This window comes from Pseudomonas sp. DVZ6 (assembly GCF_024259445.1).
GTDB classification, from domain to species: domain Bacteria; phylum Pseudomonadota; class Gammaproteobacteria; order Pseudomonadales; family Pseudomonadaceae; genus Aquipseudomonas; species Aquipseudomonas peradeniyensis.
This window is the reverse complement of the sequence record NZ_JANCLM010000001.1, coordinates 114,727-312,668: the sequence shown is the minus strand read 5'-3', so window position 1 is coordinate 312,668 and position 197,942 is coordinate 114,727. Positions and strand designations below refer to the sequence as shown.

Here is a 197,942-nt window from a genome sequence, read left to right as displayed (position 1 = left end):
GGGGGCGCACGGCAAGTTGCATCACTCAGAACTGCACATCCAGAATCACACTGTCGGTATAGGTCGCCGCCGGTGGCGTGGCCTGGTCGGTGTACACCTTGGCGTTGTAGTTGAACACCTGGCTCCCGGTCCCGGTCCCCGCTCCGGGGTTCACCTCGGCATCGCTGCTCGAGCGCCGCGCCGCACCCACCGAGCCCCAGCGCACCACGCCGGCGCTCTTGAAGATATCGTAGGCCAGGTAGTTGTTGGCGCTGGACTTCATCCGCCGCCGTCCGCTCAAGACATTCTGCCCGTCATCCAGCCCCACCGTGTAGTTGCTGCCCTTGGTGCACGACACGCTCACGCTCTGGTTCACCGTGCCGAACCCGGCCACCACCGGCGCGCTGGCGAAGCTGATGTTGGGCGTGGTGATCTGGCAGTCGTTGGTCACCGTAAGGCTGACCAGCAGGGTCTGGTTACCGCTGCCGATGTCACGCCCCAGGCAAATGTTGCCGATACCGATACCCGAGCAGTAGTTCCAGCTCCAGGCGATGTTCAGGGTTTCCTGGTACAGGCCGGCGGCGACGTTGGCGCCGACCACGGTCTTCAGGTACAGCGGCACGGTCTTGGGCGTGGTGCCGTTGAGCAGGCCGAGGGCGTCGATGATGCCGTTGCGGGCAAAGTCGAACTGCACGCCCCGGCTGATCGGGTAACTGGTGGTGTTGTTGGCGTAGATCGTATAGGGGATCACATCGCCGGTCGGCCCCACCAGGCCGCTGCTGGAAGAGGTGATGGTGGCGTAGAAATGGTCGCTGCTGACCAGCAACGACAACAGCGAACCGGTGCATTGCAGGCCAGCGTTGGTGCTCGAAGCGCTCTGCACCGTGGTGCGCACCAGCGTCGAGTTGACCGATCCGAACGCCGCCGGCGCGGTGGCCACCGCCGAGCACAACGCCCAGGCCGGCCCTGGCAACAGCAGCAGCCCCGCCAGGCACCCCCTGGCCAGCCAGTTCATCGGCACACCAGCGGGCCGATCAGCGGAATCGGGCCCTGCCCTTCAGGCAGGTCAAACGCCACCTGGCACTGCCCGCCATCAGCCTTGTCCACCTGCAGGCGATTGTGCGCTGACAGGTTCTCCAGATAGACCAGCCCATCCCACCCCACCACCGCCTCGCCGCCGCTCTCCTGGTGGTGCACCCGGCTGCCCAGCTTGAGCTCCTGCTGGTCAGCATCGACCAGCACCAGGCTCGCCGCCAGCACACGCTGGAGCGGGAACTCCAGCAAGTAGCCACTGCCACGACGCACCGCCACGCGCTGCTCCACCTGCGGCGCCAGCACATCGGCGGGCAGGTCCATCGGGTCGATCTCGTATTTGCCGCGGTAGTAGCCGCTGCTGTACGGCACCAACAGGTGGCCGTTGCGGTCGGTGCGGCCGATCTGCTGGTTCTCGTAGCGCACCGGCACGTCGGCGTAGCCGCTGGTGCTGACCACAACGAAGGCGTCGTCGATGCGGTTGGCGGCGAACAAACCTGCGTCCATCAGCACCAGCGAGCCACTGGCATCGGCCCAACGGGTCATCTCGCCGCTACTGCCGTAGGCGCCCACCTGCAACTGCACCGACTGCAGGCGCCAGGTCAGGTCGGCCTGGCGGTAGTCATCGCGATTGCCGCCGGTGGCGTAGCCCAGGTTGTAGCCCACCCCGCCGCCCACCGGCACCGCCTGGCTGTAGTTGACCCGCTGCAGGTCCTGGCCGTCCTTGCTGCGCTCGGCGCTGAAGGCCAGGGTGCCACGCAGGTCGAAGGGGATCACCAGCTGCGCCTGCACCGCCCACTGGCTGTCACCGACCTCGCGGTTAGCCGACAGGTACAGGCTGCTGTTGCGCCACAGCGGCTTGCTCCAGCTCAGGTTGATCAGCCGCGTGCGCGTGCCGTCGCCGGCGCGCACGTCGAAGTAGCCGGCGCCGAGGCTGCCGTAGCGGTCCAGGTTGAGGCTCAGGGTGGCCTGCTCGCTGCGCTGGCTCAGGCGGGTGAAGGGGCTGTCGACCAGCGACAGGTCGGCGTAGTCGCCGTGGCGCTGCACGCGCTGGTAGTTGAAGCCGATGCGCCGGCTGTTGTACTGGTAGCCCAGCGCCACCTGCTGCCCTGTATCGCCTTCGAAACGGCTCTGGGTCAGCGCCGCGTTGAGCACGCCGAAGGTACCCAGGCGCAGGTTGCCGCCCAGGCCGCCGAGCATCATCGACTCGGCGCTTTCGGCATGGGTTTCCAGGGTGAAGTAGTCGGACACCCCGTGGCGCAAGGTCACCGAGGCCACGCCCGGGCCATAGGCGAAATCACGCACGGCATAGTCGCGGCGCAGGCTGCCGGCGGCCACCGAGAAGTCCGACAGCCCCTTGGCCAGCAGGCTGCTGGTGACGTAGAACGGCAAGGTGGTCGACACCTGCCGGCCGAGGGCGTCGGTGGTCACCACCACGGCCTCGCCGGCGCCGTTGATGAACGGCACGTTGGTCAGTGTGTAGGGGCCCGGCTGCAGTTCGGTGCTGCTGCTCTTGTAGCCGTTGATGAACAGGTCCAGCGAGGTCGGCACGGCGGCTTCGCCGGCAAAGGCCGGCAGCGGATAGGTGACCAGGTCGGGACGGGCGCCGAAGTCGCGGGACAGTTGCAGGCCGCCCACGCGCACCGAGGTGGTCCAGGGCAGCGCGCCGGTCACCAGGTCGCCCGCCTCATAGGTGAGCAGGCGCTGCTCGTCGGTGTAGCGGAAGGTGGTGTCGTAGCGCAGGAAGCCCTGGCGACCCTGGGCCTGGGCGCCGTTGAACGACTGGCGCCACTGCCCGGTGGTGGAGAAGGTGCCCCAGTCGTCGAACAGGCGCAGCTCGTTCCAGGCGGCCAGGTAGCTGCCGCCCTCGTCGGTGTCGTTGAGGTAGGCATCGTAGTTGAGCAAGGCGCCGAAGCTGCTGCGGGCGTCGCTGGCCGGGTACAGGTTGCGCTCGCCGACCTGCTGGTCGGGCAGCCAGGCCGGCGGCACCTGCAGCAGCAGGCGCTGGTTCTGGCTGTCGTAGTCGCTGTGCAGGCCGGGGATCTCGTCCAGGGCCACTTCGCCCTGGGGCTCGCCCGGCAGCCTGACGCCCGCCTCGCGCAACACCTCGCTGGCCAGATACAGGCGCCCGGCGCGCTGCTGCACCGGCACCAGCTCAGCCTTGGCCACCTGGTTCACCAGCAGGTCGAGGTACAGCGTGGCGTCGGCGATGGCGGCATGTTCCGAGGGCGGCGGCGGCAGGTCGTCGGCCACGCCCAGGCCGGGCCCCAGCACCGCCAGGCCCAGCCACAACCGGTGCGTTGCCACCCGCACCCAGCTCACACACGATTTCCAACCATTACCGGGTCCTCCCTGGCCCCTGTGATCCGTTCAAGCGCGGCTCATTGCCCCTGTTTGATGGCCTGGGCCACCTCCTGGCCGTTGACCCGTCCCTTGAGCACGCTGGCCGCACCCGGCGTGGCCGGTGCCGGCCAACGCATGCTGGCGCCGGGCAGCACGTAGCCAAGCAACCCCTCGACCAGCGGCCGGTCCTGGCCGGCCTGCTGCAGCACCACATCGGTCAGCCGCGCATGCACCGGCCCCGTGTTGCGCAGCTCGACATAGGGCTTGCCCTGCACGCTCACCGCGCGCCAGCTCAACTGCGGCTTGCCCACGCCCTCGGCGCTGCGCCTGCCTTCCGGGTCGGGCTTGCCCCACAGCCCCTCGCCGTAGACGAACAGCGGCACTGAGTAGCGCATCTGCAGGCGGATCGCCGCCTTCGGCCCTTCGCTGGCGGCATCGGCCGGCAGCGGCGAAGGGATCTCGTCGATGATGATGCGGTAGGCCTGCTCCTGGCCTGCGGGCGAGCTGCCGGTGCGGGTCAGGCGGATCAGTTGCTTCTGCCCCGGCGCGATAGTGGCCACCGGCGGGCTGCCGATGATCTCGCGCTGGGCCTGGAACTGCTCCTGGTACTCGCCCTGGCGCCAGGCGAACACCCGCACCTGCAGGCTGGTCGGCGCCGAGCCGCGGTTTTCCAGCCACAGCGCGCCGGCCTTCTGGTCGGCCTCCAGCACCGGGTCGATCGGCCAGATCAGCACCGAAGTGGCCGCGAAGGCCGATGCGCAGCTGGCCAACAGCAGCAGCCCGATGATCCCACGCGCCCGTTTCGCGCCTGCCCCCATGCCCCTCTCCTTCTCGGTTATTCGCGGCGGCCTGTCACCAGGTCACCGTCACTTGCACGACATCGGTATAGGTCCCGGCCGGCAGGGTGCCGGTCAGGGTGGTACGGCCATAGACCGGCAGCTTGATCGCCGTCGGGTCGCTGTAGCTCACCGCCACGCTGCTGCCGATGCCCAGGCTCTGGCTGAACGCGGCGTCGCGGTACAGCTGGTAGGCCAGCAACTGCGTGCCCCCCGAACGCTTGAGGTTGCGCGTGCCGCTGGCGCTGTTCTGGCCGCCGTCCAGGCTCATGCTCAGGGCCACGCCGGGGGTGCACTGGAAGGTCACCGTGCTGCCGCCGAGCGAGGTGCTCAGGGTGGCGGTGGACAGCGCCGAGCTGGTGCCGTAGTCGAGCACGCCATAGGCCGTCACACCGCCGACCACCAGGCAGCCGGCGACGATCTGCGCCGTCACCTGGAAGGTGCTGGTGGTGACCGCATGGGCACCCTGGGTCAGCGCCAGGCACAGCCCGACGGCCAGCAGCCGCGCCGTGCCCGGCATGGCTCAGAAACTCAGCTCGACCGCCACCGTGTCGGTGTACACCCCGGCCGGCAGGCCGGCCTTGCCGCGGGCCTGGCCGTACAGGTTGACAGTCTGCGCCACGCCGGTGCTGGTCGGCAGGGTGATGGTGCCGTCGATCGCCAGCAGCTGAGTGTGCCCGGCGTCGGTGTAGAAGTCGTAGGGCACGAAATTGCCCGCGCCATCGGCCAGGGCCCGGGTCCCGCCGGCGGACTGCGAGTCATGGGTACCGGCACGCACCTTGATCGTCGGCACCGTGCCTGCCGAGCAGAGAATGCTCATGGCCCCGCCACCGCCGCCGAGCACCTGGCCATTGGCGGTGGTGAACAGCGAGTCCTGGGTGCCGAAGTTGAGGCTGCCGAAGTTCAGCCCCGAGGTGCCGCCGCTGCCGTTGACCTGGCAGGCGGCGGTCAGCGTCAGGGTCGAGCTGATGGTGCCGGTCACGGTGGCGGCCTGGGCCTGGGCGACCAGGGCCAGGCCAAGGGCGGCGAGGATGCAGCGGGTGAGGTGCTTGGGCATCGGAATCTCCTTGCGTGTTACCAGTCCAGGGTCACCCTGAGGGTGTCGCGATACAGCCCGGCGGGCAGCGCGCGCGGTTGCGCGACCACCACGCCATAGATGGGCACGGGCACCTGCTGGGTGCCGCTTATGGTGAAGGTACGGGCCTGGCCGATGCCGTAGCGGCTGTTGCCGCCGGGGTCGATGGCCAGTTGATAGGGAATGAGCTCGCGGCCGTTGCTCAGGCGGCGCACGCCGTCGTTGCCGTTCTGCCCGCCGTTGATGCGCACGCTGAAGGCGCGCACCTGCGGCGAGCAGCTGATCTGCAGGCTGCCCTCGCCGCCGGCTTCGTCGACCCGGCTGGTCAGCGGCTGGTCCCAGGTCGGCCCGCGGGCACCGAAGTCCATCAGGCCCGGGTTGCCCAGGGTGGCCGGTTGCGGGTCGCTGCTGATCTGGCAGGCGGCGCTGATCACCAGCCGTGCCTGGATGAAGCCGGTTGTGGTGCCGTGGGCCGCGCCACTGGGCAGCAGCAGCGGGCCGAGGGTCAGCAGCAGGATCGAACCACGGTGCAACGCGTCCATGAGCATGCAGCCTCCTTACCAGGTGACCGTGACTTTGAGCAAGTCGGCGTACAGCCCGGCGCGGGGCGCCCAGGCCAGCGTGTCGATCCGTGCGTAGAGGGGCAGCTCCACCGAGCCGCTGTCCGGCACCCGCGCCGATTGCGCCACGTCCACCGCCAGCGGCTGGCGCCAGGCGGCGTCACGGTAAAGGCGGTAGGGAATCGGCCGGGCCTGGGCATCGGGGCTGGCGAGGTAGCGCACTTCGCCGACGCCGCCGTGCTGGCCGCCATCGACACGCACCTGGTACGGGGTGTCCGGGTTGCATTCCAGGCGCGGCGGGCGCTGGGCGAGCAGCACGCCACTGGCCGGCGCGCCCGGGCCGTCCAGGCGCGCCACGCTGCCCAGGTCGATGCGCCCCAGTGCCTGCGGGCCGGCGTCGCGCTGCTGGTTGACCAGCATGCAGCCGCGCTGCACGCGCACCTGCACTTCAACGAGAAAATCCGCTGCCATGGCGTTGCCACTCAACCACAGGCCCAACAGCATGGCCACTAAGCGCTCCGTCACCGGTCGATCCTTGTGCGTATGGGTTGAGCTTGAGCGTAGCAGCGCGATTGGATCCGGGCCGGGGTGGGCCTACCCCTCTTTGGCATTAATGAAAAGGGCTGGGTGGAGGGGTTGTCGAAAGGCCGTGGGTTGCCATGGTGTTCGCCGGGAGTGTTTTGGCGCCTGTGAGACCGAGCGCCGCCCGCGCGGCGCTCGATCTCGAGAGCGCTGCAAACCTGTCGCCAGGCACCCGGCAACCACATCCGCAGGAAAATTTCCCACCCCAGCCACGAAACCCTGGCGCCCATCACCTTTCAAATAACCAGACCCCGGCAAAGCGGCCGCCATTCTGATACCGTTCACCAACAATATCCTGTGCATACGCATGGCCCATGCGTGGACGGACCCTAACAGGAGAGTCCCGTGACGACCGACCCGACCTCACTCGACCAGGCAATCGAGCGCTGTGCCCAGGAACCGATCCAGGTTCCGGGCAGCATTCAGCCCCAGGGTTTCCTGCTGGTGCTGGACGAGACCGACCTGCGCGTGCTCCAGGCCAGCGAGAATGCCGAGCGCTGGCTGGGTGTACCGGCCCGCGCCCTGGCCGGCCAGGCCTTCGCCGAACTGGTCGGCGAAGGCTTCGATCTGCGCCTACAGCTGGCGAACCTGCCCGATGATGAAATCTTCCCGTTCCACATCGGCGATGCGCACCTGCACCACGGCGCGCCCTGGCCCACCGCGCTACGGGTGCTGGCCCACCGTCACGACCAGGTGCTGATCCTCGAGTTCGAGCCTCTGCGCAACCCGCCGGGCAACACCGGCAAGGACGACTACTACCCCCTGGTCCGCGCCTTCGTCAGCACCCTGCACCAGGCCACCCGGATCGACGAGCTGTTGCAGCAGTCGGTGCGGCAGATCAAGCGCATCACCGGCTTCGGCCGGGTCAAGGCCTACCGCTTCGACAGCGAGGGCACCGGCACGGTCCTGGCCGAGGACGCCGACCCTGGCTACCCCAGCTACCTGGGGCTGTGCTTCCCGGCCTCGGACATACCGCGCCAGGCCCGCGAGCTGTACCGGATCAACCGTATCCGGGTGATCGAGGACGCCAACTACCAGCCCTCGCCGCTGGTGCCGGCCGCCAACCCGCGCACCGGCAAGGCCCTGGACATGAGCTTCGCCGCGCTGCGCAGCGTCTCGCCAGTGCACCTGCAGTACATGCGCAACATGGGCACCCTGGCCTCGATGTCGCTGTCCATCGTGGTCAACGACCGGCTCTGGGGGCTGGTCTCCTGCCACCACGAGCAACCGCGCCCGGTGGACTTCAAGACCCGCACCGCCTGCGAGCTGCTGGCCAACGTGCTGTCGCTGCAGATCGAGGCCATCGAGTCGCACGACAGCACCCGCCAGCTCCTCGACCTGCGCCAGCGCATCGTGCGCATGCTCGCCGCGATGGCCGATCACGACAGCGTCAGTGACGGCCTGCTGGCCCTGCCCGAGGTGATGCTGCAGTTCGCCGGGGCCACCGGTGCGGCGATCATCAGCGCCGAACGCTGCGACCTGATCGGCGCAACGCCGCCGGCGGCGCAGGTCAACGCCCTGGCGCACTGGCTGGCGTGGCGCGGCGGCGACGCGGTGTTCCATACCGACAACGTGCGGCGCGATATCGATGAGCTGCCGGAACTGGCCCGGCATGCCGCCGGCGTGCTGGCGGTGGCGATCTCGCAGATCCATTCGCATTATCTGCTGTGGTTCCGCCCCGAGCAGGCCCATACGGTGAACTGGGCCGGCCGCCCGGAGAAGACCGTGGCCCCCCAAGGCAACCTCAACCCGCGGCACAGCTTCGAACGCTGGCAGGAGGAAGTGCGCGGCTTCAGCGCGCCCTGGGATCCGCTGATCATCGAAGGCGTGCAGGAGCTGCGCGGCGCGGTGCTCGGCATCGTCCTGCGCAAGGCCGAGGAAATGGCGCAGCTGGCCGGCGAGCTGAGACGCTCGAACAAGGAACTCGAAGCGTTCTCCTACAGTGTGTCCCATGACCTGCGCGCGCCGTTGCGGCACATCGCCGGCTACAGCGAGCTGCTCGGCGAGACCGAGGGCGCGCAGCTGTCCGAACGCGGCAAGCGCTTCCTCGGCCATATCGAGGATGCCGCGCAGTTCGCCGGCACCCTGGTGGACAACCTGCTGAACTTCTCGCAGATGGGTCGCTCGGCGCTGCGCCTGTCCGATGTCGACCTCAACACCCTGATCGATGCCATTCGCGCCGAGATGGCCCCGGACTACGCCGGCCGCGCCATCGTCTGGGAAATCGCCGAGCTGCCCAAGGTGATCGCCGACCCGGCCTTCATCAACATGGTCTTGCACAACCTGATCGCCAACGCCATCAAGTACACCCGTGGCCGCGACCCGGCGCGCATCGAGATCGGTGCCGTGCGCCACCGGCACGAGATCGAGTTCCATGTGCGCGACAATGGCGTAGGCTTTGACATGGCCTACGCCGACAAGCTGTTCGGGGTGTTCCAGCGCCTGCACCGCATGGAAGAATTCGAGGGCACCGGCATCGGCCTGGCCAGCGTACGGCGGATCATCGAGCGCCACGATGGCCGGGTCTGGGCCGAGGGACACATCGACCAGGGCGCCAGTTTCCACTTCACCCTACCCCTCCACCCCACGTCTGCCTGAGGCCGGACATCATGCTCAAACCCATCCTGCTGGTCGAAGACAATCCCAGAGACCTCGAACTGACCCTTCTCGCCCTGGAGCGCAGCCAACTGGCCAACGAGGTCATCGTCGTGCGCGATGGCGCCGACGCGCTGGACTACCTGTTGCGACGCAACGCCTATGCCGAACGCGATGATGGCAACCCGGCGGTGATGCTGCTCGACCTCAAGCTGCCCAAGGTCGATGGCCTGGAAGTACTCAAGGTGGTGCGCGACACCGCCGAGTTGCGCAGCATCCCCATCGTCATGCTGACCTCCTCGCGGGAAGGCCCTGACCTGCGCCGGGCCTATGAGCTGGGGGTCAACGCCTACGTGGTCAAGCCGGTGGAGTTCAAGGAGTTCGTCACCGCGATCTCCGACCTCGGCATGTTCTGGGCGGTGCTCAACGAACCACCACCCGGTTCGTTGCGCCTGAACCGACGCGGCAGCAATTGAGGCGAGCACGATGCAGCACACCCCGCTGAAGCTGTTGATGGTCGAAGACAGCGCCATGGATGCCGAGCTGATCCTGGTGCGCCTGGAGCGCAGCGGGTTGCAGGTGCAATCGCGGCTGGTGTTCGACCATGTCGGTGCCGAGCATGCCCTGCGCGAAGCCTCCTACGATTTGATCCTGTGCGACTGCGTGCTACCGGGCTCCTCCGGCGCCGACGTGCTGGCCACCGCGCAGCGCCTGGCCCCGCACGTTCCGTTCATCTTCCTCTCGGGCATCTACGGCGAGGAGCACGCGGTGGAGATGATCCGCCTCGGCGCCACCGACTACGTACTGAAGAAGAACCTGCCGCTGCTGCCCAAGGCGGTGCGTCGGGCACTCACCGAAGTGCAGGAACGCCAGCGCCGGCGCCGCGCCGAAGAGGCCCTGGCCCAGGCCGAGGCCCGCGCGCGCATCGCCATCGACGCCGCCGGCATGGGCACCTGGGACTACCATCCGCAGGACGGGCAGATGGTCTGGGACGATCGCTGCAAGATGCTGTTCGGGCTGCCCGGCGACACCCGGATGAGCCTCGAGGTGTTCTACGCCGGCATCCATCCCGACGACCTGCCGCGCGTGCGCGACGCGGTGGAGCAGGCCATGCGCGCGGACAGCGACGGCCACTACCGCGCCGAATTCCGCATCGCCCAGACCGGCGCGCTGGAGCCACGCTGGCTGCTGTCCACCGGCCAGACCCAGTTCGTCGACGGCCTGTGCGTGCGTTTTTCCGGCGTGTTGCAGGACATCCACCAGCAGCGCCAGGCCACCCAGGCGCTGGAACAGCTCAACGAAATGCTCGGCGAGCGGGTCGAGCGCCGCACCCGCGAGCGTGACCGCGCCTGGGAGCTGTCCCAGGATCTGCTGGCAGTGCTCAACAAGGACCTGACTCCCGTGGCGTTGAACCCGGCCTGGGAGACGGCGCTGGGCTTCCCTCGCGAGCGCCTGGCGCAGATCTCGCTGCTGCATCTGCTGCCGGAGGCCGACCAGGAAAGCTTGCTCACCGAACTGGCCGCGCTGTCCCAGGGGCGCACCAGCGCCCGCTTCGTCGGCCGTATCCTGCATGCCGAAGGCCAGCAACGCTGGCTGTCATGGGTGGTGGTGCCGGACGACAACCTGCTGCACGTAGTCGCCCGCGACATCTCCAGCGAGCGCGAGGCGGTGCTGGACCTGGCCGAGGCCAACGAGCGCCTGCGCGAGCAGATTGCCGAGCGTGAACGCATCGAGGCCGCGCTGCAGCAGATGCAGCGCCTGGAAGCGGTCGGCCAGCTCACCGCCGGGGTGGCGCACGACTTCAACAACCTGCTGACGGTGATTCTCACCGGCGCCAGCTTCCTGCAGAGCGACCTGGACAAGGGCTTGCTGGACAAGGCCCACAAACGCCTGCAGCACATCCGCGAGGCGGGCGAGCGCGGGGCCAAGCTGACCGCTCAGCTATTGGCGTTCTCCCGCAAGCAGCGGCTGGAGCCGGTGCCGCTGAACCTCAACCGCACGCTCTCGGGGCTGGAGGAACTGCTGCGCCGCACCCTGGGCGGCAGCATCTCGGTACGCCTGGAGCTGGACAGCGGCCTGTGGCAGGCCCTGACCGACCCGACCCAGACCGAGATGATCATCCTCAACCTGGCGATCAACGCTCGCGACGCGATGCCCGAGGGAGGCCAACTGACGTTGGCCACACGCAACACCCGGGTCAGCACTCGTGCGCAGCGCCCGGAAGAACCGGAGCCCGGTGACTATGTGGTGCTGAGCATCCGCGACAGCGGCTGCGGCATGAGCGAGGACGTGCTGGCCAAGGCGTTCGAGCCCTTCTTCACCACCAAGGACATCGGCAAGGGCTCGGGCCTGGGGCTGGCCCAGGTGTTCGGCTTCGCCAAGCAGTCCGGCGGCGGCGTGCGCATCGACACGACGCCGGGCCGCGGAACCCTGGTCAGTGTCTACCTGCCAGCGGTGAAGGCCCGCGCCGATGCCTTGACGGCAGGCCAGGACGAACTGCGTCCGCCGTCCGGCCAGGGCACGGACCGGCGCATCCTGCTGGTGGACGACGACCACCTGGTGCGCGAGATGATCGGCGACCTGCTGCGCCGCCAAGGCTATGAGGTGCAGCAGGCGCATGACGGCAAGCAGGCCATGGCGCTGCTCGACGAGCGCATCGACCTGCTGCTCACCGACTTCGCCATGCCCGAGTTCAATGGTGCCCAGTTGGCCCTGGCGGCCCGCGAGCGCTACCCACGGCTGCCCGTGGTGTTCCTCACTGGCTACGCGCAGTTGCAAGGGCTGGAGTTGCCGGGGTGCCAGGTGCTGCAGAAACCGGTGCAAGAACACGCCCTCGCCCAGGCATTGGCCGAGCTGCTGGAAAACCGGTAGGCAGAAACGAAAAAATCGCCGAAAGGCGATTTAAGGAGAAGGTATAGCTTGAAAAATGGCAGGGGCGGCTGGATTCGAACCAACGCATGGCAGGATCAAAACCTGCTGCCTTACCGCTTGGCGACGCCCCTGTATCGGATCTGGCGAGTGACTGACTCACTGCCTCACTGACAACCCCCTTGCAGCTCCGTGTGTTGCTGCTTGGGAATGGCCGGCACTTTAACAACCTTTTTTCGAGGTGGAAAGCTTTTTTTTGAAAAAAACGCAGAAAAACAGCAGGTTAGTTGTACCAGCCCGAATTTGTGGGGTTTCTGCCGGCCCTCTCGCGGGGCAAGCCCGCTCCCACGCAGACGATGCTCTGCGCAATGATTTCCCAAAGGCAAAGTGTTCTGGCGTGGGAGCGGGCTTGCCCCGCGATAGTCTCCACGACAACCATTCGTCGCAATTCCCCCTCCTTGCCTCAACACAATCGCATTCCTCCCTTCCAACCAGATAGACCCCATCGGCGCATCACAAGGAGGACGCCATGCCTGTTTCCCACGACCTCTACCAGGACCTGCACTACCCCCGCGAGATCGTCCAGCAGCGACGCCAGCACGACCCGCAGCTCGACCGTCTGCTCGACGAGTACATGGACATCGACAACCAGGTGCTGGCTGCCGAGTCGATCTCGGCCGGCAACTTCCAGGACGACGACCTGCGCCATCTCAAGGAGCGCCGCCTGGCGATCAAGTACATGATCGAGCGACAGCTGGAGCACAAGGCCTGACCTATCGCATTTCACGATCATTGCCCGACAGATTCTCGATTGGTCAAAATGCCCGGCGTCGCGCAAGCTGCGCCCTGCCCCAGATCCGCCCCGAGGAGCCTGTCACTTGTCCACCTGGATTCCCGCGCCCTTGCGCCTGCTCGGCCAACGTTTGCGTCACGAGCCACCTGCGCACAGCGCCCTTGCGAACTACTTCCAGGACCGCGCGACCGAACGCGGCTACACCCTGAGTGACGGGCAACGACAGGTGATCGCAGCGATGGCCACGCAGTTGGCCGCGCTCGCGACGGGCCAGGCACGCAGCCTGTACCTGCACGGTGCGGTCGGACGGGGCAAGAGCTGGCTGCTCGATGGCTTCTTCCAGGCCGTGCCGACGGCGGCCAAGCGTCGCTTGCACTTCCATGACTTCTTCGCCCGTCTGCACCAGGGGATGCATCGCCATCGGGCGCTGGACGATGCCCTGGAGGCGACCCTCGACGAACTGCTGGGGGATTGCCGGGTATTGTGTTTCGACGAGTTCCACGTCCACGACATCGGCGACGCCATGCTGCTCACCCGGTTGTTCGATGCCCTGTTCGCCCGTGGCGTGTTCCTGCTGGTCACCTCCAACTACGCCCCCGAGGGGTTGCTGCCCAACCCGCTGTACCACCAGCGCTTCCTGCCGGTGATCCGCCTGATCACCAGCCGCATGCAGGTGCTGGAAGTGAACGGTGACACGGATTTTCGCAGCCTGCCGGCCAACCATGAGCATCAGCGGTTTACCCAGGGGCATTATGTCTGGCCGGGCGACGCGCAGCAGCGCGTGCGCTTGCGGCTACCCGCGTCGCAGCCACTGCAACTGGAGGTCAACCAGCGCCCGTTGCGCGCCTTGGCCAGCGAGGGACGCCAGGTCGTATTCAGTTTTCACGACCTGTGCGAGCAGCCCACCGCGGTGATCGACTACCTGGCCCTGGCCGAACGCTATGACCACTGGATCATCGAGGGCCTGGACGACCTGGCCGAATGCTCGCAGGCGGCACAGCAGCGTTTCGTCAACCTGGTGGATGTGCTGTACGACCAGGACCGCCAGGTGACGGTGATCGGCAAGCGGCCACTGGAGCAGAGCCTGGACGGGTCGCTGGCCGACCTGATGCGCACCCGCAGCCGGTTGGGGCAGTTGCACCAGGTGGGGGCCCAACGCTCTATCGCCTGAGCGGGCCTCTTCGCGGGCAAACCCGCTCCCACAGGGTCCGCGCAGCTCTTAAGATCAGCCCTTTCAAGGTGTTCAACGTTAGAGTTGCGGCGAACACTTGGTGGCCCTCACTCGGTCAACAATCTTCGCATCCACAGACCTTGAAAGGGCTGGCTCTCAAGATCGGCACCACTTCTGTGGGAGCGGGCTTGCCCCGCGATGACTTCAACCTGCCCTGGGCAGGTCCGCCAGCACGCCTTCAATTTCAGCCAGCACCGCCGGATCATCCAGTGTCGAGGGCGGCACATAGTCCTGCCCATCGGCGATCTTGCGCAGCACCGCCCGCAGGATCTTGCCCGAGCGGGTCTTGGGCAGGCGCTTGACCAGGCGCACCCGGTTGAAGCATGCCAGCGCACCAATCTGTTCCCGCACGCTGGCCACCAGCTCGCCCTGCAACTGCGCCTCGCCAATGCCCTGGCCGTCCTTGAGCACCACCAGCGCCAACGGCACCTGGCCCTTGATCTCGTCGTGCACGCCGATCACCGCGCATTCGGCCACCGCCGGATGACGCGCCACCAGGTCCTCCATTTCACCGGTCGACAACCGATGCCCGGAGACGTTGATCACGTCATCGGTGCGCCCCATGATGTAGACGAAGCCGTCCTCGTCGAGATAGCCGCCGTCGCCGGTGTGGTAATAGCCCGGATAGCTGTGCAGGTAGGCCTGCAGGTAGCGCTCGTGATCGCCCCACAGCGTCTGGCTGCAGCCCGGCGGCAACGGCAGGGTGATGACGATGGCGCCCTGCTGGTTGGGGCCCAACGGCTTGCCGTCGTCGTCCAGCACTTGCACGTGGTAGCCCGGCACCGCGCGGTTGCTCGACCCCGGCCGCGCCGCGCTGCCTTCAAGGCCAACACAGGGCGCGGTCACCGGCCAGCCGGTCTCGGTCTGCCACCAGTGGTCATGTACCGCCTTGCCGCTGACCCGCTCGAGCCATTCATGAGTACTGGAGTCGAGCTTCTCCCCGGCCAGGAACAGCTGGCGCAGCGAGCCCAGGTCGTGGCGGCGGATCAGCTCACCGTCCGGGTCTTCCTTGCGGATCGCGCGCATGGCGGTGGGCGCGCAGAACAAGCCGTTGACCTTGTACTGCTCCACCACCCGCCAGTAGGCCGAGGCATCCGGGGTGCGGATCGGCTTGCCCTCGTAGAACACCGTGGTGCAGCCGCTCATCAACGGCCCATAGACAATCAGTGAATGGCCGACCACCCAGCCCACATCGGAAATGCCCCACCACACATCGCCCGCCTGCATGCCGTAGACATGGCGCATGGCATAGCACAGGGCGACTGCGTTGCCGCCGTTCTCGCGCACGATGCCCTTGGGTTTGCCGGTGGTGCCGGAGGTGTACATGATGTACAGCGGGTCACCCGCGTCCAGCGCCACCGGTGCCACCGGCTCGGCGCCGACCAGCGCATGCTGCCAGTCCAGGTCGCGCCCGGCCCGCAACTCGGCGCGCACCTGCGGGCGTTGCAGCACCAGCACATGCCGCGGCTGATGACGGGCCAGCTGCAGGGCGCGGTCGACCAGGGGCTTGTATTCGATCACCCGGTCGAACTCCAGCCCGCACGAGGCCGTGAGCAACAACGCCGGCCGGGCATCGTCGATGCGCAGGGCCAGCTCGTTGGCGGCAAAGCCGCCGAACACCACCGAATGCACAGCGCCGATGCGGGCGCAGGCGAGCATGGCCATGGCCGCCTGGGGCACCATCGGCATGTAGATGATCACCCCGTCACCCTTGCCCACGCCCAGCGAACGCAACAGCCCGGCCAGGCGCGCCACCTCGTCGCGCAACTGGTGGTAGGTGAAGGTCTCCTGCACGCCGGTCACGGGCGAATCGTAGATCAGCGCCAGCTGTTCGCCACGACCCTGCTCGATCTGGTAGTCGAGGGCCAGGTGGCAGCTGTTGAGGCGGCCGTCGGCGAACCAGCGGTGGGTGCCGTCGGTGTTCTGCTGCAGGATCTGGGTCGGCTTGCGCTGCCAGGCCAGCTGCTCGGCCTGGGCCTGCCAGAAGTCGGCGGGATCGGAAATGGAATGGGCGTAGCTGTGCTGATAGGTCATTGGTTCGCAACCCGGTACTTGTTGTTATTGAAGGGCGAACCTTGAGTATGGACCGGGGTGACGGCGCCGCCATCGGACTTAAGTCGCAACCCATATGCAGATTTGCCGCACCCGAGCGTTTACAATGCCCGGCCTCGAATACAGAACAGTCCCATGCATACCCTCGACGACCTGCGCGCCGGCCGCCTGCGCGGCATCACCCGCCTGAACCTCTGCCAGGAGCTGACCGATTTCCCCCGGGAGATCTTCGACCTGGCCGACAGCCTCGAGGTACTCGACCTCACCGGCAACAGGCTGAGTGACCTGCCCGCAGACCTGCACCGCCTGACCCGGCTCAAGGTGCTGTTCTGCTCCAATAACCGGTTTACCCACCTGCCCCACGCCATCGGCCGTTGCCAGGCGCTCGAGACCGCAGGTTTCAGGAGCAACCGCATCACCCGGGTCGACGCCCAGGCGCTGCCACCCGCGCTGCGTTCGCTGGTGCTCACCGACAACGCGCTGGAACAACTGCCCGAAGCCCTGGGCGACTGTGCTCAGCTGCAGAAACTGATGCTCGCCGGCAATCGCCTGCGCGCCCTGCCGCAGAGCCTGGCGCGCTGCGAGCGACTGGAGCTGCTGCGCGTCGCCAGCAACCGCCTGCAAGCCCTGCCCGACTGGTTGCTGCGCATGCCACGCCTGGCCTGGCTGGCGTATGCCGACAACCCGCTGCCGCCGGGCCTGGTCGCCCCCGCCACGGACGGGCACTGCCCGGTGCTGCATTGGCAGGACATCGACCTTGAAGAAGAACTCGGCCGTGGCGCCTCCGGAGTGATTCACCGTGCCCACCTGCGCGGCCAGGATGCCCCGGTGGCGGTCAAGCTGTACAAGGGCGCGATCACCAGCGATGGCTCGCCGCTGGCGGAAATGAGCGCCTGCATCGCCGCCGGTGACCATCCGCAACTGGTGCGCCTGGCCGGACGCATCGACGACCACCCGCAACAACTGCCGGCCCTGGTGATGCAACTGATCGACGCGCACTGGTCGAACCTGGCCGGACCTCCCAGCCTCGACAGCTGCACCCGCGACCGCCACCCGGACAACCGCCGCCTGACCTTGCCCGCCCTGCGCCGCCTGGTCGGCGGCATCGCCTCGGTCTGCGCCCACCTGCATGAGCGTGGCTTGAGCCATGGCGACCTCTATGCCCACAACATCCTGTTCGACGACGATGGCCAGTGCCTGCTGGGTGACTTCGGCGCCGCCTCGTTCCATCCGCAGGATGGCGGGGCCCAGGCCCAGGCCCTCGAACGCCTGGAGGTGCGCGCCTTCGGCATCCTCCTGGAGGAACTGCTGCAGCAGTGCGCCGAGCAGGAGCACGCGTTGCAGGCACTGGCGCTGCGCTGCCAACAGGCCGATGTGATGGCACGCCCGTCCTTCGCCAGCCTGGTGGCGCAATTACCCGGTTAAGCGCCCCACAACGGTGCAAAGCCTCTAGAATAGGGCACCCCTTCAGCCACAGAAGCGCCCCATGGACATCGATCAGGCCCGCACCTTCCTGGAAATCGTCCGCTGCGGCAGCCTGGTTGCCGCCGCCGAGCGCCTGTTCGTGTCACAGACCGCGATCAGCGCCCGGGTCCAACGCCTGGAGCAGCAACTGGGCTGCCAGCTGTTCGTGCGCAGCCGCAATGGCGCCAGCCTCACCAGCGACGGCGAGGCGTTCGTCAGCTATGCCAACCAGCTGGTGCAGACCTGGGAAGCGGCGCGCCGCGACCTGCCGCTGCCCCAGGGCTGCCAGCAGGTGCTGCACGTGGGCGCCGAAGTGAGCCTGGGCAACCCGATGCTGCTCGACTGGGTCAGCGCCCTGCACCGGGAGCTGCCCAGCCACGCCATCCGCAGCGAGGTCAGCGACGGCGAGTCGCTGCTGCGCAAGGTAGAGATGGGCCTGCTCGACGCCGCGCTGGTCTATCAGCCAACCTATGGCCCGGGCCTGCAGGTCGAGCAGTTGATGGAAGAGAAGCTGATCCGCGTGCGCCGGGTCGATGCGCCCGATCCCTATGTCTACATCGACTGGGGCGAGGCTTTCCGCCGCCAGCACGATGCCGCCCTGCCCGACCTGTCACGCCCGGCCCTGAGCTTCAACCTCGGGCCGCTGGCCCTGCAGTTCATCCTCGACCGCGGCGGCAGCGGCTATTTCCGCACGCGGGTGGTGCAGGCCTACCTGCAGAGCGGCGTGTTCGAGCGCGTGCCCCAGGCGCCGGAATTTACCTACCCGACCTTCCTGGTACACGCCCGCGAACGCGACAGCGAGGCTTTGCAGCAGGCCTTCAGCGTGTTGCGTCGGCTGGTGGCCGCTGGCGAAAGCGACTGGTCACAGCGCTGGGACCCGGTGATCTGAGCCCGGCGCGGCGGCGCTGAGCAGGTGTCGCTTGAGGCCGGCGATCAGGTCGGTCTGGGTGATCACTCCCACCAGGCGCTCGCCGTCGAGCACCGGCAGACAGTGCAAGCCTTGTTCACCGAGCAACGGCAGCAAGCGCTCCAGGGGCTGCTCGCCGTCGACACTGACCACCCGGCGGCTCATCACCTGCTCCAGGCGCACGGTCTGGCGACGGAACAGGCCACGCCAGCTGAAACACCCGCGGGCCATGGCGGGGCCGACCAGGTCGCTGAGGCTGACGATGCCGACCAGTCGCCCTTCCTCGAGCACCGGCAGGGTCTTCAGGTGGTGGCTGGCGAGCATCTGCCAGGCCTGCTCCAGGGTGGTGGCCGGCGTGGCGGCCTGCACGTCGCGGGACATCACCGAGCGCGCGGTGATACCGCCCAGGCTGCGCTGCAAGGCATGCTGCTCGGTGGCCAGGATGATGCGCTCCAGCTCGTCGCGGGTGACGTCGACGAACTCGCCGATCTCTGCCAGGGCCTGGTCCAGGTCTTCGCCCCGGATACCGACCCGCTCGCCCGGCAGGGGATCGTGAGTATGGTGCGGGTCCTTGCGCGGCACCGCGCCCTTCGGGTAACGCACCCCGGTCAGGCGGTTGTACAGCACCGCCACGCCCACCAGCACCAGCGCATTGAGCAGCACCGGTTCGAGCAGGTGGTCGCCCATGGCCACCAGGCCCGGATCGGCCAGTACCGCGCTCACCGCCACGCCGCCACCGGGCGGGTGCAGGCAGCGCAGCAGGCACATCACCAGGATCGCCACAGCCAGCGCCGCCGCCGCGACCCACAGACCGTCGCCAAATCCGTGACGCATCGCCAGGCCCACCACGCCGGCCAAGGCGTAGCTGCCCAGCACCGGCCAGGGCTGGGCCAGGGGCCCGGAGTGCACGGCGAATACCAGTACCGCCGAGGCCGCCAGCGGGCCGAGCAGGTGCAGGGCGATGGATGGGCCGTAGGCCAGGCTGCACAGATAGCCGGCGAGAAACAGGCCCAGCAGCGCGCCGACGCCGGCGCGCAGCCACTCTTTCTTGGGAATGTTCAGGGGCGCCGGAAGCAGGCGCTGAAAGCGGGATTGGGGACGCGAGGCAGACATCGAGGTATTCGGATCGTGTTCTTGTGCGGAAAAAGAAAGCCCAGCGCGACCGGCCTGGGCCCTGTGTTGCGCAATGCAGTGGCGCAAGGGGCTCCGTCCATGGAGAGATGGAAACCGCAGGGTTTCGTGGGGAGGGATTGTGCCGGGTGTGGGCAATGGCGGGCCAATTCAAAAAACTGCGGCTGAACTGCAATTTTTTTGCAGGGTTGATCCGAGTTTTGCAATCCCCTGTAGGAGCGGCCTTGTGCCGCGAAAGGGGCGCGTAGCGGCCCCACGATCTCTACATCATGCAAAATCGTCGGGGCTGCTGCGCAGCCCTTTCGCGGCACAAGGCCGCTCCTACAGGGGGTTGTGCACGCCGATCAACGTCCTTTTCGCGGCAGTTCGATACTGACCCGCAGCCCGCCCTGTGGGCTTTCCAGCAGCGCGATGCGCCCGCCCCAGGCCTCGACGATATCGCGCACGATACCCAGCCCCAGGCCATGGCCATCGACCTGCTCGTCCAGCCGCGAGCCGCGCTCGAGCACCTGCAGGCGCTGCGCCTCAGGGATGCCCGGACCATCGTCGTCCACCCACAGCCGGTAACCCTCGGCGGTCGGCGCGATGCCCAGGCGCACCTCGCTGTCGGCCCATTTGCAGGCGTTGTCCAGCAGGTTGCCGAGCAGTTCCAGCAGGTCCTCGCGGTCCCAGGGCAGCAACAGGCCGGACGGTACATCGCGCTCAAGCAGCAGGCCTTCGCCATGGATCATGCCCAGGGTCGCCAGCAGCCCTGGCAACTCGGCATCACAGTCGAACTGCGCGCCCGGCAGCGCGTCACCGGCCAGGCGTGCGCGATTGAGCTCGCGGGCCAGGCGCTGCTGTATCTGCTCCAGTTGCTCGCGCATCTGCGCACGCACCTCGGGCAGCGCCTGTAGGCGCTCGCTGGCGGCCAGGCTGAGCAGCACCGCCAAGGGTGTCTTCAAGGCATGACCGAGGTTGCCCAGGGCATTGCGCGAGCGCCGCAGGCTGTCCTCGGTATGGGCCAGCAGATGGTTGATCTGGTCCACCAAGGGTTGCAGCTCGCTGGGGACCTCGGCGTCCAGTTGCGAACGCTGGCCCTGCTGCAGCTGGGCGATCTGCTGACGCGCCCGTTCCAGCGGGCGCAGCGAGCGGGTCACGGTGATGCGCTGCAGCACCAGCACCAGCAGCAACGCCACCAGGCCCAGGCCCAGGCCGATCTGCTGCATGTGCCGGAAGCCCTCGCGCACCGGCGAATAGTCCTGGGCCACGCTGATCGAGATGTCCTGCCCCAGGCGTCGGTAATCGCCGCGATAGGCCAGCAGTTGCTGGCCCTCGGGCCCCAGCTCGTGGCCGTCATCCAGCCCGGGCTTGCCGGGCTTGGGCATGTCCAGGTCCCACAGCGAACGCGAGCGCCAGGTACCCTGGTCGAAATCGATGCGGAAGTAGTAGCCCGAGAACGGCTGCTGGTAGGCCGCCGACAGCCGTCGCTCGTCCAGTTGCAAGCCGGACGGGCCGCGCACCAGCGCCACCAGCAGGTTCTCGCTCTCCTTGCGCAGGCCCGCTTCCAGGTAGCGCTGCAGACCGGCCTCGAACAGCCACAGGGTCAACTGCGCCAGGGCCAGCCCCACCACCACCAGTACCGCCACCAGGCCCAGGCTCAGGCGCGCCTGGATCGACTTCACGCGGCGCTCCCGGCGTATACGTAGCCCTGGCCGCGACGGGTCTCGATCACGCTGCGGCCGAGCTTGCGCCGCAGGTGGTTGACGTGCACTTCCAGCACGTTGGAGTCGCGCTCGGTTTCACCGTCATACAGGTGCTCGGCCAGGTGGCTCTTGGACAGCACCTGCCCCGGGTGCAGCATGAAGTAGCGCAGCAGGCGGAACTCGGCCGCGGTGAGCTGGACATCGATACCCTCGCGGCTCACGCACTGGCGCGATTCGTCCAGGTGCAGGCCGGCCGCTTCCAGCTTCGGCTGGTTGGCCAGCCCCTTGGCCCGGCGCAGCAAGGCCTGGATACGCAGTTGCAGCTCCTCGGGGTGGAAGGGCTTGCTCAGGTAATCGTCGGCGCCGGCCTTGAGCCCCTCGATCCGCTCAGCCCAGGAACCGCGAGCGGTAAGGATCAGCACCGGGGTGGCCAGGCTGGCCGCGCGCCACTGCGCCAGTACCTCGAGCCCCGGCAAGCCGGGCAGGCCGAGGTCGAGGATGATCAGGTCGTAGGGTTCGCTCTGGCCCTGGTACACCGCGTCGCGGCCATCGGCCAGCCAGTCCACGGCGTAGCCCTGGCGTTGCAGGGCGGCGGTCAGTCCGTCGGCCAGGGGGACATTGTCCTCGACAAGCAGCAGGCGCATTCAGTCGTCTTCCTCGTCTTTGAGCAACTCGCCGGTGCGGGCGTCGAGCTTGATCTCGCGCACCACGCCGGCCGGGGTCAGCAGTTCGACCTCGTACTCGTAGCGCTCGTGCTTCTCTTCCAGCTCCGCCTCCAGCAGCCGCGCCCCGGGGTAACGCCCCAGGGCGGACTCGAGCAGTTGCTCCAGCGGCAGGATGATGCCCTTTTGCCGAAGGGCCAGGGCTTCATCCTGATCCAGGTCGCGCGCGGCGGCCAGCGAGCAGACGGTCATCAATGCGAAGGCAAGATAGCGCGTCGTTCGCGGTAGATCGCCCATCAGTTGTCCCGGGCGTCCCGCAGCACTTCACCAGTCTTGGCATCGACGTCCACGTCCCACTCGGCGTTCTGCGCATCACGCAGCTCGACCTTGAGCACGTAGCGGCCATAGGTGTTTTCCAGCTCGGAATCGGTGATGGTGGCGCCCGGGTGCTTGGCCTTGGCGATGTCTGCGATTTTTTGCAGCGACTGAACGGTACCGGCCTTTTCCAGGCCACTGATCTCGTGAGCCGGCACATCGGCCAGGGCAACGCTGGCGCCAAACGTCAGGGCAGCGGCAGTAACAAGGGCAGTCAAAGTTTTCATGAGGTTCTCTCCAGCGAGATATGTAATTTGTCTACGGGGTTAAGATTAACCACCGGTCCTTAACTCAACCTGAAAACAGCTGGCCGCATGATAGCGCAGCTCATAAGAGCCCGTACGCTGTCCCTTTGTAGGAGCGGCCTTGTGCCGCGAAAGGGCTGCAAAGCAGCCCCGGGATTTCAGCGTTGATGCAAAGATCGCCGGGGCTGCTTTGCAGCCCTTTCGCGGCACAAGGCCGCTCCTACAGGGGGATGTGTACGTCCAGCCCAGCGATACACTCTATACTGCCCGCCTGCCCCACCCGAGACCCCGCCATGAGCGCCATCCACATCAAGTACCCCGCCCTGACCTTCAAGGCCGGCCAGCGTGCCCTGCGGCAGATCCGCGAGCGCGGCCTGCGGGCCGAAGATGTCGGTGTGCTGCCGGGCGCCGCCGGTGGCCCCAAGCCACTGGGGATCCAGGGCCTGGACCTGGCGCTGTTCGGTGAATGGCTGCCCAGCGCGCCGCGCCAGCGTGCGCTGATCGGCGCCTCGATCGGTGCCTGGCGCTTCGCCAGCGCCTGCCTCGACGACCCGGTCGCCGGCATCCGCCGCCTGGGCGAGCTGTACACCGAGCAGGACTTCGCCAAGGGCGTGACGCCGAAAGCGATCAGCCAGAGCTGCCAGCGCATGCTCGACGACCTGCTGCAGGGCCGCGACGGGCAGGTCCTGGCCAACCCGCACTACCGCCTGAACATCCTGGTGGTGAAGAGCCATGGCCAGCTCGCCCACGACCACCGCGGCCGCCTGGGCATGGGCCTGTCCTCGGTGATCGCCAGCAACCTGCTGGGGCGCGCGCGCCTGGGCCGGCATTTCGAGCGGGTCATCCTCCACGACCAACGCGCCGCGCCGCCACTGGAGCCACTGACCGACTTCCCGTCGCGCAGCCTGCCGCTGGACCTGGCCAACCTGCGCCACGCCCTGCTCGCCTCGGGCTCGATCCCCATGGTCATGGAAGGCGTGCGCGACATCCCCGGCGCCGGGGCCGGCACCTACCGCGACGGCGGCCTGCTCGACTATCACCTGGACCTGCCCTACCAGGGCGACGACCTGGTGCTCTACCCGCACTTCACCGACAAAGTGGTGCCCGGCTGGTTCGACAAGGCCCTGCCCTGGCGCAAGGGCGACGCCACGCGCCTGCAGAACGTGCTGCTGATGACCCCGTCGCCGCAGTACCTGGCCGCCCTGCCCTACGGCAAGCTGCCGGACCGCAACGACTTCAAGCGTTTCATGGGTGATGCGCCGGGCCGCAGGCGCTACTGGTACCAGGCCATGGCCGAAAGCCGACGCCTGGGCGACGAGCTGCTGGAACTGATCGCCACCGAGCGGTTGCAGGATCGGTTGCAAGCCTTGTAGCGGGCATGCTGGTAGACTGCGCGCATCGTTGATTCACACAGAGTTATGCCAGCGTGGAAATCTTTAAGGAATTTACCTTCGAATCGGCTCACCGCCTGCCCAACGTCCCTGCCGGCCACAAGTGCGGCCGCCTGCATGGCCACTCGTTCAAGGTCGCCCTGCACCTGACCGGCCCGCTCGATCCGCACACCGGCTGGATCCGCGATTTCTCGGAGATCAAGGCGATCTTCAAGCCGATCTACGAGCAACTGGACCACAACTACCTGAACGATATTCCCGGCCTGGAAAACCCCACCAGCGAAGTGATCGCCAAGTGGATCTGGGACCAGGTCAAGCCGCTGCTGCCGGAGCTTTCGAAGGTGCGCATCCATGAGACCTGCACCAGCGGGTGCGAGTACACCGGTGACTGATCTGCACCGGCCTTTTCGCGGGTAAACCCGCGAAGAGGCCAGCACTATCACCCCAGAGCTTCAGTCCTGCCCGCGATCCAGGGCATCACGCAGAAAGCTCGGCGCGATATAGCGCTGGTAATGCGCCTCCGACAACAGAAAGAATTCCCGGTCGATGGCATCGCGCAACTGCGGCAGGTCCCAGTCGCGGAACTCCGGCAACAGCGCCATCCCGTACGCCTCCAGGTCACGAATCATCCGCGCCCCACGGGCGATCAGCTGATACGCCCAGCAATACTCCGACTGCTGCGCCACGAAACGGATCGAGCGCTGCTCCAGCTGCTGGCGCAGCAGCTCTTTGTCGAACACTTCCAGCTTGGCCATCATCACCTGCACCAGCAGTTGCTCCAGGCGCAGCCACACGGCGCGCTTCTGCTCGTCGTCGTAGCCGTTCCAGTGGATCACTTCGTGGTGAAAGCGCTTGCAGCCGCGGCATACCAGGTCGCCGTAGACCGTGGAGCACAGGCCGACGCAAGGGGTCTTGATGGATTGGTTGGACATGTAGAAACAACGGCTTGGCGGTGGAACACCGGTTCATGTTAGCCCTTTGTCTAACCAGGGTCACCCGTTAAAGTCATCTTCGCCGCCTTACTTTCGGCTTATTTTTGCCGTAGAATCACTCCGCCTTTTCAAGGCAACAATGTCCGTTGGAAGCTGTTTTCAAAGCGTCACGAGCACAGTTCATCCGGTAGAACGGCGTTGGCCCTGTCCATGCAAGCGCGCATGGCCATGGCCAACCCCTCATCAGCCTTCCGTTCTACAGGCGTAAAACTTTGAAAGCAGCTTCTGTAAGGATTCTCTGCGACCCTGGCTTGCCGGCTCAAAAAGCCGTCTTGAGCGCATGGGTGCATGGAATGCTGGATGAGCGTCCCGGACTCCCTTTAGGGACCACTGATGAGGGTAATAACTGTGCTTGAAGCCTACCGCAAACACATCGAAGAGCGTGCCGCTCTGGGTATCGTGCCCCAGCCGCTGAACGCCGAACAAACTGCAGGCCTGGTCGAGCTGCTGAAAAACCCGCCGGCCGGCGAAGAAGCCTTCCTCGTAGACCTGATCACCAACCGCGTTCCGCCAGGAGTCGACGAAGCCGCCTACGTCAAGGCCGCTTTCCTCTCCGCCGTCGCCAAGGGTGAAACCAAGTCCCCGCTGATCGACCGCAAGCACGCCACCGAGCTGCTCGGCACCATGCAGGGCGGCTACAACATCGAAACGCTGGTCGCGCTGCTGGACGACGCCGAACTGGGCGCCGTCGCGGCCGAACAGCTCAAGCACACCCTGCTGATGTTCGATGCCTTCCACGATGTGGCCGAAAAAGCCAAGGCGGGCAACGCCCACGCCAAGGCCGTGCTGGAGTCCTGGGCTGCCGGTGAGTGGTTCACCAGCCGTCCGGCAATCGCCGACAAGTACACCCTGACCGTGTTCAAGGTGCCTGGCGAAACCAACACCGACGACCTGTCCCCTGCCCCGGATGCCTGGTCGCGCCCTGACATCCCGCTGCACGCCCTGGCCATGCTGAAGATGGCCCGCGACGGCATCGAGCCTTCGCAGCCAGGTTCGGTCGGCCCGCTGGCCCAGATCGAAGCGGTCAAGGCCAAGGGCTTCCCGGTTGCCTACGTCGGTGACGTGGTCGGTACCGGCTCCTCGCGTAAATCCGCCACCAACTCGGTGCTGTGGTTCTTCGGCGACGACATCCCGTTTGTTCCGAACAAGCGCGCCGGTGGTTTCTGCTTCGGCACCAAGATCGCCCCGATCTTCTACAACACCATGGAAGACGCCGGCGCCCTGCCGATCGAGTTCGACTGCACCAACCTGGGCATGGGCGACGTCATCGACGTCTACCCGTTCAAAGGTGAAGTACGCCGTCATGGCAGCGACGAACTGGTCACCAGCTTCGAGCTGAAGACCGAAGTACTGCTCGACGAAGTCCGCGCCGGCGGCCGTATTCCGCTGATCGTTGGCCGTGGCCTGACCGAGAAAGCCCGTGCCGAACTCGGCCTGGGTGCTTCCGACCTGTTCAAGAAACCCGAGCAGCCTGCCGCTTCGACCAAGGGCTTCACCCTGGCGCAGAAGATGGTCGGCCGTGCCTGCGGTCTGCCGGAAGGCCAGGGCGTGCGTCCAGGTGCCTACTGCGAGCCGAAGATGACCACCGTCGGCTCCCAGGACACCACGGGCCCGATGACCCGCGACGAGCTGAAAGACCTGGCGTGCCTGGGCTTCTCCGCCGACCTGGTGATGCAGTCGTTCTGCCACACCGCGGCCTATCCGAAGCCGATCGACGTCACCACCCACCACACCCTGCCAGACTTCATCCGCACCCGTGGCGGCGTGTCGCTGCGCCCGGGCGACGGCATCATCCACAGCTGGCTGAACCGCATGCTGATGCCTGACACCGTCGGCACCGGTGGCGACTCGCACACCCGCTTCCCGATCGGCATCTCGTTCCCGGCCGGTTCCGGCCTCGTGGCCTTCGCCGCCGCTACCGGCGTCATGCCGCTGGACATGCCGGAGTCGATCCTGGTCCGCTTCAAGGGCAAGCTGCAGCCTGGCATCACCCTGCGTGACCTGGTCCATGCCATCCCTTACTACGCGATCCAGAAGGGCCTGCTGACCGTCGAGAAGAAAGGCAAGAAGAACGCCTTCTCCGGCCGCATCCTGGAGATCGAAGGCCTGAACGACCTGACCGTCGAGCAAGCTTTCGAGCTGTCCGACGCCTCGGCCGAACGTTCCGCCGCCGGTTGCACCATCAAGCTGCCAGAGAAGGCCATCGCCGAGTACCTGCAGTCCAACATCACCCTGCTGCGCTGGATGATCGGCGAAGGCTACGGCGATGCCCGCACCCTGGAGCGCCGCGCCCAGGCCATGGAAGCCTGGCTGGCCAAGCCTGAGCTGCTGTCGGCCGACGCCGATGCCGAATACGCCGAGATCATCGAGATCGACCTGGCCGACGTTAAAGAGCCTGTGCTCTGCGCGCCGAACGACCCGGACGATGCCCGCCTGCTGTCCTCGGTACAGGGCGAGAAGATCGACGAAGTGTTCATCGGTTCGTGCATGACCAACATCGGTCACTTCCGCGCCGCCGGCAAGCTGCTGGACAAGGTCAAGGGCGGTATCCCGACCCGTCTGTGGCTGGCCCCGCCAACCAAGATGGACGCCCACCAGCTGACCGAAGAAGGCTACTACGGCATCTACGGCAAGGCTGGCGCGCGCATGGAAATGCCAGGCTGCTCGCTGTGCATGGGTAACCAGGCACGTGTGCAGACCGGTTCCACCGTGGTCTCCACTTCGACCCGTAACTTCCCGAACCGTCTGGGCGACGCCACCAACGTGTACCTGGCCTCGGCCGAGCTGGCTGCAGTTGCTTCGATCATCGGCAAGCTGCCGACCGTCGAAGAGTACATGCAGTACGCGAAAGACATCGACAGCATGGCTGCCGACGTTTACCGCTACCTGAGCTTCGACCAGATCGCCGAGTTCCGCGAAGCGGCGGCCAACGCCAAGATCCCGGTGGTTCAGGCGTAAACTGAGCAGTACGTTGTAAGCGAAAGCCCCGGTAGCGATACCGGGGCTTTTTTGTTGGCTTGTGTTGGCTTTGCTGGCCTCTTCGCGGCTAAAGCCGCTCCCACAGGAAACCCGAACTCTTCAAGATCACGATAGACCTGTGGGAGCGGCTTTAGCCGCGAAGAGGCCGGAACAGGCAGCCTCAGATAACGAACAGATCAACGAACCTGTGCACCGGCATGGCCTCCAGCGTCTGCTGATCCTTGCACACATCCAGGATCGCCTCACAACGCTGCCGCGCAAACCGCGTCGCCAGGTTCTCCCTGAACTTGGCCTCGAGCAACGGCATCCCCTCCTCCCGCCGCCGCCGATGCCCGATCGGGTACTCCACCACCACCTGGGGGGTGTGCGAACCGTCCTTGAAGAACACCTGCACGCCATTGGCGATGGAGCGCTTGTCGGCCTCCAGGTACTCGCGGCTGAAACGCGGCTCCTCGACGATCACCATCTTCTCGCGCAGTCGGTCGATGCTCGGGTGCGCGGCATGGAAGGCATCCTCGTAGTGCTCGGCCACCAGCTCGCCGAAGATCAGCGGCACGGCGGTCATGTACTGCAGGCAGTGGTCACGGTCTGCGGCGTTGGCCAGCGGCCCCTCCTTGGAAATGATGCGGATTGCCGACTCATGGGTGGTGATGACGATCCGGTCGATCTCGTGCAGGCGGTTGCGCACCTGCGGGTGCAGGGTCACCGCGGCTTCGCAGGCGGTCTGGGCGTGGAACTCGGCGGGGAAGCTGATCTTGAACAGCACGTTTTCCATCACGTAGCTGCCCAACGGCTGCGGCAGGCGCAGTTCACGCAGCGGTTCGGGCTTGAGCGCCAGGTCCTTGTTGGTGTGGCTGAACGACACATCGTAGAAGCCCCACTGCCTGGCGGTCAGCGCACCGGGCACGCCCATCTCGCCACGCAGGGCGATATCGGCCAGGCGCACGCCGCGGCTGGAGGCATCCCCCGCCGCCCATGACTTGCGCGAGCCGGCATTGGGCGCATGGCGGTAGGTGCGCAGGGCCTGGCCGTCGACGAAGGCGTGGGACAGCGCCGACAGCAGTTGCTCGCGATTGGCGCCCATCAGCCTGGCGCAGACCGCCGTGGAGGCGACCTTGACCAGCAGCACATGGTCCAGGCCGACCCGGTTGAACGAGTTCTCCAGCGCCAGCACGCCCTGGATCTCGTGGGCCATGACCATGGCATCGAACACCTCGCGCATGACCAGGGGCGCCTCGCCGATGGCCACGCGCTTCTGCGACAGGTGGTCGGTGACCGCCAGGATGCCGCCGAGGTTGTCCGAGGGATGGCCCCACTCCGCCGCCAGCCAGGTGTCGTTGTAGTCCAGCCAGCGGACGACGCAGCCGATATCCCAGGCGGCCTTGACCGGGTCGAGACGGTAGCTGGTGCCGGGTACGCGGGCGCCATGGGGAACGAGGGTGCCCTCGACCAGCGGGCCGAGGTGCTTGGTGCATTCGGGGAAGCGCAGGGCCAGCAGGCCGCAGCCCAGGGTGTCCATCAGGCAATGGCGGGCGGTGTCCAGGGCTTCGGGGGAATCGACTCGGTAGCCGAGCACGTAGTCGGCGAGGGTCTGCAGGACCTGGTCGTAGTCGGGGCGGGTGTTGAGGTCTACGTTTGCGCTCATATACAGCTCCCTTCTGGATTGCCGGGGCCGCTCTGCAGCCCTTTCGCGGCACAAGGCCGCTCCTACAGGGGGAATGCAATCCTCTGTAGGAGCGGCCTTGTGCCGCGAAAGGGCCGCAAAGCGGCCCCAACCAACGAAAGCCGAACGCCACTGATGCCTTAGAAACTATCGCCAGGCACGCGCACCCAGCCCTCCATCAGCACCCGAGCACTTCGGCTCATGATTGCCTTGGTCACGGTCCACTGCCCGTCCACCTGACGCGCCTCGGCCCCGACCCGCAGCGTTCCGGACGGATGGCCGAAACGCACGGCACTTCGTTCTCCGCCACCGGCGGCAAGGTTGACCAGCGTCCCCGGGATCGCTGCGGCAGTGCCAATCGCGACCGCCGCAGTACCCATCATCGCGTGGTGCAGCTTGCCCATCGACAGCGCACGCACCAGCAGGTCGACGTCCTCGGCGGCAACAACCTTGCCACTGGAGGAGGTATAGCCGGTCGGCGCCGCGACGAACGCCACCTTCGGCGTGTGCTGGCGTCCGGCGGCCTGGTCGATGTGCTCGATCAGCCCCATGCGCACCGCGCCATGGGCACGGATGGTCTCGAAACGCTGCAATGCCGCAGCATCGCCATTGATGGCGTCCTGCAGCTCGGTACCGGTATAGCCGATATCGGCGGCATTGACGAAGATGGTCGGGATGCCGGCATTGATCAGGGTCGCCTTGAAGGTGCCGACACCCGGCACCTCGAGGTCGTCGACCAGGTTGCCGGTGGGGAACATCGCCCCGCCGTCACCGTCCTCGTCGGCGGCCGGGTCGAGGAATTCCAGCTGCACCTCGGCGGCTGGGAAGGTCACGCCGTCGAGCTCGAAATCGCCGGTTTCCTGCACCTGGCCGTCGGTGACCGGCACATGGGCGATGATGGTCTTGCCGATATTGGCCTGCCAGATCCGCACGGTGGCGATGCCATTGCGCGGAATGCGCGCGGCATCGACCAGCCCGCTGCTGATGGCGAACGAGCCGACCGCGGCGGACAGGTTGCCGCAGTTGCCGCTCCAGTCGACGAAGGCCTTGTCGATCGAGACCTGGCCGAACAGGTAGTCGACGTCGTGGTCGGGCTTGATGCTCTTGGACAGGATCACTGTCTTGCTGGTGCTGGAGGTGGCGCCGCCCATGCCGTCGATCTGCTTGCCGTACGGGTCGGGGCTGCCGATCACCCGCAGCAGCAGGGCGTCACGGGCCGGGCCAGGAATCTGCGCCTGCTCGGGCAGGTCCTGGAGGCGGAAGAACACGCCTTTGCTGGTGCCGCCACGGAGGTAGGTGGCGGGGATTTTTACTTGGGGTACGTGGGCCATTGTCGTGCTTCCTGATCTTTTCGTTTCGGCGAACATCCCTGGGGCTGCGTTGCAGCCCTTTCGCGGCACAAGGCCGCTCCTACAGGCGAGCGCGTCTCTCTGTAGGAGCGGCCTTGTGCCGCGAAAGGGCCGCAACGCGGCCCCGCTCACTCAGGCCGCGCCTTCCAGGAAGTCCTGGGCAAAGCGCTGCAATACCCCACCCGCCTCGTAGATCGACACCTCTTCGGCGGTATCCAGGCGGCAGGTCACCGGCACCTCGACACGCTCGCCGTTGCGTCGCGTCACCACCAGGGTCAGCGTCGCCCGCGGCGTGCGCTGACCGAGCACGTCATAGGTCTCGCTGCCATCCAGGCCCAGGGTCTTGCGGTCGGTGCCCGGCTTGAACTCCAGCGGCAGCACGCCCATGCCCACCAGGTTGGTGCGGTGGATGCGCTCGAAGCCTTCGGCGACGATCGCCTCGACACCGGCCAGGCGCACGCCCTTGGCTGCCCAGTCACGGGACGAACCCTGGCCGTAGTCGGCACCGGCAACGATGATCAGCGGCTGCTTGCGCTGCATGTAGGTCTCAATGGCCTCCCACATGCGGGTCACCTTGCCTTCCGGCTCGATACGCGCCAGCGAACCCTGCTTCACGCTGCCGTCGTCCTTGCGCACCATCTCGTTGAACAGCTTGGGGTTGGCGAAAGTGGCGCGCTGGGCGGTCAGGTGGTCACCGCGGTGGGTGGCATAGGAGTTGAAGTCCTCCTCTGGCAGGCCCATCTTCGCCAGGTACTCACCCGCGGCGCTGTCGAGCATGATGGCGTTGGACGGCGACAGGTGATCGGTGGTGATGTTGTCCGGCAGCACCGCCAGCGGGCGCATGCCGCGCAAGGTGCGCTCACCGGCCAGGGCGCCTTCCCAGTAAGGCGGGCGGCGAATGTAGGTGCTCATCGGGCGCCAGTCGTACAGCGGCGCGACCTTCGGCCCCTTGTCCTCCTCGATGGTGAACATCGGGATGTACACCTGGCGGAACTGCTCGGGCTTGACCGAGGCGCGCACCACGGCGTCGATCTCTTCATCGCTCGGCCAGATATCCTTCAGACGAATCTCCTTGCCGTCGACCACGCCCAGCACATCCTTCTCGATATCGAAGCGGATGGTGCCGGCGATGGCATAGGCCACCACCAACGGCGGCGAAGCCAGGAACGCCTGCTTGGCGTACGGGTGGATGCGCCCGTCGAAGTTGCGGTTGCCCGACAGCACGGCGGTGGCGTACAGGTCGCGGTCGATGATCTCCTGCTGGATCACCGGGTCCAGCGCGCCGGACATGCCGTTGCAGGTGGTGCAGGCGAAGGCGACGATACCAAAGCCCAGTTGCTCCAGTTCCTGCTCCAGCCCTGCTTCCTTGAGGTACAGCTGCACGGCCTTGGAGCCCGGCGCCAGCGACGACTTGACCCATGGCTTGCGGACCAGGCCGAGCTTGTTGGCGTTGCGCGCCAGCAGGCCGGCGGCGATCACGTTGCGCGGGTTGCTGGTGTTGGTGCAGCTGGTGATGGCGGCGATGATCACCGCGCCATCCGGCATCTGCCCCGGCACTTCTTCCCACTGGCCGGCGATGCCCTTGGCCGCCAGGTCGCTGGTGGCCACCCGGGCGTGCGGGTTGGACGGGCCGGCCATGTTGCGCACCACGCTCGACAGGTCGAAGCTCAGGGTACGCTCGTACTCGGCCTTGGCCAGGCTGTCGGCCCACAGGCCGGTGGCCTTGGCGTAGGTCTCCACCAGCTGCACCTGCTGGTCATCGCGGCCGGTGAGTTTGAGGTAGTCGATGGTCTGCTGGTCGATGGCGAACATCGCCGCAGTGGCGCCGTATTCCGGGGCCATGTTGGAGATGGTGGCGCGGTCGCCCAGGGTCAGCGCGCTGGCGCCGGCACCGTGGAACTCCAGGTATGCGCCGACCACCTTCTGCTTGCGCAGGAACTCGGTGAGCGCCAGCACCAGGTCGGTGGCGGTGATGTTCGGCGCCAGGCGACCGGTCAACTCGACGCCGACGATCTCCGGCAGGCGCATCCACGAGGCGCGGCCGAGCATCACGTTCTCGGCCTCCAGGCCGCCGACGCCGATGGCGATCACACCCAGGGCATCCACGTGCGGGGTGTGGCTGTCGGTGCCGACGCAGGTGTCCGGGTAGGCCACGCCGTGATCGTTGTGGATCACCGGCGACATCTTCTCCAGGTTGATCTGGTGCATGATGCCGTTGCCCGGCTGGATCACGTCGACGTTCTTGAACGCCTGCTTGGTCCAGTTGATGAAGTGGAAGCGGTCTTCATTACGGCGATCCTCGATGGCGCGGTTCTTGTCGAACGCCTGCGGGTCGAAGCCACCGCATTCCACAGCCAGCGAATGGTCGACGATCAGTTGTACCGGCACCACCGGATTGACCGCGGCCGGGTCGCCGCCTTTGTCGGCGATGGCGTCGCGCAGCCCGGCGAGGTCGACCAGGGCGGTCTGGCCAAGGATGTCGTGGCACACCACGCGGGCCGGGAACCAGGGGAAATCGAGGTCGCGCTTGCGCTCGATCAGTTGCTCGAGCGATGCGTCGAGGGTGGCCGGATCGCAGCGACGCACCAGGTTTTCGGCCAGTACGCGGGAGGTATATGGCAAGCCGTCGTAGGCGCCGGGCTTGATCGCCTCGACCGCGGCACGGGCGTCGAAGTAGTCCAGGGCGGTGCCTGGCAGGTTCTTGCGGAATGCGGTGTTCATATCGTTATCGGGCTCGGTCACGGTATGCGGACTGCAGGTCAGGCCACGGGGGGCGCTGCGCGCCCCTTTCGCGGCACAAGGCCGCTCCTACAGATGTTGCGCCGCCCCCTGTAGGAGCGGCCTTGTGCCGCGAAAGGGCTGCAAGGCAGCCCCAGCGGCTTCAGCTCAACGCTGCTCGATCGGCACGAACTGGCGCTGCTCGACGCCGACATACTCGGCGCTCGGGCGGATGATGCGGTTGTTGGCGCGCTGTTCGAACACGTGCGCGGCCCAGCCGGTCAGGCGCGAGCAGACGAAGATCGGGGTGAACAGCTTGGTCGGGATGCCCATGAAGTGGTACGCCGAGGCATGGTAGAAATCGGCGTTGGGGAACAGGCGCTTCTGTTCCCACATGGTCTTGTCGATGGCTTCGGAAACCGGGTACAGCACGGTGTCACCGACTTCGTCGGCGAGTTGCTTGGCCCAGTCCTTGATCACCTCGTTGCGCGGATCGGACTCTTTGTAGATCGCATGGCCAAAGCCCATGATCTTGTCCTTGCGCTCGAGCATGCGCAGCAGCTCGGCGGTGGCCTCCTGCGGGGTCTGGAAGCGCTCGATCAGTTCCATCGCCGCCTCATTGGCGCCGCCGTGCAGCGGGCCGCGCAGCGAGCCGATGGCGGCGGTCACGCAGGAGTACAGGTCGGACAGGGTCGAGGCGCAGACCCGGGCGGTGAAGGTCGAGGCGTTGAACTCGTGCTCGGCGTAGAGGATCAGCGAGACGTTCATCACCTTGACGTGCAGCTCGCTCGGCTTCTTGCCGTGCAGCAGGTGCAGGAAGTGGCCGCCGAGGGTGTCCTCGTCGCTGGTGCAATCGATACGCACGCCGTGGTGGGTGAAGCGGTACCAGTAGCACATCACCGCCGGGAACAGCGCCAGCAGACGGTCGGTCTTCTCGCGCTGGGCGTCGAAGGTCAGTTCCGGCTCCAGGGTGCCGAGCACCGAGCAGCCGGTGCGCATCACGTCCATCGGGTGGGCATCGCGCGGGATGCGCTCCAGCACTTCCTTCAGCGCTTGCGGCAGGTCGCGCAGGCCCTTGAGCTTGTGCTTGTAGTCGGCAAGCTCGGCCTTGCTCGGCAGCTCGCCGTACAGCAGCAGGTAGGCGACTTCCTCGAACTCGGCGCCGGCGGCCAGGTCGCGCACGTCATAGCCGCGGTAGGTCAGGCCGGCGCCGGCCTGGCCGACGGTCGACAGCGCGGTCTGACCGGCCACCTGGCCACGCAGGCCCGCGCCACTGAGTACTTTTGCTTCGGCCATGGTGTTTCTCCTTTCTTGAATTTGTTATCGAAGTCTTTTCTGGCTAATCGGTTTGCCTGTGCCGGCCTCTTCGCGGGTAAACCCGCTCCCACAGGTTTGGCGCAATCTCTGAAACCTGTGGGAGCGGGTTTACCCGCGAAGAGGCCGGCACAGCTATTCATTTACCCTTTTTTCTGCGCGAACAACGCATCGAGGCTCTGCTCGAAGGCGTGGTAGCCGATGGCATCGTAGAGCTCCATGCGGGTCTGCATGGTGTCGATCACGTTCTTCTGGGTGCCGTCGCGGCGCAGCGCGGTGTAGACGTTCTCGGCCGCCTTGTTCATGGCGCGGAAGGCCGACAGCGGGTACAGCACCAGCGACACGTCGACCGAGGCCAGTTCCTCGGTGGTGTACAGCGGCGTGGCGCCGAATTCGGTGATGTTGGCCAGGATCGGCGCCTTCACCCGGTCGGCGAAGGTCTTGTACATCGAAAGCTCGGTGATGGCTTCCGGGAAGATCATGTCGGCGCCGGCCTCGACGCAGGCCGCGGCGCGGTCCAGGGCGGCGTTCAGGCCCTCCACTGCCAGCGCGTCGGTGCGCGCCATGATCACGAAGCTGTCGTCAGTACGGGCGTCGACGGCGGCCTTGATGCGGTCGACCATCTCCTGCTGCGAGACGATCTCCTTGTTCGGGCGGTGGCCGCAACGCTTGGCGCCGACCTGGTCCTCGATATGAATGGCGGCAGCGCCGAACTTGCTCATCGACTTGACGGTGCGGGCGACGTTGAAGGCCGAGGCGCCGAAACCGGTGTCGACATCCACCAGCAGCGGCAGGTCGCACACGTCGGTGATGCGCCGTACGTCGGTGAGCACGTCGTCCAGGCCGCTGATGCCCAGGTCCGGCAGGCCCAGGGAGCCGGCGGCGACACCGCCGCCGGACAGGTAGATGGCCTTGAAGCCGGCGCGCTTGGCCAGCAGGGCGTGGTTGGCGTTGATGGTCCCGACCACCTGCAGCGGATGTTCGGCGGCGACCGCGTCACGGAAACGCTGGCCGGGCGTGCTCTTCACTGTCATGACTCACCTCGTGGGCTATTGTTGTCGGCACCTTGGTAGTGGCGCTCGATATTGCGTTTGGATGCGCCGATGTGGCGACGCATCAGGAGTTCTGCCAGTTCGCCGTCGCGAGCTTCGATGGCATCGAGAATGCGGTGGTGCTCGGCGAAGGCCTGGCGCGGACGGTTGGGCGTGCTGGAGAACTGGATGCGGTACATGCGCACCAGCTGGTACAGCTCGCCGCAGAGCATCTTGTACAGGGTCTGGTTGCCGCTGCCCTGGATGATCCGGTAGTGGAAGTCATAGTCGCCTTCCTGCTGGTAGTAGCCCTGCCCGGCCTGGAACGCGGCGTCGCGCTCGTGGGTGTCGAGCACGTGGCGCAGCTCGTCGATGGCCGCCTGGCTCATGCGCTCGGCGGCCAGTCGGCAGGCCATGCCTTCAAGGGATTCGCGGATTTCGTACAGTTCGATCAGCTCGGCATGGCTGAGCGACACCACCCGGGCGCCGACATGGGGCACGCGCACCAGCAGGCGCTGGCCCTCCAGGCGGTGAATCGCCTCGCGCAGCGGGCCGCGGCTGATGCCGTAGGTGCGCGCCAGCTCCGGCTCGGAGATCTTGCTGCCGGGGGCAATCTCGCCCTTGACGATGGCGGCCTGGATGCGCCGGAAGACGTGCTCCGAGAGGGTCTCGGTATCGTCCTGGGGCAGCGTGGTGGCCGGGGCTGTGTCCAGCATGATTGTCGACACCTTTAAAATCAGTGACGCCAAAACTAGCCAAATAGAGGTGCATAGTCAAAGACAAAAAGAACATTGTCGACAATCGTCTAATAACGAACTTACCCCGCGCTCATGCGGTCAGATCGCGGGCGCGCTGGCGTCAACACACCGGCGTGATAGAATGCCGCGCTCCTTCGGGAGCATGGATAGTGTGTCTGTCATCATTTCATGTTGTTGACAGATCAATGAGGACGCTTGGCCAGTCGCCTTGCCCTGAAACCTGCACAGCACCGCGCCAGGATTATGAGACTCAAACCCGCTTTATTGCTGCTCTGCCTGACCCTGCTGCCGGCGCTCGCGCCCGCGGCCGAAAAGACCGTGTACGGCCTGAACGAATACGCCCGCCTGGGCGACCTTGACCTGGAAGTGGCGGCCAAGCTCGACACCGGCGCCAAGACCGCCTCGCTCAGCGCCCGCGACATCAAGCGTTTCAAGCGCAACGGCGAGAGCTGGGTGCGCTTCTACCTGGCCATCGACGCCGCGCACAAGCACCCCATCGAACGCCCCCTGGCCCGCGTCAGCAAGATCAAGCGCCGCGCCGGGGACTATGATGCCGACTCGGGCAAGGCCTACACTGCCCGCCCGGTCATCGAACTCGACATCTGCATGGGCCAGACACGACGCACCATCGAGGTCAACCTCACCGACCGCAGCGCTTTCCAGTTCCCGTTGCTGATCGGTTCCGAGGCCCTCAAGCACTTCGGTGCGCTGGTCGACCCAAGCCTTAAATACGCGGCCGGCAAACCTGCCTGCGCCACCGAAGCTCCCAAAGCAGAGTAATTCCGATGCGCTCTCTTACCCTCCATCTGAAAGTCCTGATCACCGTCCTGGTAGTGCTGGGCATCGCGATCACGGCCTACCAGATCTTCGCCCTCGGCATCCCGGTGACCGAGGACGAGACCGACGACCTGTGGAACATCGACGCCAAGGTCGAGTTCGTCGCCAGCGCCAAGGATCCGGTCAAGGTGCAGATGTTCGTGCCCCCGCTGAACCGTGACTACGTGAGCCTCAACGAGAGCTTCATCTCCAACAACTACGGGGTCAGCGTCAACCGCGCCGACGGCAACCGCAAGGTGACCTGGTCGGCCCGTCGCGCCAGCGGCAACCAGACCCTCTACTACCGCTTGGTGCTGACCAAGCGCTACAGCAACGAAAAAGCCAAGATCAAGGGCCCGACCTTCCGCGACAGCCTGGCCGTCGAGGGCCCTGAGAAGATCGCCGCCGAAGCGCTGATGGCACCGATCCGCCAGCACTCGGCCGACGTCGAGACCTTCGTCAGCGAGACCATCAAGCGGGTCAACAATGCCAGCGACGACAACGCCAAGCTGCTGCTGGCCGGCGACAATTCGCCCATGAAAAAAGCCCAGGTCATCGACCTGCTGCTGTCCATTGCCCACGTGCCACTGGAGAAGGTCCACACCATCCGCCTGGTGGCCGACACCCCGCAGAGCCCCGAACTGTGGCTGCGCAGCTTCAATGGCAACGACTGGCTGTACTTCAACCCGGAGACCGGCGAGCAGGGCCTGCCCAGTGACCGCCTGCTGTGGTGGACCGGCGACGACAACCTGATCACCGTCGATGGTGGCAAGAAAGCCAACGTCACCTTCAGCATGAACAACAGCGAGATGAACGCCATCCGCCTGGCCAAGCTGACCGACGAGAACACCGACGCCGACTTCCTCGAATACTCGCTGTACGGCTTGCCGCTGCAGACCCAGCAGACCTTCATGATCATGGTGATGATCCCGATCGGCGTACTGGTGATCCTGGTGCTGCGCAACCTGATCGGCATCCAGACCCTGGGTACCTTCACCCCGGTACTGATCGCCCTGGCCTTCCGCGAGACCCAGCTGGGCTTCGGCATCATCCTGTTCACGGTGATCACCGCCCTGGGCCTGTCGTTACGCTCGTACCTGGAACACCTGAAACTGCAAATGCTGCCACGCCTGTCGGTGGTGCTGACCTTCGTCGTGGTGCTGATCGCGGCCATCAGCCTGTTCAGCCACAAGCTGGGCCTGGAGCGCGGCCTGTCGGTGGCACTGTTCCCGATGGTGATCCTGACCATGACCATCGAGCGCCTGTCGATCACCTGGGAAGAGCGTGGCGGCGGCCATGCCATGAAAGTGGCCGTCGGCACCCTGTTCGCCGCCTCTATCGCGCACCTGCTGATGACCGTGCCGGAAGCGGTGTACTTCGTCTTCACCTTCCCGGCGGTGCTGCTGATCCTGGTGGGCTTCATGCTGGCGATGGGTCGCTACCGCGGCTACCGCCTGACCGAGCTCGTGCGCTTCAAGGCATTCCTGAAGAAGGCTGACGCCTGATGTTTGGCCTGATCAAGACGTGGAAAGCCCTGGAGGCCCGGGGCATCATGGGTATCAACCGGCGCAACGCGGACTACGTGTTGAAGTACAACAAGCGCCACCTGTACCCGATCGTCGACGACAAGATCATCACCAAGGAGCGCGCCCTGGCGGCCGGCATCCATGTGCCGGAGATGTACGGCATCATCGAAACCGAGAAGCAGATCGAGAAACTCGACGAGATCATCGGCGGACGCAGCGACTTCGTCATCAAGCCGGCCCAGGGCGCCGGCGGTGACGGTATCCTGGTGATCGCCGACCGCTTCGAGGACCGCTACCGCACGGTCTCGGGCAAGATCATCAGCCACGAGGAAATCGAGCACCAGATCTCCAGCATCCTCACCGGCCTGTACTCGCTGGGCGGGCACCGCGACCGCGCGCTGATCGAGTACCGGGTCACCCCGGACCAGATCTTCAAGAGCATCAGCTACGAAGGCGTGCCGGACATCCGCATCATCGTGCTGATGGGCTACCCGGTGATGGCCATGCTGCGCCTGCCGACCCGCCAGTCCGGCGGCAAGGCCAACCTGCACCAAGGCGCCATCGGCGTGGGCGTGGACCTGGCCACCGGCCTGACCCTGCGCGGCACCTGGCTGAACAAGATCATCAGCAAGCACCCGGACACCACCAACGCGGTGGACGGCGTGCAACTGCCGAACTGGGACGGTTTCATGAATCTCGCCGCCAGCTGCTACGAGCTGTGCGGCCTGGGCTACATCGGCGTGGACATGGTCCTGGACCAGGACAAGGGCCCGCTGATCCTCGAGCTCAACGCCCGCCCCGGCCTGAACATCCAGATCGCCAACGACTGCGGCCTGACCCAGCGCACCCACGCCATCGAGGCGCACCTGGAGATGTTGGCCAAGGAAGGTCGCAGCGAGGATGCCGAGCAGCGCGTGAAGGTCTCGCAAGGGCTGTTCGGGCACGTCAACCCACTGTAACCGCGCTCCATGTAGGAGCGGCCTTGTGCCGCGAAAGGGCCGCAAAGCGGCCCCGACAATCTCTGCATCAACGCGGAAATCCCGGGGGCTGCCTTGCAGCCCTTTCGCGGCACAAGGCCGCTCCTACAGGGGGAATGCGCAGATCCAGATGGCGAATGTCGCTGCCAGCGCTAGGCGCATTCCCCCCACGGGTCTACAATCGCCCACCTCGCTTGTTCATCGCCGTCCATCCTGATGCCGACCTGTACGCTCCACCCCCTGCCCTACCAGCCCGACCCTGCCTTCTACTTCGAACGCCTGCGCCGCGCGCCCGGCGCGACCCTGCTCGACAGCGCCCGCCCAGGCGCCGAACGCGGCCGCTACGACCTGCTCAGCGCCTGGCCGTTGCAGCAGTTGCAGGCACACCCCGACGAAGACGGCCGCGACTACCTGCAGCGCCTGCGCCAGGCCCTGGCCGACCTGGGGACGGCACAACTGCCCGAGGGCATCGAGCTGCCGTTCGCCGGCGGCCTGATCGGCTACCTGAGCTACGACTTCGGCCGGCGCCTGGAGCAGTTGCCGACGCATGCGGTCGACGACCTTCGCCTGCCCGACGCCCGGCTGGGGCTGTATGCCTGGGCACTGGTGTCCGACCATCGGCTGTGCAGCAGCCAGCTGGTGTTCCACCCAAGCCTGCCCGAGGACGAGCGGCAACGGCTCATCACGTTGTTCGAGGCCAGCACCCTGGGCGATAGCGGTGACTTCCACCTGCTCGCGCCGATGACCGGTGATTTTCGCCCCGAGCAATACCGGGCGGCGTTCGACCAGGTGCAGCGCTACATCCAGGCCGGCGACTGCTACCAGATCAACCTCACCCAGCGCTTTCGCGCACCCTGCCAGGGCGACCCGTGGCACGCCTACCAGGCCCTGCGCGCCGCCTGCCCGACGCCGTTTTCCGGCTACCAGCAGCTGGATGAAGGCACGGCGCTGCTGAGTTTCTCCCCCGAACGCTTCATCCGCGTCAGCCAGGGCGCGGTCGAGACCCGCCCGATCAAAGGCACCCGCCCACGCGCCGCCGACCCGGCCGAGGACGCGCGCAACGCCGCCGAGCTGCTGGCCAGCCCCAAGGACCGCTCGGAAAACCTGATGATCGTCGACCTGCTGCGCAACGACATCGGCCGTACCTGCCAGACCGGCTCGGTGAAGGTGCCGGAGCTGTTCAGCCTGGAGAGCTACCCCAACGTTCATCACCTGGTCAGCAGCGTGGTCGGCCGCCTGGCCGCCGACAAGGACGCCCTGGACCTGATCGGCGGCAGCTTCCCCGGCGGCTCGATCACCGGCGCCCCGAAGATCCGCGCCATGCAGATCATCGACGAGCTGGAGCCGGCGCGCCGGGCGCTGTACTGCGGCTCGCTGCTGTATGTCGATGTGCGCGGCGAGATGGACAGTTCCATCGCCATCCGCAGCCTGCTGGTCAAGGATGGCCAGGTCAGTTGCTGGGGTGGCGGCGCGGTGGTGGCCGACTCGGACTGGCAGGCCGAATATGAAGAGTCGATCGCCAAGGTGCGAGTGCTGATGGAAACGCTGCAGGCCCTGTGATCGGCGGCGCCTGCTTCGCGGGCAAGCCCGCGCCCACAAGGCCTGCGCCACTGCCGGGATCACTCGACACCTGTGGGAGCGGGTTTACCCGCGAAAGGGCCCGCGCAGGCAGCACAAACCCTTGAGATAAACGTCTGCCCCGCCATTTTTTGTTACCATCTGACCACTACGAGCGCACAGCGCCACTCAACCGATGGAAACCGCCTGATGAGCCAACCCTTCGACGTCGCCGCCCTGGCCGCGACCTACGCCAGCAAGTCCCCGCAGGAGATCCTCAAGCTCGCCTTCGAGCATTTTGGCGATGACCTGTGGATCTCCTTCAGCGGCGCCGAGGATGTGGTGCTGGTGGACATGGCCTGGAAGCTGAACAAGCAGGTCAAGGTGTTCAGCCTCGACACCGGCCGCCTGCACCCGGAGACCTACCGGTTCATCGACCAGGTGCGCGAGCAGTACAACCTGCCCATCGAGATCCTCAGCCCGGATCGCGACAAGCTCGACCCGTTCGTCAAGGAAAAAGGCCTGTTCAGCTTCTACAAGGACGGCCACGGCGAGTGCTGCGGCATCCGCAAGATCGAACCGCTGCGCCGCAAGCTGGCCACCGTCAGCGCCTGGGCCACCGGCCAGCGCCGCGACCAGAGCCCCGGCACCCGCAGCCAGGTGGCGGCGCTGGAGATCGACAGCGCCTTCTCCACCCCGGAGCGCACCCTGTACAAGTTCAACCCGCTGGCGCAGATGACCAGCGAGGAAGTCTGGGGCTACATCCGCATGCTCGAGCTGCCCTACAACAGCCTGCACGAGCGCGGTTTCATCAGCATCGGCTGCGAGCCCTGCACCCGCCCGGTGCTGCCGAACCAGCACGAGCGCGAAGGGCGTTGGTGGTGGGAAGAGTCGACGCAGAAGGAGTGCGGGTTGCACGCCGGCAACCTGATCAGCAAGGCTTGAAATAGCTGGGGCCGCTTCGCGCCCCTTTCGCGGCACAAGGCCGCTCCTACAGAGGGTTACGTTTCCCTTGTAGGAGCGGCCTTGTGCCGCGAAAGGGCCGCAAAGCGGCCCCAGCTATTTCAGATCAGTGCACCGGCAGCTCGACCCCTTCGAACAGCTCTTCGAGCTCCTGCTTGTTATGGCACTGGATCGCCTTGGCCATCACCTCACGGGTCAGGTGCGGCGCGAACTTCTCGATGAAGTCGCACATGAAGCCGCGCAGGAAGGTGCCGCGACGGAAGCCGATCTTGGTGATACTGGCCTCGAACAGCTCGCTGGCGTCCAGGCACACCAAATCGCTGTCGAGCTTCGGGTCGACCGCCATCTTGGCCACGATGCCCACGCCCAGGCCCAGGCGCACATAGGTCTTGATCACGTCGGCGTCGGCGGCGGTGAATACCACCTTCGGCGTCAGGCCACGGTGATTGAACGCTTCGTCGAGCTTGGAACGGCCGGTGAAGCCGAACACGTAGGTGACGATCGGGTACTCGGCCACCGCTTCCAAGGTCAGCTTCGGCAGCTTGGTCAGCGGATGCCCCTGGGGCACCACCACGCAGCGGTTCCACTTGTAGCACGGCATCATGATCAGGTCGCCGAACAGCTCCAGTGCCTCGGTGGCGATGGCGAAGTCGACGGTACCGTCGGCCGCCATCTCGGCGATCTGCATCGGCGAACCCTGGTGCATGTGCAGGGCGACTTCCGGGTACTGCTTGATGAAGTTGCTGATCACCGGCGGCAGCGCGTAGCGCGCCTGGGTGTGGGTGGTGGCGATCGACAGGGTGCCCTTCTTCTCGTTGGAGAATTCCTGGGCGATCTGCTTGATGCTTTCGACCTTGCGCAGGATCTCGCCGGCGGTATTGATGATGCGCTCGCCCGCCGGGGTGACGCGGGTCAGATGCTTGCCGCTGCGGGCGAAGACCTCGACGCCCAGCTCGTCCTCGAGCAGGCGGATCTGCTTGCTGATACCCGGTTGGGAGGTGTACAGGCTCTGCGCCGTCGCGGAAACGTTGAGGTCATGGTGCGCCACTTCCCAGATGTAGCGCAGTTGCTGAAGCTTCATAGATATCCCTCAAAGGCGGTAGGTCACCGGCGCGCCGGCAGCGACGAGTTATAACTATATTAGTGGCTTGAGAAATAAATCTAGAACTATTTTGTTACGTTCGCTGGAAAAAGTCCTACCGCTAGGTTCACGATTTCCTACGTCCAAGATGGTGAGCCAACGGCACCATGTACACCGGCACCGGTGACAGTTGCAGCAGCCGCACCGCCGTGCGGCCGATCGGCACATCCACCCCCGCGCCGGCGCTGTGGCTGCCGAAGATCAGCAGGTCGACCGACAACCGCTGGGCCTGCTCGAGGATCACCTGGGCCGGATCGCCCTGGCGCACCCGCACCGCGCGGATCAATGCCAGATCAGCCGGCTCGGTCATCTCGTCGCGAAAGTTCTCCAGCACCCGCTGCTCGATATTGGCCATGACCGTGTTGACGCCCTCGCTGTGCAGCGCATCGAGGGTCTGCTCATCGAGGTAGCTCTGCAGCAACGATTCGGCGAACTGGCCCATGGGCTCCACGGCATGAATCACATACAGCTCTGCGTTGAAGGTCCGCGCCAGGGCCAGGGCGTGCTGCATGATGAAGGGCGCATAGACACCGAGGTCAGTGGCAAACAGCATGGAACGGATCATTCGACCTCCTCGACTGCCGCGACGGCAGAGCAAGCTTGAGCTTAGCAGCGCCATCGGCGGTCGCCTGGCCGTCCGGCGCACAGCCGCCGCGGGCTTCAGGCCTGCTGATTGCGCCGGTCGATGAACGCCAGGGCCTGGTACAACGCCTCCATGCGCGGCAACGCGCAACCGGCCGCGCGGGCCCGGGCCAGGGGCTCGGCATAGATCGCCTGCAGCTCCAGCGGCCGCTGCTGGACATGGTCGTGGTACATGCTCGGCCAGTAGTCCGGCATCTTCTCGGTGATTCGGAACAGGTGCTCGGCATAGCCCGCCGGCAGCTCGCGGCCACTGGCCTTGGCGCCCGCCACCACTTCGGCCATCAACGCCTGGATCAGCGCGCGGCTGTCGGCATCGCCCATCAAGGGCGTGGTGCTGGCTTGCAGCAACACCGAAAGACCGTTGTAGGGCACGTTCCACACCAGCTTCTGCCAGCGCGCCTGGTCGAGATCGGCCATGGCCTGGGAGTCGATGCCCGCGGCCCGGAACAGCCCGGCGCCCTCCTCCACCACGGCAGCCCCGCCGTCCTGCGCAGGACCACTGTGATAGCCCAGGTTCACCGCGCCCAGCGACTGGTGGCGGATAACACCGAGGCCCTCGCGATTGACGCAGATGAAGCACAGGCCGCCGAGCAGGTGCAGGTCCGGGCGCAAGGCCGGGCGCAACTGCTCCTCGACGCCAAGGCCGTTCTGCAGCAACACCACCCGGGCATCGGGCGCCGCGGCCTGCACGATCAAGGGCGCCAGCTCCGCGTTGCTGGTGGCCTTGGCACCCACCAGCAGCCAGTCGCAGGGCGGCATGTCGGCGGCAGAGGCGTAGGCCTGCACCGGCATGTGCACCTGGCCATGCACCGCGCTGTCCAGGCGCAGCCCCTGCTCGCGCACGGCCAGGTATTCGCTGCGCAACAGAAAGTGCACGTCGAAGCCGGCGCGGGCCAGCATCAGGCCGTAGAATCCACCGATTGCGCCGCTGCCGATGATGCCGATGCGGGGATTGCCAATGCGAGGGTCGAGGGACGCCATGCCGTGCTCCTGAGCGAGAGTCATTGTTGTGGGTCAGCCACTATACCCGCGTGCCGGCCATCGCGATCAAATCCTCCCAGCCGACATCGAACCGCCCGCAAACGCCACCCGATGGGCAAAAACCCCGTATCGACGGGCCCCAGCCCATTGTCGCGCCCCCGCTAACGCGCTAAGGTTCGGCCTCCCCGCTGCGAATAATCTGCTGCTGGGCCGCACGGGGATCGCTGGCGGCCGGCACCCGTGACCTGACGAGTAACACGATGGCTGATTTACCGATCGATGACCTTAACGTTGCCTCCAACGAGACCTTGATCACCCCCGATCAGCTCAAGAAGGAAATCCCCCTCAGCGCCAAGGCCCTGCAGACCGTGACTGCCGGCCGTGAAGTGGTGCGCAACATCCTCGACGGCAAGGATCATCGCCTGTTCGTGGTGGTCGGCCCCTGCTCGATCCACGACATCAAGGCCGCCCACGAGTACGCCGAGCGCCTGAAGGTGCTGGCCGAGGAAGTCTCCGACACCCTGTACCTGGTCATGCGCGTGTACTTCGAGAAGCCGCGGACCACCGTCGGCTGGAAAGGCCTGATCAATGACCCGTACCTGGACGACTCGTTCAAGATCCAGGACGGCCTGCACATCGGTCGCCAACTGCTGCTGGACCTGGCCGAGAAGGGCCTGCCCACCGCCACCGAAGCGCTCGACCCGATCTCCCCGCAGTACCTGCAGGACCTGATCAGCTGGTCGGCCATCGGCGCCCGCACCACCGAATCCCAGACCCACCGCGAGATGGCCTCGGGCCTGTCCTCGGCGGTCGGCTTCAAGAACGGCACCGATGGCGGCCTGACCGTGGCCATCAACGCCCTGCAGTCGGTGTCCAAGCCGCACCGATTCCTGGGCATCAACCAGGAAGGCGGCGTGTCCATCGTCACCACCAAGGGCAACGCCTATGGCCACGTGGTGCTGCGCGGCGGCAACGGCAAGCCCAACTACGATTCGGTCAGCGTCGCCCTGTGCGAGCAGGACCTGGTCAAGGCCAAGATCAAGCCCAACATCATGGTCGACTGCAGCCACGCCAACTCCAACAAGGACCCGGCCCTGCAGCCGCTGGTCATGGAGAACGTCGCCAACCAGATCCTCGAAGGCAACCAGTCGATCATCGGCCTGATGGTCGAGAGCCACCTGAACTGGGGCTGCCAGGCGATTCCGAAAAACCTCGACGAACTGCAGTACGGCGTGTCCGTCACCGATGCCTGCATCGACTGGGCGGCCACCGAGAAGACCCTGCGCAGCATGCATGCCAAGCTCAAGGATGTACTGCCCAAGCGCCAGCGCGGCTAAAAGACGTGCAAACGAAAACGCCGGGCAATGCCCGGCGTTTTCATGTGTGCCGTGTCAGGCCTTGCTCGAATGCCGCTGCTGACGCTCCATGTAGCGCTCGACGTAGGAGCAGGACGGGATCACCGTGTAGCCCATCTGCTCGGCGTACTCCAGCGCCCTCTCGGTGAGCGCGGCGGCGATCCCGCGACCGCGCAGGGCGTTGGGGACGAAGGTGCGATAGATGTCCAGCGTCTGCTTGCCCAGGTCCATGTACGTCAGATAGGCCCGGTGACCGTCCACGGTGGTCTCGAACTGATGACCGGCCTGGTCATGGTGGATGGTCAGCGTTTCGCTCATCACTACTCCTCGCAGGTCTTGTCGGCAGACCCTTACCTTACCGATATGGTTTATCCGGCGGAGGAACCTCCAGGCTTTGCGCGAAAAGTGCCTGCGCGACGATCATGCTGCGTTGAAAACAGGCTCGGAATGCTCATTTACAACCCGTAAAGTCGAGCGCGACTCCGATCGTTCCTCGCCTGTTTTCGCCTTGCCTGATCGCCGCTCGGCGACTTTTCGCACAAAGCCTACGCCACCTGTTGCCCCTTCGACAGCAGCGCGACCGGGATCGTTCTGCATCGATGGCCCCCTCAAATAGTAGGCGGCACCAGCGAGAATGCTCAAGCTGTGCAGAATGAAAATGCTGACAGCCATCCGCCCGAGGCCCGGCAACAGCAACCGGATGTTCAAGGGCTAAGACGCCGGTCGACAGTTAAAGTCACCCTTAGTTCAACAAAAAAGTTCCTGTACTACAATCGCTTGCGAAGGCTGGCCAGGATTTTCACACTTTGTTTACAAACCCCGTCGCCGGGGCCGTCCACAGCATTTTTTTTGCAGTTCTTGCGCTCAGTCAGTTTACTTACTACAAGTAATGGGTACTATGTACGCCGGCCAGTTTCTCTTTTCCGAGAGATGGCTATTTAATAGAAAGTCCTTGAAGGGGAACACGATGAACAACGTTCTGAAATTCTCTGCTCTGGCTCTGGCCGCAGTTCTGGCTACCGGTTGCAGCAGCGTATCCAAAGAAACCGAAGCTCGCCTGACTGCTACCGAAGACGCAGCAGCTCGCGCCCAGGCTCGTGCAGACGAAGCCTACCGCAAAGCTGACGACGCTCTGGCAGCTGCTCAGAAGGCTCAGCAGACCGCTGACGAAGCCAACGAGCGCGCTCTGCGTATGCTGGACAAAGCCAGCCGCAAGTAATAATCCTCACGGATTGTTATGGAGCCGACCCACTTGTGGGTCGGCTTTTTTATTGCCTGCAAAAAAGCCAGGTGATGCCGCCCAAACAACTGGGGCCGCCTGGCGACCCACCCCGGGACAAGCCTATGCCTAAAGGCATGGCGTTTACCGTACCTGTAGGAGCGGGCTTGTCCCGCGATGGGCCGCAAGGCGGCCCCAAAGTGCCCCGCTAGTTGCCAGCGGGCAATCGCTTACTGCAGTTCTGGCGGAATGCTCGACACCATCGGCGCGCTTGCACCATTGGTTGGCACGGCGATCTCGACCGGCATGCCGTCTTCGGCCGCCACCACATCGCGAACCATGTCCCAGTTCATGCGCAAGTTGTTGGCCAGGTCTTCACGCTTGAGCAACGCATTGATGACCGCGGTGTGCTTGTCGACCACCGACGGATTGCCGTGGTCGTCCAGCGGTGTATGCGCCTCGAGATAGACCTTGCCGGCACTGATGCCGAACTTGTACGGCTCGTTGATGATGCGCACCGGGGTACCCACCGGAACCATCTTCGACAAGGTCAGCACGTTGTTGTTGAGCATGCGGAAGCAACCGTGACTGGTGCGCATGCCGATGCCGAACTTCTTGTTCGAGCCGTGGATCAGGTAGCCCGGTACACCCAGGGTGAACTTGAACGGCCCCAGCGGATTGTCCGGCCCTGCTGGCACCACCGTCGGCAGGATGTCGCCATCGGCGGCGTGCTCGGCGCGAATCGAGGCTGGCGGGGTCCAGGTCGGGTTCGGCGTCTTGGCGGTAATCTTGGTGTTGGCGATCGGCGAACCCCAGCCCTCGCGACCAATACCCAGCGGGAAGGTGTGCACCACGTTCTGCCCTTTCGGGTAGTAGTACAGGCGATATTCGGCCAGGTTGATGACGATGCCTTCACGCGGGCCCGGCGGCAGGATGTAGCGGGTCGGCAGGACGATTTCGGTACCGGCGCCCGGCAGCCAGGGGTCGACGCCCGGGTTGGCGGCTATCATCTCGAGGTAGCCGAGGTCGTTGGCGGTGCCGATGTCGGCGAAGGTGTCCTCGTACTTGGCCTTGATGGTATGGACCTGGCCGACGACGTCTTCACCGGGAGCTGGCAACGGCAGTTCCAGCGCAACAGCGGGGCCTGTCGCCAGCAGGGCGGCCAGGGTCAGGCTACGGGTGACGGCGGGAAAGCGCGGCAACATCCGGGAAATCCTTCGAAAGATCAGTCAAGACAACGATTGTACACCCGCGCCCAAACGAGCGGGAGGCGCAAGCGTTTCAGATGATGAAAGGCGCTCAGAGTTCCGGCCACACCGGGCGCATGCCGCGCCGCTGGGCATCGAGGATCGCCCGGCACAGCGGGCACAGGCGCTCGTCGCGGTAGATCGCCCGCTCCACACCCGACCAGCGCGGCTGCGCCGGGAGCAGGCCACCGCACAAGGTACGGTCGACCGGCACGCCCAGCTCGAGCTGGCGGGCGGCCAGGTGGATGCGCACTTCCTGGCAGGCAAACAGGTCGAGCTGCTCATCGGGCTCGATCAGTTGATAGGCGTACAGGGACCAGGCGGGGCGCGGCATCGGGGGCACTCGAAACGGGGGGCGCAACATTAGCCGAAAGCGGCCCCCGATAAAAGCGTCACAGCAAGGGTTTTATCGCCGGCCAGGCATTTTCCAGCAGGCGCTGCTGGGCGGTCGCAGCCGGGTGGATGCCATCGGCCTGCATCAGCTCCGGCACCCCGCCCACGCCTTCGAGGAAGAACGGCACCAGCGGCACCTTTTTATCGGCGGCCAGCTGTTCATAGACCTGGGCGAATGCCGTGGTGTAGCGCACGCCATAGTTCGGCGGCAGGCGCATGCCCAGCAGCACCACCTTGGCACCGGCCTGGCGAGACTGATCGATCATCGCGGCAAGATTCTGTTGCAATTGTTGCGGCGGCTGGCCGCGCAGGCCATCGTTGCCTCCCAGCTCCAGCACCACCAGGTCCGGCTTGTGCGCCGCAAGCAGCGCCGGCAGCCGCGCCTGGCCACCTGCGCTGGTGTCGCCACTGATCGAGGCATTGACCACCTGGTCGTCGAAACCCTCTTTCTTCAACTGCTGTTGCAGCAGGTTGACCCACCCCTGGCGGGTATCCAGGCCAAAACCGGCGCTGATACTATCGCCGACAACCAGCAGCGTTCCCGCCGCCGCGCCCTGGGCCAGGCAACACAGGGCCAGGCCGGCACTCAACCACCACATTCGCATCGGATTCTCCATGGGCCCCAGCATTCTCGTTGCGCAGAACCTTAGCAAAGTGGTCCCCAGCGCGGAAGGCGACCTGACCATCCTCCACGCCCTCTCCCTCGACCTCGCCCAGGGCGACAGCCTGGCCATCGTCGGCGCCTCCGGCTCCGGCAAGTCCACGCTGCTGGGGCTGCTCGCCGGGCTCGACCGGCCCAGCGCCGGCAAGGTGATCCTCGCCGGCCACGACCTCGGCCTCCTCGACGAGGACCAGCGTGCCCGGGTGCGCGCCGAGCACGTGGGCTTCGTGTTCCAGTCGTTCCAGTTGCTCGACAGCCTCAACTCCCTGGAGAACGTCATGCTGCCGCTGGAGCTGGACGGTCGGCGCGATGCCCGCGAACACGCCCGCGACCTGCTCGAGCGGGTCGGCCTGGGCAAGCGCTTGAGCCATACCCCGCGCCAGCTCTCCGGCGGCGAGCAGCAGCGGGTGGCAATCGCCCGCGCCTTCGCCGCGCAGCCGGCGGTGCTGTTCGCCGACGAGCCCACCGGCAACCTCGACAGCCACACCGGCGAGCGCATCAGCGACCTGTTGTTCGAGCTGAACCAGGAGCGCGGCACCACCCTGGTGCTGGTGACCCACGACGAGCGCCTGGCCAAGCGCTGCCGTCGCCTGATCCGTCTGGATGCCGGTCGCCTGGTGGCGCCCCTGGAGCCCTGATGACCCGCCTATCGTTCCCGCGACTGTGTGTCCTGGCCCTGCGCCAGTTGCTGCGCGATGCCCGCGCCAGCGAAGTACGCGTGCTGTTCTTCGCCTTGCTGGTGGCGGTGGCGGCCAGTACCGCCATCGGCTACTTTGGCGCCCGCCTCAACGGCGCCATGCAGTTGCGCGCCAGCGAGTTCCTCGGCGCCGACCTGGTCCTGCAGGGCAGCGCCCCGCCCAGCGCGCAGCAGATCGCCGACGGCACGGCGCTGGGCCTGAGCCATGCGCGGGTGGTGGAATTCACCAGCGTGGTCGGCGCCGACAACGGCATCCAGCTGTCCAGCATCAAGGCCGCCGACCCCGCCTACCCCCTGCGCGGCCAGTTGCGCAGCGCGGCGGCGCCCTACGCCGAGGAAACACCTGGTGGCGGCCCCGCGCCGGGCGAAGCCTGGGTCGAGCCGCGCCTGCTCGCGGCGCTGGGCCTGGCCATCGGCGACAGCATCGACGTGGGCATGAAGACCCTGCGCATGAGCCGCGTGCTGACCTACGAGCCCGACCGCGCCAACAATTTCTACAGCCTGACGCCACGGGTGCTGATGAACCTCGCCGACCTCGACGCCACGGGGGTGATCCAGCCCGGCAGCCGGGTCAGCTACCGCGACCTGTGGCGCGGCGATATCGATGCCCTGCAACAGTACCGGCAGACAGCGGAACAAAGCCTGGCAGCCAATCAGCGCCTGCTCGACACCCGCGACGGCAACCGGCAGATCGGCGGCGCCCTGGGCAAGGCCGAGCGCTACCTGAACATGGCCAGCCTGGTGGCGGTGCTGCTGGCTGGCGTCGCCGTGGCCCTGTCGGCCAGCCGCTACGCCGCGCGGCGCCTGGACGCCAGCGCCCTGTTGCGCTGCCTGGGACTATCCCGGCACCAGGCCCTCGGCCTCTACAGCCTGCAACTGGCCATGCTCGGCGTCGTCGCCGCGCTGGCCGGCGCCCTGCTCGGCTGGCTGGCGCAGCTGGGGCTGTTCCGCCTGCTCGAAGGCCTGCTGCCCAGCCAGGTGCCACCCGGCGGACTCACCCCGGCGCTGGCCGGCATCGGCACCGGGCTGGTGGCCCTGGCCGGCTTCGCCCTGCCGCCGCTGGCGGCCCTTGGTCGCGTGCCGCCGCTGCGTGTGCTGCGCCGCGACCTGCTGCCGCTGCCACCGAGCAGCTGGCTGGTGTATGGCGCCGCCCTGCTCGCCCTGGGTCTGATCATGTGGCGCCTGAGCCTGGACCTGCTGCTGACCTTCGCCCTGCTCGGCGGCGGGCTGATCGCCGCCTTGCTGCTGGGTGGATTGCTGTTGCTCGGCCTGCGCAGCCTGCGCCGGTTGCTGGGCGGCGCACCGCTGGCCTGGCGCCTGGGGCTCGGGCAACTGCTACGCCACCCGCTGGCCGCCGCCGGCCAGGCCCTGGCCTTCGGCCTGATCCTCCTGGCGATGGGCCTGGTCGCCCTGCTGCGCGCGGAACTGCTCGACACCTGGCAGGCGCAGTTGCCCAAGGATGCGCCCAACCATTTCGCCCTGAACATCCTGCCCGACGAGCGCCAGCCGTTCGCCGAGCGCCTGGCCCAGATCAACGCCAGCGCCGCGCCGCTGTACCCGGTGATTCCCGGCCGCCTGACCCATATCAACGAGCAGCCGGTGCGCCAGCTGGTCAGCAAGGAGTCCACCGGCGAGCGCGCCATCCAGCGCGATCTCAGCCTGACCTGGGCCGCCGAACTGCCCCAGGGCAATGCCCTGAGCGCCGGCCAATGGTGGCAGCAGGCGCCCGCCGGTGATGAAGTCCCCGGGGTTTCCGTGGAAGCGGAGCTGGCGCAGAGCCTGCACCTGCAACTAGGCGACCTGCTGACCTTCGACATCGGCGGCCAGCAGCGCCAGGCCCGGGTCAGCAGCCTGCGCAGCGTGCACTGGGACAGCTTCCAGCCCAACTTCTACATGATCTTCCAGCCGGGCACCCTGCAAGGCCTGCCCACCACCTACCTCACCAGCTTCTACCTGGCGCCGGGCCACGACCAGGAGATCGTCGCCCTGTCCCGGGCCTTCCCGGCGGTGACCGTGCTGCAGGTCGACGCGCTGCTGGCGCAGCTGCGCAGCATCCTCGCCCAGGTCACCCTGGCGGTGGAGTATGTGCTGCTGTTCGTGCTGGCGGCGGGGCTGGCGGTGCTGTTTGCCGGCCTGCAGGCGACCCTCGACGAGCGCATCCGCCAGGGTGCCCTGCTGCGGGCGCTGGGGGCGGCGCGCCCGTTGCTGGTCAAGGCGCGGCGCATCGAGTTCGGCCTGCTCGGCGCGGCCAGCGGTGTGCTGGCGGCACTGGGATGCGAGCTGATCACCTGGGCGCTGTACCGCTACGCCTTCGACCTGCACTGGGCACCGCATCCGTGGCTGCTGGCGCTGCCGCTGGCCGGGGCGGTGCTGGTGGGCGCAGCCGGGGTGATCGGCACGCGTCGCGCGCTCAATGCCAGCCCGTTGGCGGTGTTGCGCGAGGGGTGAATATTCGGAGGCTTACGCTTCCCCCTGTAGGAGCGGCCTCGCGCCGCGAAAGGGCTGCGTAGCGGCCCCAGCGATCGTTGCCTTGATGCTGATATCCCGGGGCCGCTTCGCAGCCCTTTCGCGGCGCAAGGCCGCTCCTACAGGAGTCGCCAGCTAGAGGTTGTAGCGGATGCTGTTCACATACCAGGTCGCCTCGCCCGTGGGCGTGTGCACCAGCACTTCGTCACCCTCCCCCTTCTTTAGCAGGGCCCGGGCCATTGGTGAGTCGATGGAGATGTAGTCGTTGCGCCCGTGGATCTCGTCATAGCCAACGATGCGAAAGCGCAGCTGCTCGCCGTCATCGTTCTCGATCTCCACCCAGGCACCGAAGAACACCTTGCCTTCCTGTTGAGGCGAGTACTCGACCACCTTGACGTCTTCCAGGCGCTTGCGCAGGTAGCGCACGCGGCGGTCGATCTCGCGCAGCAGCTTCTTGTTGTACTGGTAGTCGGCGTTCTCGCTGCGATCGCCCAGCGATGCCGCCCAGGTGACCTTCTGGGTGATTTCCGGGCGATAGACCCGCCACAGGTGGTCAAGCTCCTGCTTCAGCGCAGCATGGCCTTCAATGGTGATGATGTTGGTGCTCAACGACTGTCTCCTCAGTGCATCCGCAGCGGGCGACAGGCGCCCACCGGGAGACCGAGCTTAGCGAAAAAAGGCTGGACGCGACACGCCGCTCAACGGCGGGTGATCAACCCCTGGCGGGCAATGCGGGTGAGCTGGCCGATGACCTCGGCGGCCTCTTCTGCTGCGGGCGCCTGGATCACAGCCAGGTCGAAGCGGTCGTTGCCGTACTGGTCGAGCTGTTCACAGCTGTCGGAGAACTGGATGAGGAAGGCACAGGCCTGGCCCTTGCGTCGGGAAAAGCCATCGAGATTGCGCAAAAGCGTGGGTTGATGCTGGCCGCCGAGCAGGATGCGCGGGGTACGGGAAGCCTGGTTCTTGGCCAGGGGGGTCAAGCAGACACTGGTACGTGGGCAACTCATGGAGTCTCTCTCCGCCTCGCTGTTCCCGCTGGGCAGCGGTGGGAGGCGTCACCGAACCAGCGCTTTAGCGGTATTTCGGATGACCCGTCGGGGCCTCTCCTGCGCCCCGCAAGTAGCTGTTTAAATCGGCGCAATCGGTATGCTAGAGGCAGACGCATGAAGTTACAAGCGCTTGTGCAAAAGCAATCGCGGGGCCAGCCCGCTCCCACAAGCTTCGTGGGAGCGGGCTGGCCCCGCGATTGACGATCAGCGTGCGATCAGGCGGTCCAGCGACAGGCGACCGGCGCCCTCGATCAGCACCGCCACGGTACCGGCCATCAGCGCCAGGGCGAACTCGTAGCCGTTGTTGGACATGAACAGCCCGTTGCCGATATGCACCGAGAAGATCGCCACCACCAGGGTCACGCTCAGTGCCAGCGCCGCCGGGCGGGCCAGCAGGCCGACCACCAGGGCCAGGCCGCCGAAGAACTCGGCGCTGCCGGACAGCAGGGCCATCAGGTAGCCTGGGGCCAGGCCGATGCTTTCCATCCACTGGCCGGTGCCTTCCAGGCCGTAGCCACCGAACAGGCCGAACAGTTTCTGCGCGCCATGGGCCATGAAGATGATGCCGACCAGGATACGCACGACGCTCAGGCCATAACCGGCGCGGGTGGTGAACAGGGCATTGAGGGAGTGATTCATGTTTGCTTCCTTGTTTGAGCAGGTGTGTGTTGGATGAGCGCCATCTTAATCAAATCATCGAATAAGAAAATCGCAATAATCGCGTAAATTCTATCGAGTAATTAGATTTATCTAGCGCTTCGCCACACGCTCCAGGGAAGCCCGCTCTCGGTTGAACGCGAGGAAGTACTTGTTGACGCTGTTGACGAAGTTCACCGGCCCCATGCCCACCTGCTCCATGGCGATGCGCTCGGTCTGGAAGAACCACTGGTTGCCATTGAGCCCACGCCGCCGTGCTTCGGCACGCATGGCCTGGACCCGCTCCGGCCCGAGGTTGTAGGCGGCCAGGATGAAGGCCATGCGCTCGCGCTCGTTGAGCTGCGGGCTGGCGAAGAACTTGCGGCGGATCAGTGCCAGGTAGCGGGCGCTGGCCTGGACATTGCCGTCCACCGTGGCGGTGTTACTCACCCCCACCCGCTGGGCCGCCGACGGGGTGATCTGCATCAGCCCGTGGGCGCCACCGGTGCCGCGTGCCTTGGGGTCGAGGGTCGACTCCTTGAACGCCAGGGCGGCCAGATTCAGCCAGTCGAACTGCTGATCGCCACCGTGCTTCTGCAGCACCGGGCGCACCGACTCCAGGCGCTGGCGATCCTGTCGAGCCAGCGGGTTGTGCACCCGGTACTGGCGCCGGTAGATGCGTTCGAAGGCCGCGTCCTGGTTGTCCGGCGCGCGGTAGGTGGCGAGAAAGCGATCCACCGCCGCCTGCAGCATCGGCGCGTCCTGGCGCACATACCAGCGCATGGCCTGGGGCGGGGCCAGCTGCAGCTTGCTGTCCACCCGCAGGCGCGGCATCACCCGCGCCCAGCGCTGGGCGATCGGCCGCTCCACCACGGTCAACGGGTAGATGCCGGCCTGGACCATCTCCAGCACATCCTCCACCGCCAGCGTCGGGTCGACCCATTCCACCTTGATCGGTGCCCGCTTGCGCAGGGCCAGCTGCTGGTTGATCGCCTGGATCGCCGCGCCCGCGGCACTGGCGGTGGTCAGGGCGACGGTGCGCCCGGACAACTGCTCGGGGCGGCTGTAGCCGCGCTCGCCCTTGCGCCCGACCAGTTGCAGCGGCACCTGGTCGACCACCGGGGCACTGACGCCAACTCCGCGCACCACGCTCGGGTCGAGCAGCTCGCCGGGGGCGGCAAGATCGCCCTCGCCGCGCTGCAATGCCGCAAGCAGCTGCTCCTTGGCGCGGGGGATGATCTTCAGGGTGATTTCCTGGCCGTCGGCGACCCGGGCATTGAGGGCATGCTCCAGGGCGCGCAAGCGGTAGTACTCGACCCCTACCGGCTCACCCTTGACCTCGCCGGAGCTGTTGCGGCTCTGGTTGACCAGCACCCGCAGCACCTTGCTCGAACGGATCTGCGCCAGGTCACGCGCCTGGCTGGCCGGCACATGCTGTTGCGGCCCGGCTTCGCCGGCAGCGGCCGGCACGGCGGCCAGCGGCCCGGACAGCAACAGGCAAGTCAAAAAGGTTCGCAACATGGGGATAAGGGTCCGAGAGCGGTTGGCGGGCACCATGTGCTGTGATCGATCCGTGATAAATGACCGCAACAGACCACGGCAAACGTTTGAAGTTCTTGGTTTTTTCTCGATATCCCGGTTTTTGCTATGCTGGCCGCCCCGCGGCACGAGGTAGCACCATGCAACTGATCGATATCGGCGTCAACCTGACCAACAGCAGTTTCCACGACCAGCAGGCCGCCATCGTCGAGCGCGCCGTGGAGGCCGGCGTGGCACAGATGGTCCTTACCGGCACCAGCCTGGACGTCAGCACCGAGGCCCTGGAACTGTGCCAGCGCCTGGACGAACCTGGCCAGCGCCTGTTCAGCACCGCCGGGGTGCACCCTCACGACGCCAGCCACTGGAGCAGCGGCAGCGAACGCCAGCTGCGCGAACTGCTCGCCCAGCCACGGGTGGTGGCCGTGGGCGAATGCGGCCTGGACTTCAATCGCGACTTTTCCCCGCGTCCGGCCCAGGAAAAAGCCCTGGAAGCGCAGTTGGCACTGGCGGTCGAACTGCGCCTGCCGGTGTTCCTCCACGAGCGAGAGGCCAGCGAGCGCCTGCTGGCAATCCTCAAGGACTACCGCGACCAGTTGCCCGCCGCCGTGGTGCACTGCTTCACCGGCGAGCGCCAGGCGCTGTTCGCCTACCTCGACCTGGACCTGCACATCGGCATCACCGGCTGGATCTGCGACGAGCGCCGCGGCACCCACCTGCATCCCCTGGTCGGCAACATCCCCGAGGGCCGCCTGATGCTCGAAAGCGACGCGCCCTACCTGCTGCCCCGCAGCCTGCGGCCCAAGCCGAAGAATGGCCGTAACGAGCCGGCCTTCCTGCCCGAGGTGCTGCGCGAGGTGGCCCTGCATCGCCATGAAGCCGCAGCGCACACCGCCGCCCACACCAGCGCCTGCGCCCGCGCGTTCTTTGGCCTGCCTGGGGTTTCTTGACGCATATCAACAAGGCCCCTGGCCTTGGCGGGCACAATGATGGCACCTTGCCAATAATGTTTCCGCCAACTCAGAGAAGACCTACCATGGGTGCCTGGCTTAGCAACGTTTCCCTCAAATACAAGTTCTGGGCCGTCAATGCCGTGGCCTTCGTCACCACCCTGATGCTGGTGCTCTACGCGGTATACCTGGAGCAGCAGGCCCGCGCGACTGGCGCCCAGGCCAAAGTCCAGGCCCAGGCCGAACTGCTGGCGGCCTGGCCCGCCGGGCAGGCCCTGCCCGCCCAGGCCAACCTGATCACCTGGCGCAATGGCCAGACACCACAGTTCGCCGGCGAACCCCTCGAAGCCCTGCGCGACGGCCAGGGCTGGGTCGAGCTGCCCGGTGCCTGGATCCTCGGCGACAACCCGCTGCGCGGCGCCCAGGTGCTGCGCCGGGGGGATCAGCAGCTTGCGTTGATCGCCCAGTCGCCGAGCCTGCGCCAGGTCTATTTCGACCGCTTCAGCAACTACGCCGTGTGCGTGCTGATCCTGATGCTGGCGATGCTCTGCGCCTCGCAGTTGTTGATCCGTTTCCTGCTCAGCCAGCTCAACACCCTCAAGGACGTGATGCTGCACGTGGAGAAGACCGGCGACCTCTCGGCCCGGGTGCCACTGGCCTGCGGCGACGAAGTCGGGCAGATGGCCGGCGCGTTCAACGCCATGCAGACCACCTACCACCGCGTGGTCAGCACCGTGGCGCGCACCGCCGCGCAGCTGGACTCCGGTGCCGCGCGCCTGGCCGGCAGCATGGACGAGGTGCGCCACGGCATGATCGGCCAGCAGAGCGAGACCGACCAGGCGGCCACCGCGATCAACGAGATGACCGCCACCGTCCACCACATCGCCCAGCATGCCGGCGCCACCCGCGACCTGTCGCAGACCGCCGACACCCTGGCCGGCAGCGGCCAGGCCGTGGTCAGCCGCGTGCAGGACTCGATTGCCGGGCTCTCCAGCGGCGTGCAGCAGACCGCCGAGATGATCCGCCAGCTGGCCGATGACAGCCAGAAGATCAACGGTGTGGTCGGGGTCATCCACAGCATCGCCGAACAGACCAACCTGCTCGCCCTCAACGCCGCCATCGAGGCGGCCCGGGCCGGCGACCTGGGCCGCGGCTTCGCCGTGGTCGCCGATGAGGTGCGCAACCTGGCCAAGCGCGTGCAGACCTCCACCGACGAGATCACCACCATGGTTGCCGACCTGCAGGCCGGTACCCGCGACGCGGTGGATTTCATGCAGGAAAGCTCGTACAAGGCCGACGATTGCGTCAAGCAGGCCCGCGAAGCCGGCGAGGCCCTCGCCGAAATCACCAGCGCCGTGGCGCAGATGCGCGAAAGCAACACCCAGATCGCCGTGGCCGCCGAGCAGCAGAGCCAGGTGGCCGAGGAGATGAACCGCGCCGTGGTCAGTATCCGCGACGTGACCGAGGAGACCGTGCAGCAGACCGTGGGCTCGGCCACCACCAGCAGTGAACTGGCGACCCTCGCCGGCGAGCTGAACAAGGCGATCGGCCAGCTCAAGCTGTGACCCGCGCCGGCTATGGCCACCATAGCCAGCCTCGATTGGCCCCCGCCCGGGGGCCGCACTAAGCTTTGGACAGGCCCCAGAGGATCTGTCCATGAGCAAGCGACTGCCCAACCTGCCCGCCTGGCAATGGCGCGGCTACCACCATAACCATCGCCACCCCGCCAACCTGGTGCTGCACCTGATCGCCGTGCCGCTGTTCATCCTTGGCGCGCTGCTGGTGCTGTCGGGGCTGTTCGGGCTGGACCTGTCGCAGATCGCCGTGGGCATCATCGCCCTGGTGGCCGGGCTGGGTCTGCAACGCCAGGGGCACCGCCTGGAAGCCGAGCAGCCCGAGCCGTTCAGTGGCCGCAAGGACGCCGTGCAACGCCTGCTCACCGAGCAGTTCATCACCTTCCCGCGCTTCGTGCTGAGCGGTGCCTGGTGGCGGGCCTGGCGCGAGCGACACAAGCATCGCCACTGACTGAAATACATCGCGGGGCAAGCCCGCTCCCACGCTGGAACTCTGTACCCTGCGCGCCAGGCTAGGCGATCTCCCACAAGCGCCACAGGGCGGCGTGGGAGCGGGCTTGCCCCGCGATTGGCTTGACGAAGATGGCTCAGGCGAACACAGTCACCGTCTGCCGGCTCAACGCCAGCAACTCGCCCTCTGCCGTCCACAACGCCGCGGCCGCATGCCCATAGCCATCACGGGCATACTCGGTCTCGACCACATAGCGGCACCAGTCGAGGGTCGACAGCTGCGGCGTGGGCTGCACGAACTCGATGGTCCAGGTCAGCGTGCTGCCAGCGGCGGGCTGCTTGAGATACGGCAGCAGGCTGGGCGGCCAGGCATCGACCAATGCCAGCAGGTGCGCCACCCCGACCGGCTCCTCGGCGGCATCGCGCAGGCGCACCCAACCACCCATATGGCGCGAGTCGTTGCCACTGAACGGCAGGCCGCCCACCGCCCAGCGAAACGCCACGTGCTGCATGAACTGCGGTGTAATGCCCTTGATAAAGGGCAACTCCGGCGCTGCCTCCTGCAGCGGCTTCATCGGCATCGCGGTGGGCGCGTCGACCGCCACCACGGAAGGGCGACCGGCACCGAAGCTGCCCTGCACCAGCGTCACCACCTGGCCATCCTGCACGGCGCGCCCCAGCAAGGTGCTGACCGCCTTGCCCTCGCGCAGCACCTCGACCTCCAGACTGATCGGCACATCCGGCGCCGCCGGGCCGACGAAGGTGATGGCCAGCGAACGCACCGGGCGGTCGTCGCCCAGCTTCTGGCGCATCGCTTCGTGCACCATCGCCGCCATCAGGCCGCCGAACACCGCGCGCCCCTGGGCCCAGCCGGCGGGCACGCTGATTGCCTCGGGGTGCGCGCGGGCGGCTGCCAGCAATTCTGTGAAGTTCATGTGCCAGGGCTCCTGCGCCAAAAAAACCGATAGTAACCAGCGATCACGCCAGCCACAGCCCGCATATCGGTCATTTGCCGGGACTAACGGCGCGCCAGGGCCTTTTGCAGTGCTTCGAGGGTGAGGTCGGAGCGTGCCTCGGCGGCATGCAGCTCATGCTCCCAGGCCACCTTGCAGCCGAGCAGGTCGCTGTGCTCGCGCACCTGCAGCAACCACTGCACGCGGTCGTGCCAGTCGCCCAGGTCGCCCTGGGCCGCCTTGAGCAGGCGCTGCAGCTTGTTGCCGGCGTGTTCGAGTTGCGGGTAGGCCTGGTCGCCATAGCGCACCCGCTTGATCAGCAGGCGCAGGCGGTGGCGGTCGTGGGCAGGATCCGCCAGGGCCGTCTGCAGCTTGTGCCATTGCTTGTGCAGGCGCTTGTCGATGCGCTGCTCCAGCTTCGCCGCCAGCCCTTCACGGCCGGCGGCACGCAGGAACATCGGAAACGCATCGAGAATCGCCAGCACGCGGTTGAGCTGGGCGCTGGCCGCAACACCGGCATAGGTGCGCGCCCTGCCCTCCTGGCGCCGCTCGCCTGCCTGTATGTGCCCGCGATGAGTCAACTGCGCCGCCAGCACCTCGCGGTCTCGCAGCGGCGTAGTCAGGGTGCCCAACGCTCCGGCCGACTGTTCGAGCTGCTCGACGCCCGGCAGGCCACGCAACGGCCGCAGCAGGCTGCGCAGACGCCGCAAGGTGATGCGCAGGTCGTGCAACGCCTCGCGGTCGGTGTCGGCGGCCAGGCGCTCGCGGCAAGCCAGCAGGCGCACCTGCAGGGCAAGGATCTGGCCGACCACATGATCGAGCATGGCGGACATGGGCAGCTCCTCGGTCAACGCCCGGCGCGGGATTCACGAATATAGAAACGGGCCTTCTCGGCCTTGCGGGTACAGCCCTCGAAGCCTTCGAACTGCTGCTGGGTCTTGGCGCCGGTCAACAACGACAGCGCCTTGGAGTAACTCACGGTGCCGGCAAAGCCTTCGGCCTTGGCCAGGTCCAGTTCCTTCCAGGCGGCATCGAGCTGGGTCGCGCAACTGTCGCGATAGGCCGTCTTGCCCGCGCAGCCGGCCAGGGCCAGGGCAATCAGAGGAAGGGTGATCCAGGCTTTCATCGGTAATACCTCGAGGGTGAAAAACTAAGGTGGCCGTTCGACGGCAAAGCAAACGAAAAGTGCCCTGCTCAGCGTAGTCCAGCGCGGACTACATTGAAGCACAGGTGGTAATGGGTGCATTGTTGGACCATGGTGGCACAGCGGCGGGGGAAAAGGTCATGGGCAAACGCGTGGCATTGGTGCTGGGCTCCGGTGGTGCCCGGGGATACGCGCACATCGGCGTGATCGAGGAAATCGAACGACGCGGCTATGAGATCGGCTGCATCGCCGGCTGCTCGATGGGCGCGGTGATCGGCGGCATCTACGCCGCCGGCAAACTCGACGAATACCGCAGCTGGATCGAGAGCCTGGACTACCTCGACGTGCTGCGCCTGGTGGACGTCAGCTTCCGCCTGGGGGCGATCCGTGGCGACAAGGTGTTCGGGCAGATCCGCAAGATCGTTGGCGAAATCAACATCGAGCAATTGCGCATCCCCTACACGGCGGTCGCCACCGACCTGACCAACCAGCAGGAGATCTGGTTCCAGGAGGGCTGCCTGCACCAGGCCATGCGCGCCTCGGCGGCCATTCCCAGCCTGTTCACCCCGGTGGTGCAAGGCAACCGCACGCTGGTCGATGGCGGCATCCTCAACCCGCTGCCGATCGTGCCGGTGGTGTCCAGCCACTGTGACCTGATCATCGCCGTCAACCTCAACGCCACCAACCAGAAGCAATACCAACTGCCGGTGATCGAGCGCCCGGCGGCATTCAAGATGCGCTTCGATGCCTTGATCAGTTCGCTCGGCTCGCGCCTGCCGTTTCGCCGCAAGCCGGCCGAACAGCTGATCCGCCTGGAGCAGGAAATCACCGCCGAGGGGCTGGCCAGCCCCAACCCGTGGCTCGCTGAAAGCGCCGCCCCCGAGGGCCAGCAGCCGGCGGCCGCGCCGCAGAGCGAGGGGGCGCCGAAATCGGCCACGGGTTCGTTCATCGTCGACAACGTCGGCCCCGCGTCCCTGCTCGACCTGATCAACCAGAGCTTCGAGGTGATGCAGACGTCATTGGCCCAGTACAAGATCGCCGGCTACCCGCCGGACATACTGATCAACGTGCCCAAGCGCGTGTGCCGGTTCTTCGAGTTCTACAAGGCGCCGGAGCTGATCGCCCTGGGGCGGGAGGTTGCGCGGGATACGCTGGACAATTATGAGGGGGTTCGGCGGTAGCTACGCGCGCGATCCCTGTAGGAGCGGCCTTGTGCGGCGAAAGGGCTGCGCAGCAGCCCCGGCGATTGCAGCGTCAACGCTGAAATCCTGGGGCCGCTTCGCGCCCCTTTCGCGGCACAAGGCCGCTCCTACAGAGGGAGAGAGAGGAGGCAGCAGAGCGTTCCGAACATCGGAAACGAAACAGGCCGCATACGCGGCCTGTTTCGTGATCAGCGCACCACTCAGTAGCGCGTGATGTCGGCACTGCCTTCAAGCAGCTTGCGATAGGCCGCGAAGTCCTGCGAACCGGCACGCGAAGCGAGGTAGCGACGGATCTGCGCCTTCTCTTCGTCGGTGGCGGCGGCGCCTTCGTTGACGCCCTTGAGCTGAAGGACCACCAGGCTGCCGTCGCCCAGGACCACGCTGCCGTAGACCGGCTTGTCCTTGGCCGCAGGCTTGCCGAGGCGGAACACCGCCTGCAGCTCGGCCGGGTCGATACCGTCCTGGCCGCGGGTGACCGCTTCGTGGACTTTCCAGCCCTGGCCTTCGGCCTTGGCCGAACCCTCACGCAGACCGGCGATCAGCTTGTCGGCCTTGGCCTTGAGTTCGGCAATCGCCTTCTCCTTGGCCAGGTGCTCGCTGATGTTCTTGGCCACGGCCTCCAGCGGCAGTTGCTCAGGCTTGCGGTGTTCCTTGACGCGCAGTACCACCACGGTCTCCGGATCCAGCTCGATGGCGTTGCTGTTGGCGCCCTCTTCCAGCACCTGCTCGCCGAACGCGGCCTGGATCACCGCGCGGTTGGCGGTGATGCCTTCGCCGCCCTCGCGACCGAAGGCCGCCGAAGTGTGCACCTTCAGGCCCAGGTCCTGGGCCGGCTGGGCCAGGTCGGAGGCTTCGAAGGCGGTGTCCTCGAGCTGCTTGGTGGCCTCGACGAAGCGCTGCTCCACCTGCTGGGTCTTCAGCTCGTGGGTCAGCTTGTCCTTCAGGCTGGCGAAGCTCGGCACATCCGGCGCCTGCACGCCCAGCAGCTTGATCAGGTGGTAGCCGAACTCGGTGCGTACCGGTGCGGACACCTGGTCCTTGTTCAGCTTGTACAGCGCGTCCTCGAAGGCCGGGTCGTACACGCCAGGGCCGGCGAAGCCGAGGTCGCCACCGGTGTTGGCCGAACCCGGATCCTGGGAGAATTCCTTGGCCAGCTTGGCGAAGTCCTCACCCTTGTCCAGGCGCTGCTGGATCTCTTCGATGCGGGCCTTGGCCTTGGCATCGTCGGTCTTGTCGTTGACCTCGATCAGGATGTGCGCGGCATGGCGCTGCTCGCCCAGGTTGGCGATCTCCTTCTCGTACAGGGCCTTGAGCTCGCCGTCGTCGACCTTGACCTGGTCGAAGAAGGCCGACTTCTTCAGCTCGAGGTAGTCGATGACCACCTGATCCGGGGTCATGAATTCCTTGGCGTGCTGGTCGTAGTGCGCCTTGACCTCGTCATCGCTCACCTTGACCGCGGCCGGGTCGGCCTTGAAGGTCTGTGAAGCGAAATCGCGGGTCTGCTTCTCGAGGCGGGCGAAGGCCTCGACCTGCTTGTCGGTGACGAAGCTGCTGCCGGCAAGGCCGGTGCGCAGCTGGCCGATCAGCATTTCCTGGGCGAGCATCTCGCGGAACTGCATGCGGCCGTAGCCCATCTGGCGGATGACCGAGTCGAAGCGCTCGGCGCTGAACTTGCCATCGACCTGGAATTCAGGTGTCTGCAGGATCAGCTGATCCAGCGCGGCCTCGGAAAAAGCGAACTTGGCGTCTTCGGCACCCTGCAACAGCAGCTTGCGATCGATCAGCCCCTTGAGCGCTGCTTCGCGCAGCATCTTCTCGTCCAGCAGCGCAGGGTCGAAATCCTTGCCCAGCTGTTGCATCAGCTGGCGGCGCTGCATGTCCACGGCCTGGCTCAGCTCGTTCTGGCTGATGGTCTGGCCGTTCACCTTGGCGGCGTCCTGGCTATGGCTGGCGGCCTGGAAAATGGCCTCGAAGCCGGTCAACGCCATCAACACGACGATTAGGCCGATGATGGTCTTGGCAATCCAACCTTGTGAATTGTCCCTGATATTCTGCAGCATGCGTCCCCCAGAAACGGCTGTACCACTGCGTCGACAACCGCGGAGCGTGGGTAGAATCCTGATAGAAGAAAGGCGCATCCAGTGGATGCGCCTTTTCGAAGCGAGCGTGCCAGCGGGAACGTTTGCGACCCGCCGTCACGCGGTCGGCCCTGACGATGCCGGGCCGGCTGAAAGACGACTTAGTTGACGGCGTCTTTCAGGCCCTTGCCAGCCTTGAAGCCTGGAACCTTGGCGGCAGCGATCTTGATCGCCTTGCCGGTTTGCGGGTTGCGGCCGGTGCGCTCGGCGCGCTCCTTGACCGAGAAGGTACCGAAGCCAACCAGTACCACATCGTCACCTTGCTTCAGGGCGCCGGTGACGGATTCGATGACTGCGTCCAGCGCACGGCCGGCTACAGCTTTCGGGATGTCAGCAGATGCGGCGATAGCGTCAATCAGTTCCGACTTGTTCACTCTAAGTCCCCTTATTTCTCTATTGAGTTTGTTTCTAAGTATGTAATGAAAAGCTTAATGAAACGAGCGCTGGGTGGCCTGTTGACACTGGCGTGCCGTTTTATAGCAAGGGGCCGAAAATGCTGTCAACCAAAGCCCCCCAGCGAAATACGTACTAGTGCGTGCTGATTCTTTCCTTAGCATCGCCGTCGCGCTTCTCATCTTTCGCGACAATCTCCGGAGCCACATCTGGCAAGGGCTCCGGGGCGTATTGCAGCGCAATTTGGAGGACTTCGTCAATCCATTTGACCGGTTTGATCTGAAGATCCTGTTTGATATTTTCCGGAATCTCCTTCAGATCGCGAACATTCTCCTCTGGAATGATCACCGTCTTGATCCCGCCGCGGTGTGCCGCCAGCAGTTTTTCCTTGAGGCCACCGATGGCCAGGACCTGGCCGCGCAAGGTGATCTCACCGGTCATCGCCACGTCGGCGCGTACCGGGATCTGGGTCAGGGCCGACACCAGCGCGGTGCACATGCCGATACCGGCGCTCGGGCCATCCTTGGGCGTGGCGCCTTCGGGCATGTGGATGTGAACGTCGCGCTTCTCGTGGAAGTCTGCGGCGATCCCCAGGCTCTGGGCACGGCTGCGCACCACCGTCTGCGCGGCGGTGATCGACTCGACCATGACGTCGCCGAGCGAGCCGGTCTTGATCAACTGGCCCTTGCCCGGGATGACCACGGCCTCGATGGTCAGCAGTTCGCCGCCCACCTGGGTCCAGGCCAGGCCCGTGACCTGGCCGATCTGGTCCTGCTGCTCGGCCAGGCCGTAGCGGAACTTGCGCACCCCCAGCAGCTGCTCGAGCTGCTCGCCGCTGACCTTGACCTTCACCTGCTTGGCCCCGGTGTGCTCCTTGACCACCTTGCGGCAGACCTTGGCGATCTGGCGCTCCAGGCCACGCACGCCGGCTTCGCGGGTGTAGTAACGGATGATATCGCGGATGGCCGAAACATCGACCTCCAGCTCGTCCTTCTTCAGGCCGTTGGCCTTGACCTGCTTGGGCACCAGGTACTTGACCGCGATGTTGATCTTCTCGTCCTCGGTGTAACCCGGCAGACGGATGACTTCCATGCGGTCGAGCAGCGCCGGCGGGATGTTCATCGAGTTCGAGGTGCACAGGAACATCACGTCCGAGAGGTCGTAGTCGACTTCCAGGTAGTGGTCGTTGAAGTTGTGGTTCTGCTCGGGGTCGAGCACCTCCAGCAACGCCGAGGCCGGATCGCCGCGCATGTCGCTGCCCATCTTGTCGATCTCGTCGAGCAGGAACAGCGGATTGCGTACACCGACCTTGGTCATTTTCTGAATCAGACGACCGGGCATCGAACCGATGTAGGTGCGACGGTGGCCACGGATCTCGGCCTCGTCACGCACGCCGCCCAGGGCCATGCGCACGAACTTGCGGTTGGTGGCGGCGGCGATCGACTCGGCCAGCGAGGTCTTGCCCACGCCGGGCGGGCCGACCAGGCACAGCACCGGGCCACGGATCTTCTTCACGCGTTTCTGTACGGCGAGGTACTCGAGGATGCGTTCCTTGACCTCTTCCAGGCCGTAGTGGTCGGCATCGAGGATTTCCTCGGCCTTGGCCAGGTCCAGGCGCACCTTGCTCTGGGCCTTCCACGGCACCTGCACCAGCCAGTCGAGGTACGAACGCACCACGGTGGCCTCGGCCGACATCGGCGACATCTGCTTGAGCTTGTTCAGCTCGGCCTGGGCCTTGGCCAGGGCGTCTTTCGGCAGGCCGGCGGCGTCGATGCGCTTCTTCAGCTCCTCGACTTCGTTGTGGCCTTCGTCGCCATCGCCGAGCTCCTTCTGAATGGCCTTCATCTGCTCATTCAGGTAGTACTCGCGCTGGCTGCGCTCCATCTGCTTCTTGACCCGACCACGGATGCGCTTCTCGACCTGCAGCAGATCGATCTCGGCGTCCAGCAACGCGAGCACGTGCTCGACACGAGCCTGCAGGTCGACAATCTCGAGGATCTCCTGCTTCTGCTCGATCTTCAGCGCCATGTGCGCGGCCATGGTGTCGACCAGGCGACCCGGCTCCTCGATGCTGTTGAGCGAGGACAGCACTTCGGCGGGGACCTTCTTGCCCAGCTGCACGTACTGCTCGAACTGCGACAGCAAGGTACGCACGAACACTTCGGACTCGCGCTCGGCGGTCTCGGTTTCGTCGATCAGGCTGACTTCGGCGCGGATATGGCCGTCGACTTCGTTGAAACGCTCCACGGCGCCGCGCTGCTCACCCTCGACCAGCACCTTGACGGTGCCATCGGGCAGCTTGAGCAGTTGCAGCACGGTGGCGACGGTGCCCACGCGATACAGGGCGTCTTCGCCCGGATCATCGTCGGCCGGATTCTTCTGGGCCAGCAGGAGGATCTGCTTCTCGCCCGTCATCGCGGCCTCGAGGGCCTCGATAGACTTCTCACGCCCCACGAACAGTGGGATGACCATGTGCGGATAGACGACGACGTCACGCAATGGCAAAAGAGGCAAGTCGAGGGTGGTCTTCATGATTTCGCCTCTACAGCGGCCTTGGTGGCCGGAAACCGTTGGAAATGGTGCTTGGGGCTAATGTGGGGGCAGCCCTGGGAAATTACAAGCGCCCAGGCCATGAAATGCAAAAAGGGGCCTGAAAGGCCCCTTCTTGCGTGCTGCCCCTTGCCCGATCAGGCGTCGGGGGCGGCCTTGGCTTGCGGCTCGCTGTTCTCGTAGATGAGCAGCGGCTGCGACGAGCCTTCGATGACGCTCTCGTCGATCACCACCTTGCTGACATCCTTCTGCGAAGGAATCTCATACATGGTGTCGAGCAGCACGCCCTCGAGAATCGAACGCAGGCCGCGGGCGCCAGTCTTGCGCTCCAGAGCCTTGCGTGCCACGGCCTTGAGCGCATCGCTGCGGAACTCGAGGTCGACGTCTTCCATCTCGAACAGCCTGGCGTACTGCTTGGTCAGCGCGTTCTTCGGCTCGGTGAGGATCTGCATCAGCGCAGCCTCGTCCAGCTCGTCCAGGGTCGCCAGCACCGGCAAGCGGCCGACAAACTCCGGAATCAGGCCGAACTTGACCAGATCGTCCGGCTCGACCTCACGCAGCGACTCGCCGACCTTCTTGCCCTCTTCCTTGCTGCGCACTTCGGCACTGAAGCCGATGCCGCCTTTGGTCGAGCGGTTCTGGATGACCTTTTCCAGGCCCGAGAAGGCGCCACCGCAGATGAACAGGATATTGCGGGTGTCGACCTGCAGGAATTCCTGTTGCGGGTGCTTGCGGCCCCCTTGCGGCGGCACGGAGGCCACGGTGCCTTCGATCAGCTTCAGCAACGCCTGCTGCACGCCCTCGCCCGAGACATCACGGGTGATGGAAGGGTTGTCCGACTTGCGCGAGATCTTGTCGATCTCGTCGATGTAGACAATGCCCATCTGGGCCTTTTCCACGTCGTAGTCGCACTTCTGCAGCAGTTTCTGAATGATGTTCTCGACGTCCTCACCGACATAACCGGCTTCGGTCAGGGTGGTGGCGTCGGCAATGGTGAACGGTACGTTCAGCAGGCGCGCGAGCGTCTCGGCGAGCAGCGTCTTGCCCGAGCCGGTCGGCCCGATCAGCAGGATGTTGCTTTTGCCCAGTTCGACTTCGTCGCCCTTCTTGTCACGCTGGTTCAGGCGCTTGTAGTGGTTGTACACCGCTACTGCCAGCACCTTTTTCGCGCGCTCCTGACCAATGACGTACTGGTCCAGGATTCCGCTGATTTCTTTCGGCGAGGGTAACTTGTGCGCGTTGCTCTCGGCCTGGGCTTCCTGCACCTCCTCACGGATGATGTCATTGCACAGGTCGACGCACTCGTCGCAAATAAATACCGAGGGGCCGGCAATCAATTTACGCACTTCATGCTGGCTTTTGCCGCAGAAAGAGCAGTAGAGCAATTTGCCGTTGTCCTCGCCGTTACGGGTGTCAGTCATTCGATCGATCCAATCCGGTAGGCTTGAAACACAAGATGAAGGCAATCGCTGGCTTTTTCAAGTCCGCGCTCGGGCGCAATCAGCGCCCGAACGCTCTGGCGCATTGCTTCAGGATGCCAGTTGCCGCTTGTCGTAGACCGAGTCGATCAGGCCGTACTCGGCCGCGCGCGCGGCGCTCATGAAGTTGTCGCGCTCGGTGTCGCGTTTGATGGTCTCGAGGTCCTGGCCGGTGTGGTGGGCCAGCAGCTCGTTCAGGCGCGCCTTGATGTTGAGGATTTCCTGGGCGTGGATTTCGATGTCGGTCGCCTGGCCCTGGAAGCCGCCCAACGGCTGGTGAATCATCACCCGCGAGTTTGGCAGGCAGTGGCGCTTGCCGGCGGCACCGGCCGCGAGCAGGAAGGCGCCCATGCTGCAGGCCTGGCCGATACAGATGGTCGAGACGTCCGGCTTGATGAACTGCATGGTGTCGTAGATCGACATGCCGGCAGTTACCGAGCCGCCCGGGGAGTTGATATAAAGATGGATATCCTTGTCCGGGTTTTCCGCCTCAAGGAACAGCAACTGCGCCACCACCAGGTTGGCCATGTAGTCTTCTACGGGGCCGACCAGGAAGATCACGCGCTCCTTCAGGAGGCGCGAATAGATGTCGTAGGCACGTTCGCCACGGGCGGACTGCTCGATAACCATCGGGACCAGACCGCCTGCGGCCTGGATGTCAGAGCTTTGCTGAATATAAGAATTGCGGGACATGTCCTGCACTCGCTCCCAAATAGTCATGGCTTGAATACGCACAAGCCAGCGCGAAGGCTGGCTTGTGGGGGTTTCCTACGAGAGTAGCCTGTTACTCAGCGTCGGCAGCAGCCTGTGCTGGTTTGACGGCTTCTTCGTACGAGACCGATTTGTCGGTCACAGTCGCTTTCTGCAGGACAGTATCTACAACTTGCTCTTCCAGCACAACCGAACGGACTTCGTTCAGTTGCTGGTCGTTCTTGTAGTACCAGGCGATGACCTGCTCAGGCTCCTGGTAGGCCGAGGCCATCTCTTCGATGACTTCACGAACCTTGGCTTCGTCCGGCTTCAGGTCGAACTGCTTGACCACTTCGGCGACGATCAGGCCCAGCACGACGCGGCGCTTGGCTTGCTCTTCGAACAGCTCGGCCGGCAGTTGGTCAGGCTTGATGTTGCCACCGAACTGCTGGACAGCCTGCACGCGCAGACGGTTGACTTCGTTTTCCAGCAGGGCTTTCGGCACGTCGACCGGGTTGGCGGCCAGCAGACCGTCCATGACCTGGTTCTTGACCTTGGCCTTGATGGCCTGGCGCAGCTCACGCTCCATGTTCTTGCGAACTTCGGCGCGGAAGCCTTCCAGGGTCGATTCCTTGATGCCGAACTGGGCGAAGAAGGCTTCGTTCAGCTCTGGCAGCACAGGGGCCGATACGCTGTTGACAGTGATGGTGAACTCAGCGGCTTTGCCAGCCAGGTCGAGGTTCTGGTAGTCCTCTGGGAAGGTCACGTTGACCACGCGCTCTTCACCAGCCTTGGCGCCTACCAGGCCGTCTTCGAAGCCCGGGATCATGCGGCCGGAACCCAGCACCAGCTGGGTGCCTTTGGCCGAACCGCCGGCGAAGGCTTCACCGTCGATCTTGCCGACGAAGTCGATGTTGACCTGGTCGTCGTTTGCAGCGGCGCGCTCGACGGCCTCGAAACGGGTGTTCTGCTTGCGCAGGACTTCCAGCATGTTGTCCAGGTCGGCGTCAGCCACTTCGGCGCTCAGGCGCTCGACGGCGATCGACTCGAAACCGGCAACGGTGAATTCAGGGAAGACTTCGAAGATGGCGACGAACTCGAGGTCCTTGCCCTTCTCGAACGACTTCGGCTCGACGGCAGGCGCGCCAGCCGGGTTCAGCTTCTGCTCGACGATGGCTTCGTAGAAGGAAGCCTGGACCAGGTCACCGAAAGCCTCTTGGCGGGCATCGGCTTCGAAACGCTGGCGGATCACGCTCATTGGCACCTTGCCCGGACGGAAGCCGGCAACCTTGGCGCGCTTGGCAGTCTGCTGCAGACGCTTGTTGACTTCGTTCTCGACGCGCTCGGCCGGAACGGCGATGGTCATGCGGCGCTCGAGAGCGGAAGTGTTTTCAACAGAAACTTGCATGGATATTCCTCGTTGCACAGACGTTAGCCGGCGATAGCCCGACTCCAGAATCAAGGGCAAACATTCTAGTGACTCATCAAGCAGAAGTCACCCCACCTGGATTGTCGGCGAGCCGCGCCGGTCGATTTCCTTGAAAGGCCCGCCCGCCTTGGCGTCGAGCCTGTTTCATTCACGGCCGCGCACGCCCTTGTTGCGTGCGCGGTTGTAAAACCTTGTCAAACAAACAACAGCCAGAACGATCGTCCGCCTTACTGCGGATCGAGGTCGTTGAACTGGCAGTATTCTTCCCAGGCCATGCCCAGCGCCTCGGCCACCTCGCGATGCGTCTCCAGGCGCATGGCCTGCAGTTGCTCCGGCGACTCGGCGATCAGTTGCAAGGCATACTCCCAGGGCTCGACGCCCTGCTCCTGCGCCGCATCCTCGAACGCCCACTCGATCTGCTGGGCCTGCTCGCGAGCATCCAACTCGCGGACCTCTTCGAGCAGCTGCGGATTGGCCTCGGCGAAACGTTGCAGCGCCAGGGCCTGGCGCGCTTCTTTTGCGATCATCTGCGCTATTCCTCTGCCGGCATCTCGGCCAGCCCTTCAACCGGCTGAAATCTATCAGCTTTTATCGCTCCGCCACCAGTAGCCACGAGGGCCGTACGGCAGAAACGAAAAAGGCGCCCGATCATCCGATCCGGGCGCCTTCTTCAAATATGGGGTGGACGATGGGAATCGAACCCACGACAACCGGAATCACAATCCGGCGCTCTACCAACTGAGCTACGCCCACCATAATGCAGTATTGCGGTACAGCCTTACAGAAACATGGTGCGGACGAAGAGACTCGAACTCTTACAGCTTGCGCCGCTGGAACCTAAATCCAGTGTGTCTACCAATTTCACCACGTCCGCATGAAACTCAAAAACAAAGGCGCCGGATCATTCAATCGAGGCGCCCCTGCAGAATCTGGGGTGGACGATGGGAATCGAACCCACGACAACCGGAATCACAATCCGGCGCTCTACCAACTGAGCTACGCCCACCATATTGCGGTACTGCTTACTTGCCCAGGCCTTAATGGCGCACCCGGCAGGACTCGAACCTGCGACCATCCGCTTAGAAGGCGGATGCTCTATCCAGCTGAGCTACGGGCGCTTAAGCTTACAGTCCAACCGAACAAACGAACCGCTTATTCTGCCCGACTTTGCCAACCCGTGCCAGGCAGTGCCCGACAAGTGCGGCGAATCTTATAGGCGACCCCGCAGGTCGTCAACACCTTTCGCAAAAAAATTTAAATTATTGAAGGGGTTAGGGGATTTGCCCGACCACCCGCCTTTGCCCTTGGGCCGTGTCGTGCGAGAATGCGCGCTTCTTATATATGTTCCCTTCTCGATGGTTAATCACGCGTCTATGACTGCACACCTAATCGATGGCAAGGCGATCGCCGCCAACCTGCGCCAGCAGATCGCCCAACGTGTCGCCGAGCGTCGCCAGCAGGGCCTGCGCACGCCAGGCCTGGCGGTGATCCTGGTCGGTACCGACCCGGCCTCCCAAGTCTATGTCTCGCACAAGCGCAAGGACTGCGAAGAGGTCGGCTTCATCTCCCAGGCGTTCGACCTGCCCAGCGAGACCACGCAGCAAGCCCTGACCGACCTGATCGATCGCCTCAACGATGACCCGGCCGTCGACGGTATCCTGCTGCAGTTGCCGCTGCCCGAGCACCTGGACGCCTCCCTGCTGCTCGAGCGCATCCGCCCGGACAAGGACGTGGACGGTTTCCACCCCTACAACATCGGCCGCCTGGCCCAGCGCATCCCGCTGCTGCGCCCGTGCACGCCGAAGGGCATCATGACCCTGCTGCACAGCACCGGCCAGGACCTGTACGGCATGAACGCGGTGATCGTCGGCGCGTCCAACATCGTCGGCCGGCCGATGGCCATGGAGCTGCTGCTGGCCGGCTGCACCGTCACCGTCTGCCACCGCTTCACCAAGGACCTGGCCGGCCACGTCGGCCGCGCCGACCTGGTGGTGGTCGCCGCCGGCAAGCCGGGCCTGGTCAAGGGTGAGTGGGTCAAGGAAGGCGCCATCGTCATCGACGTCGGCATCAACCGCCAGGACGACGGCAAGCTGGTCGGCGACGTGGTCTACGAGACTGCCCTGCCCCGCGCCGGCTGGATCACCCCAGTGCCGGGCGGCGTGGGCCCGATGACCCGTGCGTGCCTGCTGGAAAACACCCTGTACGCGGCTGAAGAGCTGCACAAGTAGGTTGTTCCGGCAATGACGCAACGGCGCCTCTCGAGGCGCCGTTTTCGTTTATGCACTTCATCCTCGTGGGAGCGGCGATGCGGCGACCCGACTTGCCCCGCGATGGCGATGGGGCTGCCGACGCCATCGCGGGGCAAGCCCGCTCCCACGAGTGCTATATCAGCCGATTCCGCTGCCAAGCTAGCCATTTCAGCTGGACCGGCTGCCCACCCTCCACGCTTCAGCCGGGATTGCCTCGCGATCCCTCTGACAATGGTCACACAGCCCACCCGTGGATGCGTGCCCAATGCAAACAACAAATACCGTCCTCATGATTCGCCCGGCGCGGTTCGCCTTCAACCCCGACACCGCCGCCAACAACCGCTTCCAGCAGGCGCCGCCGGACCCGCAGGCCGCCAGCGAAAAGGCCCTGGAGGAGTTCGACGGCTACGTCGACACCCTGCGCCAGCACGGCGTCGATGTGCTGGTGGTGCAGGACACCCCCGAACCCCATACGCCCGACTCGATCTTCCCCAACAACTGGTGGAGCAGCCACGCCGACGGCAGCCTGGTGCTGTACCCGATGGAGGGCGAGAACCGCCGCCTGGAGCGCAGCAAGGGCGTACTGGGCGTGCTGCAGGAGCGCTTCGCCATCCAGCGCACCATCGACCTGAGCCCGCTGGAACAGCAGAATCTGTTCCTCGAAGGCACCGGCAGCATGGTCCTGGACCGCGAGCACCGCATCAGCTACGCCTGCCACTCCGGGCGCACCCACGAACGCGCCCTGCGCCAGTTCGCCGAGCGCCTGGACTACCGCCTGTGCCTGTTCCACGCCATGGACCGCCGCCAGGCGCCTATCTACCACAGCAACGTGATGATGAACGTCGGCCGCCAGCTCGCCGTGGCCTGCCTCGACGCTCTGCCCCACCCCGATGAACGCCGCACCCTGGAGCATTCGCTGCGCGACACCGGCAAGCAGGTGCTGGCGCTGAACTTCGACCAGCTGGAGAACTTCGCCGGCAACATGCTCGAAGTCCACGACCGCGACGGCCGCTCCCTGCTGGTCATGTCGCGCAGCGCCTGGAAGGCGCTCGACACCGACCAGCGCCGCCAGGTCGAGCGGCACAGCCACCCATTGGTGGTGAACATCGACCATATCGAACGCATCGGTGGCGGCAGCGCGCGCTGCATGCTCGCCGAAGTCCACCTGCCCTCGCGCCACTGACTCGACAAGGAGAATCATCATGACCCGCTACATCGACGTGCACGACCTCGCCCACCTGGTCAACCGCAAGGGATTGCCCACCTGCCTGGCCGAGATGGCCGAGTACATCCGCCAGGACTACCTGCGCTGGCACGACTTCGAGAAATGCCCGCGCCTGGCCAACCACTCGGCGGACGGGGTGATCGAACTGATGCCGGTGTCCGACGCCAACCTGTACGCCTTCAAGTACGTCAACGGCCACCCGAAGAACACCCACAATGGGCTGCTCACAGTGATGGCCTTCGGCGCCCTGGGCGATGTCGACACCGGCGCGCCGGTGCTGCTCAGCGAGATGACCCTGACCACCGCCATCCGCACCGCCGCCACCTCGGCCCTGGCCGCCCGCTACCTGGCGCGCCCGGACAGCAAACGCATGGCGCTGATCGGCAACGGCTCGCAGAGCGAATTCCAGGCCATCGCGTTCCATACCTTGCTCGGCATCGAGGAGATCCGTCTGTTCGATATCGACCGCAAGGCCTCGGAGAAACTGGCGGCCAACCTGGCCGGTTTCCCAGAGCTGAGACTGACCATCGTCGGCAGCGTGACCGAGGCGGTGCGCGGCGCCGACATCGTCACCACGGTCACCGCCGACAAGGCCTACGCCACCATCCTCACCCCACAGATGATCGAGCCGGGCATGCACCTCAATGCCGTGGGCGGCGACTGCCCGGGCAAGACCGAGCTGCACCGCGACATCGTCGAGCGGGCGCGGGTGATCGTCGAGTACGAACCGCAGAGCCGGATCGAGGGCGAGATCCAGCAGATGCCGGCGGACTCGCCGACCACCGAGTTCTGGCAGGTGGTCGAGGGGATCGCCGCAGGGCGCGAGAACGCCACGCAGGTGACGCTGTTCGACTCGGTCGGCTTCGCCCTGGAGGACTACTCGGCGCTGCGCTATGTGCTGGATGTGGCCAGGGCGCTGGACATCGGGCGCGACATCGCGCTGGTGCCGCAGCTGGAGAATCCGAAGGACCTGTTTGCCCTGCTGCAGCCGAAAGCGGCGCAACGCAAGGCCAGCGCCGCCTGACAGCCCCCCCCTGTAGGAGCGGCCTTGTGCCGCGAAAGGGCCGCAAAGCGGCCCCGGCAATCTGTGCGTCGAAGCTGATATCTGGGGCCGCTGCGCAGCCCTTTCGCGGCACAAGGCCGCTCCTACAGGGGACCGCGTACACCGCGACCGACAAGCATGACGGTCGCTCGACCTGACAGAAACCGCTGTCGCACTTCCGTAAATCTTTGTCGGAACAGCCGATTCGGCTGCAAAAAGAATCTTTACAGCCGAATCCGGCAGCCCACGCGCAGGCAAACGACACAAAAAACCTGTCTATCTCGCGCATTCTGAGCCCGACCCATGAGTCACCGACGGACCTACACGCGCTAATCGCCCTACTACCAATAACAACACCCAGGGACCCAAGACCATGCCCTCCATGCGAAAACGCCTCGGCGTGCTGCTGTTCTCGTTGTGCGCCACCACCCTCACCCAGGCCAAGGAGTGGACCGAAATCCGCTTCGGCGTCTTCCCCGAATACCCGCCGTTTGAATCCGTCGCCGCCGATGGCAGCCTGCAAGGCTTCGACATCGACCTGGGCAATGCCATCTGCGCCAAGCTGCAGGTCAAATGCACCTGGGTGCACAACGAATTCGACGGCATGATCCCCGCCCTGCGCGCCCGCAAGTTCGACGCCATCATGTCGTCGATGGCCGTCACCCCGGCCCGCCTGAAGCAGATCGACTTCAGCAACCGCCTGTTCCTCAGCCCCACCTCGGTGATCGTGCGCAAGTCGGCCGACTTCGGCGACAGCGCCGAATCGCTCAAGGGCAAGCAGGTCGGAGTGCTCCAGGGCTCGCTGCAGGAGGCCTACGCCCGCGCTGTGCTGGCGCCGCTGGGCGCGCAGGTCAAGGCCTACCAGGGCCAGGACCAGAACTACGCCGACCTGCTCAATGGCCGTCTCGACGCCACCGTCACCGACAAGCTCGAAGCCCAGCTGAACTTCCTCTCCAAGCCCGAAGGCGCCGATTTCAGGAGCGGCCCGGCGATCAAGGACCCGACCCTGCCGCTGGACATCGCCATGGGCCTGCGCAAGACCGACCCCGAGCTCAAGGCCCTGCTCGACAAGGGCATCGCCATGATCCATGCCGACGGCACCTACGCCGAGATCCAGAAGAAGTACGTCGGCGACCTGGATATCTATAACGAGTGAGTTCCCACCGGCCTCTTCGCGGGCAAGCCCGCTCCCACAGGTAACCACCAGCGTTCGGCCTGCACACATCCTGTGGGAGCGGGTTCACCCGCGAAGAAACCACCGCGAGATCCCCGTCATGCACGACTTCCTCACAAGCGGCCTGCAAGGCTTCGGCCCGCTGCTGGCCCAGGGCACCTGGATGACCGTCAAGCTGGCCCTGCTGTCGCTGGCGCTGAGCCTCGCGCTCGGCCTGATCGGCGCCAGCGCCAAGCTGTCGCGATCCCGGCTGCTGCGCCTGCCAGCCACCCTGTACACCACGCTGATCCGCAGCGTCCCGGACCTGGTGCTGATCCTGCTGATCTTCTACAGCATGCAGATCTGGCTCAACGACCTGACCGAGGCGCTGGGCTGGGACTATGTCGAGATCGACCCGTTCGGCGCCGGGGTCATCACCCTGGGCTTCATCTATGGCGCGTACTTCACCGAGAACTTTCGCGGCGCCATCCTCAGCGTGCCCGCCGGCCAGCTGGAGGCCGCCACTGCCTACGGCCTGAGCCGGGCACAGCGGTTTCGGCTGGTGCTGTTCCCGCAACTGATGCGCTTTGCCCTGCCGGGGCTGGGCAACAACTGGCTGGTGCTGCTCAAGTCCACCGCGCTGGTGTCGATCATCGGCCTGGCCGACCTGGTCAAGGCCGCGCAGAACGCCGGCAAGAGCACCAACGACGTGTTGTTCTTCCTGTGCCTGGCGGGCCTGGTGTACCTGGCCATCACCACCCTGTCCAACCGCCTGCTCAAGCACCTCGAGCGGCGCTACAACATCGGCATCAAGGAGCTGGCGCGATGATCGAACTCCTTCAGGAATACGGCCTGGCCTACCTGTACCACGACGGCAGCGGCCTGTCGGGCCTGGCCATGACCCTCTGGCTGTTCCTGGCCAGCATGGTGCTGGGCTTCGCCCTGTCGCTACCCCTGGCCCTGGCACGCACCTCGCGCCACGCCTGGCTGCGCCTGCCGGTGCAGCTGTACACCTTCGTGTTCCGCGGCACGCCGCTCTATATCCAGCTGCTGATCTGCTACACCGGGCTCTACGGCCTGCAGGTGGTGCGCGAGCATGCCCTGCTCGACCAGTTTTTCCGCAACGCGCTCAACTGCACCCTGCTGGCCTTTGTGCTCAACACCTGCGCCTACACCGTGGAGATCTTCGCCGGGGCCATCCGCAACTTGCCCGCCGGCGAATTGGAAGCGGCCCAGGCCTACGGCCTGCGCGGCTGGAGGCTCAACCTGTTCCTGGTCCTGCCGGCGGCCCTGCGCCGCTCGCTGCCGGCCTACAGCAACGAGCTGATCCTGATGCTGCACGCCACCTCGCTGGCCTTCACCGCCACCGTCGCCGACATCCTCAAGGTGGCCCGCGACGCCAACGCCGCGACCTTCCTGACCTTCCAGGCCTTCGGCGTGGCCGCCCTGCTGTACATGCTGCTGTCCTTCGCCCTGGTCGGCCTGTTCCGCGTGGCCGAACGGCGCTGGATGCGCTTCCTTGACCCTGTACGAGGCTGAACCCATGACCGCTACCGCACTGCCACTCACCACCTTCGAACAGGCCCCCTTGGCGCGAGCCCATGCCGGCACCCTCAAGCTCAGCGTCGACGGCCTGCACAAGCACTACGGCGAGCACCAGGTGCTCAAGGGCGTCTCGCTGCAGGCGCGCAAGGGCGACGTGATCAGCCTGATCGGCGCCAGCGGCTCGGGCAAGAGCACCTTCCTGCGCTGCATCAACTTCCTCGAAAAGCCCAACGCCGGCAGCATCACCCTCGACGGCCAGACCCTCGACCTGAGCAAGGGCACCCCGCCAGCGGCCCAGCTGCAAAACCTGCGCACGCGCCTGGCCATGGTGTTCCAGCACTTCAACCTGTGGAGCCACCTGACGGTGCTGGAGAACATCTGCCTGGCACCGCGCAAGGTGCTGGGCATCAGCGCCGGCGAAGCCGAGGCGCGGGCACGCAAGTACCTGGACAAGGTCGGCCTGCCGGCCCGCGCCGCCGACCAGTACCCGGCGTTTCTCTCCGGCGGCCAGCAACAGCGCGTGGCCATCGCCCGGGCGCTGGCGATGGAGCCGGAAATCATCCTGTTCGACGAGCCCACCTCGGCACTGGACCCCGAGCTGGTCGGCGAAGTGCTCAAGGTGATACAGACGCTCGCCGAGGAAGGACGTACCATGCTCATGGTCACCCATGAAATGGGGTTCGCCCGCCAGGTGTCGAGCCAGGTGCTGTTCCTGCACCAGGGCCTGGTCGAGGAAAGCGGCAGCGCCGAGATCCTCGACCAGCCACAGAGCGAGCGCCTGCGGCAGTTCCTCTCCAATCGTCTGAAGTGAAGTCACGCCGCATATGGATACCAAGGCCATCACCCCCGCCGCCGCACCGCTGGATCGCATCGACGAAGCGATCATCGACGTGCTGCGACACCAAGGAAGGATCACCTACGAGAAGCTCTCCACCCTCGTGCACCTGACCCCCAGGCCCTGCCTGGAACGGGTGCGCAAGCTGGAGCGGCGCGGGGTGATCCGCGGTTACGGGGCCATCATCGACCTGCAGCAGGTCTCCCCCGGGTTGTCGTTGCTGGTGCTGGTGGCGTTGTCCAACCAGAGCGGGCGCTCGGCGCAGCGGGCCTTCGAGGCCACCGTGCGCGCCTGCCCGCAGGTCTACGAGTGCCAGCTGATCAGCGGGCATTTCGACTACAGCCTGCGCATGCGCTGCCGCGACATGGAGCACTACCGGGTGCTGACCGAGACCTGGATGAACAACGACGAGCTGCATATCGACAAGCTGGTGGCGCATCCGGAGCTGGCGGCGGTGAAGAGTACCGCGCCGCAGGCTTGAGCCAAGGTAGCGCTTGTGGCGCAAGATAGTGGCTTAGTAACATTACTGGATCCAATGACCACGCCTCGCGGGTGAAACCGCGGGGCGTTTCCACATTTCCAGGGATGTACAGCCGTGGCCAGCAAGCAATCCAACGATTCGCGTATTCGTTTTCCCATCGAGCAGAAGGAACAGGCGGCGCAGCGGGAGCACAGTACGTTGCTGGCGCGGGATATCTATGATTCGCTGGCAAAGCTACTGGAAGAAAGCCTCGATAACTTACCTAAAAACGATGATCTCGACCAACATCGTTCTCACAGCGCAATTCTGATCGACGGCAAGCGAGGCACCGGTAAAAGTTCAGTGTTGGTCAACCTTAGCCTATATCTGGACGATCATAAAAACGACAGGCTGGCAAACGAGATCCATGTCCTTAAACCTGTAGACCCCACCCTACTGGAAGACAGTGACGACTTATTCCTAAATGTCATCGTTGCCGCGATCATTCGAGACAAGGCAGTAGCAGCAGCTCTAAGCAAGGCGACACCGAAGTCAGAAGAGTTCCATCACCAACTGCAATTACTCGGCAGTACGTTGGAGGCACTGCAATCGCAGCGCAACAAATACGGACTCGACAAGCTGCGCGCCTTTATGGGCAGCCATGACCTCAACCAGCAAGTTCACGACCTTTTCAAGAAAGCCCTTGACCTCATCGACAAGAAGCTTTTGGTTCTTCCTATTGACGACGTCGACACTTCGCTCAACCGCGCATTTGACAATCTTGAAGTCGTTCGCCGCTACCTAACCTCTCCCTATGTACAGCCGATCATCAGCGGTGATCTCGGACTCTACCACGAGGTAACCTGGAGGAATTTTTACTCAAAACTTACTAAAGATAGTAAATCGGGTGACCGGGAGACTCGAAAGACCGCGAACGACCTCGCAACAGACTACCAAAGAAAGATCATGCCCCTGCACCTGCGAATGGAGATGCCAACCGCCTCAAGCTACTTGGAAAATCCGAGAATCTTCCTAGCCAAACACGAAGACGTCTATTTCCCACTCCCTGTATTTTCACGCTGGCTGGACGCGCTCCTCAATGACAGGCTGAATAACTTGCCTGGGCGAAGACTAAATTACGAAGTTGAGACAGTACGAGAGCTCGCACAGCTGGTCTTTGCATTCAGAAAAGAAATCCCTGCTTTAAGCAAGGCCTTGGATTCGGCAGGGGTGTCACTTAATAGCGACTGGTGCCTGCACCGATTAATTTTCATGCCCACTGGCGTTCTCTCCGCCTTGGAAGATTTCCCACGAGAGTACCAGCACGCGCAGAGTCTGAGAGGAAGATCCCAGCGGGAAACAGCCAGGGATCATGCTTACAATAAATTCTTCACTGAAGCTGACAGTAAAACAAATAACAAACCCGACAACTGGAATGAACGGATTATCGAATCGAAGAAAATCCTGCTTAACTACATGCACCATAAGCATGCGCATGCCGCGACCTGCCTGGCGTTAGAGGCAGACCTGCATTTCATCGAAATTGGTAAAAACCCAAACCGTCATCTCTCCGAATTATTTGCTACTCGTTTATTCGAGCCTTTGAAACTAAGTAAGGAGAGCATCGCCACCTTCCCAGGCAAATCTACGTCACCATTGCCCGATGATTGGAAAGGGCGCGCCCCCGAGGAATGGCTAAAACTTATCAGCGAGGAGCCAGTCCCCTACGCACTGCCGGAAATTGGTCGCGCCTCCGGCAGTTTCGAACAGCCAGACAAGGCTTCACAGTTTATCATTCACCTAATGCAATACCGCAGTTACTTCAGCGAGAGCCGACAAACCGAAACCATCTTCAGCGGCAGAATTTTTGAACTGGTAATTTCCAGCCTTGTGAGAGACATATCTCCAAAAGATATTCTAAACCTTCTCAATCGCGTACCTTTTCACTCACTTCCTGGCACACTTGGCAACCACGAAAACTACGTAGAAGGCACCTTTGACGAATTTGACCAAGAATCTAGCTACGGACTATCTGGCTTCAGTGAAAAAATCAACGCTTGGCGGCGCGATTACCATATCGACCAACAATTCCTATCGAGCTGGCTAACGTTCAATGTAATGAATAACTACTTCGCAAAAACCCTTACCTTCAACCCTCCCCTGAGGGCTAACCAGAATCACGGCAACCCAAACATCGCAAGCATTTTACTTACAGCTAGGAGTGCATTCAGAACCTTATGGAATGCTTTTGCCAGGGTAGAAAAGGGGGAAATTTTCGGAATGCCTCTTGTACTCACAAGCTTCAATGTAGGCGCAAACGATAATTTCGAGCAGAATCTTGCTTACAAACAAAACATACAACCCCTACTGCGAGCCGCCGACAAACGCTCTTTTGGCCAAGAGACTCGCTCATACACATTCGCGCTGGCGCACCACCCATTATTTGATTTAATTGAGCTCCTCATCAAAGGCCACCAGATCAATCCAGAAAACAACGAAGATCAGGACATCGACGGCAGCCCGAACCCTCGCCTGATCGCCACCACCATCAAAAAACATTTTAACATCTCCGGAAAAATAGAGGATACGCTAAAAAATGCACACCCATCCTCCACTGACATTGAGGAAATTGAGAACAAGTGCATTCAGTTAGGCTTCAGCATTTACACTATCCGAAGCAACCAGTACTTTGACGCCCTCGCCAAAAAGGCCGGAACTTCGGAAAGCTGAAATGTTTCTAATTTCTCTCCTCGAACTCACCACTGGTAACTTTCTCTCCAGCAGCGAACTGGCCGAACACCTCAAGGCCGACTTGCTCTCGCGAGACCTGCCCCAGCGCCTCTGCGATGCTGGGCGCTTCGTCGAGAGCTACCAACGCTGCCTGCGGGAGGACTTGGACAGACATCATTACGGCCGTTTCCGTCTCAATGACCTGAAACTCGCCGCAGAACAACTGTGCCCGAACGAACTGTTCCGCATACCACGGCTGGACGCTCTGGACACCCTGTTCCGGACGTTCTTCCTGTGCAACGGCGACCATGTCCACTACCGCCCCGAGTACCTGACGGACTACGCCCACCTGTGCGCCATGGTCGATCCGACGCTAATCGTCGCCTGGCACCTGGCGCAACGCTTCAGGCAGAACCCGCACCTGTCGGCAGCCGACGCCCAGCGCATCGTGCAGGCCCAGCAACCGCTGTTCAGCCCACCGTCGATTGCCAACAAACCCTTTTCCGAAGGGCACGTACACCTGGGTGGTGCGCATTTCGACGGCATCATTCTGATGAACCAGATCACCCACCAGCCAGGCATGGAAGCCTTCGCACCGCTGCATCGCCTCTGCCACGGGCTACTCGGCGAATGGCCGGGGCGCCTGGATGCAAACCCAGGCAAGATTCTCAAGCTGTACCAGCGCACCCTGGGCAAGGCGCACCTGACAGACGGGCCGCTGATCCTCAGCTGGCCGGGCTTCAGCACCCTGCAGCCGCACACCGATGACCGCCGCCACCCCAGCTGGATGAAACTGCAGCTGGCCCAGGCCATCACTGCGGGTGACTTGAGCAAAGCCTGGCTGTGGCTACTGATCTGGCTGTGGACTCAGTACCAGGATGCCGAAGCGCCTCCCGTGCTTCGCATGGGCATCTTCTACCTGGTTCTGGCGCTGATGGCCGAACGGCGCAAGCTGTTGATGGACGGCCAGGGGTTGACGCGCTTTACGACGATTTATGGCGGGTTCAGCAAAGCCTCCAGGCACAACCCCCAGAAACAGCTGCTGACGTACGGCCGCGCATGCGCCCGCCAACTGTTCCAGAACCCCGAGGATTGCGCCGAACTGAAGATCACCGAAAGCATCTTCACCAGCGAGCACATGGCCAGTTGGGTCAGCGCCCTTGAACAGCACCATGGCCAACAGCCAATCACACCGCTCAAGCCGGTCACCCTGCACCAAGCCAAACACTTCCGCTCACGCATGGAACGCTGGCACCTGTGCATCCACTTCCTGCGCCGGGTGGAGCACCTGCACAAACGCGGCAAGATCTGGGCCGACGGCGAGAAACTGCACCGAAAGCTCAGAGAACATTCCGGTTGGTCGTCCCCTGAGTTTCTGCATGGCAAGGTCAGCGAGCACTTCCGTTTCGAGCCGAGCGCCTGGGTGCGCGGGCTGGACGTCGCCGGCGACGAGAACACGACCCGCAACGAGCTCTACGCTCCTATGCTGCGCTGGCTGCGTGCCGGCCTGCAGCCGGCCGGCCACGGCGATGGCTTCCAGGGCGGGCTGCACCTGAGCATTCACACCGGCGAGGACTATGCCCACCCTCTGTCGGGCATGCGCCATATCGACGAGACCGTGCACTTTTGCGAGATGCGCCACGGTGACCGCATCGGCCATGCGCTGGCGGTCGGCGTGTCGCCGCTGCAGTGGTGCCAGAACCAGGGCGACATGCTGCTGCCGGTGGACGAGCACCTGGACAACCTGGTGTGGCTCTGGCACCACGCCACGCAACTGGCAACCTGCGTCCCGCTGGCGAATCAGATCCTGCCGCGGCTGGAACGCCGTATCGCCCAGTTCGTGCCCCATGTCGCCTGGACCAGCCCTCATTACCTCAATGCGTTCTACCCTCGGCAGAAGCTCGGCAAAGGCCAGGCGCAATCCCAGCCCGAAGAGTCGCGGCGCTACATCAACCCGCACACCCTGCATGAAGCCTGGCGCTTGCGCCGCAACTGCTTCCACATGCTCGAGCAGTACCGGCTCGACGAACCCCTCGACGACAAGATGCGCGCCGCCCTGCCCGACCGGGAGATCCTCGGCACGGTCAACTTCCTCAAGCTCAATGGCCAGCATGACGACCCGGGGGCGGCGCTGCTGTACTGGCGTCGTTCCACCCTGCTCAGCCATGCCGAGTACAAGCCCCGCATGGTGCATGTGCGCATCCAGCGCCACGCCCTGGTCGAGACCCCGCCGATGCCAGGCGAGCAAGGCCTGCTGCTGGACTACGAAACCCCGGAAGAGCTGGAGTTCATGGAGGCGTTGCAGGACCACCTGATCGAAACCTGCGACCAGCGCGGGATCATCTTCGAGACCAATCCCAGTTCGAATGTGTACATCGCGCGGATCGGCAAGCACGCCGATCACCCGATCTTCCGCTGGAACCCTCCGGACGAGAGCACGCTGGAGCGCGGCGCGGTACACAATCGCTTCGGACTGCGACGCGGGCCCATCCGGGTCACGATCAATACCGACGATCCTGGGGTGATTCCGACGACCTTGCGCACCGAGTATGCGCTGCTTCAGGAAGCGGCCAAGGCGATGGGCATTTCCAGGACCCGAACCGAGGAATGGCTGGAGCGACTGCGGATCTATGCCAACGATCAGTTCCAGCGCAACCATCGGCCGGTGTTCAGGGACCGCTGACATCGCGCCGGGACCAAAGACGCAAGCATCACCAGCGTGGGAGCGGCGGTGCGCCGCTGCCACAAGCTGTACCGACAGCAGGCCCTCAGCGCCACGCCTGCGGTTGCCGGTAGTCCGCTACCCATTGCGCCACCGCCTCCACCGGCATCGGCCGGGCGATGCCGTAACCCTGGGCCAGTTCGCAGCCCAGCTCCATCAGCAGCCGTCCGTGCTCGACAGTCTCCACGCCCTCGGCGATCACTTCGCGTCCGAACGCCCGCGCCAGGCCGATCACCGCGCCAGTGAGAGTCAGGTCGTCATGGTCATGAAGGATGTCGCGCACAAAGGACTTGTCGATCTTGATGGTCTGCGCCGGCAGGCGCTTGAGGTAGCTCAACGAGGAATAGCCGGTACCGAAGTCGTCCAGCGAAAAACGCACGCCCAGGGCTCGGCAGGCATCCAGGCAACGGCCGACCCGCGGCAGATTGTCGATCGCCACCGATTCGACGATCTCCAGATCCAGATGCCCGGGCGACACCCCGGGATGACGCGCCAGCAGGCGCTCAAGGCGCTGGGCGAAGTCGCCGCGCTGCAGCTGGCGGGCGGCGATGTTGACGCTCAGTGACCAGTCTCGCCCGGACAGCTGCCACTGCTGCAACTGGGTCAGAGCCTGGTCGATGACCCACTCGCCCAGCTCGACGATCAGGTCGGTCTGCTCCACGAAGGGCAAAAACTCCCCCGGCGGCACCGGCCCCTTGGACGGATGCATCCAGCGCAACAAGGCTTCGAAACCGATCACCTGACCGCTGCGCATGTTCACCTTGGGCTGGTAGTGCAGGCACAGTTCGCCCTGGCGCAGGGCCTGGCGCACCCGCGCCACGGTCTGGTGGGTGGCCTTGAGCTCAAGCTCCTGGGACACGTCGAACAGGTGGTAGCGGTTGCGCCCGCGCTGCTTGGCCACGTACATGGCCTGGTCGGCATGGCGCACCAGGGTGTCGGCGTCCTCGTCATCCTGCGGGAACAGCGTCACGCCGATGCTCGCGCTCAGGCTCAACGACTGCTCGCGCACCACATAGGGCGCGGCCAGCGCCTGGAGAATGCGCTGCAACGCGGCATGCAACTGCTGCGGGCCTTCGATATGGCGCAGGATCAGCACGAACTCGTCGCCCGACAGGCGCGCCACCGCATCGCCACCGCGCAGGATGTGCTGCAGACGCCGGGCGACCTCCACCAGCAGCAGGTCGCCGGTGGCATGGCCGTAGCCGTCGTTGACCGCCTTGAAGCCATCCAGGTCGAGCATGCACACCGCCAACGGAATACTCTCCCGGCGGGAGAACGCCAAGGCCTGGTTGAGCAGGTCGGACAGGTAGGCGCGATTCGGCAGGCCGGTCAAAACGTCATGCCCCACCCGCCACTGCAGGGTGTGCAGCAACTGGCGCTTCTCGGTCACGTCGAAGCGGATCGACACGTACTTGCGCACCTGGCCGGTGTGCGGGTCGATCAGCGGCACCATGGTGCTGTCCACCCAGTACAACGAGCCGTCCTTGGCGCGGTTGCAGATCTCGCCCTTCCACACCCGGCCAGCAGCCAGGGCGCGCCACATCTCGAGGAAGAAGGTCGGTTCGTGCAACCCGGAATTGAGGATGCGGTGGTTGGCCCCCAGCAGTTCCTCGCGGCTGTAGCCGGAGATGCTGCAGAACTGCTGGTTGACGTAGGTGATGCAACCGCGCAGGTCGGTCTCGGAAAAGATCGCGGCCGCATCGACGGCCGCGCGGTAGTTGTCGTCCATAAGCCTCGCAACCTAGCGGTTGAAGCGCTCCACCAGGGCGCGCAGCCCGGCGCACACTTGCTCCAGTTCCGCGCCGCGCACGGCGGCGGCATTGGCGCGGCGGGCGCTCTGCTGCACCGTGCCGGCCACGCCGTTGATCTGCCGCGAGACATCCTCGGCCACGCTGGACTGCTCCTGCGAGGCTGCGGCCATCTGCTGGCTCATGTCGCTGATGCGCTGCACCGCGTGCTGGATGCCCTGCAGGGCCTCCCGGGTCAGGGCGACCTGGGTCACGCCCTGCTGCGCGCCTTCCAGGCCCTGGCTGGCGATGCTCACCGCCTGCTCGGCACCGCCGCGCAGGCTGTCGATGATCGACTGGATATGCAGGGTCGACTGGCGGGTCTTGTCGGCCAGGGCGCGCACCTCGTCGGCGACCACCGCGAAGCCGCGTCCCTGCTCGCCGGCGCGGGCCGCTTCGATGGCGGCGTTGAGCGCCAGCAGGTTGGTCTGCTCGGCGATGGCGCGGATCATTCCGGCTGCCTCGGCAATGGCACCGGTCTGATCGGCCAGCTCGTTGACCGCCTGGTTGATCTGCCCGACCGTGCCGGCCAGGCTCTGGATCGCCGCGCCGCTGGCGTCGGCCACCTGGCTGCCCTGCCCGGCCAGCAGGTGCGCGGTGTGCGCCTGCTCGGCAGTCAGTTGCACGTGGCCGGCGACCTCGCCGATGGAGGCGGCCATCTCGGTCATGGCGGTGGCGGTCAGGTCGGTTTCGGCACGCTGTTCGAGCAGTGCCGACTCGGTGCTGCGCGACAGCCGCCCGGCATCCTGGGCGGCGCCGGCCATCTGCGCGGCGAGGTCGCTCAGGCGGGTGAGCGCGGTCTTCAGGCGCGCCTCCTCGCTGATCAGGATCAGCTCCAGCTGCCCGGCGGCACCGGGCAGGTCGCTGTAGGTCAAGGCCGCGACCGGGTCGCTGAAGGTGTTGTCGGCAACCTGAACGATGCGCCGCAAGTGGCGCCCCATACGGCTTTGCGCCCACAGGCCGACACCGGCGAACAGCGCCAGGGTCAGGCCCTGGGCGGGCAGTTCAGGCAAGATCTGGTTGGCGCCAATGGCCACGGCCCCCGCCAGCAGCGGCAGCGCCATGGCCCGCCCCAGCAGGGCCAGGCGCCGGGTCGGCGACAGCGCCGCCTTGCCGTCACGCAGCCGGGCGTACAGGGCTTCGGCGCGGGCCACCTGCTCGCGGGTCGGGCGCACGCGCACCGACTCGTAGCCGACCACCTGGCCGTTGTCGAGCATCGGCGTGACGTAGGCGTTGACCCAATAGAAGTTGCCGTTGCGGCAGCGGTTCTTGACGATGCCCATCCAGCTGCGGCCGGCCTTGAGGTACTGCCACATCAGCTCGAACACCGCCTCGGGCATGTCCGGGTGGCGCACCAGGTTGTGCGGGCTGCCGATCAGCTCGTCCTGGCTGTAGCCGCTGATGGCGGCGAACTCGGCGTTGCAGTAGGTGATCAGGCTGGCCGTGTCGGTCGCCGAAATCAGCCGCTGGTGCTCGGGAAAGCTTTGCTCGACCGGATTGACCGGCAGGTTCAGACGCACGATGAGACTCCATTCATACACGGCCCGACGCATGGCCTGACAGGAGGCCAGGGGCGCCGGAACCGTTCATCCTGGATCAGTTCCAATGTCCGACAACGCTTGCACACGGGCCGGCAAATGGCCGGATCGCCCTGGACGACTACTTGAATGACTGATCAATCAAAGCGGCGAATTCTACGAATTCCATCACATTTTGCAAATAAAGGTGACGAATCATGGCGTTGCGCCATATCGACATATATCGTTAAGTGCTTGATTCTAAATGGGAATTGAGCGATGACGAGAACAGGTCTAGGTCCAGCCCTGCGCCGCTACCGCAAACTGGCGGGCTTCACTCAGGCGCAACTGGGCGAGCGAACCGGCTTCGACCCCAAGACCATCAGCCGTTTCGAAACCGGCACCTACACCCCCAGCATCGAATCGCTGGTGAGCTTCGCCGAGGCACTGGGGATCAAGCCGAAAGTGTTCTTCAGCGACCCTGACGATGAAGACGAACAACGCGCCTACCTTTTCGGCGTGATCCACAACGCCCCTCCCAAGGACCTCGGCAAGCTGATCGCCGCCGTCGATCAGGTGCTGGCCAAGCCGTGAAATCCCCCCGCGCACCACGCTAGAGCAGAAGCACCGTCACTGCACCACAACTGGTCAGACCGGTAAGGCCGAAATCACTTGCAAAGTAAAAAAAATCGGCGTTTTATGGCTCGGCAGTGAACAAACCGGTAAGACCACAATAATTAAGTCCTGCGCTCTTTCGCTCCGTGTGGCTTGGGGGGCAAGGACACCGACCAGAGACTCCTCCCATGCTCAAATGGTGTTCGCGTTCGATCTTCCTCCAGGTTGTGCTCGGCCTAGCCCTCGGCATTGTCTGCGGCCTGAGCTTCCCCGACCTGTCCCTGCAACTCAAACCCCTGGGCGACGGCTTCATCAAGCTGATCAAGATGCTCATCGGCCTGATCGTGTTCTGCGTGGTGGTCAGCGGCATTTCCGGCGCCGGCGACCTGAAGAAGGTCGGGCGCATCGGCCTGAAATCGGTGATCTACTTCGAAGTGCTGACCACCCTGGCCCTGGTGATCGGCCTGGTGTTCGCCTTCTCCACCGGCATCGGCAGCGGCGCCAACATCCACCTCGACCAGCTGTCCAGTGCCGACGCCGGCGCCCTGGCCGAGCGCGGTGCGCACATCCACGGCACCACCACCTTCCTCATGGACCTGATCCCCACCTCGGTGGTGGGCGCCTTCGCCGACAACAACATCCTCCAGGTACTGCTGTTCTCGGTGCTGTTCGGCAGCGCGCTGAACCTGGTGGGTGAGTCGGCCTCGGGCATTTCGCGGCTGATCAACGAGCTCAGCCACGTGATCTTCCGCATCATGGGCATGATCGTGCGCCTGGCGCCGATCGGCGTGTTCGGCGCCATCGCCTTCACCACCAGCAAGTACGGCCTGAGCTCGCTGCAGCACCTGGGTGGCCTGGTGGCGCTGTTCTACCTGACCTGCGCCGGCTTCGTGCTGATCATCCTCGGCACGGTGATGCGCCTGTCGGGCCTGAGGCTGCTGCCGCTCATCAAGTACCTGCGCGAGGAGCTGTCCATCGTCCTCGGCACCGCCTCCTCCGACGCCGTGCTGCCCCAGGTGATGCGCAAGCTCGAGCACCTGGGCATCGGCAGTTCCACCGTCGGCCTGGTGATCCCCACCGGCTACTCGTTCAACCTCGATGGCTTCTCCATCTACCTGACCCTGGCCATCGTGTTCATCGCCAACGCCACCGGCACGCCACTGGCGATGACCGACCTGCTGACCATTCTTCTGGTGTCGCTGGTGACTTCCAAGGGTGCCCACGGCATCCCAGGCTCGGCCCTGGTGATTCTCGCCGCCACCCTCACCGCGGTACCGGCGATCCCGGTAGTAGGCCTGGTGCTGGTACTGGCCGTGGACTGGTTCATGGGCATCGGCCGGGCGCTGACCAACCTGATCGGCAACTGCGTCGCCACCGTGGCCATTGCCCGCTGGGAAAAGGACATCGACCTGGAACGCGCCCACAACGTGCTGGCCAACAAGCCTGGCTTTGCCCCGATCACCCGCAAGCAGGGCCAACCTCATCAACAGGAATTCTAAGCCCAAGGCCGCCGGCGCCCAGCGCCGGCCGGCCAAGCGCAAAGATGCCGCGTCAACCAAGGAGCGAACCGTGATCAGCTCTTCGACCGTAGTCAATTCAGTGGTGGAGAAACTCCGCCAGGCCCTGGCCCGCGGTCAGTGGCGCAGCGGCGACATGCTGCCCGGCCAGCGCGAGCTGGCCGAACAACTGGGGATCAGCCGACCGAGCCTGCGCGAGGCGGTGATCGTCCTGGAAACCCTGGGCCTGGTGCGCTCGATGCCCGGCAAGGGCGTGCTGGTGCTGGATGCCGACGCCGCCCAGTCACAGGAAGCGGACACCGTCGCCGAGGCCAGCCTGGCCGATGTGCTCGAGCTGCGCTACACCCTCGAACCCTTCATCGCCGGGCTGGTGGCGCAATCGGCCGGCAGCCAGGACATCGGCCAGCTGCGCCTGACCCTGATGGACATGCGCGAAGCCCTCGATGCCGGTGACAGCGAGGCCGGCATCAACGCCTACATCGCCTTCCATGAGGCGCTGTTCGCCCTGACCACCAACCCGATCTTCCAGAGCGTGGTACAGCAGACCGGCAATGCCCTCAAGCAGAGCGCCGCCATGCTGCGCAACTCGCCCGAGCACCTGGCTGCGCGCCTGAGCGAGAACGAAGCGGTGGTGCGCGCGATCCGCGAGCGCAACAGCGCCAAGGCCAGCCAGCAGATGCGCCAGCACATCCTTGCCGAGGGCCAGCGCATGGGCATCGCCCTGAACATCCCGGACGACCAACCAGGCACCTGAATAAAGAAGGAGAGCGACCATGACCGCCTGCGCCCAAGCCGCCCCCCGCCTGCCTACCCTGCTCGGTGCCGGCGAGACCCGCCTGTCGGCGGAACAGATCTACCCCCGGCTGTTCGACGCCATCCTCGAACAGCGCCTGCCCCCCGGCAGCGCCCTGCCCGAGCAGGCGCTGGGCAATGCCTTCGGCGTCAGCCGCACGGTGATCCGCCGGGTGCTCGGGCGCCTGTCCGACCAGCAGGTGGTGGTGCAGCGCCCCAGCCATACCGCGCACCTGGCCGCGCCCGACCCCGAGCAGGCGCGCCAGGTGCTCAGCGCCCGGCGCCTGGCCGAAACCACGCTGATCGGCCTGGCCACCCAGCGCGCCCGACCGGCGCAGATCCGCCAACTGCGCCAACTGGTCGAGCGCGAGCGCCAGCACCATGAGCGCGGCGAACGCTGCACGGCGATCCGCCTGGGCGGCGAGTTCCACATGAAGCTGGCGCAGATGGCCGCCAACGCACCGCTGGCGCGCTTCCTCAACGGCCTGGTGCCGATGACCTCGCTGATCATCGCCCGTTACGAGTCACCATGCTGCGAGCACTGTGCGTGGCAGGAGCACGCGGCGATCATCGATGCGGTGGAAAGCGGCGACGGCCAGGCCGCGCTGGCGCTTATGCAAGAACATCTGGATCGCTTGCAAGCCAAACTGGAGTTGGACTGATCTGAGCGGAAACCTTACCGGCTGATGCTACCGGGTGAGTTTCAGGAAACTCGATGCCATCCCTGACATCCCGTCAGGGCTGCCATCAGAAGGTTTTATGACCAATACCCCATTCCACGACCCTGACATGATCGATTTGCCAGATCATGACGCCCCTCCCTCTCCCGTATCGACCCCAGGCATAGACTCACCGCAAGCCCCCTTGTCGCGGGAGGCACTTGCCAGCTCGAACACGGTGCACAGCCCTCACAAAACAACCATGAACCCACTTGACAGGATCGCCCATCAGAGCCACAACAACCTTGCTTTGCCGCTGCGCAGCCCTGTCGACGATCTGGGCGCTTCATTTGCCCGTTGGGAGGCAACCGCCATGGCCGACCCACAGGATCAGCACGCCCACCCCGTTCCTGCACCCGCGCCAGGCAGGGGTTTACTGAGCCCACCCCTGCCTCTCGATGCATTGGCCAGTGATGCGTCCTATGTACTGATGGACGAACGGGGGCGCGTCCTGTGCGCCCAACAACAAGGTGGGTGGGACTGGGCTTTTCTGGGTGACTTCAACGCCTACCATTCGGATGTGCTGTACTTTTCCGTCTCGACTTCACGCATCGGCAACCAGACTGTCCTGAAGACCACGAGCAAAAACAAACACTGGAACTTCCATGTCAATCACAACGACTGGATTTTCGCCTCCGCCCAACGCTGGCCTGGCTACCCCATGCTCGAATTGCACTTTGCCAACCTGCGGCATGATTCGAACCAGTTCACCCTGGCGTTCAATATCGGAGCAGAACATCGCGCCCTGGCCGCCGAGGGAGGCGCGTGGAATTACCTGCGCGTCGCCAGGCCAGACCACGCCACACGCTTTACCCTACACCGCTATTATGTGCCGGGGCGAGGGCTGGCGGACCTGATCGCTGAAACCTGGCCTGGCGTGAGTACTGACTTGATCCATGAGACTGACAGGCCTTATCTGGGCATTTCTGCGCACCACGCCGAACAGATCTGGAATGATTCGAAGCTTGGCCGCTACCAATGGCGTGAAGGGAGCTTCGATAGCGACGATTTCGCCTTCATCTACAAGGCTCAGGCCTCGCTGGACGCCTATCATGGCAATCTTCCCCATCCCTACGCGATAGGCTGGGTTACCGGTGCCAATGCCGCACACAGGTACACAGCGAACCTGTTCATGGACCTGAATGGCAGGCTCAATACACTCGACCCACAGACCGGCGAAATCGCAGCTGCGGCCAGTTGGGCTTTCGCACCGACCAGAATCCTGATCTGACCGGGGCGCACCGGCGGCGTATGACGCTTGCAGCACTCGGTAGGGTCACCCGAAATGCATCTCGAAGGCCCGGCGCGGTTTCGGCATTGGCGAATCCGCACCACGCCGCCACCTGCTTGGGCGACTCCTCCAGACATCCACTCGCGGCATTCAACGCGCCAGCTCCATCCAGGCCGCCGGGGTCATGCCCACGTCGGCCTGGAACAGCCGAGCTCACGCCGATCCGCAACGGTGCGCATTGTATTCGCGCACCTGGATCGCCTGGAGGACAGGCTGGAACTGGACAGGCCCAAGGGAAACCGTGCCGTATGATCAAGCGGCGGGATCCGCGCGAGACTCCCGGGCATCCCGGCATCCCGTCGGGCTTGTCCTGCCGAAGGTGCCATGAACACTACTGCAACCATTCCAACATCAGCCAGCCATTCGCTCGATAGCGTTCCCACGACCCCGCCAGAGGCCGCGCCCGCGCCAAGACCAAGCCCGGCGGGTGGCGAACTCAGCGCGGCAATGTCGCTGGACACACTGGCCAGTGACGAGTCGTATGTACTGTTCGACGAACTTGGGCGGGTCCTGTGTGCCCAGCAGCAAGGATCCTGGGGCTGGGCCTACCTGGGCGATTTCGACACCTACAACTCGGATGTGCTCTACATCGCCGTATCGGCCGCAGGCGGTGGGCGCCTTGCCACGCTGGACGTCTCGGCGAACGATCGCCCCTGGAGCCTTTACGCCAATGGCCCCATCGGCAGGGACCCTTGGTTGTTCGCCTCCGGCCAAGGCTGGCCAGGTTACCCGCGGATCAACCTGTGCCCCGTAAGCAACGGCAACAACGCCCAGCAATTCACCCTGCAGGTCGAAATCGACGGCGAGCGCAAAGCCTTCAAGGCCGGCAGCAGCACCTGGGACTGGCTGTACCTGGCAAGCCCCGCAAAGGAACCCACGCGCTTCACCCTGCATCGTTACCATATCACCGGCCAACGCCTGTTCGACCTCATCAAGACGACCTGGCCGAGCGTTGCCGCCGACGCACTTTGTGAAGCCGACAGTGCCTACCAGGCCATCTCGTCACACCACGCCAGGCAGATCTGGCAGGACGCGGGCCTTGGCCGCTGCCGCTGGCGCAGCGAAAGCTTCGACTGCGACGACTTTGCCTTTGTCTACAAGGGCCAGGCCTCGCTCGACGCCTACCACGGCAATGCAACCTACCCCTACGCCGTGGGCTGGATCGCTGGCGCATGCGGCAACGAGGCGCACGCGGTGAACCTGTTCCTGGACCTGGATGGCCATCTCAAGACCCTGGAGCCGCAAACCGGCGAAATCATGCTGGCGCAAGACTGGCCCTATGCGCCGTACCAGGTACTGATCTGAGACCTGTCACTTTTCACCTGCTGCATCGACCGAGCTGAACGCCACCGAGTCGACGCCAGGCAGGATCGACACTTCGTCCCCCAACGACCATTCCGCCACCCGCGCCGCCAGGGCGGCGGGCACACCCGGCGAGCCGCCTGGGCCGGGCGGCACGTCGTAGGTGGCGTGGGCGTCGTGCGCCAGCAACACCTCGAAGCCCCGTTGCAGCGCGGCGCGGGCGGTGGCGGCCAGGCACATTTCCGAGAGCAGGCCGCACAAGGCCAGGCACTGGACTCCCAGCTCATCCAGCAAGGCCTGCAACCCGGTCTCGACAAAGCCATCGTCCTCGGTCTTGAACAGCACGTGCTCGCCACGGGCCGCCGGGAAATACAATTGCCAGCCGGCCGTGTGCGGGGCGTCCGGGGTATCGGGGGCGCCGTCGTTCTGCAGGAAGATCACCGGCACGCCGGCCTGCCGCGCACGTGCCAGCAAGCGGGCGATGCTCGTCTGCAGGGCGAGATGAGCGGGAACGGCGTCGGGCCCTTCCATGAACGCGCATTGCACGTCCACCAGCAACAGGGCCTCGGCCTGGGGGATCGGTTCAGCGGGCATGCGACGCTCCAGTGCGAGAGATGAAAGGCCGAGCATAGCGCAGCCCCAGGGAGCGCCGTACCATGACCGCCGATTCATCACAGGGTCTTGGAGGCCAATATGAAGCACGCTATCGCGCCAGTGGGCGCGGAACATTTCGATCGGCTGGCCGATCTGTGGGAGGCCTCGGTACGGGCGACCCATGACTTTCTTCCCGATGGCTATATCGAGCGTCTGCGCCCGCTGGTGCGCGAGCAGTACCTGGGGTTTGTCGAACTGCGCGCCTGGCGGGACAGTGAAGGCCATATCCAAGGGTTTGCCGGGGTGCATGACGGCAAGCTGGAAATGCTCTTCATCGACCCCGCCTGCCGTGGCCAGGGCATCGGCAAGGCGCTGCTGGCCGGCGTGGTCGAGGAACTGGGCGTGCGTGAGGTGGACGTCAATGAACAGAACCCACAAGCGGTGGGGTTCTACCTGAAGCAGGGGTTTATCCAGGTGGGCCGCTCGGAGGTGGATGGCCAGGGCGATCCGTATCCGTTACTGCACTTGAAGCTGGAGGGGTGAACATGTTTATCAAGCCTGCAAAGGGGGCCGCTCTGCGGCCCATCGCGGGACGAGCCCGCTCCTACAGGTATTGTGCAGTACCTGTAGGAGCGGGCTTGCCCCGCGATGAGGCCCGCAAGACAAACCTATACTTCGGATAACCACCCAGCCTCTCGCCAAGGGGGCAATCCGCGTGAAATCATTCCTTGCGATGTTTGCGCTCTGCCTCCTGCTGGCCCTCGCCGGTTGCGCCGGCAAACGCCCCCCGGCCCCGCCGCCACCGCAGAACCTGCCCCCCGCCGTCTGGCAACGCATCGACCAGGACATCATCGAAGCCTCGGTCGCCGCCGCAGGCTCTGCCAACGACTACGCACGGCGTTCCATGCGCGTGTGGAAGGAGCAGGTGCAGCAACGCACCGAGAACGATTTCATCCCCTGGTTCACCGGCTACTGGACCCAGCAATGGCTCACGCTCAAGGTGGCCTGGTACACGATGAACAGCGGCAATGGCAACGAGCCGCCGGAAAAGCGCCTGGGCCTGTACCTGCAGGAGCAGTACCGCGAACGCGTGATCGACCCGGTGGCCGAGCAGATCAACCCCGAGGGCATCCGCGACCGCGCAAGCGAGCTGTACCTGCAACTGCTCGGCCAACAGCTGCCGGCGATCATCCAACGCTACAACGCGCCGCCCGAGCAGTTCAGCCAGCGCCTGAACCACATCCCGATCATCGCCCTGGGGCCGCCGGATGCACGCAACGCCTCGCTCTACCAGTTGCTGCGGGCCAAGTCGCTGGACCAGCAACCGGCCTGGCAATCCCTGCGCCAGCACCTGCACCAGCAGGCCGCCAAGGCCCCCGGGCAGACCGATGCCGGGCTATCGTCAGTGGCTACCCAGGCCAGCGAGAAACTCGGCGCCACCCTGGCCCCGCGTGGCGCCGCCAGCGCGATCGCGGCGGCAGTGGGCAAGGCGGCAGGAGCGCTGATCTCGGTGGCGGCAACCGGCTACGGCATCATCACCCATGACCGCGAGCAGCCGCAGATGGTCGAGCAACTACGGGTGATCCTCAATGTGGCGCTGAACCAGGAATGGCAAGAGCTGATGGAGAACCGCCAGAGCGGGGCCATGGCTGGGGTGTATTACTTGTCGGGGCAGGTGGAGGACAGTTTGCTGGGCTATCGAGCGCCGTGATCTGTAGGAGCGGCCTTGTGCCGCGAAAGGGCTGCGGAGCAGCCCCTGGATTTCAGCATTTATACATAGATCGCCGGGGCTGCTGTGCAGCCCTTTCGCGGCACAAGGCCGCTCCTACAGAAGGCTCAGGCCGGCGCCATTGCCGAGGTCGGCAAGCCGAAGATCCGGTCGAACGCCCAGTTGTAGACGAACGTGTAGCACGGCACCAGGATGATGAACGCCAGGTCCACCAGCAACGCCTCCAGCAGGGTCATGTCCAGCCACCAGGCGATCAGCGGGATCAGGTACACCACCAGGGTCAGCTGGAAGCCGATTGCATGCGCCACCCGACGGCCCAGGCTGCGGCCGCGCTTGGCCTGGCGGCTCTCCCAACGCTCGAACAAGGTGTTGTAGATGAGGTTCCAGACCATGGCGATGGTGGTGATCATCACCGCCAGGGGGCCGGTGTGCGAGGCCTGGGTGTCGGACAGGTAGGCCAGGCCCAGGGTCGACATGCACAGGCCGATCAGTTCATAGAAGGTCACGTAGACCAGTTTGCGTTTGATTCCTTGCACAAAGTTACCTTGCTGCGGGGATGACGAAGACGCGCAGAATGAATCAATAAACTTGACAGAAAAAGTCGGCAGCCTTCAGATTTACTGAAAGGAGACTGCCATGAACTTTTCCAGCGACACCATCCTGCTGTTTCTCGCCGTGCTCGACCGCGGCTCGTTTTCCGCCGCCGCGCGGGCCCTCGGGCGGGTACCCTCGGCGGTGAGCATGGCCATCGGCAACCTCGAGGCGGAGCTCGGCTACCCGTTGTTCGAGCGCGGCTCGCGCGAGGCGCGCCCGACCGCCCAGGCCCAGGCCCTGGAACCCCATGCCCGGCTGATCGCCGAACAGCTCGGGCTGCTGGAAGTGCACGCACTGGAACTGTCGCGCGGGCTGGAGAGCAGCCTGGCCATCGCCGTGGTCCCGGATATCGACCAGCGCCCGTTGCTCAACGCCATTACCCGCCTTGGCGAGCGCCATCCGCTGCTGGACATCGAACTGCTCGCCGCGCCCCAGGAGGAGGCCCTGCAATTGCTCGACAGCGGTCGCGCCGGCCTGTGCCTGGCCTTCGCCGGGTTGCAGATGGACCCACGGCGCAGCTTCCAGCACATCGCCATGGAGTCGCTGGTGGCCACGCTGTCGCCGCAGCATCCTGCCCTGCGCGAAGGGCGTATCCGCCACCTTGAAGACCTGGTCAACCTGCGCCAGATCCTGGTGCGCAGCCGCGACCTGCCGCTGTCCGACCCGCGCTCGCTGATCGGCACCTCGCACTGGCGCACCGACAGCCTGGATCTTGCCGTGCAGATGGTCGAGGCGGGCCTGGGCTGGGGCGACCTGCCACTGTCGCGGGTCGCGCCGCTGATCGACGCCGGGCGCCTGGTGCGCCTGGAATTCCACAACACCCGCAACGAACTGCAACTGCCGGTCAATGCCTTCTGGCTGAAGCAGCAACCCCTCGGCCAGGCGGCCAGGGCGCTGGTGAGCCTGTTGGCTTCGAAATGATTTGTCACTCTGTTAGGGCAATTGCGCCAAGCACTGCGACATTTAGTCTTTCAACATTTTTCAGATTCGGCCGATAGCGTTGCAACAGGCTCCGCCATTCGTGCCACAAGCACGCGGCGCCCTCCTTTCACTGGCTCAAGGTCTCGAAACATGAACCTGAAATTCCGCCACAAGATCCTGCTCAGTGCCTGCGCCGTCGTTGTACTGGCCTTTGCGCTGTTCACCCTCTACAACGACTACCTGCAACGCAACACCATCCGCCAGAACATCGAGTCCTCGGTGCGCCAGGCCGGCGCGCAGACCGCCAGCAGCGTGCAGAACTGGATGAGCGGACGCATCCTGGTGCTGGAGAACCTGGCCCAGGACATCGCCCAGCAGGGTGCCGGCAGCAACGTGCCGGGCCTGGTCGACCAACCGTCGTACACCAGCAACTTCCAGTTCACCTACTTCGGCCAGAACACCGGCCTGTTCACCCAGCGCCCCGACGCCAAGATGCCCGATGGCTACGACCCGCGTCAGCGCCCCTGGTACACCCAGGCCGTGGCCGCCAACCAGACCATGCTGACCCCGCCCTACATGGCGGCGGTAGGTGGCCTGGTGGTGACCATCGCCATGCCGGTCAAGGCCAAGGGTAGCGGCGAGCTGATCGGCGTGGTCGGCGGTGACCTGAGCCTGAACACCCTGGTCGACATCATCAACGCCGTCGACTTCGGCGGCATCGGCCACGCCTTCCTGGTCGACCGCAATGGCCAGGTGATCGTCAGCCCGGACAAGGACCGGGTGATGAAGAACCTCAAGGACATCTACCCGGGCTCGCCGCTGCGCGTGGAAACCGGCATCCAGGAAGTGAGCCTCGATGGCAAGGAGCGCATCATCTCCTTCGCCCCGGTCGACGGCCTGCCGTCGGCGCAGTGGTACATCGGCCTGTCGATCGACAAAGAAAAGGCCTACGCCCCGCTGAGCCAGTTCCGCACTTCGGCCATCATCGCCATGCTCATCGCCGTGGCCGTCATCGCCGGCCTGCTGGGCCTGCTGATCCCGGTGCTGATGAGCCCGCTGACCACCATGGGCCGCGCCATGCAGGACATCGCCGAAGGCGAAGGCGACCTGACCCGCCGCCTGGCCGTGCAGCAGAAGGACGAGTTCGGCGAGCTGGCCACCTCGTTCAACCGCTTCGTCGAGCGTATCCATGCCTCGATCAGCGAAGTGTCGTCGGCCACCCGCCTGGTGCATGACCTGTCGGAAAAAGTCGTTGGCGCCTCCAACGCCTCGCTCTCCGGCTCCGAAGAGCAGAGCATGCGCACCAACAGCGTCGCCGCCGCCATCAACGAGCTGGGCGCCGCCACCCAGGAGATCGCCCGCAACGCCGCCGATGCCTCGCAGCATGCCAGCGGCGCCAGCGAGCAGGCCAACGGTGGCCGCCAGGTGGTCGAAGAGGCCATCAGCGCCATGACCGCCCTGTCCGAGCGCATCAGCGAGTCCTGCGAGCAGATCGAGACCCTCAACGCCAGCACCGACGAGATCGGCAAGATCCTCGACGTGATCAAGGGCATCTCCCAGCAGACCAACCTGCTGGCGCTCAACGCCGCCATCGAGGCCGCCCGTGCCGGTGAAGCCGGCCGTGGCTTCGCCGTGGTCGCCGACGAAGTGCGCAACCTGGCCCACCGCACCCAGGAGTCGGCCGAAGAGATCCACCGCATGATCACCAGCCTGCAAGTTGGCTCGCGCGAGGCGGTGCACACCATGAACACCAGCCAGGTCTCCAGCGAAGAGACCGTGCAGGTGGCCAACGAGGCCGGCGAGCGCCTGGCCAGCGTCACCCAGCGCATCGGCGAGATCGACGGCATGAACCAGTCGGTGGCCACTGCCACCGAAGAGCAGACCGCCGTGGTCGAGAGCCTGAATCTGGATATCACCCAGATCAACGCGCTGAACCAGCAAGGGGTGGAGAACCTCAACGAAACCCTGCGCCACTGCGACGCCCTGAGCCAGCAGGCCGGGCGCCTGAAGCAACTGGTCGGCAGCTTCCGCATCTGACCTGCCGCCCGCTCCCGCATGCACTGCGGGAGCGGGCTTGCCTCAGGCCACCACCACCTTCGCCCCCCTGCCCCGCCGCAACCACCCCACCAGCACCGCCGTCATCAGCACGAACCCCAGGTAGCCGAACAGCGGATACACCTGTCCTACCAGGCTGATGAACCCCACCAGGCTGCAGACGAACCCCACCCCACCGGCCACCACCGCCCCCCAGCGAAACTTCACCGTGCCCGCCGGCAGCAATCGCGACAGGAACGAGAACAGCGTCCCCACCGCCGTGTTGGCGATCATCCCGAAGATGATCAGGCACATCACCAGCCCGAGCAGCGGCGACACCTCGCTGGCAATCGACAGCATCGGCATCGGCAGCGCGGCCACGCTTTCCAGGCGCGACAGCAGCCCCGCGCTCATCACCAGCATCAGCCCACCCAGCGCCGCGCCGCCCAGCAGGCCGCCGACCACGGCAACCCGTCCATTGCGTGCCGAGCCGCCGAGGATCGCCAGGATCGGCGCGCCGGCAACGATGTTGTAGGAGACATACAGGAACGCCCCAAGCAACCAGTGATGGGTGCCCGCCTCCTGCTGGCTGGCCACCTGGTCGAGCGCCGCGAAACTTAAGCTGCGGGTACACACCGCATACAGTGCGATGGCCGAGGCCACCAGGATCAGCAACGGGGTGATCGCGCCGATGGCCACCATCACCTTCTGCACATCCAGGCAGACGATGGCCATCACCAGCACGGTAACCAGCACGCTGCCGGCCAGCGCCGGAATGCCGAACTGCTGTTCAAGCAGTGCACCGCCACCGGCGAGCATGACCACGGTCACGCCGAACATGAAGAAGGTGATGAGCCAGTCGACCAGCACGCCCAGGTGGCGACCGCAGATGGCCTGGATCACCTCCTTGTGCGAGGTGGCCTTCAGGCGGTTGCCCAGCCCCGCCAGGGCCATGCCGAGAAACGTGAACAGCGCGGCGCTGACCAGCGCGCCGACCAGTCCCCAGACGCCGAAATCGACGAAGAACAACAGCAGTTCCCGCCCGGACGCAAAGCCCGCCCCCACGATCACGCCGACGAATGCGCCGGCGATCTTCAGCTGCTCTTGCATGTGCACCTCTGGTTTTTATTGTTGTGTCGGGTCGTTGCAGGGGTTGTTGTGGGAGCGGGCTTGCCCCGCGATGGCTGTATCGCGGGACAAGCCCGCTCCCACAGTGTCAGTTGTCCTGACCGATGTAGGCCTGCACCTCGATCTCCACATCCACCCCCAGCGCCAGTGCCGAGGCCACCGTCGAACGCACCGGCAGCGCCGCACCGAAGAACTCCTTGTAGACCTCGTTGAAGCCGGCGAAATGGCTCATGTCCGACAACCACACGGTGCACTTGACCACCTGGTCGAAGCGCGCGCCGCACGCCGCCAGGCTCTCGGCGATACGCTCGCAGGCCGCCCGGGTCTGCGCCTGGATATCGCCACGCACCACCTCGCCGCCCGGGCTCATCGGCACCTGCCCGGACAGGAACAGAAAGCCCCCGGCCTTCACCGCACGGGAGAAGGGAAACGGCAGGCTGCTGGGAAAACGCTGGATCTCATTGCTCATGGGATGCTCCATTCAGGGTTGGATGAAACGTGCCGGGGACAACCGTGCTGGCTCGACCCCCTGGCTGACAAGGCTGGCGCACAGCGGCAGGCCCAGCAACAGGTCGGCCGCCAGGCGCGAAGCCCCGGCGGCGGACTGGATACCGTAGCCGCCCTGGGCGGCCAACCAGAAGAACGCGGGGGAAACCGGGTCGAAGCCGATCACCAGGTCGCCATCGGCGACGAACGATCGCAGCCCCGCCCAGCTGTGGCTGGGCCGGCGGATCTCGAGGGTGGTCATCGCCTCGATGTTGTAGATCCCCAGCGCCAGGTCCAGCTCTTCGGGCGCGGCGTCCTGCGGCTCGACCGGGTCGGCATTGGCGGGCGAGCCCAGCAGTTGGCCGGCGTCGGGCTTGAAGTAGAAGCTCTCGTCGACGCCGATCACTGCCGGCCAACGGGCGAAGTCGTGCTGCGCCGGGCCAGGAAAGGTGAACGCGCTGCGCCGGCACGGCTGCAGGCCGACCTTGCCGATCCCGCACTGCCCGGCCACCTGATCGGCCCAGGCGCCGGCGGCATTGACCAGTTGCCGTGCGCGCAGGCGGCTGCCGTCGGCCAGCTCGACATGCCACAGGTCATCCAGATAGTACGCCTGCACCAGCTCGGCATTGCAGCGCACCTCGCCACCGGCTTGGCGCAGGCCGCGCAGGAAGCCCTGATGCAGGGCGTGCACGTCGAGGTCCATCGCCCCGGTCTCGTGCACGGCGCCGGCCAGCAGTTCGCCGCGCAGGCTCGGCACCAGCTCGAGCGCCGCCGTGCTGTCGAGCAGGCTGACGGCGGTGCCGTTGGCCAGGTTCTGGGCGTAGGTGCTTTCAAGCAGATCGTGCTGCTCATGGCTGGCGACATACAGGCAGCCGCGGGGTTCGAGCAATGGATGCTCGCAGAAGCCCGCCGGCGGCTGCTCGTAGAACGCCCGGCTGGCGCGGGTCAGGGCCTGGATCTGCGGGGTGCCGTAGGCCTCCATGAACATCGTCGCCGAGCGCCCGGTGGCGTGATAGCCCGGCTGCGCCTCGCGTTCGAGCAGCAGCACCTGGCGCTGGCCGGCCAGTCGGTAACCCAGGGAGGCGCCAGCGATGCCGGCGCCAATGATCAGAATATCGTGGACCTGTCCCATGCACGCTCCTGCGGCGCTAATTATCATTTGTGAGAATTCTAATATATGAGAATTTAGAAATACGCAAGGCACCAAGGTAAGATGCCCGACCACAGCATAGCCCGAGAGCCCCGATGCCCGACGCCCCCACCACCCGCACCCCGCTCGACCGCAGTGAAGTCGGCGCGCGCCTGCGCCAGGTGCGCAAGGCCCGGCAGATGACACTCAAGCAGCTGTCGGCGCTCAGCGGCGTACCGCTGTCCACGCTGTCGAAAATGGAGCTGGCGCAGGTCTCGGTAAGCTACGAAAAACTGGCCGCCGCCGCCCGCGCCCTGAACCTGGACATCGCCCAGCTGTTTCGCGCCAGCGGCCCGGTGGGCGCGCCGCAGCCGGCCACCGTGGTAGTCGATTCGCTGGCGGCGGTGGCGGGTTATTCCACCGGCACCTACGACTACTACCCGATCGCCGGCGCCTTCCCCGAGCGACGCATGACCCCGGCCTATGCCCGCATCATCGCCCGTGAACGCGGCCAGTTCGACGATTTTATCCGCCATCCCGGCCAGGAATTCGCCATGGTCATCAGCGGACGCGTGCGCATCGAATTCGAGACCGGCGAGGCGGTCAGCATCGGGCCTCAGGAGACTGCGTATTTCGACAGCCAGGTGGGGCATATCTACCTGTCGGAGAGCGAGGATGGCGGCGATGCGCAGGTGATGGTGGTGATGACTGATCGGTGAAAGGCCAGGGGTTACCCATCCCCTGTAGGAGCGGCCTTGTGCCGCGAACGGGGCGCGGAGCGGCCCCAGGATTTCAGCGTTCAAGCAACAATCGCCAGGACCGCTGCGCAGCCCTTTCGCGGCACAAGGCCGCTCCTACACAAAGCCAGTGAATGAGCCGGGCCAGTTATAACCTAATAACGAACAAGTCTATTTGGCTATAAAAAAATCTATATGCTGGCATCCATCCGATCACGGGCAAGCTGGGCGTCGAGTAGCGTATGGATGTAGGTTCTTTCGGTTTCACCATTGCGGGACTGGTTGTGGGCTTCATCGTCGGCATGACCGGCGTCGGCGGCGGTTCGCTGATGACCCCGATCCTGCTGTGGTTCGGCATCAACCCGGCCACCGCCGTGGGCACCGACCTGCTCTACGCCGCCATCACCAAGGCCAGTGGCGTCTGGGTGCATGGCCGCAACAAGAACATCGACTGGAAGATCACCGGCTGGCTGAGCCTGGGCAGCGTCCCGGCCGCCGCGCTGACCCTGTGGTTCCTCAGCACCCTGCACGCCGACACCTCCGCGCTCAACGCCATCATCAAGCAAGGCCTGGCGGTGGTGCTGATCCTCACCGCCCTGGCGATCCTGTTCAAATCGCGCCTGCAGGCCTTCGCCAGCAAGCATGCCGGCGATCACTACCACCTCAGCGACCGCACCCTGAACCTCCTCACCGTGATCACCGGCGTGGTGCTGGGCGTGATGGTCACCCTCACCTCCATCGGCGCCGGCGCGCTGGGGACCGTGGCGCTGTTCCTGCTGTACCCGTTCCTGGTCACCCGCCGCCTGGTCGGCACCGAGATCGCCCACGCCGTGCCGCTGACCCTGGTGGCGGGCCTGGGGCATGCCGGCATGGGCAACATGGACTGGTCGCTCTTGGGCTACCTGCTGCTGGGTTCGCTGCCGGGGATCTACCTGGGCAGCCACCTGACCGGGCGTATCTCCGACCGTGTGCTGCGGCCTTGCCTGGCGACCATGCTGTTGCTGATCGGCTACAAGCTGGCGTTCTGAGCCGTCCCTCAGACCCTGTAGGAGCGGCCTTGTGCCGCGAAAGGGCTGCGCAGCGGCCCCAGGATTTCAGCATTGACGGAAAAATCGCCGGGGCCGCTACGCGCCCCCTTCGCGGCACAAGGCCGCTCCTACAGGGGACATGTCAACCTAGGCGCCACAGTACCGGCCAGAATTCCGGCTTTACGTATCCACAGCGATCCAGCCGGGCCACCCGCTCCAGGCGCATGCGCTGACCGTCATAGCGCCATTGCTGGACCAGGCCGCAACCGCGCTCCAACAGGCTTTTATCAGTGGCCTGCAATTGGCCACTTTGCGGATCGAACGTCACATGGCCACTGAGCTGCGGTGCCAGTAACGGCGTTGGCGCCTCGAAGGCCATTTCACTGATCTGGTAGGGCGCGGCACGAGACACCCGATACAGGTAATTGGCGCAGAACTCGCCACTGTACCCGACATTGAGAATGACCAGGGCACTGTCAGCGTCCAGCGGGTACACCTCATAGTGGCTAAAGCTGAGGCCCGGCACATCACCTTCGACACCCGCCTGGCGCTTCACCGTCCTGCCGATTTCATGCGCCTGCTCGTCGCTCATGCCAGGCGCGGCGACAAACTGCGGCAACGCCGCCGCGACAGGAGCGTCAGGCACCTCGGCAGCCGGGACGTCGCCCACCCGCACCAGCGCATCGGCATGCCCTACCCGACCCTGGACCGCATCAATGGCCAGCAACGCGCCACTAATCCCCTGCAACGACGCCACCAGCTCGCCATCCTCGGTCAACGAACTCAGGCGATTGCCGTTGCGTATCTGACGGATCAGCGCCAGTGCCGCATCACCTTCGAGCTGCAGGTCGAAATCGTACTCACCTTGGATCCGCCGCCATTGAGCAGACAGTTCCTGACCATCGAGCAACACCTGGTCGGCAAACGCCGGCCCGACACGCAGCGTCAGCTCGAGCTTACCCTGCGGCCCTGCCTCGCGCCGGACGATGGTCTGCAGGCCGCTCATCAGCTCGTCATCGATCGCCAGCAACGCCGTGCAGGCACGGGTGTTATCACAGCCGACCGCCCAGTCCTTGACCTGCCGGTACAGCGGCACCGCCTCGAGCGCTGCCGGGTCGCTTTCGGCCTGCGCGGCCAGTGGTGCCATGAGCGCCAGCAGCAGTGCCGCACGGTGGCGTTTCATCCATTGCATGGTGTTGCCCCTGACATCCCTTTCGCGTTTTCAGCCTTCGCTGCGCCATAGTACCGGCCAAGTGTCAGTGCCCACTTCGGCACACCGGTCCATCCGCGACAACCTGACCAGGCGCATGCGCATGCCGTCGTAGCGCCAGCTTTCCTCGACCCCGCAACTGCCGGGATAGTCGTCCTTGGCATAGCTGTAGAGCTCGCCTTTTTTGGGGTAGAACTCGATGGCGTCGCGCATCCGGCTGATCAGCACCGGGCTGGACGGTGCCTCGAACTCCAGCGGCCCAAGCGCGTAAGGCGCCTCTCGCGACACTTTGTACAACGCGTAGAGGCAATGGAAGTCGTTGCAGTTGTAGCTGAGCAACGCCAGGGCATGCTGGTTGTCCAGGGCATGCAGCTCAAGCTTGGGAGCGACATCGTATTCGTTCTTCAACTGGTCTTCGGCGGCCGCCTTGGCCATCACCACCGGCTTGATGCCCGCCAGTTCCTGCTCGCTAAGGGGCGTGGCTGCCACAAAGGCCGGCCCCTGGGGCTTGGCCGGGGTGGGCAACTGGGCGTCGGCGACGCTGTCACCGGGTCGCATCAGCGCGCTGTAGTGACCGACCCGGCCCTGCACCGCATCCATCAGCAGCAAGGCGGCGCTCAGGCCTTGCAGCGAACTCACGCGCTCCCCTGGCCGGGTGTCGTCCACCAGGCGCTGGCCATTGCGCAATTGCCGCAACACGGCATAGGCATCGGCGCCCTCCAGTTCCAGGGTGGTCTCGACGCCGCGGGTCATGCGCCAGGGTGCGACCAGTAGCTCTCCGTCGAGCAGGGGCTCGCCCGACCAGTCAGTGCTGCCCACCAGGGTCAGGTGCAGGTTACCCCAGGCGCCCGCCTCGCGCTGCACCAGCATGCCCACCCGCATCTTCTCCGGATGATCGGCCAGCACCGCGGTGCAGAAGCGCGTGTTGTCGCAGCCCACCACCCAGTCCTTGATCTCCCGGTACACCGGTACCGGCTCTGGCTCCGCCGCGCCGACCAGGCCGGGTAGCAACGCCAGCCCGAGGGCCAGCCAGTTCCTTGTTGTTGCGCGCATCGTGCTGCATTCCTGTCTTAGCCGTGAAAGCCCCACTCCAGAGGCGGCGCAATGATTCCACAGATCAAATGCCAGGTGCGGAAAATCGGCAGTGGTGGTGGCGCCATGGGATCTGGCAGTATCGGTTGCATCCTGTTCAGAGCCTGCGCCATGTCCGCTACCGTCAGCCCGCTGTTGCTTGCCTTGCGCGAGGGTACCCGCGCCTGCCACGAGGGGCTGGAGGCGCGCCTGCCGTTCTTCAGCGAAGGCTTCGACCGGGCGGCCTATGCGCGCCTGCTTGCGGCTTACCACGGTTTCCATGCGCCGCTCGATACCTTGCTGGCCGAGTACCAGGGCACCGAACGCAACAAGACACCCGCCTTGTCCCGCGACCTGGGCGCCCTGGCCATCGATGTCGAAGCACTGCCGCTGTGCCACGCCCTGCCTTGCATCGACGATGAAGCCTGCGCACTCGGCGTGATGTATGTATTGGAAGGCTCCACCCTGGGTGGCCAGGTGCTCAAGCGGGCCATGGCTGAACGCCTGGGCATCGACGCCGACAGCGGCGGTGCGTTTCTCGACGTCTACGGCGCGCAGACCGGCGCACGCTGGCGCAGCTTCCTCGCTCGACTGGCTGGCGCAGATCCGGAGCCTGCCGCCCAGGCCCGGACGGTAAAGGCAGCGGTCGAGACCTTCACCTGCTTCGAACAATGGCTTGAAGAGCGACGCGTGCTGGCCTGCTGATCCCCCGCGCTGGGGCCTTACCTACGGCACTTGTTCAACAGCGATGTCACCGTGGGCGTCATGCTGATCGCCGCCCCGCACAAACCACCGCATAGCAGCGCGAAGCCCAGCGCCCGCAGCGGGTGCAAGGTATTGAAGAATGCCAGTACCAACAGCATCAGCAACAACGCCAGCGCGTAGCGGATTGACGTTCTTGGAATTGCCACCATCAGCAGGTTGAAGAGCACGAAAGCGTAGAACACCATCATCGTTGCCAAGCCAACGCTGACGCCTCGCGCCATCGGCGGGCCGATATACTGCCGGTACAGATCGAAGCCCAGCCTCAAGAGGAAGGGAAACGCCACACAGGCCAGTGCGTGCAGCAGGAAACGGGAAAGCAACGGCAACATTCGTCCTTGATCCTGGAGCCGGCCATGGGTTGCGCATGGCCGTGAGTGAGGAAAACGGATGCTAATGGCCGGAATGGCCGCCAGCAAGCCACAGTATTGGCCGGCAACCCCTCGTGACAAAGACCTGCTTTTCCAGCTTGGCGCCACACAGCAGAGTCCCTACGTCAAAGACGTAAGGATGCGGTATGCTGACGATCATCGAAGCGCCACTGTTTTCGAAGCTGTGGCCCGACTACTGGACCGCTGACGAACATGGCGCGTTCATGCACCACTTGGCCAACAACCCTGATGGCGGCGCAGTCATCCCCGGCTCCGGTGGCTGCCGCAAGGTACGCTGGCGCATCGAAGGCCAAGGCAAGCGCGGCGCCGTGAGGGTCATCTACACCGCCCAGCTAGACAATGGTGTTCTGGTAGCACTGCTTATCTACGGCAAGAGCGCCACCGAGAGCATACCCGCGCATGTACTGCGCCAGATCGTGAAGGAACTGAACCATGCCCCTGACTGAAAAAGAACTGATGCAGCGCGATGCCAAGCGCAATATCGCAGAGGAGCTGCTTCAGTCCATTCGCGATGTCAAAGCCGGACGATTTGGCGCTGTACACCAGGTCGAGGTGACCGAAGCCGCAGAGGCCCGCAGCAAGACCGGCTTGTCCCAGCTGAAGTTCGCCGAGCTGCTCGGCGTCTCCGTACGTACGTTGCAAGAGTGGGAACAAGGCCGGCGCACGCCTTCGGGAGCTGCACGTACGCTACTGCATATCGCATCTGTACGACCGGATGTGTTTCATGAAATCCTGCAGGATCGCCCCACATAGCAAGGGCGCTGGACAGCCTGATAGCGAGCCCCGACATGAACGTCATTGCCTGTGATCTGCACCACCTGGACGCCGCCGCGGACCTCTTCAACCAGTACCGGATGTTCTACCAGGAGGCGGATGACCTCCCCGCTTCCCGCGCATTCCTCAAGGCCAACCTCGAAACCGGCAACTCGCGTATCTACCTGATGCTGGACGCCGACGGCCAGGCCATCGCTTTTGCCCAGTTGTACCCGGCCACCTGCTCGCTGGCGATGAGGCGCTTCTACTGGCTGTATGACCTGTTCGTTGCCCCGCACACCCGCAGGGGTGGTCATGCCCGTTACCTGATGCAGCAACTGACCGATATTTTCCAGGCCGAGGGCGCGCAGCGGTTGAGCCTGGACACCGCCCGGACCAACCTTGCCGCCCAAGCGCTGTATGAATCGCTGGGGTATGTGGCCGAGCAGGACTTCGTGACCTATCACAAGATGCTCGATTGCTGAGGCTTGTCGGGGTGTTCGGCGGGAGACTGGCAGCGCCTATCAGATCGAGCGCCGCCCGCGCGGCGCATCGCGGCACAAGGCCGCTCCTACATTTGTTGTAACGTGACCATGCCTGATAGGCCATGGTTGTTAGCCTTGTGCGCTCGACGCGATTTTTTGGCGGGCATTGCCGCCGCCCCACTCGTCTCAAGACATGCACCAAGGCGGGCAACCATGGCCTGACAGGTTCGGTACGTTGCAACAAATGTAGGAGCGGCCTTGTGCCGCGATGCGCCGCGCGGGCAGCGCTCGATCTGATAGGCGCTGCAAGGATTGCGGCGGACACCTGGCGGCCCTCATACAGTCAACAACCTTGGCGCCGAAAGTACCTGAGCGACCCGATCAACCCCGCTCTATCCCATCCAGCACAGCCGACGTCAAGGCCAGCCCTTTCTCCAGGGAGTTCTCCGTCGCCACCAGCAGACTGCGCAGTGGTTCGCTGGCTTTTTCCAGGGCCATCGCGTTGGTTTCGTAGGCCGCCTGCAAGGCCGCTACCGCGCACACCAGCGCATCCTCGCCATCAATGCCGGCATGCACCGAGAACATCGGTGGATGGGCGTCGTGGCAAGTGCCGAAATGGGCGTTGGCCGTGGTGGGCCGGGAGGTTCGGGTGTTCGTATCGAGGGTCATGGGCGAACCTCCCGGGGCAAGGGGCGGGGTGGGTCGGGCACGATTTTCAGCATGGTTCAGCACTCCTACATAGCCAGGGGAGCTGCCGATATCCGCTTGCACTCGGAACGATGGAGGCAGCTGTACGTGGGTGTGCAAGACCGTGGATGTAGGAACCCGGCAGGCCCGAAGGCCTCCCACGTACAGCCGCCATTGAGCGACTTGAACCACATCCTCGGGCTTGCACACCCGGTCGTTGAATCAGCAACGACAGGCCGAGACTAAGGAATGCGACTGGCCAGAACAACAGCTGAAAGGCCGTAAAAGCATGCTTGGGAAACGTCCTACGTGAAATAGGGAAAGTCTTAGTAATCCGCTTGAAACAACTGTCTTGGCCTCATCGCGGGGCAAGCCCGCTCCCACGCATCTCCTCCTATTTGCCCTGCTACTTGCCCTGAAAGTCAGGACAATTTCTAATTTTCCTGTACACGAAACATCTACTAAAGGTTTATATTCCGCCCGCCGAAACAGAAAAGGTAGCAAGTGGCCACCACTCCATCGAAGCGGCCATGTACACCCTTCACTCTCACGGATGGGCGTCACCATGAAAATAAAAAACAAACTGATCCTGGCCTTCGTACTGGTGGCCTTCATCCCGGTGGCCCTGGTCGGCGGGATCTCGGTGCTGAACATCCGCAGCGAGGCGGTGGACCAGTTCCTCGACGGCAGTACCCGGGAAATCCGCCAGATCGACGGCAACATGCGCCAGTTCTTCGATGGCACGCTGCAGAACGTCGATCAAATGGCCAAGGATCCTGTATACACCTCGGTTACCTCGCTCAAGGACTACACCGGCGCCGACGCCGCCAACCAGCCGATGCCCGAGGCCGCGCAGCGGGTGATCGACGCCTTCGCCCGCTACGGCACCACCCACCCGGCGGCGGCGATCCTGTCCATCGGCCTCGAGGACGGCAGCTACGCCAAATGGCCGGACGACCCGCAACTGGCCAAGTACGACCCGCGCACCCGCCCCTGGTACAAGGCCGCCATGGCCAGCCCGGACAAGACCGTGCGCACCGCCGCCTATTACTACGACAAGGATGACGTGGCCCTGGTCGGCACCGCCCGGGCGCTGCTCGACGAGGCCGGCAAGGCCAAGGGCGTGTTCGTGGTCAGCGTGTCGCTGAAGAACCTCACCGAGCTGGTCAAGAGCATCAAGCTGGGCGACAGCGGCTATGTGATGCTGATCGAGGACGGCACCGTGCTGGTCGACCCACGCAACGCCAGCCACGGTTTCAAGCAGCTCAAGGACCTCGGCGTACCCTACGCGCAACTGGCCGCCACTTCCCAGGGCTCCACCGACGTGGTTATCGACGGCGTGCGCTACATGGCCAACGTGTGGACCTCGCCAGGCCTTGGCTGGCGCTTCGTCGGCCTGATCGAGTACGACGAGGTGATGGCCGCGGCCACACGCATGACCTATGTCACCGCGTTGATCGTGGTGGTGCTGGCCCTGGTCTTCGCCCTGGTGGCGGCGGCGTTCTCGCGGGTGATCGTCAAGCCGATCGGCCAGGTCAGTATCGGCCTGCAGTCGATCGCCGAGGGTGAAGGCGACCTGCGCCGCGACCTGCAGGTGCAGGGCAAGGACGAAACCGCCGAGCTGGCCGGCTGGTTCAACAAGTTCCTCGCCGCCATCCGCCAGCTGATCCAGCGCATCGGCGCGGCCTCGACCAACCTGCACGAAGCCTCGCGCAGCAACAGCGAAATGGCCGGCAACATGAACGAGGCCGCCGGGCGCCAGCGCGAGGCGGTGGAGCTGGTATCCACCGCGTTCAACGAGATGGTCGCCACCGCCAACGAAGTGGCGCGCTCGTGCAGCAGCGCCGCCGACGCCGCCGAGCACGGCCACCGCCGGGTGGCCGAGGGCAAGCAGCAGATCGAGGCGACCACCGACAACGTCAATCGCCTGGGCCGGCGCCTGAGCGAGTCGTCCCAGGCCATGGTCGAGCTGGAGGAAGGCAGCCGCAGCATCAACCAGATCCTCGGCACCATCCGCGCCATCGCCGAGCAGACCAACCTGCTGGCGCTCAACGCCGCCATCGAGGCCGCCCGGGCCGGCGACCAGGGCCGTGGTTTTGCCGTGGTGGCGGACGAGGTGCGGGCGCTGGCCAAGCGCACCGCCGACTCCACCGGCGAGATCGACCAGTTGCTCAACACCCTCGGCGGCAAGACCCAGGAGGTCTCGCAGAAGATGGAAAGCTGCCTGGACCTGTCGCGCGCCAGCGTGTCGTCGATCGAAAGCGCGCGGGACAGTTTCGAGGGCATCCAGCTCTCGGTAAACGAGATCCGCGACCAGAACCTGCAGATCTCCGCCGCCGCCGAGGAGCAGCACAGCGTGGCCGAGGAGATCAACCGGCATATCCAGCAGATCTACGACGAGGCACGGCTGGTGGAGGGGCTGGCCAGCTCCGCCCAGGCCGACTCCGGCAGGCTGGCGCAGTTGTCGGATGAGCTGAACGGGCTGGTGGGACGCTTCAAGTCGTGACCTTTGGCTTGAGCCTTTACGCGGCCCCTGTAGGAGCGGCCTTGTGCCGCGAAAGGGCCGCAAAGCGGCCCCGGCAATCTGTGCATCAACGCTGAAATCCCGGGGCTGCTCCGCAGCCCTTTCGCGGCACAAGGCCGCTCCTACAGGACTTGCGTATGGCTCGGCTACAGTGAACTCGACGCCACCCTCGAGAGCACCATGCCCAACCACAGCCCCATCCCCCGCAGCGTCTGGGCTTTAGGCTTCGTCTCGTTGCTGATGGACATCTCCTCCGAGATGATCCACGCCCTGCTCCCGCTGTACCTGGTCACCGTGCTCGGCACCTCGGTGCTGGCCGTGGGCCTGATCGAAGGCATCGCCGAGGCGACGGCGGCGATCACCAAGGTGTTCTCCGGCGCCCTCAGCGACCGCTTGGGCAAGCGCAAGCTGCTGACGGTGATCGGCTACGGCCTGGCCGCCGTGACCAAGCCGGTGTTCCCGCTGGCCCCCGGGCTGGAATGGCTGACCGCGGCGCGCTTCGTCGACCGCGTCGGCAAGGGCATCCGCGGCGCGCCTAGGGATGCGCTGATCGCCGATGTCACCCCCGCCGAACTGCGCGGCGCGGCATTCGGCCTGCGCCAGGCGCTGGATACGGTCGGGGCGTTTCTCGGGCCATTGCTGGCGATCCTGTTGATGTGGCTGACCGCCAGCCACTTCCAGACGGTGTTCTGGGTGGCGGTGATTCCGGCGTTCATGGCGCTCTATGTGCTGGTAGCCTTCGTCCGCGAGCCCGAAAAACCGGCTGCGCTCGGCACAGTGGCCATGCCTCTGGCACTTCGCGAACTGGCCCGGCTAGGCAACGGTTACTGGCGTCTGCTCTTCCTGGCCACGCTGTTCACTTTGGCGCGCTTCAGCGAAGCGTTTCTGCTGCTGCGCGGCCAGGCGCTTGGCCTTGCCCCCTTGTGGGCGCCAGCGGTGCTGGTGCTGATGTCGCTGGCCTATTCCCTGTCGGCCTATCCTGCCGGGGCACTCTCCGACAAGGTTGGGCGACGGGGTGTGTTGATGCTCGGGCTGGCCCTGCTGGTGCTGGCCGATCTGCTGCTGGCCTGGTTGCCGGGCCTGTCCGGCCTGGCACTGGGCGTGATCCTGTGGGGGCTGCACATGGGGTTTACCCAAGGCGTGTTCAGCGCCTTGATCGCCGATAGTGCGTCCGAGGACCTGCGCGGGACCGCATTCGGCGTGTTCAATCTGGTAACGGGGGCAGCGTTGCTGGTGGCCAGTGTGCTGGCCGGAGGGCTGTGGGACTGGGTGGGGTATCAGGCGACGTTCATGGCGGGGGGCGTGTTCGCCGCTACCACAATGGCAGGTTTGTGGTTCATGGCTGATCGTGGGAGCGGGCTTGCCCCGCGATGAGGCCGGCAGGAACAACTTCATTGCCTGACCTGACGCCATCGCGGGGCAAGCCCGCTCCTACAGGGTCATGGCTGCCGGCTGCTGCTCCAGCAACGACCATCCCCCCTGCCCGTCCACCTCCAGGCGATGGGAGTGGAACCCCGCCAAGGTACTGCGGTGCCCGACACTGACCAGCAGCGTCGCCGGCAGCTCCGCACGCAGCAGCGAATACAGCGCATGCTCCAGCCCTTCATCCATCGCCGAGGTGGACTCGTCAAGGAACACCACCTGCGGCCGGTTGAACAGCACCCGGGAGAACGCCAGGCGCTGCTGTTCGCCCAGCGACAGAATCCGCGACCAGTCGCGCTGCTCGTCCAGCCGTTCGGCCAGATGGGCGAGGTTGACCTGGCGCAGGGCCTGCTGCATGCGTGCATCATCCCCGGGCACGCCCTGTGCCGGGTAGGCGATGGCGGTGCGCAGGTCGCCCAGTGGCAGGTACGGGCGCTGCGAAAGGAACAGTGCCTGCGTCCCCAACGGTCGCCTGACCTCGCCCTCGGCATAAGGCCACAGGCCCGCCAGGGCGCGCAGCAAGGTGGTCTTGCCGCTGCCCGAAGGTCCTTTGATCAGTAGCGCCTGACCGCTATGCAGGCTTAGATCGAGATCAGCGATCAACGCATGGCCATCGGGGCGTCGCACCTGCAAGCCATGAATCCCCAATCCATGAGCCTGATCCACGGTGGCCACGCGCGGCAAGGCGCTGGCCTGCTGGTTGGCATCGAGAAAGCCTGTCAGACGATCGAGGGTGGCTCGGTACTGGGCAAAGGTGTCGTAGGACTCCCGGAAGAACGACAGCGAATCCTGCACCTGGCCAAACGCCTGGGCGGTCTGCATCACATCGCCGAGTTTGATCGCGCCGCTGAAGAAGCGCGGCGCCTGGAGGATGAACGGGAACACCACCGCCACCTGGCTGACGCCCAGGTTGAAGCCGCTGAACTTGAGGTTTCGAAACACCAGCGCCCAGGCGTTGCCGATCAGCGCGAAGAAGCGCCCGAGCAAGGTGCCCCGCTCCACCTGCGCGCCCTGGTAGAAGGCGATGTTCTCGGCGTTCTCGCGCAGACGCATCAAGGCGTAGCGGAAGTTGGCGGTGAGTTTCTCGTTGAGGAAGTTCAGGCGGATCAGCGGCTGGCCGAGGCGGAAGGCGATCCAGGTGGCGACCAGCACATAGACATACACGGCGAACACCATCGCCCGGGGGACTTCGACGCCGGCCACTTCAAGCGGCGCCGACAGGCCCCAGAGAATGCCGGTAAAGGCCACCAGCGACACCAGCGCGCTGACCGCCCCCAGCGCCAGCGACACGGAGCCGCTGACGAAGGCGTTCACATCCAGTTCGATACGCTGGTCGGGGTTGTCCACCGGTTCGGCAAGGAACTGCCCACGGTAGTAGGCATCGCCGTGCATCCAGTCGGCGGTCAGGCGCTCGGTGAGCCACACCCGCCAGCGGATGTTGAACGCCTGGGTGACGTAGAAGGCGAACAGCGAGCGCAGTACATGGATGGTCGCCAGCACCGCGAACACCCCGAGCAGGTACCAGAACGCGGTCTGGTCCAGTGCCTGCAGGGCGCTGTAGAAGCCGTTGTACCAGAACGAGAACAGCACGTTCAGGCGCACCGCGAACAGCGTCAGGACCAGCAGCAGCGCAAAAGCCAACAAGGGCCGCCAACTGCGGCGCAAGCTGAAATAAGGTCCGGCCAGTTGCCAGAACTGAGCCCCCCAGCGGGTGTAGCGCACAGCCAGCAAGGCGGTAATGGTGAAGCAGACAAGGGTGACCAACGAGGCGATTGCCAGCCAGCTCAGGCTCTCTTGCAGGGCCTGGTGCCAGTTCATGTCCATGGTGCGCGTCCGTAGAGGCTATTTTTGCGAGCGTAGCACCGGACCTGCATTAACCCTGCAAACATGACGGACATTTCATCTTGAATCTGTTCCGGCCCATCGCGGGGCAAGTCGCATCGGCGCACCGCCGCTCCCACAAAAACGCCAAGCGGGGTTCGTGGGAGCGGGCTTGCCCCGCGATGGGCCGGAACAGGCTAAATCACCGCCTGGCCCAATGCCTCCCTGACCTTCTGATCCAATCCCTCTCCTGCGTGGGCCTCGGTCCACTCCTGCAACTGCCGACGCATCGCCGGCGTCCAGAAGCTCTGCAGATGCTGCCTCACCCCCTGCACCGCCTTGGCATGATCCGGCTCGCTGTCGAAGTAATGGGCGATCTGGTTGGCCATCTTCACCAGATTGTCACTGCTCATCGGCGCACCTCCGCCGCTTCCGCTTGCCGGCGCTCCTTGAGCAACCTGCGCTGCTCGTCACTGAAGCGCTGGTAGCGTTTCTGCCACTCCGACGGCTGGAACACCTTCGCCACCTCCACCGCAGTGACCTTGTATTCCGGGCAGTTGGTGGCCCAGTCGGAGTTGTCGGTGGTGATCACGTTGGCGCCGGACTCGGGGAAATGGAAGGTGGTGTACACCACCCCCGGCGCCACCCGACCGCTGACCCTGGCACGCAGCACGCTCTGCCCGGAGCGACTGCCTATACCCACCCAGTCGCCGTCGCTGATACCCCGACTCTCGGCATCGCTGGGGTGGATCTCCAGGCGGTCCTCGTCGTGCCAGGCGACGTTGTCGGTGCGCCGGGTCTGCGCGCCGACGTTGTACTGGCTGAGGATGCGCCCGGTGGTCAGCAGTAGCGGGTAGCGGCTGTTGACCTTCTCGTCGGTGGGCACGTAGCCGGTGAGCATGAAGCGCCCCTTGCCGCGCACGAACTGGTCGATGTGCATGGTCGGCGTGCCGTCGGGCGCGGCGTCGTTGCACGGCCATTGCAGGCTGCCGTGGCGGTCGAGTTCGGCATAGCTGACCCGGCGGAAGGTCGGGGTCAGGCGGGCGATCTCGTCCATGATCTCGGAGGGATGACGGTATTGCATGGGGTAACCCAAGGCACCGGCCAGGGCCACGGTGGCCTCCCAGTCGGCCTTGCCGGCCAGCGGTTCCATCACCTTGCGCACCCGCGAGATACGTCGCTCGGCGTTGGTGAAGGTGCCGTCCTTCTCCAGGAACGAGCTGCCTGGCAGGAACACATGGGCGAACTTGGCGGTCTCGTTGAGGAAGATGTCCTGCACCACCACGCACTCCATCGCCAGCAGCGCGGCCGTGACATGCTGGGTGTTGGGGTCGCTCTGGGCGATGTCCTCGCCCTGGCAGTACAGCGCCTTGAAGCTGCCGTCCAGCGCGGCCTCGAACATGTTGGGAATGCGCAGCCCCGGATCAGGCTGCAAGGTCACGCCCCAGGCCTGCTCGAACTCGGCGCGCACACTTTCGTTGGAGATATGCCGGTAGCCGGGCAGCTCGTGAGGGAACGAGCCCATGTCGCATGAGCCCTGCACGTTGTTCTGCCCGCGCAGCGGGTTCACCCCAACCCCTTCGCGGCCGATGTTGCCAGTGGCCATGGCCAGGTTGGCGATGCCCATCACCGCAGTGCTGCCCTGGCTGTGCTCGGTCACACCCAGGCCGTAGTAGATCGCCGCGTTGCCGCCGGTGGCGTAGAGCCGGGCGGCGGCGCGGATCTGCTCGGCGGGCACGCCGCACACCGGGCCGAGCACTTCAGGGGCGTTGTCGGGCTGGGCGACGAAATCGCGCCAGCGGGCAAAGTCCTCGGGCTCGCAGCGGGCGTCGATGAAGTGCTGGGCCAGCAGGCCTTCGGTGACAATCACATGGGCCAGGGCGTTGAGCATTGCCACGTTGGTGCCCGGTCGCAGTTGCAGGTGCAGCTCGGCGCGGGCGTGGGGCGAGTCGACCAGGTCGATGCGGCGCGGGTCGATGACGATCAGCCGGGCGCCCTGGCGCAGCCGGCGCTTGAGCTGCGAACCGAACACCGGATGGGCGTCGGTGGGATTGGCGCCGATCACCAGCACCACGTCGGCCTGCATCACCGAGTCGAAGCTCTGGGTGCCGGCGGACTCGCCCAGGGTCTGCTTGAGGCCGTAGCCGGTCGGCGAATGGCAGACCCGCGCACAGGTGTCGACGTTGTTGTTGCCAAAGGCCGTGCGCACCAGCTTCTGCACCAGGTACGCCTCTTCGTTGGTACAGCGGCTGGAGGTGATGCCACCGATGGAATCGCGCCCGTACTTGAGCTGGATCCGCCGGAACTCGCTGGCGGCATAGGTCACCGCCTCGTCCCAGCTGACCTCCTGCCACGGGTCTTCCAGGCGCTTGCGGATCATCGGTTTGGTGATGCGGTCCGGGTGCGTCGCGTAACCCCAGGCGAAACGCCCCTTGACGCAGGCATGGCCATGGTTGGCGCCGCCGTTCTTGTCCGGGACCATGCGCACCAGCTGCTCGCCCTTCATCTCGGCGCGGAACGAGCAACCCACGCCGCAGTAAGCGCAGGTGGTGATCACCGCCCGTTCGGGCTGGCCGAGCTGAACCAGGCTCTTCTCGCTCAAGGTGGCGGTCGGGCAGGCCTGCACGCAGGCGCCGCAGGACACGCATTCGGAGCTGAGGAAATCGTCGCCGCCGGCCGCCGCCACCCGTGAGTCGAAGCCACGCCCGGTGATGGTCAGGGCGAAGGTGCCCTGGATCTCCTCGCAGGCACGCACGCAGCGGTTGCAGACAATGCACTTGCTCGGCTCGTAGTCGAAGTACGGGTTGGACACGTCCTTCTGTTCGCTCAGGTGATTGGCGCCGTCATAGCCGTAGCGCACCTCGCGCAGGCCGACCTGGCCGGCGACGGTCTGCAGCTCACAGTTGCCGTTGGCCGAGCAGGTCAGGCAGTCCAGCGGGTGGTCGGAGATGTACAGCTCCATCACGTTGCGCCGCAGGTCGGCCAGGCGCGGTGTCTGGGTGCGCACCACCATGCCTTCGCTGACCGGCGTGGTGCACGAGGCCGGGTAGCCGCGCATGCCGTCGATCTCGACCATGCACATACGGCACGAGCCGAAGGCCTCGAGGCTGTCGGTGGCGCACAGTTTGGGAATGCTGGTGCCGAGCAAGGCGGCGGCGCGCATCACCGAGGTGCCGCCGGGCACGCTGATCGAACGGCCATCGATGACCAGGCTGACCTGCACGTCGTTGACCCGCTCCGGGGTGCCCAGGTCGATATCGCTGCGGGGGTCGAAGTAGTTGATCATTGCGCGGCCTCCAGGCCGAAATCGGCGGGGAAGTGCTTGAGCGCGCTGACCACGGGGTACGGGGTCATCCCGCCCATGGCGCACAGCGAGCCGTATTGCATCGTGTCGCACAGGTCGCGCAGCAGGCCGGCCTGGCTCGCGCGGTAGGCCGGGTCGGTACTCGCGATCAAGCGGTCGACCACCTCCACGCCACGGGTCGAGCCGATCCGGCACGGCGTGCACTTGCCGCAGGACTCCTCGGCGCAGAACTGCAGGGCGAAGCGGGCCATGCCCGCCATGTTCAGGGTGTCGTCGGCCAGCACCACGCCACCGTGGCCGAGCATCGCGCCCAGGGCGGCGAAAGCCTCATAGTCCAACGGGGTGTCGAATTGCGCGGGCGGCACCCAGGCGCCCAGCGGGCCGCCGACCTGCGCCGCCTTGATCGGCCGGCCACTGGCGGTGCCGCCGCCGTAGCCTTCCACCAGCTCACGCAGGGTCAGGCCGAAGGCGCGCTCCACCAAGCCGCCATGGCGGACATTGCCGGCCAGCTGGAACGGCAAGGTACCCGTCGAGCGGCCCATGCCGAAGTCGCGGTAGAACGCCGCGCCCCTGGCCAGGATGATCGGCACCGAGGCCAGGGTAAGCACGTTGTGCACCAGGGTCGGCTGCCCGAACAGGCCCTCGAGCGCCGGCAACGGCGGCTTGGCCCGGACGATGCCGCGCTTGCCCTCGAGGGATTCGAGCAGCGCGGTTTCCTCGCCGCAGATGTACGCCCCGGCCCCCACCCGCACCTCGAGGTGGAAGGCCACGCCGCTGCCGGCGACATCCAGATAGCCGGCCTCGCGGGCCAGCAGGATGGCCTCGTTCAAGGTACGCACGGCATTCGGGTATTCCGAGCGCACATAGATATAGCCCATGCTCGCCCCCACGGCGAGGCCGGCGATGATCATGCCCTCGATCAGCAGGAACGGATCGCCCTCCATCAGCATGCGGTCGGCGAAGGTGCCGGAGTCGCCTTCGTCGGCGTTGCACACCACGTACTTCTGCCCGGCCATTGCCTGGCGCACGGTACGCCACTTGATGCCCGCGGGGAACGCCGCGCCGCCCCTGCCCCGCAACCCGGAGTCGAGCACCGCGGCGACCACTTCGTCACCGTCCAGCAGGGTGGCCTGGCGCAGGCCTTCAAAGCCGCCGTTGGCGTGATAGTCGTCCAGCGACAGCGGCCGGGTGATGCCGGCGCGGGCGAACAGCAGGCGTTGCTGGGACTTCAGGTAGGGAATCGCTTCCACCGGCCCCAACGCCAGGGCATGGCTACCGGGATCACCCGCCAGGGCATCAAGCAGCCCGGGCACATCCTCGGGGGTGACCGGCCCGAAGCCCAGGCGGCCTTGGGCGGTATCCAGCTCCACCAGCGGCTCCAGCCAGTACAGGCCACGGGAGCTGGTGCGGTTGATATCCAGCGTTAAGCGCCGCTGCGCGGCTTCGCGGGTCAACGCCTCGGCCACCTGGTCGGCACCGACGGCGCAGGCCAGCGAATCGCAGGGGATGCACAGGTTCAGCATGCCTTCACCTCCTCGCGGCAAGCGGCCACCAACGCCTGCAGGCGTTCGGGGGTGACGCGGGCGTGGAGCCGGCCATCGAGTTCCAGGGCCGGCGAGCAGGCGCAGGCGCCCAGGCAATACACCGGGCGCAGGTCGAGCGCGCCATCCTCGGTGCGACCGTGGTCGTCCAACCCAAGCTGCTCACGCAACTGCGCGGCCAGCGCCTCGGCGCCGCGGCTCTGACAGGACTCGGCGCGGCACAGACGCAGGGTATGGCGGGCCGCTGGCGTGGTACGGAAATCGTGATAGAAGCTGATCACCCCGCGCACCTCGGCCTGGCTGAGGTTGAGGGCATGGGCGATCTCGGCGACGGCGCTGTCGGGAATGTAGCCGGCGCCGGCCTGGATGGCGTGGAGGATCGGCAAGAGGGCGCCGGGAGTGTCCTGCTCACGGGCCAGGACGCGTTGGATCAGGGGCAGGTGGTTCAAGTCATCAGGCATACAGCAGACCTCGGCATCCCGGGGCGGCCCGTTGGCGGGCGGCGGTCCGGCGGTGTTCAGCTGCGGTGCGGGCCAGGTCACGGTGGCGGCAGGCCGGGCACCCTCGTTGTCCCTGGCCGGGCGTCTTGCTGCGCTCGGTCCACGGGCATCCTCAGAGCATGGCAGTTATTGCGCGAGGGGGTTGTGCGCGGGCGACCCGGCGCGTCCTGAAACCGACCACCGGAGGATGAGGAATGGCCTGTGTAGGAGCGGCCTTGTGCCGCGAAAGGGGCGCGGAGCGGCCCCAGGATTTCAGCATTGATGCAACGATCGCCGGGGCCGCTTTGCGGCCCTTTCGCGGCACAAGGCCGCTCCTACAAGGAGAGCGCTGCCGGTCAGTCCAGCACTACATGGGGCAGGAAGCGCGAGCTGTCCTTGGTGATCAGCGAGTCGTCTTCACGAATGCCGATCCCCGAGGCCAGGTCGCCGATCACCCAGGAGCCGATCAGGGTGTAGCTGTCGCCGAACTTCGGCAACGGCGCGAAGCCCTGGAGGATGTACGGCGCATCGTCGTAGGGACCGTCCTCGAACACCCGCTGGTCGTCGTCGGTGCGAATATCCACGTTGGCCCCCTCGCGGGAAAAGTACGGCTTGCGCACCCAGCCCTTGGGCACCGGGCGCCGAGGGTCTTCGTCGAGGAACGCCGGCAGCAGGTTCGGGTGCCCTTCGTGCCACTCCCACAGCAGCGGCAGGATGCCCTTGTTGGAGATCAGCGACTTCCAGGCCGGTTCCACGAACTGGGTATCGCAGCCGGCGATGGCCTGGCCGAAGTCCTCGTGGAAGATATGCTCCCAGGCATGCAGCTTGAACAGGCGCGGAATCGGCCGGCCTTCGAGGTCGACGAAACGCCCCTCGCCGTTCAAGCCGATGTCCTCCACATCGATGTGCCGGGTACTGATACCCACGTGCCCGGCCATCTTGCGCAGAAAATCCGTGGTGCCACGGTCTTCGACCGAGCCGGCAATGGCCGAGAAGTAGAACGGGCTTTCGCGCTCGAAGGCGCCAAAGGCCCGCACCAGGTCCTCGGCCAGGGTGTTGAACTGGCTGGCATGGGCCGGCAGCACGCCGCGCTCGATCTGCTGCTCCAGCCAGATCAGCTGGAACGCCGCCGCCTCGTACAGCGAGGTCGGCGTGTCGTAGTTGGCCTCGATCAGCTTGGCCGGGCCGTGGCCGTCGTAGCTGAAGTCGAAGCGCCCGTAGAGGTGCGGATGCCCCTCTTTCCACGAACGGCGCACCAGGTCGAAGAACGCCGGCGGGATCGCCAGGCGGGTCATCAACGCCTCGCTGTCGACGATGCGCTCGACCGCATCCAGGCACATGGCGTGCAGTTCCTGCGTGGGCGCCTCCAGGTCACGGCTGACCTGGGCCTCGCTGAACTGGTAGTAGCCGCGCTCGTCCCAGTAGCGCTCACCGTCGATGGTGTGGAAGGAAAAACCTTCGCGTTCGGCGGTGGCGTGCCAGTCCGGGCGTTCGTCGATGCTGATCTTGCGCATGCTCAACCGCCGAAGCTGAAGCCGCCGCTGCTCTTGCCGCCCCAGCCGCTGCGCGCAGTGGCCTGGCTGCCGAAGCCGCCGCGGGAGATCGACGAGGACACACTGGAGCGGGTCGAGGTTTTGGATCTGTAACTGCTACCGCCGGAGCTGCCGGAGTAGTAGCTGCTGTAGCTGCCGCCACTCTGCTGGGCCTGGTCGGAGCGCTCGAAGCGCTTGCCCTGGTCGATCTGCTGGCCGAGGGTGGTGGTGCGGTAGTCGCCGCGGCTGTCGCGGTACTGGTACACCGGCTGCGAGTAGTACTGGCGGCTCCCGCCACTCATCATCTGACCGAGCAGCAGGCCGGTAAGCAGGCCGTTGAAGTTGCTGCCACCGCTGACGGCCTGGCCGCTGTTCTCGACCTGGGCGCGTGCCGCGTCGACCTGCGACTGGCTCACTTCGCCCGACACCGCCAGCTCGAACCCACCCAGGCGCGGCATGTAGCGGCCGTCGCTGGTGACCTGGCAGTAGTCCGGCACGAAATCGGCCTCGCAGGCCGCCTTGTCACCATAGGTCGGGGCGACCCGGCGGTGATCGGCCAGCGCCTCCATGTAGGCATCGGAACACACATCCACCGGCATCTTGTCATCGACGCAGGCCTGGACAGTGGTGTAGTTGCTGCGCTTGCTGACCGTGTAGGTCTCCTCGGGCGCGCTGCACGCGGTAAGCGCCAGCGGCAGGGAGCTGGCCAGCACCAGCTTGACGGAACTTCGTCTCATGTAGGGCTCCTTGCGCGCAAACGGCTCAGACCGACGGGGTCATGCAGGCCGAGTTGAGGAAGCCCACGCTGATCGCCACGGCGGCGGCGTAGATCGCGGCGGCCATTTCGCCCTTGGCGATTCGGCTGGCCAGGCCCTTGAGCACCAGGCTGGTGATGCCGAAGGCCAACAGCTGCACCACCGCGGCGATCACTACCCAGACCACGAAGTCGAGCAGGCTGACGCTGTAGGCGATGATGTTGCTGGCCGGCAGCGAGAAGCCGATCAGCGCGCCGCCCAGGGCAATGGCCGCGGCGCTGTTGTTGTCGCGGATCAGGGCGAACTCGCGGTGCGGGGTGAGGTGCGTATAGATGAACTGGAATACCCAGAACAGCACCAGCGCCACGCTGATGTAGAGGATGAAGCCGATCACTGCCTGGGCGTTGAGCGACATGCGAAGAGCGTCGAGCATGGTGAATCCTTGTCAGATGACGTTGAAGTCCGTTGATTGCAGGGTGACACCCACCGAAGTGGTCAGGCTGACATTGCCGTCCTCGTCCTCCTCCACCGACAACAGGAGGAATTCGCGGCGATCGGTCAGGCCAGTTTCGCGGGCATACAGCATCGACAGGTGCTGGATGCGGTAGCTGGTTTCGGGGCTGGTGACCCACTCGCTGATCGGCGTCAGCTCGGTCTGCCCTTCCTCGCTGCCCCACTGGCGGACGAACTCGTAGCCTTCATGCTCGTAGTACGGCAGGCCGATGTTCGACTCAGGACCGACCAGGCGCTTGAGTTCGGCGTCGCTGCTGACCGGCACCACGCTGTAGTAGCCGAACAGGATGATATCGCGCACATCGTCGGCCGACGCGCCGTTCATCACCACCTGCAGCCAGTAGTCCTCGTCTTCCATGTAGAAGCGCGCCAGGCGCACCGACTGGCCGAGGTCGACCTCACCGACGGCCCAGACCACTTCCTGACCGGGCACTTCCAGCTCGCTATGGCCATCGAGCAGCAGCTTGAGCGAAGGGTCGAGCTTGAGCATGCGCCCGCTGCCCAGGCCGAACGGCAGGTTGCCTTTGACCGGGCTGCCGGCGGCAGGTTTGGGGGCTTCGAAGCCCATGAAGCGTTTCAACCAACCCACGGGGCATCTCCTGGGTGAGAGGGTGACGGAACCGGAGCCAATGCAGGCGCTGAAGCGAACAGGCAGAGCCTGTGGGGAGAAGGCGACATTGAAGATCCCTTGGGTCGCGGCAGTCCTTTGGCGGGGGCGACACGATACTGCTTTTCGTGCGCTCCGCCAACAGGTCTGCGGCAGGGTTTTGCGCCAGCCTGGCCGGCCTTATCGCGGGGCAAGCCCGCTCCCACAAAGCCGGTGCAGATTTTACCCGTGGGAGCGGGCCCCTACAAAGCCGGTGCAGATTTTACTCGTGGGAGCGGGCTCCTACAAAGCCGGTGCAGATTTTACTCGTGGGAGCGGGCTTGCCCCGCGATGAGGCCGGCCCACTCAGCGGATCACTCCGCCGGCTTCGCCGCCTTGGCCTTCAATCGCGCCAGCACATCGTCGGCGCCGCTGTTGCTGGCACCGATGCCGGCCGACTTCAGGCGTGCCTCAAGGTCGCTGCCATCGGCCTTGCCCGCCAGCTCCGCCGCCGCTTCCAGCTCGGCAGCACGCTCGCTCTGACGCTTCTTGATGCGGTCCAGCGAGCCGACCGCCGTTTCCAGGCTGCCATTGGCGCCGCCGGTGGCCGACGCCGCGCTCACCTGGGCACGCTGCACGCTCTCGCGGGCCTTGACCAGGTCCACCTGCTGCTTGAGGCCCTTGATCTGCGCCTCGGTCTTGCTCACGGTGGCGGTCAGGGTCGCGACCGACGCGCCGAACTGGTCGGCCAGCGCCTGCTCGGAATCGCGCTGGTTGGTCAGGTCGGCGATGCGCGCCGCGCATTCGTGGGCCAGGCCTTCCTCGCCCTTGTCCAGGGCAGCGATGGCTTTCTGTTCCCAGTCGCCGATGGTCTTGTCGAACTCGGTGATGCGCTGCTGCGCGGTCTTGTGCTTGGCCATGATCTTGACCAGCTGGTTGCGCGCATCGATCAGGTTGTTGTCCGCGTCGCGGATCTCCTGGTCGAGGATGCGCAGGGCCTGGGAGTCGACGATCGCCTCACCGACTTCCGAAGCGCCGCCACGCAGGGCGGTGACGATCTTTCTCAACAAACTCATGGGGCAATCTCCGGAATCAGTGGGTGAAGTAGTCTTCGAAATCTTCGGCGGCGGTGATGACGTTGTCGGCCAGGGTGTGGATCTCCTGGACGATGTTGTCCAGCGACGAGGCCGCGCTCAGGGCACCGAACATGGTGTACACCGACTCGCCCGAGGGCAGCGTGTGCAGGCCGATCGACGACAGCGGGAAGACATCGCGGGTGCGCAGCACCGCATCGTTGAAGGCTGCCGCATCCTTCACCTGGCTGGCCTCAACCAGCAGCGTGTCGACCAGGATCTGCTCACCGGCCACGGCGATGTACAAAGGCAGGCCGTCCAGTTCGTTCATCACCAGCTTCAGGCTGGGTTCGGCGCCCTGTTGCAGGGACAGGCCGATCGCGCCGCCGCGTACATCCTCCAGGCCCTGGAGGGCGCCGTGCAGCGATTCGATCGTCCAGTGGTTGTGCTCGGTCATGAAATCCTCCGTTCTGACCTGTTTGCCCGTGAGGGGCTGACGTAAAGCCTTCTCGATACCGCGCAAGGCGGCGGCATGCTCTGGCAGGATCCACAACTCACGCTTGACCAGGCCCGCGGCCTTGAGCCGGGCGCGCATGTCACGCATGTAGTCGGTGGAGCTTTTCTTGCCTGCCATCGAGGGGTGTCCTTGTCTCACATGTGAGGTACGTTACGCCTGGATTGTGACGTTCGCAAGTCTCACATGTGAGCCAGCTCGGCAGAACGAAGCGGATGACTCAGAGCGCCAGGATCGCCTGTGCCAGCGCCCGGTCCGACACGCCAGGCTCATCCAGCACCTGGCGAATCCGCGTAAACGCCGCCTCCATGCGCGCACTGCGAATGGCGCCATCGCTGGCGACGAACGCCGCAGCGTCATCCTTGGCGGCAAGGACAATCTTGTCATCCTTGAACGAGCTGCTGGTGCCTTTGCTGGCGCTCATGCTCAGGCTGACGGTCATGTCAGTGGTCATCACGAAACTGGTGGCCTGGGCCTGGCTGGTGAGCAGGCAAGCGAACAGACCGAGCAGGTGGAACGGCTGCGGGATATTCATGAAACTCTCGAGGTGGCTTGAGGGGAGCGCACCCTAGCAATGACGCGCCTGCTGCAACTTCATGAGCTTTGCAAAGGATTGTTAAAAAGTGCGAAGCCGATCACCCAGAAGCTTGCCCGACACCGTTAACAGTCTTTGACAGTTTCCCGACAAAGCTGCCAAAGATTGCCGCAGAGCCGCTCCCTAGCATGGCGCCATCAATCCTCATCGAGTGTCGCCATGTCTGTATCGAATCGTTTGCTGCCCCTCTCCTGCGCTTGCCTGCTGCTGTGCGCCACCGACCTGCGCGCCGGGGACTGGCAGTATCGCCTGAACGCCGGCATCGCCAATGCCCCTCGCTACAGCGGAGCCGGCGAACGGGCCACGGCACCGCTGCTCGGTGGCAGCATCACCAGCCCCGCCGGCTTTTTTCTCGACACCAGCAAGGGCCTGGGCTGGGCTCACGAAGGCGACACGTTCGACCTTGGGGTGCGAGTGGGCGCCAGCACCGCGCGCAAGGATCATCGCTCCGGCTTCGAAGGTTCGGACAGGCTCGACGGCATGGGTTCGATCAAGTCGCGGCCGCAATTGGGGCTCGACGCTGCCTACCACCTCGGCCCATTGACGCTGGCCGCCAACTTCGAGCACGCCCTGGAGCAGGACAAGGACAAGCCCGACACCGGCTCGGCCTACAACCACCTGAAACTGAGCCTGGGTATGCAACTGTACAAGGGCCGCATCGGCGAGTTGGTGGGCAGCGTCAACAGTCAGTTCGGCGACGGCGACTATATGCGCACCTGGTATGGCGTAAGCCAGGCCCAGGCCGCAGGCAGCCAGTTCCACGCCCACGATGCCCGTGGTGGCCTGATCAGCCGCGGTGGCGAGCTGTCCTGGAGCATGCCCTTCGACGAGCACTGGCACATGGCGACCGTGCTGGCGGCGGACTACCTGAACGACGATGCTGGCGATAGCCCTCTGGTCGAAAAGCGCCTGCAAACCTCACTGGTTACCCAGATGACCTATACCTTCTGACCTTTTTCAGGCGTCCGGGCAGTCTCGCCCCGGACAGGCCAGATCATGCGCAAGGACGCGCCCCCAGCCGCCGCATCGCCCACCTGCGCGTAACCGCCGTGGGACTGCGCCACCCGCCGCACCAGCGCCAGCCCAAGGCCAAAGCCCCCGGTACGCCGGTCACGACTGCTGTCGAGCCGCGAGAACGGTTCGAAAATCCTGTCCCTGCCCGCCACCGGCACACCCGGCCCGTCATCGTCGACCTGCAGCCGGTACTCACCGCCGCTGCATGACAGCGAGACGTGGATATGCCCTTTGGCATAACGGATGGCGTTGCGCAGCAGATTGATCACGGCCCTGGCCAAGAATCGCGGCTCGATACTCAAGGTCTCGACCTGACACGGTGCCAGATGAATCTGCACGCCGCTGGCCTCGGCTTCCAGGGTTACGCTGGCAATCACGCTGTCCAGCCAGCTGCCGGCCTCGACCGATTGCAAGCTCATGGCGGTCGCTCCGTGCTCCAGGCTGGCGTAGGTCAGCAGCTCGGACACCATGTCTTCCAGCTCACCCAGGTCGGCGTACATATCGCCGATCAACTGGTGGGCGCTGGCCGGGTCCGGCAGTTTCCTGAGCTGGTCGAGCTCGAAGTTCAGGCGTGCGATGGGTGTGCGCAACTCATGTGAAACCGCGTTGGTCATTTCGCGCTGGTTGGCGATCAGCACTTCGATACGCGCGGCCATCAGGTCGAAGTGCCCCGCCACATCGCTGATGCTCGAACGCCGCGGCATGCGCACACGCGCCGACAGGTCGTTGTCGCCGAAGCGCTGGGCGGCCAGGCGCAGTTTCTCCAGGTCGCGCCAGTGTGGCCGTACCCAGAAATACAACACCACCCCCAGCAGCAGTGCCAGCATCAGGTAGGCCGTGCCGATGTATACCGGCATGAAGTTGGGTTCGCGCGGCAGCTTGACGCTGAGCAACTGGTCGCCGTCATCGATGCGGCTGAACAGCTGGGTGTACTGCTCGCGCAGCACCAGCTGGCCCTGGGCCAACTGCGCGTATTCACGCTCGCTCAGCGCCAACTGGTCACGCCGCACAAGATCCAGCCCCAGACCGTAGGCCGGTCGCAATCGCTCCAGGCGCTGTGCGCGCTGCTCGCCCTGTACGCCACGCAGTTGTTCGACCAGCGCGTGAACCGTGCCGCGAAAGGTCTCGCGACTGGCCGCCTCCATCTGCGGGGCGAGCAGCGCATCCAAGGTATGCTCGACCGTCTGCAGCGCCACCACCAGGCCAACCGTCAGTATCAGGTACAAGCCCAGGAACAGGCGCAGCATCTAGCGCTCCCAGGCGAACGGGTTGAACAGGTAGCCCTTGCCCCAGACGGTCTTGATCCGCGTCGGTTCACGCGGCGTGTCGTTGAGCTTGCTGCGCAGCTTGCTGATGTACACATCGACGCTGCGGTTCATGCCATCGAAGTCGATGCCGCGCATCTTGTTGAGGATATCGTCGCGAGACAGGATCACCCCGGCATTGCCGGCCAATAGCTGGAGCAGGTCGAACTCCATGGTGGTGCACTCGACCGGCTCGCCCCCCAGGGTCACCTCGCGACACACAGGGTCTATTTTCAGTTCGCCGAACTCCAGCGCCCCGCCCGTGCTGCCCTGTGGCACATGACGGCGCTGCAAGGCGCGCAAGCGCGCCAGAAGTACCGGTGGCTTGATGGGTTTGATCACATAATCGTCGGCACCGGACTCCAGGCCCAGGATATGGTCCAGGTCATCCTCGCGGGCGGTGAGGATCACGATTGGCGTGTCGCTGAGCGCGCGGATCTCGCGGCAGACATGCAAGCCATCCTTTCCGGGCAGCATCAGGTCGAGTACCACCATCGACGGCCGGAACTCGACGAACGCCTGCCGCGCCAGGTCGCCGCGATGAACTTCGCGCACTTCGAAGCCATGTTGCGACAGGAAGGTCGCGATCAGCCCGCAGAGCTTCACGTCGTCCTCCACCAACAGCACCTTGCCTGGGCCAGAGCCATCCATCATCACGCGTTCCAGTCCTTAGAGAAGTGCGTGCATTATGCCCTTGCGCAGGTGTCACTACCATGTCGGCCCGCGCCCTATCCCGCCACCCGCACCAACCGCTGCAACCCCTCGATCACCTGCGGATCGCGCACTTCGAGCACGTCCATCTGGATCCGCGCAATCACCGCCTTGAGCAGCTCGGTCTGGCTCATCCGGGTCTGCTGCAGCAGCGCCAGAAAGTCCTCGGCCATGTGTGCGTTGACCTTCATCGACAAGCGCCGGGTCGCCCCCGATGTCTGTAACCCACGCTGACGCCGCTGCGCCTCCAGGGCCGTCACGAAGGCCTCGTGGCCAGGCTGCAAACCCATGCCCTGGCGGGCCTGCACCAGCCACTGGAAGTAATGGGCCAGGAACAGCTTGCGCAGGTGCGCGCCCGCCTCGCTGCACACGGCCTGCATCGCCGCATCCAGCACATCGAGATAGACCGCCGGTAGCCGCGCCTCGATGGACTTGAGCTGCTGCTTGCGCGCCTCGCGAATCGCCGGGGTGGACTGCGGCGGGATGGCCACCACCGTGTCGCAGCCATCGCACACGCCCACCAGGATATCCCGCGCGATGCCCTGGCCATCGCTGAAGGGCACATCGCGCCGGGTGTAATGCATGGCGACCAGCGCCTGGCAATGCTCGCACAAGGCCTGGCCGGTATCGCCTTCGAACAGGATCTTCATGGTCGGGATACTCATTGGTGAACGCTGATGAACCACGTCTGGGGTTCGATGAAATAGAACTTGATGTACCAGCCGCGGCGCTTCAGCACATGGACCTCGATGGCCGGCACGGCGTGGTGCGGGCTACTGCTGTAGTGGCTGGCGTCGCAAGCATTGATGATATCGATGACTTTGCCTGCGCCGACCTCCCCGATGGCCAGCAGATTCTTGACCTCGATATCACCCCGTGAGACGTGCAGGTAATCCCCGGATTCGAGCGCGGCGACTACCGCGCGCCTGACTGCCCTGAAGCCCTTTGGCATGACCCTTCCTCACGATACGAAAATCATCGTACAAAATCCTGAATGAATCCACCTTCAGGTCGATTCACCCGACCAGCGGCGCATCAGCCATGTCGAGATGCGGATGACACGTGCGGATGAACTATGGCTTGACGGGATTAGCTGGGTTGGACACCTGTGTAACAGGTGCTTTCGAGGATTAGCTGGATGTTTCAAGAAGGCTGGGCGGCCAGCAATATCACCTTCGCCCCCGGTTCGCTCGCCCCGCCTCGCTCACCGGTAAATTATTTCGATTCTTTATAAAAGAGCGGCTTGCAATAGCAAATCGCTAGCAGGAATATCGGATCCGAATCCGGCAAACATGGACCGTTTACTTCAAATGCACCGTTCCCGCAAAAACCGTCTTGCCCTGCAGATTGCCCTTGTCGTTTCCAGTGGCGCTTCGCTGCACGCCCAGGGGGCGGAGTATTTCATCGACACCGCCACCTATTTCACCCAGGAGCTGGGCAGTACCGACAGGCTGAACGTCGGCAGTGCCGGCAGCGTCATCGTAACTACCGGACCGGCGGTGACATTGAACAACCGCAACTACGTCCCTTCGGTTTGGGTCGACAACGCGGGCACGATCACCTCCACCGTCGCCCGGGCTATCGACACCCTCGACCTGCCTGACACCGGGGGGTACTACCATATCAACAACCACGCAGGCGGACTGATCCAGGGCAACGGCGACGCCATCCGCATCAACAACACCACCTCCTACGGCTCCCTGGATATCGTCAACAGCGGCACTATCAGCTCCGCCTTCGGCCAGGGCATCAACCTTGATGCAATGGTCGGCAGCAGCTACTACACCACCCACGTCACCAACGCACGCGGCGGCGTGATTCGTGCCTATGCCGCCGACGGCATGACCACGGGCTCGAATGCCAGGATCGACAATTTCGGCGAGATCTCCAGCGATGGCTTCGACGGCGTCAACCTGCGCGCCGCAACCGGTACCTATGTCACCAACCATGGACAGATCGATGGCGGTCGGCATGGCGTCAACGCCGATGCAAATGGAACGCTCAGCACCTTCGGCACGGTCATTGGCCGCAACGACGCCGGGTTCAATTCGTCTGGCGACAGCAACGTCTTCAACCAGGGTGGACTGATCGTCGGTGGCGCCAATGGCGCGCAGGCCTACGGTGACGGGGATGGCGTGCGTATCGCCGGCATCGGCGAGGTCTCCAACAGCGGCACGATTCGCGGCGAAGGTGCCGCTGGCCTCGATCGCAACGGCATCGCGAACACCAGCGAGGGCGTCGTACTCGGCGGCGGCCGGCTGGTCAACGGCCCGGACGCCCTGATCACCGGTGCTGACAACGGCGTGACGATCGGCAGCGCACGCAACAGCAATGGCGCCGCGCTGAACAGCACCTGGGTGAGCAACGTCGGCACCATCCAGGGGCTGAACGGCCATGGCGTCATGTTCGTCGGCGGGTTCGACGACACGCTTGTCAACGATGGCCTTATCAGTGGCAGCAATGGCCTGGCGCTGGACCTGGGCGGCGGCAACGACCTCCTCCAGGTCTCCACACGGGGCCGCTTCGAAGGCCTCGTCGACGGGGGCAGCGGCCATGACACCGTGGAGCTGGGGCGCAAATACGACTGGTCAGGCAGCGGCAGTTTTGGCAACAGCCGCAATTTCGAGTCCCTGCAGGTTCTGGGCGGAACCTGGACCGTCACCAGCCAGGGCGATTTCAGCGAAACCAGCCGGGTGTTCGACTACGCGCACCTGGTCAACCAGGGCGCCCTGAACGGCACCGTGGATGTCGACCAGTGGGGCACCTATGCGGGCGGCGGCTCGGTCGGCCATCTCAATGTCAACGGCACGCTGTACAGCAAGCCCGAAGGCGCCACCCGGGTCATCGGCAACCTGACCCTGGGCAACCAGGCAATCGTCGATATCGGCGTCAACCCCGATGGCAGCAGCGGCGCGCTGCGGGTGGGCGGCACCGCCTACCTCAATGACGCCAGCCTGCGCATCACCCCCAATTTCGGTGATACGCCATGGCCATGGCACAGCCACTACACCTTGCTCGAAGCCGGCCAGGTCGTCGGCCGTTTCGCTCAGGTTCAGGATACTTACTATGCGTTCCTGACTCCGGAGCTAAGCTATACCGACACCCGCGTGAACATGACCTTGACGCGCAACGACGTGGAGATGACCGAGTACGCCACCACGCCTAACAGCCAGCGGCTGGCCGAGAGCATCCGACCGAACGACTACTGGTGGGAGAGCGACCCCAACACCCCGGTTTACGGCGCCCTGCTCTACGCCAGCCCCGCCACGGCCAGTTCGGCCCTGGAGCAACTGGCCGGCAGCGGCAACGCCAACCTCGGTGCCGCGATTCTCGGCAGCAGCGCCCAGGTCGGCACGAGCATGCTCGCGGCCATGTACCAGATGGGCAGCGGCGCAGGCCTGGCCCTGGCGCTCGACCCGGTGCAGGCCCCGAGCGTCGCAGCCACCGGCGTGCCCAGCGAGCTGCGCAACCTCAACGACCCGCACGCCCGTGGCCGGGTGTGGCTGCAGGGCATCGGCGGCTACGGCAAACTGGATGGCGCCCACGGCAGCGCCGGCCTGGAGCAACGCACCCAGGGCACCCTGCTCGGCGTCGACTGGGCGCTGAACGACACCTGGCGCCTGGGCGTGCTGGGCGGCTATTCGAAAACCCGCCTGGACAGCGGTGCCGACGAGGGCACCCTGGACAGCTGGCACGCCGGCCTCTATGCCTTGCGCCAAAGCGGCCCGCTGGCCCTGCGCCTGGGCGCCGCCTACAGCCGGCACGACGGCGACAGCAAGCGGCGCATCGAATTCGAGCGCTTCAGCGAGCGCCCCAAGGGCGACTACGACGCCGACAGCCAGCAGGCCTTCGTCGAGCTGGGTTACAACCTCGGCAGCGGCCGCCTGAATGTCGAGCCCTTCGCCAACCTCGGCTACCACCGCTATCACCGCGACAGCTATCGGGAGAAAGGCGGCATCGCCGCGCTGGACGTCGACGGGCAGAGCCAGGACAACTTCAGCAGCACCTTCGGCGTACGCCTGGCACACTTGAGCCAACTGGACAACGGCATCAGCCTGACGCCACGGGCCAGCCTCGGCTGGCGGCATGTGTATGGCGGCGTGGACAGTGAGGTGCGCCAGGCCTTCGTTTCCGGCGGCAGCGCCTTCAGCGTCGAAGGCACCGCGCTGGATCGTGACAGCCTGATGCTCGAGGCCGGGGTGGGGATTGGCCTGTCGGCACGGCACAGCCTGAACCTGGGGTACAGCGGCGAACTGGGCAGCGATAGCCGCAACCAGGCGCTGACGGCGCAGTGGCAGATGATGTTCTGAGACTGCCCCTGGGTAAGCGAACATTGGGAAACATGAAGGAGCAGGGCTGACCTTGGCTACGGGTCAAGCCCTCTCTGCCTGGAGCTACGCGCACTCATTGATCCCGCGCTCCCAGTGCAGACCGCCCATGCGCCAAGCACGGCTTGCAGGGTCGCCAATGGATTTTCCGAGCGAAGCCTTGATAGGATTGAGGTTTGGCTGGAACAACAATAAAAATGCTGAACTCTATACAGATCCTGCGAGCCATCGCAGCATGGATAGTGGTGTTCCATCACTACATGCAGATCACCTACAACTTTAAATTGATGGACCCGCTATCCGTTGCGCTGCAACGCTACGGTGCCATCGGGGTCGACCTGTTCTTTGTCATCAGTGGATTCGTCATCTACCTGTCGGTATCCAGGAAACCTGTCACCCCCCTGGAATTTGCCAAGCACCGAATCGCTCGCGTGGTCCCAGCCTACTGGTTGTTCACGTCCATTACCGCAGCGTTGCTGATCTGCCTGCCAGGCGTCATTCCCTTCACAGGGTTCGAGCCGTTGTTCTTCCTCAAGAGCATTTTCTTCATACCGGCCCTGAACCCCTCCGGCATAGAGTATTTCCCGATCGTAACCGTGGGCTGGACACTCAACTACGAAATGATGTTCTACGGCGTATTTTTCGCTTCGTTGTTTCTCCCCGGGAAGTATCGTATCGCCGCACTCTTCCTCGGCATCCTTGCGCTGCGCAAACTCTTGCCGGAACTGGGTGGCGCGTTCGAGTTCTACAAGCACAAGATCGTCTATGAGTTTCTCTTCGGCGTGACGGTCGGCATCCTCCACCAGCGGGGCACATTCAACTCGATCCGGCCCTGGGCCGCCCTTGCCCTTCTGGCAACAGCACTGTTCGTCATTGCCAGGTTCGGCGAAGCCACCCACAACCCCTTCAAGTGGGGAATCCCCTGCGCGCTGATTGTCATCTGCGCGATTTCCCAGGAGCGGCTGCTGCACAACATGACCTGGCTGAATGCACTGGGTAACTGGTCGTACTCCACCTACTTGTGCCATATCCCGATTCTCAGCCTGATGCTGGAATTGCAGAACAATACGGATCTGCCTCCAACCGCGACCTTGATCGGTTCGCTTGCCCTGATAGCCCTGGTTTCCGCGATCAGCTTCAACCTGGTGGAAAAACCGGTTGCAAGGCTCGCGAAGCGAACCGATAGGCGCCAGACTGACAGCCCTGCGCTCGGAAACTGAGTGTTCGCCCACGGAGCTGGCGGGTGACTCCCACGCATGGGAACCACCCGCCGCCTCCGTCAGAACGCGTAGACCAACGTCGCCGTGGCACTACGCGGGGTGCCATACCACCCTCGCGCGCCGATCGCCGAGTAGTACTTCTCGTCCAGCACGTTGTTGAGGTTCAACGAAACGCTGGTTTGCGGCGTGAACGCGTACTGCGCCATCAGGTCGACCACGCTGTAGGCGTCCTGGGTGAACGTCTCGCCATGGGGCCCCGCTTTCTTCTTGTACTCCATGCCCTGCCAGCGCACGCCGCCGCCGACTTTCAGCTGCGGCAGGGACTGCAGTTGATAGCTGGTGAAGAGCTTGAAGGTGTCGCGCGGCACTTCGGTGAGCAGGCGTTTGCCTTCGGCGTCCTCGGCCTGGGCATAGGTGTAGCTGGCGGAAACTTGCCAGTCGGGCAGGATCTGCCCGGCCGCCTCCATCTCGAAACCACGGGTCTTGGTGCCGGACTCGGCGCGGTAGGCCTGGTTGCCGTCCGGTGCCAGCTTGTCGCCGTCGGCAACAGCCAGGTTGTCCTGCTGCACTTCGAAGACACTGAAGGCGGTGGTCAGGCGCTTGTCCCAGAACTCGCTCTTGATACCCAGTTCGTAGTTCACGCCCTCCAGCGGTTCGATATAGCCACCACTGGCATCCTGCCTGCTCTGCGGCTTGAAGATGGCGGTATAGCTGGCGTAGGCCGACCAGTTCTCGGCAAAGTCGTAGACCAGCCCCACATAGGGCGTGACCACCCCGGTCTCGCTGCGCGAGGTACGCGTGGTGGCGCCGGTGGCCAGGGTGGTATGGCTTTCGTCGCGTTTCCAGTCGATCAGCCGCGCACCGGTAATCAGCGCCAGTTCATCGGTCAGGCTCCAACGTACCGAGGCCACCAGGCCGTCCTGGGTTTCATCCAGCGCATCCTCCGTGGACTTGGTGTGGATGGCCGCCGGGATCGCCAGCGAACCGTCCCAGGTGTGGATGTTGTCGATGGTCTGGAACGACCACAGCGGGTAACCGTCGTTACGGTAGTAGGCGCGATAGTGACTGGCTCCCAGGTACCCCTGGTGCTCACGGGAAAACAGCTCGAACGGACCGGAAGCCGACAGGTCAAACGACGTCTGCCGCGGGTCCCCTGCCCAACGCCCCGTCCAGGTGCTGATGCCGCTGCCGTCGGGCTTGACGGTGCCGCTGGCGGCGGTGGCAAAGGCGTCATCATAGCTGCGGCGACTGTGCTCGGCGTTCAGCTTCAGTTGCCAGCCGTTGTCCAGCTGGTGCTCCAGGGTGGTGAACAGGGTTTTCGCGCTGCGCTTGTGGTAGCTCCAGTCGGACGCCGAGTTGAACGAGCGTGACGGGTTGAAGTGGCTGCCATCGGCGTTGTACATCGGAAAACCGTGGTTGCCCGCGCCGTCGTTGTCCATCTCCTGGTATTCCGCGCCCACGGTCAGCAGGGTGCTGTCGGTGACGTCCCATTCCAGCACGCCGTAGGCTACCTGCCGTTCCAGCGACTGGCGGTCGACATTACTCTTGCTGTCGGTGGTCGAGGCCACGAAACGCCCGCGCACATGGCCGCTTTCCGACAGCTTGCCGGACACATCCAGCTCGGTGCGGTAGTTGTCCCAGGAGCCGGCCTTGAGAGTCAGTTTGCGTTGGGTCTCGACGGTCGGCTTCTTGCGAATCAGATTGACCGTGGCACCGGGATCGCCGGTGCCCGACATCAGGCCGGTGGCACCACGCACCACTTCCACCCGGTCGTACGACACCATGTCGGCGAGATCATCGCGGAATCCGTAGCTATCCGGGCGGTTGACGCCGTCGACCTGGATGCTGCCAACCTGGAAACCCCGCACATAGATATGGTTGGCGTCGCTACCGGCCGGCCCCATGCTGTCGACGACCACACCCGGCGTCTGCTCGAGCACCTGGGTCACGTCCGTGAGGTTCTGGTCCTCGATCTGCTGGCGGGTCACCACGCTGACGGATTGCGGCGTCTCTCGCGCCGACAGGCGCAGGCCGGTCGCGGTGCTGGCAGAACCCGTGGTGTAGCTGCCGGTGCCTTCGGTGGTGCTGCCCAGGCCCAGGGCATCGACACTGGTCGCGCCCAGCTCGACGGCGCCGTCGTTCTGCACCTTGCTCAGCACATAGCGTTTTTCGCCCACCTGCTGCACCCGCAACCCGGAGCCCTGCAGCAATGTGGCAAAACCTTGCTCCAGCTCGAAGCTGCCCTGCAGCCCCGATGAATGCAGCCCGGTGGTTTCGTCGTTGCTGAAGCTGATGGTCACGCCGCTGGCGGCGGCGAACTGGCTGATCGCAGCGGCCAGGCTGCCGGCCGGGATATCGTAGCGCTGCGGGGCGGCCCAGGCGGTCGAGGTCGCCAGTGCGCCAGCGCAAAGGCTCAATGCGAGGGTCGCCTGGCGGATGCTGCAGGCTAGCGAGGTACGGCGTGCGGACATGAAAAGGGGTTCCTGTACTGGTTGGCATGGGCACGCTTGAAGCGCGCGCCCTCAAGAGCCGAAGCAGCGCGAGAAATCTGCTACCCCAAATGCGAAAAATTCTCGAATGTTGTGACAGGATAAAAAATCTCCCAGGCGTTCAACCTGCTTCATCGCCCAGAATTCGAGGCGCGAGAGGATTCCGGGTAGGGGAGGATTCCTGACGCGGGAGGATTCGAGGCGTGGGAGCGGGCTTGCCCCGCGATGAGGGCGTCAAGGCCGCCATCGCATCGCGGGGCAAGCCCGCTCCCACGCCTCGAATCCTCCTACGAAATGTATTTCAAGGGAGGGCCAATGAAATGCAGTCGCCCTACCCCACCCCAAGCGGCTCCAGCCGCACCCAATAGCGCGTCACGCGCCGCGCCCGAACCGGCAACGCGTCTTCCAGGCTGGCCAAGGCAACATCGGTGTCATCAAGATTGAACGCACCCGACAGGCGCAATCCGGCAACCTCCCCCGCACACCCGAGATAACCAGGCCGATAGCGCGCCAGCTCACGGACCACATCGTCCAGGCGCCAATCAACGCTGACCAGCATGCCCTGCGCCCATGCCTGGCCGCCGGGGGCCAGGGGACGCAGCGGCCCGACACCGTCGGCGCCGAAGCTCAGCCCATACCCGGCATCGATACGCACCACTTGCGACGCTTGCGCTGGCCGCACTTCCACGGCATGGGCAGCCACCGCCACGTGGCTCGTACCCGCGTCCTGACGCACGCTGAAGCGGGTGCCGAGGGCACGGATCACACCTTCGGCGGTGCGCACGCTGAGCGGACGCGGGTCCTTGGCGGTCTCCACCAGGATCTCGCCCTGGCGCAGGTGGATCAGCCGCAGGCCAGCGTCGAAGCGAATATCGACGCAGCTATTGGTATTGAGGTCCAGGCGCGTGCCATCGGCCAGGGTCACTCGGCGCCGCTCGCCGGTCCGGGTCGAGTAATCGGTGCTCCACGGCGAGAGCCGGTAACCCTGCCAACCCACCACACCGGCCCCCAGCAACAGTGCCAGGGCCTTCACGGCATGGCGCCGATCCCGCCGGGCGATTTCCAGGGTCTGCGCGGCGCCGCTGGGCACGTTGCCCAGGCGGCCCTGCAGCTCCTCCAGCCGCGCCCAGGCGGCGGCATGACGAGGGTCGGCGGCGCGCCAGGCTTGCCAGGAGGCGCGGGTGGCGGCGTCGACGTTGCTATCGTGCAAGCGCACGTACCAGTCCACCGCCTCGGCAAGAATGGCCTTCATGCACCCTCGACCAGCAGGCAGTGCATCAGCCCGCGCGCCAGGTGCTTGCGCACGGTGCTCACCGAAACGCCGAGGCGTTCGGCGGCCTTTTCGTAGCTCAATCCGTCCAGTTGCACGGCAAGGAAGATCGCCCGGGTGCGTGGGCCGAGGCCGTCGAGCATCCGGTCGATGGCCATCAGGGTATCGAGGATGGCGGCGTGGGTTTCGGCGGAAGGTGCGTAGTGCTCCGGCTGCAGCGCCAGGGCTTCGAGGTAGGCGGTTTCCAGGCTGCGGCGGCGATAGAGGTCGATGACCAGGCCCCGGGCGATGGTGGCCAGGTAGTGACGGGGCTGGTTGAGGGTGCCGGCGGTGCGCGCCAGCAGCACGCGGATGAAGGTGTCCTGGGCCAGGTCGGCGGCATCGGCGGAGCTGTTCAGGCGTTGGCGCAGCCAACCGTGGAGCCAGGTGCTGTGCTCGCGGTAGAGCGTTTCCAGGCCGCAGTGGACAGTGCCGGCGGGAACAACGGTGGACATCACGCCCTCCCCCAAAAAGATTACCAGGTGCGAATAAGAATTCGTCGCAAGTGTACTCAGTGAGGGCGGGATTGGGAATGGTGGCAGGTACGCTCACATTGCTGGAAAGCCTTTCATGAACGGATCGATTGCCTGCATCAACTGCGCAACCATTGATCCGCCCATGATGGATCGTCGTCAGTTATGAAATGACTGCGCCAGAAACTCGGTGATCTGCAAGGCAATCTGCTGCTGGATCAGCGCCCGTGGCCGAGCGTTATCGCCATCCCGGCAAATGACGCCATCACCGGGTGCGTCCTCTTCGAGCAGCGCCAACCCACCGGGTTTGCACATCGACAAGAAGCTGAAGTGGCTGGCGTCCTCGATCTCGACATAACGACTCGTCGCCTGAGGCAAGCGTTTGGCCAGGTCGGCGGACTCCAACTGTGCCGGAAGGTCTTCGGAGGGCGCGCCCGCCGCGATTACCAACGTCGGTACCGGCAATGCCGCCAGGCTGTCATTGGTCATGCCCCGTGACAGCCCCAGATCCAGGGTCACGATGGCGGTGACACGCTTGTCACGCAGATCGTCGTCCAATCGGGCTTTCGATGCCGGGCTGCGGCCGGGGTTGATCTGTTTGTATACGTTGCAACTGGCCAGCTGCGGATGGGCGACGCAGTCCTGGGCAAAGCGCTCGGCGTCGAACCGGGCACCGGCGATTTCCAAGGCTGTCCAGCCGCCCAACGAATGACCTGCCACCGCGATCTTGCCCACCGCCACCGCGCCGAACTTTGCCGGCTGAGCCATCACCGCATCGATGGCCCGTTGCAGGTCGATGGGACGCTGCCACAACTGTGCCGCGGCTTCAGGGTCGCGATTGCGGGTGGTGGTGCCGGGATGGTTGACCGCCGCCACGATGTAACCCTGCCGAACCAGCGCGCTGGCCAGCCATGACTGGTTTCCCCAGTTGCCCCGGTAGCCGTGGGACAACACCACCAAGGGGTGCGCGCCTTTGGCCGGAGGCGCATCGGGCACGGCGGGATCGCCGACGAACACCGGTGTATCACCGATCAGTTGCGGCGTGGCGGTGGTTGTAGCCGGGTACCAGACCGCCAGTTCCAACGGGCGGTTATTTTGCTTGTCCGCCAGGGTAGCGGTGCGGAAACCGATGGGTGTTTCGCTGGCAAACGCCGGTAGGCTGAAACAGATGGAGAGCAAGAAGCCGAGCAGTGTTTTCATTGTTTTTATCTTCCTTGATGGGATCAGCGCCAGCTGGGCGCGATCGGGTGCGTGGGGACGTATCGCCCCCTCACGCTGCTCTCGATCAGAACAGCCCGCCCAAGGTCAACGTCAAGCCGCCACCAGCCTGCACCCCGATGTTGAACCCGGCGGAGAAGATCACACCCTTGGCCGAGCGCAGAAGACGCGGCAGGGTGTCCTGTGGCAGGAGCGCACCGCCCGCCCCCACTGCGGCGGTGCTCAGGATCAGCAACTTGGGGTCCAGGCCGAACAAGACGCCCGACCCGCTGCCACCACCGACCAGGCCCAGCCCGCCTTCGAGGAACACGCATCCACCTTTGAAATCGTCGCGGACCAGGCCACGGCCAGCGACCGAGTCTGCCACCAGCACCGTGCCGATCGCCGGGAAGTCTTCGTTCGCGCCCACCGCGCCGACACTCTTGCCGCGTACCAGCAAGTTGATCTTGCCCACTCGCGGCAGGCGCGCGCCGGCGCCCACGCCGACCCCGAGCGAGCCGTAGCGAAACTGCTGTTCGGCCTTGTCGGGATCGGTCAGGGTGAGCAGACCGCCGCTGGCGGCGGCGAACATCACCGTCAGACCACCACCGCTGGCCGTCTTGTATTTCCAGTCGCTGACACTCAGGGGTAATGTGACTTGCATGTGAACCTCCTTGTATTGGCAATACCATCCGGCGCTGGCGAATGCGTATGCCCGGACCGCCAGCAGCATAGCAACTCGTTTATTTTGTGAGGCACCGGTTCAGTCAGAAATCTGGACGCCGCAGTCGAGCGCCGAAGCTGCCAGCTTGGCCATCTCAAGCCTGCTGTCCGGCTCGATACCGTCCTCGATCATCCAGGTCGCTGACAACCCTGCCCATGCCAGCACCCATTGCAAAAGCCTGCGACGATCAATACCGGCAGCAGCCGAGATAATCGCTATCCGACGTGCAAAGACCCCCGGTGCCAGCGCGCTTGCATCGTCGGGGTTGCAGAGGATGTTGGCGTAATCGAAGCCTCGCTCGCCGTACAACCCCTTGGGATCGATGGCGAGCCATCCAGCCGGCCCGAAATCCAGCACGTTGCCGTGATGGATATCGCCGTGCAGCACCACCACCTCCTGCGGTTCGGCCAAAAGCGCCCTCGCCGCCCTGGCACTGTGTTCCAGCACCCCGCCGTGAGTCGCCGCCGCACTCCACAACGCTTCGAACCATTGCGCCAGCGGAACCAGCGCAGGCATTGGCTCAGCGCGTGGGGCGTGTAGGCGGGCTACCACCGCGCAGAGGATGCGCGTGGCTTCGTCATCCCGGCCATCGGCAACCATCTGCGCCAGGGATGCCGAACCTTGCGCCCGCGTCATCAACAACGCCTCGCCATCGTGAGCGAGCACCGGGGCCGCACCATCACCGCCCCACCAGGCCATGAGCTGGTTGCCGGCCTGCTCTTCGGGTGATTGCGCGATTTTCAGCATGGCGGGCTTATCGCCCTGGCGAACCGGGAGAAGATGGCCGTTCAACGAAACGAACGCGTCCCCGTCGAGGGTCAACCCCCATCGTTTCAGGTAGTGGTCAAACATGGTTTCATTACCCGCGATTCACTTGTGAACGGGGCTCGATGAGCCGGTGAACATCCATCGATGCCGTTCATTCGGAAATGACTATCCTGACGCGACGATTACCCGAGTACCAGCAGATGCTATCCGCACAGCAAGCCAGCGCCATCGTCCTCGACCTTCATAAAGACGTCATCCGGGACGGCCGCCCGGAACGGTTCGTGATTCAGTCCTGTGAACTCACCGCGAAGGGCGACTACTGGGTAGTTCGTTGCAACAGCGAGGACTGCGTGGTGCATGGCAAGACCGAGTATTGCTACGTCGGCGTCAACGCCCATCTGGTCGATGTAAAAAGTGGCGCGCTCGAAACAGTCGCCAACTGCTTCACTATCGAGGAATACCTGCAGGACAAGGACGACCTCCATGCCGCAGCGGGCAAAACCTATGTTCTGGCGCCTTTGTTTACTCGTGAAAGCAGAACGGCGGTGATCAATCTGCGACAGAAGCTCGCCTACTCCTATCCCGACACCCTGTTCCTTCTGAAGGGGGCAGGCCGACTGTGGTTCAAGGGTATCCGCCGGCAACTTGAAGATACCCGGCAACTGCTCGCCATCGAAGGTATCACGACACAGATCGAGCTACATGCCGACCCACTGGACGCCATCCTGATCGGGCCGCAAATCTGGTACATCGAGGCGGTATTCAATGCGCTGCGCAGGAAGCCACTTCACCATGGCGAAGCTGCTGAATGACGTTTTGTTCGATGTAACCAGCCCTGCAACTGCCTCAACGGGAGAGGTCTGCCAGTAAGGTCTTGACCGCCCCAGGCCCCATGGCACTCAAAACCTGCGTGGCGGCCTCGCGCATCGGTTGCCAGTGGCCACGTTGAAAGATCGACCGATCATGGCAAGGCAGATCGCCGTCGCCCATCGACGCATAGAGCGCCCATACGCGGTTCAATGGCGCCGCAATCGAATCAAGCAAGGTATTACCGACGATCTGAAGCGCGTCCTGTACATGACGCATCCTGGCGTTCCACACCTCGCAGGCCAGGCAACCCGGCAGCGCTTGCTCCTGCTGTGTTGCGGTCATGGCAACGAACTCCAGCGCCGGAATCAAACGCGCTATCGCGTCGACAGACTCAAGTTCGTCTGCGCCATACCACTGGCAAATCAGGTCGACAAAATCAGGCATCTCGCTGGCCTTTGAGGTTGAGGTGTATCAGCAGGAACACGGGTGTTCGGCATGGAACACTACCTTGCACGCGCTGTACACCCATCGCCCAAGCCCTTTGCCAGTCACTACTTATAAAGCGCTCAGAAAGACAGCGAGAATCAGATTAAGCCCCTTCCTTGTAGTCCATTTCCCAAACATACTTCTGCCGCCTTTTTTCCGTTGCGACTGCTCTGATCGGGCTCTAGTCTCGGGCGAGTCGCTGGTGTTCAGCGACCGGCTTTGACAGGCCGCAACGGTATTAAGCATACGGCTAGCCCTCGATGGCGGCTGTACGTGCGGGCACGCTTGCGTGCGCCGGAACTTTGCTTATTCCGCCGGTCTGTCAACCCACGTACAGCTGCCACCCTAATGTTTGACAGCAGGCAGGTGGCAGCCCTTCGATAGGAATAAGTACATGCTCAAGATCGTCCCCGACCCACCCCACAACCATCACTCCCTCGAAGACACCCTCATCCAGGCCACCGAGTACGCCCTGTGTGCATTGACCGTGGCCCATCATGCCGTACAGCTCAAACCCAGATCGCCCGCCGCGATCCTGATGATGGCGTCGATGCATGAGATGGAGGCCCTACGCGTACTGCTGGAATCGGCATTGATCCAGGTTCAGATGCCGAACGCGCAGCCGCGTCCGTTGCACTAGACCCCAAGGCCTGTGGCACCTGAGCTGACGCCATCGCTTCCCACCGTGGGAGCGGGCTTGCCCCGCGATAGCGTCAGACCAGGCAGCGATAAACTTCAGGGAGATTCAATCATGACCACAGACACGACCATGCCCCACACCACCGTGGGCAAGACCAAATTCTACCAGGGTGAAGGCCAGACCGACCCGCTGTTCTGCATCGAACCCGGTATCCCTTGCCAGCATGCACGGGACCAGGCTTCGGAATTGATGGGCTGCGTACGCGACCTGACCATCACCGGGATCATGGAGGAAAAACCGCAGCTGCTCTGGGCGGCGTACTACCTGAGCGCGTTGGCCAAGGCGCTGATGGATGATGCGGAACTGGGCATGAGCCACTGAAGCGAGAGAAGACTTGGGCTTACCTTGCAACAGGTAAGCCCTCTGGAGCAAAGCAGCGAATTGGCAATAGCAAATGGATGCAATCAAGCGTTGATGGCACGCCAGGGAAGTTACCGCCCCAAAATAAAAGAGCCGCGCGGCGCGCGACTCTTTTATTTTACCTGACCGCCCTCTTAAAGTGATTGCAGAGAAATACTGGCGCTCGTAGAGTCTTGCTGACTATCAGCATCCATCCAGACCCACTGCGTGCCGTCGCCTTGCAAGTTATTGCTGATACTTTGAATCTGAGTCGCAACGATGGTGACGGCTCCTTGCTCCGAAGCCGTAGGCCCAATATTGGTGACTTGGCCAGCCAGCAGGCCATTGGAGGTTTCATTAACAACAAACACAGTAGCAGCCGCTTCCCGGAACTGGCACGAGATAAACTGAGTAATTTTGCTAACGATGGTCAGATTCATCCACTTTGACGGAGGCACTGCATAATAGCGGTTATATTTGTTGAACGGATACTGCTCACCATTAGCCTGCAGCTGGTTATTGTTCAGCCCGCTTGTATTGGTCGGCATGCTGGTACTGCCCAGCCACAGCTCGACCTGTGCGATGCCACTGTTGCTTGGCAGCGAAACCGAGATAGTCTGGGTATCGGTACCCGAAACAAAGCCCATCGAGGCCAAGCCGGCATTGGCAGTGGTGCCTGGAACAGTGATGCGTGCAGGGGGTTGGCTATTGCTCCATACCACATTGACAGTGGCGTTATTGTCACTACCTGCAGAGTTATAGATGAAAATCCCGTAAATCTGGCCAGGGCGCAACGTCGTGCAGGTAGCCGTATCACCCGGAGTCAAAGTAATCCGTTGACCACCGTTCCAGTTTATTTGTGAGGCTGCGATAGCGAAGCTTTCCATGGGATAGTCCTTTAGTAGATGCAGCATGATAGACGCGCGTACGTCCCTAACATCCGTTGCGCGACTACGAGCTTAGCCATCACAAAAAAATATGCTACGGAGTGCTTAGAATCATTGGCAATTAGCGAATAGTGGCTAAAAGCTATTTACCTTTAAATACCAACTTAAACACTACTCATACTAAAGTAAGCACTGGAATAGTACTTTCTACAACAGGCTGATATCCATTACTTTTCAGCGCTCGTTGAAAATATTAGGCCTGTTGTCTTTCACGATAGAAATGTATGCGATAGCGGTTGGTCGTTTTATTCGAACTACCGTCCAGCCATTGCTACTGTACAAGATCCCGGGAACGCCAATCGCGCGCCCAGGGCAATCCGATCGGCACGATGCGCCAATGCTTCCGCCATGGGTTGTCTGGCCTGGCGCATTCGCGGGCCAGCCTGCTCTCAGGAGGGCGATGCTTGCAACGCTGTTCATCTTCGAACCGGCCAGCACCTGATCGCCGATCAAACCGGACGAATCCCGTCATGCTTGGTGAGCTGGCTGCCATTCACTCTTCCGCAAAGAACGAGCCATAGCGGTCGGTTGTGTAAGGCAAAAAGCCGGCCAGAAGCAGCCCTTCGCCAGCGCAGTGGCTTTCCTCGAACCTATCTAGACTCTGGAAGTAGTGCTTCTCAAAAGCCACAATCGATAGGCTACACAGCGCTTGTTGCCGAAGATGGAAATGCGCAAATTATCTACCTTACGGAGCAGGAGGCGGAGGAAACGCCTCAATAAACCAGCCTACCCGAGACGTATTGACCTCATCTGCCGCTGTCACGCCGTCGCATCCTTTAGGAGGACACGGTTCGATGGGCTGTAAACCGCCGGAGTTTCGCTCGAAAGTCTCGTTTGATTCCGGGAGGTTTTTTGGCATATCTAGGATTGGCCTAGACAAAGCGAAAACCACGCCATCTACATCAACCGGGTTAGTCGAGGAATCATCCCATCGAGCATAAACAGGCAATCGGGGCCAAGGTTTGCTTTCGGTAAAACCAGAGTCTTTAAATGCTGATCTCAGGCAAATCTCAACATCCATCCCTAAGCAGTAACCCGCAGTGCCTTCACGTTCAGCCCATTTGTAAACGCTCATTTCTGCTACAGCTGTAATCGACATCTCAACCACGCCGCACATACGTCCGCTGATCATCTTGTCGCCAAGCTCAGCATCGTTATCCTCCGCTGGCGGTTCAATCTTCGCGTCAACAAAAGGATAACCATACTTCTTCAAGCCGCCCTTGTAGGCGGCGGCTACCCATTCTTTGCGCTTCTCATCCACAGCCTTCTTTGCCGTCTCGGCATTAACTGGCATATCAAATGAAATACAAGCCACTGTAACTGGTGGGAATTTCGTTATTGTTGCAGCAATGCCGATCTGGTCATCCTGTGCGATTGCTTCAAGGGGCGTGAAAAGCATGGTTGAGATCGCCAGGTAAACAAGCTCCTTTCTCATGATCACCTCCTCAGCAAAGACCTTCACCTTCGAAGTTTGCCATCCAGTTTGTGGCCGCAGCGCCTAATCCGGTCATGAATGCGCTAGCGAATGGCCTAGAGACTTCTTTAATAACGCTATCCAAGATAGAGTTTAAGTCACTCCAATTTGTATGCGGCGTCACGTAATACGACACATCCATCAAAGGAACAACGCTACCATACTTACCGCACGCCTTGACTTCATCATTTCCCTTTAGGGACAACGCTACGACCGTGAAGACGCCGGATATTTTTACTTGCCGAACGACGATATTACGGTCAAATGTTATGCGGAATTCAGGTAGGATGCGTGTCCAACCTTCACACATGCGAGTGGGATCGCTCCACGTCGGGCAAGGATAGTGATACTTCGCAATTTTCTCCGGCCACACCTTGAAATCAATTGCATTCTTTCTTGCGCACGTATAACCCCCAGTGCTGTCAACAACGGCGACCGCGCCGATCACAGCGCCTTGACCGTGCAACCCACCATCAATAACATCAAAATTGAGTATGCTGGGACCTCCCGTAACAGTGAGCCGAACAGGTGGGCCTTGAAAGTCCGGTTTGTCATCGCACGACTCAGGAATCCTCAATATTGTGTCTGTCTTAAGGTCGATATTCGTCGTTAGCAACTGGCCTTTTCCGCGTGGCGCTTTGGAAGTGCCGCCGGTAATCTGAATCTTGAGGTGTTGCAGGCCAACTCCAACATCTACTTGGCCATGGTCGTTGGGTGTGCGACTGGCAATGTGGCTATTTGTGATCGAAAGAAAACCCTTCGCCACGCTTTCGCCCCACTTTTCCAGATGCACATCAAGGTCTCCCCCCACCACGCGCACCGAATTACCTTGCCCCATCTGAATATCACCGATGCCAAATTTGGCCTCGGTGATTAGCGGTTCCATAACCTTAAGTCCCTTGGTTTCTTCATCCCTGACGATTTTGCCTTCAATGGACTGAATGCCGAGCGATGTTTTCAGCGTCCCAGTCCACACTAACTGGTTACCAGCGCCACTATCGTCAGCCTTGGGTACAGCGCCCAGCTTCTTCGCCTTAAGGCCTACATCCTCAATCAACAGGGCACCTTTACCGTCTTGGAAGTTGGCCAGCAGCTTGCCGACAGTCGCCTCTCCTTCCCACATGCGCACTCCTCCCAAATCGCCTGCCTTGCCGGGCTGATTGGTAACCCTTACATCGGTGACATTTAGAAGGCCTGACTTTACCTCGCCGTGACCGGTCCCCAGGTCGAATGCAAGCACCACCCCCGCTGCGAATTTCTGAGGTCCTGTGAGAACCAGAGACTCCTCCTCGCCACCAAGGGCAATAAGGGGATCTGTCAGAACCAATACATTCGATTTGGCCTCGATTGTTCCGATGCTGTCCTGCTTGGCGATATGCAGTGCAGTAGCTGACAAGAACCCAAGATCCAATGAGCCATAAGATGGCTTTGCGCCATACAGATAAGGCTCATGCGTCACAGTGACTTTTCCCTCAAAAGACAGATCGTCTTTGCCGATCTCCAGTGCGTAAGCCGAAAGATCAGCAAGATCCAAGTTAACAACGCCTTTAACCTTAGCCTTTGAAACAGAACCCTCTACGAGCACCTTTCCCTCGGGCACCAACAAAGACCAAGAACTGCTAGTAGGGGGGGCATCAATACTAAATGGAATTTGCACAACGGTGCCGGCAGCGGCATTAACCTCTGTTGGATTGCCGAGAGTCATCTGCTGCCTCTGAAGTCCCAACGCACCGAGTTGTAGAGCAGTTTCCTTTAGAACACCCTTGAAGTCCTCTTTGCCATCCTTGACGACACTACTAAACTCGACCGCCGCGGCCGACTTTACTGTACCTGCCCCGAAGAGGGATGACGGGTGAGTGCTGGCAAATCTCCAGTTACGCTCCGCTCCCTTACCATTTAGGACTGATACCTTACAGGCCATTGCACCGACTAATGAAGCGCCGGAGAGGTCATAGCCGCAGTCTTTTCCGTCTACAACGAGGTTACTGACTTCGGGCCCCTGAAGTGTAATGGCGTTACCGCTTCGGCCTGCAGCGGAGACGATGGACTCAATGTTACCTTTTGCATCTCCGGTGGTGACCAGTGATCGCGGTGCTTGGAAGCGCGTGGTAGTGGAGCTATAGCCGAGTTTACTGATAATCATATTCACGTTGCTGGTGTCAGCCTTGAGCGAAATGTCTGTAGCGACACCTTTGAAGCCACCGAATTTTGCACCTGGGAAAACTACCGCCGCAGCAGTGATTGGCACATTCTTAGCTTTAAATGTTCCCACCCGAAAAGTTGCCTCGCCAGTTCCAGAGAGTGGCAGTCGAACAGTGACATTACTATTGCCGGAGCTCATATCGAGAGTGGTAGTTTTATCGGTTCCCGGGAGCACAACTTTTGCCCCAACGAGATCACGTCCCCAAGACTCTAGATCGATGGACCCGGTTACCGCGCTGCCTGCCTGTGCGACAATGTCCTCCGGGTTCTTGATGAAGGCCCAACCACTTGTGCTCTTCGTGGCAAGGCCCTTGCCTACTTGCATTGTGCCGCCATAAAGGGCGATTTGAGCTTTGCCCTTGATGACCTCAACTTCTAGGGATCCCTTAGGGAGCATGAAGATCGCCTTTGGCTCACCAGGCACCGTTTCGCGCCCACCGTTGATCTTCAAGTAACGAACACGCCCCTCCATTACTGTCTCACCCTTTAGTTCGCTGCAAGTGGCCAGAGGATTTGGAGACTCAGGAATTTCCTTGAACACTCGCAACAAGGGATACAGTTCTTTTTCCTTGTCGTGCTTGTAGTTGACGTCGAAGAATTCGACTTCAACCCCGTTAAAGGCCCCTGTTCCAGTGACCTTACGCGCATTACCAGGAACATCCTGGATGCAAAAAGTCCCAAAGGTTCGGCTCCAAGGAACAGCTTTTTGGATTGCGTTGGCCTGCAAGGGCTTCACGGAGACCTTGGCTTTCGGATCAGCCTGAGCATTCCCTGAGGATCCCACTACGATAAAGCTACCGAGGACCACCACCAAAACTACAGCAAGGGAGCCCCAGCGATTTGAAGCAACTGCATATTTGTTCTGGTGCATGGTATGTCTCCTAGTAGCCCAACAATTTGCCCATGAAAATGCAGTCCCAATACATCGAGTCCGCCCAGGCCGATTCGGCGGCCTCTCGCTCCCATGCCCATTGATGCAACTCATGGGGTGTTTCGCCTGCTGCTGGGCACACTTTTAGAGTCAGCTCTTTTACCTTCTCAGTAGGCCCTTCAGCCAAGTAGAGAAAGAAAGGATTTTTCGGCTCGCGAACTGCAAGCGCGAGTGCGCCAGCGCGCGAATAAATAGATGTTTTCCCGAGCTTGTCGATCATGAATATTTCGGCGCCGGCGAGGTGCATTGGAAACCCAGGCTCGTTAACTAAAGCACCACCGAATGCCAGCTCAGTTTGAGGAATGATGTAGTCATCACGGATTTGGAAACTCTTGAGCACACGTCTACAGATATCAGCTTCCGCGACGCCAAGATACTTTCCTACTAGCTCTATATCTCCGCAGGTCTGCGGACGGAATGTGCAACGCTTGTCCTGTGTGTCATCTGTGCACAACCTCGGCCACCCCTGGAAGAAACAGTTGCCGCCGAGATTGACAAGGCAGGGTCTTGATTCATCTATCCATTTTACCCACTTACGGAAGCTAGCAGCGTCTTTCGTGGTAACAGCGTAAAGAAGGACGCCTCGCGCCATGTCCGGGGAGAAGGAGACGTCATAGTTCGGTGCTTCCTTTCCAATGTGCGCGGGGGATCGCCACCAACGGCCATTGGGACCCTGAGCGTTCTTCACACCGTCGCAGCCCCGCTGTTCACCAGACGCGCACAGAAGTCCGTTGAAGAGCGTCATGTCTCCCGAGTCGCAGGTGGTAGGCGGTATGCCATGCGCCTTTGAGGGAAATGGGACACCGCTGTCGGGGCACGAGAATGCCTTGGATTCCCAGTAAGCCATACGATCCTTCATCTCGTCTGCGCAGACCGAAGCATTACAGAGATCAACGATCACAAGTGAAAGAACCGCGAAGATTTGATGTAGCCATCCGTGCGTGGCAAGTACCTCCCTGATATTCATAGTATTTCACACGCGGACGATGTTATAGCCAGAAGTGATAACACTATCAGGTTCATACTCAGCACCCCTTGTATTATGCCTTAGAGAGCTGAGCTTAGATCACGCAATGGCGGTTCGCCACATCACATTGGAAGCCCACTAAAAGTTAAATATCCTCAATTAAATCATGCAGTTTCAGGCTCGACCGACCCGACTCAAACAACAAGCCTCGCACGATTGAGTCTTCTCGCTGCTCCCTTGCTCTCACGGCATCCGCCCTATTTGACAGACCGGCACCTGAAGTCTTGGTACTGGTTGGTGCGGCACGGCGAACTCTGATTTTTCAGGTTCATTCCCCTCAAGCACGCCAAATAAGACCTTAGATTTAAAATTTAAAATTTAAATCTAACGGGATACCACCACTTTATAAAAACGAGGTGACCGCGCACCACTAAATACCACCCCAAACCTTATAGATAACCCAGAACACTCAAAGCAGTGAATACAGAGAAATCGCCAAAAAAACAAATTACAACTTACAACTTATCCAAACATCAACAATCAACAGAATGATCAGCCCTTGCATCATATATTGATCCATTTCAAAAAAACCTCAACCCCACTAACAAATATCACAACCAAGGACATCTGTGACATTCTTATCAAAACCATCAGGACAGGCAATTTGAGCGCCTCCATAGTTCACTTAAGTAGGTTAACCATAAAGATACAGTCCCAAATCATGCCTTTCTTCCACGCTTCATCTGAATTCTCTATCCCCTATGACCACACCAAGAGGTCAATAGGAATTCCAGCTTCAGGGACGGAGCCCAAAGAGAATGTCAAGTCAACCACTCGTTTCGTGGCGCCTTCGTGTAGATACCGGACGCCGAAAATAAACTGCCAAGGCATATTACCGACCCGGATTCAGCAAAGTTTGAAACGCTTTACAAATCGAAGCAGCCTATGCCAGCGGCAAAAAGTACGAAGGCGTGTGCGGTTATGTGAATTTCCGTGGAGCAGAAGGCGGTTCCGAGGGATCTACCCCGTTCATGGTTATCGCTGATGTGGTCTCGTATTACGGTGATCACATGTCCCACAATCACGACTTCCTCAGGCAGTTCTGCAAACATCCTCATCTGGGCTGAAAAGCCTGCAGGATTGAGCACGCCCCCGATGCAATCCGCTCGGTACTATGCGTCAAGGCCTCAGTCATCGGTTGTCTGGTCTGGCGCATTCGCGGGGCAAGCCCGCTCCCACGCTGTCTATGCTTGCAACGCTGTTCACTGATCGCCGATCAACCCGGACGAATCCCGCCACACTTGGTAAACTGGCAGCCATTCACTCTTTCCATCGCCAGCCAGCGCCCCCCGCCGCCTGGCTTCGCTGAGTTCGTGTCCCAGACTTATGCAATCTCAAGCCGCCACACCCGCAACCCCGCGCCCCGAGCCATCTCGCCGCTTCTCCGTAGCGCCCATGATGGACTGGACAGATAGACACTGTCGCTTCTTCCTGCGCCTGCTCTCCCAGCACGCCCTGCTCTACACCGAAATGGTCACCACCGGCGCCCTGCTGCACAACGACGCCCAGCGTTTCCTGCGCCATGATCAATCCGAGCACCCGCTGGCCCTGCAGCTAGGCGGCAGCGTGCCGGCAGACCTGGCCGCCTGCGCGCGCCTGGCTGAGGACGCCGGCTACGACGAGGTCAACCTCAACGTCGGCTGCCCCAGCGACCGGGTGCAGAACAACATGATCGGCGCCTGCCTGATGGGCCATCCGGCGCTGGTGGCCGATTGCGTCAAGGCCATGCAGGATGCGGTCGGCATTCCGGTCACGGTCAAGCACCGCATCGGCATCAACGGCCGCGACAGCTACGCCGAGCTGTGCGACTTCGTCGGCCAGGTGCGCGACGCCGGGTGCCGCAGCTTCACCGTGCATGCGCGCATCGCCATCCTCGAAGGCCTGTCGCCCAAGGAAAACCGCGAGATCCCGCCGCTGCGCTACGACGTGGCGGCGCAGCTGAAGGCCGACTTCCCGGACCTGGAGCTGGTGCTCAACGGCGGCATCAAGACCCTCGACGAATGCCGCACCCTCCTGCAGACCTTCGACGGGGTGATGCTGGGGCGCGAGGCCTACCACAACCCGTACCTGCTGGCCGAGGTCGACCAGCAGCTGTTCAGCAGCACAGCGCCGGTGGTCAGCCGGGCCGAGGCGATGGAAAGGCTGCGTCCGTACATCATCGCGCACATGCAAAGCGGCGGCGCGATGCATCACATCACCCGGCATATCCTCGGGCTCGGCCAGGGCTTCCCGGGGGCGCGGCGCTTCCGGCAGTTGCTGTCGGCGGACATTCACAAGACCAGCGAGCCGCTGAAGGTGCTGGACCAGGCTGCCGAGCTGTTGCAGGGGCGTTGAGGGAACCTGGGGCGGGGTTGGCACTCGAAGGGTTAGCCTTTTACCGCGGCCCTGGCGTTGGCCGGGGCTGCTTTGCAGCCCTTCGCGGGGCAAGCCCGCTCCTGCACAGGAGCGCGCGCTGCTTCGAAGGGTTTCCCGATACGCCTGCGACGGGCCTTGAGTGGCTGTCGGGGCTCGGGTAATGTCGAGTCATTGCACAGGACAGAGCACGCCCATGACCTCCAAGCTGGAACAACTCAAGCAGTTCACCACCGTCGTCGCCGACACCGGCGACCTGGACGCCATCACCCGCCTCAAGCCGGTCGACGCCACCACCAACCCTTCGCTGCTGCTCAAGGCCGCGGCCATCCCGGGTTACGCCGACCTGCTCAAGCAGGTCAAGGCCGATGCCAAGGGCAATGTCGACCTGGCCTGCGACAAGTTCGCCGTGTCGGTGGGCTCGGGCATTCTCAAGGTCATTCCGGGGCGCATCTCCACCGAGGTGGACGCGCGACTGTCGTTCGACGAGCCGGCGCTGCTGAAAAAGGCCCGTCAGCTGATCGAGCTGTACGAAGCGGCCGGTGTGCCGAAACACCGCGTGCTGATCAAGCTGGCCTCCACCTGGGAAGGCATTCGCGCCGCCGAGAAGCTGGAGAAGGAAGGCATCCAGACCAACCTCACCCTGCTGTTCTCCTTCGCCCAGGCCCAGGCCTGCGCCGATGCCGGGGTGTTCCTGATCTCGCCGTTCGTGGGGCGCATCTACGACTGGTACAAGAAGAGCACCGGCAAGGAATACGTCGGCGCCGAGGATCCGGGCGTGCAGTCGGTCACCCGTATCTACGACTACTACAAGACCAACGGCTACAACACCGTGGTCATGGGCGCGAGCTTCCGCAACATCGGCCAGATCGAGCAACTGGCCGGCTGCGACCGCCTGACCATCAGCCCCGAACTGCTGCAGCAACTGTCAGACGACCAGGGCGAGCTGCCACGCCTGCTCAAGCCGGGCAATGCCGGCGAAGCCAAGCAACAGTTGAACGAAAGCCAGTTCCGCTGGGCGATGAATGAAGACGCCATGGCCACCGAGAAGCTGGCCGAAGGCATCCGCCAGTTCGCCCGTGACCAGGAAAAGCTGGAAGCGCTGATGGCTGGCTGACAAAGTCTGATACATCTTCGGCTTGATCGACGGGCGGTTAATGCAGAGCATTTCCCGCCCGTTTTCGTTGGGGTGGCCGATGACGCCATCGCGGGGCAAGCCCGCTCCCACAATGAAAACACCGCATTCCCCATTCCCTGTGGGAGCGGGCTTGCCCCGCGATAGGGCCATCCGCATCACACGAACCTGAGCCATCCATGCCCGCCACCGCTTCGCTCCCCCTCGTCCTCGCCGGCCCCATCCTCCGCCGCCTGGAACCGCAACGCCTGGCCATCTGGCTGGTCGGCTCGCAACCGCTGCAACCCGAATTTTTCCTCGACCAAGCCGGCATCGGCGCCACCACGCGCTGCGAGGTGATCGCGGTCGGTGAGCACGCCTTCATTCACCTGCTGGACATCCACTTCGACCACCCGCTGCCCAGCAACGTGGCGCTCGAGTACGACCTGCGCCTGGCCAACGGCCAGGGCATCGCCGACTGGGCCCCACACCTGCTCTACCCCGGCGCCAGCCGCCCCAGCTTCGTGCTGCGCGACCGTCTTGACCAGTTGCTCCACGGCTCCTGCCGCAAGCCCCATCACCCGGCCGCCGACGGTCTGCTCTGCGCCGACCGCCTGCTTGCCGCCGATCCGCGCCCTGAAGAACGCCCCGCCGTGCTGCTGATGAGCGGTGACCAGGTCTATGCCGACGATGTCGCCGGCCCCATGCTGCGTGCCATCCACACGCTGATCGAGCGCCTGGGCCTGTTCGACGAAGCCCTCGACGGCGCCCTGGTCGACAGCGGCGCCGAACTCTATCGCCACCCGGCCTGCTACTACCACCGCGCCGACCTGCTGCCGGCCCAGCAAGGCAACGAGACCCTGCGCGAACGCTTCTTCGGCGGCAAGCGCAAGCCGATCTTCTCGTCCAGCAACGCCGACAACCACCTGGTGACCTTCGCCGAGGTCATGGCCATGTACCTGCTGGTCTGGTCGCCGCTGCCGTGGACACTGGTGCGGATGGACATGCCAGAGGGCCTGACCGAGCAGCGCCAGGCCCGTTATCAGCGCGAACTGCCGCTGATCGAGGCTTTTCGCGACGGCCTCGGCCAGGTGGCGCGGGTGCTGGCCCATCTGCCCTGCCTGATGATCTTCGACGACCACGACATCACCGACGACTGGAACCTGTCGGCGCAATGGGAACAGACCGCCTACGGCCACCCGTTCTCGCGCCGCATCATCGGCAACGCCCTGCTCGGCTACCTGCTGTGCCAGGGCTGGGGCAACGACCCGGACGGTTGCGCGGCGCTGGTCGGGCAATGCCGCCAACTGAACGAGGCTCGGGACGAGCTGATCGGCGAGCTGCTGCGTTTCCAGGGCTGGCAATACGCGCTGCCCAGCAACCCGCCGCTGCTGGTGCTGGACACCCGCACCCGCCGCTGGCGCAGCGAAAGCAGCCTGGGCAAGCCCTCCGGCCTGCTGGACTGGGAGGCGCTGAGCGAACTGCAGCAGGCGCTGCTCGACCATCCTTCGGCGATCATCGTGTCGCCGGCGCCTATCTTCGGGGTCAAGCTGATCGAGACCGTGCAGCGGGTGTTCAGCGCCCTGGGCTACCCGCTGCTGGTGGATGCGGAGAACTGGATGGCCCATCGCGGCGCGGCGCAGGTGATCCTCAACATCTTCCGCCATTCGCGCACGCCGGGGCACTACGTGGTGCTGTCAGGCGACGTGCATTACTCGTTCGTCTACGAAGTGCTGATCCGCCACCGCCAGCGCAGCCCGCACCTGTGGCAGGTGACCAGCAGCGGGATCAAGAACGAGTTTCCCCGGCGCCTGCTGGATGTGCTCGACCGGCTCAACCGCTGGCTGTATTCGCCACGCTCGCCGCTCAACTGGTTCACCAAGCGCCGGGAAATGGAAGTGGTGCCGCGCACGCCCAGCCGGAGCAAGGCCGGGGAGCGGTTGTGGAACAGCGCGGGGTTGGGGCAGGTGTTCTTCGATGGCCAGGGGCGGCCGGAGCGGGTGTATCAGTTGAATGCGGATGGTTCGCCGGCTACGGCGTTCATCCAGGAGTGACGCCATCGCGGGGCAAGCCCGCTCCCACAATGATCCTGTGGGAGCGGGCTTGCCCCGCGATGGCGTCGGCAGGTCTAGCGCAGGATCAGGACCGCTCGAGCGCGCTCACCAGGTCGTGGAACGCTTCACGGTTGGAGTCATTCAAGCCCATGAGGATCTTGTGCGCCTCCAGCACCTTGGAACGCACCACGCTCTCGTCCTGGTCCTGGGACGGCAGGTCGGTCAGGCATTCCGGGCACGGCACCGGGCGGTCGACGATGTTGAACACCTGGTCGAAGCCCATGGACTGCAGCAGGCGGGAAATGTCCGGGTTGGTGGTGACCACGGTCGGCAGCAGGCCGACTTTCTGCCGGGACAGGATCGACAGCTTGGCCAGCAGGCCGAGGGTGGTGCTGTCGATGCTCTCGGTTTCGGTCAGGTCGATGACGATGGCCGAGAAGTTCAGCGCGGTGAAGATCTTCTCGATCGTCGCATCCAGCGCCGAACACAGGGTCAGGCGCACTTCACCGACAAATTTCAGAACGAAGGTCCCGCTCTGCTCGGCGAACTGGATTCTACCAGTACTCATTCAAGGTTCCTGCTCAACACCAATAGGGCGATATCATCCGGCATCTCCCCAAGCGTAGCCAATTCGAATCGTTGGCGCAGCCCCTCCAGGCTACCACCCGCCGCCTTGACGATTTCCGGCAAGGCCGCTTCCTTATCTTTGAGTGTGTCCCCAGGCAAAAGGTCCAGAATGCCATCGGACATCAGGGTGAGGCTGAACTGCGGTGGCAGCTCCAGCACCTGGTCCTGGTAACTGGCCTCGTCGAACAACCCCACCGGCAGGCCGCGGCCTTCCAGGTAGCGGGCCTGGCCCGGGGTATACAGCACCGGCAGCGGCAAGTGGCCGCCGACGCTGTAGGTGAGCAGGCCGGTGTCCTCGTCGATGACGCCACCGACCATGGTCACATGCTTGCCCAGCTTGCAGTTGATCAGCCCGCGGTTGATGTGGCTGAGCACCTGCGACGGCTTGAACTCGCGCATCTTGCCGCCACGCTTGAATTCGAACAGCAGGCGCGTGGTCATGAACTTGAGCAGCACCGTGACGAACGCCGACGAGGCACCGTGGCCGGAGACGTCCGCCAGGTAGAAGGCGATGCGCCGGTCATCCACGCGGAAGTAGTCGGCGAAATCGCCCGACAGGTACAGCGACGGGATGATCTGGTGCTCAAAGGCGAACTCGCCGACCACCCAGGGGTTTTCCGGGAGCATGTTCATCTGCACCTGGCGACCGGCGGTCTGGTCCTCCTGCAGCAGGTGCAGGCTGGCCTCCAGCTCGCGGTTGGCGGCTTCGAGCTTCTCTCGGTAGCGCTGGTTTTCCAGCACCAGGCGCGAGCGGTCGAGGGCGCGGCGCACCGAGTGCTCGAGCACGGCCAGGTCTTCCAGGGGCTTGATCAGGTAGTCCGCCGCGCCCAGGCGCAGGGCTTCGACCGCGTCGCTCATGACGCCGGCACCGGACACCACGATCACCGGCAGCTGCGGCGCGCGCTCGCTGATCCGGCGGATCAGTTCGAGGCCGCCCATCTGCGGCATGCGCAGATCGCAGATCACGAGGTCGGGCTGGTGTGCTTCGAAGACCTGGAGGCCCTGCTGGCCGTTGCCGGCCTGGAGGACGCTGAAGCCGCTGTCTTCCAGATAGGCGGCGAGACTGGCACGGACCACCTCGTCGTCATCGATGATCAGCAGCGTTGCACTGGGTTTCTGCATGTGGGCGAACGGCGCCAGATTTGGGTTGGCGTAGCGGCTGTGAAAGACCGACAGACGGCTACTGGAATGCTCTCTAGCCACTCTCTATTTGAGTTGTAGGACAAGAAGACTGGTCCGGCAAATAGCGAGGTGCCCTGTAAGGCGCTGACGGTACTCCCATCCGCCTGGCGTTTCAAGCATGGCAAGGAAGACTTCCGCGCACTTTACAGGGCAAATCACCCGGCGTTATAAGAAAGCACATCGGCGCAACCTGACGAAAGGATGCAAGCATGTCCCAGCCTCCCGTGGATTACAGCGAAAAACGCGATTTCATACGCATGCGCATTGAAACCGAGGTCAGCCTGCTGCACGCCGGCCAGGTGATCAGCGCCGTGTGCATCGACCTCTCCAGCAGCGGCATGCAGGTCCAGGCACCGCAGCGTTTCAAGGTGGGCGACCAGCTCGAGGTGCGCATCGACTCCGACCATGCCGCCCTTGCCGGCCTGCATGCCAGCACCGAGGTGGTGTGGATCGCCGACCAGCCCGGCGGCGCGCAGAAGTTCGGCCTGCGCATCCTGGCCATGCATTGAACTGTTACGAAAAAGGCGACCCGAAGGTCGCCTTTTGCGTGAGCCGGTCGATCAGAAGTCGTCTTCGACCTGGCCGTCCTTGACCTTGAACTCGCGGTTCTGCAGGTAGGCGTTGCGCAGGAAGATGTACTTGTCGCCCTGGATCAGCTTCTCCGCCGACAGCAGGCTGGCGCGGGTGTCGATCACGTCAACTGCCATGAGCGAGTTGCGGGTCGGCACATGGTCGATGTAGCGGTAGGGTTCGGTGTAGGTGTCCGGGTACTTGGCCAGGCCGTCACGCACGGTGCTCGGGCCAAGGAACGGGATGACCACGTACGGCCCGCTGGGCACGCCCCAGTAGCCGAGGGTCTGGCCGAAGTCCTCGTCGTTGCGCTGCAGGCCCATCTTGGTGCCGACATCGAAGAAGCCGCCCAGGCCGAAGGTGGTGTTGACGATCAGCCGCGCCGTGTCGATGCCCGCCGCTCGAGGCTTGAGCTGCAGCACGTTGTTGGCCAGGTTGGTGACGTCACCCAGGTTGCGGAAGACGTTGTGGATGCCATCCTCGAGGAACTGCGGGGTGACATACTGGTAACCCTGGGCCAGCGGCTTGAGGGCATAGGTGTCGAGGACATCGTTGAACCTGAAGATCGGTCGGTTGACCGACTCCCACGGATCCTCCTCGGTGGCCGCCTGGGTGGATGCCACGGGCGCCAGCAGCAAGCTGGCGCAGACACAGGCCTGGGTGACTCGCTCGATCACTCCGGCACCGATCCTACGCATAGATGTTTCTCCATCGGATTTCACGGCGGCAACGGCCTTTGGCGCGCTGCTCGATAGGGCGCAAGTATACTGGCTTGCTGGCTGAGCGGTAGTTTTACATATCTCTGTCAAGATTTTGTGAACAACTGTAGTCGTCATCCCTTGGTCACAATCGCCGGGTAGCTTGCGGGGTATTTAGGGACGTTGCCATGCAAGACGCACCCGCCTTCACCGCCGTGCTGTTCGGACTGCGCGGCTGTCTGGTCCAGGCAACCGACGGCGGCACCCTGCCCGCCCCCGGTGCCCTGGACTCCCTTCACCACCTGCGCTCACAGGCCGTGCCGTGCATCTGGCTCGACGAACTCAGCGTCGCCCAGGGCAAGCGCCTGAGCAGCGTGCTGCCCGACTGGCTGCCAGGCCACTTGGTCAATGGCTGCAAGTGGCCGGCGCCCAACGCCTGCTGGCAGGCGCTGATGAGCCTCGACAGCCAGCGCCTGGACGGCTGCGTGCTGGTCAGCGGCGAGCCGCGGCTGTTGCAGGCTGGGCTCAACGCCGGCCTGTGGACAGTGGGCCTGGCGGCCTGCGACCTGGGCTCCAGCCAATGGCAGGCCATGACCCGGCAGGAACAGGAGCGCACCCGTGGCAAGGCCACCCTGGCGCTGTTCGGGCTGGGCGTGCACTCGGTGATCGATCACCTGGAATCCCTCGACACGTGCCTGGCGGACATCGCCCAGCGCCGGCACAAGGGCGAGAAACCCTGATACATCCCCGTTGATGCGGGTCATGCAAAGCTGCGGCAGGTGGATTACGCTAGAAGGCAGGCCAGAACCTTTGCCGCTTCGCCGAGGTCCATGGTTTGCCAAGCCATTGATGGAGAACGAACAATGCCTGCCCGCGAACTGCAAGAGCGCCTTAATAGCCTGCGCGAGCAACTGGATCGCAATGTGCCGCTTTCGGAAGAAGAGCTGGCCAGTCTGCATGAGGAGGCGAGGCAGATCGAAGCCCAGCTCAAGCTTGAAGAAGCCACGCCCGACAACAACCTCGTCGATGGCGTGAACCTCGCCATCGAACGCTTCGAAGCCGATCACCCCGACCTCACGGCGACCCTGCGCAGCATCGTCAACTCGCTGCACAGCATGGGGATCTGAACCGAATGGGGCCGCAAACGCGGCCCCATTACATTACTGACGCACCAGTCGCAGATTCTGCGGGCTGATCGCCCCGGTGCTGCGGTACGGGTTGATATCCAGCCCGCCACGACGCACATACCGCGCATACACCGTCAGGTGCTCAGGCTTGAGCAGGTTTTTCAGGTCCAGGTAGATCCGCTCCACGCATTGTTCGTGGAAGTCGGCATGCTGGCGGAAGCTGATCAGGTAGGTCAGCAGGCTGGCATGATCCAGCGCCTGGCCCTTGTACTCCACCACCACGCTACCCCAGTCCGGCTGGCCGGTGACCGGGCAGTTGGATTTGAGCAGGTGGCTGTGCACCGTCTCTTCCACCACGCGCTCCGACGCGCAACGCAGCAGCTCCGGTTGCGGCTGCTCGTAGTTGCTGATGTTCACATCCAGCGCATCGATGCACAGGCCCGGCAGCGCGGTCACGCCCTGCCCCTCGACCTCGGCCAGGGTGCTGACCTTGACCGCGACCGGCTTGCCGGCTGCGGCGGACAGGTCCTGCACCAGGCACGCCTGCAACGCCTCCACCGACTCGAACACCGTCTGGTTCAGCGAGTTGAGGTACAGCTTGAAGGACTTGGACTCGATGATGTTCGGCGAATCGCACGGGATGGCGAACTCACCGATGGCCACCACCGGCTTGCCCGAAGGCAGCAGCCAGGACAGCTCGAAGCAGTTCCAGAAGTCCACGCCCTGCCACGGCAGCGCATCGCCGCTCACACCCAGCTCGGCCCATTTGGCCAGGCGGGGAATCGGGAACAGCAGCGAGGGGGTGTAGGTGGCGATGTATTCGCTGGACTTGCCCAGCGGGGAGTGTTCGGCGGCGGGATGCATGGAAACTGACCTGAAGGTTCGAAATTGCCCCTAGTCTACCGGTTTTGCACCCCGCCTTGGAGCCGTTGTCACTCGATGGTCAGCGGGCCGACCATGCCTGCCTGATAGTGGCCCGGCACGTTGCAGGCGAACTCGATGGGCGCCGACTTGCGGAAGGTCCAGGTCAGCTCGGCGCGCTGGCCGGGCTGCACCAGCACGGTATTGCCGCCGTCATGGCCGTGGCCAGCGCCCATCTGGCCGTGATCCATCTGGCCATGGTCCATGCCTTCGTGGTTCATGCCGGCGGTGAACATCTTGCCCTGCATGGCGATCATTTCCTTCTGGTGCTCGGCATGCATGGCCTTGTCGCCCAGGTTGAACTCGTGGGGCAGCTTGCCTTGGTTGACCAGCACGAAGCGCACGGTCTCGCCGGCCTTGACCTTGATGTTCTTGGGTTCGAAGGCGATGTCCTTGAGCACCACCTCGACGGTGCGGGTGGCCTTGGCCGCCTCGGCCGGCTCGCCGAAGGCGAAGGGTTTGCCGCTGTCGGCGAAGCTCGGCAGGCTGACCAGTGCGAGGGCGGCGGCGATGAACAGGTGTTTCATGGGTGACTCCGGGTCGTTCTGGGAGAATGAGGCCATTCTCGAAAAGGCTGGCTGGCAGCTGGCTGACGGGAAGATTACAACTTTGTCAGCTTGGGCAGGCCGCCGGATCGTCACGTATCATTTCGGCATCACGTTGGCCCTAACCGTTGGTAAACACATGAAACTGCTGATCGTCGAAGACCAGGCCAAGACCGGCCAGTACCTGAGCCAGGGCCTGAGCGAAGCCGGCTTCGCCACTGAGCTGGCCAACGACGGCGACACCGGCCAGCACCTGGCCCTGACCGGCGACCACGACCTGCTGATCCTCGATGTGATGCTGCCGGGGCGCAACGGCTGGCAGATCCTCCAGGCCGTGCGCCAGGCCGGGCTGGACACGCCGGTGCTGTTCCTCACCGCCCGCGATGCCGTCGAGGACCGTGTCCACGGCCTGGAGCTGGGTGCCGACGACTACCTGGTCAAGCCGTTCGCCTTCTCCGAGCTGCTGGCCCGGGTGCGCAGCCTGCTGCGCCGAGGCGCCAGCGCCAGCCAGGACACCTGCCTGAGCCTGGCCGACCTGCGCCTTGACCTGATCCGCCGCCGCGCCGAGCGGGCCGGCCAGCGCGTCGACCTGACCGCCAAGGAATTCGCCCTGCTCGAACTGCTGCTGCGCCGCCAGGGCGAGGTGCTGCCCAAGTCGCTGATCGCCTCGCAGGTGTGGGACATGAACTTCGACAGCGACACCAACGTCATCGAGGTGGCCATCCGCCGCCTGCGCCTGAAGATCGACGACCTTCACACCACCAAGCTGATCCATACCGTGCGCGGCATGGGCTACGTGCTCGAGGAGCGCCAGGACTGATGCGCCGCCTGTCCCTCGGCAGCCGCCTGGCGCTGCTGTTCGCCGCCTGCACCGCCAGTGTTTCGCTGGGCGCCGGCCTGCTGTTCAGCCGCGCCAGCGAGCAGCACTTCGTCGAGCTCGACCAGCAGCTGCTCAGCGGCCGTCTGTCGCTGATGCGCAGCCTGCTTGACGGCGTCACCAGTTCCGAGCAACTGGCCACGCGCCTGCCGGGGCTGCTCAACGAGTTGAGCCATCAGTCCGACCTGGCCTTGCGCGTGCGCGCGGTCGACGGCACCACCTGGTTCGCCAGCCGCAGCGACCTGCCGGACGCCCCGAATCAGCCCGGCCTGGCCACCCTGCATACCCAGGGCATCGACTACCGCGGGCTGAGCCTGCCGCTGGACGAAACCCGGCCCGCCTCGCCGCAGCTGACCCTGTTCCTCGACATCACCCATCACCAGCACTTCCTGCAAGGCATGCAGCGCCTGATCTGGCTCACGGTCGGCCTCAGCGCGCTGGTCACCGCGCTGCTGGGTGCCTGGGCCGTGCGCCGTGGCCTGAAGCCGCTGCGGCGGATGGGCAAGGTCGCCGCCAGCGTCAACGCGCGCTCACTGACCACCCGCCTGCCGGTCGCCGAAATGCCCGAGGAGCTGGCCGAGCTGGCCGGCACGGTCAACGCCATGCTGCAGCGCCTGGACGACGCCTTCCAGCGCCTGTCGGCATTCTCCGCCGATATCGCCCACGAATTGCGCACACCACTGTCCAACCTGCTGACCCATACCCAGGTCACCCTCACCCGCCCGCGCAGCCTCGAGGACTACCGCGAGGCCCTGCATGGCAATCTCGAGGAACTGCAGTGGATGGCCCAGCTGGTCAACGACATGCTCTACCTGGCCAAGGCCGACCACGGCCTGCTGATGCCCAATAGCCAGGCGCTGGACCTGGCGACCGAGATCGATGCGCTGCTGGAGTATTACGCGCCGCTGGCCGAGGAAGCCGAGGTCAGGCTGTCACGCGAGGGTCAGGCGCATGTCGAAGGCGACCGGCACATGCTGCGCCGGGCCTTGTCGAACCTGCTGGACAACGCCCTGCGCTTTACCCCGGCGGGTGGCGAGATCCGTGTGAGCCTTGCGCCGGGGTTGCGCATCGAGGTGGCCAACAGTGGGCCGGCGATCGCCCCGCAACTGCTGGAGCGGCTGTTCGACCGTTTCTATCGGGCAGACCCGGCGCGCCAGGAGGGCAGCAGCGAGCATGCGGGACTGGGGCTGGCCATCACCCGCTCGATCGTGCAGGCCCACGGCGGGAAGATTCGGGCGGAGTGCGAAGGTGGGTGGACGCGGTTCGTGATCGAGTTGCCTGCGTAGCCCTCATCGCGGGGCAAGCCCGCTCCCACGCCATATTATGATGGCTGGAAATATGAGGTCTGCCGTGGGAGCCAGATTATGATGCCTGGAAACAGGAGGTCTGGCGTGGGAGCGGGCTTGCCCCGCGATGGACTATAGCCAGATAGCATCCCAATGAGGATAATCCCCAAGCCGCCTGACCAAACCTGCCCTCAAGGGATTAGCCACCACATACCTGGCAAATTCGCGAAGATCTTCCTCCCGCCTCAGCGCCCTGTCGTGATAGCCCGGCTGCCATAATGGTCCTTTCAGTTTTCCAAGCTTGAACAGCGAACATCGGCTGCGCGACTTGAATCGCCGCATAATCGTAGCGAGCGTGTCATCTCCCAACTTGATCAGCCAGTGAAAGTGATCAGGCATGACCACCCATGCGAGGCTGCACAAAGACCCCTCCTGCTCAGCCTGATTGAAATGGAAAGGCAAGCAACGAGCAGCCTGGAAATCTTCAAAAAATGGAAAGCGGTCCCTGGTCGTGCTGGTCAGCAAGTAGACCCGGCTAGGCTCGGAACACCTGCCGTGGCGCAGGCGGTGGGAAGCGGGACGATCCATGTCGATCTCCTTGAAGTAAAATTCTCAAGGTAGATGGCCAATGCAATCGACAGCGAAGGGAAGCGGTACCGGATGTTTCATGGTTCGTGTACGAGCATCGCGGGGCAAGCCCGCTCCCACGCCAGACCTCATACTTGCAGGCATCAAAGACCGGCGTGGGAGCGGGCTTGCCCCGCGATAGCGCTTACTCGTAACGCAACGCCATCGCCGGCTCGATCTGCGAGGCGCGGTACGCAGGGTAGATGGTCGCCAGGAAGCTCATCACCAGCCCGGCCACGCAGATGATCGCCACGTCGCCCCACTGCAGTTCCGACGGCAGGCTGCTGATGAAGTAGATGTCGGAGGTGAAGATGTGCTGCCCGCTGACCCGCTCGACCCAGCCGACCACCGCACTGACATTCAGCGCCAGGATCACCCCGAGCACGCCGCCGATCAGCGTGCCGACGATGCCGATCAGACTGCCCTGGACCATGAACGTGCCCATGATCTGCGCCGGCGTCGCGCCGATGGTGCGCAGGATGGCGATATCCGCGCCCTTGTCGTTCACCACCATCACCAGGGTGGCGATGATGTTGAAGGCGGCCACGGCGATGATCATCATCAGCAGCAGGCCGATCATGGTCTTTTCCATCTTCATCGCGCTGAACAGGCTGCCCTGGGTGTGCGACCAGTCATCGGCGCGGTAGCCGTCGCCCAGCCCCGCAGCGATGGCCTTGGACACCTGCGGCGCGGCGTACAGGTCGTGCAGTTTCAGGCGCACGCCCTGCACCTGGCCCGGCGCCCAGCGCTGCATCTCGCCGGCGTCGGCGACATGGATATAGGCCTGGGAGCCATCCAGCTCGGCGCCGACCTTGAAGATGCCGACCACGGTCAGGCGCTGCATGCGCGGGGTGATGCCGCCTGGCTCCTTGCTGATTTCCGGAACGATCAGGGTCAGCTTGTCGCCGGTGTTCAGGCGAAAACGCCGGGCGGTCAATTCACCGATCACCACGCCGTACTCACCGGGCACCAGCGCCTGCAGGCTGCCCTGGACAATATGCTGGGTGACAATGGAGACCTTGCCCTCCTCGGCCGGGTCGATGCCGGCAACCTGGATCGGCTGCATCGCCCCCTTGTACGAGAGCATGCCCTCCATCTCGGTGATCGGCGCCGCGGCCATCACCGCCGGGTTGCCTTCGGCGGCGCTGGCGACCTTGCGCCAGTCATCCAGCGGTTGCGCGCCAAGGATCGCGGCATGGGGCACCAGGCCCAACACGCGCGAACTCATCTCGCGCTGGAAACCGTTCATCACCGACAGCACCGTGATCATCGCCAGCACGCCAAGCGACAGCCCGATCATCGAGGTCATGGAAATGAACGAGATGAAGTGGTTGCGACGCTTGGCACGGGTGTAGCGAGCACCGATGAACAAGGACAAGGGTCTGAACATGAACAGGGATACCCAATCTAAGTGTGAACCGGGACGCCTCGGGGCGCCCCGCGCAGGCGATTCAGATCGCCACCAGGCGCCCGTCTTCCAGGCTCAGCACGCGGTCCATCTGGCGCGCCAGGTTGAGGTCGTGGGTCACCACCAGGAAGGCGGTCTGCGAATGCGTGGACAGCTCTCGCATCAGTTCCTGGATACCCATGGCCGTGTGGTGGTCGAGGTTGCCGGTGGGCTCGTCGAGCATCACCAGGCCCGGGCGGTTGACCAGGGCGCGGGCGATCGCCACGCGCTGGCGCTCGCCACCGGACAATTCGGCCGGCTTGTGATTCAACCGGTGCCCCAGGCCGACGCGCTTGAGCAGCGCCTCGGCACGCTCGCGGGCCTCGGCGATCGGTGTCTTGCCGATCAGCAGCGGCATGCAGGCGTTTTCCAGGGCGGTGAACTCCGCCAGCAGGTGGTGGAACTGGTAGACGAAGCCCAGGGCGCGGTTGCGCAGCAGGCCACGGGCCCGCTCACCCAGCGCCGACAGCTCCTCGCCGGCCAACCAGACGCTGCCCTGGGTCGGCGTGTCGAGGCCGCCGAGCAGGTTGAGCAAGGTACTCTTGCCCGAGCCCGAGCTGCCGACGATGGCCACCCGCTCGCCCGGGTGCAGCTCGAGGTTCAACCCCGACAGGACCTGAACCGACTCCGGGCCTTCCTCGTAGCTCTTGCCCAGGTTGCGGCAGCTCAACACGGCTTTATCACTCATGCGCGACTCACTCATAACGTAGCGCCTCTGCCGGCTGGGTGCGCGAGGCGCGCCAGGCCGGATACAGGGTGGCGAAGAAACTCAGGACCAGCGCCGCGCCACAGACCATATACACGTCCTGGGCCTGGATCTGCGATGGCAGGTAATCGATGAAGTACACGTCGGCATTGAGGAACTTGTGCCCGATCAGGGTCTCGATGCCGGCGATGGCCGCGCTCACGTTGAGCGCGCCGAGGATGCCCAGCACCGCGCCGATCAGCGTGCCGACCACGCCGATCACCGTGCCCTGGACCATGAAGATGGCCATGATCTGCCCGGGCGTGGCGCCCAGGGTGCGCAGGATGGCGATGTCGCCGCGCTTGTCGTTGACCACCATCACCAAGGTGGAAATGATGTTGAACGCCGCCACCGCGACGATCAGCAGCAACAGCAGGCCGATCATGGATTTCTCCATGCGGATCGCCTGGTACAGGTTGCCGTGGGTGCGGGTCCAGTCACGCGGGTAGAACTCCTGCTCGCCCAGCTGCTGGGCGATGGCCCAGGCGGCTCGCGGGGCCTGGAACAGGTCGTCGAACTTCAGGCGCACGCCCTGGACCTGGTCGGCCTTCCAGCGGTGCAGGCGCGACAGGTCGGCGATGTTGGTCAGGCCCAGGTAGCCGTCGATCTCGCCGGCGCCGACATGGAAGGTGCCGACCACGGTGAAGCGCTTCATGCGCGGGAACATCCCCGCCGGGGTGACGCTGACCTCGGGGGCGACGAAGGTCAGCTTGTCGCCGATGCCCACGCCCAGCTTCTGCGCGGCCTTGTCGCCGATCATGATGCCCCACTCGCCCGGCGCCAGCTTGTCGAGGCTGCCGTCGAGGACGAACTTGTCGATGATCGACACCTCGCGCTCGCGGGCCGGGTCGATGCCGTTGAGCAGCACCTTCTGCACCTTGCCTTCATGGGTCAGCAGGCCCTGCATCTGGGTGAACGGCGCGACCGCCAGCACCTGCGGATTCTGCTTTACTTTAGAAGCGAGGGCCTGCCAGTCGTCAATCGGCTGGCCGGTCTCCAGCGTGGCGTGGGGGATCATCCCCAGCACACGGGTACGCATCTCGTGGTCGAACCCGTTCATCACCGAGAGCACCACGATCATCACCACCACGCCCAGGGCGAGGCCGATCATCGAGGTGAGCGAAATGAACGAGACGAAGTGATTGCGGCGCTTGGCACGGGTGTAGCGCGTACCAATGAATACGAATAGAGGTCTGAACATGTCGGGGCTTGTTCGGATGAAAGGGAACGTCCTTGTGGCGAGGCGCCTGCGGCGGCTTTACACTCGGACCACCGCCGTAACCTTGGGTTCGCCATGACGACATTAGACGAAGAAGATCGCCGCGAATACTACCGCATCGAAGATCGGATCGCACTTCAAATCAACCCCCTCAGCGCGGCCGAAGCCCTTGAGACAGAACTGTTGCAGGATGATTCAGAGCTGTTCAACCTGCTCAGCGAGCTGCACCTTTCGGACTTCGAATCGCAGCACCTGCTGCGCCAGTTGAGCGAGAAGGACCGTACCCTGGCCGCCTTCCTGCGCGCCCAGAACAAACGCCTCGACCTGCTCAGCGCGGTGGTCGCCCAGAGCCTGATCGGCGAGATCGGCGAGCCGCAACCGGTGATCATCTCCGAAGGCGGCATCGAGTTCGCCCAGGCGCAGAAGATCGCCCCGGGCACCCGGGTCAAGGTAAAGATGGTGCTGATGCCCCGCGCCCATGGCCTGCTGCTGCGCGGCCGGGTCACCCACTGCGACCCGCGCCCGGATGGCGACTACGAGGTAGGCACCGAGTTCATCGACATGACCGACGCCCAGCGCCAGCTGCTGGCCCGCTACATCCTGCAGCGCCAGCAACAGCAACGCCGCCAGGCGCTGGAACAGAACGACCCCGCTTCCTGAAGCCCTTTTCTCTGATTTGAAGGAACGAACGTGACCTTAATCTATGGCCACCGCGGCGCCAAGGGCGAAGCGCCCGAGAATACCCTGCAGAGCTTTCGCCAGTGCCTGTCCCATGGCGTGGACCGCTGCGAACTCGACCTGCACCTGTCGGCCGACAACGAGCTGATGGTGATCCACGACCCGACCCTCAAGCGCACCACCGGTCGACGCGGCAAGGTGGTCGAACACACGGCGGCAGACCTGGTGACCTACGACGCGCGCAAGGGCGGCCCGGGCCATGTGCAGCCCTGCCCTATCCCGCGCCTTGAAGAGCTGTTCGAAAAATGCGCCTTCGAGCACTGGCAGCTGGAGGTCAAGAGCGCCTCGCGCACCCGCGCCGCCAGCACCGTGCTGGCAATCCGCGAACTGGCCCAGCAGCATGGCCTGCTGGACAAGGTGACCATCACCTCGAGCTCACGAGAAGTGCTGGGCGCCGCCCTGGAACTGGTGCCCGACATCAAGCGCGGACTGGTTGCCGAGTACGCCTGGCTCGACCCGCTGAAGGTCGCGCAGAACTACGACTGCGAGATGCTGGCGCTGAACTGGACGCTGTGCACCCCAGAGCGCCTGATCAAGGCGCAGCGCCAGGGTCTGCACGTGTCGGTATGGACGGTCAACGAACCGGCGCTGATGCGCCGGCTCGCCGACTTTGGCGTGGACAGCCTGATTACAGACTTTCCCGGTTTGGCCAGGACCACCCTCGGGTAGGGCTGAAATCGGTCTCCCCGACCGGCTCAGGCCACCGGTCGGAGCCGCTCAAAAAAGCCGGTTCAGACCATCATAGGCAGCTACCCGATAGGCCTCGGCCATGGTCGGGTAGTTGAAGGTGGTGTTGACGAAGTACTTCAGGTTGTTCTGCTCGCCCGGCTGGTTCATCACCGCCTGGCCGATGTGGACGATCTCCGAGGCCTGGTAGCCGAAGCAGTGCACGCCGAGGACTTCCAGGGTCTCGCGGTGGAACAGGATCTTCAGCATGCCTTGCGGCTCGCCGGCGATCTGTGCGCGGGCCATGCTCTTGAAGAAGGCCTTGCCCACTTCGTAGGGCACCTTGGCCTGGGTCAGTTCCTGCTCGTTCTTGCCGATCGAGCTGATCTCCGGAATGGTGTAGATGCCGGTCGGCACGTCGTTGACGAAGCGCCAGCTGCCGTTGTCGACGATGCTGCCGGCGGCCGAGCGGCCCTGGTCGTGGGCGGCGCTGGCCAGGCTCGGCCAGCCGATCACGTCACCGGCGCCGTAGATGTTCGGCACGCTGGTGCGGTAGGTCTCGTCGACCTCGATCTGGCCACGGCTGTTGACCTTGATGCCGATGTTCTCCAGGCCCAGCTTGTCGGTGTTGCCGGTACGGCCGTTGCACCACAGCAATGCGTCGGCCTTGATCTTCTTGCCCGACTTCAGGTGCAGGATCACCCCGTTGTCCAGGCCTTCGACGCGGTCGTATTCCTCGTTGTGGCGCACGGTGATGTTGTTGTTGCTGAAGTGGTAGCTCAGCGCCTGGGAGATTTCCGAGTCAAGGAAGCTCAGCAGCTGGCCACGGTTGTCGACCAGTTCGACCAGCACACCCAGGCCGCTGAAGATCGAGGCGTATTCGCAACCGATCACCCCGGCGCCGTAGACGATCAGCTTGCGCGGGGTGTGGCTCAGGCTGAGGATGGTGTCGCTGTCGTAGACGCGCGGGTGGTGGAAGTCGATGTCGGCCGGACGGTACGGACGCGAGCCGGTGGCGATGATGATGTGCTTGGCGTTGAGCTTCTCGACCACGCCGTTGGGGCAGACCACTTCGACGGTCTGCTCGTCGGCGAAGCTGCCGGTGCCGACGAACACATCGACGCGGTTGCGCGCGTAGTAGCCGGTGCGCGAGGCGACCTGCTTGCTGATGACCTTCTCGGCGCTCTTGAGCACGTCGGGGAAGGAGAACCAGCGCGGCTCGCCGATGGCACGGAACATCGGGTTGGTGTTGAACTGCATGATCTGCCGCACGGAGTGACGCAGCGCCTTGGACGGGATGGTGCCCAGGTGGGTGCAGTTGCCGCCGACCTGGCGACGGCTGTCGACCATGGCCACCTTGCGCCCTGCTTTGGCGGCGTTCATTGCCGCGCCTTCTCCGGCCGGGCCGGAACCCAGCACCACTACGTCGTAGTTGTAGACAGCCATGCGTACTCCTTCAGAACTGGCCCGCCGGCCGGATGGCCGCGGGGCGCGATCATGTCGCCGGGGCGCCATGAGAAAATTCGGGTGCAGTCTAATCAAGCGTGAACGCCGCGCACATTAACCCTTGGTCGCGTCGTAGGCCATTATTGCCTGCACTACATGTCGTTTCACCGTTTCCCTGGCATTGATCATCCGTGGCTTGCCTTTCACTCGCCTTTCACCACCCGCTCGAAGGCCGGCGTGGAACGGGAGACGAAACCACCCTCGACTCTGGTCACCAGCACCGCGGCGATGCCGTGGGCGATAGCGAAATCCCAGCCTTGCTGCGGCCCGAGGATCAGCAACAGAGTCGAGTAGCCGTCGGCCTGCAGCGCCGAGGCGTCGAGCACCGTCACCGCCGCCAGGTCGTGCTCGACCGGGCGCCCGAGACGGGCATCGAAGGTGTGCGAATAGCGCCGGCCATTGTCCTCGAAATAATGCCGATAGTCACCCGAGGTCGACACGGCCATGTCCTCCACGCCGATGACCTGGCGGGCGATCTGGCGGTCCTCGCGCGGCAGCTCCAGGGCCACCCGCCAGGCACTGCCATCGGGCTTGCGGCCCACGGCCTTGAGCTCGCCAGTGGCTTCGGCGAGAAACGCCTCGATGCCCATGGCGCGCAGGCGCTTAGCGATCAGGTCGACGGCGTGGCCGGCGGCGATACTGTTGAAATCCAGCTCGATGGGAGCGTCCTTGCACAGGGCGTCACCCTCGATGCGCAGGTGCCGGTAGCCCACGCGCTCACGCGCTCGGGCCAGCGTCTGCGGGTCGGGCACCTGCATCTCGCGGGCCTGGGGGCCGAAGCCCCAGAGGTCGAGCAGCGGCTCGACGGTGAGATCGAAGGCGCCTTGGCTCTGCTCGGCCAAGTGCTGGCCGAAGCTGGCCAGCTCGAACAGGTCGGCGTCGATGGGCAGGCACTGGTTGGCCGCAAGCTGGTTGAAACGGCTGACGGTGGAGTCGCCGCGGTAGGTGGAGTAGCGGGCGTCGATGGCCTGGAGGATGGCCTCGACCTCGGCCTGGACCTGCTCGGGCGCCGGGTCGCCGGGTTGGCGCACGTACTGGATGCTGTAGCTGCTGCCCATGGTCGGGCCGCCGAAGCGCTCGAGGGTGGGGCCTTGATTGCAGGCTGACAGCAACAACAGGCAGAACAGAAGAACTGTGCGCAATATGGATCTCTCGGTTGAGCGGTCTCTTTGCAGGAGCGGCCTTGTGCCGCGAAAGGGCCGCAAGGCGGCCCCAGGTTTTCAGCGTCACTGCCACAATTGCCGGGGCTGCTACGCAGCCCTTTCGCGGCACAAGGCCGCTCCTACAAAGAGACCGCGCTGATGCGGGGAGCAAAAAAAACGGGAACCCGAAGGTTCCCGTTTTCTCAACGCATTACAAGCGGATCAGCGTGGAAACGCTGGCGGGTTCACACCGGCCATGTCTTCCATCACGCGTACCACCTGGCAGCTGTAACCGAACTCGTTGTCGTACCACACGTACAGGACAACGCGGTTGTCGTTGCAGATGGTCGCCTCGGCGTCGACCACACCGGCGTGGCGCGAACCAACGAAGTCGGTCGATACCACTTCCTGGGAGCTGACGTAGTCGATCTGCTTGTGCAGCTCCGAGTGCATGGCGGTCTGGCGCAGGTACTCGTTCAGCTCTTCGCGGTTGGTGGCCTTCTCGAGGTTCAGGTTGAGAATGGCCATCGACACGTTCGGCGTCGGCACACGAATGGCGTTGCCGGTCAGCTTGCCCTTGAGCACTGGCAGTGCCTTGGCGGCGGCGGTGGCGGCACCGGTCTCGGTGATGACCATGTTCAGCGGCGCGGCGCGGCCACGACGGCTGCCCTTGTGGAAGTTGTCGATCAGGTTCTGGTCGTTGGTGAACGAGTGAACGGTTTCGACGTGGCCGTTGACGATGCCGTACTGGTCGTTGATGGCCTTGAGCACCGGCACGATGGCGTTGGTGGTGCAGGACGCCGCCGAGATGATCTTGTCGTCGGCGCTGATGTCGCCGTGGTTGATGCCGTGCACGATGTTCTTCAGCGCGCCCTTGCCAGGTGCGGTGAGGATCACGCGGGCGGCGCCCGGGCAGGCCAGGTGCTGGCCGAGGCCGTCGGCGTCACGCCATACGCCGGTGTTGTCGACGATCAGCGCATCGTGGATGCCGTACTGGGTGTAGTCGACTTCGCTCGGGCTCTTGGCGTAGATCACCTGGATCAGGTTGCCATTGGCGGTGATGGTGTTGTTGGCTTCATCGATGACGATGGTGCCGTCGAACGGACCGTGCACCGAGTCGCGGCGCAGCAGGCTGGCGCGCTTGACCAGGTCGTTCTCGGCGCCCTTGCGCACGACGATGGCGCGCAGGCGCAGGCCGTCGCCGCCACCGGTCTTCTCGATGAGGATGCGCGCCAGCAGGCGGCCGATACGGCCGAAACCGTACAGGACGACGTCGGTGCCCTTGCGTGCGGAAGCGTTCTGCTGACCCACGACGTCGGCCAGTTCGTCACGGACGAACTGCTCGGCGCTGCGGCCGTTGCCTTCGACCTTGAACTTGTTGGCCAGCTTGCCCAGGTCCACCGAGGCGGCGCCCAGCTTCAGCTCGCTCATGGCCTTGAGCAGGGGGAACGTCTCGTGGACGGACAGCTCGGTCTCGTCGGTCTGACGGTGACGAGCAAAGCGGTGGGCTTTGAGGATCGAGATAACCGAACGGTTGATCAGGCTGCGGCCATAGATCGAGCTCACCACGTTGTTGTTGCGGTAGAGCTGACCGATAAGCGGGATCATCGCTTCAGCCAGGGCTTCACGATCGATCCACTCACCAAGACACTGGTCGGGCTTCTGAGTCACGGTAACCTTCCACATGTAGGGGAACAAAAAAGGGGCTACATTATGACGCCCCTCGGCGTATCGGGCAATGAGCGCCTGTCGCCGACGCCAGACCCCGTCGTCATGCCCTCGCGAGCCTGACAGCGAGCCCCGTCACCGGTACAATCGACCTCTTTGCCGCAACGCTTGGAGTCCGATCTCCCGTGTCAGTTCTGCGCCTACCGCAAATGTCGGCCACGGCCGGCAAACAAACCTGGGGCAACCTGCCCGGCGCCGCCTTGAGCCTGGCCATCGCCGAGGCGGCCAGTACCGCCGGTCGCTTCACCTTGCTGCTGACCGCCGACAGCCAGGCGGCCGACCGCCTCGAGCAGGAGCTGCGCTTCTTCGCGCCGGCGCTGCCGGTGCTGCCGTTCCCCGATTGGGAAACCCTGCCCTACGACCTGTTCTCGCCGCACCAGGACATCATCTCCCAGCGCATCGCCAGCCTCTACCGGCTGCCGGAGCTGGACCACGGCATCCTCGTCGTGCCGATCACCACCGCCCTGCACCGCCTGGCCCCCACGCGCTTCCTGCTGGGCAGCAGCCTGGTGCTGGACGTCGGCCAGAAGATCGACGTCGAGCAGATGCGCACGCGCCTGGAAGCCAGCGGCTACCGCTGCGTCGACACGGTCTACGAGCATGGCGAGTTCGCCGTGCGCGGCGCGCTGATCGACCTGTTCCCCATGGGCAGCAAGCAGCCGTACCGCATCGACCTGTTCGACGACGAGATCGAGACCCTGCGCACCTTCGACCCGGAGTCGCAGCGCTCGATCGACAAGGTCGACTCGATCCGCCTGTTGCCGGCGCGTGAGTTCCCCATGCAGAAGGACGAGGTTACGCGCTTCAAGGCGCGCTTCCGCGAACGCTTCGACGTGGACTTCCGCCGCAGCGCGATCTTCCAGGACCTCACCAGCGGCATCATTCCCGCCGGTATCGAGTACTACCTGCCGCTGTTCTTCGAAGAGACCGCCACCCTGTTCGACTACCTGCCGGCCGACACCCAGGTGTTCTCCCTGCCGGGCGTGGAGCAGGCCGCCGAGCACTTCTGGAACGACGTGCGCGGGCGCTATGAAGAACGCCGCGGCGACCTCAGCCGGCCACTGCTGCCGCCGGCGGAGCTGTTCATGCCGGTGGAGGACTGCTTCGCCCGCCTCAAGCAATGGCCACGGGTGGTGATCGGTGCCGACGACGTCGAGCCCGGCGTTGGCCGCGAGCGCTTCCCGGCCCGCGCCCTGCCCAACCTGGCGATCGAGGCCAAGGCCAACCAGCCGCTGGCGGAGCTGTCGAACTTCCTCGACCAGTTCCCCGGCCGCGTGCTGTTCACGGCGGAATCGGCGGGCCGGCGCGAAGTGCTGCTGGAGCTGCTCGAACGCCTGAAGCTGCGCCCCCACACCGTCGACGGCTGGGCCGACTTCGTCAGCGGCGGCGAACGCCTGGCGATCACCATCGCGCCGCTGGACGACGGCCTGCTGCTGGACGACCCCAGCCTGGCCCTGGTCGCCGAAAGCCCGCTGTTCGGCCAGCGCGTGATGCAGCGCCGGCGCCGCGAGAAACGCGGCGAGGCGGCAAACGACGCGGTGATCAAGAACCTCACCGAGCTGCGCGAAGGCGCCCCGGTGGTGCACATCGACCACGGCGTGGGCCGCTACCTGGGCCTGGCAACCCTGGAGATCGACGGCCAGGCCGCCGAGTTCCTCACCCTCGAATACGCCGAGGGCGCCAAGCTCTACGTGCCGGTGGCCAACCTGCACCTGATCGCCCGCTACACCGGCAGCGACGACGCCCTGGCGCCACTGCACCGGCTGGGCTCCGAAGCCTGGCAGAAAGCCAAGCGCAAGGCTGCCGAACAGGTGCGCGATGTTGCCGCCGAGCTGCTCGACATCTATGCCCGCCGCGCCGCGCGCAAAGGCTACGCCTTCGCCGACCCGGCCGCCGACTACGCCACCTTCAGCGCCGGTTTCCCGTTCGAGGAAACCCCCGACCAGCAGGCCGCCATCGAGGCGGTACGCGCCGACATGCTCGCCGGCCAGCCGATGGACCGCCTGGTGTGTGGCGACGTCGGCTTCGGCAAGACCGAGGTGGCCATGCGCGCCGCCTTCATCGCCGTGCACGGCGGACGCCAGGTCGCATTGCTGGTACCCACCACCCTGCTCGCCCAGCAGCACTACAACAGCTTCCGCGACCGCTTCGCCGACTGGCCGGTGAAGGTCGAGGTGATGAGCCGCTTCAAGTCGGCCAAGGAAGTCGCCAGCGCCGCGGCGGACCTGGCCGAGGGCAAGATCGACATTCTCATCGGCACCCACAAGCTGCTGCAGGACGATGTGCGCTTCAAGGACCTGGGCCTGGCCATCATCGACGAGGAGCACCGCTTCGGCGTGCGCCAGAAAGAGCAGCTCAAGGCCCTGCGCAGCGAGGTGGACATCCTCACCCTGACCGCAACGCCGATTCCGCGCACGCTGAACATGGCGGTGTCGGGCATGCGCGACCTGTCGATCATCGCCACCCCGCCGGCCAGGCGCCTGTCGGTGCGCACCTTCGTCATGGAGCAGAACAAGAGCACGATCAAGGAAGCGCTGCTGCGCGAACTGCTGCGCGGCGGCCAGGTGTACTACCTGCACAACGACGTCAAGACCATCGAGAAGTGCGCTGCGGAACTGGCCGAACTGGTGCCCGAGGCGCGCATCGGCATCGGCCACGGGCAGATGCGCGAGCGCGAACTCGAGCAGGTGATGAGCGACTTCTACCACAAGCGCTTCAACGTGCTGATCGCCTCGACCATCATCGAGACCGGCATCGACGTGCCCAGCGCCAACACCATCGTCATCGAGCGCGCAGACAAGTTCGGCCTGGCCCAGCTGCACCAGCTGCGCGGCCGGGTCGGCCGTAGCCACCACCAGGCCTACGCCTACCTGCTGACGCCACCGCGCCAGCAGATCAGCGCCGATGCCGAAAAGCGCCTGGAGGCCATCGCCAACACCCAGGACCTGGGCGCCGGCTTTGTCCTGGCCACCAACGACCTGGAGATCCGTGGTGCCGGCGAGCTGCTCGGCGAAGGCCAGAGCGGGCAGATCCAGGCGGTCGGCTTCACCCTGTACATGGAAATGCTCGAGCGCGCGGTCAAGGCCATCCGCAAGGGCGCCCAGCCGAACCTCGAGCAGCCGCTCGGCGGCGGCCCGGAGATCAACCTGCGCCTGCCGGCGCTGATCCCCGAGGACTACCTGCCCGACGTGCATGCGCGCCTGATCCTCTACAAGCGCATCGCCTCGGCGGCCGACGAAGAGGGCCTCAAGGACCTGCAGGTGGAAATGATCGACCGCTTCGGCCTGCTGCCAGAGCCGACCAAGAACCTGATGCGCCTGACCCTGCTCAAGCTGCAGGCGGAAAAGCTCGGCATCAAGAAAGTCGACGCCGGCCCCAACGGCGGCAAGCTCGAGTTCGAGGCCGAGACACCGGTCGACCCGCTGACCCTGATCAAGCTGATCCAGGGCCAGCCCAAACGCTACAAGTTCGAAGGCGCGACCCAGTTCCGCTTCCTGGTGCCGATGGAACGCCCCGAAGAACGTTTCAACACCCTGGAAGCGCTGTTCGAGCGCCTCACTCCACAAAATCCATAAGGAAGCTTCATGCGTGCCATCCGTTGCCTGACCCTGCTGCTGGCCCTGCTCGCGCCGGCTGCCTTCGCCGCAGGCCCCTACCAGGTGGAAATGATCCTGGTGCGGCAGAACGCCGTGCCGGCGATCACCAGCCCATTCGCCCCGGAAGACTGGAGCGCCGGCGCGCCACGCCTGGAAAAAGGCGCCGAGCGCCCGACCGGCCTGGGTGACGAAGTCACCCGCCTGCAGGCCACCGCCGACTACACCGTGCTGCTGCACAAGGCCTGGCAGCAGGACGGTGATACCGTCGCCGTGAGCGCCGGTGACGAGCAGTTTGGGCACTTCCCCATCGAAGGCAACCTGAGCATCAGGGAAGATCGCTTCATCGCCGTCGATGCCAACTTCTGGGTCAACCAGCTCGACGGCAACGGCAGCGTGATGCAGAGCGAACAGCTCAAGCAGAGCAACAGCAACATGAAGGCCGGCCAGCTGACCTTCTTCGATGGCGGGCACCTGGCGCTGCTGCTCAGGGTTTCGCCGGCCGGCATGCGCAAGATCCCGCTGCCGGATCCGGAAATGATGGAGCAGTGAAACCGTGAACGCCGATGTGCAGAAGCTGGCAGCCGAGAATCCGAGCTGGAAGCGCGATTTTTCAGCGGCCACCCTGCAACGTGGCGAACGCTACGCCGAACAGGGCCTGGTGCAGATCCAGTCCCACGGCGACTCGCGCATCGAGTCCACCTGCCACGGCAGCGGCGGCAACATCTACCGCCAGCGGATCATCATCACTGCCGGCCCCTCCGGGCAATGCCATGTGCGCGGCGACTGCTCCTGTCCGGTGGGCACCAACTGCAAGCACTGCGCCGCAGCGCTCTATACCCTGGCCAACAGCCACGGACACGGCGCGGCCAACGGCGACCAGTTGCCCCATCACCTGCAGCACTGGCTGCAGGGGCTGGAGCCGCCCACATCCCGACAGGGCGACGCCGAAGACAAACGGGGCCGCATGGTCTGCTACCAGCTGGCGCTCAACGACGACCACAGCAGTTGCGCATTGCGTGTGCGCAAGGGCACCCGCGAAGAGCACGGCATTCGCTACAGCCGCATCCAGTCGCTGTACGAACTGCTCTACGAGCCCCCGAAGTTCGTCAAGGAAGAGGACCTGCGCATCCTTCGCCAGCTCTCGGCGCAGACCGCGCCCTACGGCCACGAGCGCGGCTATGCGCTCAAGGGGCTCGAGGGCGGCGAGTTGCTGCAGCGGGCGCTGGACACCGGGCGCCTGATGTTCATCGAAGACCTGCCCCTGCTGACTCAGGGCGCGCCTCGTCAGGCGGACTTCCGCTGGGTACGCCTGGGCAACGGCGACTACAGGGGCATGTGGTACAACGGCGAGGAACCGCTCAATTGCGTGCTGCCGCTGGTGCCGCTGTACTACTTCGACCTCGACACCCATGAGGTCGGCAGCGTTTCCCACGACCTGGATCCGCACACTGCCCTGCAGCTGTCCCTTGCTCCCGATGTACCGGAACACCTCATCGTGCCCCTCAGCCACAAGCTCAACGCCCTCAACCATCACCTGCCGACGCCCACCACCGTGCAGCAGGAGCAGCTCGACGACATCGCGCCGACCCCGCACCTGACCCTCGGCAGCCTCGAGTTCAGCGCCTACACACCCAAGACCGGGCGCATGCAACGGCAGATGCAGCACCGCGCCGCACTGGCGTTCGACTACGACGGCCTGCGCGCCAGTGGCGGCGACGACAAGCCGCTGAGCCGTCTGGTGGGCAGCACCAGCCAACGCATCCGCCGCCAGCCCCAGGCCGAGCAGGCCCTGCGCAAGGCATTGCGCGAGCATGGCTTCAAGCCCGCCACCCGCCAGAGCAAGGCCCTGCCCGACAGCGCCGGCGAGATGTACCAGCTGCCCGACGACGAAGCCTGGCTGCGCTTCGCCCGCGAGGGCCTGCCGCGCCTGCGCGAGGCCGGCTGGGCCATCGATGTGCACCGCGACTTCGCCTTCAACCTGCACGAGGTCGACGACTGGTACGCCACCATCGACGAAGCGCCGGGCCATGAGTGGTTCGACCTGGAGCTGGGCATCGTCGTCGATGGCCAGCGCCACAGCCTGCTGCCCATCGTCCTGCAACTGCTGCGCGCCAGCCCCGAGCTGCTGCGCCCCAGCGAACTGGCACGGCGCAGTGACGACGAACACCTGCTGATCGACCTCAACCGCGCCCGCCACGACAGCCCGGCGCTGCGGGTCGCCCTGCCCTACGGGCGGATCAAGGCAGTGATGGGCACCCTGGGCGAGCTGTACCTGCACAACGACGCCAGCGGCCCGAGCCTGCGCCTGGAGCGCGCCGACGCCGCGCGCCTGAACGACATCGACCACCTGCCGTTGCAGTGGGAGGGAGGGAGTCATGTGCGCGACCTGGGCCGGCGCCTGCGCGACGCCCGCGACCTGCAGGTGGCGCCGCCCAAGGGCCTGAACGCCACCCTGCGCCCCTACCAGCAGCAAGGCCTGAACTGGCTGCAGGCCCTGCGCGAAATGGGCACCGGCGGCATCCTCGGTGACGACATGGGCCTGGGCAAGACCCTGCAGACCCTGGCCCACCTGCTGCTGGAGAAGGAAGCCGGGCGCCTGGCCCACCCGGCGCTGGCGGTGATGCCCACCAGCCTGGTGCCCAACTGGCTCGACGAGGCCCGGCGCTTCGCCCCCGACCTGCGCGTCCTGGCCCTGCACGGCCCCAGCCGCAACAAGCACTTCGCCAAGCTGGCCGACTACGACCTGGTGCTGACCACCTACGCCCTCGTCCCTCGCGATCTGGAACACCTCAAGGCCCAGCCCTGGCACCTGCTGGTGCTGGACGAGGCGCAGAACATCAAGAGCAGCACCAGCAAGGCCGCCCAGGCCGTGCGTGAGCTGCAGGCCAACCAGCGGCTGTGCCTGACCGGCACGCCGATGGAGAACAACCTCGGCGAACTGTGGTCGATCTTCCACTTCCTGATGCCCGGCTGGCTGGGCGAGAGCAAGCGCTTCACCCAGGACTACCGCACCCCGATCGAGCGCCACGGCGACGCCGAGCGCATGGGCCACCTGGCCAGCCGTATCCGCCCGTTCCTGCTGCGCCGCACCAAGGAGCAGGTGGCCACCGAGCTGCCGGCCAAGACCGAGATGATCCACTGGGTCGAGCTCAGCGACGCCCAGCGCGACACCTACGAGGCGGTGCGGGTGGCGATGGACAAGAAGGTCCGCGACGAAATCGCCCGCAACGGCGCCGCCCGCAGCCAGATCGTCATCCTCGATGCCCTGCTCAAGCTGCGCCAGGTATGCTGCGACCTGCGCCTGGTCAAGGGCACCGAGGCCAAGGGCACGTTCGCCGACAAGGGCAAGCTGGGCAGCCTGCTGGAGATGCTCGAGGAGCTGCTCAGCGAGGGGCGCAAGGTGCTGCTGTTCTCGCAGTTCACCTCGATGCTGGCACTGATCGAGTTCGAGCTGGAAAAGCGCGGCATCCGCTACAGCCTGCTGACCGGCGACACCCGCGACCGCCGCGCGCCGGTGCAACAGTTCCAGAACGGCGACAGCGAGGTGTTCCTGATCAGCCTCAAGGCCGGTGGCACCGGGCTGAACCTGACCGCCGCCGACACCGTGATCCACTACGACCCGTGGTGGAACCCGGCCAGCGAGAACCAGGCCACCGACCGCGCCTACCGCATCGGTCAGGACAAGCCGGTGTTCGTGTTCAAGCTGATCACCCGGGGGACGGTGGAGGAGAAGATCCAGCAGTTGCAGCAGGAGAAGGCGGCGCTGGCGGCCGGGCTGCTCGATGGCGGGCAGGCCGGGCAATGGCGGCTGGGGGATGACGAGATCGAGGCGCTGTTCGCGCCGTTGCCGGGTAAGCGCGGGCGTTAAGCCAGGCTTTTCCCGTGCTGGCCTCTTCGCGGGTAAACCCGCTCCCACAGGATCGGCGTATTCCTTGAGGGTGACGCCTTGCCTGTGGGAGCAACTGTCTTGCTCAATTTTTAGAATCTGCCGCGATCCCTGTGGGAGCGGGTTTACCCGCGAAGCAGGCGACGCGCTGCCTGGCACCGGCTATGCCGGTGTTCGCGGCTGAAGCCGCTCCTACAGCGACCGCGCAGCCCTCAAGCCACCCGCCATGCCGGTGGGGGTTTACCCGCGAAGAAGCCAACGCGGTCAGTCGACCAGCTGGGCTTCCTTCAACGCCCCCAACGCCTCCAGCCAACGCGGCTGCTGGCGGTAATCGGTACGCGCAAAGCCCTGCCCGCGCATCCGCGCGATTCGCGGCGACGGCTTGACCTTCATCCGTTGCGCCGCGCTCAACGCCAGCTCCGCCGCCGCCCGGTCGTTGCACACCAGGCCCATGTCGCAGCCGGCGCTCAGGGCCGCCTCGATACGACTGGCGGCATCGCCCACCACATGGGCGCCGGCCATGGACAGGTCGTCGCTGAAGATCACCCCGTCGAAGCCCAGCTCGCCGCGCAGGATGTCCTGCAGCCAGCGCCGGGAGAAGCCGGCCGGCTGGTTGTCGACCTGCGGATAGATCACATGGGCCGGCATCACCGCCGCCAACTGGCCACCCAGCTGGGTGAACGGCACCAGGTCGGTAGCGCGCAGCTGCTCGAGGCTACGTTCGTCGACCGGGATCGCCACATGGGAGTCGGCTTCGGCCCAGCCGTGGCCGGGGAAATGCTTGCCGCAGGCGGCCATGCCCGCGGCGTTCATGCCGCGGATGAACGCACCGGCCAGCTCGGTGGCACGCTGCGGATTGCCTTCAAAGGCGCGGCTGCCGACCACGGCGCTGCGCTGGTGATCGAGGTCCAGCACCGGGGCGAAGCTCAGGTCCAGGCCCACCGCCAGCACCTCGGTGGCCATCAGCCAGCCGCACTGCTCGGCCAGGTACTCGGCATTGGTGTTGTCGGCGATCGCACGCATGGCCGGCAGGCGCACGAAGCCCTGGCGCAGGCGCTGGACCCGCCCGCCTTCCTGGTCCACGGCGAGGATCAGCTCGGGGCGAATCGCGCGGATCGACGCGCACAGCTCGCGCACCTGGCGCGGGCTGTCGATGTTGCGGGCGAAGATGATCAGGCCGGCCACTTCGGGCTGGCGCAGCAGATGGCGGTCTTCGGCGGTCAGCCATTTACCGGCGATATCCACCATCAGGGAGCCTTGCAGGCTGGCAGTCATAGGGAATCCTTCATGGGAGGTCCAGGGGCGCTTGGCCGTGGCGCAGGCGCACGCAAACATCGGACAACGAAGTGCCCGATGGTTCAGTGGCGAAGCGGCCGTGCTGGCGGAAAATGCGGCGGGAGACAAGGTCAGGCATGCGCGCTAGCTTAGCGCAAGCGCCCTGCCCCGCCCAGTACTCAGGCCTTGGCGGGGGTGGCGGACTTGCTGCGCGGACGCAGCTGCGCCGTGGCCATGGCCTCGTCGGTGACGCCGCTGTCGGCGCGCATGCCGGCGGCCAGGAACGGCACCATCAGGCGCATGACCTGCTCGATCGAGGTGTTGATGCCGAAATCGGTCTCGGCGATGGCCCGCAGGGCCTTGATCCCCGACATGCTGAACGCCGCGGCGCCGAGCATGAAGTGCACGCGCCAGAACAGCTCCAGCGGCGGGATGCGTGGCGCGGCCTCGTTGACCAGCAGCATGTAGCGGCGGAACACCTTGCCGTACATGTCTTCCAGATAACGCCGCAGGTGCCCCTGGCTCTGGCTGAAAGCCAGGCCCAGCAGGCGCATGAAGATCGACAGGTCGTTGTTGCTGCGCGGCTGCACGGCCAGGGCCTGCTCCACCAGCATCTCCAGCAGTTCCTCGAGCGAGGCTTTCTGCTCGGGACGCGCCTGACGGCGCTCCAGCTCACGCTCAAGGCTCGCGCAGAACGGCCCCAGGAAGCGCGAGAACACCGCCTGGATCAGGGCCTTCTTCGAACCGAAATGGTAGTTCACCGCCGCCAGGTTGACCCCGGCCTTGCTGGTGATCAGCCGCAATGAGGTTTCCGCGAACCCACGCTCCGCGAACAGCTGCTCCGCCGCATCGAGGATGCGTTCAACGGTTTCCGATTGGGCCATGACTACTCCGCCTGACAAACAGTTGTTTGAAACATACGTTTCAGGCCTGCCGATGTCAAGGCTGGGTGACCGGTCGGTCGCCATTTAAAAGCGCCAAGAGTCAGGCTGCAAGCGACAAGATGCGTCGGCGTTTCGATCTTTCTTGGTCCGGGTGGGTTGCAGGCCGCGAGCCACTGTATATAATTCCAGTCACTGTATAAAAAGACAGAGCCCTCGCCCATGCTGAAACTGACGCCACGCCAAGCCGAGATTCTGGCCTTCATCAAGCGCTGCCTCGAAGACAACGGCTTTCCGCCGACCCGCGCCGAGATCGCCCAGGAGCTGGGCTTCAAGTCGCCCAACGCCGCCGAGGAACACCTGAAGGCCCTGGCCCGCAAGGGCGCCATCGAGATGACTCCTGGCGCTTCCCGCGGCATCCGCATTCCCGGCCTTGAGCCAAAGCACGAGGACAGCGGCCTGCCCATCATCGGCCGGGTCGCCGCCGGCGCGCCGATCCTCGCCGAGCAGCACATCGAGGAATCCTGCAACATCAACCCGACCTTCTTCCATCCCCGCGCCGACTACCTGTTGCGCGTACACGGCATGAGCATGAAGGACATCGGCATCTTCGACGGCGACCTGCTGGCCGTGCACACCACCCGCGAAGCCCGCAATGGCCAGGTGGTGGTGGCCCGCATCGGCGACGAAGTGACCGTCAAGCGCTTCAAGCGCGAAGGCAGCAAGGTCTGGCTGCTCGCCGAAAACCCCGAATTCGCCCCCATCGAAGTTGACCTGAAGGAACAGGAACTGGTGATCGAGGGCTTGAGCGTCGGCGTCCTGCGCCGCTGAACCAGGAGGCGTCATGCAGCCGTTCACCCATGCACCCCAGCAAGCCCAGCTGCCGCTGTTCGAGGCCTTTCTCGCCCAGCCGGTGCTGCCCGGCCTCAAGCCCGCCCCGGTGGCGCGCAAGAGCAGCCAGCCAGAGCTGTTCAGCGAACTGGCCCTGCGCGGCGCGCCCGGGCATTGCCAGAGCCTGCTGGCGCCGATCCTGCGCGAACTCAGCGAAGAAGACGACAGCCGCTGGCTGACGCTCATCGCCCCGCCCGGCAGCCTCACCCAGGCCTGGCTGCGCGATGCCGGCCTGAACCGTGAACGCATCCTGCTGCTGCAACCTGGCGGCAACCAGACCGCCCTGCAACTGGCCTGCGAAGCCTTGCGCCTGGGCCACAGCCACACCGTGGTCAGCTGGCTGGGCACCCTCAACGGCAGCGCCCGGCAACAGCTTCAGCGCGCCGCCGCCAGCGGAAACGCACAAAGCCTGAACATCCGCCTCGGCTGATGTTCAGGCTTTGCCTGTCAAACACTTGAAACCCTGAGCCTGTAACCTGCCTCAGTGAAGGACGCGCGGCCCTTCTTCACGCTCAAGCTCACCCTCGACGAGGCGGCCGGCCATCTGCACGCCGACACTGAGCATGGCCTTGGCCACTTCCACATGCTGTCCTTGCAGGAATGCCTTGGCATCCTCGGAGAAATCCAAGGTCACCAGGGAGCCTTCATCCTCGGCACGGCGCAGCTCGATCCGGCCATCAGGCAACTCGACAATTTCTAGAAAGGACGTTGACATAAAGGGCCTGCTTTTCACGAAAGACCATCAGTGTACCAGCCATGGCGGCGGTCAGCACTCACTCAGCGCTTCGCGGAATCGTCTCACCAGGCTTTTCAGGTTCTGTCGCCAGGCTTCAAGCTCCTCCCGGGATAGCTCGGCCGGCTCGGGCTCGTCCAGATTGACGGCCTGGATCAGCGGCTGGGTGACGTCGCCCTTCACGGCTTTCTTCGCGACCGGCGGTCGGAACAAATCAGCATAAGCGGCCAGCAGGCGCGCCAGCCAGGTTTCCGGCTGGCGAGCCAGCTCAAGTAGCTCGGCCATTTCCGGGATCGCCACGCTCTGCAGCACCTCGTCACTGAACAGCAGTTCGGCCCGTGACGTCGAGGCTTGGGGCAGACGGTAGAAGCCGGCGATCTCGTGACACAGCCCCAGCAGCGCGCCATACAGGTGGAACAGCGCCGATTCGCGCTCGGACTGAAGCAAGCCCTGGGCGTTCATGGCCTGGCTGTCGGCGGCCTTGGCCATGGATTCCAGGGCAAGGCCGGCGAAGAACAGTTTCTGGTTGGTGCGGGTGTAGAGTTCCTGGGCCATTTTCCATGACCTCCCATGGGCAGCAAGGCGATATCGCAGTTTCGGGGCTGCCAGGCGTTACCGCAAGCACAAACGATCGCGGGGCAAGCCCGCTCCCACGAACACGCAACAGTTTCGTGGGAGCGGGCTTGCCCCGCGATGAGCCTGAGACTCAGATCAGCGCTTGTCTTCGACCTTCCACGCCTTGCCGTCGTAGAACGCCTTCCAGCCGGTCGGCTTGCCGTCGACTTCGGATTGCACGTACTGCTCCTTGGTCTTGCGGCTGTAGCGAATCACCGTCGGGCGACCGTCCGGGTCCTTCTGCGGCGCTTCGCAGAGGAAGTGGTACTTCGGATCGATCTCGTGCTTGTGCGGCACGATCTCCAGCACCAGCGGCGCACGGGTTTCGCGGTTCTTCGGGAACTGGCTGGCAGCCAGGAACAGGCCCGAGGCACCGTCGCGCAGCACGTAGGTGTCGTCGACCTTCTCGCACTTGAGCTCCGGCATGTCCACCTTGTCCATCTTCGGCGGCGCCGCCTCGCCGCTCTTGAGCAGCTTGCGGGTGTTCTTGCAGGCGGCGTTGGTGCAACCGAAGAACTTGCCGAAACGGCCAGTCTTGAGCTGCATCTCGCTGCCGCACTTGTCGCATTCCAGGCTCGGGCCTTCGTAGCCCTTGATGCGGTAGCTGCCTTCCTCGATCTCGTAGCCGGCGCAGTCCGGGTTGTTGCCACAGATGTGCAGCTTGCGCTTCTCGTCGAGCAGGTAGGCGTCCATCGCCGTCGAGCAGATCGGGCAACGGTGCTTGCCGCGCAGCACCAGCGACTCGGATTCGCCCTCGTCGTCGGCGGCGATCTCGTCGCCCGGCACCAGGTTGACCGTGGCCTTGCAGCGCTCTTTCGGCGGCAGGCTGTAACCCGAGCAGCCGAGGAACACGCCGGTGGAGGCGGTACGGATCATCATCGGCCGGCCGCATTCCTTGCAGGCGATGTTGGTCAGGGTCGGCTGGTTGGCGCGCATGCCGTGCTCGCTGGACTCGGCCGTCTGCAGCTTCTTGCTGAAATCGCCATAGAACTCGTCGAGGACGTTCTTCCAGTCACGCTCGCCCTGGGCCACATCGTCGAGGTTTTCTTCCATGCCGGCGGTGAAGCCGTAGTCCATCAGGTTGGCGAAGCTCTCGGACAGGCGCTCGGTGACGATGTCGCCCATCTTCTCGGAGTAGAACCGGCGGTTGTGCAGCGTTACATAACCGCGATCCTGGATGGTCGAGATAATCGCCGCGTAGGTCGACGGACGGCCGATGCCGCGCTTTTCCATTTCCTTGACCAGGCTGGCTTCGGTGAAGCGCGCCGGCGGCTTGGTGAAGTGCTGGCTGGGGTCGAGCTGGATCAGCTTGAGCGCCTCACCCTGGGCCATTTCCGGCAGCACGTCGTCCTCGCCCGGCTTGCTCTGCTGCGGCAGGACACGGGTGTAACCGTCGAACTTGAGGATGCGGCCCTTGGCACGCAGCTCGAACTCGCCGGCCACCACGGTGACGCTGGTGGACAGGTATTGCGCCGGCGGCATCTGGCAGGCCAGGAACTGGCGCCAGATCAGCTCGTACAGGCGCTCGGCGTCACGCTCCATGCCGCTGAGCTTGGTCGGATGGGTTGTCACGTCCGACGGGCGAATCGCCTCGTGCGCCTCCTGGGCGCCTTCCTTGCTGCCATAGACGATCGGCGCGGCGGGCAGGTACTGCTTGCCGAATTCTTTCTCGATGTAGCTGCGCGCCATCTCGACGGCGTCGGTCGACAGGTTGGTCGAGTCGGTACGCATGTAGGTGATGTAGCCGGCTTCGTACAGACGCTGGGCCATCATCATGGTCTTCTTCACCCCGAAGCCCAGGCGGTTGCTGGCGGCCTGCTGCAGGGTGGAAGTGATGAACGGGGCCGAAGGCTTGCTGCTGGTCGGCCGGTCCTCGCGCTTGCTCACGCTGTAGCTGGAGGCCTTGAGCTTCTCCAGCGCGGCCATGGCCTGGGCTTCGTTGAGCGGCTTGAAGGCCTCGCCCTTCTCGCGGGCCACCTCGAAACGCACCTTGGCGTTCTTGGCGGTGCCCAGGTCGGCGTGGACTTCCCAGTACTCTTCCGGGTTGAACGCGCGGATCTCGCGCTCACGCTCGACCACCAGCTTCACCGCCACCGACTGCACGCGGCCGGCGGACAGGCCACGGGCGATCTTGGCCCACAACAGCGGCGAGACCATGTAGCCGACCACGCGGTCGAGGAAGCGCCGCGCCTGCTGGGCGTTGACCCGGTCGATATCGAGCTCGCCCGGCTGGGAGAAGGCTTCCTGGATAGCCTTTTTGGTGATCTCGTTGAACACCACGCGCTTGTAGCGGCTGTCGTCACCACCGATGGCTTCGCGCAGGTGCCAGGCAATGGCTTCCCCCTCGCGATCCAAGTCGGTTGCGAGATAGATGGTGTCGGCATCCTTGGCCAGGCGGCGCAGCTCCTCGATCACCTTCTCCTTGCCGGGAAGGATCTCGTACTTGGCCTTCCAGCCTGCTTCCGGGTCGACGCCCATGCGCGCGACCAGGGTGCGGCGTGCCTTTTCCTTCGGCGACAAGGCCGGAGCCTCGGCCGCGGCCTTGCCGCGCTTGGCCGCCGGTTCCTTGCTCGCACTGGCGGAACCGCTGGTGGGAAGGTCACGGATGTGGCCGATACTCGACTTCACCACGTACTGGCTGCCCAGGTACTTGTTGATGGTCTTGGCCTTGGCCGGGGATTCCACAATGACCAGCGATTTGCCCATGGATCGGAGTATTCCTGAATCTGAAGATGAAAAACGCGTCAGGTGCCGGACGCGGCACCGCTATATATAGTGGCAAAAGAGTGAGGTCAAGCGTGGTCGATCACTCGTGCGCCTTGCCAAGCCGCTCGCCCAGCCCCTCTTCGGCCTTGACCAAAGCAAAGCGTGGCACCTGCTCGCCGTCAACCTCGACGGACTCCTGGAACATCGAAAGTGGCCTGACCCAGAAGCTGTAGTCACCATACAGGCACTGGTAGAAGACCATCCACTCTTCGCTCTCGGAATGGCGCGCCGCGCTGAACACGCGGTATTCAGGGCCTTTGTAATGCCGGTACACACCAGGTTGTATCTGCATGTCACTCGCCCTCTTGAACAAATCCTGTAAAAAACAAAAGCCGGGGCACATGGCCCCGGCTGCTGTCCCGCAACGCGATCAGACGCGTTCGAAGACAGTGGTGATGCCTTGGCCCAGGCCGACACACATGGTGGCGACGCCCAGGGTACCGCCATTCTGCTTCATGACGTTGAGCAGAGTGCCGGAGATCCGCGCACCGGAGCAACCGAACGGGTGGCCCAGAGCGATGGCGCCGCCGTGCAGGTTAACCTTCTCATCCATCTTGTCGAGCACTTTCAGGTCCTTCAGCACTGGCAGGGCCTGTGCGGCGAAGGCTTCGTTGAGCTCGAAGAAGTCGATGTCGGCGATGGACAGGCCAGCGCGCTTGAGGGCTTTCTGCGTCGCCGGAACCGGGCCGTAGCCCATGATCGCAGGGTCCACGCCGGCCACCGCCATCGAACGGATCACCGCCAGTGGCTGGATCCCCAGGTCCATGGCGCGCTGGCCGGACATGACGATCATGCACGAGGCACCGTCGGTGATCTGCGACGAGGTACCCGCGGTGACGGTGCCACCTTTGGGGTTGAACGCAGGCTTGAGCGACGCCAGGCCTTCGAGGGTGGTTTCCGGGCGAATGGTCTCGTCGTAATCGAAGACCTTCAGGAAGCCGTTCTCGTCGTAACCCTGCATCGGGATGATCTCGTCCTTGAACTTGCCTTCGACCGTCGCCTTGTGGGCGAGCTGGTGCGAACGCAGGCCGAACAGATCCTGCTGCTCACGGGTGATGCCGTGCATCTTGCCGAGCATCTCGGCGGTCAGGCCCATCATCCCGGAAGCCTTGGCGGCGTGCAAGGACATGTGCGGGTTGGGGTCGACGCCATGCATCATGCTGACGTGGCCCATGTGCTCGACACCACCGACCACGAACACATCACCATTGCCGGTCATGATCGCCTGGGCGGCGGTGTGCAGCGCGCTCATCGACGATCCGCACAGGCGGCTGACGGTCTGGGCGGCGGAGGTGTGCGGGATCTGGGTCATCAGCGAGGCCATGCGGGCGATGTTCCAGCCCTGCTCCAGGGTCTGGTTGACGCAGCCCCAGATCACGTCCTCGACTTCCTTCGGATCGACCTTGTCGTTGCGCTCCAGCAGCTTGCTGATCAGGTGCGCGGACATGTCCTCGGCACGGGTGTTGCGGTGCATGCCACCCTTGGAACGGCCCATCGGCGTGCGACCGAAGTCGACAATCACCACGTCTCTTGGATTCAGGCTCATATCAATATTCTCGCTCTAGCTCGTTGGGCGCTCAGTTGAAGAAGCGCTGGCCGTTCTTGGCCATTTCGCGCAGCTTCGCAGTGGGGTGGTACAGCGGCCCCAGGTCGGCGTACTTGTCGGCCAGTGCGACGAACTCGGCGACCCCGATCGAATCGATGTAGCGCAGCGCGCCACCACGGAAGGGAGGGAAACCGATGCCGTAGACCAGGCCCATGTCGGCTTCGGCGGCAGTCTCGACGATGCCGTCTTCCAGGCAACGCACGGTCTCCAGGCACAGTGGCACCATCATCCAGTTGATGATGTCCTCGTCGCTGACTTCACGCTGTTCGAAGATGACCGGCTTGAGCACGTCGAGCACGCTGGCGTCGGCGACCTTCTTCGGCTTGCCGCGCTTGTCGGTCTCGTAGGCATAGAAGCCCTTGCCGTTCTTCTGGCCCAGGCGGTTGGCCTCGTAGAGGGCGTCGACGGCGGAGCGACGGTCGTCCTTCATGCGGTCCGGGAAGCCTTCGGCCATCACGTCGCGGCCGTGGTGGCCGGTGTCGATGCCGACCACGTCCATCAGGTAGGCCGGGCCCATTGGCCAGCCGAACTTTTCCATGACCTTGTCGATGCGCACGAAGTCGACGCCGGCGCTGACCAGCTTGGCGAAGCCGCCGAAGTACGGGAACAGCACGCGGTTGACCAGGAAGCCCGGGCAGTCGTTGACCACGATCGGGTTCTTGCCCATCTTCTTGGCGTAGGCCACGGTGGTGGCGACAGCCACTTCACTGGACTTCTCGCCGCGGATGACTTCGACCAGCGGCATCATGTGCACCGGATTGAAGAAGTGCATGCCGACGAAGTTTTCCGGACGCTTGAGTGCCTTGGCCAGCAAGTTGATGGAGATGGTCGAGGTGTTGGAGGCCAGGATGGCATCTTCCTTCACCTGGCCTTCCACTTCAGCCAGTACCGCTTGCTTGACCTTCGGGTTCTCGACCACGGCCTCGACGACGATGTCGACGTTGGCGAAATCGCCGTAGGACAGGGTCGGGCGAATGGCATTCAGTGCCTCGGCCATCTTCGCCGGGGTCAGGCGACCCTTCTCGACGCGCTTGCCGAGCAGCTTGGAGGCCTCGTTCAGGCCCAGCTGGATGGCTTCCTCGCGGATGTCCTTCATCAGGATCGGCGTGCCCTTGACCGCCGACTGGTAGGCGATGCCGCCACCCATGATGCCGGCGCCGAGCACGGCGGCCTGCTTCACGTCGTGGGCGATCTCGTCGTGGGCCTTGGCCTTGCGCTTGAGCTCCTGGTCGTTCAGGAACAGGCCGATCAGGCTCTCGGCGACCGAGGTCTTGGCCAGCTTGGCGAAGCCTGCGGCTTCGACTTCCAGGGCCTTGTCACGGCCGAAGTTGGCAGCCTTCTGGATGGTCTTGATGGCCTCGACCGGCGCTGGGTAGTTCGGGCCGGCCTGGCCGGCGACGAAGCCCTTGGCGGTCTCGAACGCCATCATCTGTTCGATGGCATTGAGCTTGAGCTTTTCCAGCTTGGGCTGGCGCTTGGCCTTGTGGTCCAGCTCGCCGCTGATGGCGCGCTTGATCAGGTCCAGGGCACCGGCCTGCAACAGCTCGGGGGCGACCACGGCGTCGACGGCGCCGACCTTCAGGGCGTCCTCGGCACGGTTTTCCTTGCCCGAGGCGATCCATTCGATGGCGTTGTCCGAGCCGATCAGGCGCGGCAGGCGCACGGTGCCGCCGAAGCCTGGGTAGATGCCCAGCTTGACTTCCGGCAGGCCGATCTTGGCGCTGCTGGACATGACCCGGTAGTCGGCGGCCAGGCACATCTCCAGGCCGCCACCCAGGGCGATGCCGTTGATGGCGACAACGGTCGGCACCTGCAGGTCTTCGAAGTCATTGAAAATGCGGTTGGCTTCCAGGTTGCCGGCGACCAGTTCGGCCTCGGGCAGCTTGAAGTTGTCGACGAATTCGGTGATGTCGGCGCCGACGATGAACACGTCCTTGCCACTGCTGACGATCACGCCCTTGATCGAGGCATCGCCCTTGATCACGTCCACGGCCTGACGCAGCTCGTTCAGAGTGAGACGGTTGAACTTGTTGACGGACTCACCCTTGAGGTCGAACTTCAGTTCGACGATGCCGCTTTCAAGAGCCTTAACCGTGATGGCTTTACCTTCGTAAATCATCAACTGATCTCCACGATATGGAAGCTGAACAGTACACGTCGAACGCTGGTGCAAGAGCCGGTCTACCGGTCCCTCGCCCCAGGCACACCCGTCGACGCGCTAATCGGGATTCTGTAAGAGCCGTCTGACATACAAACGCTCAATTCATACGCCCGTTTGACTTGGGTGTGCACACATTCTCCGAAATGAACGGCGTTGTCAAATGCTCGCGAACACCGTGAAAACGCGACTTTCCAGTCATCTTCTACCCGCCGGGTACGAAAACTGATGACAGTGATCGCCGACCATTCATGTCAGCGATAGACCATCACCGACCGCGGACGGCGTTTTTTCTAAACGCATCCGCCAACGATGGCTACACTGGGGCTGCATGAAAGTGTTTCCGGCCTGCCTGGCCTTTTTCTGCGCTGCAGAACGCAAAACGGCGCGCAAGAGCATGGTTGCTCCTGCGCGCCGTTTTGCGTTGGCCAGGTTCAGGCGAGGGTATCGAGGGCCTGGGCAATATCCTGCAAAACAGATTTATCGCCCCGCTCGCTCCAGTACAGGGCGATCATGCGCCGGTCGGCCTCGACCTTGTAGACGGTTTCCGGCAGGCGGGCAAAGACCTCGGCCAGGCGCGGGTCCTCGCAGGGCTCGCGCCACTGGTTCCACCACACGCCAGGGGTGATCTGCCAGTAGCACCAGCAGTCCTCGCGGCCCTTGCGCCGCGCCCGGTGGTATTGCGGACAAGGGCTGGGCGGCTCCTTTTCCAGCCAGTGCGGCCACTGCTGCGGCGCCAGCTGCATGGCCAGGCCCATGCGCCGGCCTTCAAGGCGCAGGCTCATCTGCTCACCCTGCTTGCGCGACTGGCGCAGCCAGGCCAGCGGGCTGAGCATCAGCGCAAGGATTGACACCACCAGCCATACCGTCATATCTGTAGACCTTATAAAGCGTTGCAAATGAGCGGGTTATCCAGGATTCACGAACGCCCGGCCCGAAAGCGACCATACTTCTACTATCGCGATTGTCAGGAGTACTGCACATGTCCTATGAACATCTTCTGGTCGCCGTCGACCTGACCGAAGAATGCGACCCGGTGATCAAGCGGGCCAAGACCATCGCCCTGGCCAGTGGCGCCAAGGTGTCCCTGGTGCATATCGTCGAACCCATGGCCATGGCCTTCGGCGGCGACGTGCCGATGGACCTGTCGCAGTTGCAGCAGCAACAGTTCGACCAGGCCAAGGAGCGCATGGAGCGCCTGTTCAACAAGTACCCGGACATCCAGCGAGGTGACTCGCATCTGGTCTATGGCCAACCGCGCCAGGAAATCCATGAACTTGCCAAGAAACAAGCCTGCGACCTGATCGTGGTCGGCAGCCATGGCCGCCATGGCCTGGCGCTGCTGCTGGGCTCCACAGCCAATGACGTGCTGCACGGCGCGCCGTGCGATGTACTGGCGGTGCGCTTGCAGAAGAAGGCCGAGTAAGCCAGTAATCGCGGGGCAAGCCCGCTCCCACAAAGCCCGTCAGACAGGGCTGCGTGGGAGCGGGCTTGGCCCGCGATGCATTTCAGCCTTCCAGCTCGGCCCAGCGCTCCACCAGCACGTCCAGCTCGCCCTGCAGCTTCTCCAGCTTGGCCAGCACCGCAGAGGTTTCATCGATCGGACGCTGGTAGAAGTTCGAGGCGCCGACCTCTTCCTGCACCTCGGCAATCTGCCGCTCCAGCGCATCGATCTGCCCTGGCAACGCCTCCAGCTCGCGCTGCAGCTTGTAGCTGAGCTTCTTCTTGCTGGCATCGGCAGCGGGCGCGGCGACGGCCGCAGGCGCCTGCTCTTCCACCGGCTTGGCCACCACCGCACTGTTGAGTTCGGACTTGCCACTCTTGCTCTCGGTCACGCCCAGCAGCTTCGGCGATCCACCCTGGCGGATCCAGTCCTCGTAGCCGCCCACGTACTCGCGCACACGCCCCTCACCCTCGAACACCAGGGTGCTGGTCACCACGTTGTCGAGGAAGGCCCGGTCGTGGCTGACCATCAGCACCGTGCCCTTGTAGTTGGACAGCACTTCCTCGAGCAGCTCCAGGGTCTCGACGTCGAGGTCGTTGGTCGGTTCGTCCAGCACCAGCAGGTTGGCCGGCTTGCTGAACAGCTTGGCCAGCAGCAGGCGCGCACGCTCGCCACCGGACAACGCCTTGACCGGCGTGCGCGCACGCTGCGGGCTGAACAGGAAGTCGCCGAGGTAGCTCAGGACATGGCGGTTCTGGCCATCGATCTCGATGAAATCGCGGCCTTCGGCCAGGTTGTCGATGACGGTCTTTTCCAGGTCCAGCTGATGGCGCATCTGGTCGAAGTAGGCCACTTCCAGCTTGGTGCCGCGCTCGACCTTGCCACTGGTCGGCTCCAGGTCACCCAGCATCAGCTTGAGCAGGGTGGTCTTGCCGGTACCGTTGGCGCCGAGCAGGCCGATGCGGTCTTCGCGCTGCAGGACCATGGAGAAGTCCTTGACCAGTTTCGGACCATCCTTGTGGGCGAAGCTGACGTCCTCCAGCACCATCACCTGCTTGCCGGACTTGTCCGCCACCTCGATAAGGATGTTCGCCTTGCCCTGGCGCTCACGGCGCTCGCCGCGCTCCACGCGCAATGCCTTCAACGCACGCACACGGCCTTCGTTGCGGGTACGCCGGGCCTTGATGCCCTGGCGGATCCACACTTCTTCCTGGGCCAGGCGCTTGTCGAACAGCGCATTGGCGGTGGCCTCGGCGGCAAGCTCGGCCTCCTTGTGCACCAGGAAGCTGGCGTAGTCGCCGTTCCAGTCGATCAGCCCGCCACGGTCCAGTTCAAGGATGCGCGTGGCCAGGTTCTGCAGGAAGGAACGGTCGTGGGTGATGAACAGCACCGCGCCGTTGAAGCCGTTCAGGGCATCTTCCAGCCAGGCGATGGCACCGATATCCAGGTGGTTGGTCGGCTCGTCGAGCAGCAGCAGGTCGGGCTCGGACACCAGCGCCTGGGCCAGCAACACGCGACGGCGCCAGCCGCCGGAGAGCTCGGCCAGGGTCTTGTCGGCCGGCAGTTGCAGGCGGCTCAGGGTGCTTTCCACCACTTGTTGCAGGCGCCAGCCGTCGCGGGCCTCCAACTCGTGCTGGACGTGCATGAGCTTTTCCAGGTCCTCGTCGCCGTGGATGTTCTGGCTCAGGTGGTGGTACTCGGCCAGCAGCTCGCCCACGCCATCCAGGCCCGCGGCCACCACGTCAAAGACGCTGCGCTCGTCGGCCACCGGCAGTTCCTGTGGCAGTTCGCCGATCTTCAGCCCTGGCGCGCGCCAGATATCACCGTCGTCGGGCTTCTGCTCGCCCTTGACCAGGCGCAGCATGCTCGACTTGCCCGTGCCGTTGCGGCCGATGATGCACACCCGCTCGCCACGGGCGATCTGCCAGGACACTTTGTCCAACAGCGGCATGGCGCCGAAGGCGAGGGACACATCGCTGAATTTGAGCAGGGTCATGATCATCTCCAAAAACCGGGCGCGCATTCTACCTGACTTGACCCTTCACGGCATCAAAAGCCCATCGCCGGCAGCAGGGCGTCGGATAACAACTCGATACAAGCACAGTGCTTTCACCGGCCACCGGCAAACGGCTAAGCTAGGCAGTAATACCCAACAGTGCTGGCTCCGCCGTCACTTTCCATGGTTCTACTGCCCGGACGTATCATGCGCAGCCGCCTGTTACAAATTGCTTCCTGCCTGCTGCTCACCGCCACCGCCGCGAGCGCCGCACAGGCCATCGACATTTCCCAGCAGCGTCAGTACTACGACGAGGCCAAGCGCGCCCTGGCCAAGGGCGACAAGGGCCCTTACCTGCGTTACGCGCAGGCGCTGCGCGACTATCCGCTCACGCCCTACCTCACCTACGACGAGCTGACCGCCCGCCTGAAGAGCGCCAGCAACGAGGAGATCGAGGGCTTCCTCAAGGCCCACGGCGACCTGCCCCAGGCCAACTGGATGAAACTGCGCTGGTTGCGCTGGCTGGCCGAGCGCGGCGAGTGGAACACCTTCACCCGCTACTACGACCCCAAGCTCAATTTCACCGAACTGGACTGCCTCAACGGCCAGTACCAGCTCTCCCATGGCCTGCGCGCCGAAGGCTTCGCCACCGCCGACAAGCTGTGGAACGTCGGCAAGTCGCAGCCCACCGCCTGCGATACCCTGTTTTCCATGTGGGCGGCCGAAGGCCAGCTGACCGAGGCCAAGCGCTGGCAGCGCGCCAAGCTGGCGGCCCAGGCACGCAACTACGGCCTGGCCAGCAGCCTGGTCAAGACCCTCACCACCCTCGGCCCCCAGGGCAAGCTGCTGATCGACGTGGCGCAGAAGCCCGAGCTGCTCAACCAGCCGTCGCGCTTCACCCCGGTCAACGAGGCCATGTCCGACGTGGTCAGCCTCGGCTTGCGCCGTCTGGCCCGCCAGGACCCCGAGCAGGCCATGGCGCTGCTCGACGACTACGCCCAGCGCATGCACTTCTCCCGTGACGAGAAAGTCGCCATCGCCCGCGAGATCGGCCTGACCCTGGCCCGGCGCTACGACCCGCGCGCCCTCGACCTGATGACCCGCTACGACCCCGAGCTGCGCGACAACACCGTCAGCGAATGGCGCCT

Annotated in this window: 176 protein-coding genes and 5 tRNA genes (1 of these 181 running past the window's edge); 74 read left to right on the top strand and 107 right to left on the bottom strand. The window is 64.4% G+C overall.

Going from position 1 to position 197,942, the window contains the following annotated elements:
* Positions 1–25: 25 nt before the first annotated feature.
* The 7 genes from NMG10_RS01370 to NMG10_RS01340 form a co-directional block, all read right to left on the bottom strand.
* Positions 26–994, bottom strand: a complete 969-nt coding sequence (locus NMG10_RS01370; RefSeq protein WP_232855896.1) for a spore coat U domain-containing protein — start codon at positions 992–994, stop codon at positions 26–28.
* Positions 991–3,324 carry a fimbria/pilus outer membrane usher protein gene (locus tag NMG10_RS01365; protein ID WP_232855920.1) on the bottom strand — a complete coding sequence of 778 codons (2,334 nt, stop codon included), beginning with the start codon at positions 3,322–3,324 and terminating at the stop codon, positions 991–993. Before NMG10_RS01365 ends, NMG10_RS01370 begins: the two co-directional genes overlap by 4 nt.
* A gap of 68 nt (positions 3,325–3,392) precedes the next feature.
* A complete protein-coding gene (locus NMG10_RS01360) occupies positions 3,393–4,172 on the bottom strand; it encodes a molecular chaperone (protein ID WP_203647344.1) in 780 nt (259 codons plus the stop codon).
* 34 nt (positions 4,173–4,206) lie between these two features.
* Positions 4,207–4,710, bottom strand: coding sequence for a spore coat U domain-containing protein (locus NMG10_RS01355; RefSeq protein WP_186713543.1), 504 nt, complete (start codon positions 4,708–4,710; stop codon positions 4,207–4,209).
* 3 nt (positions 4,711–4,713) lie between these two features.
* Complete coding sequence (locus NMG10_RS01350) at positions 4,714–5,247, bottom strand: spore coat U domain-containing protein (protein ID WP_232855895.1); 534 nt, start codon at positions 5,245–5,247, stop codon at positions 4,714–4,716.
* Positions 5,248–5,264: 17 nt separating this feature from the next.
* Positions 5,265–5,798: a spore coat U domain-containing protein gene (locus tag NMG10_RS01345; protein WP_050705101.1), complete on the bottom strand. Its 534-nt coding sequence runs from the start codon at positions 5,796–5,798 to the stop codon at positions 5,265–5,267.
* 24 nt (positions 5,799–5,822) lie between these two features.
* Positions 5,823–6,350, bottom strand: coding sequence for a spore coat U domain-containing protein (locus NMG10_RS01340; RefSeq protein ID WP_203647346.1), 528 nt, complete (start codon positions 6,348–6,350; stop codon positions 5,823–5,825).
* A gap of 402 nt (positions 6,351–6,752) precedes the next feature.
* Between NMG10_RS01340 and NMG10_RS01335 the strand changes: the two genes are divergently transcribed.
* Genes NMG10_RS01335 through NMG10_RS01325 form a run of 3 tightly spaced genes read left to right on the top strand, consistent with a single transcriptional unit; the run spans position 6,753 to position 11,873 of the window.
* Entirely contained in the window at positions 6,753–9,005 is a 2,253-nt protein-coding gene (locus NMG10_RS01335) for an ATP-binding protein (RefSeq protein ID WP_232855894.1), read from the top strand.
* A gap of 11 nt (positions 9,006–9,016) precedes the next feature.
* Positions 9,017–9,478, top strand: a complete 462-nt coding sequence (locus tag NMG10_RS01330) for a response regulator (protein ID WP_050705090.1) — start codon at positions 9,017–9,019, stop codon at positions 9,476–9,478.
* A 10-nt stretch (positions 9,479–9,488) separates the two neighbouring features.
* Positions 9,489–11,873, top strand: coding sequence for a hybrid sensor histidine kinase/response regulator (locus NMG10_RS01325; RefSeq protein ID WP_254463533.1), 2,385 nt, complete (start codon positions 9,489–9,491; stop codon positions 11,871–11,873).
* Positions 11,874–11,929: 56 nt separating this feature from the next.
* Here the strand turns inward: NMG10_RS01325 and NMG10_RS01320 are convergent.
* Positions 11,930–12,004: transfer RNA gene (locus NMG10_RS01320), tRNA-Gln, on the bottom strand.
* 395 nt (positions 12,005–12,399) lie between these two features.
* Between NMG10_RS01320 and NMG10_RS01315 the strand changes: the two genes are divergently transcribed.
* Together NMG10_RS01315 and zapE are read left to right on the top strand one after the other, a co-directional pair.
* Complete coding sequence (locus NMG10_RS01315; RefSeq protein WP_050705088.1) at positions 12,400–12,642, top strand: hypothetical protein; 243 nt, start codon at positions 12,400–12,402, stop codon at positions 12,640–12,642.
* Between the two features lie 106 nt (positions 12,643–12,748).
* Entirely contained in the window at positions 12,749–13,834 is a 1,086-nt protein-coding gene (gene zapE / locus NMG10_RS01310) for a cell division protein ZapE (protein WP_254463531.1), read from the top strand.
* A gap of 204 nt (positions 13,835–14,038) precedes the next feature.
* On the opposite strand, the gene NMG10_RS01305 is transcribed toward zapE, so the two are convergent.
* Positions 14,039–15,928, bottom strand: coding sequence for a propionyl-CoA synthetase (locus NMG10_RS01305; RefSeq protein WP_254463529.1), 1,890 nt, complete (start codon positions 15,926–15,928; stop codon positions 14,039–14,041).
* A 153-nt stretch (positions 15,929–16,081) separates the two neighbouring features.
* Here NMG10_RS01305 and NMG10_RS01300 point away from each other — a divergent pair, with 153 nt between their 5' ends.
* Complete coding sequence (locus tag NMG10_RS01300) at positions 16,082–17,371, top strand: leucine-rich repeat-containing protein kinase family protein (RefSeq protein WP_254463528.1); 1,290 nt, start codon at positions 16,082–16,084, stop codon at positions 17,369–17,371.
* 61 nt (positions 17,372–17,432) lie between these two features.
* A complete protein-coding gene (locus NMG10_RS01295; protein WP_203647351.1) occupies positions 17,433–18,299 on the top strand; it encodes a LysR family transcriptional regulator in 867 nt (288 codons plus the stop codon).
* Here NMG10_RS01295 and NMG10_RS01290 read toward each other — a convergent pair.
* From NMG10_RS01290 to NMG10_RS01270, 5 genes are all read right to left on the bottom strand, one after another.
* Positions 18,273–19,430 carry an HPP family protein gene (locus NMG10_RS01290; protein ID WP_254463526.1) on the bottom strand — a complete coding sequence of 386 codons (1,158 nt, stop codon included), beginning with the start codon at positions 19,428–19,430 and terminating at the stop codon, positions 18,273–18,275. The genes NMG10_RS01295 and NMG10_RS01290 overlap by 27 nt on opposite strands.
* 362 nt (positions 19,431–19,792) lie before the next feature.
* Positions 19,793–21,112 (bottom strand): sensor histidine kinase, encoded by a 1,320-nt coding sequence (locus NMG10_RS01285; RefSeq protein WP_203647353.1) that lies wholly within the window; start codon positions 21,110–21,112, stop codon positions 19,793–19,795.
* Complete coding sequence (locus NMG10_RS01280; protein WP_254463524.1) at positions 21,109–21,777, bottom strand: response regulator transcription factor; 669 nt, start codon at positions 21,775–21,777, stop codon at positions 21,109–21,111. The genes NMG10_RS01285 and NMG10_RS01280 overlap by 4 nt, the downstream gene beginning before the upstream one ends.
* On the bottom strand, positions 21,778–22,092 hold the full coding sequence (locus NMG10_RS01275; RefSeq protein ID WP_203647354.1) for a PepSY domain-containing protein: 315 nt from the start codon (positions 22,090–22,092) through the stop codon (positions 21,778–21,780).
* Entirely contained in the window at positions 22,092–22,397 is a 306-nt protein-coding gene (locus tag NMG10_RS01270) for a PepSY domain-containing protein (RefSeq protein WP_234562621.1), read from the bottom strand. Before NMG10_RS01270 ends, NMG10_RS01275 begins: the two co-directional genes overlap by 1 nt.
* 311 nt (positions 22,398–22,708) lie before the next feature.
* Between NMG10_RS01270 and NMG10_RS01265 the strand changes: the two genes are divergently transcribed.
* A complete protein-coding gene (locus NMG10_RS01265) occupies positions 22,709–23,788 on the top strand; it encodes a patatin-like phospholipase family protein (protein ID WP_232855884.1) in 1,080 nt (359 codons plus the stop codon).
* A gap of 53 nt (positions 23,789–23,841) precedes the next feature.
* Positions 23,842–24,198, top strand: coding sequence for a 6-carboxytetrahydropterin synthase QueD (queD, locus tag NMG10_RS01260; protein WP_023630589.1), 357 nt, complete (start codon positions 23,842–23,844; stop codon positions 24,196–24,198).
* Positions 24,199–24,258: 60 nt separating this feature from the next.
* Here queD and NMG10_RS01255 read toward each other — a convergent pair whose 3' ends face one another.
* A complete protein-coding gene (locus NMG10_RS01255; protein WP_203647356.1) occupies positions 24,259–24,738 on the bottom strand; it encodes a DUF1289 domain-containing protein in 480 nt (159 codons plus the stop codon).
* Between the two features lie 408 nt (positions 24,739–25,146).
* On the opposite strand from NMG10_RS01255, the gene acnB reads away from it, so the two are divergent.
* Positions 25,147–27,756, top strand: a complete 2,610-nt coding sequence (gene acnB, locus NMG10_RS01250; protein ID WP_203652677.1) for a bifunctional aconitate hydratase 2/2-methylisocitrate dehydratase — start codon at positions 25,147–25,149, stop codon at positions 27,754–27,756.
* Between the two features lie 181 nt (positions 27,757–27,937).
* Here the strand turns inward: acnB and prpD are convergent, their stop codons facing one another.
* The 6 genes from prpD to NMG10_RS01220 form a co-directional block, all read right to left on the bottom strand.
* Positions 27,938–29,422 (bottom strand): 2-methylcitrate dehydratase, encoded by a 1,485-nt coding sequence (gene prpD / locus NMG10_RS01245; RefSeq protein ID WP_254463522.1) that lies wholly within the window; start codon positions 29,420–29,422, stop codon positions 27,938–27,940.
* A gap of 158 nt (positions 29,423–29,580) precedes the next feature.
* On the bottom strand, positions 29,581–30,771 hold the full coding sequence (gene prpF, locus NMG10_RS01240) for a 2-methylaconitate cis-trans isomerase PrpF (RefSeq protein WP_254463520.1): 1,191 nt from the start codon (positions 30,769–30,771) through the stop codon (positions 29,581–29,583).
* A gap of 150 nt (positions 30,772–30,921) precedes the next feature.
* Positions 30,922–33,510, bottom strand: a complete 2,589-nt coding sequence (acnD, locus tag NMG10_RS01235; protein ID WP_254463518.1) for a Fe/S-dependent 2-methylisocitrate dehydratase AcnD — start codon at positions 33,508–33,510, stop codon at positions 30,922–30,924.
* A 165-nt stretch (positions 33,511–33,675) separates the two neighbouring features.
* Positions 33,676–34,803: a 2-methylcitrate synthase gene (gene prpC / locus NMG10_RS01230; protein WP_254463517.1), complete on the bottom strand. Its 1,128-nt coding sequence runs from the start codon at positions 34,801–34,803 to the stop codon at positions 33,676–33,678.
* Between the two features lie 161 nt (positions 34,804–34,964).
* Positions 34,965–35,855: a methylisocitrate lyase gene (gene prpB / locus NMG10_RS01225; RefSeq protein WP_232855879.1), complete on the bottom strand. Its 891-nt coding sequence runs from the start codon at positions 35,853–35,855 to the stop codon at positions 34,965–34,967.
* Complete coding sequence (locus NMG10_RS01220) at positions 35,852–36,568, bottom strand: GntR family transcriptional regulator (protein ID WP_254463515.1); 717 nt, start codon at positions 36,566–36,568, stop codon at positions 35,852–35,854. The genes prpB and NMG10_RS01220 overlap by 4 nt, the downstream gene beginning before the upstream one ends.
* Positions 36,569–36,853: 285 nt before the next feature.
* On the opposite strand from NMG10_RS01220, the gene NMG10_RS01215 reads away from it, so the two are divergent.
* The 5 genes from NMG10_RS01215 (at position 36,854) to NMG10_RS01195 (ending at position 42,431) form a co-directional block, all read left to right on the top strand.
* The gene (locus tag NMG10_RS01215; RefSeq protein WP_110738108.1) at positions 36,854–37,390 is read left to right on the top strand and encodes an ATP-dependent zinc protease; all 537 of its coding nucleotides are present in this window, start codon (positions 36,854–36,856) and stop codon (positions 37,388–37,390) included.
* A gap of 5 nt (positions 37,391–37,395) precedes the next feature.
* Complete coding sequence (locus tag NMG10_RS01210) at positions 37,396–38,931, top strand: inactive transglutaminase family protein (RefSeq protein WP_203647362.1); 1,536 nt, start codon at positions 37,396–37,398, stop codon at positions 38,929–38,931.
* Complete coding sequence (locus NMG10_RS01205; protein ID WP_254463514.1) at positions 38,931–39,911, top strand: alpha-L-glutamate ligase-like protein; 981 nt, start codon at positions 38,931–38,933, stop codon at positions 39,909–39,911. The genes NMG10_RS01210 and NMG10_RS01205 overlap by 1 nt, the downstream gene beginning before the upstream one ends.
* A 234-nt stretch (positions 39,912–40,145) precedes the next feature.
* Positions 40,146–41,489: an aminodeoxychorismate synthase component I gene (pabB, locus tag NMG10_RS01200; RefSeq protein ID WP_254463512.1), complete on the top strand. Its 1,344-nt coding sequence runs from the start codon at positions 40,146–40,148 to the stop codon at positions 41,487–41,489.
* A 207-nt stretch (positions 41,490–41,696) separates the two neighbouring features.
* Complete coding sequence (locus NMG10_RS01195; protein ID WP_050705067.1) at positions 41,697–42,431, top strand: phosphoadenylyl-sulfate reductase; 735 nt, start codon at positions 41,697–41,699, stop codon at positions 42,429–42,431.
* 124 nt (positions 42,432–42,555) lie between these two features.
* On the opposite strand, the gene cysB is transcribed toward NMG10_RS01195, so the two are convergent.
* The 3 genes from cysB to NMG10_RS01180 all read right to left on the bottom strand — a co-directional run bounded on the left by cysB (position 42,556) and on the right by NMG10_RS01180 (position 45,213).
* The gene (gene cysB, locus NMG10_RS01190) at positions 42,556–43,530 is read right to left on the bottom strand and encodes an HTH-type transcriptional regulator CysB (RefSeq protein ID WP_011533140.1); all 975 of its coding nucleotides are present in this window, start codon (positions 43,528–43,530) and stop codon (positions 42,556–42,558) included.
* A 127-nt stretch (positions 43,531–43,657) separates the two neighbouring features.
* Complete coding sequence (locus NMG10_RS01185; RefSeq protein ID WP_110738113.1) at positions 43,658–44,155, bottom strand: universal stress protein; 498 nt, start codon at positions 44,153–44,155, stop codon at positions 43,658–43,660.
* A 95-nt stretch (positions 44,156–44,250) separates the two neighbouring features.
* Positions 44,251–45,213, bottom strand: a complete 963-nt coding sequence (locus NMG10_RS01180; protein WP_254463510.1) for a putative 2-dehydropantoate 2-reductase — start codon at positions 45,211–45,213, stop codon at positions 44,251–44,253.
* Positions 45,214–45,473: 260 nt separating this feature from the next.
* Between NMG10_RS01180 and NMG10_RS01175 the strand changes: the two genes are divergently transcribed.
* Positions 45,474–46,550, top strand: a complete 1,077-nt coding sequence (locus NMG10_RS01175; protein ID WP_028692615.1) for a 3-deoxy-7-phosphoheptulonate synthase — start codon at positions 45,474–45,476, stop codon at positions 46,548–46,550.
* 54 nt (positions 46,551–46,604) lie between these two features.
* On the opposite strand, the gene NMG10_RS01170 is transcribed toward NMG10_RS01175, so the two are convergent.
* Together NMG10_RS01170 and NMG10_RS01165 are read right to left on the bottom strand one after the other, a co-directional pair.
* A complete protein-coding gene (locus NMG10_RS01170; RefSeq protein ID WP_203647366.1) occupies positions 46,605–46,886 on the bottom strand; it encodes a GNAT family N-acetyltransferase in 282 nt (93 codons plus the stop codon).
* 102 nt (positions 46,887–46,988) lie between these two features.
* Positions 46,989–47,276: a hypothetical protein gene (locus tag NMG10_RS01165; protein ID WP_203647367.1), complete on the bottom strand. Its 288-nt coding sequence runs from the start codon at positions 47,274–47,276 to the stop codon at positions 46,989–46,991.
* A gap of 259 nt (positions 47,277–47,535) precedes the next feature.
* Here NMG10_RS01165 and oprI point away from each other — a divergent pair, with 259 nt between their 5' ends.
* A complete protein-coding gene (gene oprI, locus NMG10_RS01160) occupies positions 47,536–47,787 on the top strand; it encodes an outer membrane lipoprotei OprI (RefSeq protein WP_003259780.1) in 252 nt (83 codons plus the stop codon).
* 230 nt (positions 47,788–48,017) lie between these two features.
* Here the strand turns inward: oprI and NMG10_RS01155 are convergent, their stop codons facing one another.
* From NMG10_RS01155 to NMG10_RS01145, 3 genes are all read right to left on the bottom strand, one after another.
* Positions 48,018–48,992: a L,D-transpeptidase family protein gene (locus NMG10_RS01155; protein ID WP_203647368.1), complete on the bottom strand. Its 975-nt coding sequence runs from the start codon at positions 48,990–48,992 to the stop codon at positions 48,018–48,020.
* 94 nt (positions 48,993–49,086) lie between these two features.
* Entirely contained in the window at positions 49,087–49,368 is a 282-nt protein-coding gene (locus NMG10_RS01150; RefSeq protein ID WP_028692618.1) for a hypothetical protein, read from the bottom strand.
* A 58-nt stretch (positions 49,369–49,426) separates the two neighbouring features.
* On the bottom strand, positions 49,427–50,032 hold the full coding sequence (locus NMG10_RS01145; protein WP_203647369.1) for an arylesterase: 606 nt from the start codon (positions 50,030–50,032) through the stop codon (positions 49,427–49,429).
* A 10-nt stretch (positions 50,033–50,042) separates the two neighbouring features.
* Between NMG10_RS01145 and NMG10_RS01140 the strand changes: the two genes are divergently transcribed.
* Together NMG10_RS01140 and NMG10_RS01135 are read left to right on the top strand one after the other, a co-directional pair.
* On the top strand, positions 50,043–50,726 hold the full coding sequence (locus tag NMG10_RS01140) for an ABC transporter ATP-binding protein (protein ID WP_254463508.1): 684 nt from the start codon (positions 50,043–50,045) through the stop codon (positions 50,724–50,726).
* A complete protein-coding gene (locus NMG10_RS01135) occupies positions 50,726–53,233 on the top strand; it encodes an ABC transporter permease (protein ID WP_254463506.1) in 2,508 nt (835 codons plus the stop codon). Before NMG10_RS01140 ends, NMG10_RS01135 begins: the two co-directional genes overlap by 1 nt.
* Positions 53,234–53,386: 153 nt before the next feature.
* On the opposite strand, the gene greB is transcribed toward NMG10_RS01135, so the two are convergent.
* The 4 genes from greB to NMG10_RS01115 all read right to left on the bottom strand — a co-directional run bounded on the left by greB (position 53,387) and on the right by NMG10_RS01115 (position 56,457).
* Positions 53,387–53,860: a transcription elongation factor GreB gene (gene greB / locus NMG10_RS01130; protein ID WP_203647372.1), complete on the bottom strand. Its 474-nt coding sequence runs from the start codon at positions 53,858–53,860 to the stop codon at positions 53,387–53,389.
* A gap of 89 nt (positions 53,861–53,949) precedes the next feature.
* Entirely contained in the window at positions 53,950–54,258 is a 309-nt protein-coding gene (locus NMG10_RS01125; protein WP_050705060.1) for a hypothetical protein, read from the bottom strand.
* Positions 54,259–54,504: 246 nt separating this feature from the next.
* Positions 54,505–54,939, bottom strand: coding sequence for a DoxX family protein (locus NMG10_RS01120; protein ID WP_203647373.1), 435 nt, complete (start codon positions 54,937–54,939; stop codon positions 54,505–54,507).
* A 111-nt stretch (positions 54,940–55,050) separates the two neighbouring features.
* Complete coding sequence (locus NMG10_RS01115) at positions 55,051–56,457, bottom strand: transglycosylase SLT domain-containing protein (protein ID WP_203647374.1); 1,407 nt, start codon at positions 56,455–56,457, stop codon at positions 55,051–55,053.
* Positions 56,458–56,615: 158 nt separating this feature from the next.
* Between NMG10_RS01115 and NMG10_RS01110 the strand changes: the two genes are divergently transcribed.
* The 3 genes from NMG10_RS01110 to NMG10_RS01100 all read left to right on the top strand — a co-directional run bounded on the left by NMG10_RS01110 (position 56,616) and on the right by NMG10_RS01100 (position 59,447).
* The gene (locus tag NMG10_RS01110) at positions 56,616–57,422 is read left to right on the top strand and encodes a TatD family hydrolase (protein ID WP_254463504.1); all 807 of its coding nucleotides are present in this window, start codon (positions 56,616–56,618) and stop codon (positions 57,420–57,422) included.
* Positions 57,423–57,508: 86 nt separating this feature from the next.
* Positions 57,509–58,987, top strand: coding sequence for a methyl-accepting chemotaxis protein (locus tag NMG10_RS01105; RefSeq protein ID WP_050705056.1), 1,479 nt, complete (start codon positions 57,509–57,511; stop codon positions 58,985–58,987).
* Between the two features lie 91 nt (positions 58,988–59,078).
* Positions 59,079–59,447 (top strand): Mpo1-like protein, encoded by a 369-nt coding sequence (locus NMG10_RS01100; RefSeq protein WP_203647377.1) that lies wholly within the window; start codon positions 59,079–59,081, stop codon positions 59,445–59,447.
* A gap of 136 nt (positions 59,448–59,583) precedes the next feature.
* On the opposite strand, the gene NMG10_RS01095 is transcribed toward NMG10_RS01100, so the two are convergent.
* The 3 genes from NMG10_RS01095 to NMG10_RS01085 form a co-directional block, all read right to left on the bottom strand.
* Positions 59,584–60,381 (bottom strand): acyl-CoA thioesterase II, encoded by a 798-nt coding sequence (locus NMG10_RS01095; RefSeq protein ID WP_203647378.1) that lies wholly within the window; start codon positions 60,379–60,381, stop codon positions 59,584–59,586.
* 83 nt (positions 60,382–60,464) lie between these two features.
* Positions 60,465–61,232, bottom strand: a complete 768-nt coding sequence (locus NMG10_RS01090; protein ID WP_203647379.1) for a CHAD domain-containing protein — start codon at positions 61,230–61,232, stop codon at positions 60,465–60,467.
* Positions 61,233–61,246: 14 nt separating this feature from the next.
* On the bottom strand, positions 61,247–61,525 hold the full coding sequence (locus NMG10_RS01085) for a hypothetical protein (protein WP_046854892.1): 279 nt from the start codon (positions 61,523–61,525) through the stop codon (positions 61,247–61,249).
* Positions 61,526–61,683: 158 nt separating this feature from the next.
* Between NMG10_RS01085 and NMG10_RS01080 the strand changes: the two genes are divergently transcribed.
* Positions 61,684–62,724 (top strand): patatin-like phospholipase family protein, encoded by a 1,041-nt coding sequence (locus NMG10_RS01080; RefSeq protein ID WP_254463502.1) that lies wholly within the window; start codon positions 61,684–61,686, stop codon positions 62,722–62,724.
* A 221-nt stretch (positions 62,725–62,945) separates the two neighbouring features.
* Here NMG10_RS01080 and NMG10_RS01075 read toward each other — a convergent pair whose 3' ends face one another.
* The 11 genes from NMG10_RS01075 to NMG10_RS01025 all read right to left on the bottom strand — a co-directional run bounded on the left by NMG10_RS01075 (position 62,946) and on the right by NMG10_RS01025 (position 72,541).
* Positions 62,946–64,805: a SurA N-terminal domain-containing protein gene (locus NMG10_RS01075; protein ID WP_186716079.1), complete on the bottom strand. Its 1,860-nt coding sequence runs from the start codon at positions 64,803–64,805 to the stop codon at positions 62,946–62,948.
* A gap of 179 nt (positions 64,806–64,984) precedes the next feature.
* The gene (gene hupB / locus NMG10_RS01070) at positions 64,985–65,257 is read right to left on the bottom strand and encodes a nucleoid-associated protein HU-beta (RefSeq protein ID WP_011533117.1); all 273 of its coding nucleotides are present in this window, start codon (positions 65,255–65,257) and stop codon (positions 64,985–64,987) included.
* A 154-nt stretch (positions 65,258–65,411) separates the two neighbouring features.
* Positions 65,412–67,808, bottom strand: a complete 2,397-nt coding sequence (gene lon, locus NMG10_RS01065; protein WP_203647382.1) for an endopeptidase La — start codon at positions 67,806–67,808, stop codon at positions 65,412–65,414.
* A 155-nt stretch (positions 67,809–67,963) separates the two neighbouring features.
* Positions 67,964–69,247 carry an ATP-dependent Clp protease ATP-binding subunit ClpX gene (gene clpX / locus NMG10_RS01060; RefSeq protein ID WP_050705049.1) on the bottom strand — a complete coding sequence of 428 codons (1,284 nt, stop codon included), beginning with the start codon at positions 69,245–69,247 and terminating at the stop codon, positions 67,964–67,966.
* Between the two features lie 108 nt (positions 69,248–69,355).
* On the bottom strand, positions 69,356–69,997 hold the full coding sequence (gene clpP, locus NMG10_RS01055; RefSeq protein WP_043213484.1) for an ATP-dependent Clp endopeptidase proteolytic subunit ClpP: 642 nt from the start codon (positions 69,995–69,997) through the stop codon (positions 69,356–69,358).
* Positions 69,998–70,088: 91 nt separating this feature from the next.
* Entirely contained in the window at positions 70,089–71,402 is a 1,314-nt protein-coding gene (gene tig / locus NMG10_RS01050; RefSeq protein WP_203647383.1) for a trigger factor, read from the bottom strand.
* A gap of 248 nt (positions 71,403–71,650) precedes the next feature.
* Positions 71,651–71,950: a DUF6388 family protein gene (locus tag NMG10_RS01045; RefSeq protein WP_186716084.1), complete on the bottom strand. Its 300-nt coding sequence runs from the start codon at positions 71,948–71,950 to the stop codon at positions 71,651–71,653.
* Between the two features lie 150 nt (positions 71,951–72,100).
* Positions 72,101–72,176: transfer RNA gene (locus NMG10_RS01040), tRNA-His, on the bottom strand.
* Between the two features lie 36 nt (positions 72,177–72,212).
* Positions 72,213–72,297 (bottom strand) — tRNA-Leu (locus NMG10_RS01035).
* Positions 72,298–72,353: 56 nt separating this feature from the next.
* Positions 72,354–72,429, bottom strand: a tRNA-His gene (locus tag NMG10_RS01030).
* A 35-nt stretch (positions 72,430–72,464) separates the two neighbouring features.
* Positions 72,465–72,541, bottom strand: a tRNA-Arg gene (locus NMG10_RS01025).
* Positions 72,542–72,796: 255 nt separating this feature from the next.
* Between NMG10_RS01025 and folD the strand changes: the two genes are divergently transcribed.
* The 10 genes from folD to rdrB all read left to right on the top strand — a co-directional run bounded on the left by folD (position 72,797) and on the right by rdrB (position 85,345).
* Positions 72,797–73,651, top strand: coding sequence for a bifunctional methylenetetrahydrofolate dehydrogenase/methenyltetrahydrofolate cyclohydrolase FolD (folD, locus tag NMG10_RS01020; protein ID WP_050705047.1), 855 nt, complete (start codon positions 72,797–72,799; stop codon positions 73,649–73,651).
* A 286-nt stretch (positions 73,652–73,937) separates the two neighbouring features.
* Positions 73,938–74,855 carry a citrulline utilization hydrolase CtlX gene (ctlX, locus tag NMG10_RS01015; protein WP_254463500.1) on the top strand — a complete coding sequence of 306 codons (918 nt, stop codon included), beginning with the start codon at positions 73,938–73,940 and terminating at the stop codon, positions 74,853–74,855.
* A 19-nt stretch (positions 74,856–74,874) separates the two neighbouring features.
* Positions 74,875–75,921 (top strand): ornithine cyclodeaminase, encoded by a 1,047-nt coding sequence (locus NMG10_RS01010; RefSeq protein WP_232855867.1) that lies wholly within the window; start codon positions 74,875–74,877, stop codon positions 75,919–75,921.
* Positions 75,922–76,321: 400 nt separating this feature from the next.
* Positions 76,322–77,095: an ABC transporter substrate-binding protein gene (locus NMG10_RS01005; RefSeq protein WP_172402378.1), complete on the top strand. Its 774-nt coding sequence runs from the start codon at positions 76,322–76,324 to the stop codon at positions 77,093–77,095.
* Between the two features lie 118 nt (positions 77,096–77,213).
* A complete protein-coding gene (locus NMG10_RS01000; RefSeq protein ID WP_096049810.1) occupies positions 77,214–77,921 on the top strand; it encodes an ABC transporter permease in 708 nt (235 codons plus the stop codon).
* Positions 77,918–78,631 (top strand): ABC transporter permease, encoded by a 714-nt coding sequence (locus tag NMG10_RS00995; protein ID WP_050705042.1) that lies wholly within the window; start codon positions 77,918–77,920, stop codon positions 78,629–78,631. Before NMG10_RS01000 ends, NMG10_RS00995 begins: the two co-directional genes overlap by 4 nt.
* A gap of 4 nt (positions 78,632–78,635) precedes the next feature.
* Positions 78,636–79,448, top strand: coding sequence for an ABC transporter ATP-binding protein (locus NMG10_RS00990; protein ID WP_232855865.1), 813 nt, complete (start codon positions 78,636–78,638; stop codon positions 79,446–79,448).
* A gap of 13 nt (positions 79,449–79,461) precedes the next feature.
* Positions 79,462–79,953 (top strand): Lrp/AsnC family transcriptional regulator, encoded by a 492-nt coding sequence (locus NMG10_RS00985; protein WP_050705041.1) that lies wholly within the window; start codon positions 79,462–79,464, stop codon positions 79,951–79,953.
* Positions 79,954–80,067: 114 nt separating this feature from the next.
* Positions 80,068–82,662, top strand: coding sequence for an antiviral RADAR system adenosine triphosphatase RdrA (gene rdrA, locus NMG10_RS00980; protein ID WP_232855864.1), 2,595 nt, complete (start codon positions 80,068–80,070; stop codon positions 82,660–82,662).
* Position 82,663: 1 nt separating this feature from the next.
* Positions 82,664–85,345 carry an antiviral RADAR system adenosine deaminase RdrB gene (rdrB, locus tag NMG10_RS00975; RefSeq protein WP_232855863.1) on the top strand — a complete coding sequence of 894 codons (2,682 nt, stop codon included), beginning with the start codon at positions 82,664–82,666 and terminating at the stop codon, positions 85,343–85,345.
* 85 nt (positions 85,346–85,430) lie between these two features.
* On the opposite strand, the gene NMG10_RS00970 is transcribed toward rdrB, so the two are convergent.
* Positions 85,431–87,113, bottom strand: coding sequence for a bifunctional diguanylate cyclase/phosphodiesterase (locus NMG10_RS00970; RefSeq protein WP_232855862.1), 1,683 nt, complete (start codon positions 87,111–87,113; stop codon positions 85,431–85,433).
* A 12-nt stretch (positions 87,114–87,125) separates the two neighbouring features.
* Positions 87,126–88,691, bottom strand: a complete 1,566-nt coding sequence (locus NMG10_RS00965) for a PAS domain-containing methyl-accepting chemotaxis protein (RefSeq protein WP_254463497.1) — start codon at positions 88,689–88,691, stop codon at positions 87,126–87,128.
* Positions 88,692–88,967: 276 nt separating this feature from the next.
* On the opposite strand from NMG10_RS00965, the gene NMG10_RS00960 reads away from it, so the two are divergent.
* The 6 genes from NMG10_RS00960 (at position 88,968) to NMG10_RS00935 (ending at position 94,927) form a co-directional block, all read left to right on the top strand.
* Positions 88,968–89,282: a helix-turn-helix domain-containing protein gene (locus tag NMG10_RS00960; RefSeq protein WP_203647389.1), complete on the top strand. Its 315-nt coding sequence runs from the start codon at positions 88,968–88,970 to the stop codon at positions 89,280–89,282.
* Positions 89,283–89,491: 209 nt separating this feature from the next.
* Positions 89,492–90,802, top strand: coding sequence for a C4-dicarboxylate transporter DctA (locus NMG10_RS00955; protein WP_110738147.1), 1,311 nt, complete (start codon positions 89,492–89,494; stop codon positions 90,800–90,802).
* Between the two features lie 70 nt (positions 90,803–90,872).
* The gene (locus NMG10_RS00950) at positions 90,873–91,574 is read left to right on the top strand and encodes a FadR/GntR family transcriptional regulator (RefSeq protein WP_203647390.1); all 702 of its coding nucleotides are present in this window, start codon (positions 90,873–90,875) and stop codon (positions 91,572–91,574) included.
* Positions 91,575–91,593: 19 nt separating this feature from the next.
* Positions 91,594–92,274 (top strand): GntR family transcriptional regulator, encoded by a 681-nt coding sequence (locus NMG10_RS00945; RefSeq protein WP_232855860.1) that lies wholly within the window; start codon positions 91,594–91,596, stop codon positions 92,272–92,274.
* A gap of 259 nt (positions 92,275–92,533) precedes the next feature.
* A complete protein-coding gene (locus NMG10_RS00940; protein WP_203647391.1) occupies positions 92,534–93,562 on the top strand; it encodes a lectin MOA-related protein in 1,029 nt (342 codons plus the stop codon).
* A 507-nt stretch (positions 93,563–94,069) separates the two neighbouring features.
* The gene (locus NMG10_RS00935) at positions 94,070–94,927 is read left to right on the top strand and encodes a lectin MOA-related protein (RefSeq protein WP_203647392.1); all 858 of its coding nucleotides are present in this window, start codon (positions 94,070–94,072) and stop codon (positions 94,925–94,927) included.
* A 6-nt stretch (positions 94,928–94,933) separates the two neighbouring features.
* Here the strand turns inward: NMG10_RS00935 and NMG10_RS00930 are convergent, their stop codons facing one another.
* On the bottom strand, positions 94,934–95,518 hold the full coding sequence (locus tag NMG10_RS00930; protein ID WP_232855859.1) for an isochorismatase family protein: 585 nt from the start codon (positions 95,516–95,518) through the stop codon (positions 94,934–94,936).
* 99 nt (positions 95,519–95,617) lie between these two features.
* On the opposite strand from NMG10_RS00930, the gene NMG10_RS00925 reads away from it, so the two are divergent.
* Together NMG10_RS00925 and NMG10_RS00920 are read left to right on the top strand one after the other, a co-directional pair.
* Complete coding sequence (locus NMG10_RS00925; protein WP_203647394.1) at positions 95,618–96,061, top strand: GNAT family N-acetyltransferase; 444 nt, start codon at positions 95,618–95,620, stop codon at positions 96,059–96,061.
* 190 nt (positions 96,062–96,251) lie between these two features.
* Positions 96,252–97,229, top strand: a complete 978-nt coding sequence (locus NMG10_RS00920) for a hypothetical protein (RefSeq protein WP_232855919.1) — start codon at positions 96,252–96,254, stop codon at positions 97,227–97,229.
* A 125-nt stretch (positions 97,230–97,354) separates the two neighbouring features.
* On the opposite strand, the gene NMG10_RS00915 is transcribed toward NMG10_RS00920, so the two are convergent.
* Entirely contained in the window at positions 97,355–97,783 is a 429-nt protein-coding gene (locus tag NMG10_RS00915) for a PACE efflux transporter (RefSeq protein WP_232855858.1), read from the bottom strand.
* A gap of 100 nt (positions 97,784–97,883) precedes the next feature.
* Here NMG10_RS00915 and NMG10_RS00910 point away from each other — a divergent pair, with 100 nt between their 5' ends.
* Both NMG10_RS00910 and mcpA read left to right on the top strand, forming a co-directional pair.
* A complete protein-coding gene (locus NMG10_RS00910; RefSeq protein ID WP_254463495.1) occupies positions 97,884–98,762 on the top strand; it encodes a LysR family transcriptional regulator in 879 nt (292 codons plus the stop codon).
* Between the two features lie 150 nt (positions 98,763–98,912).
* A complete protein-coding gene (gene mcpA, locus NMG10_RS00905; protein ID WP_203647397.1) occupies positions 98,913–100,799 on the top strand; it encodes a methyl-accepting chemotaxis protein McpA in 1,887 nt (628 codons plus the stop codon).
* A gap of 42 nt (positions 100,800–100,841) precedes the next feature.
* Here mcpA and NMG10_RS00900 read toward each other — a convergent pair whose 3' ends face one another.
* The 3 genes from NMG10_RS00900 to NMG10_RS00890 form a co-directional block, all read right to left on the bottom strand.
* Complete coding sequence (locus NMG10_RS00900; RefSeq protein ID WP_254463493.1) at positions 100,842–101,906, bottom strand: hypothetical protein; 1,065 nt, start codon at positions 101,904–101,906, stop codon at positions 100,842–100,844.
* A gap of 106 nt (positions 101,907–102,012) precedes the next feature.
* Positions 102,013–102,393 carry a RidA family protein gene (locus NMG10_RS00895; protein ID WP_110738477.1) on the bottom strand — a complete coding sequence of 127 codons (381 nt, stop codon included), beginning with the start codon at positions 102,391–102,393 and terminating at the stop codon, positions 102,013–102,015.
* Between the two features lie 12 nt (positions 102,394–102,405).
* Complete coding sequence (locus NMG10_RS00890) at positions 102,406–103,542, bottom strand: FAD-binding oxidoreductase (RefSeq protein ID WP_254463492.1); 1,137 nt, start codon at positions 103,540–103,542, stop codon at positions 102,406–102,408.
* 113 nt (positions 103,543–103,655) lie between these two features.
* Between NMG10_RS00890 and NMG10_RS00885 the strand changes: the two genes are divergently transcribed.
* Positions 103,656–104,258, top strand: a complete 603-nt coding sequence (locus NMG10_RS00885) for a helix-turn-helix domain-containing protein (protein ID WP_203647400.1) — start codon at positions 103,656–103,658, stop codon at positions 104,256–104,258.
* Between the two features lie 260 nt (positions 104,259–104,518).
* Positions 104,519–105,304, top strand: a complete 786-nt coding sequence (locus NMG10_RS00880) for a sulfite exporter TauE/SafE family protein (RefSeq protein WP_232855854.1) — start codon at positions 104,519–104,521, stop codon at positions 105,302–105,304.
* 142 nt (positions 105,305–105,446) lie between these two features.
* Here the strand turns inward: NMG10_RS00880 and NMG10_RS00875 are convergent, their stop codons facing one another.
* Complete coding sequence (locus NMG10_RS00875; RefSeq protein WP_232855853.1) at positions 105,447–106,496, bottom strand: DUF1176 domain-containing protein; 1,050 nt, start codon at positions 106,494–106,496, stop codon at positions 105,447–105,449.
* 30 nt (positions 106,497–106,526) lie between these two features.
* The gene (locus NMG10_RS00870) at positions 106,527–107,567 is read right to left on the bottom strand and encodes a DUF1176 domain-containing protein (RefSeq protein WP_254463490.1); all 1,041 of its coding nucleotides are present in this window, start codon (positions 107,565–107,567) and stop codon (positions 106,527–106,529) included.
* 150 nt (positions 107,568–107,717) lie between these two features.
* Here NMG10_RS00870 and NMG10_RS00865 point away from each other — a divergent pair, with 150 nt between their 5' ends.
* The gene (locus NMG10_RS00865; RefSeq protein ID WP_254463488.1) at positions 107,718–108,290 is read left to right on the top strand and encodes a biliverdin-producing heme oxygenase; all 573 of its coding nucleotides are present in this window, start codon (positions 107,718–107,720) and stop codon (positions 108,288–108,290) included.
* A 17-nt stretch (positions 108,291–108,307) separates the two neighbouring features.
* Here NMG10_RS00865 and NMG10_RS00860 read toward each other — a convergent pair whose 3' ends face one another.
* Complete coding sequence (locus NMG10_RS00860; protein WP_203647404.1) at positions 108,308–108,679, bottom strand: hypothetical protein; 372 nt, start codon at positions 108,677–108,679, stop codon at positions 108,308–108,310.
* A gap of 185 nt (positions 108,680–108,864) precedes the next feature.
* On the opposite strand from NMG10_RS00860, the gene NMG10_RS00855 reads away from it, so the two are divergent.
* The 3 genes from NMG10_RS00855 to NMG10_RS00845 are packed head-to-tail and all read left to right on the top strand — an operon-like array spanning position 108,865 to position 109,977.
* Entirely contained in the window at positions 108,865–109,185 is a 321-nt protein-coding gene (locus NMG10_RS00855; RefSeq protein WP_203647405.1) for a transcriptional regulator, read from the top strand.
* Positions 109,172–109,492, top strand: a complete 321-nt coding sequence (locus tag NMG10_RS00850) for a DNA-binding transcriptional regulator (protein WP_232855850.1) — start codon at positions 109,172–109,174, stop codon at positions 109,490–109,492. The genes NMG10_RS00855 and NMG10_RS00850 overlap by 14 nt, the downstream gene beginning before the upstream one ends.
* A gap of 35 nt (positions 109,493–109,527) precedes the next feature.
* A complete protein-coding gene (locus NMG10_RS00845) occupies positions 109,528–109,977 on the top strand; it encodes a GNAT family N-acetyltransferase (RefSeq protein WP_254463486.1) in 450 nt (149 codons plus the stop codon).
* 381 nt (positions 109,978–110,358) lie between these two features.
* On the opposite strand, the gene NMG10_RS00840 is transcribed toward NMG10_RS00845, so the two are convergent.
* Complete coding sequence (locus NMG10_RS00840; RefSeq protein WP_254463484.1) at positions 110,359–110,646, bottom strand: hypothetical protein; 288 nt, start codon at positions 110,644–110,646, stop codon at positions 110,359–110,361.
* 583 nt (positions 110,647–111,229) lie between these two features.
* On the opposite strand from NMG10_RS00840, the gene NMG10_RS00835 reads away from it, so the two are divergent.
* Together NMG10_RS00835 and NMG10_RS00830 are read left to right on the top strand one after the other, a co-directional pair.
* Positions 111,230–113,170, top strand: a complete 1,941-nt coding sequence (locus NMG10_RS00835) for a methyl-accepting chemotaxis protein (protein WP_234561545.1) — start codon at positions 111,230–111,232, stop codon at positions 113,168–113,170.
* Positions 113,171–113,368: 198 nt separating this feature from the next.
* On the top strand, positions 113,369–114,562 hold the full coding sequence (locus NMG10_RS00830; protein WP_254463483.1) for an MFS transporter: 1,194 nt from the start codon (positions 113,369–113,371) through the stop codon (positions 114,560–114,562).
* A 57-nt stretch (positions 114,563–114,619) separates the two neighbouring features.
* Here NMG10_RS00830 and NMG10_RS00825 read toward each other — a convergent pair whose 3' ends face one another.
* The 12 genes from NMG10_RS00825 to NMG10_RS00770 all read right to left on the bottom strand — a co-directional run bounded on the left by NMG10_RS00825 (position 114,620) and on the right by NMG10_RS00770 (position 127,263).
* The gene (locus NMG10_RS00825; protein WP_254463481.1) at positions 114,620–116,434 is read right to left on the bottom strand and encodes an ABC transporter ATP-binding protein/permease; all 1,815 of its coding nucleotides are present in this window, start codon (positions 116,432–116,434) and stop codon (positions 114,620–114,622) included.
* Between the two features lie 194 nt (positions 116,435–116,628).
* Positions 116,629–116,844: a formate dehydrogenase subunit delta gene (locus NMG10_RS00820; RefSeq protein ID WP_234561542.1), complete on the bottom strand. Its 216-nt coding sequence runs from the start codon at positions 116,842–116,844 to the stop codon at positions 116,629–116,631.
* Complete coding sequence (fdhF, locus tag NMG10_RS00815) at positions 116,841–119,717, bottom strand: formate dehydrogenase subunit alpha (RefSeq protein WP_254463479.1); 2,877 nt, start codon at positions 119,715–119,717, stop codon at positions 116,841–116,843. Before fdhF ends, NMG10_RS00820 begins: the two co-directional genes overlap by 4 nt.
* Entirely contained in the window at positions 119,714–121,258 is a 1,545-nt protein-coding gene (locus tag NMG10_RS00810) for an NADH-quinone oxidoreductase subunit NuoF (RefSeq protein ID WP_254463477.1), read from the bottom strand. Before NMG10_RS00810 ends, fdhF begins: the two co-directional genes overlap by 4 nt.
* On the bottom strand, positions 121,252–121,737 hold the full coding sequence (locus NMG10_RS00805; RefSeq protein WP_203647415.1) for a formate dehydrogenase subunit gamma: 486 nt from the start codon (positions 121,735–121,737) through the stop codon (positions 121,252–121,254). The genes NMG10_RS00810 and NMG10_RS00805 overlap by 7 nt, the downstream gene beginning before the upstream one ends.
* Positions 121,738–122,111: 374 nt before the next feature.
* Complete coding sequence (locus tag NMG10_RS00800; protein WP_203647416.1) at positions 122,112–123,269, bottom strand: glutathionylspermidine synthase family protein; 1,158 nt, start codon at positions 123,267–123,269, stop codon at positions 122,112–122,114.
* A 2-nt stretch (positions 123,270–123,271) separates the two neighbouring features.
* Positions 123,272–124,024, bottom strand: coding sequence for a DUF1190 domain-containing protein (locus tag NMG10_RS00795; RefSeq protein WP_203647417.1), 753 nt, complete (start codon positions 124,022–124,024; stop codon positions 123,272–123,274).
* A gap of 25 nt (positions 124,025–124,049) precedes the next feature.
* Positions 124,050–124,475 (bottom strand): DUF350 domain-containing protein, encoded by a 426-nt coding sequence (locus NMG10_RS00790; protein WP_028692698.1) that lies wholly within the window; start codon positions 124,473–124,475, stop codon positions 124,050–124,052.
* Positions 124,476–124,487: 12 nt separating this feature from the next.
* Positions 124,488–125,144, bottom strand: a complete 657-nt coding sequence (locus NMG10_RS00785; RefSeq protein WP_203647418.1) for a DUF2491 family protein — start codon at positions 125,142–125,144, stop codon at positions 124,488–124,490.
* 371 nt (positions 125,145–125,515) lie between these two features.
* Entirely contained in the window at positions 125,516–126,217 is a 702-nt protein-coding gene (locus tag NMG10_RS00780; protein ID WP_203647419.1) for a PspA/IM30 family protein, read from the bottom strand.
* 16 nt (positions 126,218–126,233) lie between these two features.
* Entirely contained in the window at positions 126,234–126,848 is a 615-nt protein-coding gene (locus NMG10_RS00775) for a YjfI family protein (RefSeq protein WP_254463475.1), read from the bottom strand.
* A gap of 100 nt (positions 126,849–126,948) precedes the next feature.
* Positions 126,949–127,263 carry a DUF2388 domain-containing protein gene (locus NMG10_RS00770; RefSeq protein WP_232855838.1) on the bottom strand — a complete coding sequence of 105 codons (315 nt, stop codon included), beginning with the start codon at positions 127,261–127,263 and terminating at the stop codon, positions 126,949–126,951.
* Between the two features lie 219 nt (positions 127,264–127,482).
* Between NMG10_RS00770 and NMG10_RS00765 the strand changes: the two genes are divergently transcribed.
* Positions 127,483–128,274, top strand: coding sequence for a MipA/OmpV family protein (locus NMG10_RS00765; protein ID WP_232855837.1), 792 nt, complete (start codon positions 127,483–127,485; stop codon positions 128,272–128,274).
* Here the strand turns inward: NMG10_RS00765 and NMG10_RS00760 are convergent.
* The 4 genes from NMG10_RS00760 to NMG10_RS00745 all read right to left on the bottom strand — a co-directional run bounded on the left by NMG10_RS00760 (position 128,262) and on the right by NMG10_RS00745 (position 131,304).
* Positions 128,262–129,584, bottom strand: coding sequence for an ATP-binding protein (locus tag NMG10_RS00760; RefSeq protein WP_234561535.1), 1,323 nt, complete (start codon positions 129,582–129,584; stop codon positions 128,262–128,264). The genes NMG10_RS00765 and NMG10_RS00760 overlap by 13 nt on opposite strands.
* Positions 129,585–130,292, bottom strand: coding sequence for a winged helix-turn-helix domain-containing protein (locus NMG10_RS00755; RefSeq protein WP_232855918.1), 708 nt, complete (start codon positions 130,290–130,292; stop codon positions 129,585–129,587). It abuts the gene before it with no gap.
* Positions 130,293–130,369: 77 nt separating this feature from the next.
* Complete coding sequence (locus NMG10_RS00750) at positions 130,370–131,002, bottom strand: hypothetical protein (RefSeq protein ID WP_232855835.1); 633 nt, start codon at positions 131,000–131,002, stop codon at positions 130,370–130,372.
* Between the two features lie 11 nt (positions 131,003–131,013).
* Positions 131,014–131,304: a hypothetical protein gene (locus NMG10_RS00745; protein ID WP_203647425.1), complete on the bottom strand. Its 291-nt coding sequence runs from the start codon at positions 131,302–131,304 to the stop codon at positions 131,014–131,016.
* 358 nt (positions 131,305–131,662) lie between these two features.
* On the opposite strand from NMG10_RS00745, the gene NMG10_RS00740 reads away from it, so the two are divergent.
* Both NMG10_RS00740 and NMG10_RS00735 read left to right on the top strand, forming a co-directional pair.
* Positions 131,663–134,662 (top strand): autotransporter outer membrane beta-barrel domain-containing protein, encoded by a 3,000-nt coding sequence (locus NMG10_RS00740; RefSeq protein WP_254463473.1) that lies wholly within the window; start codon positions 131,663–131,665, stop codon positions 134,660–134,662.
* 215 nt (positions 134,663–134,877) lie between these two features.
* Positions 134,878–135,900 carry an acyltransferase gene (locus NMG10_RS00735; protein ID WP_254463471.1) on the top strand — a complete coding sequence of 341 codons (1,023 nt, stop codon included), beginning with the start codon at positions 134,878–134,880 and terminating at the stop codon, positions 135,898–135,900.
* Between the two features lie 59 nt (positions 135,901–135,959).
* Here the strand turns inward: NMG10_RS00735 and NMG10_RS00730 are convergent, their stop codons facing one another.
* The 6 genes from NMG10_RS00730 to NMG10_RS00705 all read right to left on the bottom strand — a co-directional run bounded on the left by NMG10_RS00730 (position 135,960) and on the right by NMG10_RS00705 (position 142,944).
* Positions 135,960–138,371, bottom strand: coding sequence for a TonB-dependent receptor (locus tag NMG10_RS00730; protein WP_254463469.1), 2,412 nt, complete (start codon positions 138,369–138,371; stop codon positions 135,960–135,962).
* 349 nt (positions 138,372–138,720) lie between these two features.
* Positions 138,721–139,641, bottom strand: a complete 921-nt coding sequence (locus tag NMG10_RS00725) for a FecR domain-containing protein (protein WP_274235413.1) — start codon at positions 139,639–139,641, stop codon at positions 138,721–138,723.
* Positions 139,638–140,153 carry a sigma-70 family RNA polymerase sigma factor gene (locus NMG10_RS00720; RefSeq protein WP_234561528.1) on the bottom strand — a complete coding sequence of 172 codons (516 nt, stop codon included), beginning with the start codon at positions 140,151–140,153 and terminating at the stop codon, positions 139,638–139,640. Before NMG10_RS00720 ends, NMG10_RS00725 begins: the two co-directional genes overlap by 4 nt.
* A 177-nt stretch (positions 140,154–140,330) precedes the next feature.
* The gene (locus NMG10_RS00715; RefSeq protein ID WP_254463467.1) at positions 140,331–141,371 is read right to left on the bottom strand and encodes an alpha/beta fold hydrolase; all 1,041 of its coding nucleotides are present in this window, start codon (positions 141,369–141,371) and stop codon (positions 140,331–140,333) included.
* An 85-nt stretch (positions 141,372–141,456) separates the two neighbouring features.
* Positions 141,457–142,032 (bottom strand): hypothetical protein, encoded by a 576-nt coding sequence (locus NMG10_RS00710; RefSeq protein WP_110738503.1) that lies wholly within the window; start codon positions 142,030–142,032, stop codon positions 141,457–141,459.
* A gap of 99 nt (positions 142,033–142,131) precedes the next feature.
* Positions 142,132–142,944, bottom strand: coding sequence for an aminoglycoside phosphotransferase family protein (locus NMG10_RS00705; RefSeq protein ID WP_254463466.1), 813 nt, complete (start codon positions 142,942–142,944; stop codon positions 142,132–142,134).
* Between the two features lie 77 nt (positions 142,945–143,021).
* On the opposite strand from NMG10_RS00705, the gene NMG10_RS00700 reads away from it, so the two are divergent.
* Positions 143,022–143,672: a hypothetical protein gene (locus NMG10_RS00700; RefSeq protein WP_254463464.1), complete on the top strand. Its 651-nt coding sequence runs from the start codon at positions 143,022–143,024 to the stop codon at positions 143,670–143,672.
* 34 nt (positions 143,673–143,706) lie between these two features.
* On the opposite strand, the gene NMG10_RS00695 is transcribed toward NMG10_RS00700, so the two are convergent.
* Positions 143,707–144,114 (bottom strand): hypothetical protein, encoded by a 408-nt coding sequence (locus tag NMG10_RS00695; RefSeq protein ID WP_254463462.1) that lies wholly within the window; start codon positions 144,112–144,114, stop codon positions 143,707–143,709.
* A gap of 436 nt (positions 144,115–144,550) precedes the next feature.
* Here NMG10_RS00695 and NMG10_RS00690 point away from each other — a divergent pair, with 436 nt between their 5' ends.
* Complete coding sequence (locus tag NMG10_RS00690) at positions 144,551–144,796, top strand: hypothetical protein (RefSeq protein WP_186713624.1); 246 nt, start codon at positions 144,551–144,553, stop codon at positions 144,794–144,796.
* 111 nt (positions 144,797–144,907) lie between these two features.
* Positions 144,908–145,177, top strand: coding sequence for a DUF3077 domain-containing protein (locus NMG10_RS00685; RefSeq protein WP_254463460.1), 270 nt, complete (start codon positions 144,908–144,910; stop codon positions 145,175–145,177).
* A gap of 173 nt (positions 145,178–145,350) precedes the next feature.
* On the opposite strand, the gene NMG10_RS00680 is transcribed toward NMG10_RS00685, so the two are convergent.
* The 4 genes from NMG10_RS00680 to NMG10_RS00665 all read right to left on the bottom strand — a co-directional run bounded on the left by NMG10_RS00680 (position 145,351) and on the right by NMG10_RS00665 (position 151,716).
* Entirely contained in the window at positions 145,351–146,082 is a 732-nt protein-coding gene (locus NMG10_RS00680) for a hypothetical protein (RefSeq protein WP_254463458.1), read from the bottom strand.
* A gap of 745 nt (positions 146,083–146,827) precedes the next feature.
* Positions 146,828–147,577: a hypothetical protein gene (locus NMG10_RS00675; protein ID WP_254463457.1), complete on the bottom strand. Its 750-nt coding sequence runs from the start codon at positions 147,575–147,577 to the stop codon at positions 146,828–146,830.
* A 10-nt stretch (positions 147,578–147,587) separates the two neighbouring features.
* Complete coding sequence (locus NMG10_RS00670) at positions 147,588–150,689, bottom strand: hypothetical protein (RefSeq protein ID WP_254463454.1); 3,102 nt, start codon at positions 150,687–150,689, stop codon at positions 147,588–147,590.
* A 10-nt stretch (positions 150,690–150,699) separates the two neighbouring features.
* A complete protein-coding gene (locus tag NMG10_RS00665; RefSeq protein WP_254463453.1) occupies positions 150,700–151,716 on the bottom strand; it encodes a hypothetical protein in 1,017 nt (338 codons plus the stop codon).
* Between the two features lie 1,386 nt (positions 151,717–153,102).
* On the opposite strand from NMG10_RS00665, the gene dusA reads away from it, so the two are divergent.
* The 3 genes from dusA to NMG10_RS00650 all read left to right on the top strand — a co-directional run bounded on the left by dusA (position 153,103) and on the right by NMG10_RS00650 (position 157,296).
* Entirely contained in the window at positions 153,103–154,110 is a 1,008-nt protein-coding gene (gene dusA, locus NMG10_RS00660) for a tRNA dihydrouridine(20/20a) synthase DusA (RefSeq protein ID WP_254463451.1), read from the top strand.
* A 214-nt stretch (positions 154,111–154,324) separates the two neighbouring features.
* Complete coding sequence (gene tal, locus NMG10_RS00655) at positions 154,325–155,245, top strand: transaldolase (RefSeq protein WP_254463449.1); 921 nt, start codon at positions 154,325–154,327, stop codon at positions 155,243–155,245.
* Positions 155,246–155,442: 197 nt separating this feature from the next.
* Positions 155,443–157,296: an alkaline phosphatase D family protein gene (locus tag NMG10_RS00650; protein ID WP_254463448.1), complete on the top strand. Its 1,854-nt coding sequence runs from the start codon at positions 155,443–155,445 to the stop codon at positions 157,294–157,296.
* Positions 157,297–157,381: 85 nt separating this feature from the next.
* Here NMG10_RS00650 and rssC read toward each other — a convergent pair whose 3' ends face one another.
* A complete protein-coding gene (gene rssC, locus NMG10_RS00645; protein WP_023631332.1) occupies positions 157,382–157,864 on the bottom strand; it encodes an anti-sigma factor antagonist RssC in 483 nt (160 codons plus the stop codon).
* Positions 157,861–159,045 carry a two-component system response regulator RssB gene (gene rssB / locus NMG10_RS00640; protein WP_254463446.1) on the bottom strand — a complete coding sequence of 395 codons (1,185 nt, stop codon included), beginning with the start codon at positions 159,043–159,045 and terminating at the stop codon, positions 157,861–157,863. Before rssB ends, rssC begins: the two co-directional genes overlap by 4 nt.
* A 269-nt stretch (positions 159,046–159,314) precedes the next feature.
* Between rssB and NMG10_RS00635 the strand changes: the two genes are divergently transcribed.
* Positions 159,315–159,614, top strand: a complete 300-nt coding sequence (locus NMG10_RS00635; RefSeq protein WP_050704859.1) for a PilZ domain-containing protein — start codon at positions 159,315–159,317, stop codon at positions 159,612–159,614.
* Positions 159,615–159,665: 51 nt separating this feature from the next.
* Here NMG10_RS00635 and NMG10_RS00630 read toward each other — a convergent pair whose 3' ends face one another.
* Entirely contained in the window at positions 159,666–160,373 is a 708-nt protein-coding gene (locus NMG10_RS00630) for a VacJ family lipoprotein (RefSeq protein WP_254463444.1), read from the bottom strand.
* Between the two features lie 188 nt (positions 160,374–160,561).
* Between NMG10_RS00630 and NMG10_RS00625 the strand changes: the two genes are divergently transcribed.
* Together NMG10_RS00625 and NMG10_RS00620 are read left to right on the top strand one after the other, a co-directional pair.
* A complete protein-coding gene (locus NMG10_RS00625; RefSeq protein ID WP_203647443.1) occupies positions 160,562–161,113 on the top strand; it encodes a phosphonoacetaldehyde phosphonohydrolase-related protein in 552 nt (183 codons plus the stop codon).
* Positions 161,114–161,236: 123 nt separating this feature from the next.
* Positions 161,237–161,500, top strand: coding sequence for a DUF4404 family protein (locus NMG10_RS00620; RefSeq protein WP_203647444.1), 264 nt, complete (start codon positions 161,237–161,239; stop codon positions 161,498–161,500).
* Between the two features lie 33 nt (positions 161,501–161,533).
* Here the strand turns inward: NMG10_RS00620 and queF are convergent, their stop codons facing one another.
* Together queF and NMG10_RS00610 are read right to left on the bottom strand one after the other, a co-directional pair.
* A complete protein-coding gene (queF, locus tag NMG10_RS00615) occupies positions 161,534–162,364 on the bottom strand; it encodes an NADPH-dependent 7-cyano-7-deazaguanine reductase QueF (protein ID WP_232856053.1) in 831 nt (276 codons plus the stop codon).
* Positions 162,365–162,432: 68 nt separating this feature from the next.
* The gene (locus NMG10_RS00610) at positions 162,433–162,948 is read right to left on the bottom strand and encodes a plastocyanin/azurin family copper-binding protein (RefSeq protein WP_232856052.1); all 516 of its coding nucleotides are present in this window, start codon (positions 162,946–162,948) and stop codon (positions 162,433–162,435) included.
* A 157-nt stretch (positions 162,949–163,105) separates the two neighbouring features.
* Here NMG10_RS00610 and NMG10_RS00605 point away from each other — a divergent pair, with 157 nt between their 5' ends.
* Together NMG10_RS00605 and NMG10_RS00600 are read left to right on the top strand one after the other, a co-directional pair.
* Positions 163,106–163,786, top strand: a complete 681-nt coding sequence (locus tag NMG10_RS00605) for a heavy metal response regulator transcription factor (RefSeq protein WP_232856051.1) — start codon at positions 163,106–163,108, stop codon at positions 163,784–163,786.
* Positions 163,786–165,129 carry a heavy metal sensor histidine kinase gene (locus NMG10_RS00600; protein WP_269806737.1) on the top strand — a complete coding sequence of 448 codons (1,344 nt, stop codon included), beginning with the start codon at positions 163,786–163,788 and terminating at the stop codon, positions 165,127–165,129. The genes NMG10_RS00605 and NMG10_RS00600 overlap by 1 nt, the downstream gene beginning before the upstream one ends.
* A gap of 132 nt (positions 165,130–165,261) precedes the next feature.
* Here the strand turns inward: NMG10_RS00600 and NMG10_RS00595 are convergent, their stop codons facing one another.
* The 4 genes from NMG10_RS00595 to NMG10_RS00580 form a co-directional block, all read right to left on the bottom strand.
* Entirely contained in the window at positions 165,262–165,717 is a 456-nt protein-coding gene (locus NMG10_RS00595; RefSeq protein WP_050704852.1) for a transposase, read from the bottom strand.
* A gap of 184 nt (positions 165,718–165,901) precedes the next feature.
* Entirely contained in the window at positions 165,902–167,146 is a 1,245-nt protein-coding gene (locus NMG10_RS00590) for a lipoprotein-releasing ABC transporter permease subunit (RefSeq protein WP_110738516.1), read from the bottom strand.
* Between the two features lie 61 nt (positions 167,147–167,207).
* Complete coding sequence (gene lolD, locus NMG10_RS00585) at positions 167,208–167,891, bottom strand: lipoprotein-releasing ABC transporter ATP-binding protein LolD (RefSeq protein ID WP_177330835.1); 684 nt, start codon at positions 167,889–167,891, stop codon at positions 167,208–167,210.
* A 7-nt stretch (positions 167,892–167,898) separates the two neighbouring features.
* Complete coding sequence (locus tag NMG10_RS00580) at positions 167,899–169,149, bottom strand: lipoprotein-releasing ABC transporter permease subunit (RefSeq protein ID WP_186733461.1); 1,251 nt, start codon at positions 169,147–169,149, stop codon at positions 167,899–167,901.
* Between the two features lie 93 nt (positions 169,150–169,242).
* Between NMG10_RS00580 and NMG10_RS00575 the strand changes: the two genes are divergently transcribed.
* Both NMG10_RS00575 and NMG10_RS00570 read left to right on the top strand, forming a co-directional pair.
* Positions 169,243–169,827, top strand: coding sequence for a PilZ domain-containing protein (locus tag NMG10_RS00575; RefSeq protein WP_232856050.1), 585 nt, complete (start codon positions 169,243–169,245; stop codon positions 169,825–169,827).
* A gap of 30 nt (positions 169,828–169,857) precedes the next feature.
* Entirely contained in the window at positions 169,858–170,574 is a 717-nt protein-coding gene (locus NMG10_RS00570) for a glycerophosphodiester phosphodiesterase family protein (protein ID WP_203647451.1), read from the top strand.
* Between the two features lie 48 nt (positions 170,575–170,622).
* Here the strand turns inward: NMG10_RS00570 and sthA are convergent, their stop codons facing one another.
* The 3 genes from sthA to NMG10_RS00555 all read right to left on the bottom strand — a co-directional run bounded on the left by sthA (position 170,623) and on the right by NMG10_RS00555 (position 174,905).
* The gene (sthA, locus tag NMG10_RS00565; protein WP_023631920.1) at positions 170,623–172,017 is read right to left on the bottom strand and encodes a Si-specific NAD(P)(+) transhydrogenase; all 1,395 of its coding nucleotides are present in this window, start codon (positions 172,015–172,017) and stop codon (positions 170,623–170,625) included.
* Between the two features lie 203 nt (positions 172,018–172,220).
* Entirely contained in the window at positions 172,221–173,219 is a 999-nt protein-coding gene (locus NMG10_RS00560; protein WP_232856049.1) for an FAD:protein FMN transferase, read from the bottom strand.
* Positions 173,220–173,441: 222 nt separating this feature from the next.
* Entirely contained in the window at positions 173,442–174,905 is a 1,464-nt protein-coding gene (locus NMG10_RS00555) for a glyceraldehyde-3-phosphate dehydrogenase (protein ID WP_110738521.1), read from the bottom strand.
* A gap of 167 nt (positions 174,906–175,072) precedes the next feature.
* On the opposite strand from NMG10_RS00555, the gene mfd reads away from it, so the two are divergent.
* From mfd to NMG10_RS00540, 3 genes are read left to right on the top strand one after another with little or no spacing between them, the layout of a single operon-like run.
* Positions 175,073–178,522 carry a transcription-repair coupling factor gene (mfd, locus tag NMG10_RS00550; protein WP_232856048.1) on the top strand — a complete coding sequence of 1,150 codons (3,450 nt, stop codon included), beginning with the start codon at positions 175,073–175,075 and terminating at the stop codon, positions 178,520–178,522.
* A gap of 9 nt (positions 178,523–178,531) precedes the next feature.
* Positions 178,532–179,092, top strand: a complete 561-nt coding sequence (locus NMG10_RS00545) for a CsiV family protein (protein WP_186713687.1) — start codon at positions 178,532–178,534, stop codon at positions 179,090–179,092.
* A gap of 4 nt (positions 179,093–179,096) precedes the next feature.
* A complete protein-coding gene (locus NMG10_RS00540; protein ID WP_232856047.1) occupies positions 179,097–182,411 on the top strand; it encodes a DEAD/DEAH box helicase in 3,315 nt (1,104 codons plus the stop codon).
* A 282-nt stretch (positions 182,412–182,693) separates the two neighbouring features.
* Here the strand turns inward: NMG10_RS00540 and nagZ are convergent, their stop codons facing one another.
* Together nagZ and NMG10_RS00530 are read right to left on the bottom strand one after the other, a co-directional pair.
* Positions 182,694–183,692, bottom strand: coding sequence for a beta-N-acetylhexosaminidase (gene nagZ, locus NMG10_RS00535; protein WP_203652683.1), 999 nt, complete (start codon positions 183,690–183,692; stop codon positions 182,694–182,696).
* Positions 183,693–183,883: 191 nt separating this feature from the next.
* The gene (locus NMG10_RS00530) at positions 183,884–184,588 is read right to left on the bottom strand and encodes a TetR/AcrR family transcriptional regulator (RefSeq protein WP_203647455.1); all 705 of its coding nucleotides are present in this window, start codon (positions 184,586–184,588) and stop codon (positions 183,884–183,886) included.
* Between the two features lie 219 nt (positions 184,589–184,807).
* Between NMG10_RS00530 and lexA the strand changes: the two genes are divergently transcribed.
* Both lexA and sulA read left to right on the top strand, forming a co-directional pair.
* On the top strand, positions 184,808–185,416 hold the full coding sequence (gene lexA, locus NMG10_RS00525; RefSeq protein WP_232856046.1) for a transcriptional repressor LexA: 609 nt from the start codon (positions 184,808–184,810) through the stop codon (positions 185,414–185,416).
* Between the two features lie 13 nt (positions 185,417–185,429).
* Positions 185,430–185,906, top strand: coding sequence for an SOS-induced cell division inhibitor SulA (sulA, locus tag NMG10_RS00520; protein ID WP_232856045.1), 477 nt, complete (start codon positions 185,430–185,432; stop codon positions 185,904–185,906).
* A gap of 51 nt (positions 185,907–185,957) precedes the next feature.
* On the opposite strand, the gene NMG10_RS00515 is transcribed toward sulA, so the two are convergent.
* The 7 genes from NMG10_RS00515 to NMG10_RS00485 all read right to left on the bottom strand — a co-directional run bounded on the left by NMG10_RS00515 (position 185,958) and on the right by NMG10_RS00485 (position 194,226).
* Positions 185,958–186,191, bottom strand: a complete 234-nt coding sequence (locus NMG10_RS00515; RefSeq protein WP_203647457.1) for a hypothetical protein — start codon at positions 186,189–186,191, stop codon at positions 185,958–185,960.
* A gap of 51 nt (positions 186,192–186,242) precedes the next feature.
* Positions 186,243–186,764: a DUF6586 family protein gene (locus NMG10_RS00510; RefSeq protein ID WP_254463443.1), complete on the bottom strand. Its 522-nt coding sequence runs from the start codon at positions 186,762–186,764 to the stop codon at positions 186,243–186,245.
* Positions 186,765–186,920: 156 nt separating this feature from the next.
* Positions 186,921–189,530 carry a type I DNA topoisomerase gene (gene topA, locus NMG10_RS00505; RefSeq protein ID WP_254463442.1) on the bottom strand — a complete coding sequence of 870 codons (2,610 nt, stop codon included), beginning with the start codon at positions 189,528–189,530 and terminating at the stop codon, positions 186,921–186,923.
* A gap of 100 nt (positions 189,531–189,630) precedes the next feature.
* Entirely contained in the window at positions 189,631–189,882 is a 252-nt protein-coding gene (locus tag NMG10_RS00500; RefSeq protein ID WP_050704830.1) for a DUF1653 domain-containing protein, read from the bottom strand.
* Between the two features lie 78 nt (positions 189,883–189,960).
* Entirely contained in the window at positions 189,961–191,136 is a 1,176-nt protein-coding gene (fadA, locus tag NMG10_RS00495) for an acetyl-CoA C-acyltransferase FadA (RefSeq protein ID WP_028692741.1), read from the bottom strand.
* Between the two features lie 31 nt (positions 191,137–191,167).
* On the bottom strand, positions 191,168–193,315 hold the full coding sequence (gene fadB / locus NMG10_RS00490; protein WP_050704828.1) for a fatty acid oxidation complex subunit alpha FadB: 2,148 nt from the start codon (positions 193,313–193,315) through the stop codon (positions 191,168–191,170).
* Between the two features lie 473 nt (positions 193,316–193,788).
* Positions 193,789–194,226 carry a hypothetical protein gene (locus NMG10_RS00485; RefSeq protein WP_203647461.1) on the bottom strand — a complete coding sequence of 146 codons (438 nt, stop codon included), beginning with the start codon at positions 194,224–194,226 and terminating at the stop codon, positions 193,789–193,791.
* A gap of 110 nt (positions 194,227–194,336) precedes the next feature.
* Here NMG10_RS00485 and NMG10_RS00480 point away from each other — a divergent pair, with 110 nt between their 5' ends.
* Entirely contained in the window at positions 194,337–194,780 is a 444-nt protein-coding gene (locus NMG10_RS00480) for a universal stress protein (protein ID WP_186733471.1), read from the top strand.
* Positions 194,781–194,862: 82 nt separating this feature from the next.
* On the opposite strand, the gene NMG10_RS00475 is transcribed toward NMG10_RS00480, so the two are convergent.
* Entirely contained in the window at positions 194,863–196,794 is a 1,932-nt protein-coding gene (locus tag NMG10_RS00475; protein ID WP_232856042.1) for an ATP-binding cassette domain-containing protein, read from the bottom strand.
* 207 nt (positions 196,795–197,001) lie between these two features.
* Here NMG10_RS00475 and NMG10_RS00470 point away from each other — a divergent pair, with 207 nt between their 5' ends.
* Positions 197,002–197,942, top strand: the 5' end (the start) of a protein-coding gene (locus NMG10_RS00470; protein ID WP_232856041.1) for a transglycosylase SLT domain-containing protein. 988 nt of this gene lie beyond the right edge of the window; only the first 941 of its 1,929 coding nucleotides appear in the window; it begins with the start codon at positions 197,002–197,004; the stop codon falls past the right edge of the window.

Bases quoted from the DNA above. Each gene is read 5' to 3' on its own strand.
- NMG10_RS00910 (WP_254463495.1), top strand. From the start codon at position 97,884: ATGAACTTTTCCAGCGACACCATCCTGCTGTTTCTCGCCGTGCTCGAC.
- NMG10_RS00690 (WP_186713624.1), top strand. From the start codon at position 144,551: ATGCTCAAGATCGTCCCCGACCCACCCCACAACCATCACTCCCTCGAA.
- sthA (WP_023631920.1), bottom strand. From the start codon at position 172,017: ATGGCTGTCTACAACTACGACGTAGTGGTGCTGGGTTCCGGCCCGGCC.
- NMG10_RS00960 (WP_203647389.1), top strand. From the start codon at position 88,968: ATGACGAGAACAGGTCTAGGTCCAGCCCTGCGCCGCTACCGCAAACTG.
- NMG10_RS00765 (WP_232855837.1), top strand. From the start codon at position 127,483: ATGTCTGTATCGAATCGTTTGCTGCCCCTCTCCTGCGCTTGCCTGCTG.
- NMG10_RS00995 (WP_050705042.1), top strand. From the start codon at position 77,918: ATGATCGAACTCCTTCAGGAATACGGCCTGGCCTACCTGTACCACGAC.
- NMG10_RS00600 (WP_269806737.1), top strand. From the start codon at position 163,786: ATGCGCCGCCTGTCCCTCGGCAGCCGCCTGGCGCTGCTGTTCGCCGCC.
- NMG10_RS00920 (WP_232855919.1), top strand. From the start codon at position 96,252: ATGTTTGCGCTCTGCCTCCTGCTGGCCCTCGCCGGTTGCGCCGGCAAA.
- NMG10_RS00875 (WP_232855853.1), bottom strand. From the start codon at position 106,496: ATGCAATGGATGAAACGCCACCGTGCGGCACTGCTGCTGGCGCTCATG.
- NMG10_RS00745 (WP_203647425.1), bottom strand. From the start codon at position 131,304: ATGCCAAAGGGCTTCAGGGCAGTCAGGCGCGCGGTAGTCGCCGCGCTC.
- NMG10_RS01370 (WP_232855896.1), bottom strand. From the start codon at position 994: ATGAACTGGCTGGCCAGGGGGTGCCTGGCGGGGCTGCTGCTGTTGCCA.
- NMG10_RS01355 (WP_186713543.1), bottom strand. From the start codon at position 4,710: ATGCCGGGCACGGCGCGGCTGCTGGCCGTCGGGCTGTGCCTGGCGCTG.
- NMG10_RS01140 (WP_254463508.1), top strand. From the start codon at position 50,043: ATGGGCCCCAGCATTCTCGTTGCGCAGAACCTTAGCAAAGTGGTCCCC.
- NMG10_RS00530 (WP_203647455.1), bottom strand. From the start codon at position 184,588: ATGGCCCAATCGGAAACCGTTGAACGCATCCTCGATGCGGCGGAGCAG.
- NMG10_RS00595 (WP_050704852.1), bottom strand. From the start codon at position 165,717: ATGGATCGTCCCGCTTCCCACCGCCTGCGCCACGGCAGGTGTTCCGAG.
- prpB (WP_232855879.1), bottom strand. From the start codon at position 35,855: ATGACAGTGAAGAGCACGCCCGGCCAGCGTTTCCGTGACGCGGTCGCC.
- NMG10_RS00840 (WP_254463484.1), bottom strand. From the start codon at position 110,646: ATGACCCTCGATACGAACACCCGAACCTCCCGGCCCACCACGGCCAAC.
- NMG10_RS01280 (WP_254463524.1), bottom strand. From the start codon at position 21,777: ATGCGCCTGCTGCTTGTCGAGGACAATGTCCCCCTGGCCGACGGACTG.
- NMG10_RS01185 (WP_110738113.1), bottom strand. From the start codon at position 44,155: ATGATCCGTTCCATGCTGTTTGCCACTGACCTCGGTGTCTATGCGCCC.
- NMG10_RS00670 (WP_254463454.1), bottom strand. From the start codon at position 150,689: ATGCACCAGAACAAATATGCAGTTGCTTCAAATCGCTGGGGCTCCCTT.
- acnD (WP_254463518.1), bottom strand. From the start codon at position 33,510: ATGAACACCGCATTCCGCAAGAACCTGCCAGGCACCGCCCTGGACTAC.
- NMG10_RS01220 (WP_254463515.1), bottom strand. From the start codon at position 36,568: ATGCTGGACACAGCCCCGGCCACCACGCTGCCCCAGGACGATACCGAG.
- clpP (WP_043213484.1), bottom strand. From the start codon at position 69,997: ATGTCCCGCAATTCTTATATTCAGCAAAGCTCTGACATCCAGGCCGCA.
- NMG10_RS01115 (WP_203647374.1), bottom strand. From the start codon at position 56,457: ATGTTGCGAACCTTTTTGACTTGCCTGTTGCTGTCCGGGCCGCTGGCC.
- NMG10_RS00845 (WP_254463486.1), top strand. From the start codon at position 109,528: ATGAACGTCATTGCCTGTGATCTGCACCACCTGGACGCCGCCGCGGAC.
- NMG10_RS00805 (WP_203647415.1), bottom strand. From the start codon at position 121,737: ATGCCTGATGACTTGAACCACCTGCCCCTGATCCAACGCGTCCTGGCC.
- NMG10_RS00620 (WP_203647444.1), top strand. From the start codon at position 161,237: ATGCCTGCCCGCGAACTGCAAGAGCGCCTTAATAGCCTGCGCGAGCAA.
- NMG10_RS01125 (WP_050705060.1), bottom strand. From the start codon at position 54,258: ATGAGTTGCCCACGTACCAGTGTCTGCTTGACCCCCCTGGCCAAGAAC.
- NMG10_RS00710 (WP_110738503.1), bottom strand. From the start codon at position 142,032: ATGCAAGTCACATTACCCCTGAGTGTCAGCGACTGGAAATACAAGACG.
- NMG10_RS01325 (WP_254463533.1), top strand. From the start codon at position 9,489: ATGCAGCACACCCCGCTGAAGCTGTTGATGGTCGAAGACAGCGCCATG.
- rdrB (WP_232855863.1), top strand. From the start codon at position 82,664: ATGTTTCTAATTTCTCTCCTCGAACTCACCACTGGTAACTTTCTCTCC.
- NMG10_RS01135 (WP_254463506.1), top strand. From the start codon at position 50,726: ATGACCCGCCTATCGTTCCCGCGACTGTGTGTCCTGGCCCTGCGCCAG.
- NMG10_RS01150 (WP_028692618.1), bottom strand. From the start codon at position 49,368: ATGCCGCGCCCCGCCTGGTCCCTGTACGCCTATCAACTGATCGAGCCC.
- NMG10_RS00630 (WP_254463444.1), bottom strand. From the start codon at position 160,373: ATGCGTAGGATCGGTGCCGGAGTGATCGAGCGAGTCACCCAGGCCTGT.
- fadB (WP_050704828.1), bottom strand. From the start codon at position 193,315: ATGATTTACGAAGGTAAAGCCATCACGGTTAAGGCTCTTGAAAGCGGC.
- NMG10_RS01330 (WP_050705090.1), top strand. From the start codon at position 9,017: ATGCTCAAACCCATCCTGCTGGTCGAAGACAATCCCAGAGACCTCGAA.
- lolD (WP_177330835.1), bottom strand. From the start codon at position 167,891: ATGAGTGATAAAGCCGTGTTGAGCTGCCGCAACCTGGGCAAGAGCTAC.
- tig (WP_203647383.1), bottom strand. From the start codon at position 71,402: ATGCAAGTTTCTGTTGAAAACACTTCCGCTCTCGAGCGCCGCATGACC.
- NMG10_RS01180 (WP_254463510.1), bottom strand. From the start codon at position 45,213: ATGGCGTCCCTCGACCCTCGCATTGGCAATCCCCGCATCGGCATCATC.
- NMG10_RS00880 (WP_232855854.1), top strand. From the start codon at position 104,519: ATGGATGTAGGTTCTTTCGGTTTCACCATTGCGGGACTGGTTGTGGGC.
- NMG10_RS00760 (WP_234561535.1), bottom strand. From the start codon at position 129,584: ATGCTGCGCCTGTTCCTGGGCTTGTACCTGATACTGACGGTTGGCCTG.
- topA (WP_254463442.1), bottom strand. From the start codon at position 189,530: ATGGGCAAATCGCTGGTCATTGTGGAATCCCCGGCCAAGGCCAAGACC.
- NMG10_RS00485 (WP_203647461.1), bottom strand. From the start codon at position 194,226: ATGACGGTATGGCTGGTGGTGTCAATCCTTGCGCTGATGCTCAGCCCG.
- ctlX (WP_254463500.1), top strand. From the start codon at position 73,938: ATGCAAACAACAAATACCGTCCTCATGATTCGCCCGGCGCGGTTCGCC.
- NMG10_RS01195 (WP_050705067.1), top strand. From the start codon at position 41,697: ATGAGCCAACCCTTCGACGTCGCCGCCCTGGCCGCGACCTACGCCAGC.
- tal (WP_254463449.1), top strand. From the start codon at position 154,325: ATGACCTCCAAGCTGGAACAACTCAAGCAGTTCACCACCGTCGTCGCC.
- NMG10_RS00800 (WP_203647416.1), bottom strand. From the start codon at position 123,269: ATGCGCAAGATCAGCATCGACGAACGCCCGGACTGGCACGCCACCGCC.
- NMG10_RS00780 (WP_203647419.1), bottom strand. From the start codon at position 126,217: ATGAGTTTGTTGAGAAAGATCGTCACCGCCCTGCGTGGCGGCGCTTCG.
- NMG10_RS01350 (WP_232855895.1), bottom strand. From the start codon at position 5,247: ATGCCCAAGCACCTCACCCGCTGCATCCTCGCCGCCCTTGGCCTGGCC.
- NMG10_RS00835 (WP_234561545.1), top strand. From the start codon at position 111,230: ATGAAAATAAAAAACAAACTGATCCTGGCCTTCGTACTGGTGGCCTTC.
- NMG10_RS00870 (WP_254463490.1), bottom strand. From the start codon at position 107,567: ATGCGCGCAACAACAAGGAACTGGCTGGCCCTCGGGCTGGCGTTGCTA.
- NMG10_RS00625 (WP_203647443.1), top strand. From the start codon at position 160,562: ATGCAAGACGCACCCGCCTTCACCGCCGTGCTGTTCGGACTGCGCGGC.
- NMG10_RS00680 (WP_254463458.1), bottom strand. From the start codon at position 146,082: ATGGAAAGCTTCGCTATCGCAGCCTCACAAATAAACTGGAACGGTGGT.
- NMG10_RS01360 (WP_203647344.1), bottom strand. From the start codon at position 4,172: ATGGGGGCAGGCGCGAAACGGGCGCGTGGGATCATCGGGCTGCTGCTG.
- NMG10_RS00945 (WP_232855860.1), top strand. From the start codon at position 91,594: ATGACCGCCTGCGCCCAAGCCGCCCCCCGCCTGCCTACCCTGCTCGGT.
- lexA (WP_232856046.1), top strand. From the start codon at position 184,808: ATGCTGAAACTGACGCCACGCCAAGCCGAGATTCTGGCCTTCATCAAG.
- NMG10_RS00605 (WP_232856051.1), top strand. From the start codon at position 163,106: ATGAAACTGCTGATCGTCGAAGACCAGGCCAAGACCGGCCAGTACCTG.
- NMG10_RS00885 (WP_203647400.1), top strand. From the start codon at position 103,656: ATGCCCGACGCCCCCACCACCCGCACCCCGCTCGACCGCAGTGAAGTC.
- NMG10_RS00475 (WP_232856042.1), bottom strand. From the start codon at position 196,794: ATGACCCTGCTCAAATTCAGCGATGTGTCCCTCGCCTTCGGCGCCATG.
- NMG10_RS00610 (WP_232856052.1), bottom strand. From the start codon at position 162,948: ATGAAACACCTGTTCATCGCCGCCGCCCTCGCACTGGTCAGCCTGCCG.
- NMG10_RS00700 (WP_254463464.1), top strand. From the start codon at position 143,022: ATGACTATCCTGACGCGACGATTACCCGAGTACCAGCAGATGCTATCC.
- NMG10_RS00755 (WP_232855918.1), bottom strand. From the start codon at position 130,292: ATGGATGGCTCTGGCCCAGGCAAGGTGCTGTTGGTGGAGGACGACGTG.
- NMG10_RS00685 (WP_254463460.1), top strand. From the start codon at position 144,908: ATGACCACAGACACGACCATGCCCCACACCACCGTGGGCAAGACCAAA.
- NMG10_RS00590 (WP_110738516.1), bottom strand. From the start codon at position 167,146: ATGTTCAGACCCTTGTCCTTGTTCATCGGTGCTCGCTACACCCGTGCC.
- queF (WP_232856053.1), bottom strand. From the start codon at position 162,364: ATGCATCCCGCCGCCGAACACTCCCCGCTGGGCAAGTCCAGCGAATAC.
- dusA (WP_254463451.1), top strand. From the start codon at position 153,103: ATGCAATCTCAAGCCGCCACACCCGCAACCCCGCGCCCCGAGCCATCT.
- NMG10_RS01210 (WP_203647362.1), top strand. From the start codon at position 37,396: ATGCGCTCTCTTACCCTCCATCTGAAAGTCCTGATCACCGTCCTGGTA.
- NMG10_RS00930 (WP_232855859.1), bottom strand. From the start codon at position 95,518: ATGCCCGCTGAACCGATCCCCCAGGCCGAGGCCCTGTTGCTGGTGGAC.
- NMG10_RS01275 (WP_203647354.1), bottom strand. From the start codon at position 22,092: ATGGGCGATCTACCGCGAACGACGCGCTATCTTGCCTTCGCATTGATG.
- NMG10_RS01010 (WP_232855867.1), top strand. From the start codon at position 74,875: ATGACCCGCTACATCGACGTGCACGACCTCGCCCACCTGGTCAACCGC.
- NMG10_RS01290 (WP_254463526.1), bottom strand. From the start codon at position 19,430: ATGTCTGCCTCGCGTCCCCAATCCCGCTTTCAGCGCCTGCTTCCGGCG.
- NMG10_RS00545 (WP_186713687.1), top strand. From the start codon at position 178,532: ATGCGTGCCATCCGTTGCCTGACCCTGCTGCTGGCCCTGCTCGCGCCG.
- NMG10_RS01105 (WP_050705056.1), top strand. From the start codon at position 57,509: ATGGGTGCCTGGCTTAGCAACGTTTCCCTCAAATACAAGTTCTGGGCC.
- NMG10_RS01120 (WP_203647373.1), bottom strand. From the start codon at position 54,939: ATGAATCACTCCCTCAATGCCCTGTTCACCACCCGCGCCGGTTATGGC.
- NMG10_RS01000 (WP_096049810.1), top strand. From the start codon at position 77,214: ATGCACGACTTCCTCACAAGCGGCCTGCAAGGCTTCGGCCCGCTGCTG.
- NMG10_RS00650 (WP_254463448.1), top strand. From the start codon at position 155,443: ATGCCCGCCACCGCTTCGCTCCCCCTCGTCCTCGCCGGCCCCATCCTC.
- NMG10_RS00775 (WP_254463475.1), bottom strand. From the start codon at position 126,848: ATGGCAGGCAAGAAAAGCTCCACCGACTACATGCGTGACATGCGCGCC.
- NMG10_RS00825 (WP_254463481.1), bottom strand. From the start codon at position 116,434: ATGGACATGAACTGGCACCAGGCCCTGCAAGAGAGCCTGAGCTGGCTG.
- NMG10_RS00635 (WP_050704859.1), top strand. From the start codon at position 159,315: ATGTCCCAGCCTCCCGTGGATTACAGCGAAAAACGCGATTTCATACGC.
- NMG10_RS00970 (WP_232855862.1), bottom strand. From the start codon at position 87,113: ATGGACGACAACTACCGCGCGGCCGTCGATGCGGCCGCGATCTTTTCC.
- NMG10_RS00770 (WP_232855838.1), bottom strand. From the start codon at position 127,263: ATGAATATCCCGCAGCCGTTCCACCTGCTCGGTCTGTTCGCTTGCCTG.
- NMG10_RS01255 (WP_203647356.1), bottom strand. From the start codon at position 24,738: ATGTCCAACCAATCCATCAAGACCCCTTGCGTCGGCCTGTGCTCCACG.
- NMG10_RS00865 (WP_254463488.1), top strand. From the start codon at position 107,718: ATGTCCGCTACCGTCAGCCCGCTGTTGCTTGCCTTGCGCGAGGGTACC.
- NMG10_RS00855 (WP_203647405.1), top strand. From the start codon at position 108,865: ATGCTGACGATCATCGAAGCGCCACTGTTTTCGAAGCTGTGGCCCGAC.
- rssB (WP_254463446.1), bottom strand. From the start codon at position 159,045: ATGCAGAAACCCAGTGCAACGCTGCTGATCATCGATGACGACGAGGTG.
- cysB (WP_011533140.1), bottom strand. From the start codon at position 43,530: ATGAAGCTTCAGCAACTGCGCTACATCTGGGAAGTGGCGCACCATGAC.
- NMG10_RS01170 (WP_203647366.1), bottom strand. From the start codon at position 46,886: ATGAGCGAAACGCTGACCATCCACCATGACCAGGCCGGTCATCAGTTC.
- NMG10_RS00985 (WP_050705041.1), top strand. From the start codon at position 79,462: ATGGATACCAAGGCCATCACCCCCGCCGCCGCACCGCTGGATCGCATC.
- NMG10_RS00895 (WP_110738477.1), bottom strand. From the start codon at position 102,393: ATGAGCAATGAGATCCAGCGTTTTCCCAGCAGCCTGCCGTTTCCCTTC.
- NMG10_RS00935 (WP_203647392.1), top strand. From the start codon at position 94,070: ATGTCGCTGGACACACTGGCCAGTGACGAGTCGTATGTACTGTTCGAC.
- NMG10_RS00500 (WP_050704830.1), bottom strand. From the start codon at position 189,882: ATGCAGATACAACCTGGTGTGTACCGGCATTACAAAGGCCCTGAATAC.
- NMG10_RS01095 (WP_203647378.1), bottom strand. From the start codon at position 60,381: ATGAACTTCACAGAATTGCTGGCAGCCGCCCGCGCGCACCCCGAGGCA.
- folD (WP_050705047.1), top strand. From the start codon at position 72,797: ATGACTGCACACCTAATCGATGGCAAGGCGATCGCCGCCAACCTGCGC.
- NMG10_RS01075 (WP_186716079.1), bottom strand. From the start codon at position 64,805: ATGCTGCAGAATATCAGGGACAATTCACAAGGTTGGATTGCCAAGACC.
- NMG10_RS01005 (WP_172402378.1), top strand. From the start codon at position 76,322: ATGCGAAAACGCCTCGGCGTGCTGCTGTTCTCGTTGTGCGCCACCACC.
- NMG10_RS00830 (WP_254463483.1), top strand. From the start codon at position 113,369: ATGCCCAACCACAGCCCCATCCCCCGCAGCGTCTGGGCTTTAGGCTTC.
- NMG10_RS00740 (WP_254463473.1), top strand. From the start codon at position 131,663: ATGCACCGTTCCCGCAAAAACCGTCTTGCCCTGCAGATTGCCCTTGTC.
- NMG10_RS00580 (WP_186733461.1), bottom strand. From the start codon at position 169,149: ATGTTCAGACCTCTATTCGTATTCATTGGTACGCGCTACACCCGTGCC.
- NMG10_RS01085 (WP_046854892.1), bottom strand. From the start codon at position 61,525: ATGAAAGCCTGGATCACCCTTCCTCTGATTGCCCTGGCCCTGGCCGGC.
- NMG10_RS01265 (WP_232855884.1), top strand. From the start codon at position 22,709: ATGAGCGCCATCCACATCAAGTACCCCGCCCTGACCTTCAAGGCCGGC.
- NMG10_RS00735 (WP_254463471.1), top strand. From the start codon at position 134,878: ATGCTGAACTCTATACAGATCCTGCGAGCCATCGCAGCATGGATAGTG.
- NMG10_RS01305 (WP_254463529.1), bottom strand. From the start codon at position 15,928: ATGACCTATCAGCACAGCTACGCCCATTCCATTTCCGATCCCGCCGAC.
- NMG10_RS00665 (WP_254463453.1), bottom strand. From the start codon at position 151,716: ATGAATATCAGGGAGGTACTTGCCACGCACGGATGGCTACATCAAATC.
- fadA (WP_028692741.1), bottom strand. From the start codon at position 191,136: ATGAGCCTGAATCCAAGAGACGTGGTGATTGTCGACTTCGGTCGCACG.
- NMG10_RS00675 (WP_254463457.1), bottom strand. From the start codon at position 147,577: ATGAGAAAGGAGCTTGTTTACCTGGCGATCTCAACCATGCTTTTCACG.
- NMG10_RS00860 (WP_203647404.1), bottom strand. From the start codon at position 108,679: ATGTTGCCGTTGCTTTCCCGTTTCCTGCTGCACGCACTGGCCTGTGTG.
- NMG10_RS01315 (WP_050705088.1), top strand. From the start codon at position 12,400: ATGCCTGTTTCCCACGACCTCTACCAGGACCTGCACTACCCCCGCGAG.
- fdhF (WP_254463479.1), bottom strand. From the start codon at position 119,717: ATGATCAACTACTTCGACCCCCGCAGCGATATCGACCTGGGCACCCCG.
- NMG10_RS00730 (WP_254463469.1), bottom strand. From the start codon at position 138,371: ATGTCCGCACGCCGTACCTCGCTAGCCTGCAGCATCCGCCAGGCGACC.
- NMG10_RS01215 (WP_110738108.1), top strand. From the start codon at position 36,854: ATGAGACTCAAACCCGCTTTATTGCTGCTCTGCCTGACCCTGCTGCCG.
- NMG10_RS00940 (WP_203647391.1), top strand. From the start codon at position 92,534: ATGAACCCACTTGACAGGATCGCCCATCAGAGCCACAACAACCTTGCT.
- NMG10_RS00725 (WP_274235413.1), bottom strand. From the start codon at position 139,641: ATGAAGGCCATTCTTGCCGAGGCGGTGGACTGGTACGTGCGCTTGCAC.
- NMG10_RS00720 (WP_234561528.1), bottom strand. From the start codon at position 140,153: ATGTCCACCGTTGTTCCCGCCGGCACTGTCCACTGCGGCCTGGAAACG.
- prpF (WP_254463520.1), bottom strand. From the start codon at position 30,771: ATGGCCCACGTACCCCAAGTAAAAATCCCCGCCACCTACCTCCGTGGC.
- rssC (WP_023631332.1), bottom strand. From the start codon at position 157,864: ATGAGTACTGGTAGAATCCAGTTCGCCGAGCAGAGCGGGACCTTCGTT.
- sulA (WP_232856045.1), top strand. From the start codon at position 185,430: ATGCAGCCGTTCACCCATGCACCCCAGCAAGCCCAGCTGCCGCTGTTC.
- NMG10_RS00990 (WP_232855865.1), top strand. From the start codon at position 78,636: ATGACCGCTACCGCACTGCCACTCACCACCTTCGAACAGGCCCCCTTG.
- NMG10_RS01110 (WP_254463504.1), top strand. From the start codon at position 56,616: ATGCAACTGATCGATATCGGCGTCAACCTGACCAACAGCAGTTTCCAC.
- NMG10_RS01175 (WP_028692615.1), top strand. From the start codon at position 45,474: ATGGCTGATTTACCGATCGATGACCTTAACGTTGCCTCCAACGAGACC.
- NMG10_RS00750 (WP_232855835.1), bottom strand. From the start codon at position 131,002: ATGAAGATCCTGTTCGAAGGCGATACCGGCCAGGCCTTGTGCGAGCAT.
- NMG10_RS00925 (WP_203647394.1), top strand. From the start codon at position 95,618: ATGAAGCACGCTATCGCGCCAGTGGGCGCGGAACATTTCGATCGGCTG.
- NMG10_RS00795 (WP_203647417.1), bottom strand. From the start codon at position 124,024: ATGAGACGAAGTTCCGTCAAGCTGGTGCTGGCCAGCTCCCTGCCGCTG.
- NMG10_RS01270 (WP_234562621.1), bottom strand. From the start codon at position 22,397: ATGAAAACTTTGACTGCCCTTGTTACTGCCGCTGCCCTGACGTTTGGC.
- NMG10_RS00555 (WP_110738521.1), bottom strand. From the start codon at position 174,905: ATGTGGAAGGTTACCGTGACTCAGAAGCCCGACCAGTGTCTTGGTGAG.
- oprI (WP_003259780.1), top strand. From the start codon at position 47,536: ATGAACAACGTTCTGAAATTCTCTGCTCTGGCTCTGGCCGCAGTTCTG.
- NMG10_RS00850 (WP_232855850.1), top strand. From the start codon at position 109,172: ATGCCCCTGACTGAAAAAGAACTGATGCAGCGCGATGCCAAGCGCAAT.
- NMG10_RS00575 (WP_232856050.1), top strand. From the start codon at position 169,243: ATGACGACATTAGACGAAGAAGATCGCCGCGAATACTACCGCATCGAA.
- NMG10_RS01145 (WP_203647369.1), bottom strand. From the start codon at position 50,032: ATGCGAATGTGGTGGTTGAGTGCCGGCCTGGCCCTGTGTTGCCTGGCC.
- prpC (WP_254463517.1), bottom strand. From the start codon at position 34,803: ATGGCCGAAGCAAAAGTACTCAGTGGCGCGGGCCTGCGTGGCCAGGTG.
- NMG10_RS01295 (WP_203647351.1), top strand. From the start codon at position 17,433: ATGGACATCGATCAGGCCCGCACCTTCCTGGAAATCGTCCGCTGCGGC.
- pabB (WP_254463512.1), top strand. From the start codon at position 40,146: ATGCCGACCTGTACGCTCCACCCCCTGCCCTACCAGCCCGACCCTGCC.
- NMG10_RS01045 (WP_186716084.1), bottom strand. From the start codon at position 71,950: ATGATCGCAAAAGAAGCGCGCCAGGCCCTGGCGCTGCAACGTTTCGCC.
- NMG10_RS00510 (WP_254463443.1), bottom strand. From the start codon at position 186,764: ATGGCCCAGGAACTCTACACCCGCACCAACCAGAAACTGTTCTTCGCC.
- NMG10_RS00810 (WP_254463477.1), bottom strand. From the start codon at position 121,258: ATGCTGAACCTGTGCATCCCCTGCGATTCGCTGGCCTGCGCCGTCGGT.
- NMG10_RS00820 (WP_234561542.1), bottom strand. From the start codon at position 116,844: ATGAGCAGTGACAATCTGGTGAAGATGGCCAACCAGATCGCCCATTAC.
- lon (WP_203647382.1), bottom strand. From the start codon at position 67,808: ATGAAGACCACCCTCGACTTGCCTCTTTTGCCATTGCGTGACGTCGTC.
- NMG10_RS00705 (WP_254463466.1), bottom strand. From the start codon at position 142,944: ATGTTTGACCACTACCTGAAACGATGGGGGTTGACCCTCGACGGGGAC.
- NMG10_RS01080 (WP_254463502.1), top strand. From the start codon at position 61,684: ATGGGCAAACGCGTGGCATTGGTGCTGGGCTCCGGTGGTGCCCGGGGA.
- NMG10_RS01155 (WP_203647368.1), bottom strand. From the start codon at position 48,992: ATGTTGCCGCGCTTTCCCGCCGTCACCCGTAGCCTGACCCTGGCCGCC.
- clpX (WP_050705049.1), bottom strand. From the start codon at position 69,247: ATGACTGACACCCGTAACGGCGAGGACAACGGCAAATTGCTCTACTGC.
- NMG10_RS01090 (WP_203647379.1), bottom strand. From the start codon at position 61,232: ATGTCCGCCATGCTCGATCATGTGGTCGGCCAGATCCTTGCCCTGCAG.
- NMG10_RS00515 (WP_203647457.1), bottom strand. From the start codon at position 186,191: ATGTCAACGTCCTTTCTAGAAATTGTCGAGTTGCCTGATGGCCGGATC.
- NMG10_RS00890 (WP_254463492.1), bottom strand. From the start codon at position 103,542: ATGGGACAGGTCCACGATATTCTGATCATTGGCGCCGGCATCGCTGGC.
- NMG10_RS01100 (WP_203647377.1), top strand. From the start codon at position 59,079: ATGAGCAAGCGACTGCCCAACCTGCCCGCCTGGCAATGGCGCGGCTAC.
- prpD (WP_254463522.1), bottom strand. From the start codon at position 29,422: ATGAGCGCAAACGTAGACCTCAACACCCGCCCCGACTACGACCAGGTC.
- NMG10_RS00480 (WP_186733471.1), top strand. From the start codon at position 194,337: ATGTCCTATGAACATCTTCTGGTCGCCGTCGACCTGACCGAAGAATGC.
- NMG10_RS00900 (WP_254463493.1), bottom strand. From the start codon at position 101,906: ATGCAAGAGCAGCTGAAGATCGCCGGCGCATTCGTCGGCGTGATCGTG.
- NMG10_RS01300 (WP_254463528.1), top strand. From the start codon at position 16,082: ATGCATACCCTCGACGACCTGCGCGCCGGCCGCCTGCGCGGCATCACC.
- NMG10_RS00715 (WP_254463467.1), bottom strand. From the start codon at position 141,371: ATGAAAACACTGCTCGGCTTCTTGCTCTCCATCTGTTTCAGCCTACCG.
- NMG10_RS00955 (WP_110738147.1), top strand. From the start codon at position 89,492: ATGCTCAAATGGTGTTCGCGTTCGATCTTCCTCCAGGTTGTGCTCGGC.
- NMG10_RS00790 (WP_028692698.1), bottom strand. From the start codon at position 124,475: ATGCTCGACGCTCTTCGCATGTCGCTCAACGCCCAGGCAGTGATCGGC.
- mcpA (WP_203647397.1), top strand. From the start codon at position 98,913: ATGAACCTGAAATTCCGCCACAAGATCCTGCTCAGTGCCTGCGCCGTC.
- NMG10_RS00695 (WP_254463462.1), bottom strand. From the start codon at position 144,114: ATGCCTGATTTTGTCGACCTGATTTGCCAGTGGTATGGCGCAGACGAA.
- NMG10_RS01205 (WP_254463514.1), top strand. From the start codon at position 38,931: ATGTTTGGCCTGATCAAGACGTGGAAAGCCCTGGAGGCCCGGGGCATC.